Here is a 230,686-nt window from a genome sequence, read left to right as displayed (position 1 = left end):
GAGCGTGTGGCTAAAACAATTGGAATGATTGATTAATGTTGTCGTTGGTTGATGTTGATTTAGGTTATAACCAACAGATTATATTATCTAAAGTTAATTTGTCATTTAATGCCAATGAGCATGTGGCTATTTTAGGTCCTTCAGGCGTGGGTAAAACCACGCTGTTGCATCATTTGTATCAACAATTGTCTGAGCAAACCTGTTTGTGTTCTCAAGCCCAAGGACTGGTCGATAACTTATCGATTTATCACAACGTGTTTATTGGTGGATTAGCGCGCCATTCTCGTTGGTATAATTTGGCTAATTTGTTGTTGCCGTTTAAAAAGCCGCAACTTCACATTATCGATATTTGCCAACAGTTGGAGCTAGTGGTGCCATTGCAGCAGAAAGTTAGCGAGTTATCTGGTGGTCAACGTCAACGGGTAGCGCTCGCTAGAGCGTTATTTCAGCAACAGTCAGTGTTTATGGGTGATGAACCTTTTTCTGCATTGGATCCATTAATGGGCTTACGACTGTTAAATTTGATTAAGCAAGCACATCCGAGTGTGATTTGTGTGCTACATGATGCCGAATTAGCATTAGCACATTTTGATCGTATTATTGTGATTAGCGATGGAAAAGTCGTATTAGATGATAAAGCTGAACAATTAACTTTGGCTCATTTGTCGCAGCACTATGCATTAACTGATGCTGCAAAAAATGTTGTGATATAAATATGAATCAATCGCTATTAAAAATACCTCATATTACTTACGTTTTTCCATTTAGTAACAATCCTTTCTATTATGCCTAAAGCCATGCTCTTTAGTGGATTCTCTTTTGTAGGCCACTGGCAGAAAATCACTCTGTTGCTTTTATTGATGGTTTCAGTGTGCTGGTTTTTTGCTGATACCGAAGTAATCGCGCTCGATCCTTGGACCGAACTTGGCCGTATGGGTCTGGGTTTTATTCATCCAGATTTTTTTGCGACAGAATATTTATTTGAGGCTCTTTGGCAAACTATCAGTTTTGCTTTACTCGGTATTACGGTTGGATTGCTATTAGGGTTCCCATTAGCATTGTGGTATCAACACCCTTTGATTGCGGCAATGTGTGCATTTATTCGCGCTATCCATGAGATATTTTGGGCGTTAATATTTTTACAAATATTTGGTTTATCGGCGATTACGGGTATTTTAGCCATTGCCCTTCCTTATGCCGCTACGTTTGCCCGCGTCTTTGCGGATATTTTACAGCAAGCGCCCTTACACACCCTGTTTTCACTGCCAAAAGGCACCGATAAACTGTCTACTTTTATTTATGGTCGCTGGATGCATATGTATCCGCAGATTGTCGATTATATTCGTTACCGTTTCGAATGTGCGTTACGCAGTAGTGCGGTGTTGGGTTTTATTGGTATGCCGACATTAGGCTTCTATTTAGAATCTGCCTTTCGCCAAGGGCATTATGAGCAAGGTGGGGCATTATTAATCTTATTCGTATTGTTAATTGGTAGCATACGTTATTGGGCTAGACCGATTTTGTTTTGGCTGTATTTACCTCTTGCTGTGTATTTTTTACCGCCAATTCCGACAATTGATGGTCAGCTTATTTGGCGCTTTCTTAGTGTTGATATTTTACCACCAATGTTACAAGGGCAAGCCTTTTTAAGTTGGTTTGATACTGAACACTTGTCAAAATTATTTGATTGGAGCTATAAGCTAATAAGCCAACAAGTTATTCCAGGGATGATTGCCACCTTAGTGCTGGCTTTTTGTGCCTTAGGGTTAACCTATTTATTCACATTGGTATTATTACCTTTTAATACTCGACTGATGATGCCAAAAGTGATTATCTTAATCATGAGGGCGGTGAATTTAATATTACGTTCTCTGCCCGAATATTTGTTGGCTTTTGTGTTTATGATGTTGTTGGGACCTTCGATGTTACCTGCGATCATCGCATTAGCATTACACAATAGCGGCCTGATGGTATTTTTAATGGCGCGCCAAGCTGACAGTGTGACCGTGCCGCTGACTTATCAACCTCGGATTGATCAATACAGTTATTTGGTTATTCCTGCCATATATCCTCATTTTATGGGCCTGTTGTTTTATCGTTTTGAAGTGATTATTCGAGAAACAGCTATTTTGGGGATGCTTGGGGTCATGACGTTAGGATTTTATGTCGATAGTAATTTTTCTGAAATTCGTTTTAGTGGTGCTTTATTACTATTAGTGTTCACTGCTGGACTCAATGTGGTAGTAGATTATTTTGCGCGTCGATTATTACAACATCCCCGAAGTCGTTTACAAGCTTGCTAACACCGCTTAATTATATGATTTGTAATATATTTAGTTAATGTCTACTATTGTATAGTTTAAAGCGGTTTTGTTTGCTAACTGTATGATATTTAAAGTGTATTCATTATTTTCTCAACAACATTGTTGGCAATGGTAAGAGCTACTGCAATAAAGATAATTCCAACCAGTAAATCAATAATGGTATTGGCCGCCAGCAACTTTTGCTGTACTTGCGGCTTAGATAGAACAAGTGCCAATAAACTAAACCAGGCTAATGATAAGACAAATAATAATATCGCTGCGGCTATTTTGGTTGAATTGTTGACTTGTGGGGTGATCAATACTGAAAACAGGGTGATAAAAAAGATCAGTGCTTTTGGATTGAGTAAATTAGTATATAAGCCGACTTTAAAGCCTTTTATTGATGATATTAATCCGGTCGTTGTTGGTTGGCTTTGAGCTGATAATTCTGCTGATGAAATTTCACGTTTATTGATGATACTGGTGAGTGCAGATTTGAGCGCCCCATATCCCATCCAGGCTAAATAGCTACTGCCAATCAATTGCACTACCATAAAGGCAACATGCGATTGTTGGATCATCACACTGATCCCCATTAAGGATAGAAAGGTGTGAACTAATATGGCGACGGCAATGCCTAAGGCACAATAAAGCGCCGTTAAGCGGGTTTGTTGGGTTGCCATTCTGACAATAATGGCAAAGTCTGGTCCTGGGCTCATTAATGCCACAATATGAATAACCGCTAAACTAGACAATAAAGTAATGTCCATATTGATTCCGTTTTTTTCAATTAAAGTAGGTGATACCTTGGGTATATCTATAAGCGCTAATATTAATGTAAGTTGATGATAATGGCATGTTTATGCAAGGAAAGGATAATAAAAAAGCGCTAAATTAGCGCTTTTTTTATTATTATGTAAGTTTAACCATCATTTCTTGGCATTAAGCACTTGCTCTTCAAAGCTTTTTGCTGCCTTACCTGCTTGCGAATCATTGAATATATCTTCATTAAATTCACCCTCAGATTTGGCGATGATAACAGTAGCAACAGCATCGCCAGTTACGTTTACCGCAGTGCGGATCATGTCTAGCATTCTGTCGACGCCAATAATCAAGGCAATACCTTCAACCGGTAAACCCACTTGGTTTAACACCATTGCCAGCATAATAAGGCCTACACCTGGTACACCTGCAGTGCCTATAGACGCTAGTGTAGCCGTTACCACAACAGTAGCGTAATCCATTATGCTCAATTCAATACCAAAAACTTGGGCAATAAATACCGTTGCAACACCCTGCATAATGGCGGTGCCATCCATATTGAGTGTGGCACCAAGTGGTAAGGTGAATGACGCTATTTTGTTGTCAACGCCCATTCTGTGCTCAGCAGTTTCAATCGTAACCGGCAATGTTGCATTAGAGCTTGCGGTACTAAAAGCAAATAGCTGCACGTCGCGAATTTTGCGCAAGAACATCAATGGACTGAGACCGGAGAATAGTTTTAGCAAAGTAGGATAAACCACTAGGCCTTGAATAAAGAGCACGATGACGACTAAACAGAAGTATTTGACTACGCTACCAAAGGTCTCTAATCCTAAGGTTAAGCTCAGTTTGGCCATTAATGCGAACACACCGTAAGGTGCTAATTGCATAATCAGCGTGACAACACGCATGATGACGTCATTTAAATCGTTAAAAAAGGTCGCAACACGAGTACCTTTATCACCGATATGCGAGATAGCAAAGCCAAAAACAACCGCGAAGATGATAATCTGCAGCATATTTCCTTCACTCATCGCTTGCATCGGGTTTGTCGGTACAATATTAATAATGACTTCAGACAAACTAGGTGCATCTTTAACCGTAAATTCTAACGCGTTACCTGCAAGGCTGGCATTACCAGGGTGGATAAGCACCGCTGCTAAAATAGCGATAGTGAGAGCGATTGCTGTGGTGAATAAATAGAAAGCAATTGTCTTACCGCCTAGGCGACCTAATTTAGATGGGTCACTTAATGAGCTTGTACCACAGACAAGTGAAATAAAGACGAGTGGAACGACAAGCATTTTTAAGCTTGATATAAAGATGGTACCGATAACATGTAAAAAGCCATCGGTAATGTATTCTTTGATAAATTGACTGTCTGGAAATACGTTCCTTAAAAGAAGGCCTAAAACAATGCCCGCAGCCATACCAATTAAAATTTTGCTCGTGAGCCCGAGCTTGCGTTGTTTACTCACAGAGTGTTCCTTCTCATCATATTATTTTATGTCTTTATTGAATGCGCTAAAGATTAGCAGGAATCGGCAACTTAGGAAATGGCCTAAAAGTGAAAGTTTTCGCCGATAAATAGGGAATAAAACAGTAGAGTTATGCTAAAGTTACAAGATATTTGCGTATTGTTAATGTATAAGTAACTATAATAATTCTTAAGTTTATTTTTAATGTAACAGGGAGCCTGACAATGAGGTCAGCATATAAAGTTTGTTTAGCACTTTTATGTTCTTTTTTTCTCGTCGCATGTGGCGGCGGTGGCAGTATAACCGATGATGGGACAGGAGGAGACGATACTGATACAGCGACAATTACATTAGCTATCGACAATACTCAAGTTTCGGTTGCAGAACCAGCAATCATTACCGCAACAGTGAAAGACTCAACGGGTGCAGCTGTCAGTACCCTTGTTACATTTACGCTCAACAATGATGATTATGGTACATTTTCACCCAGTACTGGTGAAGTCGTCACTAACTCAAGCGGTGTGGCTACAATCCAACTCAATACTGCAGAGATTAACACCGGAGCAACAGTGACCGCGACCACCACTTCAGGTGCAAGTGCATCATTAGTTGTCACTATGACTGGTGACGGTGGTGTAGCCGGTGGAGGAGCGCAAGTTTCATTGGTGTTAACCGATGCTGCGGGCAATACTATTCAATCTATTAGTACATTATCGCCGGGTAAATTAACTGCGACTGTCACGGGTATTACCAAGGCTTCTATTGTGACATTTGATAGTCCTATCGGTGATTTGCCTGTTAAAACGGCGGTGACCAATGCTCAAGGCAAGGCCACTGTAGATATTTATGCCGGCAGTTCGTTAGGCGCTGGTGAAGCAACAGCGACATTGTCCACCAATGAAACCGGTTCAACCATTGTTGTTGTCGGGGCTACTAATGTTGTTATGGGTAGCGGTACACCTTTTGTTGAAGGTGTGGCAGAAATTAGTACAACTGATTTATCTGCGGGTGGAACCGCAACGGTAACAGTGTCTATTCAAGATGATTCGGGCAATGTATTTACCCAACCAGTGGACGTAAATTTTTCATCTACCTGCGCAACTAAAAGCCCTGCACAAGCAGTTATTAGCTCACCTGTGTCGTCAAGTAATGGTATTGCTACTTCAACCTACCGTGCAGAAGGTTGCGTTGGTGAAGACCAAATTAATGTGACAGCCGATGCTGGCGGTATTAGCTTATCTGCAGTGGGTACTATCAATGTGCTCCAGGCTGATGTTGGCAGTATTGTGTTTGTATCCGCCGTTCCTGAAAATATTAGTATTTTAGGCACTGGTGGTACAGAAGCGTCAGTGGTTAAATTTAAAGTGTTGGATAAAAATAGCAATGTGGTTGCTAACCAAAATGTTAAATTTTCTTTAAATACCAATGTGGGTGGGGTTAAAATTGATCCTCTGCAAGCCACAACAGACAATGATGGAATTGTGCAAACTGTCGTGACTACCGGTACCGTGGCAACTTCTTTGCGGGTGACTGCAACTGTTGATAATGAAGCCGTACCTGTTGTGTCGAGTCAATCTAGTCAGTTGATTGTGTCTACCGGTATTCCTGACCAAGACAGCTTCTCATTAGCTGCGACAATTTTAAATGCCGAAGGTTGGGATGTAGATGGCACAGAAGTGACCATTACAGCGCGTATGGCTGATGCATTTAACAACCCCGTGCCCGATGGGACAACGGTGTCTTTTACTACAGAAGGTGGTTCTATTGAGGATGCATGTCAAACACTAAATGGTGCATGTTCTGTCACTTGGACAAGTCAACTACCTCGACCTGACGGTGAGACACTTCTTAATGGTGCAGGCCAGATGTACCGTAATCCTAATGCAGAATTATCTTATGATTCAACATTAAATATTTATGGCAATATTTACGGTCAAAAATATGGTGGTCGAGCCACTATTACCGCTACGGCTATAGGTGAAGAGTCATTCCCTGATCTCAATGGTAATGGTCGTTTTGATGCTTCAGAAGTAACAGAATTTCTTACGGGTACTGACGTTACAGGTCAATCATTTGATTTGAACGATGCTTATAATGATTATAATGAAGATGGCTTTTTTAATCCGCAACAAACGGGTGGTCAGACTGGCGGTTCTCTAGAAGAGTTAGTTGATTTTAATGCTAATGGTGTATTTGATCTCAAAGACAGCAAATACAATGGTGTACTTTGTTCTGATCCAGTACACAGTGCTTGTGCCGATGGTGTCACTGAATCTAAGTCATTGTATGTTCGCCGCAGCCTGACGATGGTAATGTCTGGAAGTACGGCTTTTGCTTCGGCACCAGCTGATATTATGGTTGTAGATAGTACTGGTATTCACTCTGGCGAAACTAGTATGGTCATAGAAGGTAAAGGCTCTGCTACAGCAACGTTTACTATTTCTGATTTACATAATCAACAAATGCCAGCAGGTTCTGTAGTGAGATTTACTACCTCCGCAGGTTCAGTGGTTAGTTCAAGTGAATATACTTGGCCTAGCAGTAACTATAATGGTGGCCGTCAATTTACCACGACAATTAAAGGTGAAGATGAGCCCAATACTGGTGTATTCCTTGTTGAAGTTGAATCAGCCAATGGTTTGATTACTCCAGTAGTTTCGATTGGTATTACTATTCTATAATCGATAGTTATTTTGATAGTAGATTCTAATTTGTAAAAAGGCGCATTTTGCGCCTTTTTATTAGTTTAGTTTTATTAGTTTAGTTTTATTGTTGCATCAACAAACAAACAAAAAAGCCAACTGCTTCAACAGTTGGCTTTTACAAATACTTTACCTTTTATTACCCAATTGAGCAGTTTAAATTATCTCTGGAACTGATATACACTGCCTAATTTTAATATTTGTGTAAGTTCATCTAATGCGGTACGAGACTCAATAATCAATTGCGGATCGGCAAGATCGCTAACGGTTAGTTGATCGCGATAGTGTTTATCAACCCAAGTATTTAAGCTAGTAAATAAACCCTCATTCATTAATGTGTTTTGGTTCACGGCGGTAATTTCTTGTTCACTCATTGCTACGCGTAGGCGCAAACATGCTGGACCACCACCGTTTTGCATACTTTGTTTTACATCAAAATAACGCACTTGTTTAATCGGCGTACCTAAGGTCACTAGTTCATTTAAGTAAGCAAATACCGCTGGGTTTTCTTGGCAATTTGTTGGTGCGATAATGGCCATTTCACCATTAGGTAAGGTAATTATTTGAGTATTAAATAAGTAACTACGTACCGCATCATTAATTGATACTTGTTCGGTAGTGACTTTCACAAAATGCATATTAGTGTTCATTTTCTGACGGATTTCGTCAAATTTATTATCAGTATCTAAAAAAGCTTGTTCATGGTAGAAAAGCACATTTTGATTACCGACTGAAATCACGTCGTTATGGAATACACCTTGGTCGATTACTGCTGGATTTTGTTGCATAAACACGCAGCTTTCATCTTCAAGTTGGTGTAAACGAGACACCGCTTGAGAAGCTTCTAATGTTTGTCGGGCGGGGTATTTAGTCGGTTTTGGCGAGTTTGGATCAGTTGCTGACAGACCATAAACAAAAAGCTCCACTCCAGCGTGACCATATTCAGCACAGAAACGCGTATGGTTTGCGGCACCTTCATCACCAAAGCTAGTGTGTTCAGGTAAATGTTGATGATGTTTAAAATAACGATCATTGTTGAATGTCGCCTGCAAAATATTGCCAGTAGTAACAGGTTCAATGCTGCGATGTAATTTATCAACTAAGTTAGCTGGAGTGAAATGCACCTTGCCATCACGAGTGTCTGCACTTGGTGATACTGTAGCGGCATTTGCTGTCCACATGCTAGAAGCACTGCAGCAGGCATTAAGTAAAGCAGGGGCTTGCTGAGCCGCTTTTTGTAAAACCTCTGAGTCTGACCCAGAAAAACCAATTCGACGCAATGTATACAGGTCTGGGCGCTCTTGCGGTGCTAATACGCCTTGAACCATACCTAGGTCGGCTAATGCTTTGGCTTTTTGTAAACCTTGTTTGGCTGCCGCTTTAGGATTAGAGGTTTGAGCCGCATTACTAAATGAGGCTACATTACCAAATGATAATCCGGCATAATTATGAGTTGGTCCTACCAAGCCATCAAAGTTGGCTTCAAAATGCTTCATTTGTGATCCTTGAGAATTTTTGTGAATAATTATTATTGTAGTTGCACTTATTTGTGTTACTTATAAAAAAGGAACGTGATCGCTCATGTCAGTTAACGCTAATTTAACGCCAGTATACTTAAGCTATTAGGGTTAACAAGGTGTGGTTATTTTGTACAGATGTATATTAATGACTAAAAATGCACTGAATATGCTCGCAAGTATCATTAAATGATAAATTACGTTCAAAAAACGCATATTATATTTTACATTTTTTTATATTTGATTAAAAAATGACTTATTAACCTATATAAAAGAGGGTTTAACTTGAAACTATCGTCTCAACCCTCTATATATGGACCTAATTTCCTTTATTTCGAGACTTTTTGGCGCAAATAAAACTATGGGTAAATCGCTAGTTATTGTCGAATCGCCGGCCAAAGCCAAGACAATTAATAAATATCTTGGCAAAGACTTCATTGTGAAGTCGAGTGTAGGTCACATTCGTGACTTACCAACTTCGTCTACTTCTGATGGCACCACTGCGACTAAAACCGCTGCAGAAGTAAAAAAATTATCGCCTGAAGAAAAAGCTAAATATAAGCTGATCAGAAACAAGCAAGCGCTTGTGGCGCGCATGGGTGTGAACCCAGATAAAGGCTGGGCAGCCAAGTATCAAATACTGCCTGGTAAAGAGAAAGTGGTTAAAGAATTAAAAGCGTTAGCAGAAACTGCTGACCATATCTATCTCGCAACGGATTTGGACCGTGAAGGGGAAGCCATTGCCTGGCATTTACAGGAAATTATTGGTGGCGACGCTTCACGGTATCAACGTGTGGTATTTAACGAAATTACCAAAACAGCAATTCAAGAAGCATTCAGCAAGCCATCGGTACTTGATACTAATATGGTTAATGCTCAGCAAGCTCGTCGCTTTTTAGACCGTGTTGTTGGCTTTATGGTGTCACCATTATTATGGAAAAAAGTCGCTCGTGGTTTATCGGCTGGACGTGTTCAATCGGTTGCTGTTCGCCTCGTAGTCGAACGTGAGAGTGAAATTAAAGCTTTCGTTCCAGAAGAGTTTTGGGATATTCATGCTGAATTAAATACCCCAACGGCTGCCACGTTAAAAATGCAGGTGATGAAATTTCAATCGGCTGCATTTGAACCGATAAATGAAGCGCAAGCACAAGTGGCGGTGGATGCATTACAAAATGCTAAATTTGTCGTTACTGCACGTGAAGATAAAGCCACGTCAAGCAAGCCATCAGCGCCTTATATTACCTCTACATTGCAGCAAGCGGCCAGTACACGTCTTGGTTTCGGGGTAAAGAAAACCATGATGATGGCTCAACGCTTGTACGAAGCGGGCCATATTACGTATATGCGTACTGACTCAACTAATTTGAGTAAAGAAGCGGTCGAAAACTTACGTGAAATGATAGCTTCTGAGTTTGGTGAAAAGTATTTACCGGCAGATCCTATTCGTTATGGTAGTAAACAGGGCGCTCAAGAGGCGCATGAAGCGATTAGACCGTCAAACGTTGCTGTTCAGTCAGCATCGCTAACCGACATGGAAAGAGACGCTCAGCGCTTGTATGAGCTTATTTGGCGTCAGTTTGTATCTTGTCAGATGACACCTGCACAGTATGACGCAACACGTTTAACTGTGACAGCGGGTGAATATGAACTAAAAGCATCAGGTCGTACATTACGTTTTGATGGTTGGACGCGTGTTCAACCACCGATGAGTAAGAAAAACGAAGAAGATAAGACACTGCCTGTTGTTGAGAAAGGCGATAAGCTTGTTCTTGATGAATTATTATCGAAACAGCATTTTACTAAGCCGCCAGCGAGATATAGCGAAGCGTCTTTAGTGAAAGAGCTTGAAAAACGTGGCATTGGACGTCCATCAACTTATGCGACTATTATTTCAACCATTCAAGATCGTGGCTATGTCAGAGTTGATAATCGCCGTTTCTTTGCTGAAAAAATGGGTGAGATTGTTAGCGAACGTTTAGTTGACAGTTTCAAAGACCTAATGAGTTACGACTTTACCGCCAGCATGGAGCAAACATTAGATGATGTTGCCCAAGGAAAGTTGGACTGGAAAAAAGTGTTAGATGGTTTTTATGGTGATTTTACCAAACAACTATTGTTAGCTGAATTAGATCCAGATGAAGGCGGTATGCGCCCTAATGAGATGGTGCTAACAGACATTAAGTGTCCAACTTGTGGCCGCCCAATGGGGATTAGAACGGGTTCAACTGGGGTATTCCTTGGTTGCTCTGGTTATGCTTTGCCACCAAAAGAACGTTGTAAAACTACGCTTAACCTAACCCCAGGTGAAGAAGCTGTTGGTGACAATGAAGACGGTGAAACTGAAGCACTACGTGCTAAACATCGTTGTCCAAAGTGCGGCACCGCAATGGACAGTTATCTCATTGACGAGACACGTAAATTACATGTTTGTGGTAATAACCCTTCATGTGATGGCTACGAAGTAGAAGCAGGACATTTTAAGATTAAAGGTTATGAAGGACCGATTATTGAGTGCGATCGTTGCGGCAATAATATGGAACTTAAAAACGGTCGATTTGGTAAGTATTTTGGTTGTACCAATAGCGAATGTAAAAACACTCGCAAGTTGTTACGAAGTGGCGAAGCTGCGCCACCAAAAGAAGACCCTATTTTTCTACCAGAATTGAAATGTACAAAATCGGATGCCCACTTTGTGCTCCGTGATGGTGCTGCTGGAATATTTTTAGCGGCCAGTACTTTCCCTAAATCACGAGAAACTCGTGCGCCTTTAGTAGAAGAATTAGTTCAGTATCGTGATTTGTTATGGCCTAAATATAAGTTTCTTGCTGATGCACCGGTGGAAGACGATGAAGGTAATAAAGCTCAGGTTAAATTTAGCCGTAAAACTAAAGAGCAGTATGTTGCTACTGAAGTTGACGGCAAAGCCACTGGCTGGTCTTCGAAATTTATAGGCGGTAAATGGGTAAGTGAATCAACTAAGAAAAAAGCTAAAAAATAATTTTTAGCTTGGTTGAAACATAAAGCTCTTCATTAACGCTATCCGATTGGATAGCGTTTTTTTGTGTCTCAAATACATTCGCTGCATTTTGTAAAAATAAGGATTTTAGCAAATTCCTTTAAAGGTAAGATAAATCAGCCGACAACAGGCATATACAAAAAAGCACTGATAATAATCAGTGCTTTTTGCGTGGTCAATTATACGAATTAGGATCTATTGAAGACCGATATTTCGAATATTATTTTGCACTGTTTTGTGCCGCTTGAATGGCGGTTAACGCAATGGTGTAGACGATATCATCGACTAATGCACCACGAGATAAATCGTTTACCGGTTTACGCATACCTTGAAGCATGGGCCCGATACTGATTAGATCAGCACTTCGCTGTACCGCTTTGTATGTTGTATTACCCGTATTTAAATCTGGGAACACAAATACGGTCGCTTTACCTGCAACAGGGCTGTTAGGAGCTTTAGAAAGCGCCACATTTGGCATCACAGCTGCATCGTATTGCAATGGGCCATCTATGATTAAATCAGGACGCTTTTCTTTAGCAATTCGTGTGGCTTCGCGCACTTTATCAACATCTGAACCAGTACCAGAGGTACCCGTTGAGTAACTGATCATCGCAACGCGAGGCTCGATACCAAAGGCTTTGGCTGACTCTGCTGATTGAATCGCAATATCAGCTAGCTGTTCAGGGTTTGGATCGGGGTTAATAGCACAATCACCATACACTAACACTTGATCTGGCATCAGCATGAAGAAAATCGATGATACTAAGCTTGAACCCGGTGCTGTTTTGATCAATTGCAGTGGTGGGCGAATAGTGTGTGCAGTGGTGTGAATGGCGCCAGAAACAATACCGTCAACTTCATCTTGTGCAAGCATCATAGTGCCAAGCACCATGTTGTCTTCTAGTTGCTCGCGGGCAACGACTTCAGTTAATCCTTTGTTGCGGCGCAATTCGACCATAGGTTCAACATATTTTTCTCGCACAGATTTAGGATCAATAATGATGATGTCTTCGCTTAAAATAACATCTTGTTGTGATGCTACGCGTAGAATTTCTTCACGATTACCAAGTAAAACGCAACGAGCAATCCCACGTTCAGCACAAATTGCCGCCGCTTTAACTGTTCGAGGTTCTTCGCCTTCAGGAAGCACGATGGTTTTATGTGCAGCACGGGCGAGCTCTGTTAATTTATAACGGAATGCTGGTGGCGATAAACGGTGTTCACGAGGAGAGTCTTGAGTGACGCTTTCAATCCATGTTTGGTCAATATGGCTGGCAACATACTCTTGTAATCGTTCAATACGCACGGCGTCATCAACAGGTACTTCGTGATCAAAGCGTTGTATGTTGAGTGAGGTCTGCCATGTGTTTGATTCAATTAAAAATACCGGTAAGCCCGTTTCAAAAGCTTGTTCACACAGCTTCATAATTGCGGGTTCTGGTTCATAGCCGCCAGTCAGTAACAGGGCACCAATTTTAATGCCGTTCATGGCGGCTAAACAGGCTGACACTATTACGTCAGAGCGGTCGCCTGAAGTCACTAACAATGAGTTGTTTTTGATATGACTAACCATATTCGGAATACTGCGAGCACAAAAAGTCACTCGGCGCATACGGCGAGTATGCATTTCACCGGCATTGATGATTTTGGCATTTAAGTGTTTTGCTAAATCAGATGCTCGTGGCGAAATGAGTTCTAAATTATATGGCACACTGCCTAAAATACGCAGTGGGCTCTTACCTGGCAGTTGGAACATGTCCGAGCTATCAATACTTTTGATGTTTTTGTCATCAAAAACTTCAGATAAGTCTGGTCTGGTGCGGCCTTCGCTATCGACTGGCGCACCAATTTTATTGATTATGGCGCCAATTAAGCGCTTATTTTTGTGCCCACCCCATGAATTATAGGCAATTTCTAATCGATTCATTAAGCCATTCGGCGTATCGACTCCGGGGGTTGCGATGAAAATAATATCGGCATCGAGAGCTTTGGCTATTTCATAGTTGATGTCATCAGCAAAAGGGTGGCTACGTGTTGGTACTAATCCTTCAATAACGAGGATTTCGGTATTGTCGGCACAGTCTGCGGCACGCGCAATAATTTGTTCCATTAAGACATCTATTTGCTCTGAGCGGATTAACGCTTCAGCATGTACCATTGTATAAGGTTCTAGCGGATTGACCGTTGGAGAAGTACTTAAAATAGTTGTCGATCGTTCTGGACCCGTATCACCCGACCTAATTTGTGCAATCGGTTTAAAAAATTGCACTTTAACGCCTTTACGTTCTAATGCACGAACCATCCCTAAACTCAGAGACGTTAATCCTACTCCAATACCAATTGGAATAAGCATAATATTACGAGACATGACAACCTCTTTTGTAGGTTTTGTTCATATAAATAAACTTAATTTGATAGGGCAAAGTTTGCTTCTTCAGTAACAAGCAACTTGATTGCATCTTTAGCTATGACCCATTCTTCATTGGTTGGTATCACCATAGCGATAGGGCTATCAGCTTTGGTTATGATCCCCTGTTGACCAAAACGGGCGGCTTTATTTAAGCTCTCATCAACTTTGAAGTTAAAGATTTCCAATAAGTGAAGCACTTTCTTGCGAATAACATCTGAGTTTTCGCCAATGCCACCAGTGAAAACAATAGCGTCTAAACGGCCTAATGGCACTGTGTATGAGGCGATATATTTGGCTAAGCGATAGCAAAAAATCTCTAATGCTAATGTGGCACCTTTGTGCCCGTATTCACAAGCTTCTTCAATACCGCGGCAATCGTTGGTGAGTTCTGAAATACCAAGTAATCCACTTTGGTTATTCAACAGGTTATTGACTTCATCAAGAGTATAACCGAGTTGCTTAACTAAATGGAAAACAATAGATGGATCCATATCGCCACAACGTGTGCCCATGACTAAACCTTCTAATGGGGTTAATCCCATAGATGTGTCGACACTTATTCCGTTTTTAATAGCAGTTACTGATGCACCATTACCTAAATGCGCACAAATAAGGTTAGTGTCGTTAATGTTTTTACCTAATACTTTTGCCGCTTCATGACTGACAAAAAAGTGGCTAGTACCGTGCATACCATAACGGCGAATACTATGCTCACGATACAATTTGTAAGGTAGGGCATAAACATAGGCTTTTTCAGGCATGGTTTGGTGAAATGCGGTATCAAATACTGCAACTTGTGGTAAATCTGGGAAAGAGGCTATCGCGGCACGGATACCAATTAAATGTGCTGGATTATGCAGAGGTGCTAGTGATGCACAATCTTCAATACCTTGAATGACTTCTGGTGTGATAATAACTGAGCGGGTAAACTTTTCTCCACCATGAACAATACGGTGGCCTATGGCTTGAATACTCTCCGCTAATTGCGGTTGTGCTGCCAAGATATCATTAACAATAAATTCTACCGCTTCGCGGTGAGATGAAAATGCACCTAGTTTGGCTTCGTGTTTGTTGCCATGAAATTTCCACTTAATGCGAGAATTATCTAAACCAAAACATTCTGCTAAACCAGAAATTTGTTCATCGCCTGATTGAGCATCAATGATGGCAAATTTTAATGATGAACTACCGCAGTTGATTACGAGCACTAATTTGTCTGACATGTTAACGCCTTCTAAGTCGATAAAACTAAATAAATTATACAATTTTATTTTCTGTTAAGGTTTATGAGCATGCTTAAACATCACACTTTGTTGTTCTTATGGGGATTTGCAACTGATAAGTTAACTTAACATAGTGGCAAATCGACCAGTGCATTTTTGGCATGACACTGTATTATATAAACGTAACACTCACGTCCTAAGCAGTAAAGGTAGCTTAATATTGAACATGAATCTGGTTAAACTACTTGGCGATGGTCAACGTTATATGAAGACTTGGCCAATGGTTAGGCAACTAGGGTATTATTTCCCAGAGTACCGTGTTGTCAAAGCAACTCAATTAGCTATTGTTGCAATGCCAGTGTTGGCATTAGTGGTTACGGCCAGCCAGCTGTATGTTTTTGGCTGGGATTATTTACCACAAGCATTAACTATGTTGTTGTTTTTCATCAGCCTGCCATTGCAAGGCTTATTATGGCTAGGTTGGCGAGCGCGCCATCCATTGCCTTTATCGTTATTTGATTGGGGCAATCAACTCAGTTCAACATTGACTGATATGGGGACATATTGCCAACCTTTAGGCCCAAGTGCCTGTTATTTAGATATGGCCGCTATTTTGAAGCTGGCCTTTGAACGTTTGGATCAAAGTTTTTGGGATGAATTATAATTCATCCTGTACATAAACGGTTACTAATTTACTTATGCTTATGTTTGTTATCATTAAAATGTCGCATTAATACCTCTATCGACAAAAACCTGCTGAATCTTCTGCATTATTTCATTACTTGGTGGTGAAATATGCGCCAAAGTATACGTTTCACCAAAGGCTTGCCATTTATGTTCACCTAACGGGTGATATGGCAATAATTCAACTTTTTCGACATTACTCATCGGTTTGATAAAGTCTGCTAATGCGATGGCAGATTCAACATCTTCGGTAAATCCGGCGACGACGACATAACGGATCCAAGTTTTTATATTTCGTTTAGTCAGATATTGTGCAAATTGTAATGTTCTATGATTGCTGACTTTAGTCAGCTCGATGTGCTTAGTATCGTCCATTTGTTTTATATCAAGTAATACTAAGTCGGTGTTGTCGATCAATTCATCAATCACAGGTTCATATTTGCGGACAAAACCGTTGGTGTCTAAACAAGTGTGTATGCCTTGATTTTTACAGGCTTTAAATAATTCACTCACAAATTGAGCTTGTAAAATGGCCTCGCCACCGCTGGCTGTGATACCACCGCCGCTGGCTTCTAAGAAAGGTTGATAAGCAATGACTTGACTCATTATTTCATCAACAGAAGTTTCCTTACCGCCATCAAGATCCCATGTATCACGATTATGACAATATTGGCAGCGCATAAGGCAACCTTGCATAAAAGCGATGTAGCGAATACCTGGACCATCAACGGTGCCAAATGATTCCACGGAATGTATGCGACCTAACGTCATTGTTGTTCCTTACATGTCTATAAAAAAGGCTGTATCGATAATGACTAAAACATCGATACAGCCAATTTAACAGATACTACAGACCTTTAGTGAATGTCCGCGTAATAACATCTTGTTGCTGCTCTGGAGTAAGCGCATTAAAGCGAACGGCATAGCCCGATACTCGGATGGTTAATTGCGGATATTTATCAGGATTAACAATCGCATCTTCTAGCATTTCACGGTTCATGACGTTAACGTTTAAGTGTTGACCACCTTCACGGTTTGGTCTACTTAAAAAGTAGCCGTCCATCAACGACGCTAAGTTAGTACGACGGCCATTGTCATCTTTACCTAATGCATTTGGCACGATAGAGAAAGTATAAGAAATACCATCTTGTGCGTGGGCAAAAGGGAGCTTAGCCACTGATGTTAAAGAAGCAATAGCACCATTTTCATCACGACCATGCATTGGGTTAGCACCGGGAGCAAATGGTGCGCCTGAACGACGACCGTCAGGAGTGTTACCGGTTTTCTTACCATATACTACATTTGAAGTGATGGTTAAGATTGACTGTGTTGGAATCGCATTACGATACATTTTCTTATCGCGAATTTTAGCCATAAAGCGTTCAACTAAGTCGCAAGCAATGTCATCTACACGAGCATCATTGTTACCAAATTTTGGATAGTCGCCTTGGATATCAAAATCAACAGCGATGCCGTCTTCGTCCCGAATAGGTTTAACTTGAGCATACTTAATTGCTGATAATGAATCGGCAGCAATTGATAAGCCGGCAATACCACAAGCCATTGTGCGGCGTACGTCGCGGTCATGTAATGCCATTAACGCAGACTCGTAAGAATATTTGTCATGCATAAAGTGAATCGCATTTAGTGCAGACACATATTGCGTGGCAAGCCAGTCCATTAATCCATCAAGACGTGACATGACATCATCAAACTCAAGAACATCGGCTGTAATTGGGTCTGCTTTTGGCGCGATTTGGGTTTTCAGTTTTTCGTCAACACCACCGTTAATGGCATATAACATGGTTTTTGCTAAGTTAGCGCGAGCACCGAAAAACTGCATGTGTTTACCCAAAATCATTGGGCTAACACAACAAGCGATGGCGTAATCGTCAGACTCAAAGTCTGGGCGCATTAAATCATCGTTTTCGTATTGAATTGAGCTAGTGTCAATTGATACTTTTGCACAGTAGCTTTTAAAACCTTGTGGTAATTTAGTTGACCACAATACGGTAATGTTTGGCTCTGGGCTTGGGCCCATATTGTATAAAGTATGTAAGAAACGGAAGCTAGATTTAGTCACTAGAGTGCGACCATCAAGACCCATACCCGCGATAGATTCAGTTGCCCAAATTGGGTCGCCAGAGAAAAGCTCATCGTATTCTGGTGTACGTAAGAAACGCACCATACGTAATTTCATCACGAAATGGTCAACCATTTCTTGAGCTTGTTGCTCTGTGATAGCGCCACTCTTTAAGTCTCGTTCAATAAAGATATCTAAGAAAGTTGAAGTACGACCTAATGACATTGCCGCGCCATTTTGGCTTTTGACTGCAGCAAGGTAACCAAAGTAAGTCCATTGGATAGCTTCTTTAGTATTTTTTGCGGGTACCGAAATGTCGCAACCATATTTGGCCGCCATCACTTTCATTTGACCTAACGCACGATGTTGTTCAGATATTTCTTCACGTAATTGGATCACGCTTGATAAATCTTCACCAGATTCAAACTGTGCTTGCAAAGAGCTGAATTGAGCAAACTTATCTTGCATTAGGTAGTCAATACCGTACAAAGCAATGCGGCGGTAATCGCCAATAATACGGCCACGGCCATAAGCATCAGGTAAGCCCGTTAATATGCCAGATTTACGACAAGCCATAATTTCTGGGGTATAGACATCAAAAACACCTTGGTTGTGAGTTTTACGCAGTTCAGAATAAGTATATTTAACATCACTGTTAAGTTCACGACCATAAGCTTTGCATGAACCTTCAACCATACGAATACCACCATTAGGTAGCATGGCACGCTTTAATGGTGCATCAGTTTGTAACCCAACGATGGTTTCAAGGTCTTTATTAATGTAACCAGCTTCATGAGAGGTAATTGTTGAAACCATTTCGGTGTCGAAATCGACAGGGGCATGAGTTTGGTTTTCTTGCTTGATGCCTTCCATGACTTTGTCCCACAAAGCTAATGTGGCATCAGTAGCACCAGCTAAGAATGATTCATCACCCTCATATGGAGTGTAATTTTGTTGGATAAAGTCACGTACGTTAACTTCTGTTTTCCAATCGCCAGCTACGAAACCTTCCCACGCGTTGGCAAATAGTTCGGTTTTATCTGTCATTCACTTAACCCTCTGGTTGATTATCTACGGGTATCATCCCTAGGTATTCGAGGTGATGCTATCCGTTGAGTATTTACATTCTGTGATCTAGGTTTATTCGCTAGACTGAACTGTTTACATCATATGCGTCATTTTGTGGTGAAGTGTTCGGTCTGTTTTCTGTAATGACGCTAATCGTTGTTGTTTATTTAAATTGGTAAGACCATTTGTCCATGCAGTAATAGTAGCATAACTTAGTGACGATATCGGCGGCTTTTGTTAATTGAATGGTAAAAGTGTTAACTGCTTAACAAATCTGTTTAGAATTAAGAGTAGCACAGGCCATTAACATTCATTTAAAAGCATCGCAGTTTATGCTCTTGCTTTAATAATTGATGTTCAACTAAGGATTAAGGCAATGTAGTTAGCTCTTAGTTCATTCTTCTTTGTGACTAGTGACTAATCACATTGCAGCAAGCAGAATTGTTAAGGCCTAATTGAATAGGTTAGTTGACATAAATAATTCGAAAATACAGTTACCTTAACGTGAATCGTTATCATCGTTAAGGTTATCTCGTAAGTGCAATGGTCCTTAGTTTTTTGAGGTTTAGTTTTCCCATTAAATAGGTCTACATGCCATAGGGTATTGAGTCTTTGTATATCACTAACTCATTGTTTAGATTCTTTTCGCGTTTACGACTTATCACTTTGGCAATATAACTTGCTATAACATGTCGAATCGAAAATACCTGTATTCAGATATAAAGCTTGATTACGGATATTGACGTGATGATAACTGAAATCGCTTTATTTATGAGCGGTTAATGCGGCTTAACTGTAATCGTTAGTAGAATGAAACCATTATTACAGACTGTTAACTTGGTAAGACCAATGTACTTTATGTTTCTTGGTGAGTGACTAAATGCCTTTAATTGCTCTTTGGTGTTGTATTCTACTGTGAAGGCTATATTACCATCGCCTTGAGGAAAATCAGTACCATAAGATAAGAAAAAATGATTATTATTCTGGTAAGTGGTAGCTAAAAAGATAGTTTTAATTGTATTTAAATCAACCTCAAAGTTGATAACATTGTCAATATTTTAACAAGGAAATTTTCTATTAAGAAAGGTAGTATAACAATAAAGATTAACATGTTGGTGATCAAAAAATGCCAGCAAATCTGCTGGCATTTTTATTTATGACAATGATGACTCATGTAGAGTCAGTTACATCATTATTGCACGTTTTCGCTATCACCAAATTCACCTGCAAATAATGCAGTTGATAAATAACGTTCAGCAGCCGATGGTAAGATAACCACAATTGTCTTACCGGCAAACTCAGGTAATGCAGCAATTCGATTAGCAGCCACAACCGCAGCACCAGAAGAAATACCCACTAAGATACCTTCTTCTTTCATTAAGCGGCGGGCCATTTCGATAGAGTCTTCATTCGATACAGCTTCAACGCGGTCAATAATTGATAAGTCCAAGTTGCCTGGAATAAAACCAGCACCAATACCTTGGATTTTATGTGGACCAGGTTGAATTGGTTGGCCTGCAAGAGCCTGTGCAATAACGGGTGAGTCAACAGGTTCAACCGCGACAGAGGTAATGGTTTTACCTTGTGCTTTTAAATATCGGCTTACACCCGTTAATGTGCCACCAGTGCCCACACCTGCAACAAATACATCAACTTGACCATCGGTATCATTCCAAATTTCTGGACCAGTGGTTTTTTCGTGAATTTCTGGATTGGCTGGGTTATCGAATTGGCCAAGGATCAGGTATTTTTCTGGCGCTGACTGACGGATCTCTTCAGCTTTATCAATGGCACCTTTCATGCCTTTAGCGCCTTCAGTCAATACTACATTTGCACCGAGTGCTTTTAGCAGCTTACGACGCTCTAAGCTCATGGTGTTTGGCATTGTTAAGGTTAGTTTGTACCCACGAGCAGCAGCAACATAAGCAAGTGCAATACCGGTATTGCCTGACGTTGGTTCAATTAGTTCAATATCTTTAGTTAATGTGCCTTTTTTCTCGGCATCCCAAATCATATTGGCGCCAATACGACATTTCACGCTAAAACTTGGGTTGCGTGATTCCACTTTTGCTAATACTTTGCCATTACTGACACGGTTTAAACGAACGAGTGGTGTATTGCCTATAGTGTATGAATTATCTTCGAAAATTTTGCTCATGGATTATTTGCTCCTATGGTTGCATTACCTAATCATAATCTGCTCAGCAGGATTTAGAAGTGAAAGTTTGTTCTTCTTTATGCTTTTTAGTTATAAATGACTTGATATTTATTCTAAAACTGTCAAAGATGTCGCTATATTAGTCTTTTGTGGTAAAAGGTCATCTTTCAATGGTCTGACCATCAAGTAAATTTAATTTAGTATGACGAGAATAAATCATAAAATACTAGAATAGGCTTAATCAGCGAGATGTTCTAATTTGTGCCATCCATATTTATGAGCAAGGTTGTCGATAAGCGATGTTAAAACCTTCTTTCATGTATGTCGAAATATATGGCGCTCAATGAGCTTTAGCTAACTCATTCACTAAAAATGGTAGAGTAAAATGAATAAAGTTGTGATTTCAGGCAGTGGTTTATATACACCACCTTACAGCGTTTCTAACGACGAATTAGTTAACAGTTATAATAGCTATGTTGATCAGTTTAATCTGGAGCATGCTAACGACATTGAGACGGGTAGCACACAAGCTTTAGCGTATTCTTCAAGTGAGTTTATCGAGAAAGCCTCTGGAATAAAAAGTCGTTATGTTATGGTCAAAGACGGTATTCTGGATACTAATATCATGATGCCATTAATTGCAGATAAGCCTTCTGAAGTATTATCTATGCAAGCTGAAATGGGGATTGCTGCAGCAAATCAAGCGTTACAACAAGCAAACTTAACGAGTGAAGACATCGACTTAGTGATTGTTGCCTGTGCTTACACTCAGCGAGCTTATCCTGCAATTGCGATTGAAATTCAACAAGCCATGGGAACCAAAGGGTTTGCCTATGACATGTTAGTAGCTTGTTCATCAGCGACTTTTGCTATTGTGAATGCTGTTAATGCCATACGCGGTGGAACAGCTAACCGGGTTTTGGTCATCAATCCTGAATTAACGTCACCACAAATCAATTTCCGCGATCGTGATAGTCACTTTATTTTCGGTGATGTTGCCACTGCGGTTGTGGTTGAACGTGAAGAGTTATCTACATCAACGCATGCCTTTAATGTATTGTCTACACGTTGTTTTACCGATTACTCCAGTAATATCCGCAGTAATTTTGGTTTTGTTAATCGTTGCGACCCTGAAAATGCCACTACGGCGGATAAATTATTCCACCAACAAGGCCGTAAAGTGTTTAAAGAACTATTGCCGATGATATATCACCATTTAGATACGCAATTCACCCAAGAACAAATAAAACCAGAAGAGTTTAAGCGCTTATGGCTTCACCAAGCCAACATAAACATGAATTTATTTGTCGTTAAGAAACTGCTTGGTGAGAATGTTGAGCCAACTAAAGCACCTATTGTATTGGATGAGTATGCCAATACTGCGTCGGCCGGATCTATCATTGCGTTTCATAAATTTAACCAAGATTTTAAAACCGGTGATTTAGGTTTATTGTGTTCATTCGGTGCAGGCTATTCTATTGGCAGTATTGTGCTTGAAAAATGTTAGTCGCTTCGAGTTATCGTTATAATTAAAGTTGAATGTATTTAATCAGTTGCGATTATGAATCTATTACAGCGTAATCTGCTAACGTAAAAAAAATAATAATAATGCCGTTGATGTTTATATATCAACGGCATTGTTATTTCTACTACTGTATCTACAACGACACCCAATACAGATCCTAAAGCGTTAGTTGTATAAACAATTCATTATAAATATCATCAATTACACAACACTAAAGACTTCGTTTTGAGTGTGTATTACTTAAAGTAGCCAGGCGTAGCTGAGTTTCATAAAGTAAGTTTTTTCGTTTTGGGTTAATGAATCAATGTCATCATTGGCAATAAACGCATCCGAATAACCAAGATAAAAAACGCTTTGTGGGTTAAGTTTGTATCCATAGAGTAGTTCATTACCTATATCTTGATAAAGTTTGTCTGGCTGTTGATATTTGTATAAATCAGGGTCTCTTTCAATACGAGTGTAAACACTACTTAGGCGAATAAAACTGTTTAAGCTGAGCTGCCAATTTAAGCGCATATCACTAAGGTTAGCCGTAAATAAGCGACCATCATCAACATCTAATGTTTGGTATCGATGAGAAATGTCCAGTACTAATGACTCAGTCAATTTCCATTCAATACCAGGGTTTAACATAGTGGTAGTGGCAGGGCGGTCATTGGCAAAATCAATATCATCGCCATAGCTGCTATCCAGTTCAAGCTTGAGAGAACCAATGGGCGTGAAGCTGGTGTAAAACCACCCTAATGTTTGGTTAAATATACTGGTGTTATCATCAATATCAATGATACTTGGGTTATGGCGTCTGCCCACTCTTTCTCGTTGGACAATCCCCGCGCCGATAAAACTTTGCAGGCCTCCGTTAAACTCAATATACATTTCAGTTTCTTGTTCAAGCCGTTCATTGTTTTGGTTATGAGTAATGTCCCAATCGCCACCTAAGTCAATTTTATTGAAAAAGTTATTTTCTGGGTACCAAATATAGCCGCCGCCAGCTACAAATTTGTTGATATCGACTTTATCGATAAAGCCCAAGTCAGCCCTAAAGTCGCTACCGATAGATTCGTAATTTGTTGAGGCGTACCAATTACGGCGTTCATGTTTATAAGATAGATTGAACATTCTACCGCTAAACTCACCGTCTTTATTCGTGCGAAGTACGCGCTCATTAACAGCGCAATTTCCTATATAACAAACATCAATGTCGTTGCTACAATCGTCTCGTCCACAAAATTGATTGAATAAATCATCAGGGTAGGCAGTTTGTGAATGAGCATATTGTGCCGTAAAGGTATCGTGTTTAGTTGGTTGGTATTTTATGTCGGCACTGGCAAGATAATTATGATATTCATCAGCTTGCTTTAAGGTCACTAAACCACCAATTGAAAATTGCTTACTTGGGTCAAAACGGTATCGAGTGGCTACGTTGTGGCTCTGCTCGTCAATAACAGCAATGTCGGAGCTTAAATTACCGGGAACTAAAAACTGGCTTTGAGTGTCATTGGCGGCGAGAATTGCAAAGGTATGATCGTCGGTTTTGCTGGTGAGTTTTAATCCATAATCTGGCGATCCAATATTACGGGTATGTAGTAAGTCTAGTTGAGTATCGAAATAGTCTTTGTTATCTAAGAAAAAGGCCCGTTTTTCAGGAAAAAATAATGCAAAGGTATTGTTAACATCCAATTGACCGGCATCCGCTTCTACTTGAGAAAAGTCTGGATTAATTGTGGCGTTAAGTAAGGTTGTTGGTGTAATCCCCCAACGTAAATCGAGTCCTACTTCTACGTTGTTTTCATCACTCCAAGGCTGAGTCGGTGCAACATCACGTTGACTACTTTGATCTGCCACTAATGAGGGGGTGAGTTGTAAATCTTTACCTTGCGTCGCTCCTGCTAAGCCCGATGCCGTGCCTAATTGACACAACTGGCATGACACGTTGCGATCTATTTGGTGAGTTGATATGCGATGGGTTTCGTTACGAGGATAAAAGCGAATTAATTCGATACCCCATGTTTGCAAAGGGTTGCGATCATCAAAGTTAAATAAACGCAGCGGTAGTTGTATTTCAACCTGATAGCCTTGATCTGTCAGTTTGCCTTTACTGTACCAAATACCATCCCAAGCATCACTTTCTTGGCCTGTAAGCTCATTTTCTATTGAGTCACTTTGCACCCCATAAGGGTTAATAAAAAACTGATAAGCCAAGCGAGCATTGTTAAAAGTATCAAGTTTAATGCCCACCATGTCATCTCCCCAAGACTTATCTCTGTCTCTTAGGTTGACGCGGATTTTATCCGGTGAAGGGTCATGGGCGATAAACGCGAAATATAAGCTGGTTTTTGACGCATACACTTTGGCATAAGTGGTCACTGGCGCGGCGATATTTTCACCTGGAGACGTTTCATATTTCAACATCACCTGTGCGGCCTGTTGCCATGCAGGTTCGTTAAATTCACCGTCTACTTCAATATCTTCATTAATAGTGGGAATATCTAGATGAAATTGTTGGCTAGACCCTGCGAAAACAGACAGTGATACAATGCCGGAGACTAAGCTTAATATTAAGCAAAACACTCGCGCGGGAAGAAAATAGTATTTCACAGACACTCTTATCTTTGTTGTTATTTTGTTTATTGTCGCAAAAAAACGGTTCAAAGGTAGGTCAGACTTGTTCTGTAAATGTATCTTAATTGTTACAAGGTGTTAAGGTCGAATGATAAAAGCCCAATCTGCAGATCGGGCTATCTTGATAATGGCGAACCTAAATAATTAATCAGGTGCAATCATTGGGTTTTTGTAGGCTTCACGGTATTTATCAACCCACATCGAGGTTGCCCCGCAAATTGCTACTGGCATAACGATAAAGTTAACGATGGGGATCATTGAAAACAATGTCACGGCCGCACCAAAACTGTAACTCGACCCTTTGGTGTTTTTAAGGGCAAATTTCATATCATCAAAGCTGACTTTATGGTTATCAAATGGATAATCACAATATTGAATCGCCATCATCCATGCGGTAAATAAAAACCATAAAATAGGTGCAGCTGTTTGACCTATCACCGGAACCCAAAACAACACCAAAAATATCAATGCTCTAGGTAAGTAGTATTTCAGTTTTGTCCATTCACGACCTAATACACGAGGCAAATCTTTGACCATATCCATAGACGTGCCAGTATTTAAGTTTTTCCCCGTTAAATATTGCTCAACTTTTTCGGCTAACAAACCATTAAAGGGTGCTGCCAACCAGTTCATTACCGAGCTGAATATAAATGACATCACCACTAGCATGGTTAACACCGCTAATGGCCATAATAAAAAATGTAACCAACTTAAGTAGTTGGGTAGTTGGCCATTCATCCAATCGAAGAGTTCTGTCAGTTGGCCCAATGCTAAATACATTGCGCCGGCAAACAGCACTAAATTGATCATTAAAGGGATAAACACAAATGAACGTAAACCCGGTTTTTTAATTAATTGAAAGCCTTGAAGAAAATAATTTACACCGCTTTTTTTAACGGTCTGAGAGTTGTTTACCATATAACCCGCCTACTTTGTGACTCATAGCTTCGATTTTGACTAGCCAAAGACAATAAAACAAGTGATAAACTGTATCAACTGGATAAAAATCGTTACAAAATGCAGCTCAATTGATAAAGTGAGCTGCTTTTTCCTTTTAATGCGTACCTGAACTGGCAACATGAGATTAAAACAAATAAAACTTGCTGGATTTAAGTCGTTTGTAGACCCAACTAAAATCCCATTTGATAATGCTTTATCAGCGATTATCGGCCCTAATGGCTGCGGAAAATCCAATGTGATTGATGCCGTGCGTTGGGTGCTGGGTGAAAGTTCAGCAAAGAATTTGCGTGGCAATTCGATGACCGATGTTATTTTTAACGGTTCATCGGCACGTAAACCCATTTCTGTTGCAGGTGTTGAACTCGTGTTCGAAAATACCCAAGGCAGGCTTGCTGGTCAATATGCCAGTTATCAAGAGATTTCAGTTAAACGCCAAGTTAACCGAGAAAGTGAATCAACTTATTTTTTAAACGGCCAAAAATGCCGTCGTAAAGATATTACCGACTTATTCATGGGAACAGGCCTTGGTCCTCGTAGCTATGCCATTATTGAACAGGGCACTATTTCACGTTTAATCGAGTCTAAACCCCAAGACTTACGGGTGTTTATTGAAGAGGCTGCCGGCATATCGCGCTATAAAGAGCGCCGCCGTGAAACTGAGAATCGGATCCGTCATACCCGTGAAAATCTTGAGCGTTTAAATGATATTAGGGTCGAATTAGGCGCACAACTTGATAAATTATCCCAACAAGCTAAAGCGGCTTTAGAGTATCGCGAATTAAAAAGTAGTGAACGTCTGTTACATAGCCAGTTGCTAGTGATGCGTTATCAAGAGCTGCTAAGTCAAACCGACAAGCTCGATATTGAAGCCGTGGCATTAGAGACTCAAGCACAACAACTGCAAACAACATCGCTTCATGCCGATACCAGTGTGACTCAGCTTAAACAACAACTTGCCGAGTTAAGCGATGCTGAACACAAACTAGTTGAGCAATATTATTTAACCGGTAATAACATTACCAAGTTGGAGCAGCAACTTCAGCACCAACAGCAACAAGACTCGCAGTTACAACAACAAATAAATGTGATTCAACAACAGTTGAGTGCTGCAGAGCAGACTATTGCCAGCTTAACCCAAACCTATCAAACATTGGTCGCTCAAGCGGATGTTCTCAATCCTGAATGCGAACAAGCTGAAGAGGCTTTAGCATTGATTGATGAGCAGTTGAGTGTGATCGAAGACGCTTGCGACGATCAACAATGGCAATTAACTCAATATGCAGAAACACTAGCGGCAAATAAAATGCAATTGGCTTTGTCGCAATCGAGCTTAAGTCATCAACAACAAAGTTTGCAGCAAGATGAACGTCAGAAACAACAGGTGACTCAAGACCTAGCGGCGCTAGATCAGCAAGACAATCAAACTCAGCTGTCTGATGCTCAAACACAACAGATTGACATAGATAAGCAACTAGCCAGCACGAAACAGCAACAGCAGCAACAAGAACAACTGTTGGATAATGCGCAACGAGTTGTTGAGCAATGTCGTGAAGACTATCAAGCTATTAAACAAACCCTAACTCACCGTCATTCACGCTTACAGTTGATAGATGAATTACTTGCAGGCCATATTCAGTCCGAAGGGCAACAGTTATGGCAAGTGGTTGAGGTTAAGCCGGGTTGGGAGAAAGCTGTTGATATGGTGCTACACGGGCTGAGTCAATTGCCGGTGTTAACCGCTGATATTATTCCCGTTGATCAAACCAACATAGGCTTTGTACCCCAATCACAACAAGTTAATCATATTGTCCTGAGCACTAACGTCAATCTTGCTCCATGGCTTAAGTCAGTGGTGTGGGCTGAAAGCTTAGATCAAGCGAAGCAGCAACTACCACAGCTAAATAATGATCAATACATTGCGACCCAAGAAGGGTACTTGGTGGGTCATGGTTTTGTATTAAATCACACTCAGGCAGGCCAATCTGCCATTGTACTGAGTCAAGAGCGTACTGAGTTAACCACTCAATTGAGTGAACTTGAACATAAACTGATTGTGGCGCAACAGCAATTAACCGATGCGACCCAACAAGCTGCATCGCACCAATTAGCATTAAGTCAATTTCAACAAGCGAGTCATCAATTGCAAATAAGCCAAACTAAATCGCAATCTGAAGTGGCTAGTCTGTGTCAGAAAAGTGCTGACAAACAAAAGAAAAAACAACAGTATCATGACACTCTTTCCAAGCTTGAGCAGGCTTATAGCCATAAGAAAATGCAGATAGAAGCGTACGAGTCGCAGGTAATGACTCAAGAAGAGGCACTGTCTATCGCGATTAATCAGCATGAAATCGCACAACATGCTTGGGAAAATAGCCAAGCTAAACTTCGCGAAACCAAGACCAAACGCTCTGAAGCAGTCGTAACGTTAACTCAGCAAAAAGCGCGGTTGCAGCAACACGCTACTCAACAAGCATTAAGTCAGCAACAATTACAGCAACAAACTGAAAAACAGATAGAATTATCAAGCCAGTACACTCAGTTACAACAACTACTACAAGACAATCAACAACAACGAGGTGAGCAGCAATTAGCCCACTTATCAGCACAACTAACTCATGCACTTGAGCTACATCAAGCCTTACAACAGCAATTGCAACAAAATAGAGGTCAACAAGCTGAGTTGCAAACCAGTTTAGACAGTTCAGTATTGATGCAAAAACAACAGCTTGTAGTGTTACAGGACTTGACTCAAACGCTAAGCACGTTAAAGTTACGTCGTGAGGGCTTAAAAGGGCAGGCGAATGCACAGTTGCAATTGTTGCAAGAACAGCAAATTCAGTTGCAACAAGTGATAGCAGACATACCTGCGCAGGCTTCGGTAAACGAATGGTCGCAACAGCTTGATAAAGTAAAACAAAAAATTGTACGTTTGGGGGCTATTAACCTTGCCGCTATTGAAGAGTTTGAATCGCAACGAGAACGAAAAGCCTATTTAGACAGCCAAGATGACGACTTAAATAAAGGATTAGCGATTTTAGAAGCCGCTATCCGTAAGATAGATAAAGAAACACGCAGCCGTTTTAAGGCCACATTTGAAACGGTAAATCACGATTTAGGATTGCTATTTCCTAAAGTATTTGGCGGCGGTAAGGCTTATTTGGCGTTAACCGATGATGATCTGCTCGAAACGGGTGTTACCATCATGGCGCAGCCGCCAGGTAAAAAGAATAGCAGCATACATTTACTTAGTGGTGGAGAAAAAGCGTTAACCGCTTTATCATTGGTTTTTGCTATTTTTAGACTCAATCCAGCACCTTTTTGTATGCTAGATGAAGTAGATGCACCTTTGGATGACGCCAATGTTGAGCGTTTTTGTCGTTTATTAAAAGAAATGTCACAAAGTGTGCAATTTATTTATATTAGTCATAATAAAATCACCATGGAAATGGCAGATCAACTTATTGGCGTTACTATGTATGAACCGGGCGTTTCAAGAATAGTGGCAGTGGATATTGAAGCGGCTGTCGCTATGGTTGACGCGGTATAAATTAGGAAGACAGGGAATCTAATGAAAGATCTACAACTGGTGTTGTTCGTATTAGGCGCAATTGCAATTATTGCGGTGTTAGTGCACGGTTTTTGGTCGATTCGTAAACAACAACCTAAATCAACTAAGCAGAGTCCGATGGCCGGATTTTACAAAGACCAAGCTCAACGTCGAGACTCAGAAGGTTTTGACGCAGATGGTATTGGTACAGTTCGTGTGCGTAAAACAGGGGATATAGACGAGCCTGTGATCAAACCTACTGTAAAAATGCAGGGTACATCAAAATCGACTCCGGCTACTCAAGTTGAACCAACCTTATCTCATGCTTCATCAAAAGACTCATTGACTAAACCGGGAGCAACTAAGCCAACTGAAGCGACTAAAACGACGCAACCGACTCAACAAACATTATTTATTGAAGACGAAGAAGATATCCAAGCTCCAACACCTAGCAATCATTCTCATGCGTCTATGAACACACCCAAAAAAATAGTTAATGCTTCAACTACTCGCGGCCCGTTATCCAGTTATTCTGGTGTTACAGCAAGCGCTTCTTCTGCGGTATCTACGCCAAAGAAAGAATCACAAAAAACGGTTGCTATGGAATCGGCTAAGCCAGATGAAACCGCAGAGCCGAAAGTGTCAATTGAAAATGAACCCGTTGAACCAACAGATGTCTTGGTGCTTCACGTAGTCGCTAAAGCCGGTGAACAGGTTCAAGGCGCAGAACTTTTGCCCAGTTTATTGTCTCTTCACTTTAAGTTTGGTGACATGGATATTTTCCATCGTCACATTGACAACGCTGGTACCGGCAAAGTGTTATTTTCGGTTGCTAACATGCTAAAGCCTGGTGTGTTTGATCCCGATAATATGGAACAATTTGAGACTCAAGGTGTGGTGTTGTTTATGACACTACCTTGTTATGGTGATCCGTTAATGAATTTCACTATAATGCTAAACTCGGCTTATCAAATAGCAGAGGATCTCGGTGCTGAATTATTAGACGGACAACGTCAACCTTGGTCCGAAGACATTAAAAAAGACTATCTACGACGACTGAATGCCGCGTAGGTTAATATATTCATTAAGGCCGCAGCAGCGGCCTTAATTGTTCTAGCACTTTATATTAATTAAATCAAAGTTATAACTCGTATAACGGATATCACAATGCACGCTATTCAAACTGAAATGGATCAACTAACAGACACAATTAATCAACATAATATTCGTTATTATGTTGATGATGCTCCGTCGATACCCGATGCTGAATACGATAGATTAATGAAACGCTTAACGGCACTTGAACATGATTATCCGCAATTTAAACCTGTGGATTCACCGACCCAAAGAGTGGGTGGCATGGCGTTGCAAAAATTTGCCCAAATTACCCACCTTAAGCCGATGTTAAGCCTCGACAATGCCTTTGAACAAGCTGATTTCGCAGCATTTAATAAACGCATTACTGATAAGGTCGATAGCGTAGAGTATGTTTGCGAACCTAAACTCGATGGCCTAGCCGTGAGCATAACTTATCGTTTAGGTGTTCTTGAACGCGCAGCGACACGAGGCGATGGCAGTGTTGGAGAAGACATTACTGAAAATGTGCGTACGATTCGATCTATCCCGCTTAAATTGCGTGGTGAAGGATTTCCAGATTTAGTCGAAGTGCGTGGTGAAGTCATTATGCCTAAAGCAGCATTTGAAGCGTTAAATCAACGTCAAATAAGTAAAGGCGACAAGGTGTTTGTCAATCCGCGTAATGCAGCAGCAGGTAGCTTGCGTCAACTAGACAGTAGAATTACTGCGTCACGCGCGTTAGGTTTTTATGCTTATGCATTAGGCGTGGTAGAAGGCGAATCACAGCCAATGCAAGATACTCATTTTGGCCAGTTGACTCAATTAAAACAATGGGGGATCCCAGTCAGCAGTGAAGTAAAAGTGACTGATTCATTAGAGCAAGTCTATGCGTATTATGCAGATATTATGGCCAGACGCAGTGCGCTTGAATATGAAATTGATGGTGTGGTAATAAAAGTCAATGATATTGCTAAGCAACAAACTCTAGGGTTTGTTGCCAAAGCGCCAAGATGGGCTATCGCCTACAAATTTCCCGCGCAAGAAGAAATGACCTTATTAGAGTCGGTTGATTTTCAGGTAGGTAGAACCGGAGCGGTAACACCTGTAGCCCGCCTTAAACCCGTTTTTGTTGGCGGTGTAACCGTATCAAACGCCACCTTGCACAATGCTGATGAAATTGCTCGCCTCGGCGTTAAGATTGGCGACACAGTCATTATTCGTCGTGCTGGCGACGTCATTCCGCAAATTGTTGCTGTCGTTCCAGAAAAGCGTCCAGATGATGCCCAAGATATTGTCTTCCCAGATCATTGCCCTGTTTGCCAAAGTACAGTCGAGCGCGTAGAAGGCGAAGCTACAGCACGTTGCAGTGGCGGATTATTTTGTGAAGCACAACGTAAAGAAGCAATTAAGCATTTTGCCTCCCGTAAAGCATTAAATATAGACGGAATGGGAGATAAAATTGTCGAGCAATTAATTGATAAAGAATTGGTTAAAACCCCTGCAGACTTATTTAAGCTCACTGCATCTTCTATTACTATGTTAGATCGGATGGCAATGAAGTCTGCGACTAATATAGTTGCGGCAATTGAATATGCTAAAACCACTACCTTGGCGCGTTTTTTATATAGCTTAGGTATTCGTGAGGTTGGCGAGGCAACAGCAGCTAACTTAGCGCAACACTTTGGTGATTTTGAACGGATCCGCAATGCCAGCGTCGAGCAGTTACTTGAAGTGGCAGATGTTGGAGAAATTGTTGCAAAACACATTACGTTATTTTTTGCTCAACCACATAATATTGAGGTGATTGAGCAACTGCTTGAAGCGGGAATCAATTGGCCTGTCATTGAACAAGCCGATGAATCGCAATTAAGTCTTAAAGGCCAAACTTGGGTGTTAACTGGCACATTGACGCAACTTAATCGTAATGATGCTAAAGCACGCTTGCAGGCGTTAGGGGCAAAGGTGGCTGGCAGTGTATCCAAAAATACTGACTGTGTTGTCGCTGGTGAAGCCGCAGGGTCAAAGCTTGCAAAAGCGGAAGCGTTGGGTATCAAAGTGCTTAATGAACAAGGCTTATTGGATTTATTTAATGCATCAAGCGAATAGCATTGATATTTATGCTTTATTTATTCTTGTGGCCGCCGATAAGAGTATTTTGTGAACTTTAGTAATATTACTTGGCTTGATGATCACGGTCATATAAAACCACCATTATTTTTATATTTAATGCTGGTTTTTTTAGCTCGTGGATGGTGCATTTTTATTGCATCCTTAACCCAATTTAATGACCGCGCCAGTTTAGTGCGATTGTTTTATCCTGAAAAAGGCGATTTTATATTGGCCTTGATTGCTGGTGTCGGTGCGGTGTTGATTTATGGACTTATTATTGCCGAACGTAAACGCAGTTGGCCAATATTAATACCTCTATTTAAGCGTAGTCGTTGGTTTTTATGGATATTACTCATTATTGATGGGTTGTTTTTATTCCAACGGATGATGCACGATGATTTTCTGTTTAAATTAGGTTATTCGATTGATGCGCTGTTTCTTTTTTGGTCAATTATTTATGTGTTTAAATCGAAGCGGTTATACTATTACTTTGCTGACTGGACGGAAAGCAATCCTGCTGAACAAGTTGAAACGCCTTCTAACAATGATGATGGTCTCAAGTAAGGTACTAAATAATATACGTCTTGGTATAAATGCACTATATTTACCCAACAACAAAAATGAAATTGTAAGACATTAATATACACCGCGCTATAGACTTAAATTTTTGTGTAAGAATGGCATTATCATTACGGCTATAACAAGGCTAATGTGAAAGGATTAATACTTTGGCTAAAGCAGAATTAACACAAATACCTGTTTCACAAATGGTTATCGGGTTAACCGTTAAGCTGCCTTTGTTATGGACAAATCATCCTTTTTTTCGCAATAAAGTTAAGCTTGAACAACAAGTGCAAATAGAGATGATTAAAGGTCTCGATGTATCATTTGTATACGTGATTGATGGCCATGATCTACTACCAAAATTTGATGAACCTGTTGAAATTGAACAGCCAGATGAGGTAGAACAAGAAATTGATTATCGACCATTAGCTAAAAAAAGTATGCGAGTCAGTCAACAGCGCTTTGTAAAATCGGTAAATGATAGCAGAACGGTATTTGGCAAAATAGTCAGTGATCCTGAAGGAGCCTATCGCGAAGCGGCCACCTTAGTTGAAGATTTAGTCGAGCATTTGTATGAAAGCGAAACCCCTCATTTAACACTAGTGGGCAGTGGTGAAATTGATATTAGTGTGACTCAACATGGTATTTCAGTCGCGGTACTGTCTATGATGATTGCCCACACACTATCACTGTCCAAAAAAGAGGTCCGTGATATTGCATTAGGCAGTTTGTTTCACGATATTGGCAAACTTAAAGTGCCAGATGTTATTAGGCGTAAACGTGGTGATTTGAGCGATCCCGAAATTAACTTTTTAAAAATGCACCCTAATTTTGGCTATGACATGCTTAACCGCACAGAGCTATTTCCAGAAGCTGTATTAGACATTGTATTGCATCATCATGAGTTTATTGATGGTAGTGGTTTTCCTGAACATTTGAGCGAAGCCAAAATCTTACTCACTACTCAGATTGTGTCATTAGTTAATGACTACGAAACCTTATTACATCAATACCAGACCCCGCAGATTGCATTAGGCATTCTGTTTAAAAATCATAGCAGCAAACACAGTGATAAATTAATATCGGTACTAGTCAAAATATTAGGTATTTACCCACCCGGTGCCATCGTGCGTTTAACCGATGGCAATATTGCCAAAGTCATGATGACCACCGTTGATGTTAAGCAGCCTCATGTATGGTCTTGTCATGTCAGTGGTGCAGAGCCTAGTTTTCGTTTTTTAATTAATGAAGATGTCCAAGTTGAAGAAGTTGTTAAGTTAGATGAATTAACTGATGGCGCTATAAAAACATTACAAGCCAATAATCCTATCAGCTTTTATTTTAATAACTTTAATCATTAATACTTAACCTTGCCACATTGAGAATACATGAACACAATTACCCTTATAGGATGCGGTTGGTTTGGTTTTCCGCTAGCCAAACAGTTAGTTAAACAAGGATTTCAGGTTAAAGCGTCAAAACGTCATCCTGATGATTTAACCCCATTACAGCAAGCGGGTATCGAGGCTTATCAATTAGATTTGGCCAACGTGATTATTGAAGAAAAAAATTCGGCGTTATTCGATGCCGATGCCATCGTGATAAATATACCGCCAGGACTAAGGCGTGGTCAAACTGACTATCTTGATTATCTAACTCAGTTGAAAAGTTTAATGGGTGATCGCCAATATCACAAAGTGATTTTCATCAGCACTACAGGTGTTTATCCGTCATTAGATCAAACTGTCACCGAACAAAATGCCGTTGCGTTCAATGAAACCAGTGCAACATTATTGCAAGCTGAGGCTATATTTTCTGCTATGGAAAATAGTTGTATTGTACGATTTTCGGGTTTAATTGGTCCTAAGCGTCATCCCGGACGTTTTTTTGCTGGAAAAACGGATATTAGTGGTGCCAATGTTGCGGTTAACCTGGTGCATTTAGATGACTGTGTTGCAGCCGTTAGCTTAATCCTTTCACGAACGGATACTTTACCCATTTATAATCTTGCAGCTAATGAACATCCTACTCGAGATGTATTTTATACCGCGGCCACTCAGCATCTTGAGTTAATTGCGCCACAGTTTAATCAACTGCAACAACCAAGCAAAATTATCGACGGTCAGTTAATCAGCCAACAGTTAGGATTTCAATATAGGTTTGATAGTCCATTCAAAATGCTTGATGCTTGCTAAACTGGCATAGGCTATAATAACCGACATATTTTGATTAAAAGGCAATTATTGTGACGACTGAAACTCAAGCGTTTGCATTACTTCAAGGTGATGAATTCGTAGAACTGTACAAAGTATTAAAAGTACAAGGTTTAGTGAACGGCGGTGGCGAAGCAAAGCATGTCATCACCGAAGGTCAAGTTACCGTTAATGGTGAAGTTGATACTCGTAAACGTAAAAAGTGTGTTGTTGGCGATCTTATTTCGTTCAATGGCACAAACATTGAAATTGTTCCTGCTCAGTAAAGGATTTATAAATGCAATTCCCAGATGATGACAATGGCCAAATGTTGGCTGCAATGGCTGAAGCCGGTATTGATTTAACGCAATCACTTGAAGTCGATTTCTTTTTAGTGTTTGACGATCAACGTGATGCTGAGTCAGCATTAGAAGCATTGAGCCAAACTGACATTCAAGGTGAGCTTGAGCTTAACTTTGAAGAAGAAAGTACTAAGTGGGAAGTGATTGTTTGTCTCCAGATGGTGCCTGAATATGCAGCCCTTGTTGCCAAAGAAATAGAATTGAATACTTTTGCCAAAGAGTTTGACGGTATTTCTGACGGTTGGGGCGTGATGCAAAATCAAGCCGATGATGGTGAGTTTGCTGATGAAGATGATGATCATGAATGCACTGAGCATTGTCATCACTAAAATCATATTTGCATAATAAAGGCCGTTGATGCTCTGCATTAACGGCCTTTATTTTTGAGATATTTACAAAAAAAGCTATCGCAGTATTAATCGCTTTCTTTTATCTCATTAATGACTTCTTTGGTTTCATGACCAATGGCTTTAACGGTATCGCGCGTCCCGTGACCGATTGCAGTGGTTACTTTTTTTGTAGTGTGACCGATTTCTTTGCCAGTCTGTTTTAATTCAGCGCAAGCTGATAAGGACAGAATAATACTAATCGACACCAGTATTTCGATGACTTTTTTACACATTGTAGTAGCCTTATCAATAATCTAATATGAGATGTATCATCAGCTTAACGTCGTTGCTATTTCAGCATCACGGGTTTGATGATTAACGGGTGAAATCATGACGTTAAATGCAACATTGATTGGCCAAATTATTTTCGTTTTAACCTTAGTCGTGGTTTACTTTACTTTAAAGTTTGCCAAGGGAAAAACCACTAATTTACCCTTGGTTGGTTTTTACGCGATTGTGTTAAATCTCATTTTTGCTCCTGCAGGGTGGATATATTGCTGGTATTGGTCAACCAAACCGCTGTTACCCAAATAAAATTTCATTCAAGAAAACCACTAAATTCAATTCGGAATAATAAGCCATTCCCTCGATTTGAGGTTAACTAACTATGGAATATTAACCTCGGTTGATAGTAATGTCAGAGACATACCCATGTTCTGTAGCGATTAAAGCTTGTTTAAGCATTAAGGCGGCTTCTTTTGCCGTCATAAAGTTTGATGTATCAATGTCTTTACCACTGGTTTGCCAAAAGTCTGTCGCCATTCCTCCTGGGTATACCGCAATCAACTTCATTGGGCAGCCTTTTAATTCAAGTCTTAGGGATTCAACCAAGCCCTTAACTGCCCATTTAACTGCGCAATAAGTCGACTCATTAGCTTTGCCTGCTTGCGCTGCGGTTGACATTACCACTGCAACAGTGACTTTGAGGTCACGATAACGACTAACAAGCTCACGCAACACCAGAATGCTTGATGTAAGGTTATTGTTGATCAACTGATTAATAGCCTGCGGAGTTTGCTGTTCTATTGGGCCAAAATAACCACTGCCAGCACAATGAATCACGTGACTTGGCGGCGTTGATAAACGCGAAAATAACTGACTGACATCTTCAGCCACACATAAATCTGCTGTGTGAGTCTGGACGTTGTTTTGCTGTGAAGGGGTTAGCTGAGCCATAACATCAGCTAATTTTTGCTCACTGCGACCCGTGATCAACAGTGGACGGTTTTCTGCAGCATACAATTGGGTCAGTGCAGCACCTAGGCCGCTACTCGCGCCAGTAATCACCATCATAATAAAACCTTTTTACCAAATTTCCATTGAGTTAGCTACTATATCAATGACTCAATGAGCAGCAAAGTGATAGTGCGGTGTAAATACCAATCGATGTTCAGATAGATACCCGAACAATAGACTATTTGGTAACTGCTTATTAGCGCAAGTTGTGGTTAATTAAGCTAATTGGAATAAATTACCCATAACATTTTGTATTCTGACGTTAAAGAATGTCTAATAACGCCTTGCCTAATGTCTTACTGACTTCACGTTTATTGTTATATACGAGAGCCTCCATGTTTGAACTCACGCTCCAACTCGCTGTTGTGTTATTTGCTGTTGCCTTGATTGCTGGTTTTATTGACTCAATAGCAGGCGGGGGCGGTTTACTGACCATTCCGGCATTAATGTGGGCGGGCTTACCTCCTGCTGCGGCATTAGGAACCAATAAGTTACAAGCGTGTGGTGGTAGTTTCTTTGCCAGTTTATATTTTGTGCGTAATGGCTTAGTTGATTTACGCAGTATAAAATTATCCTTGTTATGTGCATTTATTGGCGCGGCAATTGGTACCATATTGGTGCAAATGATAGATGCTAAATTATTAGAAGTAGTTTTGCCTTTTTTGATTTTAGCCATAGGTTGTTACTTTCTGTTTTCTAAAAAAATCAGTGAACTCGATCGCCAACAAGTGCTCACCCCAAGCGTATTTGCCTTTACCGCAGCATTAGGTATTGGTTTGTATGATGGTTTTTTCGGTCCTGGCACTGGCAGCTTTTTCGCGCTAGCGTTTGTATCTCTGGCTGGCTTTGGCTTAGCTAAGGCGACCGCACATGCTAAGTTATTAAACTTTGCGACGAATATAGCCTCATTAATTTTCTTTTTAATTGGTGGTCAAGTGGTGGTGGTATTAGGTTTGATTATGCTGGTGGGGCAATCGATTGGGGCGACGTTAGGCTCACGCTTAGTGGTTACTAAAGGGGTTAAAATTATTAAACCGTTAGTAGTGGTTATGTCATTGGGTATGAGCGGTAAATTATTGTGGTCGCAGTATATGTAATCGTAAAAGTGATAATTTAATTTTAGAAACACCATTATTATGTTTTTTGATTTTTCTCATTCAAAGGGATGTTATGCGCATTATTCACACATCAGATTGGCATCTTGGCCAATATTTTTATGGTAAAAGCCGCGCAGCTGAGCACCAAGCTTTTATGGCATGGTTACTTGAGCAAATAATGCTCCATCAAGTTGATGCCCTTATTGTCGCGGGTGATATTTTCGATACGGGTACGCCACCAAGTTACGCCCGTGCGTTATATAATCAATTTATTGTTCAAATTCAACAAACTGGCTGCCAACTCATCATATTAGGTGGGAATCATGATTCGGTATCGACGCTAAACGAATCGAGGCACTTATTAGCCTGTCTTAATACCACTGTTATTCCAGGTGCATTTGATAACGTTAATGAGCATGTCATGCCGTTACTCAATCGCCAGGGTGAGGTTGGGGCGATATTGTGTGGTTTACCTTTTCTTCGTCCTCGCGATGTCGTCCTTAGTGAGTCGGGCGAGTCGTCCGTTGATAAACAGCGCAAACTTGGTGATGCCATTCGCGAATTATATCAGCGCTGTTTTGAGCAAGCTGAGCAACTTAATAGAACATATACAATGCCAGTACCCATTATAGCAACAGGTCATTTAACCACAGTGGGTGCCAGTACATCAGAGTCAGTACGTGATATTTACATTGGCAGTTTAGATGCTTTTAATGCAGCCCATTTCCCTGCGGCAAATTACATAGCCCTTGGGCATATTCATCGGCCACAAGTAGTGGCAAAATCTGAACATATCCGTTACAGCGGCTCGCCAATTGCGCTTAGCTTTGATGAGTTGTCAACTCATAACGAAGCTAATAAATCAGTGTTCTTAGTTGAGTTTACTGATACAAAGCTTAGCCAAGTGACGCCATTAATGGTGCCAATGTTTCAGCCTATGCAAGTTGTAAAAGGTGACCTAGACAGTATCGAGCAACAATTGAAGGCATTTGCTCCACAAACAGAAACGACCTCAATGACCTGGTTAAGCATTGAGGTGTCTCAACAAGATTATTTATCTGATTTGCAATCGCGCATTGCCGATATGACCCAAGATAAAGCGGTTGAAGTATTGCAATTAAAACGAGCCCGCAGTCAGCGGCAACAGCACATCAAACAGCTCGATAATGAAACCTTATCTGAACTCAGCGTCAATGATGTATTTGCTCGTCGTTTAGCCCAAGAGCAATTTGATACCGAGGCACAACAAGCGCAGTTAACTCGCATTAAACAATGCTTTAGCCAAGTAGTTTCCGATGTTGAGGCTGAGCGACACACCCAAAAAACTGCCGCTAGCCATGTGCTGCAAGAAACCATGACCAATAACACCGACGAGGAAGAGCTCATCGCAATGAGTACTGAAACCAGCACTGAAGTAATAACAGACGATATGGCGGAGGGTGAGCAATCATGAAAATATTAAGCCTTCGTTTTAAAAACATTAACTCGCTTAAAAATGAATGGAAAATTGATTTTACTCAATCTCCTTTTGCCGAAAATGGTTTATTTGCTATAACTGGCCCAACAGGATCTGGCAAAACAACCATTCTGGATGCGATTTGTTTAGCGCTTTATCACCGCACCCCGCGGTTAAGTAATATCTCTAAAACCACCAATGAATTAATGACCCGTGGCACCGCAGAATGTTTAGCCGAAGTTGAATTTGAAGTTAAAGGTGTTGCCTATCGCGCATTTTGGAGTCAGCGCCGCTCGCGTGATAAAGCCGACGGTAATTTACAAGATGCGCAAGTAGAGTTAGCCCTGCTCAGTGATGGCAAAATTCTTGCTAGCCAAATCAAACGTAAAACAGAATTAATTGAACAAATCACTGGGCTCGATTTTGCCCGTTTCACCAAGTCGATGATGTTGTCCCAAGGACAATTTGCGGCCTTTTTAAATGCCGATGCCAATGATAGAGCAGAATTATTAGAAGAGCTCACAGGCACTGAAATTTATGGGTTAATTTCAGCGAAAGTACACCAAAACTTTAGTGATGCTAAAACCAATTTGAAGGTGTTAGAGGCAAAGCTTGGTAGCGTTGAATTACTCGATCAACAACAACTAGTGGCACAACAACAACAGATTGAACAACTTAATCAAGCAATAGTGCACCAACAGCAACAATTGTCTGAGTTAAGCCAATTTATTGCGTGGGCAGACAATAGCCAACAAGCCCAACAGTTGTTAACTAAAGCTAATGATGAACAGCAACAGGCGTTATCTCGTCAGCAGCAACACCGTGATGCATTAATTCAACTTGAACACAGTGAACCCGCACAGCAAATATTGCCTTTATTTGAACAACAACAAAAAGTGCAGCAAAAAGTTCAAATATTAACAACGCAAATTGATCAGTTAAGTCAACAAACCGGCCAAGCTGAAGTCGAGTTGCAAAGCCATAAACACAAGCAAAGCCAAAGTCAGCTAAAGGTTGAACAAGTCAGCCAAGCTCATAAAACCCTGCTGAGTTTAATTGACCAACAAGTGCAGCCATTAGATCAACAAATAAACCAGTTGAATTATCAGTTGTCTCAAGTCAAATTAACCCAGCAGCAAACCGAACAGCAGCAACAAAAGGCTGCAGAAAAACAGCAACAGTTATTGACCCAGCAACAGAGCCTGACATTGGCTAAACAACAGATCCAGCAGCAGCTAGAAAGTTTACCACAAGGTCAAGAAGTGGCTAAAAAGTTTGCCGCTTGGCAAACCCAATACAATCAGGCAATTCAATTAAATCAGCAGCTCAGCCAAACCCATAGTCAAATCGCACTTCAGCAAGACAGCATTAAGCAAACTCAAAGCAGATTAACAGATGTTGTTCCTCAGATAACTCAAGGACAAGTGGCACTGACTCAAGCGACAGTGAAGTTATCCGATAGCCAACAAGTATTAAGGGGGTTATTGGCGGGTCAAGAAGAGTCGCAACTGAATAGTGATTATCAACAGTTGCTTGACCAACAAGCTGGGCGTTATCAATTAAGTCAATTGTTTAGCCAGTTTGCACGCCAACAACAGCAAAGCCAACAGTTAACCACTGAGTCGGCGCAATTTGAGATTGAATTGCAGGCACTGGCAGAGTCACTTAGCGTAGTGAGAACCCAATGGAGTGAGAAAAATCAGCAGGTTAAAGATGTACAAACGATTCTGCAACAAGAGCAACACATTGCCAATTTAACCTTAGAACGCGCCAAACTCAAAGCCGGTGAACCTTGTGCCTTGTGTGGCTCCACCGAGCATCCATTAGTTGAGCGTTATGAAGCGCTGAATGTGTCTGCTACCGAACAACGAGCACTGCAGTTACAAGCCGAACTTGATGTGATTAAACTGCAAGGTGAGCAGCTTAAAAATCAGCAAACGGCATTGCAAGTTAACTATGACAACTCGCTTAAGCAACTAAGCCAAGTTCAAATCGATTTGCATGACACACAACAACAATGGCAGCAGCTGACGCAGTCGTTGTCTGTCACCCTGATATTGAACTTAGCGCAACAAGATGCCTTAAACACATTTATGACTCAGGCAGAAACAAAACAGCAACAATTAGCCACGACCATAAGCCAGCTAAACCAATGTCAAAAAAACGTGCATCAGCATCAACAGTCTTTTGCGCAAGCTGAGCATGCTCTCGCCAAACACGTAAATCAACAAGGTTTGTTGCAGCAACAGCTTGATAATTTGCAACAAGGATTACTCAATTATCAACAACAAATTGATACCGTTAGTGGGCAGCAAACTCAATTAATCACCGCACTTGAAACACAAATTACTGCCACCGGACTAACGCCACCATCAATTGAGCAAGCCATAGTGTGGCTAAATGAATTACAGCAACAACTTGTACAGTGGAGTCAGGCCCAGCAGGAAGCTACCGATAATCAACAGCAATTGAGTATTACAGCCGAAAAATTGGCGACAAACCAGTTACAAGTTGATGCGTTTACTACTCAACTAACTTCGGTTAGCGAGCAAGTTGATAAAGCCAAGACGCAGCTCAAAGCTGTGCAGCAACAACGCCAAGCATTGTTTGCCGATAAAGTGATTGAAGATGAAAAACAGCTCAGCCAAGATCACTTGGAACAGGCTCAACAAGCTTTTGACGTAATTCAACAGCAGTTACAAGCGGCAGACAAACAACTGGCCAGTTTGCAAGTACAACAACAATCGTTGATGACGCAAGCGAGTGAAGCCAGTCAAGAATTACAGCAATTGCAAAGTCAGTGGCAAACAGCGTTGCAAGCCAGTCCATTTGCCGATCAACAAGCGTTTGAGCAAGCACTATTAACACCACAAGAAAGACAGGCATTGCAGCAACTTAAACGGCAACTTGATAACGACATTGTTAAAGCTAACACCATAGCGGAGCAAGCCTTAATGCGACAAACCGAGCTTATGCAGCTTGGGGAGCAACAAGGATACAATGCTGCTCAACATGCTGAGATTGCGCAGCAACATCAAACTATAGAAACAAAACTCCAACAAGACAAGCAAACTGTTTGGCGTTTAAGTCTTGAATTAGAACAAGATGCCAGTAAACGAGTCGGGCAGCAGCAATTGTTAGTCGAACAGGCGCAAATGCAGCAAGATTACGATGACTTAGCTTATTTACATTCGTTAATTGGTTCACAAAAAGGTGATAAGTTCCGTAAATTTGCCCAAGGCCTCACTTTAGATCATTTAGTGGCATTGGCGAACAGGCAACTTGAACGTTTACAGGGGCGCTATTTATTGGAGCGCAAAGAGTCAGATGCATTAGAATTACAAGTGCTTGATACTTGGCAAGGTGATGCAGTGAGAGACACTCGAACCTTGTCTGGTGGAGAAAGCTTTCTTGTTAGTTTAGCGCTTGCCTTGGCGTTATCAGACCTTGTTAGTCATAAAACGAGTATTGACTCACTGTTTTTAGATGAAGGCTTTGGTACTTTAGACAGCCAAACGCTAGATACCGCTTTAGATGCATTAGATAACTTAAATGCATCAGGTAAAATGATCGGTGTAATTAGCCATGTTGAAGCCATGAAAGAGCGAATCAACGTGCAAGTGAAAGTGAATAAAATGAATGGTCTGGGCATTAGCAAATTACAAAATGAATTTGCTGTCAACGGAAGTTGATTTACCGCTAACTCCCGTGATTACTGCAATCGAGTTCAAATTAATTATGAAATAAATGATATTTTATATTTGTATTCTGATTATTTTTTGATATAAAAGAGCGTTGATATGCAATTTGACTGCAAAAGTCGGTGTTTTAAGCTTTTTAGCCAGACGTAAAAAGTCAAATATTGGGCCATATGGATGATAAAAAGCCATGAAGGCATAGCGTTAACTGACTTTATCCTCAATATCGCAATAACAATTTGCAGTAAAAGAAAAACAATAAATATAAGCGTCATCTTTTAGGGTGGATTAGACATTGCTAATAAGTAAGATTATGGGCTTCCAAAGGCCAGATGTAAGTTCGTTGAACTTGCCAAACTTGCACAAGAAAATATTGCTAGCAAGTGTGTTTGTTGTCGGGGCAGCATTATTATGGCCAACACAACAAGAGTTTTCATCACAACGTATTCCCGTGGCAATCGATATCGATTCTTTATTGCCACATATTACCCAACAAGATCAATTACCTGTAATTGTTTATCAAGCTAAACCGATTTTAAATCACGTGATCGAAAGCGGAGATACCTTAAGTAAAATCTTCGAATTAGCGGGAATAGACCAACGGACTATGTATAAAGTACTTGAAGCCGATTTGGAGGTTCTGGCTTTAGATACATTATTGCCGGGCAACCGTATCCAATTTTGGGGCAATGCTAACGGTGAGTTGGAAAAGTTAGAACTGTATTTTAATCCTGCACATCAAGTGGTTTTTACCCGTTTTCAAGATGGTAGCTATGAAGTAAAAGACATTAATATTGATGGTGTTTGGCAAAATCGCATTGTCGGAGGCGAAATCAACGGTTCTTTTTATGTCTCGGCTAAAAATGCTGGCTTAAGCGCCGCTGAAATTCAAAAAGTTGAATCAGTATTAAAGACTAAATTAAACTTTTCTCGTGAGTTACGCGCTGGTGATACTTTCTCTGTATTAGTCAATGATCAGTTTGTTGAAGGAGAACCATCAGGGATCACTTCAATAGAAGGTATTCGTATTAATACTGGTCGTCGCGACATTACTGCATTTCAAAATACCGATGGCAACTATTACGACATGAATGGCCAGAGTTTAACTCCTGCCTTCCAACGTATTCCCTTAAAAAGACAGTATCGTTTAAGCTCGCGTTTTAATCCTAATCGTAAACACCCAATCACGGGTCGTGTTCGTCCTCATAATGGTACTGACTTTGCTGTTCCAGTAGGAACTCAAGTGGTCGCGCCTGGTGATGGTGTCGTGACACTGGTGAAGAAGCATGCTTTTGCGGGTAACTATATTGTCATTGAGCATGACAATAAGGTACGTACTCGTTACCTGCATTTGTCAAAGTTTTTGGTTAAACGTGGTCAACGGGTAAAACGAGGTCAGTTGATTGGATTATCGGGTAATACTGGAGCTTCAACGGGTCCTCATTTACATTATGAGTATATTGTTAATGGCCGCCCAGTGGATGCGATGAAAGCTAACATTGCAGAAGCTAAAGTATTACCACAAAAACAACTACAAGCGTTTCAAGCATTAGTTCGAAGCCGTAGCATGATGATGGACTTAGGTTAATCAGCTTAAGCTTATTGCACATAGTGTTGTCGTAGAAACATAAAAAATGCAGCCTATATTGGCTGCATTTTTTTTGGTTATTAAATCATGGTGCTTAAATAGTGCTCAAGGCTAGCAGTAAAAATTGTCTCTTGCTATTACTTATCGTTGCTGTGCTTCCGCTTGTGGATCTATCTCAGTTCTGGGATCCATTTCGTATGCTGTTGGGCTGGCCATATCGGTGACGGCACGAAAACTTTCTTTTGTTGCCAATGTTGAGGGGGCAATATGGCTGCGGCGCCTTAATAATACTATCACGGAGAAAATCGCCAAACACGAACTAGTAAAAGCATATAAACCGTTGGCGCCCAATAATCCCATTGCAAGTGAAGCCATAGGCGCACCTATAGCCGACGATAATCCCAGAGTGATGAGCATGGCACTGCTTATTTCAACAAAATCTTCAGCGGTTGCGTTGTCATTAGCGTGGGCTAAGCATATTGCGTATAAGGTCATGCACGTCCCTCCCCAAAAAAAAGCCGATATTGCTGCTGGCCAACCGCCAAAAGTAGTGACTACGTAAGGAAGAACCACAAAGAGTAATGACACCAAGGAGCCAACTAATGCAGTAAACATCAAAACACTGCGCCTATCAAACCTATCAGATAACTTACCTAATGGTACTTGAAAACACGCTCCGCCAAGCACGGTAGCAGATAAAAATGCACCGAGTTGAATACTGTCAAAACCATTATCTTTAGCGTAAATAGGGGCTAATGCCCAAAATGCACCTGTGACAAAACCTGCAACCACGGCGCCAATCAATGCAATATGAGAGTGGCGCCATACCTTGGCCATATTCAACTTAACTTGTTTTACCACCGCTGGCGCCGATGAACGTGTCAGTGACACCGGAATGATTGCGATAGATATAAATATAGCGGCGAGACCGAATAGCATCGATTCACGATCGCTGCCTAAATTGAACAGTTGTTGGCCACACATCACCATGATTAAATTGAGTGTGGTATAAGTAGACAGTATTGATCCTCTATTACTCGCTGTTGACGTGCCGTTTAACCAGCTTTCAATGATCATGTATAAACCAGAAATCATCACCCCGATTAAGAACCTTAACAACATCCAACTATAAAACTCGGGTAATAAAGGAAATATTAAGATGACCACCGAGTAACATGTTGCCAATACCGCAAAGCTACGAATATGCCCAACTCGTTTTAGCATATAAGGTGTGGCTAAACAGCCGGAAACAAACCCTAAAAAGTAACCAGATCCGGTTAAGGCGACTTGCGTATCGCTAAAACCTGATTCACTGGCTGCGATGGGGAGCAAAGTCAGTAATAAACCATGGCCAAGAATTAAAAATGCATTAGATATGAGTAATGCTGAAAGTGGGATTAACGCGTTTAACATGTTACTCCAAAGGCTACTATGTCATATGCACAGGCATACGATGAGCCAATATTTGTAGTATTTAATTCAGGTTTTCTATGCGGACTTTAATCCTATGTGTTGCTATAGTTCCGCAACTCGACTATGACTAGCGTGCTAATGAGCGACTGTTGCTGTTAGATTAGCTTATCAGCATCATCAAGGTTGGAAGATTTATGCCAAGTATTGGGGTTATTTTTTTATTCAATATTATCAGGCAATTAGTTTGTGACTGTCACGATGAATTTAACTTAATAGCACCAACTCGGTAGGCATTTTATTTATGTTGCACTTATATTGAACAATATGTTCACACGCAGAATTAATCTTTTAAGAATGGAAATATAAACATTGGTTATTGAAATTGAAGCTTACAGCGGCGATACTAACCAATAGGATGGTTTATCAAAAACTTTTTATGAGTCGTTTTATGTACAGGGAAGTGAAAGTGAGACAATTATTAATTTTATGGGTATTTTTTATATTCACTGGACCAGCTTTAGCGGGAGATAACTATAAACCACAATCAAATATTTCGTTGTTAAGGTCATTAGATGCTGGATATATGATTATTGGTACAACGCATACAAACGAGGTTAATGATCTTCAATTAGTTGATATCGAAAACTTATTTTACGAACTGAATCCCTCGTTAATCCTGCTAGAAGGCGGCTTTTGGCCAGATAGAACGAGTCAATCGGCCGCTGTTGAATGCTGTGGTGAAATGGGGTTTATACAGTTTTTAGCGAAAAAAAATAATGTCAAAGTATCAACTTGGGAAGGTGATAGTCTAAGTGAAGCTCAGTTTATCTTGGATAAATTCGATAGTGAAAGTGTGAAGATTTTTTATCTGCTAAGACAGGCTCCTCAATTATTTAACCATGCTAATCTTGCTGAGGCGACGGAGAAAATGAAGTCATTATTGGGAGAGTCTGGTTTTCCTGCTCAAGAGTATCAAATCCTTTCGAAGCCACATTCAATTGAACAGCTAAACAGTATGTTATCGGCAATGGTTGGTAAAACGATTTCATGGAATGAGTTTACTACGGCTGATATTTTCGATGCTCAACTTAACACTGTCGAGTTCTCTAAGTTCCAAGCAATTAAAGACCGTGTAAATGAGTTTAGAGATCTTAACGCTGTGACAAAGCTTAAAACGGCACTTGCGAATAAAGAGAGAGTGATTTTCATTGGTGGACAACTGCATTTTGTTCCTGTGATGAATGCAATGATAAAGAGATAAACTAAGTGGGCTGTAAACTTAAAAATTAACCATTCTAGTATCTTACGCCAATCTCGGCTTTAAATAATTGAGTTAGCCTATGTTGTGAAGGGTGGGGTATGGCCATATATGATTTAGTTTTTATGTATTAAAGTATAGGTGGCTTAACTTTTCATCCAGTTGATGCGATGAAAGTCAAAATTGCAGAAGCTAAAGTATGACCACAAAAATAACTACAAGCGTTTCAAGCATTAGTTTGGAGCCGTAGCATGATGATTGACTTAGGTTAGTTCATTTTAGTACGCATAGTTTAATTATGATGAATATATAAAAATGGAGCCTGTGGGTTGCATTTTTTTGTTTTGCTATTAGTGGTTTTTAATGCCTTGGATTACATATCATACAAAAGGTCTTCAAAACCAACCTGCTAATTTTTTAATATTTTAATAATACCAATCTGATTAAATATCTGATCAGTTCAGAGCCCGTAAGGTTTTTCAATTCAAGGCAGCATTGCTGCAGAAATGGTTGTCCCTTTTAAATCGATGCAACACAGAAGTGGAACACTTAAAATTCTCCATTCTGGCTATTTTCAAAGTACAGCATGTTTTGTTAGATGCTTTGACCTCTTGAATACGCTTTAACCATGAGTCTTACCTACAGCACTTTTCATGTCAGCTGAGATAGGGATTAGTTGTCCAGTTAATATTTTTAGCGACTAATGTAATATTGTAGTTGTACTGTAAATTCGTTGATTTACGTACGTACAGCCTTGTTTCATGTTCAACACTAAATATTGCCTCTAATTCACACATACTTAATATTGAATTAACTTAATGCCCTCCTAATTTACTCAGAAATTAATCAGTTGTTGTTAATTTTTAACAATATTAATGATTTGTTTAAAATGTATTTACGATCACGTTTTTTACTTCTCATCAAGTTTAACATCTCTAGCGAACAAGCTAAGCCATTGATAAATAATAATTTAAATATATCAAATTGTAATTTCTAAAATGTAGGAATTACAAAATTAAAATGGAGAAATGATGATGAATGTAAATAGACGTGCAGCGATGGGGAAAATCGTAGGTTTTGCAGGTATGGCTGCTGGGGTAGCTGTAATGTCTCCGGCTGTTTTTGCCGCTGATGAATGTCCAATTGATGATGCTATTGGTGTCGGCAGTGATGGTTCAGATTTGGGAACCAATTTACTAACATACGTTGAGCTAGATCCTTTTGCCGTAGCAAAGCGTGCTTATGAGGGCTATGGACGCGGTGGTTGTATGTATGGTGTATTCGATGCCATCGTAAAAGAACTTGCCATTCAAGGGAATGAAGATGCCTGTAATTTTGCCGCAATTCCAACAAATATAACTGTCTATGGTGGTGGTGGTGTTAAGGGCTGGGGCTCTATCTGTGGTTGCCTCAATGCGACAGCAATGATCGTTAATATTCTTGATGTAGAACAGTCTGCAGTTATCGGTGCTATGTATCGTTACTATGAAAAGACCTCCATGCCACGTGGCGATGATAATTTCCTTGCTAAAATCGGTGCACCTACTCGTACGGATAATGCCGGTGCATTGTTAACTGCTGATAAAATCGGTGAATCGATAGCTAACTCTATTTTATGTCACACCTCGGTTTCCCATTGGTCTACTGCAAGTCAGTATGGCTCCCACCATGCTGCTAAAGCGGAACGTTGTGCTCAGATAACTGCAGAAGTGGCCTTTAAGACAGTTGAATTTTTAAATATGTCACTAGCAGGGACGCTAACAGCAGAAGATAGCACCCTTGAAATGTATGCTGAAGGAAATGATAGCTGTAATTCATGTCATGCCGGCAATGGAGCTGAACCTGACACTTATCTAACTCCTGGTGTGAATTCCAATATGGAATGTCAAACTTGTCATGCGCCACATGATGAAATTGCAAAGATCCCACATCATGCCGAAGAATCGTGTGCAACATGTCATCCACAATAGGGGGAACGCCCGATGCGTAAATTACTTATTACCGCTTCTCTGGCTTTGCTATTATCTGCCTGTGGTTCAGATGATAATACAGTAGACCCAGTTGTTGTCGATCCAGTCGTTGTAGACCCAGTCGATCCAGTAGACCCTGTCGATCCAGTTGATCCCGTTATAGCAAGCGTGACTCTGGATCAGGCGAACAGCGTTAACCTCGGTGTAAGCTCGGTTGATGCAGGTAGTTATACTATCTCATTTACCTTAACCGATGATGATAAACTGGCTATTACCGATGCCAGCAGCTTTGAGGTGATGTATCTTGTGATGCCAAAAGTAAATACAGCATCATTCAGCATGCCTTACCATACTTCGACTAAGTTTAGTTGTGATGTGGATGAATCGGATTGCACTGGCACTTTGGTTGAAGTGGATACTGGTTCATATACTTTCACGCCTAGTGATAAACCTGTTTTTGATAAGGACACTCAAACCTTAAAGGTATCTTTAACGGTTTTCGGTGCTCTAGCTCAAACTAAGCCTGAAATTATTGTTCCTGAAATGGGATAAATAAATTTAGTAACCGATTTTAAAACCGGAAACTTTAGTGTGTGCAACGAATTTGCATTATGATTATTTACTCTATGATTAGGGGCTTAGATTAGTCTATGGAGATTAACGCGCTAAGGTTAATGATTAATATCATTATTGTAATGGGAACAGAGAGTGCAGCCTAAGGACTGCACTTTTGATTATTGTACGGTTACAAAAAATTAATTTCGCATAGTTCTAGGTTACACTGACCTACTTCGCTTTGAACGTGTTTTATATATCCAACTAAATATTAAGTTAACTTGCTGTTTATATAATTAAGTTTGTGAATAGCTTTTTAGCAAAATAGAGAAAACCTAAAACCTAGTTACAGATAACATGACCAAAGTAAACATTGCCACCAAGTTAAACAAAGAGTTAAACAAAACCACATACAATATTTGTTAGAGCGTGTTAAATAGCATAAAAACTACAATTAACAAACGTTATAGTTTGTATTTATTAAATGACTTTTTATCATCGTTTTAAATGGGGGTCTTTAAATATTCTGTTTATGTATGTTGATTGGTGATTATTTCAATCAACAAGTAATTAAGCGATTACTACTTGCTATAGCCAGAGCATTTTTTAAAGGCGATATTTAATTCTTCTAGGGTAGTATCGATATCAACTTCATTGCTTTTTTTAGTCTCAATACACATACCACATTGTGAACTAATACTTCTAGGAACGGGTATGATTAAGCATTTAAGGTTCATTTGACGAATAGCTTTGTGAGCTAAAATGACCGCCCTTGTATTATTGAAGAGGTATAAAATATTATTATCCATGGTTAACACATCTTTTTATAGCGTTGTACAAATAGTCTATATCTTCATCACTATGGTACGGTGACAGCGCAATACGTATCAATCCTTCTGGAGAACTAGTTAAATATGAGTGAGCAACCGGAGCACAGTGTAGACCGACTCTAGTTTGGATCCCAAAATCTTTGTATAACTTAAACGCTAATTCAGAAACACTGTGATCCTTGGATTTAAACGAAAACAATTCACCTTGGTTATTTCTATCCGTAGAGACATAAAGTTTTATGATATCAATAGTGGCTAGTTTGTTTAACAGTGTATAAAAAGCATCTTGAGAATGGAGTGATTGTGGCCTATTTTTGAGTGCGGCATGTAAGCCATAAATACCCGCAATGTTGGGTGTTCCTGCTTCAAATAAGTCTGGATAATCCTCTGGCATACTTAAAAATTCCGAATGACTTCCCGTTCCACCATGTAATAAAGGCTCAATGGTATATTTCGGTGATGTATAAAGCGCTCCGGTGCCTGTTGGACCTAGCAGAGATTTATGACCCGTAATCGCTAAAAAGTCGATATCCCAATCTTTAACATCTATAGGAATATGCCCAGCAGATTGTGCAGCATCTAACAGAATGGGAACATCTTCGAGAATATTTTTTAAGGCTTTAATCGGCTGTATAACACCATTTACATTACTCATATGGGAAATGATGACGAGATCACACTTATTAATATTCACTTTATCAATATCGATAGTGCCATCTTTTCTTGCTGGTAGAAATTCAATCTCTATTGCCATTTTTTCTTTTAAATAATGTAAAGGCCTCATGACAGCATTATGTTCTAAAGGTGATACCAATACGCGTTTATGTTTATAGTTAAAATTCTTAATCACTGAATTTAAAGCAAATGTTGCATTTGGGGTAAAAGACAATCTTTCTGGGTTAGGGATTGATAGCGTACCAGCCAGTAAATCTCTGCACTCTTCTACTTCAGATGACACCTTAAAAGCTTTTTCATAGAAAGATCGACCATAGGGCGCCCCATCGACATCTAAATATTGAGCTATAGCTTGAGACACTTGTGGCGGTTTTGGAAAAGAGGTTGCACCGTTATCAAAATATAAATTCATCATTAAGGATTAATAATTTTATCTGAACGGTTTAAGGTTTCTACAATGGTATACATGTTAGAAATTGTGCCAGCACCAATCTTATCTTTTATATTATAAAAATCAGCACATGTTCCACATAACAAAATATTAACCCCTTTAGCTTCTAAGGCGTTAAGAGACTCTAAAACTGCAGAATCGTTGGTGCATAATAGAACACCAGAGTTATATAAGATAATGGTGGAAGGTAATGGGTCTAATTGAATAAGAGAGTTAATAAATGACTGCATTAGAATATCACCTAAGTCGTCATCACCAACGCCCATTTTACTTGAGCTGATGTTAATAACACTTCTTACTAATTTATCTTTATTCTGTTTCATTTTGACTCCAATTGTCTAATGAGTTTGGAACATTATATATTTTTATTTGATTATCATATATGTCTATTGTCACAAGTACGACACAGACAATACAATTGGATTTATCCCCGCTAACTCACTTAAATGTATTAATTTACAATTGGTTATGCTTTATTTGTGAAAAGATTTTATATTGTTCAAAACGTATATAATGATTGGCTTTGCTCACTACTGGTTTACGTCAATTTAACGTTGAACATTTAGGTGATAAAACCACTGAGCCACTCACCATCGTTGCGCGTAATGATAAGGGTGAAATCATCGGAGATGTAGCAGGTCGTACCATTTATAATAACTTTCTTATCAATGTGGTTTGGGTTGATGATTTATATCGGGGTAAGGGATTAGGTCAAGAATTAATGAAAATTGCCGAAGTCGAAGCGATTAAGCACGGTTGCCTGATTACGCAACTTGATACGTTAGATTTTCAAGCACCGCAATTTCACCCAAAAGTGGGTTTTACTATCATTGGCACTGTGCCTAAATTTACAGGTAGCCCTGAGCGTTACGTTATGATGAAACAGCATTTGTGATAATTTCGTGCTCTTGTTGACGATATTGAAAGGATATTATGAACCTCAATCAAGTGACATTACCTGTGTCGAATATGAATAAGGCCGTTAGCTTTTATCAAATTTTAGGCTTTACCTTAATCGTGGATACGCCGCATTACGCTCGTTTTGAATGCCCAATGGGTGAGAGCTCTTTTTCGCTGTCATTAGAGTCTGAGCCTATGACTCATGGCGCGGTGATTTACTTTGAACATCCTAAACTTGATGAGTGGGTGAATGAATTACTAGAGAAAGACATAGTATTTAGCCAAATGCCGACAGATGAAACTTATTTGTGGCGTGAAGCGGTGTTATTCGATCCCAGCGGCAATAAGCTCAAACTGTATTGGGCGGGTGATAACCGTTTAAATCCACCTTGGCGGGTCCAAACTGTATAATTTATTTCGCGTAGGGCGACTGGCCGACTTCTTCTGCAACTAACCAAACTCGCATATCAAATTCTAACTGGTGATAATCTGCCAGCATAAAGGTGCACAGTTGATAAAATGGTTTGTTGTGATCTTTTTCGCGCAGGTGAGCCAGTTCGTGTACGACCACCATTTGCAGGAGTTCAAATGGGATGTGCTTTAAGCGAGATGAAATCCTAATTTCATTTTTAGCTTTGACTTTATTGCCTTGACGTCGATTAACATAAGAATGTAAACCTAAGGCATGATGGCTTAAGTTAATTTTGTCATCAAAAATCACTTTGGCTAATGGGTCAGATTGACGCATATAGGTGTTTTTTAATTCAATGGCCATATCGTATAAGGCTTTGTCGGTACGAATGTCGTGCATTTTTGGGTAACGGGTTAAAAAGTGGGCGCCTAATGTTTTGGTATCCACTAATTGGCTAATTTTATCTACAATATCTGGCTGATAACCACTCAAATAACGTAACGCGCTTTGTTCACTCTGCCTTTTTTTTATGTCGGCACTGGTGATTAACTGACTTATGTCGGTTTTAGGTTTTAATGTTTGGCTTGCCGACTTAATCGGCATTTTAGGAGGTGCTTTAGGAGCTTTAGCTTTAGTGTCTGACATAGATTAACTGATTTATGTTGGCATTACCGATATCTGTATGGATATCGGTAATGCCAATAAGAACATTGGCAGTAAGTTACACTTTACCGAAGATGAGTCGATTATGCTGAACATAAGCAACGTCAAAAGCATTAAGTTGGACGCGTTTTAGATCCAATGAATCAAAGTCAACTTGTGGCGGGTTACGCTTTAATTGCTCTTTGATGATCACAGGAGAAATAAGTGATACAGGAATATCACTTAATTGAATTGCTGCTTCAAGTTTAAAGCTGGTAGCACTGCCAGCAAATTTACCTTTTTGTTCACGTTCAATAATCGCAATTTCATCGACCTTATAATCGGTCATGAGTTTTTGAAACGCAAAGTTGAATTCGCGAATTGATTCAGTCGTTGCCGATTGTGAAATACTGAATGACACTTTACGACATGCTGGTACATTAAATGTTTCACCTTCATAGGTCAGTAAACAAATAATGGCTTCACCGCCTTTTAATTCAACACCACAAATTTTCATGTTAATCCTTACTGGTTTATTCATTCGAGAGTGCCATTGGCATGCTCGTTATCGTTCATTTGTTGTAAGGCAATGGATTACCCTACATTCATTATTTGGTTATCGTTGTTTGAGTGCGAGTTAATCTTCTACTGTGCTATCGTCTTCAATAATTTGAATCGGTTTGACTTTACGACGTACTGGCGCGTCGCCGACATCAACGCCAGTAATAAAGCGTTTATCACTCTTTGGTGCAGCTTTAGGTTTTTTAGGCGCACTAACTCTTTTGCTGATGACAGCAGCTTTTGCACTCGTACCCGCTTTGCTTGCTTGAGGCTTATCTTTTAGACCGCTAAATTTAGCTCTTAAGCCCTCAATAACAGTAGGCTCAAAGTTTTTACGTAAAAATAATTGCACTTTTTTAAAGCTGTCCCAATCTTTAGGGCCTACAAATGATACTGCGTCGCCTTTGGCACCTGCACGACCTGTTCGACCTATACGGTGTACATATTCTTCGGCAAACTTTGGCATATCAAAGTTAATCACTAACGATACGTTAACTAAATCGAGGCCGCGTGATGCCACATCTGTCGTCACAAGTATTTGCGATTGGCCACGAGCAAATTGGTCCATAATCTGGTTACGGGCCGATTGTTTTAAGTCGCCACTGAGTGCTGAGGTGACAAAACCTTCTGCGGCCAATAATGTTGCAATTCTGTCGGTGTCAGAGCGAGTGGCAGTAAACACAATGACTTGCTTGTGTTGTTCTTGCGTTAAAATGTGTTTTAGCAAGGCTTGTTTATGGTCTAAATGATCAACCAAAATAATTCGTTGCTCAATGTCTTTATGCTCGGTGTAAGATTCGCCTATAGACACATGATTGGGCGTTTTGAGCAAGGTTGCTGCAATGTCGCCAATGCTGTCATGATCTAATGTGGCCGAAAACATCAGTGTTTGACGACGTTTATGATCTGCGGCATCGTTAATGGCTTTTAATTGTGGTGCAAAGCCTAAATCGAGCATGCGGTCAGCTTCGTCAAGAACCAATAACTCTAAGCCGTTTAAATATAAATGACGTTGTTGTAAGTGATCTGCAATACGTCCTGGGGTGGCGACAATAAAGTGTGGGTCTCTAGACAAGGCTTTAGCTTGGTCGTTAAAGTTCTCACCGCCTAGTACACTAATGGCTTTATATTGGGTATTGGCGACTAATAAACGTAATTGGCCATAAACTTGCTGGGCTAATTCACGAGTCGGTAATAATATAAGTACCCGAGGATCTTTTTTCGACAATGCTCTGGTGGATATTACCCGTTGCATAGCAGGCAATAAAAACGCTAAGGTTTTACCCGATCCCGTTTTAGAAGATGCCATTAAGTCTTTACCTGATAAGGCAATGGGCAGTGCCTGCGCTTGAACATCGGTAGGCGTAGTTATGCCAAGGTGCTTTAAACTGTCAAGCAGGCGCTTGTCCAACGAAAAATCGGTAAATTGCAAAGGTAAATCCCCTAAAAAATGCTAGCCAAGGATTATAACGGTTTCACCTTGCTATAGCCAACAAGAGTCGCTTTAGTTATGCTATTTTTTAGCTTTACATTTTTGTCTTTGCTTGGCATCACTAGTGGTTTATTGAACCAAATAATATTGTAAAGAGTTAATATATCGAGCATGAAAGGAATTAAGATGACAAAGCTCACCGTGGGATTAGCGCTAGGCAGTGGAGCGGCGAAAGGTTGGGCCCACATTGGGGTGTTAAATGGTTTAGCAAAATTAGATATTTATCCTGATAAAATTGCTGGTTGTTCTGTTGGAGCTTTAGTCGGTGCAGCTTATTCAAATAATCATTTGGCAGAACTTGAAACTTGGGTGAGCGGCTTTTCGAGTTGGGATGTGCTCGGGTTAATGGATTTAGGGTGGCGTAAAGGCGGTTTAATCAGTGGCGAAAAAGTATTTGATGTGTTGGCTAATCGCATTGGTGATCTTAACATTGAACAACTGAAGCGTCCCTTTGCCGCAGTGGCAACAGATTTATATTCTGGTCAAGAAATTTGGTTTAAAGAAGGTGACTTACGCCATGCGGTTCGAGCCTCGTGTTCAATGCCGGGTTTTTTGCCGCCTGTTCAGCAAGGAAACCGCTGGGTAGTTGATGGTGCCGTAGTTAACCCTGTGCCAGTGTCATTAGCGCGTTCTATGGGAGTCGATATCGTTATTGCGGTGGATTTAAATGGTCATCGTCGTGGGCAAATGCACTTAATTCCAGAGCAAGTAAAAAGCCGAAAAGCCACTAAGTCTGAGCCTATCGATGAAAAGCGCGAGCTTGAATCTGGCTTTATGGATTTATGGGGTAAAGGCAAAGATTACATGAATGGCTTATCTGATAAGTTTGCTCTTGGCAGTTCAAAATCCCATCCAGGTATGTTGGCTGTTATGTCGCAATCAATGGATATTTTAGAGCAACGCCATAAACGCTCACGTTTAATGGGCGAGCCACCTGATATTTGTATTGTTCCTGATGTCGGTGATATTGGCACTATGGAGTTTCACCGTGCCAAAGAAGCCATTATTGCCGGTGAACAAGCTGTAATGGATATTCAACATTTACTTAAAGCGACATTAAATAACAAATAGCGGTCTCCAATTCTGGTAGTGCTTGCATGTCTATGCGTGGCACTGCCTCTTGGTGTACATGCTGCTTTATTAATGTATTAGGCCTGTTATACATAGAGTCTATTATTTAATGTACATCATTGTCTTAGATTATTAACATCTTGAGTCTTACTGTCGGGCAACTTATCTATCTTTTCTCTATAGGCATATCGGTGCCGAGAATTGCATTGATTATGACTTTCCTAGTTAACTTCTTTTTTCTTCTTAACCTTTGCGTCTATCGATAAAACCGCTATTAGTAATAAATAAGTTAGTCGATATCAATGGGTCATTATCCATTAATAGTGATTAATATGGTCGTAGGCTAACACACTAGTGACGTTTGGACATGACAGGCTTTATAGCTAAAAACATCCTATTTCGTTAAACAATTTTAAATTCTTCTGTGGTATTTGTTCTCTGTAAATCCCTACATTATTTATGGCTAACAGCAAGGTTTTTTCAACATAAGTACTGCCGACAATTATGATCTGGATCAAAGTAACACTCCTGATTAGCGTGTCTAATACCCTCTATCTTGTGTTTATGTTGAATTTAAGTGCTATATGTAGTGCTTTCGAGGATGGCCGTATGCTAGTTGTAGTGAAAAGAGATGGATGTCATACTGCATTTGATGGATGTCGTATTAAAGAAGCTGTGGTGGCCGCTATGGACTCTGCGGGTCAAGCCGATGACCAATATGCATTGCAGTTAGCACAAACGGTTGAACAGCAAATGGCTGCGAAAACTGAAGTGGATATTCTCGAACTACAAGAAGCCGTTGAAAATTTACTGATGTCGGGGCCTTTTAAATCGGTAGCACGTCATTACATAGAATACCGTCATGACAGAGACAAACACCGTGAAGCACAAAGTAAATTAAATTGTGCGATTCGAGGCTTAGTTGAGCAATCAGACAACTCAATTTTAAATGAAAATGCCAATAAAGACGCCAAAGTTATTCCAACTCAACGTGATCTTCTCGCTGGTATTGTTGCTAAGCATTATGCTAAAACTCATTTGTTACCTAAAGATGTTGTCGAAGCACATGAAAAGGGTGAAATTCATTATCACGACTTAGATTACGCACCGTTTTTCCCAATGTTTAACTGCATGTTAATCGATTTGGCTGGCATGTTAACCCATGGCTTTAAAATGGGTAATGCTGAAATTGAGCCGCCAAAATCTATTTCTACCGCAACGGCGGTTACGGCACAAATTATTGCCCAGGTGGCCAGCCATATTTATGGTGGCACAACGATTAACCGTATTGATGAAGTGTTAGCTGAGTTTGTACAAATCAGCTATCAAAAACATCTTGTAGTGGCAAAAAAATGGCAAGTGGCTGACGTAGAAGGTTATGCGATGACGCAAACTGAAAAAGAATGTCATGACGCATTCCAGTCACTTGAATATGAAGTCAACACCTTGCATACCGCTAATGGCCAAACACCGTTTGTTACTTTCGGTTTTGGGTTAGGTGTGTCATGGGAGTGTCGCTTAATTCAAAAATCAATGCTAACTGTACGTATGGCTGGCCTAGGCAAAAACCGTAAAACCGCAGTATTTCCTAAATTGGTCTTTGCCATTAAAGACGGTGTTAATCATAAAGCAACAGACGCTAATTATGATATTAAAAAGCTGGCGTTAACTTGTTCAACTATGCGCATGTACCCTGATATTTTAAATTATGACCAAGTAGTAGAAGTCACTGGTTCATTTAAAACCCCAATGGGTTGTCGATCCTTTTTAGGTACTTATGAAGAGGATGGTCAATTGGTGCACGAAGGTCGTAATAATTTAGGTGTTGTAAGCCTCAATTTACCGCGTATTGCTTTAGAAGCGGGTAAGGATGAAAAGCGTTTTTATCAATTACTCGATGAGCGTTTGTTAATCGCTCGTAAAGCATTAGATACTCGCATTGCACGTTTAGCGGGAGTCAAAGCCCGTGTTGCACCTATTTTGTATATGGAAGGTGCTTGTGGCGTGCGTTTAAATGCTGATGATGATGTTAGTGAAATCTTCAAAAATGGTCGAGCATCAATTTCATTAGGCTTTATCGGCCTGCATGAGACCATAAATGCTTTGTATGGCAATGAAAAGCATGTGTTTGATAACATAGAATTACGTGAAAAAGCTGTCGCTATCATTAATCATTTAAAGCAAGCGACTGAATCTTGGAAGCAAGAAACAGGTTATGGCTTTAGTTTATACAGTACGCCAAGTGAAAATTTATGCAGTCGTTTTTGTCAGATTGATACCGCGCAATTTGGTGTAGTGGCAGGGGTAACAGACAAAGGTTATTACACCAATAGTTTTCATCTTGATGTTGAAAAAAGTGTAAACCCTTATGACAAAATTGATTTTGAACAACCATATCCAGCTATAGCCAATGGTGGATTTATTTGCTACGGCGAATACCCTAACATGCAAAATAATATAGAAGCGCTTGAAAACGTTTGGGATTATAGCTACAGCCGAGTGCCATATTATGGCACTAACACGCCTATTGATGAGTGTTATGATTGTGGTTACATTGGTGAGTTCAATTGTACAAGTAAGGGGTTTGTGTGCCCTAAATGTGGTAACCATGAGCCTAGCCGAGTATCTGTTATTCGTCGAGTGTGTGGTTATCTGGGCAGCCCAGATGCAAGACCATTCAACTTTGGCAAGCAAGAAGAAGTCAAACGCAGAGTGAAGCATTTATAATGTATTACAGTGCTTATCATAGTATTGATGTGATCAACGGTGAGGGCACCCGCTGCACGTTATTTGTCAGTGGGTGCGAGCATGCTTGTAAGGGATGTTATAACCAAAGCACTTGGCATGTGGATGCTGGGCATGAATTTAGCCAAGCGTTAGAAGATCAAATCATTAAGGATCTAACCGACAGGCGTATTTATCGCCGAGGCTTATCGTTAAGTGGTGGCGATCCACTGCATCCCGCTAATCTCGATGCTATATTAAAACTGGTTACGCGAGTAAAGAATGAATGCCCTGGTAAGGACATTTGGCTGTGGACCGGTTATCAATTGGCCGATCTTAGTGTCGCACAGCAAAATATAATCAACTTAGTTGATGTGATGATTGACGGTAAGTTTGAACAAGATAAAGCTGACCCCGCGCTATTGTGGCGCGGAAGCAGCAATCAGGTGATTCATCGCTTTAATCATGACGATCCTAGTTAATAGGGTTTTATTAAACGTTCGGGTCAGTCTTAGATTGGCATAAAAAAGCACTGTCAAAGACAGTGCTTTTTATTACCTAATTGTCACGTTCTTAAATACGATACGTTACGGTTAACTTTGCATTACGCTCTTCGCCGGGTAGACCACCCAAAAACATTGCTTTTTCGTAGTATGACTTGTTAAATAAGTTATTAATATTCAGCTGAATTTTATAACGTTCAACATCATAACTAATGGCTGTGTCGACCACGGTATAACCAGGCACATAACCGTCGGGAATACCGAATGAGCTAGAGTTAGTGCTGCGTTCACCGACATGCTCGGCACCAAGACTAATCGATACCGGCGCTGGTAATCCCAATTCTGCAGCATAAGTCACCCAAGCACTTGCAGTAACATAAGGAACGCCTTTTTGGTGTTGACCATAGCTGCTGCTATTTGGGTTTTGGTTGTCTCTAGCATCTTGGTATACCGCGTTAAGATTCACTTTCCATTGTTCACTTAGGTAGGCATTAAGGTCTAACTCAACCCCTTTGGTGTCTTCGCTACCATCATAAAAGTACGGGTCAATGTCAGGCGTGACCGCGCTACTGTCATAATCTGGATTCGCATAAGCAATATTAGTCCGTGATGATTTAAAGAACACCAATGATGTTAATAGTTGATCATCAAACGCTTTGACACGAATACCTAAATCATTGCTAATTGATTGCGAATCTTCACGGTCAGCTTCATTACCTGTTACATCACCTAACACACTGTATGCCGTACGGCCTTTAGAGTGGTTAACGAAAATAGAGATATCGTCAGTAGGCATATAGGTTAGGCCTAAATTGTAAGTTATGCCGTTATCAGTGGTATCTGCTTCTGGTTGTGGTGCAGCTAAACTGCTGCTGTAACGAGAATCAACGCCTAAGTGTTCATAACTTTGCTTTATTTCGTTAAAGGCTACGCCAATACGGCTGGTGAAACCTGCTCCCAAGTAACCAACATGCTGCACTCCTAATCCCATGCAGTAACAGACTTGTTATAGTTGCTGGTGAGTAATGGGTCGTAATCTTCAAATTCACCATCGGCCCAATTAGGATTACGGATGTCATAAATGTAGGGCAGGGTACCTTGATAAGACACATCACCATTGCTATCTTTCAGCGTATAGTCAGCATCCCAAATCGAATATTGTTTAAAGCTAATATCGCGATCTTCAAAGTTTGCATTGATCAATAATTCGTTTTCAATGTTACTTATATCAAAGTCGTAGCGTAAATCAGCAAAGTACTGCCATGACTTTTCATCAGCTGAGACTTTACGGTATTCCTGACGTCGAGCGGCATAAGGATACAGCACATCGTTCTCAACAAGTGGTGCTCGTGGATTTTGGTTAATCACACCGTTACGTTCCGAATATACGTAGTTATAAGCTCCTGTTTGACGAGCAAAGCTAGTTTCATAATTACGGTATTGTAACTGCTGGTTTAAGAAGAGGTTGTCGGTAAGGTAAATATTATGAGTTAGCTTAAAGCGAAGCTCTTCACCTTCATTGTCTTTTGCCATTGGTGAAATTAAACCATTATGGCCAAATGCATAAGGTGTTTGCCCATCACTGGCATCTAGTGAGTCTGCAAGTTGTTGGCGCTGTGCATCGGTGAGTTGTACACCATTGCCAGTAGGGTCATTGACGAGATCTTGCCAATTAACTTCTCCTGCTGTTTTACCATCTGCTGACTCTGCATTGTAAATACGGATAGGGTGGCCAATAGAGTCAACGGGGATCGCATCGTTAATGTAAGCGGCAGATAGCATCAGATTTTGGTTATCGTCTAATACAAACTTCATTGAGGCATATACTTCATCTCTGTCGGTACCCAAATTGCGGTAGCCATCACTGCGCGCGCTTTTAGCTACTACACGATAGGCTATATCATCAGTGATCCCGCCCGTGCTGTCGGCCATTAATGAATAAGTATCCCATTGTCCCACTTCGGCTTCAAAAACGTGTTGGCTGTCAAACTCAGGTTTTTTCTCAATTAAGTTAATTACGCCGCCGGCGCTCCCCATGCCGTATAAGCCCGTTGCAGGGCCTTTTAATACTTCGACTGAGTTAACATTAGTTAACGAGCGTGTTGGGTTAAAAGTGTTGCCAAGGCCTGCGCCGCCGTACATGCCGTCATAGGTATAGTTAGCGCCTAATCCTCGGATCACTAAATTATCGCCAATACCATAATTGTTACCGGCTTGAGTCACACCACTGATATTTCGTACTAGGTCTTGCATATTGCTGACACCCTGGGCATCGATCAATGCTTCATCAACAATCACAACCGCAGCGGGTGTTTCCATTAGTGACATGTCTGATTTAGTGGCAAGGCCAGAATTTCTCACCACTTGGTTTTGTCGGCCATATACGGTAATGCGTTCATAATCGGTTGATGATGCTTGAGATTCTGCAGTATTAATTGGTGCTTGTGCTTGGGCATAAAAAGGAAACAAGACACTTTGGCATGCAATAGCAAGTAAAGAGAGGTGTAGTGGCTTCATAATGTGTGGCCTTTGTTAATTGTATTGCGAATGATAACGATTATTATAATCATTACAATAATTTCTAGCGCTATATGTAAAAAAAACAAGCGGAAATGATTTGAATGCTGTTAAATCAAGCGGATTGAGTAAGATTTAAACATGACTGTAGGTAGGTTCAAGGCTATAAACTCTGAGGTAACGTTCGGTACTGTGAATAAACACACATTGCTGCGATTAATGAATGAGATGTGCTGTAAGGTGGCATTGATTGTTTGATATAATGCAACGATACTTGGAATATATGTTCGAGATGAAATACTTTACCAGTACATTCATATATGAAGCGTTTGCTATTCGCATCTTAGGTGGTTTTGGGTATATAATCTGCCTCCGAAACGGTGTTGTGATAAACGTTTAAGTGTAACGATTCACTAAACACACCAAAGCATTTAAGGTAATCAAATGAATTTAAAGCTAGAACTGCAAACATTGAATGATAAATTAGACAAGTTTCGTCGCAAGTTGGCTGCGGCTGAACAACGTGACGACGCCGCTGTTGTCGTGCAGTTTAAAAAAGAAGTGGCAGCTGTTACTAAGCGAATAGCAAGTATTAAAGGCCAACAAACCCGCCAATTTAGCCAAGAAGGCTCAGCATTAAAAGCGTTAGGGTTTAAACGTCCACTAACAAAAGCTGAACAAGCCGATATGGGAAAATTAAATAAATCAGTTAAAGGCTTAATTGTCGTTCACCCTTTGACGGCATTAGGCCGAGAAATGGGCATTAAAGAAGTCACTGGTTTTGCTCCTGCAAAGTTTTAATATTATCTTTTACAGTTAGTCGTCGTAAGGTTAATTCATGTCGATAAAATATATCGCAACATCTAAGTTACCCACTCCTTGGGGTGTTTTTGCTATGCACGGTTTTGAAGATACCGCCACAGGTAAAGAACACGTTGCGTTGACATTTGGTCAGCTGGATCCTACTCAACCTATGCTAGGTCGTATTCATTCTGAATGTTTGACTGGTGATGCGTTATTTAGTTTACGTTGTGATTGTGGTTTTCAATTACAAGCGGCAATGCAAAATGTGGCAGAAAAAGGTCAAGGCTTTTTGTTGTACTTGCGTCAAGAAGGTCGAGGCATTGGCTTACTCAATAAAATTCGAGCTTATGAGTTACAAGATGCTGGTGCCAATACGGTCGAAGCCAATTTGCAGTTAGGTTTTGAAGCTGATATGCGTAAGTACGATATGATTTTACCAATGCTAGAGAAAATTGGTGTAACTAAAGTGAGGTTGATGACCAACAATCCTCGTAAAGTCACCGCTATGCAAGATGCTGGTATTGAAGTCGTTGAACGTATTCCATTGCAAGTGGGTAAAAACCGTTATAACGAATCATATTTAAAGACTAAGTCGACTGAACTAGGTCATATGATGTCGGAATACCATTTTCACGATGAATAAATTGACGAAATAATAACGGTATGGTGATGGAGCAAGGGCAAATAATTGGGCTTTTAGGTTTATCATCGTGTCGTTGTTTACGTTTGCATTGCCAACCTTCTGCTGTATTTTCTTTGTTAACCGCCTTGTGTTTATCTGTGGCGACTATTTTATGCTTAAGTTGTCTAACACACTCTGCATTTGCTGATGAGCTTACCAGTGAACCCGATGCTTCCCATTATGCTTTTGCTAGTTATTTAGGCAGTGGTATTTACCGTACCTCAGGCCAAAGTGCCGCGGTGATAAATGTGCCGTTAGGCTTTGAGCTAGAAAAATCTGCTGACCATTTATTAAAACTGCGATTTACCGCATCGTTTGGTTTTTTTGATTATTCATTTAATGATTTGCCCGGTGGCAGTTTACCGAAAAATGTTGGTACGATTACCTTAACACCAGGGATTGAATACCATTGGCTGGTGGACGATAAATTAACGGTCGAATCCTATGTCGACTTAGGTTACGGGCATAATTTCTCCACTTATAGCCATGTGGGTATTTTTTCGACTGGCTTGTCGACCTTGTATCGCTTTGGCTCAGCTGATTATAGCCCTGTATGGGTTAATCGAGTTTACTATGCAGGTTATAAAAGTAATCAAAACGACAGTACCGAAGGGTATTCTGTTTTGAAAAGTGGTGTCGACTTTGGCTTTAATTATGATTGGCAATGGGATGATATGCGGGTTGAACCACGGATGTTTGTTGCCGGACATTGGTATTTTAACCAACTTAAATTTGTAACCCCAGTTGGCAAAGATGTACTCACTTCATATACCTATGAAATAGGCGCCACTCTGGCATTTTCAAAACCGATTAATTTTGCTGCTATTGGCTTGGACAGTGTCGAAATAAAACACTTAGGCTTGAGTTATCAGGTTGGCGGTGGCTTGAAGGTGTGGCGAATCATTTTCGAATTTCCACTTTAACATTTCTGTTAGTAGCGCTTCGCGTTGACATTACTATAAAAGCTACATATAAGTGCTGCAACAACAACACTCATTTGTTAGCTCTATCGCATTGGTTATATGATGTTAACCATTCCCCCAAATATCAGCATTAACGGGTTTGCTTGGCTTATCGCTTTGCTCACTGACTTTGGTTGTGGGTGTTTTTCTGGCAGTGACGGCTTTTGGACTGACAGCCGGTTTGCGAGAATTATCTTTTGGCGGCGGTAATGGTAATTTGTTGGCTTTAAGATACAAGTATTCAACTTTGTCTCGAGCCCAAGGTGTTTTGCGTAAAAACTTCAAGCTTGATTTTACACTCGGATTGTCTTTGAAACATTGAATGTTGATTCTAGATCCTAATTGTTCCCAACCGTACTTTTCAACGAGTTCGGTAACAATGGTTTCCAGTTTTATGCCGTGAAGCGGGTTGTTTGCTTGTGTCATGGACCGTGCGAGCTAATTGAGTTTGGTAATATTATACCCATATTGCTGTCAAAGTGATATCAACACAAAAACGGCAGCTTAAGCTACCGTTTGTTGTCCAATATTAATGGTTATAGTTCATTTGCTAATTCAACTTTTTCTTCGTCATCATCAATATCAATGTCACCTTTGCCTTTGGTTTTAATAATAATCATTGCTGCAATAATGAATGTTGTGACCATACCCGCTACCGTAGACACTACCATAGGTAAGCCTGCACCTAATGTTGATGAATTCAACATAAAGCTAATAACAACACAAGTCATGAACATAGCAGGGACGGTACAAATCCAATGGAATTTATTATGGCGAAGTAAGTAAGCTGCCGCGGTCCATAGCATCAATACAGCAGTGGTTTGGTTTGCGACACCAAAATAACGCCAGATAATGCCAAAATCGACTTGAGTTAACATTGCACCGATAGCAAATAATGGTAACGCTAGCAGTAACCGCTTAGGTAACGCGACTTGTTTGATGTTAAAGAACTCTGCCAAGATTAAGCGTGCTGAACGAAATGCGGTGTCGCCAGATGTGATAGGCAATACAATCACGCCAAGGATGGCTAAGAAACCACCAAATGTACCAAGCAGACCGTTAGATGCTTCGTATACTACGTTAGCAGGGTTACCAGCCATACCTGCATTAAGACCTTCTACACCACCAAAGTATGACAATGCAATAGCACACCAGATTAAGGCGATAACGCCTTCGCCAATCATTGCACCAAAAAACACAAAACGACCATTTGATTCATTTTGAACACAACGGGCCATGAGTGGAGATTGTGTTGCATGAAAACCAGATACAGCACCACATGCAATCGTGATGAACAATGCAGGCCATAATGGCATATCGTTAGAGTTAAGGTTGGTAAAGAAGTCACCTATTTCAAAGCCCGGTAACATGGTATGTTCGCTTGAAAGCATTAATGCGATGGTTAAACCAAGTGACATGAATACTAACAACGCGCCAAAGAAAGGATAGAAGCGACCGATGATTTTATCGATTGGCACTATGGTCGCAATTAAGTAATAACAGAAAATAATGCCAACAAAAATAGCAACATCAAATCCGGTTAATTTGCTGAGTAAGCCTGCTGGAGCAGAGATAAATACCACGCCAACTAACAATAATAGAATAATCGCAAAAAAATTCATAAAGTGTTTGGCGTTTTTACCTAGGTATTTACCCGCCAAATTTGGTACTGATTGACCATTGTTTCGTACCGATAACATTCCTGAGAAATAATCGTGAACGGCGCCAGCAAAAACACAGCCAAATACAATCCATAGCATGGCGGCTGGGCCATATAGAGCACCTAAAATTGGACCAAAAATTGGACCTACACCAGCAATATTGAGTAATTGAATTAAATACACTTTACCTTTAGACATAGGCACAAAGTCGACGCCGTCTGTATGAGTGTATGCAGGTGTTTGTCTTTGGGTGCTAATCCCAAAGACTTTCTCGACGAAGGCCCCATAAATAAAATAGCCGCAAATGAGTAATCCAACACAGAGTAGAAACCAAGTCATTTTTTATATCCCCATTTTTATATTGGGGTCATTTTAAAACATCGGCAATATGAAAAGCAGGCTAACTGAGTAACAGGTTAAAAAGGCAAGGTAAGCGGTAAATAGCTGACTTGAGCGGTGCGACATACTCGACAAGTGTGGTAGAAATCACGCTGAGTTTATTTTGAACAGGGCTATTGAAAGCCAAGCAACTGCTTTAATTCTTTGAGGTAACGACGTGAAACTGGCACATTAGCACCGCTATGGGTGGTGACTTTCGCGCCCGTGTCGGTTATTTCAATTTCACAAATTGCACTTGGGGCTAGTAAATATTGTTTATGGCAACGAAATAAAGCGGTTTTTTGTTCTAACACCTTAAGGGTTAATTGGGTGTGGCTGTTGCCTTTATTTGAGTGTACATGAATACCGCCAACATCACTGACAACAAATTCGACATCCGCAGTGGCAACCACTTTGAGTTTATTGCCACTGTAACAGGGCAAATGAGCTAGTTGTGCGGGCAGTATTTGTGTCATTGGTTGCGGCGTCATATTTGCGCGTACTTTTTCTAGCGTTTGGTTAAAGCGTTTTTCGTCTATAGGTTTAAGTAAGTAATCGAAGGCATTGTTGTCGAATGCTTTTATTGCATACTCATCAAAAGCCGTAATAAACACCGCTCTTGGCACTTGTTCGGGATTAAGCATGGCAATGAGTTCCATGCCATTAATCCGCGGCATTTGAATATCAATAAAAATTAGATCAGGCTTTAACACGTTAATTTGTTGTAGGGCTTCAATGGCGTTACTGCATTGCCCTAATATTTTAATATCTGGATGTTTTTCGAGAAGGTCAGCCACTTCTTGGCGGGCAAAAGGTTCATCGTCAATAATTAAGCATGAAATCATGAGACTTGCTCCTCTAACGGTATGCGTACTTGTACGCAAGTAAACTCATCAGCTTGGCTTTGGACTTCAATGCCATATTGTTCACCAAATAAGTTTTGCAACCGTTTATGGACTAAGTTCATGCCTAATCCTTCAGTATTTTTTGAGGGGTGATACAACCCAGCATTGTCTGTGACACTCAGTAACAAATCATCACCTTCTATTGAAGCCTCAACTCTAATCATACCGGCTTCAAGCATTCGTGAGGTGCCATGTTTAACCGCATTTTCAATAAGAGGTTGCAGGGTAAATGCTGGCATTTTTAGGTGATGATATATCTTTGGAATACTAATACTGACCTTTAGTTTGTCAATAAAACGTGCATGTTCAATGGCAAGGTATGCATCAATATGTTCCAACTCATCGGCTAAGGTAACTAGTCCAGTGGTTCGAGTGAGATTAATCCGTAGGAATTGAGACAATTGCTGTAATAACTTTTTAGACATCTGAGGATCACGGTTAATGATTGCGCTGATAGTGTTTAGCGCATTAAATAGAAAGTGAGGATTGACTTGGGCTTGTAATAATTTTATTTCGGCCTGCATCAATAAACTCTTTTGTTGTTCAAACCGGCCAAACAAAATTTGGTTTGAAAGTAATCTTGCTATCCCTTCACCTAAGGTGCGATTAATATTCAAAAATAATTTATTTTTAGGTTCGTATAATTTAATGGTACCAATGACTTCATCATTACTGCGCAGTGGGATAACTAAGCTTGAACCTAATCTGCAATGAGCTGATATAGAGCAGGTATAAGGGGTGTAGACGCCATCGGCAAACATCACCTTATTTTGTGCAATAGCATCAAGTGTGATTTGCGATGAAATGGGGGTATTAGTGAGATGATGATCGTCCCCAATACCGATAAATGCCAGTAGTTTATGTCTATCAGTAATAGCAACAGACCCGACTTGAGTTTCTTCGATAACGATTTGAGCGACCTTTTTACTCGATTCGACATCAAATCCTTTTGAAAGCAAGCCTACACTGCGCTCTGCTATTTTTAGCGCTTTGGTTGAGAAGCTGGATGATAATTTATCAAACATGGCTTTTTGGTCGCGAAGGATGCTCATAAACATTGCTGCGCCCAGTGAGTTAATCAGAAGCATAGGTGGAGCGATTAATTTGACCAGTTCCCAAGCTTGGTCAAAGGGTTTAGCGACGAGTAAAATAATCGCCATCTGCATTATTTCAGCCATAAATGTCACCCCAAATACGACTATGGGCTGATAAGTCATTTCTGACTTGCCGATTTTATTAAAATAATAACTGATTATTCCAGCCGATAATCCTTCCAAGGCGGTTGATATGGCACAGGCTATATCTGTAAATCCGCCCATCGAATAACGATGTAATCCACCCGTTAAACCAACCAATAATCCAGTGATTGGGCCACCAAGCAACCCGCCTAACACAGCACCCATAGCGCGAGTATTGGCAATGGCTCCAGATGTTTGCTCACCAAAGTAAGTGGCCAAAATACAAAAGCAGGAAAAAACCAGATAGATAAAGACTTTATGAGGGAGGCGTTTTGATGTTTCAGCGAAAAGTTTAAACAATGGCGTTTTACTGACTAAGTAAACAATCACTAAGTAGACGCACATTTGTTGCGTTAGCAGTAATATTAACGACATATATTCTCTTTGGATTGATCAAGGTTGTGGTATATAAATTATATTTTTACTCTTATTAGAGAGAATTCATTGGTCAGTCAAGTCTCGCTCCCAGAGACACACTGTAATATGAAATTATACTATGTCAGCATGATATTAAAAGCCATCAACAGTAGTAAGTCGACCATGATAAATTGTCAATATAATCAGCTGTATCGCTACCCCAAAGAGGTTTGGCTTTAAAAGGATACATTCAATACTATGCATCATTGCGGAGAGTTTATGCCGACATATCTTAATGATTTTAAAATAAAAGTGTTGTTAACGTGACGTTTTACGCAATAAATCAGATTGTTTAGCACCACTTTGCTGATAAAACTCATCAATGAGTATTCTGAGAATTTTGGATTTAGCCACTTTACTGGTTTTGGCTATTTCATCTAATTGTGAAATGCTTTTTTCGGTTAGTGTAAAAGTGGCATGACGATAAATTTTGGTACTTTTTTTATCGAGTCCTGTTAAAAATTCTTGAGTCGCTGATGTGATATTGGCTTGATCATGTGATGTGCCTATACCAGACGCATAATTATTAGCATCTTCGATAAAGTCTTCTACAGATACCTTTACTTGGGTACCTTTGCGTTTCTTACGTTTAAGATCAGTTAAACTCATAACTATTTTCTGGTGGGATGGCAAAAAGCTCATCGGTAATGGCTCTAATTTCATCAGCCGCTTTACCGCTCGGATCAATTTCAAGTACTGAAGAGCCGCTTTCTTCGCTGTCATCATAGATATTGCGACTAAATGTTACTGAATTGAGTGCGCGTAAACCAAAAGACTCAACCACTTCTTTAGCTTCTAAAATACGTTTAGCTTGAGACGGTAGTGCAGGGCATTGTGTTATCACGATGGCGGCAATCATTTTAGGATTGACCATCTTACAAGTACTGAGCATGTCTTCCATATGAGGTAAGGTTTTAAGATCGCGTCGCTTAGGACGAAGTGGCAGTACTACATAGGTTGCGACAGACATGGCGGCGCGCATTGCTAGGTTATCTTGGCCTCCACAATCAACAATAACATAGTCAAATCGATCATTTAGGCTTAGCAAATCGTTGCGGATTTTACCATAAAGTTGAATGCAATTGATGGCTTTTAGATTGGGATCATTATTGCGAGCTTGGATCCAGTCAGATGTGGTTCGTTGTGGATCGCAATCAACCATGAGTACATTTGCATCGTATTTTTGGCTAATATGCACAGCAATATTTTGTGCTAAACAGCTTTTACCACTACCACCCTTTTCTCCACCAACCAACAATATCATTTTATGTTCCTTGATTCCTGATGTTTTATAGCACCGAAATAATGATTACTATTTTATCTTGAGTATAGAACAGTCATAGGGGACTGCATAAAATAATCAATTAAATTAGCTGTAAAGCAATATGGTAACTATGAGGTGAACATTTGGTGCAACGGCAAACTTGACCTTTTATGGTGTTTTGTTTGTCGGTATTTTCATTGAAGGTTAAGGCTATCAAATCACCTACTTTAAAAGTAGATTTAAAGTCAAATAATACCCCTTTGCGAGCAAGATCGATGCAGATACCATGGTCGATACATGATTCACCATGTGTATTAATCCAATCTAGTCGGATCCGCTCGGCTTCCATATCTACACGTAACGAACCGCGTTTTTCTTCGAATCCAGCTAGTTCTTGGCTCATCGTGTTTCTCCTTGAAATGATCCGTCTATCGACATCTTAAACTGTTGTTTGGCAATTGTTCATAATTAATACTACAGATGCCTATTTACCGCTAGCTTAACAATATTTTATTGTTTAGCTCATTCTTGTCGTCGTTAACATTCAGTGTTGAGTGTTAACGTTTTACATCAACTTATAAATTTACCTTTCTATACTCTCAGTAATTTTTAACATAACTGCTTTGTTAAGCAAGACAAAATTATCATTATAATGCTGAGTCATCGATACTCGGTATGTTGAGTGGCAGTTAAGGTGATTAATTATCGTAGTCTTGGTTTTTAGGGTAAGGCATTTTCAATTGGCCCCAGCGGATCACTATAACAGTACTGGCGAGCACTATTGTTGAAAGTGAGATGGCTAAAATACGCCAATCTTCCATACCTTTCATGTCTAAAATCAAGTATCGAGCCAATGCAACAATCGCAATATAAAGTGGCATACGGATAGGTAATTTACCCGACTCAATATAATTGACGACCATGGCTAACACTTCAAGGTATATGAACAACAGGAGTAAATCTGCTAGTTCTACTGTGCGAATGTCAATCATATGAAAAATTTCTTCACCAATGGCAAATATTGTCGCAAGTGCAATAATAAATAATACTAAGTGTTCAATACTTTTTAAGGATTTTAGGCCTAAACCGCGTAATAATTGCATAGTCATCTTCATTTAAAAAATTAAAAAACCATTATTGATGACTTTTGGATGTTTTCCCAGTGTTCTGATTCGATTTTGCAAGATGTGTCATAGCTTATTTAGAGATTATGAATAGTAAAGCTTGGATATCACTGAAATTTCAGTAACAACTTGGGGGCATAATGTTGGAAAATATGAGAAGTATGGGGAGCTATTACAATATAAGGGTATAAAAAAATCGCTAAAGCATGCTTTAGCGATTTTTATCAATTGTGATAGTAATTGTTAACATTAACAATTACCTCAATGAGGATAAAACGACTAACGTTTTAGGGCTTCATTAAGCAAAGGGCGCATGGTCTTAACCAATTGAGTGGTCACTTTTGGACTACCAGCCACAATGTTTCCTGAAACCATATAGTTGTGTCCGCCCATAAAGTCGGTAACAGTGCCGCCAGCTTCACGACAAATTAAGTCGCCCGCAGCAATGTCCCATGGCTTAAGACCAATTTCAAAGAAACCATCTAAACGACCAGCAGCAACATAAGCTAAATCTAGAGCAGCTGAACCACCACGACGGATATCAGCACACAACGGAAATACTTCCGCTAGAATAGCCATGTAGGTTTCTGTGTGTTGACGTGCTTTGAATGGAAAACCAGTACCAATCATAGTGCTGGTTAAATCATTGACGTTGGTTACACGCATGCGGAAATCATTCAGCTTAGCGCCTTTACCACGAACCGCTGAAAATAACTCTTCACGGACAGGATCGTAAATAACGGCAACTTCAATTTTGCCTTTATATTGAAGTGCGATAGATACTGCAAAATGAGGTATGCCACGAACGAAGTTGTTGGTGCCATCCAAAGGATCTACTATCCAAATGTAATCTTTATTATCGCCACGGTTTTCACCGTTTTCCTCACCAATGATGGTGTGGTCTGGATACGATTTACGAATTTGGTAAGTAATAGTTGCTTCTGCTTCCTTATCTACACTAGTCACAAAATCATTAATACCTTTACTGCTTACCTCAACACGGTCAAGTTCAGTATAGGCGCGCATAATAGTTTGGCCCGCAGCGCGTGCAGCGCGCGTGGCAATAGTCAGCATCGGATGCATTGCAATCCCCTGGATGTTAAAGAACGAGTAAAATAGCGCCCGCATTATACTTTATTTGAGGGTTATATCAAATGCAGATTTTCATATAACGTAATTTTTAATGATTGTGTTAACATGCGGATAATATTTTTAGTTAAAAGAAAGTGCTACATGCTCAGTAATATTCGTGTTGTTTTAGTTGGTACCTCGCACCCTGGTAATATTGGCTCTACAGCAAGAGCAATGAAAACCATGGGATTATCTAATTTATATCTCGCTGAGCCAAGAACTGAGCCAGACGGACAATCGATAGCGCTTGCAGCAGGTGCGTCAGATATTCTTAAGAATCTAACTCGAGTTGACTCATTAGAAGAAGCCATTGCTGACTGTAGTTTAGTCATTGCAACCAGTGCACGCAGTCGTACATTAGATTGGCCTATGCTAGATCCCCGTGAAGCGGGTCAAAAATTGACTCAAGAAAGTTTAAACGGCCCTGTTGCCATCGTATTTGGACGTGAAAATCATGGTTTAAGCAATGAAGAGTTACAAAAGTGTACTTATCACGTGGCGATTCCTGCTAATCCTGAATACAGTTCGTTAAATCTTGCTCAAGCTGTACAGATTATTTGTTATGAAACCCGAGTTGCCCATTTAGCACAAACTGAAACTCCGGCTGAAACAGATGCATATCCATTGACTGATGAGCTAGAACGTTTCTTCATTCACCTAGAGTCTACTTTGTCTAAAACTGGTTTTGTGATTAAAAATCATCCAGGACAAGTTATGACTAAACTTCGTCGTTTGTATACTCGTGCACGTATTGAAGCACAAGAGATGAATATTCTTCGGGGTATTTTGACCTCCATTGATAAGAAAATGGATAAATAGATTAGTAGTAAGGAACACATAATGGCCGTTATCGCTAGGTTAAAAGAAGATATAGAATCAATTTATCATCGTGATCCTGCTGCAAACAGTACTATCGAGATATTGTTTAATTATCCTGGTATGCATGCTATTTGGATCCATCGTATAAGTCATAAACTTTGGCTCGCCAACTGGCGTTTTACTGCGCGGTGTTTATCGACATTTTCTCGTTGGTTAACTGGTGTTGAAATACATCCAGGCGCCACCATTGGTCGCCGTTTTTTCATTGACCATGGCATGGGTGTTGTTATCGGTGAAACCGCTGAAATAGGTGATGATTGTACGCTTTATCATAGCGTTACTTTAGGCGGTACTACCTGGCAGCCAGGTAAACGTCATCCAACTTTAGGTAATAATGTGGTCATTGGTGCTGGGGCTAAGATACTTGGGCCGATCACTATGCACGATGGCGCGCGCGTGGGATCAAATTCTGTCGTTGTTAAAGATGTTGCCAGTGATAATACCGTGGTAGGTATACCTGGACGAGTGGTGTCTTCGCCGACGAATCAATCAAAAGAGAAAACTGAGCGTCGCACTGAGATGGCTAAAAAATATGGCTTTGATGCATATGCCGTATCGCCAGATAATCCTGATCCAGTAGCAAATGCTATTGGTCAAATGCTGGACCATATGCATTTAATGGACTCAAAAGTACAAGAAGTGTGTAGTGCCATTCAATCTATGGGTGGCGAGGTGTGTACCAAAAAATTACCAGAGTTGAACGTTGATGCATTTGATGATGCTTCTAGAAAAGCTGCCACTATTCGTAAACAAGACATTAACAAGTTCGACCCTAGTATTTAGAAATAAATAAGTCATTGTAGATTCAAGTCAATAAATCGACCGATAATGCGATTAATTATCCTGTTGGCATTGAATTTTATGACATAAAAAGGTTAAATACCCTCTGCGAAAATATGGACCTTTTTGTTATAAGCAAGACCATAATACCCGAGTGTTTTAGTAGGATTAATACTTGACTAAATTACTAGGGTATGTTGAAATTACTGCATACTTTTTGGGAGCAGTACAAGTTATGAAACTTACATCAAAAGGTCGCTATGCAGTGACAGCTATGCTGGATGTTGCGATTCACTCAGCTACTGGTCCCGTGCCCTTAGCCGATATTTCTGAAAGACAAGGTATCTCTTTGTCTTATCTTGAACAACTCTTCGCAAAGTTACGTAAAAATGGTTTGGTGTCGAGTGTCCGCGGACCTGGTGGTGGTTATCGTTTAGGTTTAGATGCCGTCGATATCTCAGTTGGCATGGTCGTGCATGCTGTTGATGAATCTGTAGATGCCACTCGTTGTCAAGGACAAGGTAACTGCCAAAGTGGTACACGTTGCCTAACCCATTCTTTATGGGGCGATTTAAGTAAACAAATTTCTGATTTTTTAAACAGTATTTCGCTTGCAGGTTTAATGCAAAAACGAGACGTTCAATTTATCTCGCTAAAGCAAGACGAAATACAAAAGGAACATAGAGTGAGTTTGTAACTCAACTATGTTGATTGATATATAATAATTATTTGTACGTTGTATGTAGCCTCACCTGAGACTGCTAAGTACGGAGTGTGTTATGAAGCTTCCTATCTATTTAGATTATGCCGCAACAACCCCTGTAGATCCGCGTGTCGCAGAAAAAATGATGCAACACATGACAATGGACGGCGTGTTTGGTAATCCAGCATCGCGTTCACATCGTTATGGTTGGCAAGCTGAAGAGGCGGTTGATGTCGCCCGTAATCAAGTTGCCGATTTAATTAATGCTGATCACCGTGAAATAGTTTTTACCTCAGGCGCTACAGAATCAAGTAACCTTGCTATTAAAGGTATTGCTCATTTTTACAGTAAAAAGGGCAAACACATCATCACCAGCAAAACTGAGCATAAGGCAACGTTAGACACTTGCCGTCAGTTAGAGCGCGAAGGTTATGAAGTGACTTATCTGGTACCCGATGCTAACGGCCTTATTCCAATGGAACGTTTAGAAGCAGCAATGCGCGACGACACCATTTTGGTCAGTATTATGCACGTTAACAACGAAATAGGTGTGATTCAAGATATCGATGCGATTGGTGAATTATGCCGCTCAAAAGGTATCTTCTTCCATATGGATGCTGCACAAAGTGCAGGTAAAATACCGATTGATGTACAAACCACTAAAGTAGATTTGATTTCGATTTCTGGCCATAAAATGTATGGACCAAAAGGCATCGGCGCGTTATATGTTCGTCGTAAGCCACGTATTCGTCTTGAATCGCAAATGCACGGTGGCGGACACGAACGCGGTATGCGCAGTGGCACATTAGCAACCCATCAAATTGTTGGGTTAGGCGAAGCTGCTGCTATTGCTAAACAAGATATGGCTGTAGACGGTGCACGTATTACTCGTTTACGCGATAAATTGTGGAATGGCATTAAACATATCGAAGAAACCTATATTAACGGTGATATGGAACATCGCTACAGCGGCATCTTTAACGTAAGTTTCAACTTTGTTGAAGGCGAGTCGTTAATGATGGCCTTAAAAGACTTAGCCGTTTCTTCAGGTTCAGCCTGTACTTCAGCAAGTTTAGAGCCAAGCTACGTATTACGTGCATTGGGTTTAAATGATGAAATGGCACATAGCTCAATTCGTTTCTCTTTAGGTCGTTTTACTACCGATGAAGAAATTGACCACGCTATCGTAACGATAACTGAATCTATCGATAAGTTGCGCGAAATGTCTCCATTATGGGAGATGTTCAAAGATGGTATCGACTTGAACGAAGTTCAATGGGCACATCACTAATTCGATTGAGTTGAATTAAGTGTAATACCATTAATCGTAAACGGACAACGACACAGAATTTGGAGCAGTATCATGGCTTATAGCGAAAAAGTAATCGATCATTATGAAAACCCACGTAACGTAGGTTCATTTGATAAAAACGATCCATCAGTAGTAACTGGTATGGTTGGTGCACCCGCTTGTGGTGACGTAATGAAGTTGCAACTTAAAATTAATGCTGATGGCATTATTGAAGATGCAAAATTCAAAACTTATGGTTGTGGCAGTGCAATTGCATCTAGCTCATTAGTTACTGAGTGGGTTAAAGGCAAAAGTGTTGATGAAGCCGCGACCATTAAAAATGCTGACATCGCTGAAGAATTAGCATTACCACCGGTTAAAATTCATTGTTCAATTTTGGCTGAAGATGCCATTAAAGCAGCAATTGAAGAGTATAAAAGTAAACAAGCTAAGTAATACCTGGAGTTAAGATGGCAATTTCAATGACCCCTGCAGCGGCTGATCGAGTAAGATCGTTTCTTGCTAATCGCGGGAAAGGCCTTGGCTTGCGCCTAGGATTGAGAACATCAGGTTGTTCAGGTATGGCATATGTCATTGAGTTCGTTGACGAACTCAATGACGATGATGAAGTTTATAATATCGATGGTATGAATATCATCATTGATGCTAAAAGCTTAATTTATTTGCAAGGTATTGAACTTGATTTTGTCAAAGAAGGCCTTAATGAAGGTTTTCAGTTCAATAATCCAAACGCAAAGGGTGAATGTGGTTGCGGTGAGAGTTTCACCGTTTAACTATTATTTATCTGTTAAGCCGTTTTATATCAAACAGTAAGCATGATGTCTGCCCATGAATTATTTCAATCTGTTTAATGTTGTACCTGCCTTTGATATCGACACCGCCTTACTTGCAGAGCGCTATCGCGAACTGCAACGGGCGGTACATCCCGATAAATTCGCTAATGATACCGAACAACAAAAGTTGTTATCAGTTCAGCGTACTGCACAAGTTAATGATGGCTATCAAACGTTAAAAAATCCCTTACGTCGTGCTGAACATATGTTGAGCTTACGTGGTATTGAATTAAGCCACGAAACCACCACATTAAAAGATGGTGCATTTTTGATGCAGCAAATGGAGTGGCGTGAAGCGCTGGAAGACATACAACAAAGTAGCGATCCGCAAGCATCCATTGATGAATTGTATGAATCATTTGCTGAATTTGAGTCGGTATTATTTGCTAAATTAGCGGCTCTATTGGCAAGTGAAGATGTTGCTGATGCATTATTAGCGGCAGATCAAATTCGTAAGTTGAAGTTTATGGCAAAATTGCAAGATGAGTTGGCGCGAATAGAAGACCGCTTTCTTGACTAAATAGACCTAAAATTTAACCTTATTTATGATTAGTTCAGCTAATCGATAACACAACAAGTTGGAACATTATGGCACTGTTGCAAATTGCAGAACCTGGCCAAAGCGCCGCACCGCACCAGCATCGTCTTGCGGTAGGGATTGATCTTGGTACCACCAACTCACTTGTTGCCGCTGTAAGAAGTGCGCAAGCGTTGACTTTACCTGATGGACAAGGTCGTCATTCGTTGCCTTCTGTGGTGCATTATGGCGATAGCGGAGTGCTTGTTGGCTATGAAGCTCAAGAAATATCTGCTTTAGATCCACAAAATACTATCGTATCTGTTAAGCGTTTTATGGGGCGTAGCCTGACTGATATTCAGTCTGGTGTACATCGGTTACCCTACGCATTAAATGCGAGTGAAAATGGCTTACCCATATTCTCTACTCCTATGGGGCCGGTTAATCCCATACAAGTGTCTGCCGAAATTTTAAAACCCTTGATAGCGCGTGCAGAAACGACTTTAGGTGGTCAGTTAGAAGGTGTGGTGATTACCGTGCCAGCCTATTTTGATGATGCACAACGTCAAGGCACTAAAGATGCCGCTGAATTGTTGGGCGTTAAGGTATTACGTTTACTGAACGAACCTACCGCCGCTGCAATTGCTTATGGATTAGATTCAAAGCAAGAAGGTGTGATTGCCATTTATGATTTAGGCGGTGGCACATTTGATATCTCGGTTCTGCGTTTAAATCGTGGCGTGTTTGAAGTGTTAGCCACTGGCGGCGATTCTGCACTAGGTGGTGATGATTTCGATCATCTGCTTGTTAGCCATTTACAAACAGTGTGGGGCATTACCGAGCCTAACAATCAACTGGCTCGACAATTACTGATTGAAGCTCGTCGAGTTAAGGAAGCATTAACCAATAATGACAATATTGAAGCATCAGTTGTTATAGGCGAAAAAATCTTAACGTGTACTGTTGATAAGAGCTTATTTAATCAGTTAATTGGCGCATTAGTTAAAAAAACCATTGGCAGCTGTCGCCGCACATTACGCGACGCCGGTGTCAGTATAGATGAAGTCATTGAAACCGTGATGGTGGGTGGTTCAACTAGAGTGCCTTTAGTGCGTGAACAAGTTGAAGCCTTCTTCAAGAAAACACCGCTGACCTCAATTGATCCTGATCGAGTTGTTGCTATTGGTGCCGCTATTCAAGCTGATATTTTGGTGGGTAATAAACCTGAGTCAGATTTACTGCTGCTCGACGTAATTCCGTTATCACTTGGCGTTGAGACAATGGGCGGTTTGGTGGAAAAAGTCGTCACTCGAAATACCACTATTCCGGTAGCTCGAGCACAAGAATTCACGACGTTTAAAGATGGCCAAACTGCAATGGCATTTCACGTGGTGCAAGGTGAGCGCGAACTTGTTGAAGATTGTCGTTCATTGGCTCGTTTTACCTTACACGGTATTCCGCCACTTGCTGCAGGTGCTGCACATATTCGGGTGACGTTCCAAGTTGATGCTGATGGTTTGTTAAGTGTCACCGCCATGGAGAAATCCACCAAGGTGAAAACGACCATTCAAGTTAAGCCTTCATTTGGTTTGTCTGACACTGAAATTGCCACCATGCTAAAAGATTCGATGAAGTATGCTAAAGAAGACATTACTCGTCGTATGTTGGCTGAGCAAAAAGTTGAAGCTGCACGGGTGATAGAATCGCTTAATGCGGCTTTAGCTAAAGATTCTGATTTACTCGATAAGCAAGAGCGTGAACAATTAATGGTGGCGATTGGACATCTTGATGCCGTTGCACAACAAGATGATGTAGATGCCATTGAGAAAGCGATTGCAAGTCTAGATGATAAAACCCAAGATTTTGCGTCACGACGCATGGATAATTCTATTAGAGCGGCGCTAAAAGGGCAGTCGGTCGATAACATATAGGTGAAATAATGCCACAGTTAGTATTTTTACCCCATAAAGAGCTTTGTCCTGATGGCGCAGTTCTTGAGGCCGAAGTTGGCGAAACTATTTTAGACGTTGCACTGCGCAATGGAATCAATATTGAGCACGCGTGTGAAAAGTCATGTGCTTGTACCACGTGTCACGTTGTTGTACGTGAAGGCTTCAATAAGCTGGAAGAAAGTGATGAGCTAGAAGACGACATGCTTGATAAAGCGTGGGGCCTAGAGCCAGAAAGTCGTTTATCGTGCCAAGCCAAAGTGGTTGATTGTGATTTGGTTATCGATATTCCTAAATACACAGTCAATATGGTCAGCGAAGGCTAGTCTTTGTTGATTTATTAATGTCTCAATCACTCACTTCTAACGAGTAATTGATCACAAAAAAAGAGTCAATCTGATCAGATTAACTCTTTTTTTATTTGTGTTCATTCCAGTTATTGATTTAAAAAAAACTCAGAGTATGATGCCGGAAAATTACAATTTTGGAGCACTCTGTGCGCATCGCAATACTGTCTCAAGGCCCGCAATTATATTCTACTCGACGTTTAGTTGAGGCAGCCGTTGCCCGAGGACATGAAGTCAAGGTTATCAACCCACTAAAGTGTTATATGAATATCAATATGACCAAACCGAGTATTCATATGGCGGGTAAAAACTTAGGCCATTTTGATGCGGTGATCCCGCGAATTGGTGCCTCTGTGACTTTTTATGGTTCAGCTGTACTACGCCAATTTGAAATGATGGGTGTATATGCGGTTAATGGTTCAATTGGGATTGCGCGTTCACGAGACAAGTTACGTTCAATGCAACTTTTGTCACGACAAGGCATTGGTTTACCGATTACTGGTTTTGCCAACAAACCCAGTGATATTCCTGATTTGATTGATATGGTCGGCGGCGCGCCATTAGTGGTTAAATTGTTAGAAGGTACTCAAGGTATAGGCGTGGTATTAGCTGAAACTCGAAAAGCGGCAGAGAGCGTGCTTGAAGCCTTTATGGGCTTAAAAGCCAATATTATGGTGCAAGAGTATATTGCAGAAGCGCAAGGTGCGGATATTCGTTGTTTTGTGCTAGGGGATAAAGTAATTGCTGCGATGAAGCGCCAAGCTAAACCCGGTGAATTTCGCTCTAACTTACACCGTGGTGGTAGCGCAACGCTTGTTAAACTATCTCCAGAGGAGCGTTCAGTCGCGCTTCGTGCGGCAAAAACAATGGGATTAAATATCGCTGGGGTTGATTTATTACGATCTAACCATGGTCCAGTTGTGATGGAAGTAAACTCATCCCCTGGTTTAGAAGGCATTGAAAAAGCCACTCAGAAGGATGTGGCCGACGCCATTATATGCTTCATGGAAAAGAATATAGATAAGGCTGTTAAGTCGAGACCTTAGGCAATAAGCTCTATCTTCAATCACATAAAGCATAAATTACGCCATATTAATAAATGTGACGCAATTAAATGATGAAATATACTGACGAGTGCGGATAAGGCTAGGAATATACACTTAAATTACGTATAATCCGCGCGAATTTTTTAAAACTTGCTCACATTAAGGAAGCTAGTTATGACCATCGAACGCACATTTTCTATTATCAAGCCAGATGCAGTTGCTAAAAACCACATTGGCGCTATCTACAACCGTTTTGAAACCGCTGGTCTTAAGATCATCGCGTCTAAAATGGTACACCTGTCTAAAGAGCAAGCTGAAGGTTTCTACGCTGAACATAGCGCACGTCCTTTCTTTGGTGCTTTAGTTTCTTTCATGACGTCTGGTCCAGTAATGGTTCAAGTGTTAGAAGGCGAAAACGCTGTTTTAGCTAATCGTGAAATCATGGGCGCAACTAACCCTGCTGAAGCTGCTCGTGGCACTTTACGTGCTGACTATGCTGCAAGCATCGACGAAAATGCAGTTCACGGTTCTGATGCAGTTGAATCAGCAGCACGTGAAATAGCTTACTTCTTCAGCGCTGACGAAGTGTGCCCACGCACTCGTTAATTATTGCTGTAAGTTGATAAAAAAGGAGCCTCGGCTCCTTTTTTTGTGCTTCTTTGTTCGGTGTTCCTCTTTCTTAACCAGTTTATTACCATGTTATACCAATTCCACTAATTATCTGGTCATTCAGCGGGAATTCTGTGCCTTCTAGGCAAGTAATAGGATTGTAGGCATAGTTGCTCTCGGCAACTGCTCCTGCGTTGCTCTACCTCCTGCATCCATGCCGTCGTACGTCAAAATGCTATTAAGCAGCATAGAAGGCACAGAAACCCGCCTTGCAGGAGACGCTCAGACAGTTCATTTCTTTGTTGCATTGCTTTAAAAGATAACCATTGTTTCAACAATGCGCCTCAAATTGAACAGTCTGAGCGACTCTGATTGGTCACATAATTAATGGAAATGGTATTAGTTTAAAAAAATAACTATAATCTGTTCAAACTATTACTACCTTGAATGTATAGAGTAAACATTAGCTATCTGATACTCGTTATGAGGTTATGTTTCTATCGTCAATTAGTTAACTTTTCTAATTCTCACCAATGCCACCTCTGTAGTATAAAAAATAAACAAATAAATTGGGTTTTATAGATGTATCAGCTTTCATTAACAAGGTTTAAGAAACCATTTTGAATGGTCTTTTATAGTAAAAATAAAATTGAATATTTTAATAAATAGATAATCAAAAAAATTGTGATGTTATTCGGTATGTTTTTAAAAATAATATTAAATATTTTTTAATATTATAATTTTATTAAATGTGAAATTTATGAGTAATTGTTTTAATTTGTGAGTCTATTTAATATTATGTTCTATTTATGACTTACTTTTGTATTTAATTATTAACACATTTGATTTGTATATGTTTTATATTTGTCTAATATTGTGTTTTTGAAAGTAAAGTTAAATAAAGAACCGTCATGAAAGTGCTATATGATTGATTTTTATGTGTATATTGTTAGTCAAATTAATTATCTCTATTTGGGGGGATGTGGTGTTGTTCACTTGTTGCCCTTATTGACTAAAGGTTTTTTTATCATTAATAATGTTTCCCAATAATTAGCGTTCAGCAATTATTTATAATTAAAAATATAACGACTTGTTTTATTTCATTTCAAGTTATAGGGAGTTTATTCATGAGTTCAATAACATTAACGGCTAAGGCTGTTCGTCGCAGTTTATTAGCTGTAGCAGCAACAAGTGTTGTGACAACAGGCTTATTTTCTTCATTGGCATTTGCAGCAGATGAACAGAAAGTAGAAAGAATCCAAGTCACCGGTTCTCGTATTCAACGTCAAGATATGGAAACCGCTTCTCCAGTAACCATCATTTCTGCTGAAGCCATTCGCGCTGAAGGTTTCACCTCAGTTGACCAACTACTTCAAGCTCAAACGTCAATGGCTGGTGCCGCTCTAGGTTCAAGTTCCAATAATGGATCTGATGGTGTTGCGCAAGTTGATTTACGTGGTATGGGTTCACAACGTACGTTAGTGTTGTTAAATGGGCGTCGTATGGTTAACTCTGGTTCAGGTGCTGATAGCTCCGTTGATTTGAACTCTATTCCTGTTGCGATGATCTCTCGTGTTGAAATCTTAAAAGATGGTGCATCAGCGGTATATGGTTCTGATGCAATTGCTGGCGTCGTTAACATCATTACTAAGAAAGATTTTGATGGTTTTCAATTAGATCTTAATGGTAGTACCAGCAGCGAAAACGACGGTGAAACTGGCGAAATCAGCGGTTTATACGGTTTTAACACTGATGGAGGTAATTACACATTTGGTGCCGCATATTCCAAACGTGAAAGTGTTATTCAATCAGACCGCAGTTGGACTGAACCAGGTTATAGTTCTTTTATACCTACAGGTTCTTTAGATGACATGGTTCAAAATGATGCCGGTGAGTGGGTTGATCGTACAACTGGATACGATTACACCACTAGCAGTTATTATCAAACACCTAATGAACGCTATAGTTTGTTTGCTAACATGGTTCAAGAGTTGGATAACAATTTAGTGTTAACTGCAGATGCACTTTACACTAAACGTAAATCTAACCAACAACTCGCGCCACAACCAGCATCTGTAATGTTAGATGTGTGTGACTCCGATACTGACGGTTCTTGTGTAACACTTAACGATGCAATGACCGATGGTGGCATTGCTGCTGATGATACTGGCCGTGTTGAATACCGTCGTCGTATCAGCGATGCAGGACCTCGAATCTATTCTCAAGATACCGACACATACCGTATATCAGCAGGTCTCGCAGGTGAACTTGATATCAATACTGGAATGAATTGGGATGTCACTTATACCTACGGTAAAAACAAGGCCGATTCGAGTGTTGATAATTCAATCAATGCAACCCTTTTGTCAGAATCAGTTTATGCAAATCAAGATGCATGGTTCAGCGGTGATTCATTAACGGATTCGATTGTTAATGACATTAGTTATACCGATAATTCAAATGGCGGCAATGAATTGAATGTTGTTTCTGCTGGTTTAAATGGTGAATTATTTGACGTAAGTGCAGGTGCAGTCGCCTTTGCAATTGGTGCAGAATACCGTTATGAAAGTGGTTATTATAATCCAGATGAAGTGACTATCGCTGGTGACAGTACTGCAGCACAACAAGATGCAACGAGCGGTAATTACGATGTATTTTCTGTGTTTGAAGAGGTTAGTGTTCCTTTTACTGAAAAATTAACCGGTGAATTTGCTCTTCGTTATGATGATTACTCTACATTTGGTAAAGCGTCCACTTGGAAAGTGGGTTTAACATATGCAGCAACTGATGATTTAATGCTTCGCGCTGTTGCTGCAACCGGTTTCCGTGCGCCTAGCATCAGTGAGCTATTCGGTGGGGATTCAGGTTCTTACGATTATTTGACCGATCCATGGGGCAATGAACAAGATTCTCAAATTCTAGTGCGTTATACCTCTGATGAAGACTTAGAAGCTGAAGAGTCAGACTCTTATACTGCAGGTTTAGTCTACTCCCCAAGTTATGTTGATGGTTTATCACTAACGGTTGATTATTGGCGTTTTAAAGTGAAAAATGCGATCACGTATTTAGACGTCCAAGCCGGACTTGATGCATGTTATGCCGATGCTTCTGACTCTGCATGTGAAACTTTCAACATTGGTTCTAATGGTGATTTATCTGACTTAACGAGCACGTTAACGAACGTAGGTAGTCAAGACACTAGCGGTATAGACTTTAATTTAGCCTATCACTTTGCTGCTTTATCATTGGACTGGAAAATTAATAATGATACCACTTACTTATTAAACTTCGAGCAGGAAGGTATCGATTACACCAATATGATCGATGGTAACTTTGGCGCTTACGCTGAAGTTCGCAACAACTTTAATATCCAAGCTGGTCAAGATAGCTGGAATGTTATTTACTCCAACCGTTATATTGGTCAAATGGAAGATTTGGGTACTGGTGATGACGTTGATGCCATTCTTTACCATAACTTAGCAGGTACTTATTATGTCACTGACATGATTACCTTAAGTGCTGGTGTGAAAAATATCACTGATGAAGAGCCATCAAGTGTATCTAACGGAAGTGATGGCGGAACTGTACCAGAAGTGTATGACACTATTGGTCGTCAGTACTACGGTGGTGTAACAGTTAAGTTTTAACATTCATCCTATCTTAAACAGGTGAATGTTAGATAGTTCGTTTGTATTACCTATAGTAAAAAGGTTTTAGAAATATTTAACATTACGGCAGCTCGTCATTGTCATAATCGGTCACAGCTATTGTTGTGACCGATTTTTTGTATGAGTTCAATTCTGAAAGTGTTGGCGATTATTTAGAGGTAATCGTGTTAACTGATTTCTATTTGAAGAAAAAAATTAGATAACATAATCTAACAATGGCCTCCTTATACATTCAAATATCCCAGCAAGTATTACCAATAGAACAGCTAATTTGAGCTGATTAATTTCGAAGTAGGGTAATCTACATTGTTATTTTTATCATTGAGATAGATATGTCTTTTAAAGATGACACGCATATGCTCAAGATAGTTGTCGCTAGATTATTTTATGTGAAAAAACATACTTTCTCTGCTAACAGAACGACTTACTTGTTGACAAACTCGAAACGACTATCTTGAAAAACACCGTTTAAACAAACGAAGGATAAATGAACGATTAATACACAAAACTCATTATCCCATGAGAATACTCATAAAATAGCAAAGTATCGAATTACTCTAAGGAAGATAATTTGTGTTTGGTTAATGGGCATTCCTTCTTCATCAAGCTTATATCAAATAAATGTCATGATTTAAATTTATGTGCATCCTACTTGCGATTCATTACATTTAACGCCTAGAAATTATAGTTGGAATGATAATTATTTCGATACGGGCTATTTCACACAATAAATAAAAATGTGATTGATAGCTAAAACTCTTATTTCCATATTACAGTTTATTAATCCAAATACAGCTTGAGATATACGATTTTTACATTGTCATATAATTGGCTGTATAGAAAAATTACTTTTTATTAACAATTAACATTGTAGTTCTTATTGTTAATAATTCTGAAATTTTGATGTAAATCTCAATTTTAAATCTTCTGGTATTACATTAAAAAGCAACTGTATTAGTTGTTATTTAGTATAAGCAAGGTATTTACAATAGTGGGTTGTATATTCAATTGTGAATAAAAATTGTTAATTAAGTCCTGTAGAGTCGATTATTGAATAAATAATCAGTAATTTCGAATCATCATTGTGAGGTTTTTAGAGACAATTAATAAAAAAAATTAAAAAATATAATATTAATTGGTGATCATATTTAAGCTTGATTGTTTTATATTTGTTGCGTAGATCTCTTTGATGTCTATCATTGTTAACCAAAATGTTTAATTTCGGTGTTTTATTTGTTTTTTTTAATCTTGGTTAGTGCCTATATATTAACAGTTTAGTATCTTTATTTTATTAAGTATCTGATTTTTAGTTTTATTTTGTAAGTCAAATTAATCTTTAAACCTGTTGTTGTATTTGATGTTGTTCACATGTTACTCATATTGACTAAAGATTTTTTATTAGTTAATAATGTCGCTTGTTAATTGGATTAACCAGTTATCAATATAAAAATTATAATTACTTGTATTTAATTTATATAAGTTATAGGGAGATCTTCCATGAGTTCAGTAACATTAACGGCTAAGGCTATTCGTCGTAGTTTAATAGCAGTAGCAACAACAAGTGTTGTGACAACAGGTTTATTCGCATCAACAGTTGTTTCAGCAGAAGAACAAGTTCAGAAAGTAGAAAGAATAGAAGTAACGGGTTCACGTATTAAGCGTGCCGATATGGAAACCGCTAGTCCTGTAAGTGTAATTGATGCTTCAGCAATTCTTTCTTCTGGCGCGACTTCTATCGATGATATTTTACAGCAAATGACCTCTACTGGCGGCGCGATGACTAACGCAGCCGTAAACAATGGTTCCGGTGGTGATTCAAATATCAACCTTCGTGGTTTAGGCAGTAACCGTACACTCGTATTAGTCAACGGTCGCCGTATGATTGCATCTGGTACAGGTGCTGCATCAACAGTCGATTTGAATACCATTCCAGTATCAATGATCCAACGTGTTGAAATATTAAAAGACGGTGCTTCTGCTGTTTATGGTACAGATGCCATTGCTGGTGTGGTTAACATTATTTTAAAACGTGATTTTGATGGTTTTGAAATGAATGTTCAAACGGGTATGAGTGGGCAAGGTGACGCAGACGAGACAAGTCTTGATTTCACTATGGGTAACACGTTTGACAAAGGTAACGTTGTTATTAATGCCCAGTATACAAATCGTGGTGATGCAAGCCAAGCAGACCGTGACTTTTCTGACTGTCCTATCTCTGAAACGGGTGAAGCTGGCAGCATAGAATTATATTGTGGTGGTAGCTCGTATAGTCAAGGTGGGCATATTTGGGGTGAAACTGCAGAAGTAAGTGGTCGTGGTGGTGAGTATCATGAGTATACTGACGAAGATAAATATAACTATTCTTCAGACAGTTATTTATCAACACCAATGGAACGTATTAACTTAAGTTTTGCCGGTTCATATGAGTTGTCAGACAATATGACATTCTTCTCTGAAGCAATGTATTCTAAACGTTGGTCTCAACAGCAAATGGCACCACAACCTATTTGGAATCAATCAACATGGACATATCAGCCAGAGTCAGCTGGTGGATTTATGACTGATGATTTACTTCCATGGATTGCTGCTGGTGAATCAGTGGATTATGGACGTCGTATGGTTGAGACTGGTACCCGTGATTTTAGTCAAACTGTTGATACTGTTCGTGTTGTCCTTGGTTTAGAAGGTGAGTTTGACAACGGTTGGACTTGGGATGCTTCATATAACAAAGGTAAAAACGATTCTGTTGATACCCTTGCAAACCTACATAACTTAGGTTCAATTGATGATGCAGTATTAGAGGGCACTTTTGATCCATTTCTACAATCTTCTTGGGAAGGTGATAGCATTGCTCCTTACGTTTACACTGAAGTTAATAGTGGTGGTAGTGAACTAGACATTTTTGCTGCAACACTTTCTGGTGATATTGTTGATTTACCGGCTGGTGTATTAGGTTTTGCTGCTGGTATTGAGCACCGTGAAGAGTCTGCTCATTACACTCCAGATTCATTAACAGCACAAGGTCTTGCTAATGACCCACGTGTTGAAGCTACATCTGGTAGTTTTCAAGTTGATGAAGTATACGCAGAATTAGCAATTCCATTATTAAGTGATTTACCATTTGCACAACAAGTTGATTTGAGCGCTGCAATGCGTTATTTCGATTACAATACCTTTGGTGATGATACAACATGGAAATTGGGCTTAACATGGCGCATGACTGACGACCTAATGTTCCGTGGTGGTCGTTCTACAGCATTCCGAGCGCCAACAGTTAATGAATTATTCGGTGGTGCCTCTCCATCGTTCGATCAAATTGTTCATCCTGCAAGTGAGCAAACTCAAGCTGAAGTGACAGTTGGTGGTAATGAGTTGTTAACACCTGAAGAAGCTGATATTACAACACTTGGATTGGTTTACTCTCCTAGTTTTGTAGAGGGTTTATCGTTAACACTTGATTACTATAAAATTGATATTTCTAACACTATTACCGCGGTTGATTCTAATTATGTGGCAAATCAGTGTTTAGATGAAAACGGTCTTAAAATCAACACTGATACTGCATTGTGTCAAGCCTCAAATATTGAAATTGATGCTACCGGACGTATCAGTTTTGATAACGGTTTACAAAATATTGGTGCAACTAATACCGCTGGTTATGATATCAATATAGCGTATGTATTTGATGCTGCAGGGCTTAGCTGGAAAGCAAACTTAGATACTTCAATCTTAGATAAGTATGAAGAGTTTGATCAAGACGGCAATGTCACTGATTATCGTGGCTATATAACGGGTGGGGCTGGGGCTTTTGCTAAAATCAAAACAAACCTTGACCTAACGGCCAGTGGTGATGATTGGAGTGCTACCTACGAAATTCGTTATATTGATGGCATGGATTCATTAGCTTGTAAGGATGATCCTTCTTCATGTTATGCACCTTCAGTCGGCAGTGTTACTTATCATGACCTTTCTGGTTCTTATGATGTAACCGAAACTGTTCGTCTATCTGGTGGTGTTAACAATATCTTTGATAAAGAACCTCCTTACTATACTGGTAATAATGATTCAAATACCGATCCTTATACTTATGATGTATTAGGTCGTTATTTCTTTGTTCGTGCAAGTGTGAAGTTCTAATCTAACATTTGTTGTTAATAAAAAAGCCGGCTAATTAATTAGCCGGCTTTTTTTATCGATGTGTCCCGTACTGAGATAAGTTGACACATTGGAGACTTATCTCAGGACTAGACAATTAAATGAATTTACTTCTGAGTAATAAAAATTGAATAAAATATGAGTTGAATAAATTAGCAGTTGGGTGAGTAGTATTATGATGAAATCTCGCTAGTGATTTAAACGTAACTCATGTCTATGTTCACTAAGGAATTTTTGTTCACATTGAGCACAACGTTGCTCGGTGGGATCGGCGATTAAGCGTGACGGTTCTATGTCCATCTCACAATCGGAACAAATGCCATAGAGACCGAGTTCAAGTTGACAATAAGCCGCTTCGAGCCGCATTAGCTTAGAGAAAGTATCGGTATTGGATAGTTTGATTTGTGACAAGTAGTCAATAACGTTCCCTAGAGGCGTTTGCATAGAGATATGAGCAACATCAGTGGCTTGTAATGGCTTCTTGATAAGTTGCATTAATTCACATCTCAAAATACGTTCGAGTTGTTCAAGTTCATGCAATGTGTCTTGAGTATTGTGCAACTGAGATAACCTTCAACTGTCTAAACCAATGTATAAATTCTATTCTAGGCACAAAAAAGTCAGACGTTATGATGAAGATCAATTCTCAATAAGATTTCTGCGATAAAAAGATAAATAATAATTTATGGTTTATTCAACCCTGACAAGGTTAACCATGTTAATTTCATTTTAGTTAGACCTTATTTCAGCTAAAAGTTTAGTTTAGCATTGTGTTCTAACCATCCTGACACAGGGGGAGATTGAGTATTTCTAAGCTAAAAAAACAAATGAAACTGTTGCTGTGTATGGCTAGCATTAATCACAGCGCAGCAAAAAGTTGATGGTTTATTTTATATCAGCCTTAATCGAATTCTAAGGCTGTTACGTTAACAGAATATTAGCCTTCGTTTATTGTTCGGTGGGCGTGCTGTATTACTTTAACTATCTCTTCAGTGGTTTTAAATACTCTTAACTCTCTAAATAATGTATCTGCTTCTGGATATTGGCGGTTCAAGTAACTAAACCACTGTTTAATCCGTGAGGGGTAATAGTCAGACTTACGTCCATTCAGTTCTTTGTCGGTGTAGTCGATTAGTAAGCTTAGGGTTTGTTGCCAACTGAATGGGGTTGCTCCTGTTTTAATGGTATCCCCTAAATTAGGTAGCGATATGGCGCCGCGACCAATCATCACACTGTCACAACCGGTAATATCGATACAACGCTGTGCATCAGCCACATTCCAGATCTCTCCATTAGCAATAACAGGGATCGGTAATCGTTGTCTCACTTCAGTAATGTACTCCCAATAAGCCGGTGGTTTGTAACCGTCGGTTTTACTGCGCGCATGGATCGCAAGTTCAGTTGCACCAGCTTCGTACACTGCTAAGGCATTTTCCATAAATAATGACTTATCTTCGTAGCCTAAACGGATTTTTGCGGTAACAGGGTGTTCAGATGGCACGGCATCGCGCATGGCTTTGACGATATTGTAAATATTATCTGGATACTGCAGTAATACGGCGCCGCCTTTGCTTTTATTGACGGTTTTGGCTGGACAGCCAAAGTTTGCATCAACGCCATTTGAACCTAGCTCTACAGCTCTTACGGCATTTTGTGCCATCCATTCAGGTTCTTGGCCTAATAACTGTACTCGTACTGGAGTTCCAGATGCGGTTAAGCCTTGATGATGTAACTCAGGACATAATTTGTAGAATACTTTGTCTGGTATGAGTTGATTGACTACCCTGATAAATTCAGTCACAACCAGGTCAAATGGGTTGATGGCAGATAATATTTCACGCATATGGTCATCAACCACACCTTCCATTGGAGCTAAAATAACGCGCACAGTACACCTTGTTGAAGTCAAAAGTGCGCCATTTTAGCGTGTTTATTATCTGATATCAGTACTAAATGACAATGCGAGTTATTTTGTTGATTAACTAAACAAATTATTAATAATAATCATATCGATAGCACTTATGTTGTAATTGTGTTAAATATATGTGGCGTCAGTTTTGGGGCTTATCTAGCAAGTATTTATGTTAAATAAATAGATTTTTTTCACATTTTTTAAATTTATTTGCAATAAAATTTACTTATTGCGGGTCTCTTTAACCAAGCCGGCAATGATGTTGGTCACCATACACAATCAAGATATAGGAAGATAATTATTATGAATTCAATCAAACAAACTACTTTAGCGGTTGCATTAGGTTCTGTTGTAATGACTGCTGGTTTTTCTGCTCAAGTAGAAGCTAACCCATTTGGTTTTCAACAATTAACTTCTGGTTATCAAGTTGATGGCGGAGAAGGTAAGTGCGGAGAAGGTAAATGTGGTGGCGACAAAGCCAAAGAAAAAGCTGTTGAAGGTAAATGTGGCGAAGGCAAGTGCGGCGGCGACATGAAAAAGTCTGCTGAAAAAGCGGCTGAAGGTAAGTGTGGCGAAGGCAAGTGCGGCGGCGACATGAAAAAGTCTGCTGAAAAAGCGGTTGAAGGTAAGTGCGGTGAAGGCAAATGCGGCGGCGACATGAAAAAGTCTGCAGAGAAAGTTAAAGAAGGCAAGTGTGGTGAAGGTAAATGTGGCGGCAATAAATAATTGGCTGCATCTATTAGATAATGCCTAGGCTTATCTGACACAATTAAGGCCTGAGATTCAGGCCTTAATTTTATCTGCCTTTTAGCTAATTTTTAGCATTACTGATTAATTCAAGGATATACATTATGACGACAAATCATGTTCATGGCTTAGCCAATGTTGGATTAGGGCTTCGGCGTGAAATGCTCGATGAATTTTGTCAGCAGGTGCCATCTGCCATTGAATTTTTCGAAGTTGCACCTGAAAATTGGATGACATTAGGCGGTAAGTTTGGCCGTCAATTTAAGCAATTAACTGACCAACATACTTTTTTCTGCCATGGGCTTTCGTTATCCATTGGCAGTCCAGAGACGCTTGATACTCAATTTGTACAAAACGTAAAACGCTTTTTGGATGAGCACAATATTGATGTTTATTCAGAGCATTTAAGTTATTGTTCGGGCATTGGTCATATGTATGATTTGATGCCGATCCCATTTACTGACGATGCCGTTATCCATACTGCTAAGCGGATAAAGCAAGTTGAAGATATACTTGAGCGACCATTTATTTTAGAGAATGTGTCATTTTATGCAGCGCCAGGTGCACAAATGACGGAACAAGAATTTGTCAATGCCGTGCTGCAAGAGGCCAACTGCAAATTATTGCTTGATGTAAATAACATTTACGTTAATTCAGTTAACCATCAATACGATGCCAAAGCTTTCTTAGCCGCTATGCCCACCAAACGAATCGCTTATTTGCATATTGCAGGGCACTATGAAGAAGAGGTTGACTTAATGGTCGATACTCACGGTGCGGATATTATCGATCCAGTATGGGATTTATTGCAGCAGTGTTATCAATTACATGGGGTGCATCCGACATTGCTTGAGCGTGATTTTAATATTCCTAAAACTGAAATACTCCTTAATGAGATTAATCAAATTCATCAATATCAACAAAATGCTCTAGCATCGCAGTCTGTATTGAGGAAAGCATAATGGGTTTCATTGAAGTACAACAACAATTCATGGACTACATCCGTGATCCTAGTTTGCCATTACCCGAGGGTATTGAGCCTAGACGCATGAAAATCTATCGCGAATTGTTTTTTAATAATATTGCAGGCTTTGTATCGAGTGCATTTCCTGTACTGAAAAGTTTGTATCAAGACGAACAGTGGCAGGCCTTAGTACAACAATTTTTTGTAACACATGATTGTAAGACACCAATATTTGTTGAAATTGCAGGTGAGTTTTTAGCATTTTTACAACACGAATATCAAGTAACTGAACATGATCCAGTTTTCATGTTGCAGTTAGCACATTATGAATGGTTAGAATTGTGTGTGGCAGTCGCGCCAGATACGCCAACGTCTCAGATAATTCATATTGATGATCTAAATAACCATCAGCTATGCCTAGCGGCTTGTGCCAAGGTGGCGCAATATGCCTTTGATGTTCAGCATATTAGTGTTGACTACCAACCTATAGAGCCGACAGCACAAGCGAACTTTTTTTGTGTCTATCGAGATATTGATGACGAAGTGGCGTTTTTACAACTCACACCGTTAAGTGCGCAAGTGTTGGCTTATATTGAACAAATGAGTGATTCACCACAAGGCGTAAAGCTAGATGCTATTATCGAATGGTTGACTGAACACTATCCGCAAATGTCCCGTGAGACGTTATTGGCTGGTTGTATACCTTTATTGCAGCAATTGGCCCAAAAGGGAATAGTGATCTCATCTGTCTTTGAATAATAGGCTTACTTAATTTATGGTTTTTATTTTGTGTAGATGTGACTAAAATAAGCCGCTTTTTGTGATCTGCTTCACATTGGGCTTGACCCATTTCTGTGTACAGTTGATACAGAGGAACGCAGGTATACCGTAGTCGCATAACCTTAACTAGGAATAATCATGAGTCAGCCGTTTAAAGACCCGTTCAACATTTTTTATCTTTTTGGTTTTATTTTGGTGTTATTAATTCCAACATTACCCGCGACGCTAGCATGGTTGAAATTTGCAGGGTTAATTTAACATTTATTTCAGGTTAACGTGCAAATATGACGTATGATGAAACCACTCAAACAGAGTGGTTTTTGTTTTATATAGGGTCCCACATGGCTGTAAAACGTGGTTTTTTTCTGATTATAGGGTTATGTAGCCTAGTATTAGGCTTAATTGGCATTGCTCTGCCTTTATTACCTACAGTGCCATTTATTTTATTGGCTGCGTTTTGCTTTGCCCGTTCAAATGATCGTCTTCATCAATGGTTAGTCAATCACCCATGGTTTGCCGAAGGGATTCATCAGTGGCAATCCAAACGTGCCCTAAGCCGAACTTTAAAACGCAAAGCCATGATAATGAGTAGCCTAAGTTTTGCTATCAGCATTGTGATAGTGCCAATTATATGGGTGAAGTTTATGTTGCTGTGCATGATGCTTATATTATTGTTTTTTTTGTGGCGGATCCCAGAGTTAGAATAATAATCGGCCAGTTAAAGTAAGCTAGTTGCAACTGAGATTAAACGGGCATAAGATCCCCCAGTATTTTTTATTAGAGTCCACCCATAACGTGGACTTTTTTATTGCGTAATCACTTTCAGACAGAGTTAACTACATTATGATGAACCAAGACAGTTTAGCGCTTATTAAACAGAGCATTAAAACCATTCCTGACTATCCAATCCCAGGCATCATGTTCCGTGACGTCACCAGCTTACTTGAAAATGCCGAAGCATATAAAGCGACTATTGCGATTCTAGTGGCTCATTATCAATCAAAAGGTTTCACCAAAGTGGTGGGTACTGAAGCGCGTGGTTTTTTATTTGGCGCACCACTCGCGTTAGAGTTAGGCGTTGGTTTTGTCCCTGTGCGTAAACCGGGTAAATTACCCCGTAAAACCATTAGCGAAACCTATGATTTAGAATACGGTAAAGATACTTTAGAAATTCATGTCGACGCGATAAATGCCAATGATAAAGTGCTCGTTATTGATGATTTATTAGCAACAGGTGGCACGATTGAAGCGACTGTAAAACTTATTCGTCAATTAGGCGGTGAAGTGAGTCATGCTGCATTTGTTATCTCATTACCAGAAATTGGTGGCGAGAAGCGCTTACAAAATTTGGGAATTGAAGTGTTAAGTTTATGCGAGTTTGAAGGCGAGTAATTAATGTAAAATAAACTGCTATTTTATTAAGCAGTTAACTATATTTTACGCTATCAAATGCTTGCTCAACAATAGCATGCCAGCCTTTGGCATGTTATTGTTAACCCCTTTAAAGGGATTGACTCCCGATAGCTCTCTGTGGGGAATTTCATGTCTTACCAAGTACTCGCCCGCAAATGGCGCCCAGCTAAATTTGAACAAATGGTTGGTCAGTCCCATGTATTAATGGCATTAACCAATGCATTGAGTCAACAACGTTTACATCATGCTTATTTGTTTACTGGAACCCGCGGTGTGGGTAAAACAAGTTTGGCGCGTTTATTTGCTAAAGGCCTCAATTGTGAAACGGGTATAACGGCTAATCCATGCGGTAAATGTTCTAGTTGCATTGAAATTGCCCAAGGTCGCTTTGTCGATTTAATTGAAGTTGACGCGGCGTCGCGTACCAAAGTCGACGATACTCGTGAACTTCTCGACAATGTACAGTACCGTCCATCCCGTGGTCGTTTTAAGGTGTACTTAATTGATGAAGTACATATGTTGTCGCGCAGCAGTTTTAACGCACTGCTAAAGACATTAGAAGAACCTCCAGAGCATGTTAAGTTTTTATTAGCGACTACCGATCCGCACAAACTGCCTGTTACTGTGTTATCTCGTTGCTTACAGTTCAATTTAAAAAGTTTGTCGCAAGATGAAATCAGCAAGCAACTTGAATATGTCATCACCCAAGAACAATTACCCTTTGAGCAGCAAGCACTGAGTTTATTAGCTAAAGCGGCTAATGGCAGTATGCGTGATGCGCTCAGTTTAACGGATCAAGCGATAGCATTTGGCAGTGGCCAAGTGATGCTTACACAAGTGCAAACCATGTTGGGCAGTATTGATGAACAACATGTTTTAGCGTTATTAAAAGCCTTGTGTGACGCCGAGGTTGGGCCATTGATGCAGACGGTGGCCAAAGTATTGGCATTTGGTGCAGATGCAGAAGAAGTACTGCGCAGCTTATTAGAGCTATTACATCAAATCACCTTAACGCAATTTGCGCCAGCTGCTGCACAACAATCGTTGTTTAGTGAACAAATTTTGGCATTTGCACAGCAATTAGGGCCGGAACAAGTCCAGCTTTATTACCAAATGTTACTTAACGGTCGTAAAGATTTACCCTTCGCTCCCGATCCTAAATCTGGCTTGGAAATGGCATTACTTCGCGCGGTGGCCTTTACGCCTGAAAAACAAGTGAAACGTTGGGTAACAACGATACCCGCAAATATTGATTTAAGCGTTATTGATCATTCATCACCACCAGGGCAAGAGGTCAATGAAACAGGCCCAAAGTCGGCTCTTCAATCTAAAGTAGACACTCTTTCATCCTCTGCGAGCGCGGCGCCGGTGAAAAATGTGTCAACGGTAGATCCTGAGAAACAAGATAGTGATATTGTCGACGATGAACCTGTTATTGCCTCACTGGTAGCCGAACAAGCTTTGGTCATGAGTCAAGCACAAAGCTTAGGCTTTAATAGTTCATCGCCACAAAACGATTTAGTGCAGGCGGAACCTGCTACTACAGTAGACGTTAATCATGTCATCGAGCAAGCCGAGCTCCAAGATACTAACGATGCGAAGGATGTTGATGTCAAGACTGAAGCTAATCTTGATGTAACGGCTTCGGTGAACCTCAGCACTGAACATGACAACCAGCCAACCTCTGATCAAGATAGTGAACAACAATCTATTTTGAGTACTGCAAACACCAATAACGCAGAAAAAAGTGACAATGTTGATGATTCGCTAAGTGCATATGCTTTTATGGATTATGACACCTTAGATGATGCATCAATGGAATATGAGCCACTAGATCATGACGAGTATATGGCTTTTTCGGCTTTAAATGAGGCAACTGAAGCTAACAATATTGGTAACGTTACTGATGCTGTACAAAAGCCACAACGGATAAGTGATGACATTGACAATATCAACGATGATAGTCGTGATATTGTGAATGAAAAAAACTCTGACATTATTGACCATGGGGCTAATCAAGAACTCACTCGTTCTGAGGATACAGAAGACGACTTTCTTGATGAAGTGTTAGCTAGCCGTGATTTACTCATAGCGGATGTAGGGGCATTGCATTTAAAAGAAGAACTTGCCAAAAAAGAGCCCGCAAAAGTCATTACACCTAGAAAGGTAAAACCGGTATCGACACCCGTTACAGCGGCTAATGAATCATCTGTTGGATCTGTAGAGGCAAAGCCAAGCTCTGTAACGGAAGAGCAGGCAATAGTCGATTATGATAGACCGCCTTGGGTTAAGCCTAAGGAGGATGAGCAAGTTAACACGTTTGCCGATATCAATGAGGATATCCAACCTGCCGTTGAAGCAACTATTCAACAACCGAGTACAAACAGTCATCCAATCGATAATCAGCATCAAAAGCCTGCTAGCACTCTCACTACAAGTTCGTTGGCGGCTAATCCGCTGAACATGAATGCTGAACCTGCAACAACTCAATCCCATGAGGTTACTGCATTTGAACCACACAGTATTCAAGGTGATGAGGTTGATTTGCATTGGTATAAAGTGATGACGAATGTGTCTGTTGGCGGTAGGGTTAGACAACTAGGTGTAAACTCAGTGTGCTCAGTATTGTCAAATCCCATGGTGTTGGTATTGAAACCCAATCAAAAACATTTGTCAGCCCAAACGGCGATCGAACAATTGCAACAGGCGTTATCTGAATATCTCGAGCAACCGACAGAAGTTCAAATTCAGATAGGGGTTGTGCCTGAACGCGAAACGCCGCTTGAGTTACGTAAACGTTTTCATCGTGAGCTTATTGCTCAAGCACAACAGGCTATTTTGATAGATGATAACGTTAAGTGGATGGTTCAGCGTTTATCCGCTCAATTAGACAGTGACAGTATTGAATATCCGGCAGAACAATTGGGGCAAATAGCACAAGAAATTGCCCTCATTAATGCTTCATAAATGAACAAATTCGGTAATTTAGCTTAAGATGAATATATCTTCATCCCAAAAATGTATTTGCAAGATTGCCAATCGATTTTATTTCAGTAATATTAGCGCCATTAAGGCGACTTGCTAACAACCTAAATTAGAGAGATATGACTATGTTTGGTGGAAAAGGCGGTATGGGCAATTTAATGAAACAAGCCCAGATGATGCAAGATAAAATGGCTAAAGTGCAGGAAGAAATAGCGCGCACCGAAATGACGGGTGAAGCGGGTGCTGGCTTGGTTAAAGTAACCATGACAGGTAATCACAATGTGCGTAAAGTTGAAATTGATCCAAGCTTGATGGAAGACGATAAAGAGATGTTAGAAGATCTCATCGCTGCAGCGTGCAATGACGCCGCTCGTCGCATTGAAGAAAATCAAAAAACTAAAATGGCCGAAGTTACGGGGGGTATGCAATTACCACCTGGAATGAAAATGCCGTTTTAATGGTTGTCTGATACAACAACTTAAAAAGGCTCAAGCATTATGCTTGAGCCTTTTTCGTTATAGCGTAGAAGAATTAACTAGTATTGATCTTTTACACAATAGGTATTCGATACAGTTATTCCATTATATTAATGTAAATTCTCCATCAACATAAAGTACTTAATTATTAACTCCGAGTTAAAAATATTTGACATCTCTTTTCCTGTCGATATGATTGTTAAGTTAAATATTTTTTACATAAAGTTGATTGGAGTTAACATGGTAGATAAGCATAAAGTACATCAATGGTTACAAGAAACCAGTTTTCGAGAGCTAATGTTATCGGTTGACTTTTTAATCACAGGTTATATTTTTTACCATTATATTAGTCAGTTAGCGAGTGCGTCGCCGGAGCAATTAGCCTCTATTGAATGGTTATCGTCCTTGTTATTGCAAATTATTATTTACTCCATTGTATTGATGGTAGTGAGTTATATATTACTTGCCCTGATCAGTGATGATGAACTGTCACAACCGATGGATGTCAGAGAGAAACAAATTAATTTGGTAGGCTATAAGTATGCCGCTATCATTTTGCAAGTTGGAGTGGTTTTTGCCATGGTTCAATATAATATTGATGCGCAAGGTTTTACCCTTATGCCGCAATATGTTCCCCACTTGCCGCTGCATATATTATTGGTGGCATTTTTACTGGCAGAACTAGCCTATTATGGTGTGCAGTTGTACAAGGGCCGAACCGGTGAGATTTATGAGTAACCTTGATGACAGTAAAATAGGCATTTCAAATTCTATCCGTACTTTACGTTTTTTACATAATGAAATGACCCAAAAACAGCTCGCCGAACAAATCGGTGTGACGCGCCAAACTGTGATGGCCATTGAGTCAAATAAATACTCACCAACACTTGAAGTCGCATTTAAAATTGCAGAGGTGTTTAATTTACCGCTTGATAACGTCTTTAGCTATCGTTCAGATAAGTAGCGAAACTTTGCATCATATAACTCATACCCCCCCTTTAATCTGTCATTCGGGTATTGTCAGTGAGTTAAGTTATTCGTTAGTCGACTGCATATCGAAACCGAATTTGAACAAGTGCTCGATGCAATCTCGCTTGCTTTAGCTGCGAGTCAAGTCGAGCGATGTTGGCTTTACTATTCATGTCATTATCATGATGCTGTATATAATTACAGTATAAGGCAAGTATGCTAACTGGCATCAAATTACGTGCTAACCCAACATCTAATCAAAAGCTGATATTAAGTCAGTGGATGGGTTGTGCTCGATTAATTTGGAATGCCAAGGTTGATGAAGAAAGGTATTTCCGCACTTTTGCAAGAAAGTATCATTCGATTGGCACGTATGCTCCTATTGATCAGAAAGCATCGCAGTTTAAATCGAAAGAGCTAACGCCTTGGTTATCAGCCTGTCCTAGTCAGATTATCCGCAATAGTGCCGTCAACTGGTATCAGACTTATCAGAAGTTCATGAAAGGCGCGTGCGGTCGCCCTAAGCGCAAACCCAAAACAGACCGAGGCAGTATTTATCTTACTTGTGAAGTCTTTCGATTTGACCGTTGTGAAGATGGCAATATTAGGCTGTTTATTGGCACGAAGACCAATAATATTGGCTATTTATCGTTTAAAGCGCACAGTAAATTCAAAATCCCAAATTCACTTTATGTGCGTAAAGAACGCGGCCAATATACGGTGTCTTTCTGTTATGAGAATGGAAAGAGCGAGGTTGAGCTATCGAGCAATGCAGAGCATTTGGCGTTCCTGCAATGCTCAACAAAAGAGTATTTGGAAGAACACACTATCGGTGTTGACCGAGGTGTTGCTATTCCTGTTCACGCAGGCTTAATGACGTTCGATTTTTCTGATAACCAGAAAAATCACATGACTAAAGCCGAACGCTACATTAAGCGATTACAGCGTCGATTAGCCAAGCAGACAAAAGGCTCTAATCACAGAAACAAGACCAAGCATCGTATTGCTACACATCACGCCAAAAAGGCCAATATCCGCAACGATTTCGCTCATAAAACAAGTCGCTCGTTAGTCGATAGCAACGCTAAGGTTATTGTGTTTGAGGCGCTACGCATCTCAAACATGACCAAAAAGCCCAAAGCCAAACAGAATGAAAGCGGTCAATTTATTTCTAACAAAGCCAAGCAAAAAGCAGGATTAAATAAAGCCATCCTGAATGTAGGCTGGCACGTTATCGAAACCTATACAAAATACAAGGCTAACCAGGCAGGCAAAGTCGTATGTAAAGTAAGCCCAGCTTATACCCGTCAGGAGTGCGCCAAGTGCGATTACACTCACCCCGACAACCGTAAATCACAAGAATCCTTTGTGTGCGGTAAATGTGGCAATACTGACAATGCAGATCACAATGCATCATTGGTGATTAAGAAAAGGGCAATTAATCTGATTTTAGACACTGGAACGGTGTTGTCTGATGAAGGTGTTTTACGCCTAAAATCAGATAGTGGACGTGGAGGGAACCGTAAGTCGAGCAGAGCCAAAAGCTCCACTCGCAGCACCCTGCGAAGCGTCAAAAAAGAAAAGTTAGCAGCTTAGGCTGTTATATTGGAAGCTCGCTGCTTTAGTTGCGAGTAGTTCACTGAAATGTCATTCTGAAACGCTTGGGTTATCGTTGACTATTACAATGAGAGTACTGTGACGGTTTACTAGATAAAGGCAGTTTATTAACGCAGCGTTTATAGCGCTTACGCCATACGGACTTGGTTTCGGCCATTTTGTTTTGCTTGATAGAGTGCTGTATCAGCATTTTTAATCAGGCATTGGTAGTCTTTACATTCAGACGTAAGTCCTGCTATACCAATACTTACTGTAACTCCAATTGAAATAATATCTATGCCAGTATCGCTAGGGATTGCCAATTTTGAGTTTTCCACAACCGTTCGGAGTCGTTCAGCAAGAGTATAAGATGTGAATACTTGGGTTAGAGGGAGGATGACAATAAACTCTTCACCACCATAACGAGCAATTATATCTGACTCTCTTAACGACATTTTAATATTTTGGGCTATATTTTTCAAAACTAAGTCACCAATCTGATGACCATAATTATCATTAATAATCTTGAAATGATCTATATCGATAAGGAAGATGGATAGTGGGTTAGAATAACTTTGTGCCTTTTGTGTTTCTTCTTTGAGGCGACGTTCTAAGTATCTCCGGTTAAATATATCTGTTAGTGGGTCGGTGATATTTTCCTGCTTGAGTGCGTTCATCTGCATGATGTCACGGGTGGTTTTGAGGGACAGGGTACAAACAACCAATACAAAAATAGCACCGCAAAAAAATATAACCGGCACCACTAGATCAAGTGGTTGAGAAAATGTCATCAAGTTAAATTGTGCATATACAATATAACCTACAATGAAGAACAATATCAGCAGAATAAGAAATCCCCAGCTATAGCGTAATCCGCCTGTTGGTAGTTGGCTAAATAGCTTCCAAACTGGTGCGATTGCCATTGCCAGTAATATCGCGCCGCAAATAACGAATCCACTGCCTAATAATGGTAAAGTATCGAGCATTTTGAGTCCTTGCATTGGTGACACTTTAATTTGGAAATGTCTCTTTTTGAGATGTTTTCAATATCGTTGTGAATCTCTTTCTCGGGTCAACCGAAAATGTTAAATACTTGTTTAATAGAATATCAGATGAGCCAGACAGAAAGGTGATGGCTTTCAAAACTTGAGCATTCTCTTATTTAGCTGGTTATGTTGCTTGCCATTAAAGTGAGTGCATATTGTTGTCATTCGGTTGGTTAGTTATTCTTTGCTGTGTGAAGATAACCTATTTACCCGCATCGGACGTTCACCTTTAAGCCCGCTATAACATGTTACTCGTCTTCGATGAGGGGTTTTTACCTAAGCATTAAACAAAAAATACTGCGTAATTTAAAAATTGTTGGCTTCATTTCTTACTACAAAAGCATTAATCTTTGCATTCGAGCCCTGCACAGACAATAATCGCACTGCTTTGGTGTTTCCGCATTTTGGCTTAGCTGATCACAAGACGGCTTCATCCGTGACATCACAATGAGTTTAGTTATTTAAGGTATTCGCAATTTTATGAAATTTAGTCCTTTGGTTGATGAATTAATTCAATCTTTACGTGCTTTGCCAGGTGTCGGCCCTAAGTCTGCACAGCGCATGGCATTTCAACTACTTGAGCGTGAGCGAAAAGCAGGTCTTAAGCTTGCCGATTCATTGCAAAAAGCCATGTCTGAAGTTGGTCATTGCCAAATTTGCCGGACATTTACCGAACAAGACCTATGCCCGATATGCAGTAGTCACCGTCGAATTAATTCAGGGATTATTTGTGTGGTGGAAACACCTGCCGATGTGCTTGCTATTGAAGCCGGTGGACATTTTAATGGTCGTTATTTTGTGTTGTTAGGGCATTTGTCACCGTTAGACGGTGTTGGTCCTGAAGAGTTGGGTTTAGCGTTACTTGAGCGCCACTTAACCTCTGATGAGGTGAGTGAGCTTATTTTGGCAACTAATCCGACCGTTGAGGGTGATGCTACTGCACATTTCATTGCTGATATGGCTAGAAGACACAATGTTGTGATCAGTCGTATTGCTCATGGTGTTCCGGTAGGTGGGGAGCTTGAATACGTCGATAGCACCACCTTAGCATTATCTTTCAATGGCCGTATTCCTTTGTAACAAAGCTATTATTGATTGAGAACAACTTTGTGCCAGCAGACCCTTAATAAGGTTTGTTGGCATTTTTTATCTCATTTTAGGTGAATTATGAGGAGTATATGTTGTAAAAATGTCCATATAGAGCGGATGTGGGCTTAACTGACGATTTATTATTCAACAAGGTAACCTTGGCCCTTGAAAAGGTTGTAATGTCCCCCCATCTCTTGGTTAACATAGATTTTTAAGGCGAGTAGATTTTTCGACTCGTGATCGTTTTAACGTAACACCAAGGGAAATACTCATGTCACAACAAGAAACTCATGGCTTTCAAACCGAAGTCAAACAACTTCTGCAATTGATGATCCACTCTCTGTATTCAAATAAAGAGATTTTCTTACGTGAGCTGGTTTCAAATGCAGCCGATGCAGCAGATAAATTACGATATTTAGCGTTAACTGATGATGCTTTATATGAAGGTAACGGCGATTTACGCGTTCGAGTCAGTGCCAATAAAGAAAAAGGCACTGTCACCATTTCTGATAATGGTATTGGTATGACGCGCGATAGTGTTATTGAACATTTAGGAACTATCGCTAAATCGGGCACTAAAGAATTTTTTAACAACCTTTCTGGTGAAGCATCAAAAGACTCTCAATTAATTGGTCAGTTTGGTGTGGGCTTTTATTCAGCTTTTATCGTAGCCAAAAAAGTTACTGTACGAACCCGTGCAGCAGGGCACCCTGCTAGCGAAGGTGTATTGTGGGAGTCTGAAGGCGAAGGTTCATTTAACGTAGAAAGTATTACTAAAAATGAACGCGGTACTGAAATTACTTTGCAACTACGCGATGACGAACTCGAGTTTGCAGATGATCACCGTTTACGCTCAATTATTACCAAGTACTCCGATCATATCTCTGTTCCGGTACAAATGTGGAATGAAGGTACTCCTGAGTCTGAAGGTCCTGATGGCGAAAAAATTGCTGCGACCGAAGGTGAATGGAAAGTGATGAACAAAGCCACTGCGCTTTGGACTCGTAATAAATCAGATATTACTGACGAAGAATATCAAGAATTTTATAAGCACATTTCTCATGATTTTAATGATGCTCTGAAATGGTCTCATAATCGGGTTGAAGGTAAGCAAGAATACACTAGCTTGTTGTATATTCCAGCCAAAGCACCTTGGGATATGTGGAACCGTGATCATAAACATGGCTTGAAACTATTTGTTCAACGTGTCTTTATTATGGATGATGCAGAACAGTTTTTACCGACATACTTGCGCTTCGTTCGAGGATTAATCGATTCGAATGATTTGCCACTAAACGTTTCTCGTGAAATTTTACAAGATAACCATGTCACAACGGCAATGCGTGTGGGTATTACTAAACGCGTATTAGGCATGCTTGAAAAATTAGCTAAAGATGAGCCTGAACAATATCAATCTTTCTGGGCTGAGTTTGGTCAAGTATTAAAAGAAGGCCCTGCAGAGGACTTTGCTAACAAAGAACGTATTGCTGGACTGCTGCGTTTTGCCTCTACTCATAACAACTCAGCAGCAACGACCGTATCTTTGGAAGATTACATTGGGCGCATGAAAGAAGGCCAAGACAATATTTACTATATTGTTGCCGACAGTTATGAAGCAGCAGCTAACAGCCCACATCTTGAGTTATTGCGTAAAAAAGGCATTGAAGTACTATTAATGTCTGAGCGTATCGATGAATGGTTAGTGAATCACTTAACTGAATTTAAAGGTAAGAAGTTACATTCAGTTACCCGTGGTGATTTAGAATTAGGAGAGCTAGAAGATGCGGCTGATAAAGAAGCTCACGACAAAGTAGCTGAAGAATCTAAAGATCTTGTTGAACGCGTTAAAGCTGCTTTAGCAGACAAAGTCTCAGATGTTTGTGTCACTTCGCGTTTAACTGACACACCTGCATGTGTGGTAGCCGGTGAAGGTGAAATGTCGACTCAGATGATTAAATTGATGGAAGCAGCTGGTCAGCCAGTACCAAAGTCCAAACCGATATTTGAGATTAATCCAACCCATCCTTTGGTTGAACATCTTAATAAAGAAACAGACGAGAAATTGTTTGCTGATTGGGCTAACTTGTTATTACAACAAGCGTTATTATCAGAAAAAGGCAGTTTGGCTGATCCATCAGCGTTTATTAAGCTAACCAATCAAATGTTATTGGCGAGCGTAAAATAAACTCGATTTAAACCATAAAAGCGGACTGTATGTCCGCTTTTGTTTTTGTCATGCTGCGGAGGCTTTATGGACTACCTCATTAATCTTACTAAAGACAATATTCAACAAGTTGTTGATACCTCAATGAAAAAAATGGTGGTATTGGCATTTTGGACTCAACAGCAACCAGAAAGCGTACAGATGTTGCAAACGTTGGAACAGTTAGCTTCGGCTCAAGCTGGGCGATTTATTCTCGCTAAAGTTAATTGCGAAACTGAATTAGAAATTGCTAATTATTTTCAAATCCAAGATTTACCGACCACATTAATTTTGGACCAAGGTCGTCCTATTGACGGTTTTGCCGGGCTTCAAAGCCAAGAGCAAGTTAGCGACTTATTGAATAAGCATTTGCCACCGATGTGGATACAAGAGTTTGATGATGTTAAGCAACAATTAGCCCAAGGCGAGTTATCGCCAGAAGACTTAACTAAAATTTCTGATCAGTTAAAAACAATTTTTATCGATGCACAGCAGTCCGCTGAAGTGGGATTGGTGATGGCAGATGTGGCATTACAGCAAGGTTTATTAGCGGATGCTAAAAGTTTATTAGCCAGTATTGGTTTAGCGGATCAAGATAGTTATTATCAGAATTTAAAGGCTAAATTGGCACTTGCCGAAGATGCCGCTGATACTCCAGAAATTCGTCAACTACAGCAAAATGTTGCCGAACAACCAGATAATCTTGATGCGGTGGTGTTATTAGCTAAAGCACTCAATGCGGCTCAACGTAACGAAGAAGCACTTGAGTTATTGTTCACTATTTTACAAAAAGACTTGAACGCCGCAGATGGCAAAGTTAAACAAGTCTTCATGGAGATTTTGACTGCAATAGGCCAGGGTAACGCGTTAGCGAATCAATATCGTCGTAAATTATATACTTTGCTGTATTAAACAAATTGAAGCCTTTTTGTTACAAGCCTTATTAGATTTAGGTCTAATGTCATAACAAAAGCGCTATTAAAAGAGTGGCAGATGTGCGAAAATCGCCGCCCTAAAAAGAACATAAACTTAAAAGAGGACTTTTGAGATGCGCATTATTTTATTGGGTGCACCTGGTGCCGGTAAAGGTACCCAAGCACAGTTCATTATGGAACAGTATGGTATCCCACAAATCTCAACCGGTGATATGTTGCGTGCCGCAGTTAAAGCAGGCACTCCATTAGGTTTAGAAGCTAAGAAAGTAATGGATGCAGGTCAATTAGTGTCTGATGACCTTATTATTGGTTTAGTGAAAGAACGTATTGCTCAAGACGATTGCGCTAAAGGTTTCTTACTTGACGGTTTTCCTCGCACAATTCCTCAAGCTGATGCAATGGCTGAAAATGGTATTGAGATTGATCATGTTATCGAAATCGATGTGCCAGACGAAGAAATTGTTAAGCGCATGAGTGGACGTCGTGTTCATCCTGGTTCTGGCCGTGTTTACCATTTAGAATTTAATCCACCTAGAGTGGAAGGTAAAGATGACGTTACTGGTGAAGATTTAGCTATTCGTCCAGATGACGAAGAAAGCACAGTGCGTAAGCGCTTAGGTATTTACCATGAGCAAACTAAGCCATTAGTCGATTACTATGGCAAAGTGGCTGCAGAAGGTCGAACTCAATATAACAAGTTTGACGGTACCCAATCTGTTGCTAAAGTCAGTGAACAATTGGCTAACGTTTTAAAATAGTCGTTGATGAGTTACACATTTAAAAAGCCTGCCTAGCAGGCTTTTTTCGTATCTAGCCAGTGAGCATTCACGTCACTACTCTGGTATCAACAAAACCACGGATAATCATAGAACTGTGATGTGAATTAAGATAAGTCCGTAATTATGCTGGCTAGTTGATAAAAGTAATATAGAAATAATACTGACCTATGATAAAATCTGCCGCCATTTTCGCAGATAATCATTTTTTCAACGTTGAAAGAGTGCCAGTGGTAATTATTTCCACACTTGCATGGATGCCAAGCTATGAGAGCCCAATATGAAGTTTCCTGGTCAACGTAAGTCTAAACACTATTTCCCTGTAAACCGTCGTGATCCTTTATTGGCTCAACTCACTCAACAACCACAACCTATTTCAACCTATATTTGTGGGATCGATCAGACGCTGGTGGATATTGAAGCAAAAGTTGAGGATGACCTACTTCAGCGCTACGGATTACCTAAGGGTAACTCGACTCTTATCAATGATGAACTTGCCCACAATCTATACAATGAACTAAAGTCCAATGACATGATCAGTGACGAGTTTGCTGGTGGCACTATTGGCAACACAGTACATAATTATTCTATTTTAGCCGACGATCGCTCAGTGCTTTTTGGGGTCATGAGTCAACACATTATGGTGGGTAGCTACGCATACTGCTATTTATGTCATACTTCATCTAAAGTTGACCTTAACTTTTTACAACCTGTTGATGGCCCTATCGGTCGCTGCTTTACACTGATTTCAGACTGTGGCGAACGCACATTTGCTATTAGTAAAGGCTCTATGGATAAGCTGACACCTGAGTATATTGATAAAGAGGTGGTGCAGGGCAGTTCGGCGTTAGTGTTAACCGCTTACCTGATGCGAGCAAGCGAAGGTGATGGTATTACCGATGCGGCAATGACGGCGATTAATTACGCTAAAGAAGCAGATGTGCCAGTGGTATTAACTTTAGGCACGCGTTTTTTGATTCAAGAAGATCCGCAATGGTGGCAAAACTTTATTAATGATCACGTCACTATTTTAGCGATGAATGAAGACGAAGGTGAAGCATTAACCGGTTTTAAAGATCCATTACTGGCCAGCGAAGCTGCGCTTGAATGGTGTGATATGGTATTAACTACGGCAGGACCTATTGGGCTTTATACCGCAGGCTATACTGATGATAATGAAAAACGCGAAACAAGTCATACTTTGTTACCTGGTACCATTCCTGAGTTTAATCGCTATGAGTTTTCGCGACCTAAATTACAAGCAGATTGCGACACTCCGATAAAAGTGTATGCTCATATTGCGCCATATATGGGCGGGCCGGAATTAATCCGTAATACTAATGGCGCTGGAGATGGAGCCTTGTCTGCGCTGTTGCATGATTTATCAGCTAATACTTTTCATAAAACCAATATACCCGGCTCGAGTAAGCACAAACGAGACGGTTTATGTTATTCGTCATTTTCACAGTTGTGCAAATACGCTAATCGCGTTGCATACGAGGTGTTAGCTCAACACAGCCCGCGTCTGTCTCGCGGTTTACCTGAGCGGGAAGACAGTTTAGAAGAGTCATATTGGGAACGATAATCTATCGTCGATAAAAAAAAACGATAATGAAGCATCATTATCGTTTTTTTTTGTGTAGATTTTTATAGAATAGGCATCGAAAGTCAGAATATTAATAAGCAATCAGGAGCGAAACGTGAAAGGACAAATCTTAAGAGAGATGCATGTACTCAAAGCCATTGAGCCTGAGTTTGAAATTCAGCGCCGTGTTGCTTTTATTAAAGCTAAATTATCTGAGGCTCACAGTAAAACCTTAGTATTGGGGATTAGTGGTGGTGTTGATTCATCTCTTGCCGGACGTTTATGCCAACTAGCAGTCAATAGCCTTAATCAAGAAAAAGCCAGTGATGAGTATCAGTTTATTGCGGTGCGCTTACCTTATCATGTTCAGCAAGATGAAGCTGAAGCTCAGCTAGCCTGTCAGTTTATTCAGCCTTCAAAACAGGTGACTGTAAATGTTCATGATGGTGTTATTGGTATTCATAATGCCACGCTAGCGGGCCTCAATGATGTAGGATTGGCATCAACGGATACTGCCAAGATTGATTTTCTCAAGGGTAATGTAAAAGCCAGAATGCGCATGATAGTCCAATATGATATTGCTGGTGCTATGGGTGGCCTTGTTGTGGGAACCGATCATAGTGCAGAAAGTATCACTGGGTTCTTTACTAAATGGGGTGATGGGGCTTGCGATTTAGCACCGTTATTTGGTTTGAATAAACGTCAAGTTCGCCAGTTAGCAGCGTATTTGGGCGCTCCCGATTTATTAGTAAAAAAAGCTCCAACAGCCGATTTAGAAGACAATAAGCCACAACTTGAAGACGAAGTCGCGTTAGGACTGACCTATGATCAAATTGATGACTTCTTAGAAGGTAAAGATGTCGCTAAGTTTGTTGAAGATAAACTGGTGAGTATCTATAAACGCACTCAGCATAAACGTGAACCTATTCCGACGATTTACGATTAACACATTACACTTTGCTTGAAGCGATGTGTTGCCGGGTTAGTTCTATTAACGTATTAGCATATTGTCGATAATCTAAATATGGCGTCAGTAGCACAGTGTGCTGGTGACGTATTTTTTGCTTTTCATCTAGTGATGTATACTGCTGAGGCTCCGTTATGCCCATTAGTTGCTGGACTTCTTTGCCACATAAAATATGCCAAGATTCAGGAGTAAATACAACCTCGTTGTGATGATAAACATTTGAATTAACAATACGTAATTGGCAATGCAAGCGTGATGGAATGTTGATGTGTTTATCGGTTTGTTGATCATGAAGCTCATTAAATAATTGGTCACGGATCTGTTTCCAACCAATCCCTTTGTTGTCATTCATATCGTGCTCTAAACAACAAACCTTTGCCATAATGGTGACAATTTTACGCCAGTGATTACCATTCAATGTGACCAGTTGGGTGATGGCATCGGGATGACTGGCTTGCCAATGTGTTGATAGTTCTGGAGGCGTAGGTAAATAAAAAATGATATCGGGATTCATTGGTCCCCATATATGGCTAAATAAATCAGATGACATGTTACTTCCAGTATCATTATGAATGGTGAATACCTAGCGGTTCGGCGGTAAATGTTACCCTATGTTCTTTGTTTATATTTGATCTCTATTTCTAAGGTTATTATGCGCGCAATTGTGATTGGGTCGACTAAACATTTTTTATTTGCCGCATTTTATGGTGCCTTGGGTATCGCTTTAGCGTTGATTATCACCGCCGTTTGGCTGCTTAATGCACGGCCTAATTTATCATTGTGGCACACAACACATCTTACCTCTGAATATCATCAACAGTCAGGCTTAACTGATTTTAATCAATATTTACAATTAGAAGATAAACTATTTGCTGAAGTAGAGCAGCAAATTTACCGTCAATATCAACCTGAAATAGCATCTCCTATTAATCGTTATGAACGTAATAGCCTGTCTGATCCAGGGTTATGGCAGCAAAATTGGAACCGTTCATTCGAATGGCCAAACCCACAAGCAGAGTTTGGCTTATTATTACTGCACGGTATGTCTGACTCACCTTATATGTTATCGCATATAGCTCAACATTATCAGCACCAGGCGCATGTATTAGGGTTACGTTTACCTGGACATGGAACTATTCCTTCAGGATTAACCGATATTAACTGGCCTGATCTTGCTGGGGCGGTATCACTTGCTGTAGCGCATCTCTCTGCACAACTACCTAATAAACCGATTTATGTGGTGGGATTTTCTACTGGAGCGGCATTAGCGTTAAATCATGAGCTAGAGAATATCAGCTTAGATAAACCTACGAGCTTTGATGGCATAATAATGTTATCGCCAGCCATTGGTCTAGCGCCTATTGCTGCAGGCGCTTACTGGCAAGCACAGTTAGGTAAGCTACTTGGACAAGATAAGTTGTATTGGAATAGCATTCAAACTGAATACGATCCTTTCAAATATCAATCTTTTGCAGTTAATGCTGGCGATGTTGTTTACCAATTAACACAACGTAATCAGACTCTATTAGCATCATTAACAGCACAACAATTTAATGCTATACCTACAATATTAACGTTTCAGTCTGTCGTCGATGATACTGTTTCATCGCTGGCTGTGGTCGATTTGTTATATCAAAGATTACCAGCAAAAAAAGATCATCAATTAGTGTTATTTGACGTGAATCGGACACGGAGTAACAACCAACTGCTGTTTCAGGATCCTTTGGCATCTTTTGCTCCCTTTTGGTTACCTGAACTGTTGCCGTACCGCTTAAGCTTAGTTGAGAATGATCCACAACATGATAATCAGGTGCAGGTGAGGGAGCTAACTGATAAGTCGAAATCGGATGATGTATTAGCATTAAATTTAACTTGGCCTAAAGATGTGTATTCTCTATCTCATGTGGCGTTAAATTTTCCGATTGAAGATACGCTTTATGGGCCATTGCTCGATGATAATTCCGAAAAAATCCAAATAGGTAGAGCTATTTATCAAGGCGAACGAGGTATATTTAGTATATCTGGGAATGACATGCTGCGTCAGAAATGGAATCCATTTTATCCTTATATGATGTCTCGAATTGATGAGTTTACTCTCGGACATCAATCTGAGACACCATGAGACAGTAAACCACTCAATATTAGTCGCTAATGATATTAATAATAGTTTGGTTACGTCCTTGTTGCTTTGCTTGGTAGAGGTTCTCATCCGCGACTTTAATCCACTTATCGAGTTCAGCTTCATAATCAGCTTTTGCCGTAATAGCACCAATACTGACAGTTACATTAAATGACTGTTTATCTTCGGGTGATGTGAATGTCAATTGTGACAGTGTTTCTCTAAAGCCATCGAGATGATGTTCAATATGTAAGGTGTTGGACAAAGGCAGAATAAGCAAAAATTCCTCACCGCCGTAACGGGCCACAATATCAATGTCACGTTTAAAATATTTCTGTAATAATTGCGACACGTTCCGTAAACACTCATCTCCAGCTAAATGACCATAATTGTCATTCACCTTTTTAAAGAAATCTAAATCAAGCAATACAACCGTTATGCTCTGTTTGCTGCGCAAACAAAAATCCACTAATTCACCAAATTTACGTTCAGCAAAACGACGATTATATAAGCCAGTTAACGGATCTCTATCAACCAGTTCAGTGAGCTTCTTATTGGCACTTTCTAATTCAGCCGTACGCTTTGCAACGATTTCTTCTAACTCGACTTGATGGGCGATGAGTTGTTGCTTACTGGTTGCTAATCGTTGGTATAGACTGAATACTTCTCTAGGTGAGCTATCGTCAATGGCCAAGTTCTTTGCGGATTCGGAGTATGACTGACTGAATTGATTGGCGACAGCTTCTAATGGCACCGTTAGCAACGCGCTGAGTTTTTTTGAAAAATAAAAGGTACACAACAATGCAATCAACAGCATGATAAAGCTATTGAACATTTGTTCTTCAGCGAGCTTTAGGAGCGGCGAATATTCTTTTAAAATATACACTGTCCAACCATTATCGAGTTTCCTGTGAGCATACATGTATTCAGGCACAATTGAGCTTGTATTGTGAATATTGATTAATTCAAGATTGGCTCGATACACACCTTTATTTATTGCAAAATCAAATTGTGAAAGTTGTTTTAAGTCGAGTTTTGTTGATGCGTAAATAATTTGATTTTGTTCATCAACCATTACTATCGATTCATCGTCGGTATATTCATTAACTTGATCAATATGTGAAAAATGAGTTAAATCAAGCGATCCTTCTACGATTCCTGCTACTTGTGTATGTTGCTCATCGAGATAAAATGGTGCACTCATAGCAATAATCGCGTCATTACCAAAACCTCGACCGAGGAAGACCGATGATACAAATAGGCGCTGGTTATAGAATGATTCAATAAAATAATCTCGATCTTTAATGTTGACACTTTGTTCAGACATTTTCTGCGTCATGAGTCTTGATACTGGACTAGCAGCCACAATATTGGCTGTCGGATTGGCGATCAACATGCTGATAAAACCGGGATAGTTTTGATGTAAACTCGATAAAATACCTTGCCATAGCTCTGGTTTACTGGCAACTAAATCTAATTGACTCGCTGTATTTTGAATCACTGTTTTATGGTTTTTGATATAATTTTGTGCCGAAGTAGATAGGTGGGCAACCGATTCCGTTATGTTCTGTTTTAACATGACTTGTTGACGTTCTAGAAAATAAAAATTAAAGATTAACGCCGAAAACAATAACGTTAAAGTTATCATTAAAGTGAAAAAATAGGTCAGTTGCGAGCTTAATTGTCTGCGATGGCGGTCTTTAACTTTGTCTTTTAAAAGCCATAGTTTTGGTATCGCTAAAATTAGTAGCGATGCAATACTCGTATATATCAGTCCGTTGATCCCTTGCTTTGAAATAATAAAGCCTAAGTGAGAGTGGGGGATATCCATTAACAGAATTACATATAAATACACCATTGGTGCACCAATAAATAACCAATAAGCCGCATCGGCATATAAGGCATAGATATCACGACGTCTGGCATAGCCTAAAAATAATGCTTCAAACCCAAAAAACAAGTACACATGTGGACTATCCCATATCAACATTAATCCTGTAGATGCCATCATGGCCGTTAAAAATGCGTACCAAGGTCCCAATAAAACGGCTGCAATGACAGTAACCGTGTTACCCAATACAAATTGTATATTGGCGAAAAATTGTATTGGATAACAATTGATGAGAAATCCGATTACTCCCAAAAGAATCGAGAATAATAGGTGTTGTTGATTAATCCGTAGCAACGTCAAAAAATATCCTTATTATTTGTATTCTAAAAAGATTTATTTCTATCTAAATACTTATCTCAGGAAATAGAACAGATTTCAACGTAAACGAAGGTTTTTTTGTTCGCTAATATCCCTTTTTATCTTTTGTGATGCAGATCTCAATCTTTTAATGGTGAAATATTGTTCGACCTTGGTCTAATTCAATTGAAAAAACAACAAGTTATTTTTAATTTGTTATTTTTAACCTACTGTTTTTTATCGTGTTTTTCATTTTGCGTTAACATTTGTTAATTAAGTACGACTAAGGTCTTGATTGTGGTGCCCCCCTGAGTTGCTAAATTAACTATGACTTTAGAAAAAATAACTTATGGGGAGTCACAATGAGTTTTGAAAATAACGATAAGGCAGCGGGTTACTGGCGTGAGAATTTACGTTTAGTACTTAGCTTGCTTGCAATTTGGGCTGCAGTGTCATTTGGCTGCGGTATTTTATTAGTTGATGTGTTAAATGAAATTACCTTTATGGGATTCAAACTGGGTTTCTGGTTTGCGCAGCAGGGTGCAATGTATGTATTCGTGGCGCTGATTTTTGTTTATGTAGCGAAAGCTAATACATTAGACAAAAAATACAATGTTCAGGAAGACTAAGGAGCACTAAAAATGGATGTTCAAACATTAACATATATAATTGTCGGCGCGACTTTTGCGCTGTACATCGGGATCGCTATTTGGTCTCGTGCAGGTTCAACTAAAGAGTTTTACGTTGCAGGTGGTGGCGTTCACCCTGTTTTGAACGGTATGGCAACTGCAGCCGACTGGATGTCAGCAGCTTCGTTTATATCATTAGCCGGTATTGTATCTTTTACCGGTTATGATGGCTCAGTTTATCTAATGGGTTGGACGGGCGGTTACGTACTATTAGCTTTATGTATGGCACCTTATTTACGCAAATTTGGCAAATTTACGGTACCAGATTTTATTGGTGATCGTTACTATTCACAGACAGCACGAACTGTAGCTGTTATTTGTGCCATCTTTATTTGTTTTACTTACATTGCAGGGCAAATGCGTGGTGTTGGCGTGGTGTTTTCTCGCTTCTTAGAAGTTGACGTTGAAACAGGCGTGTATATTGGTATGGCAGTGGTGTTCTTTTATGCTGTATTAGGTGGCATGAAAGGGATTACTTACACACAGGTAGCACAATACTGCGTACTTATTTTTGCATTTATGGTTCCTGCTATCTTCATCTCTGTAATGATGACGGGTCATATATTACCGCAAATTGGTTTTGGCGCTGAGATGATTGATGCCGCAGGTAATGGTACGGGAGTGTTCTTACTCGATAAACTCGATGGGTTATCGGCAGAGCTTGGGTTCTCTCAATATACCGAAGGCTCCAAATCGATGATCGATGTGTTCTTTATTACCGGTGCTTTAATGTTTGGTACAGCGGGCTTACCTCATGTAATTGTACGTTTCTTTACTGTTCCTAGAGTAAAAGATGCACGTATTTCAGCGGGCTGGGCATTAGTGTTTATTGCTATTATGTATACCACTATTCCTGCATTGTCTGCATTCTCTCGCGTTAATATGATTGAAACCATCAATGGACCAGAATCGACTGGCGTGCCTTATGAAACTGCGCCAACTTGGATTAAAAACTGGGAAAAAACAGGGTTAATTAAGTGGGAAGATAAGAACAACGATGGCAAGATTTTTTACACCAATGGTGATAAAAATGAGATGAACATTGACCGAGATATTATGGTTCTTGCTACGCCTGAAATTGCTAACCTTCCAGCATGGGTTATTGCATTAGTGGCTGCGGGTGGTTTAGCCGCTGCACTGTCTACATCAGCTGGTCTACTATTGGTTATTTCAACGTCTGTGTCGCATGATTTACTCAAGAAAAATCTTATGCCGGATATTTCGGATAAGAAAGAGTTAATGTATGCACGAATAGCCGCAGGTTTTGGGGTTGTTATGGCGGGTTACTTTGGTATTAATCCTCCTGGATTTGTAGCGGCGGTGGTGGCCATTGCATTTGGTCTTGCTGCAGCCTCGTTATTCCCTGCTATTATTATGGGCATTTTCTCTAGAACCATGAATAAAGAAGGTGCTATTTCGGGCATGGTGATCGGGTTATTATTTACTGCTAGTTATATTATGTACTTCAAGTTTATTAATCCAGCAGCCAACTCAGCTGAAAATTGGTTCTTCGGTATTTCACCTGAAGGTATTGGTATGGTGGGAATGATGGTTAACTTTGGTGTCGCTTTTGCTGTCAGTAAAGTCACTACTAAAATTCCTGACGAAATAGTCGCGATGGTTGAGTCGATTCGTTTCCCTAAAGGGTCAGGCGAAGCACACGATCATTAAACTGCTGTAATCAACACTGTTTAAAAAGAGCGCTTAGGCGCTCTTTTTGTTGGGCTTTAGTCCTATAGCAGATAAGCGAAACGCTTTGCTATAGTGATATTGTTCGCTTATGCACAATAGGGAAATGATTAATGGATGCCAGCGAGTTACAACCAGTAGAGCAGTTTTTAGCGGCTCATTCACCGTTTGATTCATTACCCGTTGATGTGATCCAACGGTGCGCAAAATTGATTACAGTTGGTTATTACAGTAAAGCCTCTGCATTTGTTGAGTTTGATAAAGACAATCCTAAATTATACATTGTACGTAGTGGCGCATTTGAAGTGCGCGATCCCGAAGGGGTGCTGGTTGATAGAGTCGCTGAAGGCGAATGTTTTGGATTTTCCACCTTATTATCTGGTGAGAAAGTGGTTAATAAAGTAGCCATTCTTGAAGACAGTTTAGTTTATCATTTACCACAATCCGTGTTTGCCAAATTGCGTTCCGAGCATCGAAGCTTTGATCAGTTTTTTGCCCGTGCTTTTGCTAAACGCTTGCGCAATGAAGCTAAATTTACTGCTAAAGACTTGACTGCAACTAGTCGTATTACTTCAATTATGTCATCTCAGCCCATTATGATTGATGCGCATGCCAGTGTGATGGATGCAGCTAAAATGATGCGTGAGCACAGAGTGTCATCGGTGTTAGTTACCGATAACCGAAAATTAACCGGTATATTGACTGACCGGGACTTACGTAATCGTGTCATTGCTGAAGGATTAGATGTTAATACACTGGTGAGTCAAGCTATGACAATCAATCCAGTGACAACCCACGCTAATGCGTTAGTGTTCGAAACAATGTTAGCGATGAGCGAGCATAATATTCACCACTTACCAGTAGTTGATGGTAGTCATGCGTTAGGGATGATCACTAGCACTGATATATTACGCTCTCAAAGCTCTCAGCCACTTTTGCTTATTGGCGAAATAGGGCGACAAGGTAACATAGAAAAACTTATTCAAGTGAGTAAACAGATCCCATTACTATTACAAAACCTAATTAGTGCCGATGCCAGAGCAGAAGAGATTGGTCGGGTATTAACCTCAGTAACCGATGCATTAACTCGTCGTCTTATTGAGCTGAACCAACAGATTTTAGGACAGGCTCCGATGGCGTTTTGTTGGTTGGCTTTTGGTTCCCAAGGTCGCCAAGATCAAGTGGCCTGTTCGGATCAAGACAATGGTTTATTACTTGCTCACGAGCCTGATGAATTCGCTGCTGCTTATTTTGAAACCTTAACCAAAGCAGTCTGTAAGGGATTAGATGAATGTGGTTATATTTATTGTCCCGGCGACATTATGGCGCAAAATCCTAAATGGCGATTATCACTGGTGAAATGGAAAGGTCTGTTTTCAAAATGGGTTAATACCCCAGAACCAAAAGCCTTAATGCATGCCAGTATTTTTTTCGATATGCGATCAGTATTTGGGCCACAGAATTTATTTAGTGAACTTCAAGATGATGTTTTAGCCTCAACAAAAAATAACGATATTTTTCTGGCTGGCATGGCGGGTAATTCGCTTGCAGAATCTCCACCACTGGGATTTTTTAGAAAGTTTGTGCTTGAGCGTGATGGAACAGAAGTTAAAGGCATGGATTTAAAGCATAAGGGCAGTGCGTTAATTAATGACATTGCTAGAGTGTATGCGTTAAGTGCAGGGATAAAAGAGGTGAATACTGCCAAACGAATTAGAGTATTGATGGACTCGAATATTATGAATCGTAAAGATGCCCTTAACTTGGCGGATGCCCATGAGTTTATTGCGCATATGCGTTTAGCTAATCAAGGTTACCAAGCGACCAATAATTTACCTGTTAATAATTTTTTAAAACCACAACATCTTTCTTCATTAATGCGTCATCAACTGCGTGATGCTTTTAAAGTGGTCCATGATGCACAAGCTGGTATAAAACTTAAGTTTATGAGGAGTTTTTAGTGTCTAATTTGTGGTGGATAAAAGTCGTGTTGTGGCGTAACAAAATTACCACTTTACCTTCGTCACTCAATTCTTACTTAGAAGCAATCACTCCAGCATTAACAAAACCATTTTTCGATGCGCCACTCATGGCAATCGATTTAGAAATGACAGGATTGGATCCCATCAATGATCAAGTCATTAGTATTGGCATGGTACCGATTATCAAGGGCGTTATTCCACTAGAGAAAGCACAACATATGATGATTGCAATTAACGGTAGTGTCGGTCATAGCGCGACGGTTCACGGTATTGTTGATAATCAATTGAATATGGCATTAACGTTAGACGAGGCCATTGACTGGTTTTTATCACAAACTAAAGGCTATATTTTGGTGGCTCATCATGCACCGTTAGATATACAGTTTATTCAACAGCAGTTAATACGCTGCTTTGGTCAATCTATTCCGTTAGTGTTTATTGATACGCTAGCAATAGAAAAGAAACGTTGTTTAATGCAACAACCTGTATTAAAGGAAGGTTCGCTACGATTAGGGGCGAGTCGAGAACGATATCATTTACCTGTTTATTCGGCGCACAATGCGCTTGTCGATGCACTATCATGTGCTGAATTATTGTTGGCTCAAGTGGCAGCGATGGGCGATATTAAAAAATTATATGTTAAAGACTTAATCAAGGTGTCTGCTTAGCAAATAAAAAAGCCAATCATCGAGACTGGCTTTTTATTAGATACTGAATAAAGCTTATTTTGGGTTATTAGCTTTATTGAAAAAATAGTCAACTGCAGGTTTAATCAATTCAAGTGCGGTTTTATCACAAGGTGGTAAATTTGCATCACTTACTGAGATAGGGGTTATTCTTTCTCCCCATTTAAATAGTACAGCTGCAGAGGTTAATCCTGCACCAAATGCACATGATAAAATCGTTTTTCCAGGGACAATTTTACCCTGTGATAATGCATCACAAATCGCAATCGGGATAGTTGCAGCAGATGTATTGCCATAGTCAGCGATATTAACGAAAGCTTTTTCTTTCGGAATTTTCATCCGGCTTATTAATGTATCAATAATCCGTTCATTTGCTTGGTGCGGTATAACAAAATCGACATCATCGATACTCATTCCGCATTTTTCTAATACTGTATTGCTTAAACTACCCATGCCATGAATAGCACGTTTAAACACATCTTGACCATTAATGTGGATATAAAAATCTAATGAGTCTGTATCCAATCTATCCATCTTGGAACCAAAGTCAGACTTTAAAATGTCACGACCTTCTGGATCATTATTTATCTCATAACCTAATACGCCACCAGGTTGATTGCTAGCTTCAAGGACCACGGCACCCGCTCCGTCACCAAATAAAACAGCTGTTTCGCGGCGGGACCAGTCTAAGTAAAACGATAAACGTTCAGCACCAATAATGAGAATTTTTTTACTTTGACCACTTTTAATCATCGAACTGGCTAAACCAACGCCATACAAAAATCCACTGCAAGCGGCGTTAATGTCAAATGCACCACATGTTGCACCAATATCGGCTTGTACTTTTGATGCAATATTGGGGATTAAAGTATCAGGACTAGCGGTTGCTAAAATAATTAAATCCAGTTCACAGCCATCAATCCCTGCAGCAGCAAGTGCATGCTTAGCGGCTACCGATGCCATTTCAGAAGTATTAACATGACTAATATTACGCTTACTGATGCCAGTACGTGTCTTAATCCATTCATCGGTTGTTTCCATGAATGTGGCTAAATCTTCATTGGTTAATGTTGCGGGTGGAACAGACTTACCCCAACCGGTAATATGTGCATACTGCATAAGAATTCTCTCAATACGTTTCAATAGTTAATAAAATTTAATTTCAACATCAATAGTTTGGCTTTCAAATTAAACTGAGAAGCTCTTGATGGCAAGTTTTTGAAAATATGGACTTAAATAGTCGTTACTAAGATTTGCTATTGTTTTTATTACTTAACTTTTTGTTCTACCAGTTTTTTTATCGAAGCTGAGGCATGCAATATATGCTCACGCAACAATTGCGTTGCTTTTTCGATATCTCGATTTTTACACAATTCGAGCAACACTCTATGCTCTCTTTCTGCGACAGGGATCCCGCCAGTAAAAAGGAGCTGTAGACGAATATATCTATCGCAATTAGTGTTTAAACCGTTAACAACATCCATTGTATGGGGGCGATTAGCCGCTGCATATAAACGAGTATGGAAGCGAGTATTCAGTTCACTCCAACTGGCAACGGATTCTTTCAGTTTAAACGCTAATTCAAGTTGAACCAAAATTGCTTCTGCTTCAATAAGAGCATCATCAGTTAAATTTGGAATAGCTTTAGCCAATAAATCTGATTCAATCATTGCGCGTAATTCAAATAACTCGGTAACTTGTTCAACAGACAACAAGGTTGCAGTTGCACCTTTATGTGGCTCGAAATTGATCAGGCCTTCAGCTTCTAATTGTACTAAAGCCTCACGGACAGGAATGCGACTTACATTCAATTGTTCTGCAATTGCAGATTGTCTTAGCGGTTCTCCTCCTTGTATGTCACCAGAAAGAATCCGTTCTCTTAGCGCCTCAACGACAAGTTGAGTGCGAGTTTTATGAATAATAGGAGGTATATTGTTCATGTATTATATTGTCATTACTAATTTATTCGAGCAAGGGTAACGCTTAGCAGCAGCTTTATAAAGTGAAACCTATGCAATTGAGCTGATTAACGTCAGAAAAAGTGGCCATTTAAACAAATATACAAAAATATACAGATTGACTGGCACCAAAATCATCTCAATGGGATAATCAAAGCAAGAAAGCGTTTAAGGAGTGTAAGGTTGAATAAAGCAGTATTTTTAGATCGTGACGGTGTCATCAATATTGACAATGGTTATGTCCATACCGTGGACGAGTTTGAATATATAAACGGTGTATTTGAAGCTTGCTTAGCGCTAAAGCAAATGGGCTACCTATTAATTGTCGTCACTAACCAATCTGGGATTGCGCGTGGCATTTACAGTGAGGATGATTTTCATCATTTAACTGAATGGATGGATTGGAACTTTGCAGATAAAGGCGTCGAGCTTGATGGTATTTACTATTGTCCACATCATCCAGAAAAAGGTTTAGGCGAATATAAGCAAGACTGTGATTGCCGTAAACCAAAACCAGGCATGTTAACTTCAGCGGCTGAGTTTTTAAAAATTGACATGAGTCAGTCAGTGATGGTGGGTGACAAGGCTGATGATATGCGTGCTGCGAAAGCTGCTGGTATTAACACTGCTATTTTAGTTCGCTCAGGTAAAGTGGTAGATGAAGCAGGTATTGCACTTGCCAGCGCGGTGGTTGACAGTATTGCTGATGTGCCAAGTCAATTGAGTCAATTACTGACACAATAATCGCAACACGGGTAATAATTCTTGGTTTACTGTCAGTTCATGTGTAAGCATTAGCCCACTTATATATGAACATCGACTTACAGATAAACTAGCCTTTGGTTTTACTTCGTTCCTTCGATACTTCGTTTTAACATGTCCTTCCCATATATAAGTAGCCCTTGTTATCCATTCATAATAAATGCTCTTAAGATAAGCCGATATGTTCAGTCCGAAATGGCTATATTGGTTTTTACAATAAGACTTTGTTGAGTTAACATCGATTTAACCTTGTTTCAGCAATATTTTAGCCTTAATGGGGCAAATTACGTACTTATAACTCGGTGAACCGCATAATAAGGCATATAAGAATACAAAAAATAAAATCAACATTGTTTCTAGTAAGCCGTTTTTGTTCATAAAGCCAGCAAAAACATCCTCAAATGTGGCTTTGAGTTTAAAATGTGCGCAGTTGGGTTGAATTCGTAATAAAAAAACAGAAAGCTCTTGCGCTATAAAATGTTTTCCCTATAATACACCCCACTGACACGGAACACGGCGTCTAACGCTAGTTACCAGGTCCGCTCTTTAACAATTTATCAAGTAATCTGTGTGGACATTCACAGGTATTGAGTTATTCGAAATTGTCTTCTGTTCTTCGGAATGTTGGCAATCAAAAAATTTCAACTCAATGCAACGATGAATGTTCATAGCAATATGTAACAAGCATTTTATAGATTCTTCCGAGTTTATAAGGTGTAAATCAGAATTCATTGAGCCGAGATATTCCTAACAGAGTATTTCAAAAAACTTTAATTGAAGAGTTTGATCATGGCTCAGATTGAACGCTGGCGGCAGGCCTAACACATGCAAGTCGAGCGGTAACAGAGAGGAAGCTTGCTTTCTTTGCTGACGAGCGGCGGACGGGTGAGTAATGCCTAGGGATCTGCCCAGTCGAGGGGGATAACAGTTGGAAACGACTGCTAATACCGCATACGCCCTACGGGGGAAAGGAGGGGACCTTCGGGCCTTTCGCGATTGGATGAACCTAGGTGGGATTAGCTAGTTGGTGAGGTAATGGCTCACCAAGGCGACGATCCCTAGCTGTTCTGAGAGGATGATCAGCCACACTGGGACTGAGACACGGCCCAGACTCCTACGGGAGGCAGCAGTGGGGAATATTGCACAATGGGGGGAACCCTGATGCAGCCATGCCGCGTGTGTGAAGAAGGCCTTCGGGTTGTAAAGCACTTTCAGTAGGGAGGAAAGGTAGCGTGTTAATAGCACGCTGCTGTGACGTTACCTACAGAAGAAGGACCGGCTAACTTCGTGCCAGCAGCCGCGGTAATACGAGGGGTCCGAGCGTTAATCGGAATTACTGGGCGTAAAGCGTACGCAGGCGGTTCATTAAGCTAGATGTGAAATCCCCGGGCTCAACCTGGGAATTGCATTTAGAACTGGTGAACTAGAGTCTTGTAGAGGGGGGTAGAATTTCAGGTGTAGCGGTGAAATGCGTAGAGATCTGAAGGAATACCGGTGGCGAAGGCGGCCCCCTGGACAAAGACTGACGCTCATGTACGAAAGCGTGGGGAGCAAACAGGATTAGATACCCTGGTAGTCCACGCCGTAAACGATGTCTACTCGGAGTTTGGTGACTTAGTCACTGGGCTCCCAAGCTAACGCATTAAGTAGACCGCCTGGGGAGTACGGCCGCAAGGTTAAAACTCAAATGAATTGACGGGGGCCCGCACAAGCGGTGGAGCATGTGGTTTAATTCGATGCAACGCGAAGAACCTTACCTACTCTTGACATCCACAGAAGCCGGAAGAGATTCTGGTGTGCCTTCGGGAACTGTGAGACAGGTGCTGCATGGCTGTCGTCAGCTCGTGTTGTGAAATGTTGGGTTAAGTCCCGCAACGAGCGCAACCCCTATCCTTATTTGCCAGCACGTAATGGTGGGAACTCTAGGGAGACTGCCGGTGATAAACCGGAGGAAGGTGGGGACGACGTCAAGTCATCATGGCCCTTACGAGTAGGGCTACACACGTGCTACAATGGCGTATACAGAGGGTTGCAAAGCCGCGAGGTGGAGCTAATCTCACAAAGTACGTCGTAGTCCGGATTGGAGTCTGCAACTCGACTCCATGAAGTCGGAATCGCTAGTAATCGTAGATCAGAATGCTACGGTGAATACGTTCCCGGGCCTTGTACACACCGCCCGTCACACCATGGGAGTGGGCTGCAAAAGAAGTGGGTAGTTTAACCTTCGGGAGAACGCTCACCACTTTGTGGTTCATGACTGGGGTGAAGTCGTAACAAGGTAGCCCTAGGGGAACCTGGGGCTGGATCACCTCCTTACCTATACGACTAACTCAATACCTAAAGTGCAGCAATGCATGTGAGTGTTCACACAGATTACTTGATAGAAAGAAAGAGAAATTACGTTGGGTCTGTAGCTCAGCTGGTTAGAGCGCACCCCTGATAAGGGTGAGGTCGGTGGTTCAAGTCCACTCTGACCCACCAATCTTTCCTACTCTGCGTGGGTTAATCACTCGTTTAGTGTACTAAACGTCATGATAAACCGCCTTGATTAGAAACGATTGGCAAGCCAAATCTTTTTTGGTAAGACCTTCTTAGAAGGTAAACGTAAAATCTCACTGCATGTAAATGGGGCTATAGCTCAGCTGGGAGAGCGCCTGCCTTGCACGCAGGAGGTCTGCGGTTCGATCCCGCATAGCTCCACCATTTACACTTATCATGATGATAAGCATATGCATAGGTTAGAGATGCCAAAGATAAATGAAATTTTATCTTTGGCTTTTTTAAGCCCGCTCTTTAACAATTTGGAAAGCTGATAGTACTAACTAAAGGCGCATTGATGACGATCCGTTGTTGTTGATGTGATTACGTTAGTGCGAAAAATAATACTGATGCGAAAGCATCAGTATCTTGAGTTCTCAAAACACTGTTTAAGTGTCTTGAATATTCTAAAAACTAAGGCGAGTCCACTTCCTACCCTGGAGGTGAGACAAGTAAAAACCAGCTAGTTGCGATATAACGCAGGTGGTTCACGCAAGTGAAACTCATTTGGGTTGTATGGTTAAGTGACTAAGCGTATACGGTGGATGCCTTGGCAGTCAGAGGCGATGAAGGACGTAATAACTTGCGAAAAGCGTTGGCGAGCTAGTAATAAGCATTTGAGCTAACGATATCCGAATGGGGAAACCCAGCAGCATAAGCTGTTATCACTACATGAATACATAGTGTAGTGAGGCAAACCCGGGGAACTGAAACATCTAAGTACCCGGAGGAAAAGAAATCAACCGAGATTCCCCTAGTAGCGGCGAGCGAACGGGGATTAGCCCTTAAGTCTATGGGGTGTTAGTGGAATGTGTTGGAAAGCACAGCGGCACAGGGTGATAGCCCCGTACATGAAAACTAACCATAGATGAAAACGAGTAAGGCGGGACACGTGACATCCTGTTTGAATATGGGGGGACCATCCTCCAAGGCTAAATACTCCTGACTGACCGATAGTGAACCAGTACCGTGAGGGAAAGGCGAAAAGAACCCCTGTGAGGGGAGTGAAATAGAACCTGAAACCGTGTACGTACAAGCAGTGGGAGCGGTTCTTGAGACCGTGACTGCGTACCTTTTGTATAATGGGTCAGCGACTTACGTTTTGTAGCGAGGTTAAGCGAATAGCGGAGCCGTAGGGAAACCGAGTGTTAACTGCGCGTTTAGTTGCAAGGCGTAGACCCGAAACCGAGTGATCTAGCCATGGGCAGGTTGAAGGTTGAGTAACATCAACTGGAGGACCGAACCGACTTATGTTGAAAAATGAGCGGATGACTTGTGGCTGGGGGTGAAAGGCCAATCAAACTCGGAGATATCTGGTTCTCCTCGAAAGCTATTTAGGTAGCGCCTCGAGCGAATACCATTGGGGGTAGAGCACTGTTAAGGCTAGGGGGTCATCCCGACTTACCAACCCTTTGCAAACTCCGAATACCAATGAGTACTACTCGGGAGACAGACAGCGGGTGCTAACGTCCGTTGTCAAAAGGGAAACAACCCAGACCGTCAGCTAAGGTCCCAAAGTGTATGTTAAGTGGGAAACGATGTGGGAAGGCTTAGACAGCTAGGATGTTGGCTTAGAAGCAGCCATCATTTAAAGAAAGCGTAATAGCTCACTAGTCGAGTCGGCCTGCGCGGAAGATTTAACGGGGCTAAACATACCACCGAAGCTACGGGTGCATGCCATTAGGTGTGCGCGGTAGAGGAGCGTTCTGTAAGCGGTTGAAGGTGAAGGGGTAACCCACACTGGACGTATCAGAAGTGCGAATGCTGACATGAGTAACGATAAAGGGAGTGAAAAACTCCCTCGCCGAAAGACCAAGGGTTCCTGTCCAACGTTAATCGGGGCAGGGTGAGTCGACCCCTAAGGTGAGGCCGAAAGGCGTAATCGATGGGAAACAGATTAATATTTCTGTACTTTTGCTAACTGCGATGGAGAGACGGAGAAGGCTAGGCTAGCGCGGCGTTGGTAGTCCGCGTTTAAGGTAGTAGGCTGTATTCTTAGGCAAATCCGGGAATACGTACTTAAATGTACAGGTTGAGAGCTGATGACGAGTCACTAAGGTGATGAAGTAGTTGATGCCATGCTTCCAGGAAAATCTTCTAAGCTTCAGGTTAGTAGAAATCGTACCCCAAACCGACACAGGTGGTCGGGTAGAGAATACCAAGGCGCTTGAGAGAACTCGGCTGAAGGAACTAGGCAAAATGGTACCGTAACTTCGGGAGAAGGTACGCTGCTGTCGGTGATGGGACTTGCTCCCTAAGCTGACGGCAGTCGCAGATACCAGGTGGCTGCAACTGTTTATCAAAAACACAGTACTGTGCAAAATCGCAAGATGACGTATACGGTATGACGCCTGCCCGGTGCCGGAAGGTTAATTGATTGGGTTATCTTCGGAGAAGCTCATGATCGAAGCCCCGGTAAACGGCGGCCGTAACTATAACGGTCCTAAGGTAGCGAAATTCCTTGTCGGGTAAGTTCCGACCTGCACGAATGGCGTAATGATGGCCACGCTGTCTCCAGCCGAGACTCAGTGAAGTTGAAATTGCGGTGAAGATGCCGTATACCCGCGGCTAGACGGAAAGACCCCGTGAACCTTTACTATAGCTTGGCACTGAACATTGAACCTACATGTGTAGGATAGGTGGGAGACTTTGAAACTTTGACGCTAGTCAGAGTGGAGTCAATCTTGAAATACCACCCTTGTAGTTTTGATGTTCTAACCGCGGCCCCTTATCGGGGTTCGGGACAGTGCCTGGTGGGTAGTTTGACTGGGGCGGTCTCCTCCCAAAGAGTAACGGAGGAGCACGAAGGTTGGCTAAGTACGGTCGGACATCGTACGGTTAGTGCAATGGCATAAGCCAGCTTAACTGCGAGACATACACGTCGAGCAGGTACGAAAGTAGGTCATAGTGATCCGGTGGTTCTGAATGGAAGGGCCATCGCTCAACGGATAAAAGGTACTCCGGGGATAACAGGCTGATACCGCCCAAGAGTTCATATCGACGGCGGTGTTTGGCACCTCGATGTCGGCTCATCACATCCTGGGGCTGAAGTCGGTCCCAAGGGTATGGCTGTTCGCCATTTAAAGTGGTACGCGAGCTGGGTTCAGAACGTCGTGAGACAGTTCGGTCCCTATCTGCCGTGGGCGTTGGATGATTGAAGGAAGCTGCTCCTAGTACGAGAGGACCGGAGTGGACGAACCGCTGGTGTTCGGGTTGTTATGCCAATAGCATTGCCCGGTAGCTACGTTCGGAATCGATAACCGCTGAAAGCATCTAAGCGGGAAGCGAGTCCTAAGATGAGTCATCCCTAGAGCTTTAAGCTCTCTAAAGGGCCGTAGGAGACTACTACGTTGATAGGCAAGGTGTGTAAGCGTTGTGAGGCGTTGAGCTAACTTGTACTAATGACCCGTGAGGCTTAACCATACAACCCAGATGGGTTTTACTGACCTTAGTGTTAGAATAGAGCGCTTAAATAGTGTGATATCTCAAGTAAGCTTTAATAAAGCATAATCAGCTTTCCGAATTATTATTTAATGCATTAAGAAAAATGCGTTAGATAAGCAAAATTTGTCTGGAAACCATAGAGCTGTGGCACCACCTGATCCCATTCCGAACTCAGAAGTGAAACACAGTATCGCCGATGGTAGTGTGGGGTCTCCCCATGTGAGAGTAGGTCATTTCCAGGCGCCTAATTGACTTGCAAGAGTCGTGAAACAGCCCGCTATTATGTAGCGGGCTTTTTTACGTCTGTTCATCGTTGAAATGAGGGGTAACCGTCTAGCGAACCACACCTACTGTTTAAAATTCCAGGGTAACAAGCTATCGATATTGGGTTCTGGTTTACACAGTTCATCAAGGCAAACCATGATGTAATCAAATGGGATTAGACCATTTATTTTGGCGGTTTCCACAATACTGTAAAGGGTGGCACTGGCATGTGCACCGTTAGCCGTTTGGCTAAACAACCAATTCTTTCGGCCAATCACAAACGGTTTTACCGCGCGTTCTGCTTTATTGTTATCAATACTGAGTCGACCATCATCGACATACCGTATGAGCTTGTGCCATTGATTGGCCAGGTAGTTGGTTGCTTCGATGAGCTTGCTGTTACCCACTAAATTTGGCTGATTCTGCTCAAGCCAATTTTTTAGCTTATTGAGGATGGATAGACTGTATTCTTGTCTGGCCGCGTATTTTTCATCTGTACTTTTATCTTCGATGCGTGATTCAACACCGTACAGTTTTTGGATTAGGCTCAGTACCACATCCGCTTTGCCGGTTTTGTTTTTGCCTTGCAGCTTTTTCGCCTCGATAAATTTACGACGAGCATGAGCCCAACAGCCGATTAAGGTTGCCTGTGTTTTGGCATAGGCTTGATAACCATCCACGTGTAAATACCCTTGATATCCATCAAGATAATTGACCACGCACGTGGCCGCGCGACTATTGTGGAAGTCGTAAAGCACGATATTAGGGATAGGATTATTCGGGTCAGGTGAATCTCGACCTGAACAATACACCCATATGTAGCTGTTCACTTTATCGGATTTCACCACTTTTAAGGGAGTTTCATCGGCAAACAACGTGGGTTGCTTTAATAGCTCGGCTTTTAGCCGTTCAACTAATGTCGCGAAGAGTGTGGCGGATTTGTCTATCCAGCTGCTCATGGTCTGGCGACTGAGCTCAATACCGTATTGCTTAAACATCGCTTCCTGGTGATAAAGCGGTAACCCATATTGGTATTTACTGGTGATAAGCTGACTGAGCAAACTGCTTGTTGCAATGCCTTTGTTGATGGGCATGGCTGGCATTGAGGCTTGTTTAATCGGGGTGTGAGTCGAGGCTTTATCACAGTGGCGGCAGGCGTATTTAGGCCTAATGTGCTCAATCACTTTGATTTGAGCGGGAATAAACTCAAGCTTTTCTGACTTATCTTCACCCATTCTATGTAGCTCACCGCCACAACAATCACAGGTTTTATCATTAATGTCGTGGATAACTTGCTCACGAGGTAAGTCTTTTGGCAGCGGCTTACGCACAGGCTTTTTACGGGTATAACTAATGGATTGTTGCTCAGCGTTAACTTTTTCAACAATCTCTTCCACTTCATTGAATAACTCGCCTTGCCCCACAAAGCCTTCAGCACTTTTGCCGAATTGTTTTTGTTGAGCTAAACGCCAGCGCTCTTCCAAGGCTCCGATTTGTGCATCTTTTTGTAAAGATAATTGCCGCTCATTTTCGAGCAGTTTTTCCAGCTCAGCGATACGCTGTTGAAGGGCGAGTACATTATTCATAATGCCTATCTTAAGGCATTAATAACGGCTTTTCAGTACTAACTGAGCGTCTTTTGATGATCATCAATCGATCGCAAATATTACAAGACTTGCTTACCTGCAACATCAATTTTGCTGTGACCAATCACATCATAACCCGCTAATAACCAGTGTAACTGTTGCTCGCTTAAGGTCATGGTGGGTGACATGAGTTTAGGCCATTTGAACTTATGCTTATCTAATCGCTTATACCACAACGGAAAGCCGGTGTTATCCCAGTAAAGCAATTTGAGTTTGTCACGGCCTTTATTACAAAACACAAATAGCGCACCACTGAGCACAGGTAATTCAAGGTCTGCTTCCACCAAAGCCGCTGACCCATTAATCGATTTTCGAAAATCGACCACATCGGCACATAAATAAACAGTGGGCACATCAACAAACATCTTCATGCCATTAGCCCTTTAATAATGGTAACGATGTCGGTCGTTGCTAAATCAGGAGGAAATATGAGTTGGCCGGTACGCGTATCAAACTGTAAAGGATTTTGATGAGTTTGTGCGCAGACTTCTGTGGTGGTTTGTTTTCCCTGAATAAAGCGCGATGATGTAGGGCTGAGGCTTGGCTTTGGTAAGGTTGGGTTTTGCTGGTTCTCAGCCTGTAAAGCACGTTGTTTATAATAAGTCGTAATCGCGACATTATGGTGTTGGCAGAATTCAATATTAGTACCACTAAATGTGGTACGTAGCTGAAGGAGTTGTTGCCACTGCGTTTTTGTTCTATATGTCTTCATCACCTGCTCCACATTTGTCATTGAGCAGGTATTTTTAGACAATCAGAACATCGATGCTAGGTGTAGTTCGCTAGACGGTTACTGTTAATTCTAGTTACTTGATCGCTTTAAGCTAATAATGAGATCTATATCAAAGTTTAACTGAACTCGTTGTTACAAAATTTAGTTGGATTTATGATCTTATTTACTGTTTTAGTAGTGTTAGGTTTGATTAAAGCTAGCTACTGAGTAAAATTATTATCAATTGCAGATATTGCGAGTAAAATAAAAACATCGACAAATTATATCTGGATTTATCTGTGAGGATGACAGTTTTACAATCTCGCACCGGATGGTTTTTCCGTTTTGATTGGTGATTGCTCAATTACAGCGCATTGTTATCTCTCCTCATTTTATGTATAACAGATTTTTGCATATCTAGGCTTTCTTGGCCGATTATTTAATTGTTCAACGGTTCAATATCGTCATTTCCTAGTAATTTAATAGGTATATAATGAAGATGGTTGATACAAAATAGTGGAAGATATTGAATACTTTTAGCTGAAGACGACGCGCAGTTGGTTTCCGGCTTTGAAACAATGGTTATTGTTACAGAAAGAAGGATTTTTAGACAATGAATAACACTATGAAGAAAGCAATATATGGTGGCCTTTTAGTAATTGTCATCGCTGCATGTTGGGCTCTATGGCAATATTTTCAAGTACAACCATTGGCTGCTGGATTCGCCTCCGGTAACGGAAGAATTGAAGCTGTAGAGGTTGATATATCAACTAAAATAGCTGGGCGAGTCGATACCATTTTAGCGAAAGAGGGAGACCTTGTTCAAACTGAACAGGTTGTCGCTAAAATCAATACTGATCAATTGCGAGCTCAGCTAATCGGTGCAGAGGCAAACGTCGCCAGCGCTGAAAGCCAAGTTGCATCAGCTTTGGCAGCCATAGAGCAGGCAAAGGCTGAACTGGTATTGGCTGAACAAGAGTTGTATCGCGCACAGGAACTGATAAAAAATAATCACATCAGCAAAGAAACCTATGATACTCGTGTAAGTCAGGTTGCCGTTGCCAAAGCAGCCTTAGTGGCCGCCAAAGCAGGACTTGTGTACCGAGAACGTATGGTTGACGCTGTAAGAGCTAGTACTACAGAGATCCAGACTCAAATCGACGATTGCGTTCTCAAATCACCTGTTATTGGTAGAGTTATTTATCGACTTGCCGAACCCGGAGAAGTCCTAGGGAGTGGTGGTAAAGTTCTGACTGTAGTGAACCTTGCCGATGTGTATATGGAAGTCTTTTTACCGTCAGCCCAGGCTAATAATATTGCCATCGGTGCTGAGGCTCGAATTAAACTGGATATCTTAGATTTCGCTATTCCGGCATCAGTCAGTTTTGTGTCACCCGAATCCCAATTTACACCAAAACAGGTTGAAACTCTCAGTGAACGTGAAAAGCTTATGTTTCGCGTCAAGGTGCGTATCCCACAAGATTTAGTGAAGAGCCATATTGATGATGTAAAGACTGGGGTGCGTGGAGTAGCTTACATTCGTCTGACAACTAAATCCGGAGAAAATCCTGCTCCGTGGCCGGACTTTCTTCAGAAATTACCACCGGAAGCCGAACCCCTCTCAGTCAATAATAACTAATGTGGGTGCAGTACCATGGACCAACAAGATTATCCTATCGTCTGCATTAAGGGTGTTTCACATACCTATAAGAAAGTGAATGCTATCGAAGATGTGTCACTGACCATTCCTTCTGGGATGATGGTTGGCCTGCTCGGTCCCGATGGTGTTGGTAAGTCGACGTTGCTAGCACTTATTTCGGGGGTTCGGAAATTGCAGCATGGTAGCCTTGAGGTGCTTGGTGGTGATATGTCCTCGGCCCGTCATCGCTCCGAAGTTGGCCCTCGTATTGCGTATATGCCCCAAGGTCTGGGTAAGAACCTTTATAGCGAGCTGAGTGTCGCCGAAAACTTAGATTTTTTTGGCAAGTTATTTGGTCAAGGATCTTCTGAGCGTAAAACGCGTATCGATCGCTTGACTAAAGCAACGGGACTTAATGCTTTCCTATCAAGGCCAGCAGGTAAGTTATCTGGTGGCATGAAACAAAAGCTTGGGCTCTGCTGTTCGCTTATTCATGATCCTGATCTATTGATATTGGATGAACCAACAACGGGCGTAGACCCGTTATCTAGACGACAATTTTGGCAATTAATCAAAGCGATCCGTAGTGAAAGGCCAACCATGAGCGTGATTGTCTCTACTGCTTACATGGACGAAGCCGAAGAGTTTGATTGGCTGGTTGCCATGGATGCTGGACATGTTCTCGATACGGGTACTCCAGCGGAACTAAAAATCAAAACAAACTCCAAAAATTTAGAACAAACGTTTGTGCGGCTGCTTCCTGAAGAAAAACGGGGAAGTGGTAAAGAGCTTGTCATCCCACCTTTTAACAAAACGGAAGCATCACCAGCTATTATTGCAAAGGGGTTAACGCGACGTTTCGGGGATTTTACAGCAGTCAACAACGTTAGCTTTGAAATTCAAGCTGGCGAGATTTTTGGTTTTCTTGGCTCTAACGGTTGTGGCAAGACCACTACGATGAAAATGCTAACAGGTCTTTTGCCTGCATCTGAAGGTCAGGCTTTCTTATTCGGTAAGCTTGTAGATGCGAACGATCTGGAAATGCGCAAGCGTGTCGGATTTATGTCACAAGCTTTTTCGCTATATGGTGAATTAACTGTTTCACAAAACTTAACCTTGCATGCCCGCTTGTTTCATCTCTCACCATCAAAGACAACAGAACGTATAAATACACTGGTTGACCGTTTTGGGCTGCGCAATCAAATGGATGAGCTTGCTTCATCGTTACCACTTGGTATCCGTCAGCGTCTTTCACTTGCTGTTGCGGTTATTCACGAGCCCGAAATGCTCATTCTTGACGAACCTACTTCAGGTGTAGACCCCGTCGCCCGCGATGAGTTTTGGGAGCTACTTGTTGAGTTATCACGTCGAGATAAAGTGACCATATTTATTTCTACCCATTTTATGAATGAAGCTTTGCGTTGTGATCGTATTTCGCTGATGCATGCTGGTGAAGTACTTGTTTATGATGAACCGCAACATCTAGTAGAGGCCAAAGGTGCAGCCTCACTCGAAGAGGCATTCATCAGTTATCTGGAAGAAGCGATTGGAACAACTACTGAAGAACCTACCGTTTTGGATTCTATGCAAGTTGGAGAATCATCAAGGTTAACTGATTCACAGCCAACTAAAGTAAAGCAGCATGGTTTTAGTTTATCTAGGTTGTTGGCATACAGTTATCTTGAAATGATGGCGGTAATGCGTGACAAGATACGCTTGGCTTTTGCTTTTTTTGGCAGTGTTATTTTATTGATTGTTATTGCTTATGGTATATCTTTAGATATCGAGGATCTTACTTTTGCGGTGCTTGATTTTGACCATACACCTGAGAGTCGCCAGTATATAAGTAACTTTCAAGGATCACATTATTTTATCGAAAGGCCAGCGTTACAAAGCAAGGATGAACTCGAAAGGCGTCTTCAGTCTAATGATATAACCCTAGCGATAGAAATTCCCGCAGGTTTTGGCCATGATTTAAAAAAAGGCGAGATACCCAGTATTTCTGCATGGATTGATGGCGCTAATACTACCAGAGCCGGCACAATCGAGGGATATGTTACCGGCGGTTATATTCGGTATCTTACACAATTAGCGACAGATGCTGGTATTGATGCAAGTGCTTTGTATAAAGTCGATCTCCAATCACGTTATCGTTATAACCCCTCTTTTGAGAGTATTTATTCCATTGGGCCTAAAACGCCCGCTTTGCTGTTGCTTTTCTTTCCTGCCATTTTGATGGCCGTGAGTATTTCTCGTGAGAAAGAGGTCGGCACAATTACCAACTTTTATGTTACGCCAACCAATAAATTTGAATACCTGATTGGTAAGCAAATCCCTTATATCGGTATTGGTATGATTAACTTTTTTATTTTGACTTTCTTGGTGGTTTTTTTGTTACAAGTACCGTTGAAAGGAAGTCTACTTGGCCTCACCGTAGGAGCATTTTTTTACGTTTGCGCTTCAACAGGTATTGGTCTAGTTGTTTCAGCGCTGACCAAAACTCAGGTTACCGCCGTTTTTGCCACCACGATAGTGTCACTATTGCCAACCGCGCTTTTCTCTGGACTGGTTCAGCCAACATCAACGTTGGAAGGAGGTGGATATATTATCGGTATGATGTGGCCTGCTACCTATTACATGCATTTGAGTGTTGCTGCATTTACTAAAGGATTGAGTTTCTTTGCCCTAACAGGCGACCTAATGATGTTATCGATTTACGGCCCTATCTTTGTCGTGTTAGCTGCAGTATGTTTGAAAAAACAGGAGGCTTAATTGATGAAAACTTGGAGTAACATCTTCTGGCTCGGTACTAAAGAGTTACGTAGCGTTCTAGGTGACGGGGTAATGGTAGTGCTTATCGTTTTCCTCTTCAGCGCTCAGATTTATTCGCGGTCAACAGCCATCAGCGAGTCAGTTAATAATGCGTCTATTGCCATAGTTGATGAAGACCACTCAATGCTTTCTCGCAACATTGCCAACGCTTTCTATCCGCCTTATTTCAATTTAGCCGAGCAAATTTCGTCTACTGAGGTTGACCAAGTAATGGATCAAGATCGCTTTATGTTTGTGGTTACTATTCCACCTAGGTTTGAAGCTGACGTACGTAATGGGCGCCTACCTAGTGTACAGATAGATGTAGATGCTACCGCTGTGACTCAAGCGAGCTTAGGTAACAGTTATATTCAAAGCATCATAACCAAGGAGGTTAACTTTTTTGTTAATCGCTCTAACGAAACGACAACTTATCCAGTGACATTAGTCCAGCGGCGGGCGTTTAACCCTAATGGAACAATGACGTGGTTTAGCTCAATCGGTGCTCTGCTCGATAATGTAACCTTATTGGCTATTATACTGACTGGCGCAGCATTATTACGTGAACGTGAGCATGGCACCATTGAGCACTTACTTGTGATGCCATTGACTTCGTTTCAAATTATCATGTCAAAGGTATGGGCTAACGGATTGATAGTGTTGGTTGCATTTTCCTTGTCACTGTTCTTCATGGTCGAAACCGTATTAGATGTACCCATTGCTGGGTCTCGATGGTTATTACTTGGCGGCACGACCATCTACTTATTTGCAGCTGCATCTATTGGGATTTTTCTCGGTACCATTGCCCGTACTATGGCACAGTTTGCACTTCTTTTGATGATTGTCATAATACCCATGATGTTACTCTCGGGGGGATCACTCCGATTGAGAGCCAACCAGACATCATTCAACCGTTTACATGGATTTTCCCTTCGCGTCACTTCATGGCTTTTTCTCAGGCAGTTGTGTTTCGCGGTGCCGATATTAGTATTGTGTGGCCAGAGTTACTCAATATCATTGGATTAGGGGTTATCTTTTTTGTTTGCAGTCTTGCACTGTTTCGTCGCTCAATTGCCGTTAGTCAGTAGTCTTTAATAAGTTTAATGTCTAACAGCGTTTTTTAAACAACAAAGCCACCAATACGGTGGCTTTGTTATGTCGGTCATTTGATTAAGCGTTATTAATTTTTTGCTTTAGGTCATAAGCATCTTCGGTAACAACACGTTCAAGTACTTCAATTCGTTGACGCAGGGCGTTAATTTCATCGTGGAGTGCTTTATTGTTAGTTTCTTGTTCTGCAGTCGTATGCGATTGTCGTTGCTTCAGCTTCATTATACTAACAATAAAGCTGCCTAAAATTGCCAATATAGGGATTAATAATACCATTGTTGCTGGGTTCATAATGTGTCCTTATTTATCTTTATTTATTGTCTATTATTGTGACGGTTTAAAACAAAATTACCAGTGACAAAAGTCATCAGTGTGAAATCAATATTAATCCATGGTACTAGAAATTAACGATTATTTGACTATTGATTTTATTCATGATGATTAACGCGCAATAATAACTAGATAAATAATTTACTGGCAACACTTGATATATTACAGACGGTCCATATATCTAATTTTGTAGCAGGAATGATTAACGAAATGCTCGATTGAGGTTTCAGTAAACTTGCTACCACGGTGCCGGAAGGACTGTGAAAAACATTACACCACTAGATATATAAAGTGGTCTTTTCTACATATTGCTTTAGACAAGGATATGAACATGCGTAATTTTAATATTTCTCCAGATTTAACCCCTCTCTACCGCAGTGCAATCGGCTTTGATCGTTTAGCACAACTTGCGGAACATGCCGCTGCAAGTAATACAAACAGTGGTTATCCTCCTTATAATATTGAGCTTTTAGGTGAGAATCGTTATCGCATCACTATGGCTGTTGCAGGTTTTGCAATGTCAGAATTAGATATTATGAGTGAAGGCGACAACCTGTTAGTTAAAGGTAATAAATCACCTAATAGTGATGAGCGGAAATACCTTCATCAAGGCATTGCAGAGCGTGGGTTTGAACGCACTTTTCAATTAGCGGATCATGTACGAGTAATCGGTGCTGAATTAGAACACGGGCTATTGAATATTGATTTAGTGCGTGAAATCCCAGAGGCAATGAAACCTCGTAAAATTGATATCACCACAACCAATACGCTTAGTTAGACTGTTATTGTTAGTTTTATAAACTTAGCGGCTTAAGTGTTAATTATCATTTAAGCCATATTTCTAACCCAATAATTTATCTCCCCTATTTACGATTTTTTGCGGACGCCTAGTTTCTTTTGAAGCTAGGCTTTTTTATGTTTTATTTAACAGTACCGGACCGGGGCCTTGTTCTTCAAGAATATCATCGGGATTGTACAGTGGGCAATTTTGCATGGATAAACAACCACAACCGATACAGCCTTCTAATAAATCGTTTAATTTTTGCATTTTGGCAATCCGCTGAGTCAGGGTTTGCTTCCAAAGATTAGATAAATCAGCCCAATCTTGTTTAGTGGCTGTTCTGCTATTTGGCAGGCTGCTAAAGGCGAGGAGTATTTCATCGAGTGAGATCCCTAATTGCTGAGCTGCTTTGATCAGTGAGATCCGTCGGATTACTTCTCGTGGGTAGCGCCGCTGATTACCTTGGTTTCGCCAACTGTTGATCAGGCCTTTTTGTTCATAAAAGTGAATCGCAGAGATGTTTATTCCACAACGTTTGGCGACTTGACCAACACTTAGTTCTGTATCTACTGACATAAAGCCTCCGAATTTATTATCATTTTGACAAAAATAATACTTTACCTCAAGTTAACTTTAGGTATTAGGCTGTGTCACATCAATAATAAGGAGTTAGAAGATGCGCTTAGAACATTTAAATCTAGTTGTGAACGACTTAGATGAATCATTAGTTTTTTATCAGGCGGCATTTCCTCATTGGCAGGTACGTGGGGGTGGCGAGTCTGTTTGGCATGGTACGCCACGGAAATGGCTTCACTTTGGCGACGATTACCATTATTTATCGCTAAATGATTCCGGTACGGGTGAGGTGCGTGATCTTAAAAGTAATGTATTGGGTTTGGCACATTTCGCTTACGTTGTGGATAATATTGATGCATTAGTTGCTAGGTTAGCATTGGTGGGTTTTGATATTGCCATCATGGGGGCTGAAGATTCGGCATATAAAAGTCGGTATTTTATCGACCCAAATGGGTTTGAAGTGGGGTTTATCGAGTATTTAACCGATATCCCGAGTGAGAGAAATCAATACGATAGTGAATAGCTAATGGACATAAATCCGTTGGACTTATTTGCTAAGTCCAACGGGTTTATTTGTGCTCATGACAATTCACTTCATTGTGGGGTGTAGCAGAAATACAATTATAAGTAGTCTGACAAATCGCTGTTACCGGCAATTTCTATTTCTTGTTGTTTACCATGGAATAAGTAAGCAGTTTCATCGCCAATCAGTTGCAGTGTCTCGCCTTTACGCCATAAGGCACTACCTTCTTGGATTGCAATAACCGGAGTTAATGGATCGACTATCGTAAATTCTAATAAGCGTTGTGCACGAGTTTCACCATTGTGACCCGGCATTTGGTAATTAGTGTAATGAGGATTTAATTGAAATGGTAGTATACCTAATGCGGTAAAAGATGGTGGCTCAACAATGGGCATATCGTTAGTAGTACGAATACTGGAACCGGTAATGTTTGAACCTGCGCTCCATCCCACATATGGCATACTATTCTCAACTCGTTCGCGGATTAAATGCATTAGGTCGTATCGATAAAGTTCGTTAAGTAATTGAAATGTATTGCCACCACCAACTAAAATGCCTGCAGCATCTTGGATCGCTTGTTTGGGATCGGCAAATTGATGAATGCTAGAGATGTTTATGTTAAGTGGTTCAAGAGCTGCTTGTACTTTAGTTAAATACTCATCGTAACTCATACTGACACCAGCGTAAGGAATAAACAGCCATTGCTGCCCTGGTTGAGTTAATGGACGTATAAGCTCAACAGTATGGGTTAAATAAGCTGAATCGCCGACACGTGAAGCGCTTAACATTAATGCATTGATGGCCATGAATAATCCTTTGTGGTTATATTTTTTTATAGTTTATCAAAGATTAATCGTTGCTGACACAGGGTTATCAATTACGGAGTATGCAGAGTTTTATTTAATCATCTGTGGCTATGGCCTGTTCGTTAAATATTCAACTGTATGTTTTACATACGGATATAAGAGTTATAAATAATTTTTAATATAACTAAACTTGAAACTTAAATTTTTTGACATATTATGTCTCTATAGTAGTAATGGAAAATCGGCATATTGCCTTACAGGAGCTTAAATGAAGCGTATATTTTTGTTGATCGCAACCAACTTCGCCATCTTATTGGTTGCCTCAATTGTGATGTCTATTCTTGGAGTTAATACTTCAACAATGAGTGGGCTGTTAGTATTTGCTGCCATTTTTGGTTTTGGCGGCTCGTTTATCAGTTTGGCCATATCAAAATGGATGGCAAAAAAAACCATGGGTTGCGAGGTTATTACCCAACCGCGTGATCATACCGAGCGTTGGCTAGTTGAAACCGTTGCTCGTTTAGCTGAAAAGTCGGCTATTAAGATGCCAGAAGTGGCTATTTATCAGTCTGCAGAGTTGAACGCATTTGCCACTGGGCCAAGTAAAAACAATGCCTTAGTTGCGGTTAGTTCTGGTTTGCTCTACGGTATGACTCAAGATGAAATAGAAGGTGTATTAGCCCATGAAATCAGCCATGTGGCAAATGGTGACATGGTAACCTTAACCTTAATTCAAGGCGTGGTGAATACCTTTGTTATTTTTGCTGCACGTGTTGTTGCCGGAATTATTAGCAATTTTGTTGCCAGCAACGACGATGAAGGCGAAGGCTTAGGCATGTTTGCCTATATGGCGGTGGTATTTGTACTGGATATGTTGTTTGGTATTTTGGCCTCAATAATAGTGGCTTACTTTTCGCGTATTCGAGAGTATAAAGCTGATGAAGGCTCGGCACGTCTGGTGGGTAAAGGTAAAATGATTGCTGCGTTAGAGCGTTTGCGTCAAGGTCCCGAATCTGGTGCTATGCCTGCACAAATGTCAGCGTTTGGTATTAATGGAAAACGCTCCATGACAGAACTCTTAATGAGTCATCCACCATTGGAAAAACGCATAGCAGCATTGAAAAATAGTTAACATTCAGTCTATTACCATCTATTTAATAGTAATGATATTTAAAGGAGCCTGTTGGCTCCTTTTTATTGTGGGTTTAAGATGTTATTTTTGATGTGATAGTTGTTTAAATGCAACTAATAGGATAGGTTCTGATATAATTTACATACTAATGCTTAATATTTGCTGCATCGAATATTGCTCAATAAACACGAATCTAGGAAGGTAGTATGTTGAAAAAAGCTATTTCTCAAGAAAAATTAAGAGAATGGCAGCTAGAAATCAATGATATTTCTGTCGAGTTTCATCTTGCTATCATTTTTTACCAATTTAAAGCTGAAAATAGTTTTGAAGCTATTTGTACAAGCCACAGTATAAACAAAAAGACCCAATTACTGCATGAAGCGAGTTTATTGCAACTTTTTAATATTGCACAACATCACTCTGAAAAATCAATAAAACAAGATACCCTCGTATTTCATCAACTTCTTCGTTCGTCCCAAGATAATATTATTGGTGTGATCAGTTTTAGCGCTAAAAATATTGAATCTTCTCAAGTTCCATTGCTTCAACCTTTAACAAAAATTCAAACGCGCATAGCAAATATGTTAAGTAATGCCATTCGTTATCATATAAACGATTTAGATATAGATACAAATGGTTCAGTGCTTCTAGATGTTAATTTACAATCTTTTATTGATGCTTTTGATGAACACATTTGGGTTAAAGATACTCTCGGTCAATATGTCGTTTGTAATAAAAGTGTTGAAATTGCGTGGCAGAAAACAAAACAACAAATTGTCGGTAAAACCGATATTGAGCTTTTTGATCAGCGTACCGCAGATGAATTCCTTGAAGGTGATAACTTAGCGATTAATGCAGGTAAAACTGTGGTGGTATCAGAATGCCAAGAATTCGATATCGATTTTAATAAGGTGTGGATTGAAACCATTAAATCACCGATCCGTAATGCCCAAGGTGATTTAAGCGGTGTTATCGGTATGACTCGTAATATTGCCAAGCATAAAGAGGCAGAAGAGCAGTTAGTTTTAGCTGCCAATGTATTTCAAAATGCAGTTGAAGGTGTGGTTATTACTGATAGAGATGGGAATATAACTGATATTAATCAGGCGTTTACAGATATCACTTGTTATAGTCGTGAAGAGGTAATAGGACAAAATCCTAGAATGCTCAATTCAGGGCGTCATCCCAAGAGTTTTTTTGAGCGTATGTGGAACACATTACTTGTTCAAGGTAAGTGGCATGGTGAAATATGGAATAGGCGAAAGCATGGTGCCATCTTTCCGCAATCGATTACCATTAGTGCCGTATACGATAAACTCAATTTCATTCAATATTATGTAGCGGTATTTGCCGATATTTCAGCGCAAAAGCAAAATGAAGAAAAACTAAAAAATCTTGCTTATTTTGATCCTCTGACTCAACTGCCCAATAGAATGCAGTTTATGTCGTTACTTGAACAAGAAGTTAATCATGTTAACCGAGCAAAAAAACAGTTGGCAATTATCTTTTTAGATATCGATTTTTTCAAACAGATCAATGACAGCTTAGGCCATATGATCGGCGATGAAATTTTAATTGAGCTTGCCAAGCGTCTGTCTTATGCCTTGTCTGATTTTGATGTTCTCTCCCGATTAAGCGGCGACGAGTTTGCTGTGATGTTACCCAGTATTATGGGGACAGATTCGGTAACGTTATCGGTTGACCGTATTCGTAGTGTGTTTGAACGGCCATTTATACTTGATAACTCTCAATCGGTGCGCTTGACCGCCAGTATGGGGGTTGCTATTTATCCAAGTGATGGTGATGATCAAGATTGCTTGTTACGTAATGCTGATGCCGCGATGCATCGTGCAAAATTAAATGGGCGTAATAATTATGCCTTTTATACGGAGTCGATGACTAAGCAAGCTGTGGTGCAATTAAAACTGCAAACAGCATTACATCAAGCATTGGTTAATGAAGATTTTTATTTAGTTTATCAACCAAAATTGACATTGTCTGATTTGACGCCTTGTGGATTTGAAGCGTTAATTCGCTGGTCAGATCCTGTTTTAGGCAATATCCCTCCAGGGGAGTTTATTCCATTAGCTGAGAAAATTGGTTTAATTTGGGATATTGGTTTATGGGTATTAAAAACAGCTTGTATACAAGGGGTTGAATGGTTAACTCAAGGCAAAAATTTTGAACGAATTTCCGTCAATGTCGCTAGTTTACAACTGCAAAGAAATGATTTTGTCGATAAAGTACGATCTATTTTATTAGAAACAGGATTGCCCGCTAAACATTTAGAGTTAGAAGTAACAGAGTCTTGTATGATGCAAGATCCCGATGCAATTATTCGTGACTTAAAATTATTAGGGGCGATGGGGATAGCCTTGAGTATTGACGACTTTGGTACCGGATATTCGTCACTCAATTATATTAAAAAATTACCCATTGATAAGTTAAAAATTGACCAATCGTTTGTGCGGGATATCCCTCATGATCCTAATAACACTGCGATTGCAAAAGCAGTGATTGCATTGGGGCATGCATTGAATTTACAGATAATTGCCGAAGGCGTAGAAACAGCCGAACAAGCAGATTTTCTGCGGCTCCATGGCTGTGATTTGGTACAAGGGTATTTGTTTAGTAAACCACGGTTGCCGGAAGAACTTAATGACTTTTTACCCGTGTTTACGCAAAACAAAACAATATAGTGAGTATAATATTCAGCTTATAAAAGGCAGAATAAAACAGCCAACGCATAACGTTGGCTGTTTTTATTACAAAAATACTGACGTACTAAGCATAAGTGTCGACTTGAATTGACGTCGAGCTATTGCTGGCAGTTTCACTGCTGTCACTATTATAAATACTGCTCAGTGCTTCAAAAAAGATGCTACCAATATCTTCATCACTCAAACCATCAGTCATTGGCTTTAACTCATCTAACATGGCTTTTAATGAGTCTTGCTGCTCAGATGATAATGAAGCCAACATCTCTGTAGTGGATTCCTGCTCTTCATCAGTCAATGATGAAACGGCATCCTCTAACCCCGGAGGAACACTTCCTGGCGGTGGTGGAGGTGGACCGTCTGGACGAGGAGGTCTTTGGGCACTTTCAGTTGATGACATTTGCGTCATGGTGTTACCACTGCTTACTTGCATATCGGCTCCTTGGTGTTGGCTTTTCATTATGAAAGAAATTGCTGATCAGTTCAAACCATGCAACATTTATTGTGCCGTTAATCACATTGCTATCATAATGATGATTAACCTTCGCTTATGTAAAGATTAATTGCGTGATTTTTCTGGTCGTTCGCCTGGTCCACCAGCGGGTACCGCAACTAGTTCGCCATCCATTAACGTACAGGTAGCCTCTATTGTGTCACCTCGAGGAGTTTCAAAGCTAACTTGGTCGTTTTCTGCACTATTAGCGCATGCTTCAATGGCTTCTTTAGGTGGCTTGCCATCATGGGGATTGGCATAAACAGCTGCTGATGTGAATAAACTAAGGGTAAGTATACCAATACTAATTGGGTTAAGGGTCATGATAACAGTCCTATGCTAGGTAATGTATTACAATATAATTTTTCACAATATAACCCAACAATGTGAAGTAATTGTGCAGATTTTAAGGAGTTTGGAATTAGTTATTTTTTTGCGACTAGTTTGCGTTTATATAGCTGGTTATACTGTGTTTTATGAAAATATCTCAAAAACTCTTTTTGGCCTTTGTTGGCCTCACAAGTATTGTACTTATTGCCACGTTATCATTAGCGAGGTGGAGTTTTGACCAAGGGTTTTTAGATTATATTAATGGTTTAGAACAAGAGCGTTTACAGCATTTATCTGATGACTTATTAACCCTCTATGCTGAGAGCAATGGTTCACAAATCGATAACGTAGTTGAAAAAGAGCAACAATCCACATTGGTCTGGCAATCGATTAATCAAACGTTATTAATACAAACCATTGCCCAAAATTCACCGTTTCCAAGAAATAACCGTCCAGATGATGGGGCACATAGACCACCAAGGCCTGCCAATAAACGTCCCCCAATGGGACCTGAGTCTCGTTTGGGCCCTCCTAGACAACGGCCAACGCTTGATGCACAACATTCTGGTCCACCCACTGGGTTATATTCTGCAGATCTACAGTTTATAGCTGGGGCTGACATTGATTATGCCGATGACCGTATAAGCTTACCCTTGGTACTAGATAGTCGCATCGTGGGTTATTTATACAGTAAACCTATTCGACAGGTGGAATCATCATCGGCTACGGCATTTTCTCAGCAACAACGTTGGACCAGTTTGTGGATTGGTTTATTGTGTTTACTGCTTGCCAGTACAATTGCTTGGTGGTTATCACGGTTTTTACTTATTCCGGTTAAACAAGTTATGTTGGGTGTGTCGTATTTATCGCAAGGTAATTATGATGAGCGTCTTACACCAACTCGTGCCGATGAATTAGGCCAGTTAATGGCTAATATTGATCATCTTGCAATGACATTATCGAAAAACCGCAGTGCCAAAAATCGTTGGTTAGCAGATATTTCTCATGAATTACGGACGCCGTTAAGTATTTTATGTGGGGAGATTGATGCCATTAAAGCAGGGATAAGAAGCTTTGATCACACTCAGTTAATGTCACTTGAACAAGAAGTATTACGGATGAAACACTTAGTCGATGATTTGTATGAATTATCCTTATCAGATGTTGGCGGGTTGCGTTATCATTTTCAACGAGTTAACGTCAGTGAATCTTTACAAAGCACGCTTAATAGCATTGCTGCTAGTGCACAAGATAAAGGCTTAATGATACAAAGTCAGATTAAGGCAGACTTATATTTATCTGCTGATGTGCATCGCCTTGAACAATTATTTATTAATTTGTTAATGAATACTATGGCCTACACTGACTCTCCAGGAACAATTGACGTACAATTATCGCAGCAAGCCAAAACGATTATATTAACTATCAACGATACAAAACCCAGTGCCAGTGTTGAAGAATGCGAACATTTATTTGAACCATTATATCGCCAAGACAGTGCTCGTACTCGTCGAGGTAGCGGGGCTGGTCTTGGTTTGACCATCTGTAAAAACATTGTTGAAGCCCATGATGGCACCATTAAAGCTAAGCCATCATTATTGGGTGGACTTTGTATTGAAGTTCGATTACCTACGCATAGGGAGTGAGTATGAGTGAACATGTTCATCAACAACCATTAACCATATTAGTGGTGGAAGACGAACCCAAAATCGCCCAGATTTTGGTCGATTTTTTAACCCTTGAAGGTTTTAATACTTTAGTACAGCATGATGGTCGTGATGTGATTGAAACCATAAAATCTCAACAAATCGACTTTATGATTTTAGACCTTATGCTGCCCTATAAAGATGGCTTAACAATTTGTCGTGAATTAAGGCAATTTTCAATGCTGCCAGTATTGATGCTTACAGCACGGGTTGATGAAATAGACCGTTTAATGGGCTTAGAGCTTGGGGCTGACGATTATGTTTGTAAACCATTTTCAGCTCGGGAAGTCGTAGCTCGAGTTAAAACGATTTTAAGAAGAGTTGAAAATACTCACGGTAATCAAAGTGAACAATCGATTAGTTATAAGCACTTGCAGATAAATATTGAACGCTTTAAATGTCATGTCGATCAGCAAGACGTTGAATTAACACCCGTTGAATTTAGATTATTGCACACTTTGATGAAAAGACCTGGAGTCGTGCATTCTCGGGATAGTCTAATGCAGGTTTGTTATGTTGACGATCGTATTGTTAGTTCACGTACCATTGATAGTCATGTGAAAAATCTACGTCATAAATTAGCCCAAGCGAGTAAACAAAAAGAGTTATTACACTCCATTTATGGAGTGGGTTATAAAGTAGAGTAATTCTTCAACTTAGTAGAATATGATTAAGACGGTCGTTTTTTTAATGCTTTGGCGACCAAAGTCATGCTCTCTTAGCCGACCATTAAGAATCACGGCCCTTGATTATTAGTATAGAAAACTCCTTTGAATCTGCACAATTTTTGCGTATTAGATTGCTAATATCAGCATACACAATAGATTTTAACAGCATAGGTTAGCAAGGAGCAGTGTAATGCAGTCACTTCTATTATTTTTATTACTGTGTTGTCAGATTTTTTTCACTATTGCCTTAATCGTGATGTTTATTGGCGGATCCCAAGAACCGTCATAATTTACTCGCAAGATACAACACGCAACACGTAACCATCAACATAAGAGTTTAGGAAGTAAATACCTAATCCCCCCAAATGAACGATAAAAACACTCATCCTTTTGTAGGTGTTGTCTTTTGTAAATCAATATATTATCTACATTGTGGTCTATTTAAGCGACATTATTGATTTATTACATTTATTGATGATGTTCGCTCGCTCAAAGCTTAGCTTTTGTTTAGAATGTTGTTAATAGCCTTTATGGTATCAACGTGGTCTTATTTCGGTATTATGAATGCTAACGCATGACTTATTCTCTTTGATTATTTGCTCAAAATAGTAGATTAATATTAGACGAAGAGTTGATAATAGTACGAATATCGATCACGTAAGATAGACCTTCCACTGGCATGCGCTGATTGGAATACATTTATACTGAGGTGGACTGTTTTTCTGCCTAGGAGCTTTAATGCAACTGTTTGTAAAAGATTTAACTGTTATTGATTTTTCTTATCTTTGCCCAATTCGAGGCATGGTAGGTGAAAGCTGGATTGTCGATGTGCTACTAGATGGCGGTTTAGATGAGCAAAATATGGTGCTCGACTTTGCCAAAGTGAAACGTACCATCAAAAACACCATTGATGACGTTGCCGATCATCGCTTGTTAATCCCTACAGCTTGTAGCGAAGTGCGCTGGCAGCAAAAGGGCGACCGAGTGTGGATGGATTTTAGCAGTCAAAAAGGTGATATACATTTAGCCTGTCCGTCTCAAGCATTCGCGCTGATACCAACAGAAGTGATTGACTATGAAAGTGTGAATGACTTTTTGAAAAAAGCCTTACGTGAAGTATTACCCGAAAATGTTCAGGGCATCAGCCTGACATTACGCTGTGAAGTGCTCGACACCCCGTTTTATCACTACAGCCACGGATTACGTAAACATGACGGTAATTGCCAACGTATTGCTCATGGTCATCGTAGTCCAGTAACGATATTTGAAAACGGCATCGCAGAACCCAAATGGGACCAATATTGGGCAGAGCGTTGGAATGATATTTACCTTGGCACCGAAGAAGACCTAGTGCCTGTTAATACTCTTGAATTATCAAAGCAAACTAAAATCAGTGACGAAACTCATTTTGGTTTCCATTATGTTGCACCTCAAGGTGATTTTCAATTAGCAATGCCTAAGCATTGCTGCGACTTAATTCCCCATGACACCACAGTAGAGCTATTAGCAGAATACATGGCGAAAACATTAGCGAGTAAAGAGCCTAAAAGTCACTTTAAAGTTATCGCTTATGAAGGTATTGGCAAAGGGGCCATTGCGGTAAGAGGTTAATCACGTATTATTAATGGGCTGCCTTAAGGTGGCCCTTTTTTTATATTTTTTGTCGTTATTAACAAGGAATGCGTTTCAATTATGTTATTAAACAATACGCTTTTAAAATCAATCTCAACAGCGGCAATGCTGGTGGTCAGTTTATGCGGTCTAAATGCAAGCGCAGTCGCTGCGGTGACATTTCAAGGTCAGTTTGAGCAAGGGGCTTTAGTGCGAGGAGGCGTGCCAGCAGGCAGTAAAATTTTGCTCAATGGTCAACCGGTAAAAGTCACCCCAAACGGTCAGTTTGCGATAGGTTTTGATAGAGACGCGAAACCGGAACAAGTGTTTAAAGTCATTTATCCAGACGGATTAACTGAAATTAAGCCGTTAACAATAGCGGCAAGACATTACAAAATCGATCGGGTAACCGGTATCAGCCAAAAAATCATGAAACCCGACCCGGTCGCCCAAGCAAGAGCCGTTAAAGATGCTAAACAGACTCGCACCGCCCGAGGTTTGTTTAGCGAGCAAGTGGCGTTTATGCAATCGTTTATTTGGCCTGTAACAGGCAGAATTTCAGGTGTTTATGGCAGTCAACGTGTTTATAACGATGTGCCAGGCAATCCCCATTTTGGTGTTGATGTTGCGCGTCCAACGGGTACGGTAGTGGTTGCTCCTGCTGATGGGGTTATTACCCTAGCAGAACCCGATATGTTTTATTCGGGTGGCACTGTCATTATCGATCATGGCTATGGAGTTAACTCAACGTTTTTGCATTTGAGTAAACTGTATTTAAAAGTTGGAGATAAAGTCGCACAGGGTGATAAAGTTGCAGAAATTGGCGCAACAGGACGTGTTACTGGGCCGCATCTAGATTGGCGCTTAAACTGGTTTCAAATGCGTCTTGACCCAGTATCAATAGTGCCATCAATGGCGAGTGTATTGGCGGCTGAGAAAGTTAAGTAAAATATTTTAACCAACGAGTTATAAACATAAAGGGATGCTAATTAGCATCCCTTTATTATTTTAAAATGCATTTTTTTATGGATGTTGTTCAAACCACCATAAGATATGGGCAACTTTACTCATTAAGTTACTCGGTCTTTTATAGATGCCATGGAAAGAGTCAGGGATCCTCACCATTGCAGTGTCAATATTTTGTAATTTTAAGGCTTGGTAAAACTGCTCGGTTTCAGCTATTGGTGTCCTCAGGTCGGCTTCACCAGTTAATAGCATTGTCGGCGTTGTCACATTACCAACGTAACTCAGTGGGGAGAGTTTCATGTAATGTGCAGTGTCTTCCCAAGGCATTTTTTCAAACCAATTCTTAATCACAAATGAATGTATATCTGTTGTTAGTGTAAAACTAACCCAATTAATGACAGGTTTGGCGACCACAGCAGCTTTAAAACGATCAGTGTGTCCAACTATCCATGCCGTCAGTACCCCTCCGCCAGAACCTCCTGTTACATACAATTCATCGTTATTGATGGGTTCTTGTGCAATTACGGTGTCAACAACTGACATCAAATCATCGTAATCTTGGCTGGGATAATTATTATAAATAGTTTGGGCAAACTCTTTACCATAACTGTCACTGCCCCTTGGATTGGCATAAACCACAACATAGCCACTGGCTGCCATTAATTGTATTTCAGCGGCGAAATGAGGGCCATAATTGGCAACTGGGCCACCATGAATTTCAAGAATTAGCGGGTATTTTTTCCCTGCTTTTTTAGCTTGTTCAAAACCAGGTGGATAAGCCACCCATGCTTGTATGTTCCTTTGGTCAAATGACGATGAAACGTTAATTGCTTTAATGTTAGCCAATGTCTTATGGCCCAGAGCATCTTCATTTAAGGAGGTGAGTACTGTCGTTTTATTGTTTTTTGTTATGGCTACATCAGCAGGACGTTGCGGTGTTGAGTAGGTAAAAGCAATGCTACCATCATTGGCAACATCAAAGTCGCTTCCTGTGTACGGTCGACCAAACGCAAGACCACCAAGGTTTTTAGCAACAATTACCCGTTTACCATTTAAAGGTTGTTTGGCGACATAGGTTTCTCCCTTGTCGTTATAACTTATGTATATATTTTGACTATTATTATCCCATTTTATGTCATTTACTGAGCGATCTAAATCTGCCGTTAAGGTACGCTTATTGGTACCATCAATTTGCATGACATACAGCTCAGTGTTTTCGTAGTTTTTATTATTTTGATCTGATCCTAGATAAGCAATTAATTTCCCATCTGGTGATACTTTAGCGGAAGTGTCTGGCCCAGTTCGGTCAGTTAATTGGTTAACGTGTAATGTGTTGATATCAATACTGAACACATTGGTGTCAGTCCATTCAAGATCGCTGTCATCGCGATTGTTCGAGGAGTAGATAATCTGTTGGCCATTTTTACTCCAGCTTAGGTTGCTGGTGTGATCTTGTTGACCAAAACTTAGTTGACGCGGTGCACCGCCATCAGCAGACATGACAAAGATTTGATGCTTACCAGACTTATTCACCCCCACACCATCCGTACGATAGTACATATCATCGACGTAAATCGCAGGTTCGGCCCAATTAGCCTTTTCTGGTTTCCCTGGAAGCGTGACGACCGACTTGGGTTTAGTGGGTACAAATAGGGTGAAAGCCAGTTGAGTACCGTCAGGAGACCAGCTCAGGTTATTGGGTGTTTGAGCTAGATGACTAATTTGTGATGATTTACCGGTATTTAACCAGTTCATGTGCACTTGGGCTGTTCCACTCGCTGTTGATATATAAGCTAGCTTAGTATTGTCAGGTGACAATGTTGGTGAATACTCAACATTGAGGCCATCGGTAACCGGAGTAAGTTGCTTTTTATGATTAACTTTCCATATATTACTCAGCTTTTTGTCGCTATTGATGTCCATGTAATTACGAACAAAAAAGACTTCTTTGCCATCGTTACTAATGTTGATACCAGATGAATATTCTAAGGAAAATACATCTTCAAGCTTTAATAATGAATTGTCTTGTTGTGTTTGATCAACTTGATTTTGATTGGCATTATTAATTTTCGCAGCACCAGCTGTTGTAACAGTGAGGCTTGTCGCGATTAGAATACCTATGCGGATGTATATTTTCATTTTATTCCTATAAGCATAAATTTAGCATGAAGATGAAGTAATCATGAAATTAACACAAGGTGAGTAAATTACGAACATTTGAAAATCGGTTTTTCTAATTGAAGTTACTTAGGGATGTTAAACATCATGAGTCAATACCATCTGTAGCCTCCGGCGCCTATGACAAACGTAAAAATATCATGATAAATGTTTGACATAATTATTAACAAAAAAATGAAATATCGCTGTTGTTACTTTATCAATTACAGCTTTGTTGTGTCTTATTATGTTAGTACTCATTAGTATGAATCAGACTAGTGGTTTTCAACCTTCTGTTGAGTTAACGTCTTACTCAATAGGACAAAATGTTTGCATTGATATCGCAAAGGGATCTATTCATGATAAAGCGAGTTGGAAATACTGACATTCAGCCGAAACATAAAGCGACATGTCATTGTGGTGCTGTTGAACTTGAACTCACCTTGCCAAATGGCATCGAAAATCCACGACGTTGTGATTGTTCAATTTGTCGTAGAAAAGGGGCGATTGTTGGTTCTGTAAATTTAGACGGGATCCGCGTGGTAAAAGGTTATGACGCGTTAAAGCTTTATCAATTTAATAGAAATACTGCGAAACATTATTTCTGTTCTCATTGTGGTATTTATACTCATCATCAACGACGATCAAACCCAACTGAATTTGGTTATAACATAGCTTGTTTACAAGATGTTAATTCATTTGATTTAGGCAATGTGGTTACTGGTGATGGAGTGAATCATCCCGCTGATAGGATTGTTTAACAGCAAATACACGTTAATTCTCAATAATACGTCCGGACATCACAATAATTGTTTTTAGTAATAGCTTTCATCATTATGGCGTTCATCATTGTATTTCGCAGAATTTATCATGGATAAAGCACATAAAAGATTAATTGTGTAGATATATACCAATAAGAGTCACTCGAGAAAAATTAAAGACAGATAGCCCAAGTAAACGGCGTCCTTTTTCAAAGTATTGAACCCGTCTTATATTGGATGAAACGAATAAATTCCTTAAATTTCGACCTCATTTACATTTGTAAGCTAATAGGTGGATGGTATGTTTCGATGGATTATTTTATTTTTTAGCATCACGGTCTGTTTGCCTGTGACAGCAGCTACCAATCTTACCTTATTGAATGAGAAGGGTATTGATAATTGGAAACCGAAAATATTTTCTGGTGAATCGATATACAGCATAGGCGAATATAAAGGACGTTTGGCGTTAAAAGCACTCAGCCATAATGCCGCATCAGGGTTAGTGTTAAAACAGCAAATCGACCTTAGATCCACGCCCTACCTAAACTGGAGTTGGTTAGTTGAAAAGACGCTGCCGCAGTTAAACGAGCGAAGTAAAAATGGTGACGACTTTGTGGCTCGAGTTTATGTCGTTATTGATGGTGGGTTTCTGGTGTGGAACACCAAATCATTAAACTACGTTTGGTCGAGTAATCAAGATAAAGGCTTGGTTTGGGATAACGCATTTGCAGGCTCAAGTGTTAAAATGATGTCTGTCCGCGGAAAGAGAGCACAAAAGGGTCAGTGGTACCAAGAAAAACGTAATGTATACCAAGACTTAATTGAAGTTTTTGGTGACAAAGGCAGTGAGAAAGCCAACCGTAAAGCCTATCAATATATAGATATTATAGCGATTATGACCGACACCGATAATAGCGGTAAACAAACGGAATCTTATTATGGTGACATAATATTTAGTGCAAAGTAGTAACTGATTCAACTAGGATTGCTGAGTGCTAAGCGGCTTTGGCTAAGCCGCATTACTTTTTACATTAACCGTTAAAGCAGGGGGCTGAATAAGTAAAAAAACTGCTCCACTAATCGTTTAAATAACGGTCTTTTACGCCACTCGCGTGCATCCATTTTTATCGAGTTGGCCATATATTGATGTTGGACTTCACTGAGTGACTGCGTAAATTCCAAATTTTCCACAGATAGAGTGACCTCAAAGTTAAGCCACAAACTGCGCATATCAAGGTTAACAGTGCCAATGAGACTATGGTGCAGATCAATGACTACTGACTTGGTGTGCAGTAACCCGCCCTGAAAACGATGGATATTCACCCCCGCATTAAGTAACTCACCAAAGAAAGATCGACTCGCCCATTCCACCATCAGTGAATCATTTTTGTCGGGTATGATTAAATTAACCTCTACACCTCGCAAAGACGCTGCAGTCAAGGCAAACAGTAGGTTTTCACTGGGAACAAAATAAGGGCTGGTGATGGTGATACTTTGTTTTGCTTGATAAATACTGAGTAATAAAACTTGCTGGATCATATCTTCAGGCATACCTGGCCCAGAAGGGATGACTTGAATCATGTCTGATGGTTTTTCTTCATGCGGTTGACACTTTGGCTGTTCGGGTAACATTCTTTGGTCTGTTTCGGTTTCCCAATCCCAGGCGAGAATGCAATTAAGCACTGGCACACTGGAGCCAGTGATCCTGACCATGACATCAATCCATTCACCCACACCAGCGCTTTTGTTAAAAATCTTGGGGTCGACAAGATTCATTGAACCGGTATAACCGATTTGGTTGTCTATCACGACTATTTTACGGTGAAGCCGTAAATCTAAGCGGCGGAAGAACATCCGGAAAGGGGAGACTGATAGTGCGGAAATAAGATTGATTCCGGCTAAGCGCATCCGCTTTGGCCATTTGCTGTTGAAAAATGTTCTACTTCCTGCAGCATCTAATAATATTCTTACTACAATTCCACGCTGAGCAGCTTGAATAAGTGCTTCAGCTACATGATCTGCAAGTCCACCAGGATGCCAAATATAGAACTCCATGTGAATCGAGGTCTGCGCTTGTTGGATGTCTTGGATTAGGGTCGATAGAATAACATCTGTCGATGATTTAAGTGTGAGTTGGTTGTTGGATAATGTAGGGATCCCAAGACGTTTTTCGCATAAATGGCTTATGGTCACCGCGTAATCACTTAAATTATGGGGACGATATTGCTGGATGGTAAAAAGTCGACTAAACCATTGTCGATAGGGTGCATACATTTCTTTGGCTCTGACAGCACGCTTTTTGCCAAGATTCATCTCGCCAACCATAAAATAAAGCAGAATACCTATGATGGGAACCACATAGATAAGCATCATCCAAGCTAAGGAGACACCAATGGAGCGTCGTTTATAGACAATTCGAGTGGTGATACCGGCAATTATCAACCAATAAGCTAATACGCTGATCAGCGTTAATATTTTGTAAAGTTCAACCATAACAAGCCAGTATATTAATCCCACAGAAAAACATGTGTTTATCATATCAGTTTTTTAATTGATATGATCTGCCTTCATCCGTCTGTACGGCTGGGTATATCAAACAGTTTGTTTTAATATAGATACTATAGACTTATTCCATTTGCATACTTTAACTGAACAAAAAGTTTCACTTTCAGCAATACGTTCAACATTATATAGAGGCATTTATCTATCGCCATTTTTAGCTCAAAGCCAACATCGACAGTCACATTGACACCAAAGCGTAAGCTCTTGGGGCTTGCTCAATGGGGGAGCCTTATTATCGTCATATTCATCATGGCGATAGTTGTGGTTGTGCCAATGTTTGTGCATTTTTCGACTGAGCCTCAAGTGATTAATAGTGAACAACAGCAGTTTGTTGCTCAATGTGTTGATGCTACATCTGACACCAAATTGGATATTGATGGCCAACTGGCTGTCGCGAGTTGGAATATCTATAAACAGCAAAATGATGGTTGGCAAACGCAGTTAAGCCAGTTAGCCAAGCAGAACCAATTAATGTTACTGCAAGAGGTTAAGCTCTCTGACACGTTCCAAAAGTGGCGCCAACAAAACCATCAACAATTGGCAATGGTACAAGCATTTCGTCAAGGTGATACGCCGCTTGGAGTAATGAATTTGTCTCAGGTTACCGCGAGTCAAAGTTGTGGTTATTTGACTTCCGAACCTTTTATACAGTTTCCAAAATCGAGCCTATTAAGTTACTTCCCTTTGTCTAATGGCGAAACCTTATTGGTGGCTAATTTGCACAGTATTAACTTTGAGTATTCATTAGACAGTTATGCAGAACAGTTACAGCAGTTACTACCCGCGTTAAAAGCGCATAAAGGACCGATAATTTTTGGTGGTGATTTAAACACATGGCGCCAAGCAAGATTGTCTATGTTGTCCCAGATGACGAAGACATTAGGATTGAAAGCAGTAACACCAACAGAAGACACTCGCACAACCGTGATGGGCTATGCAATTGATCATCTTTTTTACCGTGGACTGACCTTAGAGTCTGCTCGCGTTATCAACACTCAAACATCAGATCATCATCCTCTGCTGGCGCAATTTAGATTAGGCGAAAGTTAATTATTTTGTGCTCAAAAAATACAAATATTGCGCAGTTCTAAATAGATATTATTGTCGTATTATCGAATGTTATTAGCGACAATTCTCTATCAAGAACAATGGTAAACGCCTAAAATAAACGTGTATATAAATTAATCACACACGAGTATGAATGTGCGTTATTATAAATTTAGATTGAATTTTATTACCATCGTTTAAGCGATATAAACCTAGCGTTCATGCGGCTTGTGAAGGTGATGGTTCAATCAGTATCAAGTCGTTCAATTGGGACACCTAACGTTGGTTTCGCTCGTAGTAAACCTATTTTGGCCAACATTACTTAGCCCGATCATGAGGTGTTAGTGCATGTAGCGAAAACTACGATGGAGGCAACAAATGAAGTCAATTACCATATCTACTATTCAGGCCATGGAAATTCTCGATTCTCGTGGCAATCCCACGGTTCGTGTATTCGTCGAACTCAGCGATGGAACGGCTTCTGTTGCATCTGTTCCCTCGGGTGCAAGTACGGGTGAAAATGAAGCAATCGAATTACGCGATGGTGATATGACTCGCTATGCAGGCAAAGGGGTATTGAAAGCAGTAGCTAATGTGAATCACAAACTCGCTCCGGTTTTGCTTGGCATGGATCCGTTTAAACAGGCCTTGATTGACCACACCATGATTGCACTGGATGGTACTGTCAATAAATCCAATCTTGGCGCCAATGCCATATTAGGGATTTCGATGGCGGTCGCTCGCGCCGCTGCAAAATCGGCTAATACTCCTCTTTATCAATATCTCGGCGGTACAGGAGCCAGACGGTTAGTCGTTCCTTGTATGAACATTATTAATGGCGGAGAACACTCAGACAATAACGTAGATTTTCAGGAGTTTATGGCTGTTCCTTTGGGGGCTCCTAATTTTAGGGAAGGTTTACGCTATGTTGCCGAAACATTTCACGTGCTTAAAGGCATCCTTAAAGACCGTGGCTTAGCAACCAGTGTGGGAGATGAAGGTGGTTTTGCTCCTAATCTCAACAGTAACGAAGATGCCATCGAAACCATTATTCAAGCGATTGAGAAAGCAGGTTATAAACCCGGAATAGACATTGCTATTGCACTCGACAGTGCCGCTAATTCATTCTCAACTGATATGTGTAATAACTATGATCTTAAATGGTCTGGCACCGGCGCTATGAAGAGTAATGACCTTATTAACCTTGCAGAGGAATGGGTAAAAAAATACCCCATTGTACTTTGGGAAGACCCTCTGGCAGAACGAGACCTTGATGGCTTTAAGCAATTTACCGCTCGGCTTGGTGATAAAATCGAAGTGGTCGGTGACGATTTGTTCGTTACCAATACTCAATATATTAGCCGCGGCATTGCACATAAAGAGGCTAATTCAGCGTTGATTAAATTAAATCAAATAGGGACAGTAACAGAATCTATTGAAGCGGTGCGCATGTGCCGTGATGCAGGGTGGCGTTACTTTATTTCCCATCGCTCTGGCGAAACAGAAGACACCTTCTTAGCAGACTTTGCAGTGGCAATGGACGGCGGCCATTTAAAAAGTGGTTCGGCAAGTCGCAGCGAACGGGTCGCAAAATACAATCGTTTGTTAGAAATTGAGCAACAGCTTGGAGAGGATGCGCTTTATTACTGGAAGTAGTTTGTACAGTAATCAAAACGTGAATAGCAAAACGCAGTGGTGTTATACACTCTGCTTTTGCTACAGGTAACGTATGGCGCTAGATCTAGATAGCATTTAGTTAATTGCGATAATTAATGATGGTAGTTTATGACAATGATTTATGAGCGTAGTTTTTGACACAGATGAATAGCATTAATGATAATTACAGGTTAGCTAATTGTTTTAAAGGTTTTTACTGGTTAACCCTAGCAAGGGGAGAGCATAATATTACACGGTATATGTCACTATGCTCTTCCAGCTATTAACTTAACCTTGGTGCAGCTTAATCTGTATTATTAAGCTGCATTTTCAGTAAAGTATTATGAAACGACTCTATGATTTTTTATTAAACATAGCTTGGCCCGTTTTATCTTTTTCTGACCAGAAATTGATATTGAATTGGGCATCAGGGCTTAATTCAATACGGTGCCAGTATTCTGGTGGGCTCGTAGCAAACTGGCCGGCGTTAATCACAACTTTCACTTCTGGCTCTGTTGCATCGCTGTCGGCAAAGCCATAATAAGTGACTACCCCTTCCATCACACATAATTGGCCAAATACACCTTCGGCGGTATTGTGGTGAGTTAGTAGCGCATCAGGCACACTTTTAGTGGTAAAAAAGGGTGTAGAACGTTGGATTGTCCAGTTTGCAGGAATACGTTGATGAGACATAGTGTTCTCCTAAATTGATTGATGAGTAGGCTTTATGAGTAAAGCCTACTCGATAAAATGCTAAAGACTTGCTGGTAAGGCTCTGAGTAGCGGGAAGGTATTGTTCATGTGTCCTTCTGTTACTACAAAACCGATAATCTGTTTTTGCTCGTTGTAGGCTTTTACTGAACAACCCAGAGCATCAATATCCACCTGCCAAGAGGCAACATCTATGACGGTATTACCGCCTAATTGGATTGGCATTTGTGGCGTTTTAACCTTAACTAACATCGCCGGAAGTTTCAGTTCTGTCGGTTGGCCTAATAAGGTTTTCGCTAACACATTAGCACTTAACATAATTGGCTGCAGATACGACATCACCTTACCGTTTATCTCCGCGCAATCCCCTAAGGCATAAACATTGTTCACTGAAGTTTGCAGTTGCTGATTAACCACTAAGCCATTATTGACTTTGAATCCTGACTTTCGTGCTAAACCAACATTAGCCTTTAAACCAGCGGCTGAAATGACACAATCAACTGTATGTTTTTTGCCCGAACTGAGCGTGGCACAAATACCTGAATTAGTTTGGTCTAAGGAGCTAATGGTTTGACCAAACTCAAATACAACGCCGGTATTGGCCATCTTCTTTTGTAAAACACTGGCGACTAAATCTGGCAACATATTGGCCATTAAACCGCTACTGGGATCTACAACTACCACGCTTTTACCGCTACGGTTAAGATCCATCGCTATTTCAGTACCAATAATACCCGCACCAATAACCAACACTCGTTGTGCATTTTGTAGTTGTTGATGTGCACTATCAAACTCGCGCAGGCTGTTTAAGGTGATAACCCTGTCAGTTGCATTGCCAAGCATAGGCGGGACAAATGTTTTCGCGCCCGTTGCCAGTACCAGTTTTGCATAAGGATAGGCAACACCATTCACAAATACCGCTTGTTGTTCGCTATCAATGCAATCAACTTGGGTAAAAGCATGCAGGGTAATATTATTCTCGCTGGCAAACTCTTGTGCATTGAGGCGGATTAAATCCGCGCTGGTTTGTTGATTACTAAATACATGGCTTAGATCTGGCTTATTATAATCGTGACCCTCGTCAAGGGTAAAAACGGTTATCGGTATATGCTGATCTGTGCGTCTAATAGTTTTTATTAACTGATATGAAGCAAAGCCGCTACCAATAATGATGATGGGTGCTCTCATGATACTTTCCTTGCTGCAATAGGGGCAAAAACATCTTTGCCAAGGCCGCAATCTGGGCAAAGGAAAAAGTCTGGGACTTCGTTCCACGGCGTTCCTGGTTCAACATCTTGATTCGGCTCACCCAGTATTGGTTCATAAACCCAATTACACACAGTGCAGAGCATATTTTGTGAATCATCAATTGCTGTAGCCGTTGCGCAAGCAGGTTTTGTTACCTGAGGCGTTGACGTTGGAGCTGGCTTAGTGGTTACAGTGGCTTGAGCGCTTCTAACTAGCGATGCAGGTGAAATGGATTTTACATTACTCAAATCATGCCATGCCCAGTTTTTGGCTATCTGACGGCCATGCTCACGGCATTCACGCATCGCTTTACCATCAGGTCGCCATTTTGCTTTTAAGCCCACAATGGTATCAAATCCAGCATCAGTAAGACGGGTGTGAATACGGTCAACCGCGCCGCCGTTCCAACCATAACTTCCAAATGCACCGGCTTTTTTATCTTTAAAGCGCAGGCCAGTGATCTCTTCTAGCATTCCTGCGACTTTTGGCATCATGACATTGTTCATAGTCGATGAACCCACCAAAATACCTTTAGAGCGGAACACGTTAGCTAAGATATCATTTTTATCATGGCGAGCAACATTAAACACTTTAACGGATACTACAGGGTCAACATCGTGGATCCCTTGCGCAATGGCATCAGCCATCATGCGGGTGTTATTTGACATCGAATCATAAAAAATGGTGATTCTGTCTTCTTGATAGTTATCCGCCCATTGCAGATACTGGTGAATGATTTGGGCTGGGTTATCGCGCCACACTACGCCATGGGCGGTGGCAATCATATCAACGAGTAGGTTAAAACTCAGCACTTCATTAATTTTAGCTGTAACCAGTGAGCTAAACGGGGTTAAAATATTGGAGTAATAACGTAAACACTGATCCATCAATTCAATTTGGTCTACTTCATCATTAAACAAATGCTCATCGCAATAATGCTGCCCAAACGCATCATTACTAAATAACACCGCATCTTCAGTTAAATAGGTCATCATACTGTCAGGCCAGTGCAGCATAGGAGTTTCAATGAACACTAACTGCTTACCGTTACCGATATCTAAGGTATCGCCAGTTTTGACTATATTAAAATTCCACTCAGTATGATGATGTAAACCGGTGATAGAGTCGATAGCATTTTCGGTACAGTAAATCGGGGTATTAGGGATTTTAGCCATTAAAGCCGCTAACGCACCTGAGTGATCTTCTTCAGCGTGGTTAATGACAATATAATCGATCTTATCAAGATCAATTTCCATCTCAAGGTTTTGAATAAATTGCAGACTGAAACGATGGTCAACAGTATCGATTAAGACATTTTTTTGTTCGCGGATAAGGTAACTATTATAACTTGTCCCTTTAGTGGTTTTATATTCAGTACCATGGAAGTCCAATATTTCCCAGTCACGTTGTCCAACCCAATCGATGTTATTTTTAATGTGAATTGTCATATGTACACCTGTAATAAATTAAAAGTTAATGTTTAAAGATAAAGTTTCAAAAGTTAATTTGTTATTGCAGGTGGCGTGCCAACTAGTTAAGTAACTGATTAGTATTAATAGTATTATTTTTAGTAAATTAAATAGTGTCATTAAGACACTTTTTAATCGTGTCATTTTGACTTTAAGGTGTCATAATGACTTGCTTGGTGCGATTGCCAGAACAAATTGTCATCTGGATTACCCTAGAATATTTATCGTTAGCTAAGGCTTTGGTAATCATTCATTCATTCATTTATTTGTCGTGAGTCAATCAACATTAGGTAAAGATAAATTACTACGATATGAAACGCTAATGACGAGTGGATCTAAATCTGAGATACTGAACTCAATATGATGATTTCAATCACTTCACCCTAATTGTGTTGCTGCACATATGTTGTACTTTAAGCGGTCCAGGTTGGATTGTTAATAACCATAAAAATTTTGGAATCAATATGGATGTTTGGAAAAGACTATTAACTATTTTTGCCGTTAGTGTGTCATGTGTAGGTTGTGATCAAGGTACTAAATTGTTGGCATCAGAACACCTGACAAAGAGTGGAATGGTTAGTTACCTTAATGACACCTTAAGAGTGGGTTACACGGAAAATATTGGTGCATTTCTTGGCTTGGGCAATAACATGTCTGAGCAAGCTCGCTTTTGGCTTTTTGTTGTATTAGTAGGAGCATTTTTATTGGGTTTGTTTTTGTATTTAGTATCAAATTCTAAGCAGAAGCTCCCATCTTTAGTTGCACTGTCTCTGATATTTTCAGGTGGTATTAGCAATTTTCATGACCGGGTGTTTAATAATGGTGCCGTAATTGATTTTCTTAATGTCGGAGTCGGTACGTTAAGAACAGGTATTTTTAACGTTGCAGATATTGCCATCATGGCTGGTGTATTTGTGCTTTTTTTTGCTCAAAGCAGGAAAGACACAAAGGCATAATTCACTGTTAATAACTTAATCGACTAATACAAAAAACAACAAGGTATAGATGATATCAACATCTTTTGTGCGCTTGATTGTTGACGTTGCGATGTTGCTCTGTTGTATTTTATAAATGGTTAACTGATTTCTATGATAGAGCCATAGCCGTAACTGTATTTAATAAGCAGCTATTTAATTAGCCATTATTTCGACTTAGCGTGTATGAATTCATTACTTGGTTAACAGCTTTGCAAGGGTCAATATACCTGACTCTAATGGGCTACCTTTTCGATAGACAATCGATAGCTGAACATGTTTTGGGCCATGGCTGACTGGCGTCATGACCAGAGACTTTTCGTACCGACTACCAGCCACCATATTCTTGCCAATAATGGTGTAGCCCAAACCTGCAGCAATACAACCTAAAACACCATCTGCGCTACTCATTACCATGAGATCATCATTACCTCGACCAGCCTTTTGTTGCCAAAGAATGGCATGTTTTCTATAGCCGCAGCCTTCATCTCGTACAAACAAGACGGGATCATGTTCACTGTCTCGTGGAGTCACCATAATTAGTTCTTCTTTCACTATCGGGATAACAATAAGGTTTTCATGTTTAGGTGCATTACCGATAGCTGCGCAGTCAACCTTATTGTTCAATACAGAAAAAACCAGTCTTTCACTGGTGTCAGTATGAATTTTTGTTCGAATTTCAGCGTGATTCAGCTTGAGTTGTTTGAGTGCCAAAGGCATATGAACAGCCGCAAATGTTTCAGGCATACCGACTCTTAACTCGTAAGTTCCTTTATTACGCAAAATGGCGGAGGAGGCTTGGTATTCTAACTGCAAAATCTGATCTGCATACTCGAAAAGCTGTTGTCCACTTGGCGTTAACTGTAACTTTCGGCCAATGATAGTAAATAACTTGGTATCCAGTTCTTTCTCGAGTTTTTTAATCCGATTGGTGATGTTTGATTGAACCGTATGCAGCTTATCAGCAGCACCTTTAATGCCTTCTTCATCAACAACGGCTTTAAACGTTTTTAGCGTTAATATTTCCATATGGTTCTCTTAATAAGAAGTTTTTGTTCTAAATAATTCAATTTTTAAGACTAGCAGATTGACGTATCCTTTGTTAATGATTTTACTGGAAAGTGATTGAAATGTTATTAGCGCTAACGAAGGTCCGGGTATATTTTGCTGGCATCTGTAGTTTAATTGTCACTGTTGGTGTGGCTAGATTCTCCTATAGCTTGCTATTACCGATAATGCAGGATGGTGCAGGCCTAACAGAATCTGGTGGAGGTTGGTTAGCTACCACTAATTTTATGGGGTATATGTGTGGGGTGTTGCTTGCTGCTAGCATGCATAATCTGAACTACAAATATAACTTACACCGGGTGTACCTTATATTGAGCGTCGTCACTTCAGTTGCAATGGTCATGACGACTGATATGGTTACTTGGGCGGTATTACGCTTTATTGCCGGAGTTTGCGCCTCTGGAGGCTTTATTATTGCCTCTGGTCTGATATTAAAATGGCTAGTTAATAATAATCACCGTGCAGAATTAGGGATTCACTTCTCTGGCGCGGGTTTGAGCATCATTGTCACCTCAATACTAGTAGAGGCCATGCTGACCATGTCAGCAGACTGGCAACAACAGTGGCTAGCGTTAGCGTTTATGGCGGCAATATTCGCGATCCCGGCATGGTTGTGGATGCCACATCCTTTCATCGGCGGTAAAGCGGTAGGGGACGTTAAAGAAAACCCACCAAGCAAAGCCTTTAAATCGCTAATGATGTTGGCCTATTTTTGTGCTGGTTATGGTTATGCTGTAAGTTCGACCTTTATTGTTGATATTGTCGATCGTGTTGAAGGTTTACAAGGGCAAGGGGGATTTGCATTTCTATTGGTTGGTGTTGCGGCAACTCCAGCACCTTTAATATGGGATCGAATCGCGCGTCGTGTGGGTTACTTAAAAGCGTTATTAGTCGCATATATCTTGCAGGCCGTAGGCATTATTCTTCCTGCGATAAATGACAGTTTACCTGTAGTTATATTAAGTGCATTGTTGTTTGGTGGCACTTTTATCGCATGTGTTAGCTTAGTATTGACCATGGCGGGCAAGTTTTATCCTAGTAACCCGGCTAAGTTCATGGGCACAATGACCTTAGCTTATGGTGCGGCACAAATTATTGCACCCGTATCTACCGGATATCTTGCTGAAGTACTGGGAAATTATGATATCGGCTTATACCTATCCGCCACTGTGGTGATGATTGGCACGCTGTTTTTGTTTGGATTGTTAAGTCTTGATAAAGGCTCTGTGGAAAAGAAAAACATTAACATAGCAACCAAGAGCCTTATTGGTTAATAAAAGATTACTCATTTGCAATGTACTTAGCTCTTTATCAAGATAAAGAGCTAACGAACTTAGGTTAGCTTGACTGCTCACTTGCAATAATAGTTTCAATATCGTGGGGATGCACTTTAATACAAATTCCATTAGCTTTAAACGCGATAGTTGGGTTAGCAAGGCGTTCGTTATCGCCTTTAGGTGAACTTTGCTTAACCTTAATATCACTGTTTTCGTCACTACCTGCAATAGTATTACCCGCAATAACTTTAGCCAACTGAGGGGCTTTTTCAATAAGCTCTGCGACTAATTCGTCACAGGTTTTTGCCAGTGATGGAAATACTAGTTCGATATGTTCCCAGCCTTCAACGGGATAAGCTTTGTCGGATGGGAAGGGCAGTTCTACACATTGAATTTTCATCGTGCCGATAACTAATGGCTCGATTAGTTTAATGATTAAAATGGGTCTGCCATTAATCATATTATTAGAAATTATTTTGCCATGTTTGCTAAATTCATCTGCTAGTAATTGTGCTAAGTGGTTATCGTTCACCCGTAAGGCGGCATGATCACTCTGTAGTGATAAGCTATCTAGGCCTAAACGGTGCATAAACGCAGTAATGCGTTGGCTAAAGTCAGGCCATGTTTGTTGTAAGTGTTGGTAATTCATTTAATAACCCAAGAAACAAAGCAAAAAATGGTATGGTTGAAATTGAATCAGCTTATGGCCATATTTCAATAGGTGTACCAGCATCAATCATTTTCCACAACTCATCCATTTCTTTGTTGGTCACAGCGATACAACCATTGGTCCAGTTGTATTTTTGTGCTTCTTTTGGCGGCAGTGATGAGCGAGGGTTTTCACCGTGGATCATTATCATTCCGCCGGCTCTAATCCCTAATGCGTCAGCGCGTAATTTATCTTCTTCATTGGGATACGAAATATGAATGGATTTGTAAAATGCACTATCAGATTTTTTGTAATCTAATATATAACGGCCTTGTGGAGTGCGTTGATCGCCTTCTTTAAGCTTATGGCCGCTAGGAACGTCGCCCATGGCAATGAGATAACTTTTTATGACCTTTCCATCACGCATAACAGATAAGCGAGATTCGGATTTATTGACGACAACTAAATCTACTTTTGCTGTTGTTTGGCTTGCTGAAGCAACGGCCAATAACGGGCAGAACATTAATGCTATAAATGATATGTACAACGCTCGCATGAAAACTCCGTAAACCAATGACCTTTTTAATTTTTATTGTAGAATGACTTAATTTCGAATGTTAAAACTCGGCAGTCAATGTTAGATTTTAACGACAACGAGGGTTAATTGATATTAGTTGACCAAGTTTATTTTCAATTTATTGCCCAACACAGCGAATCTTAAGATGAATCTCGAAGAAAAAGCCGACAGTCCACTGAAACAAAAACTCAGAAGTGTGATTTTTGGTACCGAAACTAAAGAGGGCAAATATTTCGATATCGCCCTTATGATATGTATTATATTGAGTGTAATGTTGATTTTTATCGATACGATAGAAAGGTTTCATTCACAGTATGGCGACTATATTCGTATTGGTGAATGGACCTTTACGGTAATCTTTACCGTTGAGTACATATTAAGGATCTATTGTTCGCTTAATCGGTTACACTATGCACGTAGCTTTTTTGGCTTAGTGGATTTGGTGTCCATTTTGCCTAGTTATTTAGGTTTATTTTTCCCCGGTGCCAATGTAGCGTTGGCCGTTAGGATACTGCGTTTATTCAGGGTGTTTAGAGTATTAAAGCTGCTGCGCTATCTCAGTGACGGCAACTTATTGATTAAAGCAATGATGCAGTCTAGCCGTAAAGTGTTTATCTTTTTCTTTTCGGTCAGCCTCATTATCATGGTACTCAGTGTGGTCATGTATGTGGTAGAAGGCCCTAATAACGGTTTTACTTCTATTCCTAAATCCATGTATTGGACCGTAGTCACTATTACAACAGTGGGCTATGGTGACATTACGCCACAAACACCGTTAGGCCAGGGAATTGCTGCGTTAACCATGCTGATTGGTTATTCGATAATTGCGATACCTACCGGCATTTTAACTGCTGAGATCTCAAACGAAATGGTGAGAACCCGCGATTTACGTAAGTGCAGTAATTGTGGCAAAAAAGGTCATGATAGCGATGCCGATTATTGTAATCATTGTGGTAGTGAACTAGAAAAACTATAGGTTGTTGCCGAAGCATCCCATTTGCGTTTGCTTATTATTGACACTCAAGGATATTAATGACCGCCGCTAAATTTGTTGATGGCTCAATTTTACGCCATATATTGGTCATGAGCTCTACTGCTGCAGTGGGTATTTCGGCGCTGTTTGTCGTTGATCTACTCGATATTTTCTTCTTAAGTCTGCTCGGCGAAGTTGAACTTGCCGCCGCCGCAGGTTATGCCAGCACTATTTCATTTTTTACCACTTCAATTGGCATCGGATTATCTATTGCACTAGGCGCATTGGTGTCAAAAGCGGTGGGTTCAAAAAATATTAAGCTCGCTAAACGTTTGTTTTTAAACAGTGCCATCGTGACATTATTGACTAGTGTGCTGGTGGCTGCAATCGTCATCGCGTTTATTCCTGAACTGTTAGCGTTGGTGGGTGCTACGGGACGCACAGCGGAGTTAGCGCAAAGTTACTTGTATATTTTAGTGCCGTCATTACCGTTTATTTGTTTAGCCATGGCGCTTGGTGGTGCATTACGCGCCGTGGGTGATGCAAAATTGTCGATGATGTCGACCTTAGCTGGCGGTGGTGTTAATGCCATATTAGATCCTATCTTCATTTTTTCTTTATCAATGGGTATTGAAGGTGCGGCTGCCGCGTCTGTTTTGGCACGTATTGCGGTGTTTATTATTTCTGCCCGTGGCGTAGTGATAAAACATAAATTATTGGGTCGATTCTCGTTTGACGAGTTTAAACAAGACCTTGGGGTTATTTTTGCCATTGCTGCACCCGCCATGCTCACCAATGTAGCTACTCCGATTGGTAATGCGGTGGTAACCCGTGCCATTGCAGATTTTGGTGATAGCTATGTAGCAGGTTGGGCTGTATTGGGACGTTTGATCCCCGTATCGTTTGGAATGATATTTGCGCTATCGGGTGCGGTTGGGCCGATTGTGGGGCAAAACTTTGGCGCCAACGAAATTGAGCGTGTTAGGTTGAGTTTAACCAAAGCGATTCAATTTTGTGTTGCTTATGTATTGGTGGTGTCACTGGGACTGTTTTTATTACGTAATGTCATTATTAGTAGTTTTGACATGAAAGGCGATGCGGCAGAACTTATATTATTTTTCTGTCAGTATATTGCAGTGTTCTTTATTTTCTCGGGAATGTTGTTTATTGCTAATGCCTCGTTTAACAACTTAGGTAAGGCCAAGTACTCCACTTTATTTAATGTAGGTAAAGCCACTATTGGCACCATACCCTTTGTGTATTTTGGTGCGCAATGGGGTGGTGTGTTTGGGGTGTTAATTGGTCAGGTTATTGGCGCGGTTATCTTTGGAGTGATAGGTATTTTATGTGCATATCGATTAGTTGATAAAATCAGCCGCCAAGGTTTATTTTCAGCTAGTGCAAATCAACAACTGCTAGAGGACGATGCGATTAACATTGATATGGTGGCTGCGCCGTCACCCATGCCAGGGCGAACGCTAATGGCGCAATTAGACGAAGAACCCTTGTGTAAGCAATTATGCCAACAAGATAACAGCGAAAAAAATTAGCGCAGGATCCAAATTGTTGTGATGAATGATCCCAATTTACGGCATTTAAAAAGCCCCTATCAGGCCAAGGCCAAGATAGGGGCTTTTTGTGACTAACAGCTTATTACACGATGTTAGTCTTTATCTGATTCTGTGATATTTTCTGTTGCTGTTGTTTGTTCAGCGGCTTCTGCTAACGCGATTTTTTCGCGTTCAGCTTTAGAGATATAACGCTCAACAGGCTTATTGCTCGGGTTAGACGGAACCACTTTGTTTTTACGAGCCTTGGCGCGCTTGGCTAGCTTTTTGATCATCTCTTGCTTTCTGTTCATCTGATTTCTTACTTTTAAAACGACACACTATTCATTTCATTCTTTAATGATAAACAGCATATCGAAGCGTGATGACACTGGTCTATAAGCCAACGGCAACATCACGAGGAAATTTGGACGCTAATTTTAGCTTAATTGTACTGCGGGATATAGTTTTTTATCCGTCAGTGTCACTATTTGCTTTTTATTTATGGTTAAAACGTGATGGGTTTTAACATTACGCCCCGTATTTTTTGATGTCTTCTGCGGTGGCACCATCATTACACTCACCACGGATTTCACCGCGCTCAGCTTCAACATAACGACTTAATTCGATAAAGCCTGCTTGACAATAACCGTTCATTTCAATGGTTTTTTTGAGCCCAATATCGATTTGTTGATTCCATAATTCTAAACGATTTTGAGTATTACGTTGCTCTATTAAGTAGCTTTGAGCATCTTGTTTACTTCGACGTATATTGAGATCGCGCGGAGCTCCAGGAATACTGCGATCAAGTGCCGTGGCTAATTTGGCTTTGTAGACAAATAACTTAATCCCTTTTCCTTTAATTTCAGTACTGAATGAGTCGCGAAATTGTCCTACAAAATCCATTGGGTCTGGTTCGCTGGCACTACAAGCACTGAGAAGTATCATACTACAGATGATTAAACTGATTTTTAACACACATAACCTCATCATTTTTTTAAGACACAATATCCGAAAAACTGCTGTAAAACACATTTATAAGTCATTGATGGAAAGATTAATGACATCGTGAGAGAAAAATGATTTCTATAGCAATCGGTTAGCCACAGTATTGAAATAAGCTGTGGCAAATGACGGTACCAGTAATTTAGGCAAAACGTTCGTTGAGGTAACTGGTAATGGCTTTTGATTCATATAACCATTGGGTGTTTCCGTCTTGCTCGATGCGTAAACAAGGCACTTGTAACTTGCCCCCTGGCTTACTAACACACGTTGGTTGTCATCTTGTTTGGCATCGACTAGATTAATTGTTAAGTTTTGACGACGCATATCGCGACGAACTTTAACGCAAAAAGGACAGGCCGCGTATTGATACAACGCCAGTGATTGAGTTTGTTGATCGACAATGGCTTGTTGATCTTGCGGACGTTGGCGCTTTTTAGGGGCAAACACAAAATTCAACAACAAAATAATTCGACCTAAAATCCAGCGAACGATAAACATAGATAACCTCAATCTTAACAATATTAATAATACGACATGATGACAAACGCTTGTTATTTAACGTTTGTAATGTATGCGCAGTCTACCCGATGTCGGTAGCGGTTAACAGGTATAGACAGCTTATTTTACTTGTAGTTCCAACAATGCTTCAGCGGCATTTTCTGCTGTGTTGATGCGGCTTTCAAGTACAAACACTTTACCAGCATCAATACCTGCTTGATCAATTAAGTAAGCTTTAACCACTTTGGCACGGTCATGTGCTAATTGACCAAACTCGTCGGGAGTAAATTGCTGGTGATTTATAAGCATATTGTATAAACCTATATGCCAACGAGTAATCAATTCCGGCTCTGTCAGCTCTGGTGTTTGTTGTTGTAACGTTTGCTTTATATCAGATGGTTGTTGCGACAATTGTTGTTCAAACAATTGATACAGAGCATCAACTAGCGGCCCAGTAGTAGGGAATTTACTGGCGGATAAATTGATTGGCAAATCTGTCAAAGGTATAGCTGCGGCTTTAGCCAGTTGTTGTTGCAGCTTTGTTTCCGCTAGGGCTTGTTTATCATTAATTAGGTCAATACTGCCTTTGATATTGAGATTAAGCAGTGGCCGGTCTTTTAATGCTTCGGCCAGTTTGTCTAACGTGTGTTTTTGTTTAGTCGAAATGTTACTGAGACCATAATCAAAACTGATTTTATCCATTTGTTCATCATCACCAACAAGTCCTGCTAAAAATGAAAACGGCGAGGTCACCGCTTTGGTAATAATATTGCCTAATGCATTAATGATGACGCTACCAAAGCTAAAGCTGGGTGAATCAATATCACCCGTTACATCGACACCTAAATCAATAACGCCGTGACGGTCTTGCAATAATGCTACCGCTAATGTGACAGGGAGGCTGGTTGCTAAACTACTATTACTGGGTTTACCCAGTTTGAGTTGGTCAATTACCAAATGATTGCTACCGACTAATAAATTGTTATTAAGCTGATACTTTAAATCTAATGACAATTGGCCTTTATCAATATAATAGCCCGCATACGTACCTGAATAAGGGTTAACCGAGGTTAACTCTACTTTGTCAAAATTCAAATTAAGGTCTAAATAAGGTTGCGCCAGTAACGGATTAACATCACCTTTTAAAGTCACTGGTGCGTATTTATCTATTTTTCCCGTTAAATCTACTGATGCTGTGGTTTGTGGGTTAGAGGATAAGTTAGTTATTTGGCCATTAAGCATTTCAATGCCTGAAGCAAAATTGGGCGTTAACGAGTTGTCAGCAAAAAACGCTGAACTGTCTTTTATGCCAATTTTATTAATATTGAGCTGCAATTTTGGCTCGTCGTCAATTGCTGGTTCGCTTTCGGTAGATACCGTTGTTACGATCACATCTGTATCTTTACCTTTATTGGCTTCTACCTTAACAGTAACTTGTTCGGCGTCAGTTGAAGTGTCATCAGTGTGGATTAACGCACCGATATTCGTACTTCGGTCAGGAGAAATAATGATTCGGCTAAAGAGGTTATCAAAGTTTATTTCGTCAATATCAATTTTTGCGTGTTGACGATCAAAGGATAACTGGTTGATGTCCATGGTTTGCCATGTCAATAAAGGCTGATGTAGCACATTATCGTTAATGTGCAATTGGCTGATGTTTGCGCTGCCCGAATAGGTAAGGGTACCTTTGGCGTCTGCTTGCAAATGGCCCTTAGTGGAAAACTTACCGTCTTCAAGGGTGATGTTAATGTAAGGGGAGATATAAGGTTGTAAGCGTGACAACAGCATATTACTAAAATCAATTTCAGCATTGAGCGTTTGGGCTAATGGATCAACTTGCCCTGTAGACGTTAATAGGCTCTGAGCGTTTATTCCTGTCGAAAATTGGTATTCAATGGGTGTTGATAGGTCTGAATTAATGATGCCAGTGCTAATATCAATAGGGCCGAGTTGCCAAAGGATGATGTTATCACTGGCAATGCCTTCTCCAAGTTCGACTTGATATTGTGCCACACTGATTTTGTTAAGCGTCACCAACCACGGGGCTTCAGCGACAGATGTATTAGGTGCCGTTGTCGCTGTTGATTGCGCAAGTTGTGCCTCAGCATCCGTTTGTGATTCTTGGATCTGATTATCGCTTGAAGCTTTTGTTACTAATTCAGTTGCTAGCTCAGTCGTTTTCTCAGTTGTTACTTCGTTCACCGTTACAATAGCGTTATCTGCAATGAAATCAGTAGTTGTGCTGTTAGCGTTGGTATTATCAATCTTGTTGATATCTGAGTGTGTAGTCTCAGATGATGTAGTCGTTTCGCTAGATTGGCTGCTAACTCCTGTATCAGTCGTCAGTTCGGTGTCTTTTGGCAACAATAAGGCGACTAGATCAGCTCCTGTTGGAGTAATATTGAGTTTTATTCTGCCATTGTCAGTATGAAATTCATCAATACTAACGTGCTTAGTTTGAGTGTCTACATTGATGTTCTTTAAGGCTAATACATCAATGGCAATCTTTTCATCTTGTTGATGCACCGCTTTAAAATGGTCAATCACTATTTGCGCATTTGATACATTAATATGATTTATTGGTGCTAAGTTTTTATCTTGTAAGGTTACGGCATATTGTCCGTTTAAGTTGAGCATGCCTTCTGCTAAGTTAATTGCAAAAAGTTGATCAACAAAAGACCAATAACGCGATAAATCAACACCAGCAACGTCGAGAACACCTTGTATGGTCAGTGGGGCTAATTGAAATTGTCCTTGTAGTGTCACGGAACCGTTAAATTGGTCTTGTATACTCAGCGCATAGCGATTAACTCGGTCTTGTTGATCCGTTAACGCATTACTCAGGCTATTAAATTGCATCAATGACACATTAATATTTGGGTAGTTGATATGGGTATCGGTCACGTTGTCATCTAAGGTGAATACACCTTGTTGGATTTTTATTTTACCTATCTTTAACGGCAAAATACTCGTCGGTTCAGTAGTGGCAGTCGCTGGCTGAGTATTTTGGCTCAAGCGGGTAATAATATCGCTAAAGTTAAATACCACTTGCTTATCATCCGCTTGAGAGCGTGAAACCTTAATAGTGGGTTGTTCTAGACTGATGTCTTTAATTACTAATGACCAAGAAGTGATAGATTGCCATATTTGAATGTTGCCATATAAATTAGCCAAGGAAACAAATGTTTGTTGGCTATTGAGCTTCTTAACAACCAAACCCGATAACGTCAGTTCTAATGTAAATGGATTAATACGAATATCTTGCAGGGTTACGCTTCGGCCTAGTTGTTCAGTTAATAATGTAGGCGCTTGTTGTTTGACAATATACGGAATTAATCCACCCAGTAAGGCACAGCCAAATAAATATATAGCGACAATATAATAGCTGATTTTTTGTAGACGAGAGCGCGGTTTAACCGCAGAGCACATTTGAGTGAAAAACGAGGTCATATAAACTAATCTTGATGTATAACAGAGGTAATAGTTGTGCATTTTACCAAAATAAATCCCTTTTAAGGATATTTTTTTGTTCAAATACGGATTAATTTACATTAAATGACATTGGTGTTAGCTTTATAATTAATTGGTGTTAGTTTTATAATTAAGAACATGTAATTAATAGGTTTTATTTATTGTATTTACGCTTGTTTTTTTATGTTATGAACTAACAGCTTATAATTATATGTTGTTTTTTTAACCTTGATGGAATATCTCATCTTGTGATATTTAATCTGGGCATTTTTCAATTTCAAGGATGATAAATGCAAATCCGTCTTGCTTCGAGCATCGACCTAGAACCGTTAAGTCTGCTATTTGATCTGTATCGGCAGCAATTACACCAACCATCTGACTACCCAGCGTGTCATGCATTTTTGAAATCTCGCTTAGCTGAAAATGATTCGATGATCTTTGTATCCATTAGAGATGATGAAATGGTGGGCTTTATTCAACTGTATCCTTCATTTTCTTCATTATGTCTTGCGCCAGTATGGTATTTGGAAGATGTTTTTGTAAAACCTCTGTATCAACATGAGGATGTTGTGAGCCAGATGTTTCAAAAAGCTCAGTTTCTAGCACAAAGCATTGGCGTTTTATTAATTAGTCATCTTAGGGCTGAAGTGCTTGCCGAGCCTGAACAAGTCAGTTGTTCGCAGTAAAGTCGTTGTTATTCCTTTAAGTCAAAAGTCAGGTTCTGTGACGTGATGAAAGATCAGTTATGTAGACCTCAGTTATTTTCTGGTAAAATAACTGAGGTTTTTTATTGATTTTCCATTATAGATGTTAAGGACAAGAGATTGAATAAGAGCGTATTAACCAACCTTATAGCGGCCATATTTATGCTGGTCGGGTATGTGTTAGATCAACATATTGTGCTAACGATAGGATTATTTGCATTATCGGGTGCGTTAACCAACTGGTTGGCGATTTATATGTTATTTGAAAAAGTCCCTGGTTTGTATGGTTCTGGAGTGGTTCCATCTCGTTTTGAAGAGTTTAAAGTTGGTATTAAACATCTAATGATGGATCAATTTTTTACTCAAGAGAATATTGATCGCTTTTTAACAACCAGCAGCGCTAGCAGTATTGATTTAAGCCCTGTGATTGAAAAAATTGATTTAGCACCGTCATTTGACGCATTAGTCGATACCATTGAAAAATCATCTTTTGGCGGTATGTTAGCGATGTTTGGTGGTACAGAAGCATTGATCCCTTTAAAAGAACCGTTTATTGAAAAAATGAAACTGTCTTTAGTTGAATTGGCTCAAAGCGAAGAGTTTAATGCGATATTAGTGAATGAGCTTGAGCAGCCAAATATCATTGCAGATATGCAAGAAAAAGTGGCCAATATTGTCGAACAACGCTTAAATGAGCTGACACCTCAATTGGTTAAGCAAATCGTTCAAGATATGATTAAAACCCATCTAGGTTGGTTAGTGGTATGGGGCGGAGTATTTGGCGGGATTATTGGCGCAGTTGCGGCCTTGGTACAACAATAGTGCAGCAATAGGACGGCACGCTATACTTTACGGCATAGTATTAGTTTTAATTTGGATTATGTATTTAATCATCGGCTTGATGATTTGTATTAAAACCGCGCTATTAACCCTGTGTAAGTAAATGATAGACACTATTGGATATTGTTATAAGCATAGTTTAAGTGATAACCCTGAGTAACAGAGGTGAGCATGAGTAAGCATCATAGTATTAACTATTTAGAAATACCCGTGAAAGACATCATTGCAACCAAAGCTTTTTTTACTCAGGTTTTTGGCTGGCAGTTTCAGGATTATGGCCCTGAATATAGCTGCTTTTTGCGGGTGGGTATTGATGGTGGTTTTTATCAAGCCGACACTCAATTTACCTTAGCAAAAGGCAGCCCATTAATCGTGCTTTATAGCCAAGACTTAGCCGTTACAGAAGCAAAAATCATTCAGGCTGGTGGACATATCACCAAAGCGATATTTAGTTTTCCGGGTGGTAGACGTTTTCACTTTACAGACGTTAATGGTAATGAATATGCCGTATGGTCAGAATAAACCAAACTTTTTTGACTCGCCTTGCGTGAGAAATTGTTGTTTAGATGCCGAGGACATCTGTTTAGGATGTCATCGTTCATTAGACGAAATTCTAGCTTGGCATACTATGGATGAACAACAAAAAAGCACGTCGCTTGAAATAATCAAACAACGTGCAATAGCGTATAAAAATCGATAGTAGTTAGTCAGCTAGAGTTTGATTTGTTGTTGACTCGATATCGGTTCTAAATAAGCTAAATCCGCGATCTTGATAGTTTTGTAACGCGCTTGGGTGATCTAACGAGCAAGTATGTACCCAAACTCGGCGAGTGTTCGGTAACGACCACGCTTGTTCAATGGCTTGAGTCAGTAAATAGCCGCCAAAGCCTTTACCGATAAAGCGCTCGCCTAAGCCAAAATACATAATTTCGACATTATCGTTATCTTGTTGCTGCAATTCAAAATAACCCGCTGGTGCACCGTCTTTATACGCCACAAACAAATGCAAATTATCTTCTTCGCTGTATTCCTGCCATTGGCTATCGGACAATGCTAATTTGTCTGTCCACTCCCAGGCAGCACCCACAAATTGATATAAAAAACGATTGAATTGATATTGTTTTATTTTCGCCTCAACCACGGTTAAGCCGTTGGCATCGTGCTTAGGTTTTAATTGACTGCGGTCGGTCATCTCAAGGTTAAAAATGCTGATATCTGTCATGGTGAACCCCATTGTTATTGTTATTGTTATTGTTGTTTTATTAGAGTGACGAATATCATCATCTTACAAGATGGCACCCAACAAAAACACCACCCAATTGGGTGGTGTTTAAAAGTTGTGAAAAATTAATATGCGCTAGCGTGAACGTTTTTAACTGCTCGGCCGGATGGGTCGTTAAGACCTTGTAGACTCGCATCCCACAATAGTGCTTCAGGTGTTGAACATGCTACTGTTTTTCCACCTGGCACTGTTTCAGCTGCGCTGGCTAATGGGAAAAACTCTTCAAAGAAGCTGCGATAGAAATAGGCTTCTTTTGACTCAGGCGTGTTGTAAGGGAAACGGAATTTTGCATTAGCAAACTGTACGTCATCTACGTTTTCTGCTGCGTGGGCTTTTAAGCCATCAATCCACGAGTAACCAACGCCGTCACTGAACTGCTCTTTTTGACGCCATACTACTTCTTTTGGCAATTTATCTTCAAATGCTTGACGTAAAATGTGCTTCTCGATGCGGCCATCTTTAGACATTTTGGCTTCAGGGTTGATGCGCATTGCCACGTCGATAAACTCTTTATCTAAGAAAGGCACCCGAGCTTCAAGTCCCCATGCCGCCATGGATTTGTTGGCACGCAAGCAGTCAAATAAATGTAGTTTATCTAGCTTACGAACTAACTCTTCATGAAATGCTTGAGCGTTAGGCGCTTTGTGGAAATACAGATAACCACCAAATAGTTCGTCAGCACCTTCGCCAGACAACACCATTTTAATGCCCATTGCTTTAATTTTGCGCGCCATTAAGTACATTGGCGTTGCCGCACGAATAGTGGTTACATCGTAAGTTTCTAAGTGATAAATCACTTCTTTAATCGCATCTAAACCTTCTTGGAAAGTATACACAATAGGGTGATGAATAGTGCCAATGGCATCGGCCACTTTTTGCGCTGCTACCAAATCTGGTGACTCGGCTAAACCTACTGCAAATGAATGCAGTTGTGGCCACCATGCGCCAGTTTCGCCGTCGTTTTCAATACGGTGTTTTGCATATGTTTGAGTAATGGCAGAAATCACTGATGAATCTAGGCCACCAGACAATAATACCCCGTAAGGAACATCTGACATTAGCTGACGCTTCACTGCCGCTTCTAGTGCTTCACGCAATTCTTCAATGCTGGCTGGGTTGTCTTTAACGGCATCAAAATCTTGCCAATCACGCTGATAATACTGTGTTGGTTTACCATCGGCAGAATATAAATACTGTCCAGGGTAAAACTCTTCAACTGTTTTACACACAGGCATGAGAGCTTTCATTTCAGAGGCAACATAGAAGTTACCTGACGAATCGAGGCCAGTATAAAGTGGGATAATGCCCATATGGTCGCGGCCGATTAAATATGTGTCTTTGGCTTTGTCATACAGTACAAATGCAAAGATACCGTTCAGTTTGTCTAAAAAGTCACAACCGTATTCTTGGTAAAGTGACAAGATCACTTCGCAATCTGAGTTGGTTTGATATTGGTATTTATCACCTAGCTGAGCTTTTAACTGCTTGTGGTTATAAATTTCACCGTTTACGGCTAACACTATGTTGCCATCAAGGCTGATAAGCGGCTGTGCTCCGTGGTCAACGTCAACAATTGATAAACGTTCATGAGCTAAAATGGCTTTGTCATCAGCATATATGCCAGACCAATCTGGGCCGCGGTGACGCAACAGTTTTGACATTTCTAACGCCACTTGGCGAAGTTTGCTTGCATCAGTTTTGATGTCTAAAATTGAAAATATTGAACACATAATACGGCTCCGGCAGCGTTGGCTAATCTTTATCTGGTTCCTACTTTGCCAGCATTTTCGTTAACTGCCAAGCATGATTTTTAAGATAACGTTATAAATATGACCATTTTAGTGATTTTATCTCGTTAAATTATCTTTTTGTTTGATTAATGCTTAACAATTTCGTGTTTTTATTGATGAAACTTTATTTTTTTTATGTTTATGGCGATTTTTTTTAAGATTTCATAATCAAATACAATTAAAATCATAATTGCACTAAAGCAGTGCTTTTGACGCTTAATTGAACATAAATGGGGCGAAAGGGTTATTTTACGGCTTTAACCTAGCCATAATAAAGCTTGTGTGGCATGTTTATGCACGATAACAGGGCTTAAATTTGTTAGCTAAAAGCGACTTACTTTTAAGAAAACACATTGTTAACGGAAACATATTAAAGGAAACATGATGGTTGGTGAAACAAACTTAACGGCATTACTCGCATCGATGTTACCGGTATTATTAGATGAAGAATATGTGTTTTGCTCAGTGCAGGGCCAATATGGTGATTATCAAAACCTATTGCCACTCGCGACGTTTCGTGAATCAGAAGGGCTAACATTAGTGTTAACAAAAGCGGCAGCAATTGAAGGTGGCTTGCCTTTTGAATCCGTGTTTAAAGGCATTACCTTAACAGTGCATTCTAGTCTTGATGCTGTTGGTTTAACGGCTGCTGTGGCTAATAAGCTCACCGAAAAAGGTATTAGCGCCAATGTTATTGCAGCTTATTATCATGACCATATTTTTGTGCAAACAGAAAAGGCGGCCTTAGCCATTGAAGCGTTAAATGAGTTCAGTCAAGTGTAACGGCGGTTTATCTAACTCATGTATTAGCGCCATAAATATCGATAAAAAAGCCCATCAAATACATGATGGGCCAATCCTTGGGTGGGAAGGCGTAGGGTGGTGCAGTATTAATCTGCTGGACGTAACTGATTAAATTCAGAACCTGCAAAGTAACCTGGCCAATCTTGATTATTACCTAACTCTGCAGCAGCTTGGTAATACACGTCTAAATCTTGTAATGCGCCAGATAAATCCCACTCAGGGTGATAATGGTCGCAAACATTGTGATAACAACCTTTCATCTTTTTGCTCATGGCCATTTTGTATTGTGCCGTGGCTTCATCAAGCGGTTTGTTACCACCACCAGCAAACACTGCTGGTACGCCTAATTTAGCAAAGCTGAAATGGTCTGAGCGGAAGAAGCCGCCAGATGCAGGATTAAGCTCGCCTTGGCTGGTTCGATTTTGTTTAGCTGCAGCGCGATCTAAATAGTTCTCTAATTCGGACTGGCCTTTACCGACAATGGTGTAATCTTTGGTTTTGCCATAAATGTTAGTGCTGTCTAGGTTAAATACTGCCACGGTTTTATCAATTGGATAAATAGGATTAGCGGCATAATAACGTGAGCCCAATAAACCTTGTTCTTCGCCGGTAGTGGCAATAAAGGTTAACGAACGGGCTAAGCCGTGACCTTGTTTGGCTTGCTGGGCAAACTGTCGGGCAATTTCTAAAATACCTGCTGTGCCAGATGCGTTATCTAATGCACCATTATAAATTTGGTCACCGTCTTTGGTTTCATCTTTACCGATATGATCCCAGTGTGCGGTGAATAAAATCTGCTCATCGGCTTGTTTACTGCCAGCTAACGTTGCAACCACATTATAACTGTTGGCATATTCTGCTTTATTGGCAAATTCAATGTTAGCTGTTTGTTCTAAATCGACATTAAGTGAACTGTTAGCGGCGCGATCCATTAATGATGTTAATGACAGTCCCGCCTTGTCGAACAAGGCAGTAGCACTGTCTAAGGTTAACCAACCTTCAATTTGGACCCGCTGATCTTGTTCTGCTTTGCTTTGGACTAAATCTTGTTGAGCACCGGTCCAGCTATTTTCAACCACAGACCAAGGGTAAGAGGCAGGCTTGGTATCATGGATGATAATTGCGCCTAATGCGCCTTGGCGACTGGCTTCTTCAAACTTATAGCTCCAACGCCCATAGTAGGTCATTGCTTTGCCATTGAACTTGGCACCTTCTGGATGCGCAAAGCCTGGGTCATTCACTAAAATAATGGCAATTTTGCCTTTCATGTTGAGGTCTTGATAATCATTCCAGCCATATTCAGGCGCATTAATACCGTAACCAACAAACACTAACGGTGCATCTTTAATACTGATTTGGTTGTTATCGTGACGACTGCCTAACACGATATCTTGGCGATACTGCATATCCAAACCAGCTAAATTAACCTGTTGTTGCTCGCTGGCGGTGTAACTTACCATTGGGACTGGTTGTAAAAAACTGCCTTTATAGGCGCCTTTAAGCCCCATTTTGGTGAACGCTGCAGACAAATACTCTAAGGTGAGTTTTTCACCATGGGTTGTGGGCGCGCGACCTTCAAACTTATCTGAAGATAATGTTTCGATATCGGTTCTAAAGCGTTGTTCATCAAAGGTTACTGCTGTCACTTTAGCCGGAATAATATCATCGGTTACAGTGTGTTTAGCATCATCGCCGTTACATGCGGACAGTAAGGCAATGGCGCAAAAAGGGAATAATCGTTTCATGCTATGTCCTGTTATTGTTATTTATTTTTATTTCAGACAAGCATAATGAGCCAAGCCAGTACTTGAAAACAAGGTCACTGGCTTGGAATTGTGTTACCTAATGTAAATTGTGTCTTCGATACTCAACGTATTAACTGGTTGATCTTGTTAGCGTGAATCAATGGTCCACTAAGGACGTTAACCATTTAACGCCGAAATCATCTTGATACTGTCTATTATCAACGACCTTATCTCTGGTTAATAAAGTGTCTCGTGCATCATAATTGCGTCGTGATTAAACGACGTCAATATCACCAGCACAGGCAAATACATGGTTTGGTCTGAAAGGTTCTTTGTCGATATCGCTTAATTGGCTTACACCACTGGTCACCAGAATAGTTTCCAGACCCGCTTGAAAGCCAGCAAGAATATCAGTACGCATATTGTCGCCAATAATCACAGTATCTTCAGAGTGTCCCTGAATATGATTTAGGGCAGAACGGATAATCCATGAGCTAGGCTTACCTACATAAAATGGCATTTTACCTGTTATACGTTCAATGGCTGCACATAATGCGCCACAAGCAGGGCTAAATGCTGGGCCATGAGTGTCTGGGTTGGTGGCAATAAAGCGTGCACCGCCAGCAACAAAGCGAGATGCTTTATGGATCATGTCCCAGTTGTAAGACCGAGTCTCACCAACGATGACAAAATCTGGATTAATATCGGTAATGGTAAAACCTGCATTGTAGAGCTCGTGGGTCAGGGCGCCTTCACCAATAACATAGGCTTTATTACCCGTTTGATGCTTAAGAAAATCTGCTGTGGCCATGGCTGAGGTATAAAAACAATTCTCTGGCACATTAATACCTGCAGCGCCGAGTCGATTTTGTAAGTCTATGCCGGTTTGTACCGGATAATTGGTGAGGATAACTAGCGGATTGCCTTGTTCAAGTATGCGGTGAATAAACTTGTCACTTCCTGGGATTAGTTTGTTGTCGTGCAATAAAACACCATCAATATCGCAAATAATATTTTTCATTCAGTCATTTCTTCCTTCAAATACAACTTGCTTACATCTAATGCTAATTCAATTGAGAAAACAACGATTAAATATTAAAAATGCCTGTTGGGTGACTGATTTACTGTGTTGTGAGGAGATCGGTGTTGATTGCTTACTATTGTTTGGGGGAGTAGAGAATATTCATTTTAGCGTTTTTGTTGTCTATATGGCCTGCGGCTACTAAGGTAGTTGCGCTTTACCCACACCAGAGCAAAGGGGCAAAGCGCATTCTTTGTTATAAATCAGCCTTTGTAAATCTTTAGTTTTGCGGCGACATTTTCAAACAGCGAAAAGATCGCCTAACGTCCTGTCAGGCTCACGCTATTTTCTTCAACGTGCTCAAGTCCAGAGTTGAATCACACCCGTTGAAAGTAAGGTATTTAACTCATTTCTGCCCCAAAACGAGTTGGTGCTAACAATGGGATAATCAGCATAACCTTACTTTTTCTAATCGATTATGACCGCCTTACTTGTCGTCCAAATGACTGGTTGCCTATACAGGTATAACTGATTTTCTCCAAATTGAGATAATTCTGGCGCCAAAGGATGCGTAAAATGAGCTTTTTACGCATCGATAATTTTGTAACATTCGAGAAAACCCATACATATCAATCAACTGCGATTTTTTTTAAAGTGTTGTATAGACCTCGTAAACAAAGACGCATTCTTTCTCCGGCAGTATTTTGAGCATTACTTACGTATTCACGAAAATATTAGATTTACAACAAGGACTTAGCGATGGTATCTTTGAAGTTTGAATTGAGCAGCCTGGAACATTATTGTGCTTCTATTGAATAAGCTGTTATGTTTCAAGGATGATTACGATGAAAAAGTCAATGAAAGCACGCGTTTTCATATATTTTTGCGCATTTATACTTCCCATTTTATTTATTTTAAATTGCGAAGGCTGGGATGCTGGCGGTATGAGTGTAAGTAGCTGCACTATTGAAAATTTTATTTTTATAGAGGCTGCTAATTTTGTTATTGGCTTATTATTCTTTAGTTCATTTATGGCCTTCATACCTGTCTTAATATATATTTTCATTGTTATTTTATCTTTTGAGTTATTTTTGACTTTTATGAGAAAACTAAACGAAAAGTATGGTTGATTATCTCCATAATGAAACATAACAAGGGTTTTCAAGTCGGACAAATTACAGTTGGCTTTTTGTTCGTGCCTCACTTATTTTAGCCAACAGCAATTTGCCGCTTAAAACGGCGTTACCACATATCAGGTCGCCATACTTTACCTAATGGAAGTCGTTGCTTTCAGAGTTTCAGCTCTAAATGATTTCTGTCCATAAATGAGCCAGAAGCCATGATTGAAAATATCTAAATTCAGCTTTGAACTTGAGGCCGTTGAAGACTCTTTATAAAAGAAAGCGTGAGCCTGACAGGGCGTCAGGCTAGCTTTCGCAGTACAGGTCGTTCTTTGGCGTCCTGCCATCACGACATTCGTGAATCCATTCACATCAGATGTACCATCGGAAGTGTTAGCATTTTCATTCTTTATTATAAGATGGGCCGAAGATGGTTACATATGCTGTATGAAGCTCGATTAATTTCCGTCGCAATTTTTTCGCTGCTGTTGTTTGGTTAAAAAGCGAAAATGTTGCCGGCAGCAGGGGGGATCCAAGAGGGGATTACTGTTGATCCCCTTTTGGCCCGTGCAGGGTGGAACCTTGCGATCTTAATTCAAACGCAGTTTGATAAATCGAGAGTGGGCGAAGCGCCACGACGTTAGTGGCCGCAGGCCATAAATACATAAAGGCCGTACAAAACAAAAAACACCTGGATCCCGGCTCAAAAGCATTACCGGGACGACGTGAGAGTTGGGACGACGAGAAGGCTGTTAGCAATCATCTATTCATATATGAGCATAAGCTAAACCTAATCAGGTTGTGTAACGTTATTTGGATCAGGCGAAATTAAATATGATTACAATCCCGAAACCTTGGTCTTGGTACATGTATCAACGTTCTCTGGTGTGCAAAATGTGATAGGTGTGTAAATTGTTTTGTCATATTTTTGGTCTGTTACAATTTTATACAGTGTCAAAATGGCTTGTTTTCCCATTTCATATGGGGCTTGACCAATATTGATATGAACAAGATGATCTTCCAACATCGTTAATTGTTCAGAGGATGTATCAGTAATAATAATGATGATCTTGTTGTTATTAATTTTTGCCTGATACGGGGCAATCATTTTACGGTAAAGTGCTTGGTCATTTTGCGGCCAACCACCAACAGCAATAAAAGAGTCTGCTTTTACAGGCTTACCTTTCATTACAGATTCCATTTGATTAACAGATTGAGCCAGTTGATCAAAATTAAAGAAAGGCTCTCTAACTTCAGTCCATCCCAAATCGTTATTAAGCAATTCTCCAGGAGGTTCATTGTATTTTTTTCCCGATAATGCGGAACGGACCCCCATCAGTCTTAAATTCAGATTAGGAGAATCTGGTCGCCCAGATTGCATGATTAGCGTTCCCCCATTGGGCCGAAGTTTTTTTAACTCTTCACCTAATGACTTACCCAATTCAAAATTGTCAGTGCCTATATAGGCTAGGCGTAAACTATTAGGGTTTTCGTTGATTGAAGCATCAATATCAGAGTCATAGGTAATAATCGGGATACCGGCTTCTTTAGCTCTCTTAAGACTATTTTGAACGAGATATTTAGATTGTGTAACGGCTACAGCGATACCATCTATACCTTCATCAATCAGTTGATTTATTACCTGATCTTGCATCCTAACATTACTTATATCTAGCCCCCGATATATGCATTCCACGCCTTTTATTTGAGCAGCAGCATCTATACAGCCAGCTTTGCTTTGATCAAAAAAAACACTATTAAATTTAGGTACCACGGCAAGTTTCAATTCTTTTCCATAGACAGAAGGTATGATTATTAGACTAAAGGCCGCAAGCAATACAAGTGATCTCACCACACTCCCTCCTGAAATAAATTATTGTGCGACTCTGCTTATACTAGCATATAGCAAAGAAGTTCATTTAAAGATACGAGCTGAAACGGTATTACTGAATACATCAGTGTGAGCTAATCGATATGGTTGTGTTTTGAACGCCCCATGGTGACCTTTTCGCATCTGTTGTTTTAAGTCAATAGAGAAAATATTGCGGGGCGGCAGGGCCAATTTTTTTAAAGAGTTATAAGAGTTAAGAAGGAACAACCGTTGATTTCCTCTTGGTCTGGTGTAGGCGAAGCACCACGACGTTAGTGGCCGCAGGCCATATCTAAAAAAGACCTTTTATCCGTAAGTGGGTTAACCAAACTGGACCTTAGCGTCTTTATAGCCGTCATAACTTATAGATAACGGCTTAATAAAAAAGCAGATACCATAATCAGTATCTGCTTTTTCATACGTTTCAATCACTCCATCACTCAATCACTTAAGCGGTTATAAGCTCTGAGGATTAATTACTTTTGCGGTGTAATTAAGTACTTCTCACCAGTAGCTTGTTTAGAATAACCCGCCATTGATTTTAATTGTAATACCTCAGCCAATGACACTTCATGGGTGTAGTGGCTTGCAAACGTGGTGGTGATTTCATCTGCAACACGTTTACGCATCGCCATAACTGTTTTAGTGCCTAATTTACCGAGCGCATTGAATAATAAGAAGCCATTAACACCCCATGCAAAACCAAAGTTACGGTTTAGGGTAATAGGGCCACGGTCTAATGCGCCATAAATATAAACTTGTTTGAAGGTGTCGGATCCATAAACGCTGTGTTCTTTCATATCACGCGCTGCAGCCACTTCCATACAGTTAAGAATGTCACTGGTTAATTTACCGCCGCCAATAGGGTCAAACGCAATCGTTGCACCTGTTTCAATAATCGCCGCGGTTAAGTCAGCAAGAAAAGTATCACTGCTTGAGTTAACAACATATTTAGCGCCCATATCACGTAGTAGTGTTTCTTGTTCCGCTTTACGGACGATGTTAATTAAATCGACACCATCGGCAATACAAATACGGTTTAACATTTGGCCAAGGTTAGATGCCGCCGCCGCATGAATAATGGCTTTATGACCTTCAGCACGCATTGTTTCAACCATTGCTAAAGCGGTGAGTGGATTAACAAAAGAAGATGCGCCTTCTTTAGCTGTAGTGCCTTGTTTTAATTCTAGGCAGCTTTGCACATTGGCGCAGAGGTATTGACGATACGTTCCACCGCCAATCACCGCAACGGTTTTGCCCATAAGTGCTTTTGCCGCAGGCGATGAACCTGTTGCGACAACAGTTCCTGCACCTTCATTACCAACAGGAATGGCTTTACCCACACGGGTTTTAACCGCTGGCATAAACTTAGCTGGAACATCAGCAGTAATGACTGGGCTTTGTTCAGTGCCTGATTGTGTAGCAGTTGACATATCAGCAGCGCTGAACAGAACTGCTAAATCAGACGGGTTTAATGGTGCTGCTTCAATGCGAATAACCACTTCATCGGCACTAGGTTGTGGCATGTCGATGTTTTTTAACGCGAGTGTTAATTTATTGTCTTCGCTGATGGTCGAAGTTAGTTGGATATTAGTATCTGTCATTTGGATTTTCTCCTGCAAAATAATTAATTCTTTGAGCCAATCACTTTATTGTATTGGCTGTGTTCTGTTTGTAATTGAATTTAAGGCAAACGTCAGTAATGAGTGTTTTTATTGCTAACATTTATTATTCCGCGTTCAGCTTATGTAGCTTTCGCCGCTTGGATTTGAGCTTTCACCTTTTGCATAAACTCGGGCATGTTTGCTAGGCGATCTGCCTCTACTTTTTGGGCAATAACAGATTGGATCATGGACTCGTTCCACTGTTTCATTCCGGGTATTTCTGCCAGTACATCCCAGTCAAGTTGGCTAGAGCCAAACGCGCTGACAATGGTGTTGACATAATAAACGTAAATGTCAGCCATGGTGAATTTTTCACCGGCAATCCAAGGTGAAAACTGACACAAACGACTTAAGCCGGTAATACCGCGGGTTAATACCTGGCGTACTTCAGCTTTAACCAATTCTGGAACTTCAGTGCCAGAAAATACATAAGGTATAAGTCGTCTGCTTGGCAGTTCGAAATAAAGCTCTGCCATTTTCATAATTTGACGCACAACTGCACGCTCACCAGCATTTTCTGGGTATAGCGGTATTGCAGGGTAAGTTTCTTCGATAAAGTCACAAATGACACTCGACTCTGAAATATTCAGTCCTTCAGCCGTTGTGATAGCTGGTACTTTGCCAGCAGGACTGACTTTCAGTAACTCGTCACTACCACCGTAAATAAGGTGTTCTTGAAATGGCAGTTGTTTATATAGAAGTACATGTTTCACTAGGTTGTAATAGTTGCTAGCAGCAAAACCGTGCAAAGTAATCATAAGTCAGTGTCCATCATTTACGTGTAGGTTGGTGTTAATTGCCGAAAAATGCAATTAACACCTGTATTTTTAACACGCGGCAACAGGGTTAAGGTTGCAATGTTTAAGTTAACTGTATTATTACCTGTTTTAATTTGGTTATATATAAGGGAAAATGCTAATCACTATTGCTTTTAAGACAATAATAAAGCCAAAACACTCAGATTTTATGGAGAAGCAAGTTGGATCAACTACGTGCAATGCGGTATTTCAGTAAGGTGGTCGAAACGGGCAGTTTTACCAAAGCGGCGAGTGTGTTTAATGTGCCGCCATCATCGCTGTCGAGACGAGTTGCTGATTTAGAAAAGAATTTGGGGGCGACCTTGTTAAAGCGTTCGACCCGAATCGTTAAACTAACCGAAGTAGGGCAAATTTATTATAACGATGTACAGCAAATATTGAATCAACTAGCGCAAAGCAATGAGACGGTTCGTAGTTACCAAACAACGCCAATGGGACGTTTGCGGATCAGTTCGATGGTGGGTTTTGGTGAAAAGATATTACTGCCGCTGTTAGATGAATTCAGTGATTTATATCCTCAAATTGTTTTAGATGTCAGTTTAAGTGACGAGTTATCAACACTTGGACGTGACGATGTCGATATTGCTATTCGCGGTGGTTACGCGCCAAATGAACGCGTGTTAGCAATAAGGTTGATGGACAATGGTTTTATCCCTGTGGCATCACCAAGTTACATAGAAAAACACGGTATTCCAAATAATGCGATGGAATTAACGCAACATAATGGCCTGTATTTTAAAGCGCCAACAGGGCCAACGCCTTGGTTATGTCATATGAACGGTCAATGGCATGACGTTTCAGGTCCCGCTGTGGTTATTTCAAATAATGGCCCCTGGTTGGCAAAAAAGGCCTGTGACGGTGAAGGCATTTTAATGTCAACTCGATGGGCATTAGCGTCTTACCTTGAGTCTGGAAAATTGGTAGAACTTAAGTTTGAGCACGAGTTAGCTATCACTCAACATTCTGATATGGCCGTTTATTTGTTGTATCAAAAACAACGCTATTTAGTGCCAAAAGTAAAAGCGGCAGTAGACTTTTTAGTTGAACGAATAAAAGTGAAATGAGGGTTAAAGAAGCCAATAAAACTCTATGGAAGAGTTTGTGAAGCAACTAATCTCTCTATTGATTGAAATCACTTTACGGGTATTAACCATTTTTATAGTCATTTTAGCATTAGAAAAATAGGCATTAATGCTAATGCATTGATGTCATCAGTGGATCAGAGTCTTTAGCCATTAATCCTAATTTCATGATTGCACTCATTCAATGAACTTGCACCTTATTGTCCTACAAATGGTCATTTATGCCCTGCATACAACTCTTTAGTGCGAACAGTCTTAAATAATATGATATAAAGTGATATTTCATCGAAGCTAAAACTCACCTTGTGTAGACGTGGCAATTTCAGCCTAACTATCCGCGTGATGAATGTGGTAATTCGATTTATTCATTTGATTAATGTTAGGCGCATTTTTATTCTGTCGTCCTATGTTGGGCGCACTCCCTTATCGTTTTTTAGCATCACCGGAGACAAAACTCATGACAAACATGAATGTGGATGCCACGCAGTTAACGACTAAACCATCCCAAGATGGTTTTTGCATGCCAGCCGAATGGGCCCCGCAGCAAGCTGTGTGGATGATTTGGCCATATCGTCCTGATAACTGGCGCTCTGCTGGGGCTTATGCTCAGGCGACGTTTGCTAAAGTGGCAGATGCTATTGGTGCTGTTACCCCTGTTTATATGGGTGTACCCAAGGAGTTTTTGGCACAAGCCAAGACGGTCATGCCTTCTCACGTTACCTTAGTCGAAATAGATAGCAATGATTGCTGGGCTCGCGATACCGGGCCTACAGTTGTGGTGAATGCCAAGGGCGAATGCCGTGGTGTTGATTGGGGCTTTAATGCCTGGGGTGGTCATAACGGTGGTTTGTATTTTCCATGGGATAAGGACGAGCAAGTAGCGCAACAGATGCTGACCCAGCATGGATTTGAGCGTTATCAGGCTCCGCTTATTCTTGAAGGTGGTTCTATTCATGTCGACGGTGAAGGTACCTGCATGACGACGGCTGAATGTTTGCTTAACAGTAACCGCAACCCAGATTTGACTCGTGAACAAATAGAAGCATTACTGGCTGAATATTTAAATGTTAAGCAGTTTATTTGGTTACCAGAAGGCGTGTACATGGATGAGACTGACGGACATATTGATAATATATGCTGTTTTGCTCGCCCAGGCGAAGTGGTTTTACACTGGACTGATGATCAAACCGATCCGCAGTATCCTCGTTCAAAAGCCGCTTTGGATATTTTGCAAAATACTGTTGATGCACAGGGGCGTAGGTTAAAAGTCCATTTACTACCACAGCCTGGTCCTTTGTATTGCACAGAAGAAGAAGCGCAAGGCGTAGTAGAGGGGACTGGTGTTCCACGCACGGCGGGCGAGCGCTTAGCGGGTTCTTATGCAAACTTTTTAATTACCAACAATCGTATTGTTTTCCCGTTACTCGACCCAGCAACCGACGATATTGCAGCACAAAAATTGCAAGAAATATTCCCAGAGTATGAGATTGTCGGTGTGCCTGCCCGTGAGATCTTATTAGGTGGTGGTAATATCCATTGTATTACTCAACAGATCCCCTCAGGAAAATAAGTAAACCCAAGGAGAACACAGTGACCATTTATGTCACTGTTGTTTCAACACAATTGGCTTTTAAGAAGAGGTCGTAACATGTTCGAAGTCACTGAGGTTCCCATTGCCGAGCTGCGTACAGCTCTCGAATCCGGTCGCACCACAGCGGTTGAACTGGTGAAGTCTTATCTAACAAGGATTGATGCTTACGACGGCCCAGCGACACAGACCAAGCTGAATGCGCTAGTTGTTAGCAATCCAGGTGCGTTAAAGGAAGCGGAGGCTTCTGATGCACGCCGAGCTCGTGGTGAAACACTGAGTCCACTAGACGGCGTTCCTTATACAGTCAAGGACAGCTACTTAGTTAAGGGGCTTACTGCGGCTTCTGGTAGCCCAGCGTTTAAGGACTTGGTTGCTCAATACGATGCCTTTGCCGTCGAACGTCTGCGCGATGCAGGTGCTATTTGTTTGGGTAAAACCAATATGCCACCTATGGCTAATGGTGGTATGCAGCGCGGTCACTACGGTCGCGCCGAAAGCCCATACAATGCTAATTATCTTACCGCTCCGTTCGCCTCTGGTTCTTCAAATGGTGCAGGTACTGGTACCGCTGCAAGTTATTCTGCTTTTGGTCTAGCTGAAGAGACATGGTCGAGTGGTCGTGGGCCAGCATCGAACAACGGTCTGTGTGCTTATACTCCATCACGTGGGGTGATTTCTGTGCGTGGTAACTGGCCGTTGACACCGACTATGGATGTTGTGGTGCCTTACACTCGTACTATGGCAGATATGCTTGAAGTGCTGGACGTTATCGTTGCAGACGACCCTATTACTCGTGGTGATTTATGGCGTCTACAACCTTGGGTTGAAATCCCAAAAGCATCGACAGTACGTCCAAAATCTTATCTGGATCTTGCCGCTCAAGCCGACACGCTTAAAGGCAAGCGTTTTGGCGTACCGCGCATGTACATCAATAAAGATGAGTTGGCTGGCACCAGCGAAAACCCTGGCATTGGCGGCCCGACTGGCCTGCGCATCCATACTCGTGCGTCTGTTATCGATTTATGGGAAGCTGCACGCTCAGCGCTGGAATCTGCCGGAGCTGAAGTCATTGAAGTGGACTTTCCGCTGGTTTCTAACTGTGAAGGTGATCGCCCTGGTGCGCCGACTGTGTTCAATCGTGGCATGGTCACGCCTGAGTTTCTCGACGATGAGCTATGGGCGCTATCGGGTTGGGCTTTAGATGAATTCTTGCGTGCTAATAATGATCCTAAATTGAACAAACTGGCAGACGTCAATGGGCATTTGATTTTCCCACATGATCTTGGCACCTTGCCTAACCGTGAGGGTGACCTCGCCGCAGGCATGGATGAGTACGTCAACATGGCCAAAAGAGGCCTTAAGTCGTATAACCAAATCGACAGTATACCGGATGGGCTGCGCGGCTTAGAGAAGACACGCAAGTTGGATCTTGAAGATTGGATGGACGAACTCAAGCTTGATGCTGTGTTGTTCCCAACTATGGCAGATGTAGGCCCAGCAGATGCACAGGTTAATCCAGCTTCTGCGGACATTGCGTGGAGTAATGGTGTTTGGGTTGCTAACGGTAATCTTGCTATTCGCCACTTAGGTGTTCCGACAGTGACTGTGCCAATGGGCGTAATGGCCGACATTGACATGCCAGTAGGTTTGACTTTTGCTGGCCGTGCTTATGATGACAACGACTTGCTTCGGTTTGCCGGTGCATTTGAGGCAACGGGCAGCAAGCGCGTTATCCCTCCACGTACGCCAATGCTAAGCAGTAAATAATAAGCACTATGCATTAAAAACTCAAAACGGGATTGGCTCCAGCATGCCAATCCCGTTTTTTTATTACAACGTAAATACCTCTTAAACATTAACATGATGCAGTGATATCGCTGATAAAAAATGGCGTTGGTGTTTTGAATAACAAGTCTAATCATCATGTGCTAATTACCTTGTAACGACAGTGATGAGGTGATGATAAAACAAGGCGCGCTTTTAGGTAGGCAAAGTGAGTCGTTACAACACTTTTTACACCGTTTTCTCTTAAGGCTCATTGACTTCATATCGGTGTACAGTTTCATTAAGCCACAATATTGCACTCGTCATCCTTCAGAAATACGCAGCTTGTTAATGAAAGCCAGAAGTCACCTTGGTGAGGAAACCAAACATAAAGCGCTATTGCTCACAGAGCAGATGAGAAAGGATTTAAATATGTCGTTCGCTGTAATATAAGTAAAGGTTCTAAACAATATCACTTCATGTCAAAAGATTCGTAATCAGCATTGAGTTTCTTCTACACATTACGCCAAAAGCGGAATATCGAAGGATAAATTTGAACACATGAAAGGAGGTTTCTTGTGACAAATAGAAAAATGGTAAACACGAATTTGGATGTAGAACATCTAAACAAGCAAGAACAACACTGGGAAAGTATATTTTCCGGTAAACCCAATATGTTTGGAGAATCCCCAAGTGATGCGGCTGTAAAAGCTGTAGAAATATTTAAAAAAGAAGGTAAAACTAATGTCCTTGAAATTGGCGGTGGTCAGGGGCGAGATACCATGTTCTTTGCCGAAAATGGTATTTGTGTTCAGGTGTTAGATTATTGCCAGTCAGGTGTGCATGCTATAACAAAAAAAGCAGAAAATAATGCGCTCTCTCAACTGGTCACCGCGAGATGTCATGATATTAGAAATCCACTTCCTTATGAAAATGACTCATTTGATGCTTGTTTTTCCCATATGCTTTATTGCATGGCATTAACTACCAATGAACTTGAGTTTCTCTCAAGCGAGATAAAACGAGTGTTAAAGCCGAGCGGGCTTAACATATACACAGTAAGGCATACTGGAGATTCTGATTATGGAACAGGAACCCGTATAGGAGAGGATATGTATGAAGTTGGCGGCTTTATTGTGCATTTTTTCTCAAAAGAAAAGGTAAGACAATTAGCTAAAGGGTATGAATTGGTTTCCGTTGATGAATTCGAAGAAGGTTCGTTACCAAGAAAGTTATTTCGTGTAACGTTGAGGAAGTAATAGTGGATGAAAGTTACCTAACGACTTAATAGTAAAAATCAGCATGTCGGTATTAATGACCGGTAATAAACAATATTTATAGGTTGTTCAATTTTGAGGAGACTGTAACTAATTTTGTGTAACTGCTTATCAAAACGTACTCTATTGAGAGTTAAGGATAGGCAGATACTCATGAACAAAAAAGATATTGAAGCTTTTGCTAAAGAAGCAGCTAAAAGCATTAAAACACCAGAAGACTTAAATCAATTTAGTCAGATGCTCAAGAAGATAACGGTCGAGGCCGCTCTTAATGCCAAAATGGATGAACACCTGGGTTATGAGAAACACCGTAAATCCACTTCTGCTAATAGCCGTAACGGTAAAACCAGCAAGCGCATTCAAACTGAAGATGGCCAGTTTGAGCTTGATACGCCGCGAGACCGTGAAGGCAGTTTCGAACCTCAGTTAGTTAAAAAGCACCAGTCCAGATTTACCTCTATGGACGATAAAATATTGTGGCTCTACGCTCAAGGCATGAGTACTCGTGATATCGTTCAAGCCTTTGATGAATGGTACGGCGCAGAGATATCACCCACGTTAGTTTCTCGCGTAACCAACGCCGTTCTCGAGCAAGTTATTGAGTGGCAAAGTCGACCTTTAGATTCCATTTACCCAATCGTTTACCTTGATTGTATCGTCATAAAAATCCGTCAGGATAAGCGCGTTATCAACAAATCAATTTTCTTAGCATTAGGAATTAACCTTGAAGGCCATAAAGAGCTAATGGGGCTTTGGATAGCTGAAAATGAAGGGGCTAAATTTTGGTTAGGTGTCCTCACTGAACTGCAGCAACGAGGCGTTGAGGACATTCTCATCGCTTGTGTTGATGGCTTAAAAGGCTTCCCTGACGCTATAAATACCGTTTATCCAGATACTCATGTACAACTCTGTATCGTGCATATGGTCAGAAACTCGTTAAAGTACGTATCGTGGAAAGACTACAAGGCAGTCACAGCGGACCTTAAGAGCATTTATCAATCCGCAACGGAGGAGGAAGCGTTACTCGAACTCGATCGTTTCAGCGATACTTGGGATGAGCAATACCCCCAAATAAGCAAGTCATGGCATAATCATTGGCATAACTTAAATACGTTTTTTAACTACCCTCAGGATATTCGTAAGGCTATCTACACAACAAATGCTATTGAGTCATTAAACAGCGTGATTAGACGAGCGTTGAAAAAACGTAAGGTATTCCCAAGTGATGACTCAGCTAAAAAAATGGTTTACCTTGCTATAAAAGAAGCCAGTAAAAAATGGACCATGCCCATTCGAAACTGGCGTACTGCGATGAATCGATTTATTATTGAATTCGAAGACAGAATTGTGAAGTATATTAACTAAATTGCAGTTACACAGAATCTGTTACACCCTCATTTTGAGTGTAGTAGTCGTGAATAACTGCACCAAGCGTCCTGCTTTAATATCTTGTTGTGTAAAGTCTGATAAGCACACAATTCCCGTACCGCACAACGCGAGCTGCCTTAAGGCTTCTCCACTGTCGGCTTTAATATTGGTTTGAATATGCAGCAGGTTATTAAATGCATCGTAAATCGGCAAATCATTTAACTTTTCTAACTAGCTGAAACCTAATAACTGATGTTGCGTTAAATCTTCGACGGTTGCTGGTGTACCGTGTTTAGCTAAGTAATCAGGGCTAGCTAAGATCCTAATTTGACTTAACCCCAGTGGAGATTCTGTTAACGTCGAGTCTTTAAGTTCACCAATTCGAATGGCAATATCGGTTCGCTGCTCTAATAAATCGATGAGATTTTCATTATTTACTAACTCAATTTGTGAGCTTACGGCAGCATAGTTCAACAAACACCTGCTTGGTGGATGGGCGCACCGTGGATTGTTAAAAAATATATTAATGAAGTATTTACCATTGGCCATGGTCGTCTGTATCAAAGTGCCGGACGCACCCGTAAAAATACCGAGCACAAATATGGCTCTGGTGGGCTAATACAAGGCAAACAATACATGCTTAGCGTTACGTGGAACGCGCCTGCAGAAGCCTTTACCGATCCGAACCAGTTCTTTGAAGGTGTTGGTGTTGATGGGGTTTATTTGGCTATGCATAAAGCGCATCAGTTTTTAGGTATGTCACAACTTGAAACCTTTATGAGTAATGATGTGATTAAGAATCCAGATATTGAAAGCGATACGAGCCGTTATAAAGCTCATTTAACTCGCTTATTTGCTTCGTAATGTAACGATAGCATTAGTCTGCACATACCTACGCCCTGATGGAATCAATGGTCTAAATCGACGCTGCTTCTAGTATGTTTAGCTCAACCTATAAAGTCTGCGATAGCGATAAGCATTATTGAAAAATAGGATTTTTATTAATAACTTGCTATTGTTCTGTAGGGGTTAAAAGTACCTTTATCACTAATGTTAAAGGTACGCTTTTAAAGAAGATGTGGATATTAAATGATTGATGCTGTTTGTACTTACGGTGGTGAAAGGCACACTTTTTCAATTTTGAAATTTCAGGCGTTACCTGAAACTGAAATTGAAAAATTTAGGCAGTTTTTACAATGCCCTGAGTGCGAAGGAAAAGCTTACTATCGTAAGAGAAGCTCAGACGGTAAAGCAGCGTGTTTTGGCTCTCGATATCATGTTGCAGGATGTGATGAAGGTCATTCTTCAACTCAACGAGACCGAGAGACTCGGCATAGTGTAGAAGTAAATAAAGTCATTTCTGATGCTGATGTTATTAGCATTGATTTCATGTTGTCAAACAGCAAAAAGTCAATCGCAGAGGTGCACACTGTCACCCCTGCATCAACCCCCACGCCTCCCACAAAAAACGCTAATACAAGTGGCAAACACGCTAACAATATTGAACAAATCAAGGTCAAAGTATTAGGGCTAGAGAAAATTCTCAATAGCTTGATGCGTGGCAGCGATTTAGCTGAGTCGAGTACCTTGATTGAGCTTGATACGGGTTACAAATTTAAAGCCAAGAATTTATTTGTTAACTTTGCCGAGGCTGAGCCAAGTGCTAATGCCAAAGAGGCAAAGCCTAAAATGTACTGGGGTACGATTTCACATCTAGATAAAGAACTTGATTGGTTAAACCCATCTGATTGTACTGATGTTGGCATTCCTATCTCTAAATATAAATCGATAATATTGGAACGTTTTAATGTATCGGAAGGGCGTCAGTTAGAAGGTGCGGGGATTATTCTGTTTGGAAAATGTTTTTGGAACTCAAAGAAGACCCGCAAGATAATTGAATTGTGGAATTCAGACAGAATTTTTATCTCAGTATTAGAAGACTAATCTGCAATAAGCCGTTTAGCCATTAAAGATATATTGGCTTATATCACAATGTGTTGCTTACAAAATTGAAGCAGCTTTTTGATGAATGGCATGTTTTGATTTCGAGTCGTGTTTGATGTACTTGCTGCATTTTTGCTATTGGATTGACCTTTGAGTCGATCTTCTCTTATTTTTCGCCTTTCATCAGCGCGGTTCGCAACTTCGGCGAACTGTTGTCTTTGTGCCAATGTCATACTTGCCATAAAACTCCGAAAAGGAACTTTGGGTGTGGCAGCGGCTAGATTGGTTTTTGGTGTGCTACACATAGTTATACTCTAGTTGGCAAAAAGTGGTGTACTTAATAAGACCGACAAGAGTGAGATTACATTTCATTTGTGGCGTAATTTAAATTTTGCGGGCAATATCATCGCATGAGCACGCTGAGATTTTTATCATTTCCACAGTGACCTAAAGTATGTTTTGAACAACGGTTTCGCTAACTGCTTAGTGATTATTTCAATAGCTTTTATTGAGAGTAAAAAAGCCCTGAGGCGATAACGGCTCAGGGTTTAGATTGTTTGTAATCTTAACTAGTAAGATATGTTCAACTTGCTTTTTTTTGCTCAAATTCGGACTTTTTTAAATACGAGCCATACGTTTAAGCAGCAACAACCACAGTATAGGGAGCAACAAGATATAGAAAAACAACACTTTTGCACCGATATCCCCGTAGAACAAAGTGTTGTTTACAAATCTCACAATGCCCATAGGATCCCATGGCATGTAATGAATATTGCCGTGCAATAACATCGCACCTAAAATCACAATTGTAATGGCAATCCATTGTCTTGCTGGCTCGTAGCTTTTCACTAGAAACGCAGGAATAAACGCGGCTAAACCGATACCAATAAAGTTCTGCGCAAGGTGAGCCAGTAATGGATATTCACTGCTATTTAATCGCCACAATAAGTTGCCGGCAGCAGACTGGCCGATTGCCATGATGCTTAATGCATAATAACCAATGCTAATGCACAGGCTGAGTAAGACTAATTTGATGATATTCATTTATTTCCTTTTAATGTGAATATTCCATAAACGTTTTTTCGAAACAGTGTACAGATTTTACCGTCAATAGTGAGTAATGGCTATTTCTGTAATATTGCATTATATCGACTAAATGCAGCATCGAGATCGGCAATTAAATCGTCGGCATCTTCAAGTCCAATGTGTAAGCGTATTAATGGTTTACTGCTGTCCCATTGGGTCGCAGTACGGATATTGTTAATACCAAATACCCCTAAAATTAAGCTTTCGAAACCGCCCCATGAAAAGCCCATTTTAAAATGGTCCATGTTTTCAACAAAAGCAGTGACAGACGCTAAGTCGCCTTGCTTAAGTACAAACGAAAATAAGCCATTACCGCTGTTAAAGTCGCGTTTGAAAAATTCGTGACCAGGGCAAGTATCAAACGCAGGATGACGGATATGGTCCACTTCTGGACGAGTCGCTAACCAATTAGCCACTTTTAAGGCATTTTTATTATGTTGTGCCATACGTACCCCTAAGGTTCGTAAGCCTCTCGCAGCTAAATAGACGTCATCCGGCGAAGTCGTTTGGCCCATTAAGTAACTGTTTTCGCGCAGTTGTTCCCAATGTTTTTCATTGGCAGTTGCCGTACCCATCATGACATCTGAATGGCCGACAATGTACTTGGTGGCGGCTTGAATAGAGATGTCGACACCCATATCGAATGGACGAGAATTAATGGGAGATGCCCAGGTATTATCCAGCATTACAATGACATCATGTTCGTGAGCGATACGGCTAAGCGTCGGTACATCTTGCACTTCCATGGTGATAGAACCTGGTGATTCTAAAAATAATACCTTGGTGTTAGGACGAATTAACTCACGAATGCCTGCGCCAATCATTGGGTCGTAATAGGTGGTTTCGATGCCAAAACCTGCCAGCATTTTATTACATAAATCGCGTGTTGGTTCATAGGCGGTGTCGACCATTAATAAATGGTCACCACTTTTTAAAAATGATAACAAAGCGCTGCTGATCGCGCCCGCACCAGAAGGGTATAACGCAGTGCCAGCACCGCCTTCAAGTTCGCATATGGCTTGTTGAAAGGAAAAATGGGTTGGGGTGCCGCGACGACCATAAAACATTTCACCGTTGGTTTTATTTTTAATCGCAAAGCGCATCTCATCCATGGTGTCGAACACCACTGTCGATGCTCTGAATACTGGCGGATTAATAATGCCTTTAGTGAACTTTTTTTCGCGGCCAACGCTAACAATTTGGGTGGCTAACTTATCGTCTTTGCTCATGTTGTTACTTCCATTATGTGTAGAGTCCACGGTTTACGTTTTAGCTAATGTTTATTAGTAAAATATCAATAACATGGATAAATGCGCTACGGTGAGTGATCTACTGATGTTCATTATCCTAGCACCAACAAACCTAAATAAAACCGCCTAATTGACAAGCTTGACTATTTTTCATCACTTAGCGGTAAACTGAGGATCATTTCAACTCCTTCTACCCCATTTTTTGTCATGTTAGTCGCTTTAATGGTGCCATGATGAAAATCACTGACTAGTCTCGCAATATACAAGCCTAATCCTAGATGGGGCTTGCCATTAATGCCTTGAGGCCTGATTGACACCATAGATTCAAAAATCTGGCTGTTCATGTCTTTTGGCAGTAAAGGACCAATGTTACTGACGGTTAATATCGCTTGTTTTTGATATTGGGTCAGGCTGACTGTGATGGCGCTGTCGGGCTGATGAAACTCAATTGCGTTGTTGATTAACTTATCCATTAATTGGGCGATGTATTCTGGTACACCGTCGCAATACATGGCTTTATCTTCAATGTGGATGCTAAAGAGCTGATCTGGATAAGTCATTTGATAGCCTTGCATGCAACCGCTAATCACTTTCTTTAATGAAAAACGACAGCTTTCAGCTTGGGTCAAACTGGCTTCGAGTCGAGTTGCTTCGCTTAAGTTATTTAAAATAAGGTGCAAGCGACTCACACCTTCTTGGGCGCGACTGACGTACTTTTGTGATTGATCGTCCAGTTGTTGTAAACCTAAATGTTCAAGTGAGCTACGCACCACGGCTACAGGGGTACGGAGTTCGTGCGATAAACGTGACGACATGTTTTCTAAATAATGAGTGTATTGCCCTAAGCGGCTGACAATGCTAGAAAAGCTGCGTGACAAATCACCGATTTCATCTCGGTTTTTGGATGCGACAATTTGCTGTCTGACTCGGCCTTGGCTGTCGATGGCGAGTTCGGCCTGATCACGTAAACGGCGGATGCGGCTTGAAATACTCGAGGCAAAAATAAACAAGGCTAACGTGCCCATGCTCATAATGGTCAAAATAACGTTAAACAGTTTTTCTAAGGCGCGGTTGCGCAAACTGCGAATGCCGTGAGTGGTTTCTTCTGCAATAACCACCCCCATGACTTTATCGTCAATCCATATTGGGCTTGCAGCGGCTAATACCACAGCTTTGCTATCTGGCGTTAAGCGCCATGTAGAGCCTTGTTTTCCACTTAAGGCTTTTTCAATATGGCTGCCAGTCAGCTCGGTTGAGTCTTGCAGCGAATCGATAAAGTCTTGTGGTGGACGGGTCAATATTTTGTAATACAACGGCAGAATATATTGCTGCTTAAAGTGCAGCCAAAATGAGTCTGGTTGATTGACCTCAATATCATCTGCCCAGGTGTTGGACGATGAACGAATATCACCAGATTTGGCCAGTACGCGGCCATGATTATCGACGACCCAAATTCGTGAACTATTGTGGCTCATGCCTTTAATGATATTTTCAATTTCAGGCGAGGGCACTAATACTGTGCCTAAACTGGCTACTGAGTCGGTGGCCGATGTACCGATGACATTCACTAATTGCCGTGTTTTGCTATCGTTAACATTATGAATCGCAAAACCTAATTTGCTGCCTACCATTTCGAGCGGCAGCCTGAATTCAATATTGTATCCCTTGTCTGTTTTTAACCACTGGCCTTGAATACGTGACTCAGGCGTAACGGGCATTGATTGGCTGGGGTCGGCGGGTAGTTCAAATGCACTGAGCCAACCACTTTTGGTATTGGCAACAATATAACGTCTGAACTGACCGTCTGGTGATTGAGTTGCCATGACTAAGTGATCGTTTCTATCAATTCGTAAGCTTTTACGGTTACGAAAAATTAGGCTTGGATCATTGACCTTAAAAAAACCGTATAAATAGCCGCCGTATTTGCCCACCATATGGCTAAAGCTGATATTGGCAGGGTCGGATTTATTACGTTGATAAATAACATGTTCGTCAGAATAGTTAAGGGTGCGATGTCGGTATAAGTCCCAGTCACTCAGTTTACCGTCCAGTTGAATAGGCCCTGCTAGGGGGTAGGCGTATAAGTCGCGGCCTTTTTCTACTTGCTTTAAAAAACTGGCTTGGTTGTCAAATAACTTAGGCCGTTCATGCAAGGCCGTCGCAAGGGCTTGGGTGGTGCCTTCAAGGGTTTTCTCTTGGCCATAACGTAAGTACTTTTCCATTTCCCACACATATTCATACCCCAGCCAAGGTAGACAGAGTAAAAACAGCGACAAAATGACGACTTTGGCTCGTAGTCCTATCGGTAAATTCATCTGTTAGATATTGTCCCAGCGGTAGCCCATACCATAAACGGTATCGATACAGTCAAACTCAGTGTCGATGGCGATAAATTTTTTACGGATGCGTTTTACGTGTGAAGTAATCGTGCTGTCGTCGACGTAAATTTTAGCTTCTTGCATTAAATCTTGTCGACTGCGTACATGTCCTGGGTGTTTTGCCATGGCATGTACCATCCAAAATTCGGTGACGGTGAGTTCTATTGGGAGCGATTTCCAATACACCTGAATACGGTTGCCATCAATAGTGAGGTGACCGCGTTCGAGTAAGTTGTCTTCCATGGGGCTTGAACCGATTAATTCTGAGCGGCGAAATAAGGCTGCAATACGGGCCATTAAGTGAGGAAAGCTGACATCTTTAGTTAAGTAGTCGTCGGCACCTAAACGTAGGCCACACACAGTGTCAAAGTCGCTGTCTCTGGCGGTTAAAAAAATAATAGGTAAGCCGCTCGACATCGCCCTAAGTGCTTGGCATAGGGTAAATCCACCATCAATTTCATGCTCTAAGCCAATATCAATAATGGCTAAGTCAGGTAAGCGTGCATTAAAGGCGAGCATGGCTGCTGGGCGGTTGGCATAGGCTTGGACACTATAACCATGCTGTTGCAGGACATCTTTGTAGTTTTCGCGGATAGCGGTTTCGTCTTCAACAATGGCAATTCGTTTCATGGGATAATTTCAATTAATAAGCTGATAAATGAGTACATGGCTGACTATACAGGATTTTATGGTCCAAAAAAGCCGTTGAGGGCAATTGCCATATTGTTGCCACATTTGATCGCCACATTGCCATTTTTGCTCCCCAATAAAGCCACCAATGAGGTGTTTAATAGCGACATAGAGTTAATTAGCAACGCATTAACTCATGTATTGATGATAACTATCATTTTTTAACTCACCGCTAAACGGGACTTTTTATGAAAAAGCAACTTATCGCAGCAACAATTATTTCTACCATGATGATTTCAAACGTCAGCTGGGCCAATGACACTGACGTGCTTGAAGAACGTGAACATACTGAAGAGCTAGTGGGTTTGAGCTCGGGCATTTTACTTGGCGCAGTCATTGCTGGGCCTGTTGGTGCCATTATTGGTGCATTTACGGGCACCTTTATTGGTAAATCAGTTGGTGATGAAGCAGAGCTCACCATCCAGAAACAACAATTGGTGGAGCAAGAACAACAATTAACTCAAACCAACGAGCAATTAATGGCTCTGACCACTAAGCAGCAGTCATTGGAGCAGGTGTCGGATAAATATTATCAATTACAGTCTAGCTTGGCAGAACAAAATGCGAATCAACAACAAATACTTAATGAATTAACCATTGGGATGAATGTACAGTTTAAAACCGGATCGAGCCATATTGAGCCGTTATTTGAACAACAGTTAGATAATGTGGCTTACATGATGAGTTTGTCACCAGAATTGACCATTGATTTAACGGGCTATGCCGATCGCCGTGGTGATAATGCTTTCAACCAAGCGTTGTCTGAACAGCGTTTAGCTGAAGTGACCCAATACTTAGCGGCACAAGGTATTGCTCGTGAGCGTTTGCATGGACAAGCTTATGGTTCAACGTTGCCAATACATCAAGAACAAAATTTTGAAAACGACTTTTTTGACCGTCGCGTGACGCTCAAGTTATTGGCTCCTGGCGCTGAACTTGCTGCTAACTAAATCTACACGTCGATTTTCCTTTTTGTTTTGATATTACTCATCTAGGCGCAAACATTGATGTTGTAGCCTAAATGGGTAAGGAGCGAGTATGCGCCCGTTGTTTTTGATCTCACGTTTGTCTGTTAATTATATTGGTAAATTGTTGTGTTTCGGTTTGTTGTTTGTCGTTTATGCCAGTATCACAACGGCATTTGCATCTCCGTCTGGCTATCAAGATGACGATATCACCCAAGGCACGTTAGAGTATTTTCAACAAAATCAAGTGATACAAGCTTTTGCGCTAGATACACAAGTGAGCATGGATGTGTCGGGATTACTCAATCGGGTCACGGTTAAGCAAGTGTTTATCAATGACTCCGATCAATGGGTTAATGGACGATACTTATTTCCGTTACCGGAAACGGCTGCGGTCGATAGTATGAAATTACGCATTGGCGACAAAGTTATCGCCGGACAAATTCAACCTAAAAAACAAGCATTACAAACGTTTGAAACCGCCAAAAAACAAGGTAAACAAGCGAGTTTGTTACAGCAACAACGACGCAACTTGTTTACCTCTGACGTGGCCAATTTAGGGCCACATGAACAACTCGTGGTGGAAATCAGTTATCAACAAAAGGTTGAGTATCGTGATGGGGTATTTAGCTTACGTTTTCCATTAGCGATAACACCGCGTTATAACCCGCAAGCTGAGAGCACTACCGAGCAACCGCAATTGGCCATGCCATCGAGCGCTAATACGACGACTGTTAAACACGTCAGGCCAGAACTAGATGTGAAGATGCAGGTGAATATTGATGCTGGTTTTGAACTAACCTCATTAGACAGTCTTTATCATCCGATTAAGCAATCTAATGTAGGCAATCATTACAGTGTGAACTTTGCCAGCAAACAAATTGCCGACCGTGATTTTGTACTGCAATGGCAAGCTAATGTTGGCGCAGTACCACAAGCGGCGACGTTTTATCAAACCGGTAAAACCCATGTGAAAAACAATAGTATTGAACGTGAACAGACTGCACTACGACAGCCTAACCCCGTTGATAATAATATGTACTCACTCTTGATGTTAATGCCGCCGAGTGTGGAAGTCAGCGAGCAACACCTTATTGCCCGCGAGCTAATTTTAGTCATCGATACCTCTGGTTCTATGTCTGGACAGTCAATCACTCAAGCTAAGCAAGCATTGCAATTTGCCCTAGCAGGACTGCGTGACATCGACAGCTTTAATATTATTGAATTTAATAGTGACGTAACCCTTTTATCTGCAACGCCATTGCCTGCTAATAGCCGTAATATTGGTAAAGCAAACCGATTTATTCAGTCATTAGAGGCCGACGGCGGCACCGAAATGCGCAGTGCATTGCAAACTGCGCTGGTGGATAGCGTACAGCAAGATTCAGATCAAACCGATACACGCAGTGATATGTTGCGCCAAGTGATTTTTATGACAGACGGTGCCGTTGGCAATGAACATGAGTTGTATCAGCTTATTAACGATCAGTTGGGTGGCAGCCGATTATTCACGGTCGGTATTGGCTCTGCGCCTAACTCAGATTTTATGCGTCGGGCGGCAACAATGGGGCGAGGGACATTTACCTACATTGGCAATGAGTCTGAAGTGCAGCAAAAAATTGAACAATTACTTAATAAAATTGAACAACCCGTGTTGACCAATATTGGCTTGTATTATCTTGATGGCAGCGTACCGGATTATTGGCCGACGACTATTAGCGATTTATACCAAAATGAACCACTTTGGGTAAGCATTAAATCGGCGTCACACCAACAACAGCCCATCATAGTGTCTGGCAATATTAATGGTCAATATTGGCAGCAACAACTTGATTTTGAAGAAAACCAGGCTGCTAAGGGCATCGATTTATTATGGGCAAATGCACAAATAACATCACTTGAGCTTTATAAAGACAATGCCAGCCTCGACCGCGTCAATAAGCAAGTTGAAGCATTAGGCTTGTTGTATCACTTAGTGACCAGCCAAACCAGTTTAGTTGCTGTGGATGTCACTCCGGTTAATCCATTGATTGATAATCCTATAGATGTGCAGTTACAACCGCATATGCCCCATGGTTTAAATGCTGCTCAGTCGTCGCAAGTATTGCCACAAACCAGTACAGCTAGTCGATTATGGTTATTAATTGGTTTTAGTTTGCTTGGCTTAGGTTTGTTGCATTATTTATGGCTAAGACAACGCTTACCTGGCCAATTGTTAGTGATTGAATCACATGATTAAACAGGAGCGTAAATATGTCGCAAACAATATCACCGACCAAACATTGGATTGTGATTGCGCTGATAAGCGTAGTGGGATGCGCACTATTATTACAGGGAGGTTATATGCAAGCTAAAGCCCATTTTGCCCAATTTTTAATTGAACGTGCTTTTGAAAAAACCTTGGTAGATAGCCAACCTCATAAACCCTGGTCTTGGGCCGACACTCATCCGGTGGCTAAGATGCGTGTGTTGCAACAACACAATGATAGCTTGCAACCTTTAGGCAGTGACTTGTACGTATTAGCAGGGGCATCTGGGCGCAATTTAGCGTTTGGACCTGGGTTGATGTTAGCAGGAGCTTCGTTGGGTGAGCAGGGCAATATGATTATTGCTGGCCATCGAGACAGTCATTTTATGCGTTTACAGTACGTTAAGGTCGGCGACATGATTGAACTGTATAGCACTGCAGGGGAGCGAGTGTTATATCAAATTACTACCACCCATGTAGTGCATGAAACCGACTTAGATGTGCTGGCACCTACAGCCGAAAGTCACTTAACCTTGATAACTTGTTATCCATTCGACCAATTGAGTGGTAATGCCGAATACCGCTATATTGTTGAAGCTAAGCCAGTAGTGAGCAACCCTTTATACAGTTAACTCCAGTTATACAGTTAACCATAATTGCGATACCCAAGACTTGATAAATCTGTGGCTAATAAATATGTGTATTTTAAATATTGAGTCGTTTGAGATAATGACAAATGGAAGGAAAAGTAAAACCTAAGGTTAGGCGGCTAATGTTTATAAGGTGTTTCGCTTAAATGGGTAATAAAAAAGCAGAGCGCTAATGGGCTCTGCTTTTTTGATATCAGAAAGCGACAACTACGCTTTCGTTATTGATATTAAGCTTTCATTGATTTTTCACCGCGAGCTAACCCCACTACACCAGAACGTGATATTTCAATCACCTTGGTTGAATCGCCAATAGCATGGATAAACGCATCAATTTTATCACTGGTTCCCACCATTTGGATGGTATACAGGCTTGCTGTTACGTCGACAATTTGACCACGGAATATATCTGCTGTGCGCTTAACGTCTTCGCGCTGTTCGCCTTGGGCTTTGACTTTAATTAAGGCTATTTCACGTTCAATATAAGCCGACTCAGTAATGTTAGCCACTTTCAAAATATCGATAAGCTTATGCAATTGCTTTTCAATTTGCTCAAGAATATTTTCATTGGCAATTACGGTAATATTTAAGCGTGACAAGGTCACATCTTCAGTCGGCGCAACGGTTAAGCTTTCGATGTTGTAGCCACGTTGAGAAAATAATCCCACGACTCGTGACAATGCGCCTGGTTGGTTTTCAAGTAATACAGAAATAATACGACGCATTAGCTTTTCTCCGTTTTGCTTAGCCACATTTCGTTCATTGCACCGCCGCGAATGAGCATTGGATAGACGTGTTCAGTTTCGTCTACGCTGATATCAACGAATACTAACTTGTCTTTCATTGCCAACGCTTCAGCTAACTTAGATTCAAGTTCATCTGGGTGATCAATGTTCATTCCTACATGGCCATAAGCTTCTGCGATTTTTGCAAAATTAGGTACTGAGTCCATGTAAGATTGTGAATGACGACCTGAGTAAATCATGTCTTGCCATTGTTTCACCATACCAAGGAAGCGATTGTTTAAATTGATGATTTTAACCGGAGTATCGTATTGCAGCGCAGTTGAAAGCTCTTGAATATTCATTTGAATAGAACCGTCACCAGTGACACAAACAACCGTAGCGTCAGGGTACGCCATTTTAACGCCCATCGCCGCAGGTAAACCAAAGCCCATGGTGCCTAATCCACCAGAGTTAATCCATCGGCGAGGCTTATCAAACGGGTAATATAAGGCGGCAAACATTTGGTGCTGGCCGACATCTGAAGCCACGTAAGCATCACCATTGGTGAGTTTATACAAGGTCTCAATCACTTGCTGTGGTTTGATTCTATCTGTTGTGCGATCAAACTCTAAACTCTTGCGTGAGCGCCAAATTTCAATATCGTTCCACCATGCAGCCATAGCGTCAGCATCATTGGTTTTATTGGTTTCATCAAGCAGCGCTAACATGCTGTCTAGAATATTGTCTGCTGAACCAACAATCGGAATATCGACTCTAATGGTTTTTGAAATAGACGATGGATCAATATCGATGTGCAAAATAGTCGCATTAGGACAATACTTTTCAACATTGTTTGTTGTACGGTCGTCGAAACGGACTCCAATACCAAAAATTAAATCGGTGTTGTGCATTGCCATGTTAGCTTCGTATAACCCATGCATCCCTAGCATGCCTAAACTCTGCTTATGAGTGCCAGGAAACGCGCCTAAGCCCATTAAGGTGCTCACGACGGGGATGTTTAAGCGTTCAGCAAGGGCAAGAATCTGTGCATCACAACCAGAAATAACCGCGCCACCACCAACGTATAATACCGGTTTTTTAGCTGCTAACAGAGCTTGTAAACCTCGGCGAATTTGACCTTTATGGCCTACCGTTGTTGGATTATATGAGCGCATTTTAACGCTGTCTGGGTAAACATAATCATGCAGTATATCTGGGCTTAAACAGTCTTTTGGTAAATCGATCACCACAGGGCCTGGGCGACCTGTTGCGGCAATGAAAAAAGCTTTTTTAACTGTTTCAGGTATGTCTTTAGCATCGGTGACTAAAAAGCTGTGCTTTACGATAGGGCGAGAAATACCAATCATGTCGCATTCTTGGAAGGCATCATTACCAATTAAATTACTCGGTACTTGACCTGATAACACCACTAATGGGATTGAATCCATGTAAGCGGTAGCAATACCTGTAATGGCGTTGGTAGCACCGGGGCCGGAAGTCACTAACACAACTCCAACTTTACCTGTAGCGCGGGCATAGCCATCAGCCATATGTACGGCTGCTTGTTCATGACGAACTAGGATGTGTTCGATACCGGATATTTTATGCAGAGAATCGTAGATGTCTAACACCGAACCGCCGGGATAACCGAAGATATGGCTGACACCTTCATCTATTAATGAGCGCACGATCATACTCGCGCCAGAAAGCTTTTCCATGAAATGAGTCCTTTTAAGTTACCGTATGGTAAACAGTATCTTGTATACAACGACGGTAATCGTTTTAAAAAATAAGTTTGAAGGGTAATTCAAACTCGTAGATTGAAGTTGCCATCGCAATATTCAATAGTGGGTTTCATTGCTACTTACTAAGTAACTAGTCTCCATCTTATGTAAATTTAAATTTACTGCAACCACTTTAGTTAATTATTTTTAAAGGTTGAAATAGTTTCATGTTTATGATTTTTTGGTAGGAGTGTTATGGCCAACGAAAGGCAATGACTGTACCTAATTGGATTGTGTTGTATTAACGTCTATAAATTACCTTATACGTTATATGCTTAAGACTGAAAACGTTTAACCACACATAAAAAGACCACTAAATAGTGGTCTTTTTATGTGTGGTTATTATTGGTAATGTGGTGAGTATTTAAATGATTAGCGTTAATCTAGTTGAGGTGATTTTGGCAGTGTGCTTTGAAAAAACTGACATACCCCGACTAGTACTACTGCGCCAAGCATTAACGCTGAAAAAGGTACTGCGCTGCCGTCATAAAAATATGCTAGCAAGGGCCCTGCAACGGCGCCAAATCCAAATCTGAGGGTGCCAATGACGGCCGTTGCGGTACCAGTTTCTTTCTGGAATTTCATTAACACAATGGCATCGGCATTAACCGACATAATCCCTAGAGAACCCATTAATGGGATCAGCATTGCCACCGTAAAATGATAACTTAATTCAAATACATTAACCGCTAACAAGCCTGTTGCCGATAGGATACCGAAAAATGTTGCTACATGTAACATCCGTTTTGAGCCGAATTGGGTCACTACTTTAGAGTTCACAATATTGGCGAGCATTAGGGCTCCCACGTTGGTGCTAAACAATATAGCAAACAATGACTTATCTAACTTAAAAACTTCCATGTAGATAAATGGTGAAGCGGTTAAGTAGCAGAAAAATGCAAATGAAGTTAATACGCCGCTAGATAAATTAAGTTTAACGCCGCTACGGGCAAACACTGTGTAATAGCCCCCTAAAAATGATTTTTGACTGCGACCACCTAGGTCTTTATCGCTGGGCATTTTAAGTTTAAACAATATTAACGCCAATAAGGTTATGGCATAACAGCTTTGGCTTAAAAAGATCATATGCCAATCGCCAACTTCCATGATTAAGCTGCCCAATGTTGGGGCAAGTAATGGTGCTAACATCATAATTAAGCTGACATAAGACATGCCTTTTGCGGTATTTTGACCATAAATTTCTTTAATATAACCCGGAACCACAACCGTGGCAGCAGCACCTATGAGTGCTTGAGCAAAACGTAATACTAAAAATTGTTCAATACTGGTACTGAGTGAAATTAACAAACTGATTAGGGTGAAGCCTAATAATCCAAATATGACCAGTGGTCTACGACCAATTTTATCGGCTAAAGGACCAAAAACCAGCATACCTAATGCATAACCCGCCAGGTAAATACTGAGTGACTGTTGTACTGTGGTGACATCAGTGTCGAAGCCCAATGCCAAAACCGACATTGCTGGTAAATACATGTCGATAGCTAATGGCGTTATTGCAACAATGGCGGCAAGCATAGGAATTAGCATTGCTAAATGAGGTATACCAACAGGAATTGAAGAATTGGACTTTAATGGCGATACCAAGTGAACCTCGTGTGCTTTGTCGTTACGGCAGAAATTTCGGTTTGTCAGGCGTTAGTTTAACATGATAAATAACATTTATTGATGTTGATTCTGTAATGAATAATGTTGAAATGTGGTGTCTTTATATGTATTGACTGTGGATATTTACGGCACATAAATACCCATTTTTTAATTAATACTCTCTGTTAACTGACTTAGTGATTGAACCTAAAGTTAAGCCTAATTACGCTTAATATTCTATTTTTAATACAATATGATGTAATCACTCGTGAATATGTCGTAATTAATTTGAAATAAAACTATGATTACTGTCTAAATTATTATCATTGAGGTGGTTGTGATACTGAGTCGGTTGTATGGTGTTATGCCTGGGTTAGAGACCTTTTCTCGTTACGAGCGAAGCTGGCTTAAAGATGATGTTCGCGCAGGTTTGTCTGTTGCCGCTGTCGCTTTGCCTGTGGCCATTGCTTATGCGCAATTAACGGGTGTTAATGCTGCGGTGGGTTTGTATTCCTGTGTATTGCCGATGATAATTTATGCCTTATTTGGCACCTCAAGACAACTTATCGTTGGCCCTGATGCTGCAACGTGTGCAGTTATAGCGGCTGTTGTTACACCTCTAGCAGCCGGAGACAGCCTTAAACATTGGCAATTAGTGATGACCATGACCGTGATGACGGGGTTTTGGTGCTTAATTGCCAGCCGGTTTAAATTAGGCGTTTTAGCTGACTTTCTGTCTAAGCCGATTTTAATGGGGCTTCTTAACGGTGTGGCTATTACTATTATAGTAGGGCAGTTTTCTAAAATTTTCGGTTTTACCTTTGATGAAAAATACTTACTTGAACGTTTAGGTGGTGCGCCAAGCTATTTATCGCAAACTCATATACCAACACTATTAATGGCGATTCTTACTGTCATTGTTTATTTTGTGATGAAACGATTAAGGCCTAATTGGCCAGCGTCCATGTTTGCTATTTCTGCGGGGGCAGCACTCGTGTGGGCTTTCCATTTAACGGATTATGATATTGCGGTTATTGGCAGTGTAGCGGCTGGTTTGCCCACCTTCCAAGCGCCGGTATTTAATATTGGTATTGCGCGTGAACTGGTGATGCCAGCACTTAACTTAGCTATGGTTAGTTTTGTGAGTATGATGCTGACAGCCCGTAGTTTTGCCGCTAAAAATGGTTACGAAATTGATGCCGACAAAGAGTTTAAAGCATTAGGGTTAGCGAATATAGCCTCTGCTTTATCGCAAGGTTTTGCGGTGAGTGGTGCAGATTCTCGCACCGCGGTGAATGATGAAAATGGTGGTAAAACCCAATTGGTCTCGGTAATAGCTGCAGTGTTGATTGCCTTTGTGGCAATATTTTTAACTGCGCCATTAGAGTTTATTCCCAGCGCAGCCTTAGGGGTTGTATTGGTGATTGCGTCCATACATTTAATTGATTTGAAATCTCTCTGGGGATTACGTTTACGCGACCGCCAAGCATTTTATCTCGCATTAACGACTTTCTTTGCCGTACTGTTTATCGGCGTTATTCCAGGTATTACCTTAGCCGTTTTATTGGGTTTATTTCAATTTCTTAGAACCGTAATGCGCCCAACAGACCAAGTACTTGGGCTTGATGCCAAAGGAATTATTCGCAGTATCGACAGCAGTGACAAAGCCGCTCCGATCCCTGGAATATTTATTTACCGGTTTAATTCTCCGCTAACCTATTTTAATGCGACTTACTTTAAACGACGTTTACTTGAGCGTTTTGCAAGGCAAAATCAGTTGGAAAGCATCGATTGTGTGATTATTGATGCAGTACCCTGTTTTACTCATTTAGATTTAAGTGTAATGGCGATGCTGGCTGATATAGACGTGTTACTGCGAAAGCGCGGTGTCAGTTTAGTATTGGCTGGGCGAAAGCGTCAGTTGATTAGCTGGTTTGAGCAAACTGATATGGTATCTGGGGACGAGGGGATTACCATTCGTTCTGACTTATATTTAGCATTAAAACTTCACCAAAGTCATATTGCTGCAACCGAAGCGCTGGAATTAAAGAAGGCTTCGGATAATGAATCTACCGAGTCGGTATTGACTCATAGTCAGATTTAACTGTTAGATATTAAATATTTTGTTTTAAACTTCTGAATTTTAAAGTTTTTTATATGTGTTGTCGCAGGTGGCTTTATTCTATACACTCGCTGCAAACGATCTGAGTATGGCAATCATACTGAGTTATGACGCCCCCTCGAAAATCAGGCCCTTGATGTCCTTTCTGAGCCCTTGAGTACAGTAAAAAGCGTAGTCTATTTATTGGATATGGCATGTATGGTTTCGCAAGTAAGTGAAGCAATGCTGGATGTGATCGCAGATGCGTTAGTCGAAAAGGGTTACATCCTTTTATCTGACATCATTCCTGAGTATGTAAGCTCAGCTTTGCTTGTAAAAATGCATGCTGAACAAGACATAAATTTTAAAAAAGCCGCTATCGGACGTGGTGTTGAACAACAAATCAACAGTGACATTCGTTCGGATAAAATCAGTTGGTTAGAAGAACAAGATCATGTTGACCGTGAATATTTAGCGATTATGAGCCAATTGAAAGATGGTTTAAACCGACGTCTATTTATGGGGTTATTTGATTTTGAAAGTCATTATGCTGTTTATGAACCGGGTGGTTTTTATAAAAAACACGTCGATGCACTTAGTGGTAGCCAAAATCGTATTTTATCAACAGTATTTTTTTTGAATCCTGATTGGCACAACAATGACGGCGGTGAATTGATTATTTATGATGAAGCCGATTTCCCCTTAGAAGTGATTAATCCGCAAATGGGCACTTTGGTGCTGTTTTTAAGTGAACGATTCCCACATGAAGTTAGGCCGACAATGAAAACCCGCAATAGTATTGCTGGTTGGTTTAGAGTGAGTCACGCCAATCACGGTTTTTGATCAAGCGATTACGTGCTTCTCGATTCCTATTTGGCAATCGCTATTTATTAATAGCATTTAATCTTACGATAAGAATACTGTTTTACACTATTGATGAAAAACATTGCTGTTACTAGCTGTAAATCTATATGCAGTTAAGGTAATGTAACCTTTTACATTAGAGGAACGTTAATTTGAGCTGGATTAATAGACTAGATTGCTTGATAGGCGAACATGTGATTTTAGAGCCGCTGTCATTAGATCACGTTCCTGGTTTAACTCTAGCTGCCAGCGATGGTGAGTTATGGAAGCTGTGGTTTACACAAATTCCCAATGCCGAAGGCATGAAAGCATATGTCGAGTATGCTTTAACCTGCGAAAATAATGGTGAAGCGGTTGCGTTTGCAGTACGTGATAAAGTCTCTGGGAATATCATTGGTTGTACTCGTATTTGCCACTGGGACCAACCGAATCGCAGACTCGAAATTGGCTACACTTGGTATGCGAAATCCTATCAACGCAGTGCCATTAATACTGAATCTAAATTATTACTACTCCGTTATGCATTTAATACTTTAGATGCGATTGCCGTTGAGTTTAGAACGCATTGGCACAATCACGCCTCTCGAAATGCTATTGCGCGTTTAGGGGCAAAACAAGATGGCATATTACGCAATCACAAAATTCAAGCTGATGGGACCATCCGTGATACGGTGATATTTTCAATTATTGAAACCGAATGGCCTCAAGTTGAACATTTTTTAACATCTCGTTTAGCGCATTATCAATCGTTAACATTATCTACTACTACTTTCTAAAAGACGAAGGGAAACAACCATGAACAAACCTGCTATGTGGATTTTTACTGTATCGGCAATGTGTGTGAGTATCGCTGCACAAGCAGAGAGTGCTGCAGAAAAAGCGTTTACTGATGAGTTACTTGAATGTGCAGCATATTATCAAATTAGTTCAGAAGCGATAGGCGCGATGAATGCTCCACAAATGAAAGCAGTGGGAGAGCGTTTAAAAACCTCTGCAGTTGATGCCGTGAAGATTGCTGGTAAGTATCGTGACCCTGCACAAGTTGATAAAGATGTAGTAACAGCTAAACAAAAACAAATTGCTCAACTAGGTGGGTCTAATAACTTAGGCGGCTTGATGTCAAAATACAAAGATTCTTGTAAATCGATAGTGACTGACCCACAAAAACGTTTAGATTATTGGACTATGGCAACAATGTAATGGGTTACTAAGTCTTTAGAAAATAACCACATTGAAGTTATTCAAGTGGTTATTTTTTTATCCATTCGCCTTGTTTTGTTTGGATCATATGTCCTGGTTCTGCTGCTTCAATGGCCTTTTGTGCTGCAAGTGCAGCAACATTATCAAGGCTAAGACCATTTCGATTAGCGATGATTTGATAATAGTATTTTCGTTTGCTATTGACGCTTAATACCAGCTGTTTCGCTTCTGGTGAGTCGACAACAATGCCTAAGTAACCATTAGGTTGCTCACCCACGATTCTCGCATTCTTAGCGTCTTGTAATGTCATAGCCCATGCATTGGCACACCAGAAGATACTCGCGAAACATATGGCGGTTATTAAAGTGAATGATGATTTCATTTAAGAAACTCCCGTTAAAATAACTCTTCATTACCAAGTAGATTCTCGAGATCTTTTTCCACTCTGATTTTAATTTCGTGTTCAATTTTAACGTTTAAATTGATCACAATAGGTTTATCCGGTGGTTCTATTTTTACCGTGGGCGTACAGGCGGTTAGCCACAACAATGCCATTGCGGTGGTGCAACTGAGTAAAATTATTGATGAGTATTTCACGTGGGCTATCCTTTTATGCTGCTATTGAACTTTGATTTCAATTTGGTTCTGTATTTTATTGCCAACTTGCGTGCTTCGGTACAACTGAATTAAGTTTTCTTGGTGGGTGTAATTAAGATGAACAGGGCGTTCGACCCCACGGCTATTTCCTTTTACACCAATATTGATTACCGCATCCCCGTTGGGCGTCATATCAAACGTACTTGCTAATTCACTGTAGTTTAAATGCTCAAGGGCGGTAAAGACTAATTCAAGATAAGGCTGGGATAATTCTAGTCGATCAATTGCAGGGTTTCCGGCAACTTCAATTAATCCACCTGGTGCTCGTGCTGCGAGTTTCCCGCCTGCAATAGTGACTTTACCATCAACCAGTTCAGCAGGTAATACTCCATCAAATAAACCATTTGCTTTAACGCCTACCTGAGGTTGCTCTTGTAAAAATTTCTCTAAACTTAAGCCTTGTAACAATAGGTATCCATAGGATTTATCTTGCAGCTTGAGTACAAATTCAGGTAATAAAAAACGTCCATCTAACATATCACCACTGGCGGTAAGACTGACATTCGTTTCACTTAATCCAGTAACTTGTTGTAACCAGTTGGTCGGGGTTTTGTTTCCGTCTTTATTGAGTTCTATATCAGCATTTAAATTCAGGTTTGTCAGCGACAACCCCAACTTGGCTTGCTGTAAACTGATTGCTGTCTGTGGGCAAACTAATTGACTGTGAGCAAAGTGTTTTTCGGCTGCAGGAGTATTGGGACCATCGTGAATTTGCTGCCAATTAAATTGGCATTGGGCAAATACGTCACCGCCATTAAATGACTTATCTTGCCATTGTCCTGACAAGGATGATAACTGTTGTTGAATTTTCATTTCAAACTGGCTGGTGTTGTCTATTTCACTCAGTGCAAAACCAGCCACGAGTTTACTGTGACCCTGAATTGTAAAATCATTGGGTAAAGGTTGGACTTTTTGCAATGTTTTTAGTGCGGTTTCAATGTCGGTATCAAAGGTCCATTGGCCTGCGAGTGATAACGGACTTTTACTATCTGCAAATTTCAATAAGTGATAACTGCTTAAGTTAAGCGTATCTAATTGCCACTGCTCACTTCCCACTAACAATCCTTTGGACAAATTGAGCTGCTGAGTGACTTTTATATTATTAAGAGCAAGCAGTGGTTGACGGCGGTTTTTTCCCTGTTGCTTAGTGATATCGAGTTTGCTGATACGCCAAGTTATGTCATTAGTTGTAGGTTTTTGTAACCAACGTTCTAGCGACTTTTCGATGGATTCATCCAGATGTATTGCTAGCGCTATGCCTTGATTGATAGCAATATCGGTTTTATTAACTGAAGCTAGTGTGGTCGATAGTTTACTTTTGTCCGCTTGGGTTGCTTGCTGGACAATAAGTTGGCCAATTTGCAGCGTAAACGGAGATAGATTCAGTTGAGTATTATCTTGTTTGAATGTCATGGTTGAGGTGTCATTAAGGATCAGCCCGAATGAACCTAATTGTGCAGACGTTTTTTTGGTTTGCTTGGTATGTTGTTCATTATCACTGGTCATACTGCTAAAGATACTGGTGTTATTCACGGTTGCGTTTGAGCTTGGCAGTAATGACAGTTCGAGTTGATTTTGTTGTTGCTGGGATATTTGACCAACAAGATTGACCTGCGCATCTGATAGGGACAACTGTTCAAAAGGGACCTCAGGAAATAAAGCTTTAATATCAATAGTGACTGGAGTCACTAGAGATGCCGATACGGGAGTATTTTCACTAACGGTTACGGTAGTGTCGTTTGTGGTGAGAGTTTGAACTAGCAGTTGTTCTGGCTCCTCTGTTGCTTTAAGGGACGACAATGCCATACCCCAATCGAAATCACTGCTAAATTGTTGATGACTATTGAAAGTGGTGTGCGCCAGTTTTAATGTGCTTTGGAGTAATAACCCTTCAATGCTAACGCTCAAGTCAGGGATTGACGCTTGTATTGGTAGATCATCATTTTGTAGCGGGATTACGACTTCAATAGGATAAGCCATAGCTACATCGATGCTGGCTAACTGAGAAGTTGATTTGGGGGTTAACTGATTAATGATATGAACTATTTGATTGGCATTTTCATCGGCTAACAATGCTATTAACTTATTTCTGTCTTCTTTTGAGGGCGATAGTTGATAGTTTAGCGGGGCAATATCAAGCTTTATTGCGAACGCGTCAGTGGTTTTACTCTTGTCTAAAGAGACTGCTACAGGGTAATTACCCAAATTAAGCATCGCTTTAACCGGTTGTTGCGGCGCAAAATAAACACTGGGCCACAATGGCGAATGTAAGGATAATCCGTCTATTGATTGTTGACTGCTCGTCTCGCCGCTGATTAAGTCAATTTTACTGTTTGCAGTCCATTGGCCTTCAATGGCCACTTGTTGTTGATGAATGGGTTGCAGTATTTTTGATAGCTGCTTATGCAAACCGTAAAGCATATTACTGCTTTGCGGTCCTTGTGAATTCTGCTTACTGTTTAATAAGATTAAATATTGCTCTAATGATTCAAGCCCTTGATAGCTTAACCCTAAATCAACAAGGGTGTTAAATTGCCAAGCTTGTTTACCTAAGCTGGCATCGAGACTGAATAGCGGAAAATCGTTAAAACGCCATAACGTATCGAGCTGACCATTTTGGGTCAACGTTAATTTATCCATCTTTAAAGTATGTTGCTGTGTTTTATCTTTATCTAATGCAGGTAACTTAATGGTAATCGCGCCTAGATCTATCATGGGTAATTTGGCGAGGTTAAGCTGTAATGTGGCAGGGGATTCTTCAGTTTGTTGTGATTGACGAATAAAAAAGCTATCACCTAAATCAACATAGACACTTTGGGTTTTGATGCTGACAATATCTTCGGCATTGATTTGTTGATTTTTAAGGACTTTAAGACTGTCTCGTAATTCAAGATTAAATTCTTGGATGGCAATATGACTGTCTTCGATTTTTAGAATGAGACGGGGAATGTGAATATGATCTAATGACACATATTCAGCATCGAAATTGAGCACTTCAATATGATTTTCGGCTAATAAGTTGTTGAGTATTTTAACCGTAAGTGGTTTGGCATTTTCAATAATGACCCACACTAAAGCGACTGTGCAAAACAGGATAAAGAGTAAAATCTTGTTAAGGGTAAATATGCGCAATAGTGACTCGCTTTACATTTTCTTGTTCATTGATAACGATGTGCTCGTCAATAATATTGTTGTTATATAAGATTGATTAACATCTCTCATGTTAACAATTCTAGTCGTTATCTGATTATTAAACGAAATAAATTATCCATATGCGGTTGTTGATTAAACCGCTTTTGTAAATGCGATATTATTGGCTAGTGAATAATTCAATTCAACTAATAAACAGTTAGTTGTCTAATATTATGACCATTAAAAACATTCATTAGCTTAGCATGGTATTAGCAACATATTGCAAAATATAATACATTATTAATTTAGGTTAAATGTAGTGTTAATCCAAATAAAAAAGGCGCTGATTAGCGCCTTTAGTTTGTCGGAATTAAGGAGGGTACTCTTTTAGATAACGAGCTTGCAGTTATTTATTCTTGCAATGGCTCTACAACAACATGTTGCAGTTCAACGGGTGCGATTGCATGCAAGGCATCCATTGCTGCACCGACTAAACTGATTTTTCCAACAGATGATTCTACTAATACAGCACGCTTTATTTCGCAGTATTGGCGGTTATGGCGGATTAAATTGGATAATGCCATTTGCATCGGTTGCATTGATGGGTTAAATGCCGCATTTTCGGCATAGCGGCCGCAAAAAGTGGCTCCATCGCTGGTCTCTAATACCACTGCTGCATTGCAATTGGTATAGGGAGCATAACTGAGTCCCATCTGGTCAATGGCTTCTATGATCATTGGGTCATCAGAATCGCAGCAGAATTCTTGTTCACGTTTGCATAATAGTGGCACGGTCACGTCTAAATCGGCAGGTCCAAAGGCATAGGGTAAGTAATGTGCCAAGGTTTGAGTTTCTTGTTGTGGTAGATGAATGTTAATTTTACTGCCGTTAACAAGTTCATTCATAAATTGACGACAGTGACCGCAGGGACTGAAATTAATAATAATATCTACAATTTCTGTCTCACCACCTAACCAAGCATGGCTGATGGCACTTTGTTCAGCATGTACTGAGTGGAATAATGCTTCACCGGGTAATTCTAGATTCGCCCCCATGTAAAAGTCGCCACTGGCACCTTTTACAATAGCGCCAACATAAAATTCACTTATAGGTGGATTGGCCAGTGCAGCAGCAATAGGTAATAACGCCATGAGTACTTGTTGCTCTGTTTGACCACTGGCGTTAACCAAAATCGCAAATTGTTCTTTAGCAATATGACCGCAAAATTGGTCATTCAATAATGGCACTAGCGCAGTGGCCAAAGGCTTGTCTAGTTGAGTAATGCTGTCTAAAAATCTATTTTGCATTCCCTTAATCCTTAGATGAAATAAATCGGGTAAAGTGAAAGTTCACTATAATGACTGTAAGTATTGATATAGGGCTTTTAATAGCTTTTGTTTATGTTCATTCTCGCTGGTTTCTTCGACCAAGTTCTCGAGTTTTATCACATAATCAGGATCTGATAATCGTTGTTGGCAGAATTCACGCCATTTGCGTGCCTCATTGTCGCTTAATGTTTCTGGGTAGTTACGAGCCCGGAAACGAAACAACATTTCATTGATCCGCGGATCATCGAATTGTAATGCTAATGCCGCTAAATTGTGTGGTGCCGTGTGGCAAATAATATCCATTTTAGCTTTATCGGCATGGCTGAAAAATCCCCCGCTATAAAGCATTAAATCTGGATCCGTAATGGGTTTACGATCTGATTCAAGTTCAAACACTTGGTTAAGCTTTTCACGCAATTCGGGATGGTTTTTTAAGCGTTTATATTGTTCACGCGCAAATGCTTTATCAAACTGTAATTTTACAGCCACTTCGTCGTCAAGTAATTTTGGCGAACCAATGAATGGACATTTATTGAGATGGATTTGTTTTAATGGAATAGCAAGTTCGTTTTCGGCTAAGTTTTGACGAGACGTGTACATGCGGTCGCTTATTTCTTGAGCTGACAATTCCAACAATGGCGAGATATCCATGGCCAAATTAACGCAAATAACCGCGTTTTTATTAGTCGGATGGTATGCAACAGGCGCGATTAACGTAGTACAACCTTGTAATGCACTAATTTTTGAGCTGACATGAACCAAGGGTTGCATTTTTAATACATCAATATGGTCCGCAACCGCTTGTTTACGTCTTAAATTGAAATAGTATTCGTATAGTTTGGGTTGTTTTTGCTTTATCAATTTAGCCATAGCAATGGTTGCATATACATCTGACATCGCATCATGGGCTTTTTCATGACTTAAACCATTCGCTTGGGTCAATAATTCCAATTTAAAACTGGGTGAACCATCTTCTTTTAATGGCCAATTAATCCCGTCTGGACGAAATGCATAACAAGCTCTAACCAAATCGATAATATCCCAACGTGAATTACCGTTTTGCCATTCTCGAGCGTAAGGATCAATAAAATTACGGTAAAAGCCGTAACGACTCACTTCATCATCAAAACGTAATGAGTTATAGCCGACTACGCAGGTATTGGGTTGGCTGAATAACGTATTGATACGTTTCATGAACTCAGCCTCTGGCACGCCTTTAAGATTCGCCAGTTGCGGGGTAATACCGGTAATTAAAATAGCTTCAGGAGACGGTAAGTAGTCGGGTGCGAGTTTGCAATAAAAGGTTTCAGGTTCGCCGAGAATATTAAGTTCAAGATCGGTTCGAATACCCGCAAACTGTGATGGACGATCTTTACTTGGAATTGCCCCAAATGTTTCGTAATCGTGCCAAAATAATGTTGGTTGAATTGCGTTAGTCATAGTCAATATAAGATCCTTTTCGCGATTAAAACCATGTTAACATTTCTCAACATAAAAATGATAATGAGATAATGATCAATACAATGTTTCTTGATAGCTTTATATATTGATGACAAATGACGCTCTACTCGTTACAGTTTGGTTAAGTAATAAAGGAATTTCCAATGCATCATCATGTATATACTCAACCGTGCGTTATTGAAATCACTCAACCGACAGCGTTGACACTTTGCTTACCCGACAGTGTGAGTGATTTATTGGTATTATCATCTATGGGCAATCCTTTGGTTGAGTTTGTCGTTAGCCAAGTTAATCACACTCAAGCAACATTAATTATTCGTTTTCAACCGTTCTTAACATCTATTTTTGAACATTCGCAGTCATTCGTTGACACGCGTAAACAGCAACGGTGTATAGGGCAAGCGATCAAGTTATACCCTTCAATGGGAATAGCACCTAGAGTGTGTATTGAACAGCTCAGGAAGGGTTTGACTATTAATATTCACGCTGATGAAAATGTGTATTTTAATTTACCTGCCGACGCTCGTTTTGAATTAGTGACACTAGAAAATGACTTACGATTACTGAGCGAGCCTCAAGCACTCGTGATGGCCAAAGCAATATTAGGGCGTAAGTTTGACTATGATGAGCCATCTAACATGCTGGCTGTTCATATCAGTGAGTTAGAACAAGTTCGTCGAGATTTACGTGATTATCTTAGTGGCGAATCGGGTAAAATCCATCCTGGAGTGTCAACGGAACTATTAAAACTCGATCATTTATTGCAAAATAAGCATCAATGGTTGTTACATACTTATCATCAATCGCTGGAACGTCCCAATTTGGGACGCCCATCGAATGAACAACTTTACAATATTGAACAACTACAACGTAAATTAGATTGTTTTGAGCTATTAGCCCCTAAAGATTTGTCGGATATGGTCAATCAACTATGCGATGACGATTTTTAATTTTGAGTAACTTTAGAGTCCTCCATGTCTTATATTTGCCCTATTTGTAACGCCCCATTAGCACAAAAACAGAACACTTGGCAATGTGAACAGCGCCATCAATTTGATTGTGCTAAAGAAGGTTACGTTAATTTATTGCCTGTACAAAAAAAGAAAACTAAAGATCCCGGCGATAACAAAGAAATGATGCTCGCCAGACGAGAGTTTCTTAATCAAGGCTTTTATCAACCCTTAAGCGATAAAGTTAATCAGTTAGCGCTTGAGTACACGAGTGGTGCACAAAAAATACTCGATATCGGTTGTGGCGAAGGATATTACAGCCATCGATTATTCGAAACGCTACACTCGGTGGTAAAACCCAATTGTGAGCTTTATGGACTTGATATTTCTAAGTCTGCAATTCGTTATGCGGCTAAGCGCTACTCAGCATTACATTTTTGTGTGGCGAGTGCTTTTGAAATGCCTTTCGCTGATGATAGTTTTGATTTAGCCATCCGTATTTATGCGCCGTCTAAAATTGAAGAGTTACAGCGTGTAATCAAACCGGGTGGAATACTCATTACTGTTTCTCCTGGACCGATGCATCACTATGCTTTAAAACAAAAAATTTATAGTGAACCTAAATTGCACCCACAAGAACCTATGGTGTTAGATGGTTTTACTTACTTAGCTCACCAAGCGTTAGCCTATCCATTAACATTAACTCGTGCGGAAGATATTGATCACTTTCTTAATATGACTCCCTACGCTTGGAAGTTAAGTGACTCACAGAAGGCACAGATAATAGAGCAAGGACTCGAGTGTGAGATAGATTTCAAAATTGAAATTCATCAACGCGAACAATAAACAATCAGATGATTGATATAAATAACTATTTGATGCTCAAAGATAAACCATTTTTTCAAGTCACTAAATAAATGCCATTGTTTTGTGGATGTTTGTTGACTTATCCTAAAAATGGTTTATAGTTTACTCAGCTTGAAGGTTGGGCTTATATTTATCAATACGATCAGTTTCGTCCTGTAAACATAAGTAATACCGGCATTTTCCAGCTTTACTGCCGTTAAGGCTTTAACTATTTTTTTTTACAGGATTTATATATTATGTCTCAAGTTACTGGTGTTGTTAAGTGGTTTAACTCTGATAAAGGTTTCGGATTTATTGAGCAAGAGTCTGGTCCAGACGTATTCGTTCACTTCCGTGCTATCAACTCAGACGGTTTTAAAACTCTTGACGAAGGTCAGAAAGTTTCTTTCACTGTGACTCAAGGTCAGAAAGGTCCTCAAGCTGAGAACGTTTCAATCGTTTAGTATTTAGCTTCTGCTAAGTGTTAAAGATTTAAAACTGTAGCAATTTATTGCTGCAGTTTTTTTTGTGTTTTTAATATGTATTGTCATCATGCTAATCGTCTAATCGTCTAATCGTCTAATCGTCTAATCGTCTAATCGTTTGTTTTACCTCATTTTATAATCTATTCATCTTATCGTTCGCCCAAATAATTGTTGTAGCACATTGGTAACTGATCGTTTCAAAAACACTCAAGTTCCTCGTTCAAAAATGGTAAATATAGTTCAGTTGCTTTGGGAGTAAGCAGGGCAGACCTTTACATCCCTAGCTCCAGTGCCTTTGTTTAATGTTCTGATAAAATAAGGTCTTGTTCAACATTAAGCTTGCTGGTATGAATGGGGTTGGGTTAATTTCATAGCATTGAGTCAGCTTATGAGGCTTCTCGTCATTCAGATTACTTTGTCTATGAGCTATAGTGTGATGTTAAGGGTAGAGTATTTATTTTTTACTATAGGTACTGAGGGATAGAACACTTTATTGCATTTTTTAGACGACTTATTGAGTATTAGTTTTCGGCGTTTAAGGGGTAATCATATTGACAAGATACGTCAGTAATAAACAAAAAATGCCATCGTTTATTAATTTGGTGAGTTTCACTTATTAATAAACAATGGCATTAGATACTGATGCTTATGACGTTTTTGTTAGGCCTTTTTACGCAAACTTATTTTAACCAATACAAATACGTGGTTTTACATTTGATGATGAGTTAAGAAAACAAGGTTTCTTCTAATGTCCGGCCTTTAAGTAATGCTTTATATTGCCAATGGTGAGCTGTAAACAGCTCAAACAACTGCATTTCAATAGCAAAGCCAGATTGTTTTTGGTATTCGATAACATACTGCTCATCACCGATGCGCCTTACTTCAATAATATCATTAAGGCCTAATAACTGCTGATGGAGGCTGTCCATGTCACATTGTTTCATTGTTAGTGTGATGAAGTCAGTCGCTTGACTTGCTTTAATTGATACCGATTGCTGCAACTTACCACGTTCAAGGTAGACAACTTGATCACATAGTTTTTCAAGTTCATCAAGGTTATGTGAACTGATCACAAAGGTTGTATGGTCAGATAAGTCTTTCACAATTTGACGAATTTTTTTAGCATTCGCCGGATCAAGTCCAGCGGTCGGTTCATCGAGCAAAACAATCTTAGGTGAACCTATTAGTGCTTGCGCAATAGAGACTCGTTTACTCATCCCATGACTTAAACTTTTAGGTTTAGCCTCAGCGGATTCACTAAGGTCGACAAGTGCGAGAACTCTTAATGCTTCTTGCTTTGCTGCCGATGCGGTCATGCCTTGTAATTGTGCAAAAAACTGTAGTTGCGACACAATACTAAAATTGGGATCTAGTGCTGCATCTTGTGGTAATGCCGACAATAGCCCTTGTAATGCTTTGCTACCGGGCTTATGGCCTAAAATACTAATACTACCGTTGGTGGGTTGAATATAACCGCAGAGTAAACTAAATAGCGTAGTTTTACCTGCTCCATTTGGGCCCACTAATGCAATAGGGGCACCTTCGGTAAGAGTTAACGATACGGTGTCGAGCGCAAGTTTATTGCCATATTGTTTAGAAAGGTTGTCACATTGAATAATACTCATAGCGCACTCCGGCTCATTAATACTTTACCAATAAATAAAATAACCACAGTTTGCAGTAAGGGAATGGGGGCAAGTGCTAAAGAGCTTAACCCTTGAGTATTGATCAAACTCGAAATTTGTGAACCTGGGAGTATCCAGTTTAACCAGCTTAGTTGTGGGAAATTCATATTAATTATGGCAATAACAATCGATACTACAGCCCATAAAATAATCGCAAATATACTCGCCTGTCTCGCAGAGTTTGCATATAACGACAATACCGCCATGGCTGCAGTATAAGGTAGTAACACAATCACAAGATTAATCATGACTAATAAACTGGTGGTTATTGAAGGTACTAACAAGGACATGTCACGGGTTAAGGCCAATGCAATGGTGGCTAACAATGTTAAAACAATAAGCATTAGTTGGATAAACATTTGACCTAAAAAACGACCAAAGAACAAACTGGTACGACTTACTCTTAAGGTTAAAAACCGCAAGCTACCACGTTGTTTATCTGAGCTAAATTGATCTGCGGCGATAAAAATACTGAACATTGGAAACAAGTAGAGTGCCGCTAGCCAGAATACCGCAAATTCAGCAACTGGCCATTCGAACAGATGCTGTAAGCTTCCTGTTCCAAAGAGAGCTTCTGTAAAGTCTTTAAAGTTCGGCTGCATGATGAATTCAGAGGCACTTTTAATTGGATAAATAAGTAAAATAGCCCAAATTAACATGAAAGCAATTAATGCGACCATACCGCTTTTATTGGTAAAACGTTTGGTTAGCTCATATTTGGCTAATAACCAAATATGAGTAAGTGTCGATGGTGGGGCGGTACGATCCATAATGTTTTCCTTGACTGTTTAACGGAAAGCGTAAATTAGTTTAATAAGCTTTCTAGTTTTTCGAGTTTCTGTTCAAGTAATTCAACTCTTTGTTCTAGTTCTACAATCCGAGAATCTTGCTGTAAAGTTTGTTGAGTGTGAGTTGACACTACAATGGCATCACTGCTGTTCACTTGATAGTCTTCAACGTTACCACTAAAGCACTCAAGGAAGCGGCAATCACGTTTATTGGCTTCTCTAGCAAGTTGAACCACTAACGGTTTTTCTCGTTGGCTTAATGCCAGTAATGCTGTTTCAACCTGTGACATATCAATGAAGTCGTGGAGACGATTAGTGCGAGTTTTGAGCTCTCCAGGTGTTTGTGGTCCACGCAACAGTAAGACACAAATTAATGCAACTTCAGCACTGTTTAATTGCAACTCACTGAACTCGGTATTACAAAAACGATGTTTATATTTTACCACTCGGCTGCCAAAACCTGATTGCTCACTGATCAGGCGTTTTTTTGTAAGGTCATCTATCACTGTTTGCACTTGGGATTCGCTAAGTGACATAACAGGTTCACGACTGCTTTTTTGGTTACATGCTAAAGTGAGTGAATTTAATGACAGAGGATATTGATCTGGAGTAGTGAGTTCTTTTTCGAGTAAGCAACCGATAACTCTAGCTTCTAGTTGGGTTAATTCCATACACAGTATCCTTTTATATAGAAAAGCATGATTCTATTACTTTTATAACAGAGCCATGCTTTTTCTCAAAGGATTGGACTAGTTTAGCAAGGTTAATCGATTATTGTTCACACAGTTAACCGAATACCGTCACTTTCGATAGTAATTTCACCTGCTTTAAATAAGCCACCAATTGATTTTTTAAACGCTTTTTTACTCATACCGAGTTTGTCATAAATAACATCTGCATCGGTTTTATCGTGCAGTGGCAGAAAACCATTTGCACTACGCAGTTTATTAATAATTAAACGGGCATTTTTGTCTAGCTCGTCTTTGTCGCCTTTTTGAAGCACAAGATCAATTTTACCGTCACTGCGGATGGTTTTAATATAGCCAGTCACCTTCTGACCAAAACGAAGTTTTTGAAATACTTCATTAGCATAAATGACACCCCAATGCTCATTATTGATAATGGCTTTATAACCTAAATCTGTGGTGCCACCGATGATCAAGTTAACTTGTTCACCTTCTGTATAGTGAGCTTCAGTTTTGTCGACAAACTTATCCAGTTTAGAAGAGGCCATAATGCGCTCATCGGCATGGTTAGCATGAACATAGACTAAGTATGAATGACCTTCTTCAGCAGGTTTGTGTTGCTCACCAAAGGGAAGTAACAAATCTTTGTCTAAGCCCCAATCTAAAAAGGCACCAAATGGTCCAGTGACAATCACTTTTAAATAAGCATATTCACCTACTTGGGCTAATGATTTTTGGGTGGTAGCAATCACAATGTCTTCAGAGTCTAAGTAAAGAAATACATCTACCATATCCCCGACATTACATCCGGTAGGGACAAATTTATTAGGAAGCAAGACTTGTCCAAGCTCTTGAGCATTTAGATAAACCCCAAAATTGACTTGTTTAATGACTTCCAATGAATAACGTTTACCGATTTGTATCATGAATGACTCTACTTTAGTTAAAAATGAAAAGATGATCGCAGCAAAAACACGTAATTATACACGTAAATTTAGATCGCGTTGTGTCAATTATTCACTACCTAAAATCATTTGTGGTTATCTGCATCTTGGTTGATGTTTATGACAACGATTGTAGATGAATTTTTCTGATGATTAACGTGGTAATTTGCTTGCAATACACCTCATTGCAGGTTTTAATTGCGCCGTTTTTATAAAGGCGATACGGTGACTCGTTTTCTATTGTAAAGTGAACTAAGCATGAGCTTAATCAGTAAAATACTTGTTACTGCCTTAATCTGATGTTCAGTTAGCCAAATTTGCATGCTTTGTGAATATCTGCGTAAGATGCTCTATGTAAGAAGATGCCAAAGATGATAGAAAAGATCATATGAGATTAGGCAATAACATTGCGCCTTTATTTTTTCTATCACAGGTTTTTCAGTCATAATCACAATGCTGAATAAACTATTTTTTTCTAAGGTAGCCTTTTGGGTTATCTGGATTTTTAACAAGCAGCCGCCACCAATTAAGGCGCTGCTAACTTTGATACAAATACGGAAAATAATTATGTCTGATTGGTCTATCGAAGATGCTCGCTCGGGTTATAACGTGACTCACTGGAGCCAAGGTTTTTATGGTATTCGTGAAGATGGTGAAGTGACAGTGTCACCTAACCCACAAAATCCAGATCATAAAGTTGGCTTAAATGAATTAGCCAAAAGTATGGTTGAAGCAGGTGTTTCGTTACCGGTATTAGTCCGTTTTCCGCAAATCTTACACCATAGAGTGGAAAGTTTATGCGAAGCATTTAATGATGCAATTAAGAAGTACGATTATCAAAATGATTACTTGCTGGTTTACCCGATTAAAGTAAACCAACAAAAAACGGTGGTTGAAGAAATTTTAGCCAGCCAAAAATCGAAAGAAGTAAAACAGTTAGGACTTGAAGCTGGCAGTAAGCCAGAATTAATGGCTGTACTTGCGATGGCACAAAAAGCCAGCTCAGTAATTGTATGTAACGGTTACAAAGATAAAGAATATATTCGCTTAGCATTAATTGGCGAAAAGCTTGGCCATAAGGTTTATATCGTTCTGGAAAAAATGTCAGAACTAAAAATGGTATTAGCTGAAGCTAAAAATCTCGGTATCACACCACGTTTAGGTTTACGTGTACGTTTGGCTTTCCAAGGCAAAGGTAAGTGGCAAGCCAGTGGTGGCGAAAAGTCTAAGTTTGGCCTGTCTGCTGCACAAGTATTGAAAGTGGTTGCCGAACTGAAAAGCGTTAATATGCTTGATTCTTTACAGTTATCACATTTTCACTTAGGTTCGCAAATTGCCAATATCCGCGACATTCGCCAAGGTGTGAGTGAGGCTGGTCGTTTTTACTGTGAATTACGCCAACTTGGTGCCAGCATTGATTGTTTCGATGTCGGCGGCGGGTTAGCGGTTGACTACGATGGTACCCGAAGCCAAAGCAATAACTCAATGAACTATGGCTTGAATGAGTATGCCAACAATATCGTCAATGTATTAACGGATTTATGTAATGAATACGAGCAACCAATGCCTCGTATTATTTCAGAATCTGGTCGTCATTTAACCGCGCACCATGCGGTGTTGATTACTGATGTGATTGGAACTGAAACCTATATACCTGAAGAGATTAAGCAACCAAATGAAGACTCACCACAATTGCTTCATAACATGTGGCAATCTTGGTTAGAAATCTGCAGTGGTTCTGATCAGCGTGCAATCATTGAAATTTATCATGACAGTCAGAGTGATATTTCTGAAGCTCACTCTCTGTTTGCCGTGGGCCAATTGAGTTTAGCGGATCGCGCTTGGGCCGAGCAAACTAACTTACGTGTTTGTCATGAAGTGAAGGGATTATTAAGTAACAATAACCGTTATCACCGCCCAGTGATTGATGAATTAAATGAAAAGTTAGCCGATAAGTTTTTCGTTAACTTCTCATTATTCCAATCATTACCGGATGCATGGGGTATTGATCAAGTGTTCCCTGTATTGCCGTTATCGGGGTTAGATAAGGCACCAGAGAGGCGTGCGGTTATGTTAGATATTACCTGTGACTCTGACGGTATTGTTGATCAATATGTTGATGGTCAAGGCATCGAAACTACCTTGCCAGTGCCAGCATGGAGCGCAGACAGCCCATATTTGATTGGTTTCTTCATGGTGGGTGCATACCAAGAAATTTTGGGCGATATGCATAACTTGTTTGGTGATACCAACTCTGCGGTTGTGCGTATTGATGAGCGGGGATTAAGCCAGATCGAATCTGTTTTAGAAGGCGATACAGTAGCTGACGTTTTACGTTATGTAAACTTAGATGCGGTTGACTTTATGCGCACATATGAAGAGCTTGTGAATCAACATATTGTTGAAGAAGAGCGTGCCAGCATTCTAGAAGAATTACAGTTAGGTCTTAAGGGTTACACATACTTAGAAGATTTTTAATCTTATCGACTAAGTGATGTTAACTTGTGATTAAAAAAGCCTAGTGACCTCAGGTTGCTAGGCTTTTAAATTGCTAAGATATTTGTAACTACTTAGATAACTACTACTTACGCTTATTTCATCGTTGAAAAGAGCTCATTTGAACCACTAAACTAGGTTTTTACCTTGAACTAAGTTAGCGTAAGTATTTACATTGCATCTTAATACAAACATCTTTAATTAGAATCGGTACTGAGTAGTTACAAATGTTTTTTGAAGGTTCAGAAAAAAAATTAGAGATTATTGTTAATGCATCCGCGCCTAAATTACGATCTTTAGATCAAGCATTTTGGCTGGAGCTTGTTGCTGCCTCAAATGCAGATATTTTATCTACTATAAGTAATGAATATTGTGATGCTTATTTACTGAGTGAATCGAGTTTATTTGTGTGGGATGATCATATCGTTATGCTCACTTGTGGGGCTAGCACCTTGGTCGAATCGGCTTGTTACTGTATTGAAAGTTTAGGTGAGCAAGCTATTGCGTATGTGTGTTATCAACGCAAAAATGAATATTATGCTCATTTACAAGCAAGTTCTTTTGGCGATGATGTCGTTAGATTAAGGCATTTTATCGCCGGACAAGCCTATCGAATGGGGCACTTAGATAGCCATCATCACTATATTTTTACCACCGATAAAAACTATCAAGCCAGCCAGCTCGATACCACCAATGAACTGCTGATGTATCATATTTCTGGTACGGTAGCAGACTATTTACGTAGCGATGAGCAATCAATTGTTCAAATTAGTCAGATGCTGCGGCTGAAACAACTATTTGATGGTTTTAGTATTGATCAGCATTTATTCAGTCCGTTAGGTTATTCGATCAACGGTATTCGTGGTT

General features: G+C 40.4%; 189 protein-coding genes, 2 tRNA genes, 3 rRNA genes and 2 pseudogenes (2 of these 196 cut by a window edge). 115 read left to right on the top strand and 81 right to left on the bottom strand.

Annotation, left to right across the window (positions count from 1 at the left end):
- The 3 genes from FCN25_RS01740 to FCN25_RS01730 form a co-directional block, all read left to right on the top strand.
- A protein-coding gene (locus FCN25_RS01740; protein WP_137221420.1) for a putative selenate ABC transporter substrate-binding protein crosses the window boundary here: on the top strand, positions 1–36 show its 3' end. The gene continues 819 nt to the left of window position 1, outside the view; 36 of the gene's 855 nt are visible here — the last part of the coding sequence; the start codon falls outside the window, past its left edge; the stop codon is at positions 34–36.
- A complete protein-coding gene (locus FCN25_RS01735) occupies positions 36–713 on the top strand; it encodes an ATP-binding cassette domain-containing protein (protein ID WP_137221418.1) in 678 nt (225 codons plus the stop codon). The genes FCN25_RS01740 and FCN25_RS01735 overlap by 1 nt, the downstream gene beginning before the upstream one ends.
- A 72-nt stretch (positions 714–785) precedes the next feature.
- Positions 786–2,303 (top strand): ABC transporter permease, encoded by a 1,518-nt coding sequence (locus tag FCN25_RS01730; protein ID WP_137221417.1) that lies wholly within the window; start codon positions 786–788, stop codon positions 2,301–2,303.
- An 89-nt stretch (positions 2,304–2,392) separates the two neighbouring features.
- Here the strand turns inward: FCN25_RS01730 and FCN25_RS01725 are convergent, their stop codons facing one another.
- Both FCN25_RS01725 and FCN25_RS01720 read right to left on the bottom strand, forming a co-directional pair.
- On the bottom strand, positions 2,393–3,073 hold the full coding sequence (locus FCN25_RS01725) for a LysE family translocator (protein WP_137221415.1): 681 nt from the start codon (positions 3,071–3,073) through the stop codon (positions 2,393–2,395).
- Positions 3,074–3,232: 159 nt separating this feature from the next.
- The gene (locus tag FCN25_RS01720) at positions 3,233–4,495 is read right to left on the bottom strand and encodes a dicarboxylate/amino acid:cation symporter (protein WP_254693756.1); all 1,263 of its coding nucleotides are present in this window, start codon (positions 4,493–4,495) and stop codon (positions 3,233–3,235) included.
- A gap of 272 nt (positions 4,496–4,767) precedes the next feature.
- Here FCN25_RS01720 and FCN25_RS01715 point away from each other — a divergent pair, with 272 nt between their 5' ends.
- The gene (locus FCN25_RS01715) at positions 4,768–7,224 is read left to right on the top strand and encodes a hypothetical protein (protein WP_137221411.1); all 2,457 of its coding nucleotides are present in this window, start codon (positions 4,768–4,770) and stop codon (positions 7,222–7,224) included.
- 182 nt (positions 7,225–7,406) lie between these two features.
- Here the strand turns inward: FCN25_RS01715 and astB are convergent, their stop codons facing one another.
- Positions 7,407–8,741 carry an N-succinylarginine dihydrolase gene (astB, locus tag FCN25_RS01710; protein WP_137221409.1) on the bottom strand — a complete coding sequence of 445 codons (1,335 nt, stop codon included), beginning with the start codon at positions 8,739–8,741 and terminating at the stop codon, positions 7,407–7,409.
- A 382-nt stretch (positions 8,742–9,123) separates the two neighbouring features.
- Here astB and topA point away from each other — a divergent pair, with 382 nt between their 5' ends.
- On the top strand, positions 9,124–11,760 hold the full coding sequence (topA, locus tag FCN25_RS01705; RefSeq protein WP_137221407.1) for a type I DNA topoisomerase: 2,637 nt from the start codon (positions 9,124–9,126) through the stop codon (positions 11,758–11,760).
- Between the two features lie 238 nt (positions 11,761–11,998).
- Here the strand turns inward: topA and pta are convergent, their stop codons facing one another.
- Together pta and ackA are read right to left on the bottom strand one after the other, a co-directional pair.
- A complete protein-coding gene (gene pta / locus FCN25_RS01700) occupies positions 11,999–14,146 on the bottom strand; it encodes a phosphate acetyltransferase (protein WP_137221405.1) in 2,148 nt (715 codons plus the stop codon).
- Between the two features lie 38 nt (positions 14,147–14,184).
- Complete coding sequence (gene ackA, locus FCN25_RS01695) at positions 14,185–15,411, bottom strand: acetate kinase (protein ID WP_137221403.1); 1,227 nt, start codon at positions 15,409–15,411, stop codon at positions 14,185–14,187.
- A gap of 220 nt (positions 15,412–15,631) precedes the next feature.
- Here ackA and yfbV point away from each other — a divergent pair, with 220 nt between their 5' ends.
- Positions 15,632–16,075: a terminus macrodomain insulation protein YfbV gene (gene yfbV / locus FCN25_RS01690; RefSeq protein WP_137221401.1), complete on the top strand. Its 444-nt coding sequence runs from the start codon at positions 15,632–15,634 to the stop codon at positions 16,073–16,075.
- A gap of 53 nt (positions 16,076–16,128) precedes the next feature.
- On the opposite strand, the gene pflA is transcribed toward yfbV, so the two are convergent.
- From pflA to cysK, 3 genes are all read right to left on the bottom strand, one after another.
- On the bottom strand, positions 16,129–16,866 hold the full coding sequence (gene pflA / locus FCN25_RS01685; protein ID WP_137221399.1) for a pyruvate formate lyase 1-activating protein: 738 nt from the start codon (positions 16,864–16,866) through the stop codon (positions 16,129–16,131).
- Positions 16,867–16,942: 76 nt separating this feature from the next.
- Entirely contained in the window at positions 16,943–19,225 is a 2,283-nt protein-coding gene (gene pflB / locus FCN25_RS01680) for a formate C-acetyltransferase (protein ID WP_137221397.1), read from the bottom strand.
- A 1,213-nt stretch (positions 19,226–20,438) separates the two neighbouring features.
- On the bottom strand, positions 20,439–21,404 hold the full coding sequence (gene cysK, locus FCN25_RS01675; protein WP_137221396.1) for a cysteine synthase A: 966 nt from the start codon (positions 21,402–21,404) through the stop codon (positions 20,439–20,441).
- A 385-nt stretch (positions 21,405–21,789) separates the two neighbouring features.
- Here cysK and FCN25_RS01670 point away from each other — a divergent pair, with 385 nt between their 5' ends.
- Complete coding sequence (locus tag FCN25_RS01670; RefSeq protein WP_137221394.1) at positions 21,790–22,911, top strand: beta-ketoacyl-ACP synthase III; 1,122 nt, start codon at positions 21,790–21,792, stop codon at positions 22,909–22,911.
- Positions 22,912–23,169: 258 nt separating this feature from the next.
- Here FCN25_RS01670 and FCN25_RS01665 read toward each other — a convergent pair whose 3' ends face one another.
- Both FCN25_RS01665 and cysZ read right to left on the bottom strand, forming a co-directional pair.
- A complete protein-coding gene (locus tag FCN25_RS01665) occupies positions 23,170–25,527 on the bottom strand; it encodes a carbohydrate binding family 9 domain-containing protein (RefSeq protein ID WP_175405813.1) in 2,358 nt (785 codons plus the stop codon).
- Between the two features lie 168 nt (positions 25,528–25,695).
- Positions 25,696–26,469, bottom strand: coding sequence for a sulfate transporter CysZ (gene cysZ / locus FCN25_RS01660; protein ID WP_137221390.1), 774 nt, complete (start codon positions 26,467–26,469; stop codon positions 25,696–25,698).
- Positions 26,470–26,629: 160 nt separating this feature from the next.
- Here cysZ and FCN25_RS01655 point away from each other — a divergent pair, with 160 nt between their 5' ends.
- The 8 genes from FCN25_RS01655 (at position 26,630) to FCN25_RS01620 (ending at position 36,691) form a co-directional block, all read left to right on the top strand.
- Entirely contained in the window at positions 26,630–30,058 is a 3,429-nt protein-coding gene (locus tag FCN25_RS01655) for a chromosome segregation protein SMC (protein ID WP_137221388.1), read from the top strand.
- 21 nt (positions 30,059–30,079) lie between these two features.
- Positions 30,080–31,129, top strand: a complete 1,050-nt coding sequence (zipA, locus tag FCN25_RS01650; protein WP_137221386.1) for a cell division protein ZipA — start codon at positions 30,080–30,082, stop codon at positions 31,127–31,129.
- A gap of 96 nt (positions 31,130–31,225) precedes the next feature.
- On the top strand, positions 31,226–33,241 hold the full coding sequence (gene ligA / locus FCN25_RS01645; protein ID WP_137221384.1) for an NAD-dependent DNA ligase LigA: 2,016 nt from the start codon (positions 31,226–31,228) through the stop codon (positions 33,239–33,241).
- Positions 33,242–33,292: 51 nt separating this feature from the next.
- A complete protein-coding gene (locus tag FCN25_RS01640; protein ID WP_137221382.1) occupies positions 33,293–33,808 on the top strand; it encodes a DUF2919 domain-containing protein in 516 nt (171 codons plus the stop codon).
- 164 nt (positions 33,809–33,972) lie between these two features.
- Positions 33,973–35,169: an HD domain-containing phosphohydrolase gene (locus FCN25_RS01635; RefSeq protein WP_137221380.1), complete on the top strand. Its 1,197-nt coding sequence runs from the start codon at positions 33,973–33,975 to the stop codon at positions 35,167–35,169.
- Positions 35,170–35,196: 27 nt separating this feature from the next.
- On the top strand, positions 35,197–36,003 hold the full coding sequence (locus FCN25_RS01630; RefSeq protein ID WP_137221378.1) for an SDR family oxidoreductase: 807 nt from the start codon (positions 35,197–35,199) through the stop codon (positions 36,001–36,003).
- A 50-nt stretch (positions 36,004–36,053) separates the two neighbouring features.
- Positions 36,054–36,287, top strand: coding sequence for an RNA-binding S4 domain-containing protein (locus tag FCN25_RS01625; RefSeq protein WP_137221375.1), 234 nt, complete (start codon positions 36,054–36,056; stop codon positions 36,285–36,287).
- An 11-nt stretch (positions 36,288–36,298) separates the two neighbouring features.
- Positions 36,299–36,691: a ribonuclease E inhibitor RraB gene (locus tag FCN25_RS01620; protein WP_137221373.1), complete on the top strand. Its 393-nt coding sequence runs from the start codon at positions 36,299–36,301 to the stop codon at positions 36,689–36,691.
- A gap of 86 nt (positions 36,692–36,777) precedes the next feature.
- Here FCN25_RS01620 and FCN25_RS01615 read toward each other — a convergent pair whose 3' ends face one another.
- Positions 36,778–36,984, bottom strand: coding sequence for a hypothetical protein (locus FCN25_RS01615; protein WP_137221371.1), 207 nt, complete (start codon positions 36,982–36,984; stop codon positions 36,778–36,780).
- Positions 36,985–37,081: 97 nt separating this feature from the next.
- Between FCN25_RS01615 and FCN25_RS01610 the strand changes: the two genes are divergently transcribed.
- Positions 37,082–37,285: a hypothetical protein gene (locus FCN25_RS01610; RefSeq protein ID WP_137221369.1), complete on the top strand. Its 204-nt coding sequence runs from the start codon at positions 37,082–37,084 to the stop codon at positions 37,283–37,285.
- An 81-nt stretch (positions 37,286–37,366) separates the two neighbouring features.
- Here FCN25_RS01610 and FCN25_RS01605 read toward each other — a convergent pair whose 3' ends face one another.
- Complete coding sequence (locus tag FCN25_RS01605) at positions 37,367–38,044, bottom strand: SDR family NAD(P)-dependent oxidoreductase (protein ID WP_137221367.1); 678 nt, start codon at positions 38,042–38,044, stop codon at positions 37,367–37,369.
- A gap of 278 nt (positions 38,045–38,322) precedes the next feature.
- Here FCN25_RS01605 and FCN25_RS01600 point away from each other — a divergent pair, with 278 nt between their 5' ends.
- The 4 genes from FCN25_RS01600 to FCN25_RS01585 all read left to right on the top strand — a co-directional run bounded on the left by FCN25_RS01600 (position 38,323) and on the right by FCN25_RS01585 (position 45,826).
- Positions 38,323–39,084, top strand: coding sequence for a TSUP family transporter (locus FCN25_RS01600; protein WP_137221365.1), 762 nt, complete (start codon positions 38,323–38,325; stop codon positions 39,082–39,084).
- A gap of 73 nt (positions 39,085–39,157) precedes the next feature.
- Complete coding sequence (gene sbcD / locus FCN25_RS01595; RefSeq protein ID WP_137221363.1) at positions 39,158–40,537, top strand: exonuclease subunit SbcD; 1,380 nt, start codon at positions 39,158–39,160, stop codon at positions 40,535–40,537.
- Complete coding sequence (locus FCN25_RS01590) at positions 40,534–44,232, top strand: AAA family ATPase (protein WP_137221360.1); 3,699 nt, start codon at positions 40,534–40,536, stop codon at positions 44,230–44,232. Before sbcD ends, FCN25_RS01590 begins: the two co-directional genes overlap by 4 nt.
- A gap of 319 nt (positions 44,233–44,551) precedes the next feature.
- The gene (locus FCN25_RS01585) at positions 44,552–45,826 is read left to right on the top strand and encodes a peptidoglycan DD-metalloendopeptidase family protein (protein WP_137227299.1); all 1,275 of its coding nucleotides are present in this window, start codon (positions 44,552–44,554) and stop codon (positions 45,824–45,826) included.
- A gap of 141 nt (positions 45,827–45,967) precedes the next feature.
- On the opposite strand, the gene FCN25_RS01580 is transcribed toward FCN25_RS01585, so the two are convergent.
- Positions 45,968–47,239, bottom strand: a complete 1,272-nt coding sequence (locus FCN25_RS01580) for an MFS transporter (RefSeq protein WP_137221358.1) — start codon at positions 47,237–47,239, stop codon at positions 45,968–45,970.
- Between the two features lie 466 nt (positions 47,240–47,705).
- On the opposite strand from FCN25_RS01580, the gene FCN25_RS01575 reads away from it, so the two are divergent.
- The 3 genes from FCN25_RS01575 to FCN25_RS01565 all read left to right on the top strand — a co-directional run bounded on the left by FCN25_RS01575 (position 47,706) and on the right by FCN25_RS01565 (position 51,019).
- The gene (locus FCN25_RS01575) at positions 47,706–48,500 is read left to right on the top strand and encodes a hypothetical protein (protein WP_137221356.1); all 795 of its coding nucleotides are present in this window, start codon (positions 47,706–47,708) and stop codon (positions 48,498–48,500) included.
- 1,025 nt (positions 48,501–49,525) lie between these two features.
- Entirely contained in the window at positions 49,526–50,467 is a 942-nt protein-coding gene (locus FCN25_RS01570; protein ID WP_254693708.1) for a C-GCAxxG-C-C family (seleno)protein, read from the top strand.
- Between the two features lie 12 nt (positions 50,468–50,479).
- Positions 50,480–51,019, top strand: coding sequence for a hypothetical protein (locus FCN25_RS01565; protein WP_137221354.1), 540 nt, complete (start codon positions 50,480–50,482; stop codon positions 51,017–51,019).
- A gap of 584 nt (positions 51,020–51,603) precedes the next feature.
- Here the strand turns inward: FCN25_RS01565 and FCN25_RS21290 are convergent.
- The 3 genes from FCN25_RS21290 to yedF all read right to left on the bottom strand — a co-directional run bounded on the left by FCN25_RS21290 (position 51,604) and on the right by yedF (position 53,301).
- Positions 51,604–51,759, bottom strand: coding sequence for a putative Se/S carrier-like protein (locus FCN25_RS21290; RefSeq protein WP_368074084.1), 156 nt, complete (start codon positions 51,757–51,759; stop codon positions 51,604–51,606).
- A gap of 64 nt (positions 51,760–51,823) precedes the next feature.
- On the bottom strand, positions 51,824–52,942 hold the full coding sequence (locus FCN25_RS01555; RefSeq protein WP_137221350.1) for an aminotransferase class V-fold PLP-dependent enzyme: 1,119 nt from the start codon (positions 52,940–52,942) through the stop codon (positions 51,824–51,826).
- Complete coding sequence (gene yedF / locus FCN25_RS01550) at positions 52,942–53,301, bottom strand: sulfurtransferase-like selenium metabolism protein YedF (RefSeq protein ID WP_137221348.1); 360 nt, start codon at positions 53,299–53,301, stop codon at positions 52,942–52,944. The genes FCN25_RS01555 and yedF overlap by 1 nt, the downstream gene beginning before the upstream one ends.
- A gap of 194 nt (positions 53,302–53,495) precedes the next feature.
- Between yedF and FCN25_RS01545 the strand changes: the two genes are divergently transcribed.
- Together FCN25_RS01545 and FCN25_RS01540 are read left to right on the top strand one after the other, a co-directional pair.
- A complete protein-coding gene (locus tag FCN25_RS01545; RefSeq protein WP_137221347.1) occupies positions 53,496–53,873 on the top strand; it encodes a GNAT family N-acetyltransferase in 378 nt (125 codons plus the stop codon).
- Between the two features lie 38 nt (positions 53,874–53,911).
- Entirely contained in the window at positions 53,912–54,289 is a 378-nt protein-coding gene (locus FCN25_RS01540; protein ID WP_137221345.1) for a VOC family protein, read from the top strand.
- 1 nt (position 54,290) lies between these two features.
- On the opposite strand, the gene FCN25_RS01535 is transcribed toward FCN25_RS01540, so the two are convergent.
- The 3 genes from FCN25_RS01535 to FCN25_RS01525 form a co-directional block, all read right to left on the bottom strand.
- The gene (locus FCN25_RS01535) at positions 54,291–54,893 is read right to left on the bottom strand and encodes a YgjP-like metallopeptidase domain-containing protein (RefSeq protein ID WP_137227297.1); all 603 of its coding nucleotides are present in this window, start codon (positions 54,891–54,893) and stop codon (positions 54,291–54,293) included.
- Between the two features lie 118 nt (positions 54,894–55,011).
- Entirely contained in the window at positions 55,012–55,449 is a 438-nt protein-coding gene (locus FCN25_RS01530) for a DUF3010 family protein (protein WP_137227296.1), read from the bottom strand.
- Positions 55,450–55,569: 120 nt separating this feature from the next.
- Positions 55,570–56,925: a DEAD/DEAH box helicase gene (locus tag FCN25_RS01525; RefSeq protein WP_137221336.1), complete on the bottom strand. Its 1,356-nt coding sequence runs from the start codon at positions 56,923–56,925 to the stop codon at positions 55,570–55,572.
- Positions 56,926–57,111: 186 nt separating this feature from the next.
- Here FCN25_RS01525 and rssA point away from each other — a divergent pair, with 186 nt between their 5' ends.
- From rssA to nrdG, 3 genes are all read left to right on the top strand, one after another.
- Positions 57,112–58,056 carry a patatin-like phospholipase RssA gene (gene rssA / locus FCN25_RS01520; RefSeq protein ID WP_137221334.1) on the top strand — a complete coding sequence of 315 codons (945 nt, stop codon included), beginning with the start codon at positions 57,112–57,114 and terminating at the stop codon, positions 58,054–58,056.
- Positions 58,057–58,665: 609 nt separating this feature from the next.
- Positions 58,666–60,783, top strand: a complete 2,118-nt coding sequence (nrdD, locus tag FCN25_RS01515; RefSeq protein ID WP_137221332.1) for an anaerobic ribonucleoside-triphosphate reductase — start codon at positions 58,666–58,668, stop codon at positions 60,781–60,783.
- The gene (gene nrdG, locus FCN25_RS01510; protein ID WP_137221330.1) at positions 60,783–61,262 is read left to right on the top strand and encodes an anaerobic ribonucleoside-triphosphate reductase-activating protein; all 480 of its coding nucleotides are present in this window, start codon (positions 60,783–60,785) and stop codon (positions 61,260–61,262) included. Before nrdD ends, nrdG begins: the two co-directional genes overlap by 1 nt.
- Positions 61,263–61,353: 91 nt before the next feature.
- Here the strand turns inward: nrdG and FCN25_RS01505 are convergent.
- A pseudogene (locus tag FCN25_RS01505) lies at positions 61,354–63,800 on the bottom strand (TonB-dependent receptor).
- Between the two features lie 444 nt (positions 63,801–64,244).
- On the opposite strand from FCN25_RS01505, the gene FCN25_RS01500 reads away from it, so the two are divergent.
- From FCN25_RS01500 to FCN25_RS01490, 3 genes are read left to right on the top strand one after another with little or no spacing between them, the layout of a single operon-like run.
- Complete coding sequence (locus tag FCN25_RS01500; RefSeq protein WP_137221328.1) at positions 64,245–64,601, top strand: YibL family ribosome-associated protein; 357 nt, start codon at positions 64,245–64,247, stop codon at positions 64,599–64,601.
- Between the two features lie 37 nt (positions 64,602–64,638).
- Entirely contained in the window at positions 64,639–65,247 is a 609-nt protein-coding gene (ribA, locus tag FCN25_RS01495) for a GTP cyclohydrolase II (RefSeq protein ID WP_137221326.1), read from the top strand.
- A gap of 26 nt (positions 65,248–65,273) precedes the next feature.
- Complete coding sequence (locus FCN25_RS01490) at positions 65,274–66,209, top strand: hypothetical protein (RefSeq protein ID WP_254693707.1); 936 nt, start codon at positions 65,274–65,276, stop codon at positions 66,207–66,209.
- A 105-nt stretch (positions 66,210–66,314) separates the two neighbouring features.
- Here FCN25_RS01490 and FCN25_RS01485 read toward each other — a convergent pair whose 3' ends face one another.
- The 9 genes from FCN25_RS01485 to suhB all read right to left on the bottom strand — a co-directional run bounded on the left by FCN25_RS01485 (position 66,315) and on the right by suhB (position 74,318).
- The gene (locus FCN25_RS01485) at positions 66,315–66,674 is read right to left on the bottom strand and encodes a VF530 family DNA-binding protein (protein ID WP_137221322.1); all 360 of its coding nucleotides are present in this window, start codon (positions 66,672–66,674) and stop codon (positions 66,315–66,317) included.
- A 110-nt stretch (positions 66,675–66,784) separates the two neighbouring features.
- Positions 66,785–68,248 carry a carbon starvation protein A gene (locus FCN25_RS01480; RefSeq protein WP_137221320.1) on the bottom strand — a complete coding sequence of 488 codons (1,464 nt, stop codon included), beginning with the start codon at positions 68,246–68,248 and terminating at the stop codon, positions 66,785–66,787.
- Between the two features lie 173 nt (positions 68,249–68,421).
- The gene (btsR, locus tag FCN25_RS01475) at positions 68,422–69,132 is read right to left on the bottom strand and encodes a two-component system response regulator BtsR (RefSeq protein ID WP_137221318.1); all 711 of its coding nucleotides are present in this window, start codon (positions 69,130–69,132) and stop codon (positions 68,422–68,424) included.
- Positions 69,129–70,805, bottom strand: coding sequence for a sensor histidine kinase (locus tag FCN25_RS01470; RefSeq protein ID WP_137221316.1), 1,677 nt, complete (start codon positions 70,803–70,805; stop codon positions 69,129–69,131). The genes btsR and FCN25_RS01470 overlap by 4 nt, the downstream gene beginning before the upstream one ends.
- Positions 70,806–71,105: 300 nt before the next feature.
- Positions 71,106–71,456: a replication protein RepA gene (locus tag FCN25_RS01465; RefSeq protein WP_137221314.1), complete on the bottom strand. Its 351-nt coding sequence runs from the start codon at positions 71,454–71,456 to the stop codon at positions 71,106–71,108.
- Complete coding sequence (locus tag FCN25_RS01460; RefSeq protein WP_137221312.1) at positions 71,443–72,111, bottom strand: AAA family ATPase; 669 nt, start codon at positions 72,109–72,111, stop codon at positions 71,443–71,445. The genes FCN25_RS01465 and FCN25_RS01460 overlap by 14 nt, the downstream gene beginning before the upstream one ends.
- A 100-nt stretch (positions 72,112–72,211) precedes the next feature.
- Entirely contained in the window at positions 72,212–72,514 is a 303-nt protein-coding gene (locus FCN25_RS01455; RefSeq protein ID WP_137221310.1) for a PilZ domain-containing protein, read from the bottom strand.
- 295 nt (positions 72,515–72,809) lie between these two features.
- Positions 72,810–73,214, bottom strand: a complete 405-nt coding sequence (locus FCN25_RS01450) for a phosphate-starvation-inducible protein PsiE (protein ID WP_137221308.1) — start codon at positions 73,212–73,214, stop codon at positions 72,810–72,812.
- 300 nt (positions 73,215–73,514) lie between these two features.
- The gene (suhB, locus tag FCN25_RS01445; RefSeq protein ID WP_137221306.1) at positions 73,515–74,318 is read right to left on the bottom strand and encodes an inositol-1-monophosphatase; all 804 of its coding nucleotides are present in this window, start codon (positions 74,316–74,318) and stop codon (positions 73,515–73,517) included.
- Positions 74,319–74,468: 150 nt separating this feature from the next.
- Here suhB and trmJ point away from each other — a divergent pair, with 150 nt between their 5' ends.
- The 13 genes from trmJ (at position 74,469) to FCN25_RS01380 (ending at position 91,146) form a co-directional block, all read left to right on the top strand.
- Complete coding sequence (trmJ, locus tag FCN25_RS01440; protein WP_137221304.1) at positions 74,469–75,185, top strand: tRNA (cytosine(32)/uridine(32)-2'-O)-methyltransferase TrmJ; 717 nt, start codon at positions 74,469–74,471, stop codon at positions 75,183–75,185.
- Positions 75,186–75,206: 21 nt separating this feature from the next.
- A complete protein-coding gene (gene cysE, locus FCN25_RS01435) occupies positions 75,207–76,028 on the top strand; it encodes a serine O-acetyltransferase (protein ID WP_137221302.1) in 822 nt (273 codons plus the stop codon).
- A 232-nt stretch (positions 76,029–76,260) separates the two neighbouring features.
- The gene (iscR, locus tag FCN25_RS01430; RefSeq protein WP_137221300.1) at positions 76,261–76,722 is read left to right on the top strand and encodes a Fe-S cluster assembly transcriptional regulator IscR; all 462 of its coding nucleotides are present in this window, start codon (positions 76,261–76,263) and stop codon (positions 76,720–76,722) included.
- Positions 76,723–76,804: 82 nt separating this feature from the next.
- A complete protein-coding gene (locus FCN25_RS01425; protein WP_137221298.1) occupies positions 76,805–78,019 on the top strand; it encodes an IscS subfamily cysteine desulfurase in 1,215 nt (404 codons plus the stop codon).
- Between the two features lie 72 nt (positions 78,020–78,091).
- A complete protein-coding gene (gene iscU / locus FCN25_RS01420; RefSeq protein WP_137221296.1) occupies positions 78,092–78,475 on the top strand; it encodes a Fe-S cluster assembly scaffold IscU in 384 nt (127 codons plus the stop codon).
- 14 nt (positions 78,476–78,489) lie between these two features.
- Positions 78,490–78,813, top strand: coding sequence for an iron-sulfur cluster assembly protein IscA (iscA, locus tag FCN25_RS01415; RefSeq protein ID WP_137221294.1), 324 nt, complete (start codon positions 78,490–78,492; stop codon positions 78,811–78,813).
- A 55-nt stretch (positions 78,814–78,868) separates the two neighbouring features.
- Positions 78,869–79,393, top strand: coding sequence for a co-chaperone HscB (hscB, locus tag FCN25_RS01410; protein ID WP_137221292.1), 525 nt, complete (start codon positions 78,869–78,871; stop codon positions 79,391–79,393).
- 68 nt (positions 79,394–79,461) lie between these two features.
- Positions 79,462–81,321 (top strand): Fe-S protein assembly chaperone HscA, encoded by a 1,860-nt coding sequence (gene hscA / locus FCN25_RS01405; RefSeq protein WP_137221290.1) that lies wholly within the window; start codon positions 79,462–79,464, stop codon positions 81,319–81,321.
- An 8-nt stretch (positions 81,322–81,329) separates the two neighbouring features.
- Positions 81,330–81,665 carry an ISC system 2Fe-2S type ferredoxin gene (gene fdx, locus FCN25_RS01400; protein WP_137221288.1) on the top strand — a complete coding sequence of 112 codons (336 nt, stop codon included), beginning with the start codon at positions 81,330–81,332 and terminating at the stop codon, positions 81,663–81,665.
- A 170-nt stretch (positions 81,666–81,835) separates the two neighbouring features.
- Positions 81,836–82,732: a 30S ribosomal protein S6--L-glutamate ligase gene (gene rimK / locus FCN25_RS01395; protein ID WP_137221286.1), complete on the top strand. Its 897-nt coding sequence runs from the start codon at positions 81,836–81,838 to the stop codon at positions 82,730–82,732.
- Between the two features lie 174 nt (positions 82,733–82,906).
- On the top strand, positions 82,907–83,338 hold the full coding sequence (gene ndk / locus FCN25_RS01390) for a nucleoside-diphosphate kinase (RefSeq protein ID WP_137221284.1): 432 nt from the start codon (positions 82,907–82,909) through the stop codon (positions 83,336–83,338).
- A gap of 1,130 nt (positions 83,339–84,468) precedes the next feature.
- A complete protein-coding gene (locus FCN25_RS01385) occupies positions 84,469–86,988 on the top strand; it encodes a TonB-dependent siderophore receptor (RefSeq protein ID WP_137221282.1) in 2,520 nt (839 codons plus the stop codon).
- Between the two features lie 1,518 nt (positions 86,989–88,506).
- Positions 88,507–91,146, top strand: coding sequence for a TonB-dependent receptor (locus tag FCN25_RS01380; RefSeq protein WP_175405811.1), 2,640 nt, complete (start codon positions 88,507–88,509; stop codon positions 91,144–91,146).
- Positions 91,147–91,353: 207 nt separating this feature from the next.
- Here FCN25_RS01380 and FCN25_RS01375 read toward each other — a convergent pair whose 3' ends face one another.
- Together FCN25_RS01375 and dusC are read right to left on the bottom strand one after the other, a co-directional pair.
- Positions 91,354–91,725: a TraR/DksA C4-type zinc finger protein gene (locus tag FCN25_RS01375; RefSeq protein WP_254693706.1), complete on the bottom strand. Its 372-nt coding sequence runs from the start codon at positions 91,723–91,725 to the stop codon at positions 91,354–91,356.
- Positions 91,726–92,101: 376 nt separating this feature from the next.
- Positions 92,102–93,052 carry a tRNA dihydrouridine(16) synthase DusC gene (dusC, locus tag FCN25_RS01370; RefSeq protein ID WP_137221280.1) on the bottom strand — a complete coding sequence of 317 codons (951 nt, stop codon included), beginning with the start codon at positions 93,050–93,052 and terminating at the stop codon, positions 92,102–92,104.
- 327 nt (positions 93,053–93,379) lie between these two features.
- Between dusC and FCN25_RS01365 the strand changes: the two genes are divergently transcribed.
- From FCN25_RS01365 to FCN25_RS01315, 10 genes are all read left to right on the top strand, one after another.
- Positions 93,380–93,802 (top strand): hypothetical protein, encoded by a 423-nt coding sequence (locus FCN25_RS01365; RefSeq protein WP_137221278.1) that lies wholly within the window; start codon positions 93,380–93,382, stop codon positions 93,800–93,802.
- Between the two features lie 125 nt (positions 93,803–93,927).
- Positions 93,928–94,785, top strand: a complete 858-nt coding sequence (locus FCN25_RS01360) for a DUF692 domain-containing protein (protein WP_137221276.1) — start codon at positions 93,928–93,930, stop codon at positions 94,783–94,785.
- Positions 94,785–95,546: a DUF2063 domain-containing protein gene (locus FCN25_RS01355; RefSeq protein WP_137221274.1), complete on the top strand. Its 762-nt coding sequence runs from the start codon at positions 94,785–94,787 to the stop codon at positions 95,544–95,546. The genes FCN25_RS01360 and FCN25_RS01355 overlap by 1 nt, the downstream gene beginning before the upstream one ends.
- A gap of 362 nt (positions 95,547–95,908) precedes the next feature.
- Entirely contained in the window at positions 95,909–96,274 is a 366-nt protein-coding gene (locus FCN25_RS01345) for a YbaN family protein (protein WP_137221270.1), read from the top strand.
- 133 nt (positions 96,275–96,407) lie between these two features.
- Entirely contained in the window at positions 96,408–96,959 is a 552-nt protein-coding gene (gene apt, locus FCN25_RS01340) for an adenine phosphoribosyltransferase (protein ID WP_137221268.1), read from the top strand.
- A gap of 150 nt (positions 96,960–97,109) precedes the next feature.
- On the top strand, positions 97,110–99,947 hold the full coding sequence (dnaX, locus tag FCN25_RS01335; RefSeq protein ID WP_137221266.1) for a DNA polymerase III subunit gamma/tau: 2,838 nt from the start codon (positions 97,110–97,112) through the stop codon (positions 99,945–99,947).
- A 143-nt stretch (positions 99,948–100,090) separates the two neighbouring features.
- A complete protein-coding gene (locus tag FCN25_RS01330; RefSeq protein WP_011637860.1) occupies positions 100,091–100,423 on the top strand; it encodes a YbaB/EbfC family nucleoid-associated protein in 333 nt (110 codons plus the stop codon).
- A 258-nt stretch (positions 100,424–100,681) separates the two neighbouring features.
- On the top strand, positions 100,682–101,179 hold the full coding sequence (locus tag FCN25_RS01325; protein ID WP_137221264.1) for a hypothetical protein: 498 nt from the start codon (positions 100,682–100,684) through the stop codon (positions 101,177–101,179).
- Entirely contained in the window at positions 101,172–101,405 is a 234-nt protein-coding gene (locus FCN25_RS01320; RefSeq protein ID WP_137221262.1) for a helix-turn-helix transcriptional regulator, read from the top strand. Before FCN25_RS01325 ends, FCN25_RS01320 begins: the two co-directional genes overlap by 8 nt.
- A gap of 221 nt (positions 101,406–101,626) precedes the next feature.
- Entirely contained in the window at positions 101,627–103,006 is a 1,380-nt protein-coding gene (locus FCN25_RS01315; protein WP_137221260.1) for an RNA-guided endonuclease TnpB family protein, read from the top strand.
- 149 nt (positions 103,007–103,155) lie between these two features.
- Here FCN25_RS01315 and FCN25_RS01310 read toward each other — a convergent pair whose 3' ends face one another.
- A complete protein-coding gene (locus tag FCN25_RS01310) occupies positions 103,156–104,007 on the bottom strand; it encodes a GGDEF domain-containing protein (RefSeq protein ID WP_254693705.1) in 852 nt (283 codons plus the stop codon).
- A gap of 525 nt (positions 104,008–104,532) precedes the next feature.
- Here FCN25_RS01310 and recR point away from each other — a divergent pair.
- The 6 genes from recR to nadE all read left to right on the top strand — a co-directional run bounded on the left by recR (position 104,533) and on the right by nadE (position 111,586).
- Positions 104,533–105,132: a recombination mediator RecR gene (gene recR, locus FCN25_RS01305; RefSeq protein ID WP_137221258.1), complete on the top strand. Its 600-nt coding sequence runs from the start codon at positions 104,533–104,535 to the stop codon at positions 105,130–105,132.
- A 280-nt stretch (positions 105,133–105,412) separates the two neighbouring features.
- Positions 105,413–107,326, top strand: a complete 1,914-nt coding sequence (gene htpG, locus FCN25_RS01300; protein WP_137221256.1) for a molecular chaperone HtpG — start codon at positions 105,413–105,415, stop codon at positions 107,324–107,326.
- Between the two features lie 66 nt (positions 107,327–107,392).
- The gene (locus FCN25_RS01295; RefSeq protein WP_137221254.1) at positions 107,393–108,256 is read left to right on the top strand and encodes a tetratricopeptide repeat protein; all 864 of its coding nucleotides are present in this window, start codon (positions 107,393–107,395) and stop codon (positions 108,254–108,256) included.
- A gap of 136 nt (positions 108,257–108,392) precedes the next feature.
- Complete coding sequence (gene adk, locus FCN25_RS01290) at positions 108,393–109,037, top strand: adenylate kinase (protein ID WP_137221252.1); 645 nt, start codon at positions 108,393–108,395, stop codon at positions 109,035–109,037.
- 298 nt (positions 109,038–109,335) lie between these two features.
- Positions 109,336–110,640: an inosine/guanosine kinase gene (locus FCN25_RS01285; protein ID WP_137221250.1), complete on the top strand. Its 1,305-nt coding sequence runs from the start codon at positions 109,336–109,338 to the stop codon at positions 110,638–110,640.
- A gap of 115 nt (positions 110,641–110,755) precedes the next feature.
- Complete coding sequence (gene nadE / locus FCN25_RS01280) at positions 110,756–111,586, top strand: ammonia-dependent NAD(+) synthetase (RefSeq protein WP_137221248.1); 831 nt, start codon at positions 110,756–110,758, stop codon at positions 111,584–111,586.
- A 4-nt stretch (positions 111,587–111,590) separates the two neighbouring features.
- Here the strand turns inward: nadE and FCN25_RS01275 are convergent, their stop codons facing one another.
- Positions 111,591–112,157, bottom strand: a complete 567-nt coding sequence (locus FCN25_RS01275) for a hypothetical protein (protein ID WP_254693704.1) — start codon at positions 112,155–112,157, stop codon at positions 111,591–111,593.
- A gap of 102 nt (positions 112,158–112,259) precedes the next feature.
- On the opposite strand from FCN25_RS01275, the gene FCN25_RS01270 reads away from it, so the two are divergent.
- Complete coding sequence (locus tag FCN25_RS01270) at positions 112,260–113,729, top strand: carboxylesterase (protein WP_137221246.1); 1,470 nt, start codon at positions 112,260–112,262, stop codon at positions 113,727–113,729.
- Between the two features lie 19 nt (positions 113,730–113,748).
- Here the strand turns inward: FCN25_RS01270 and FCN25_RS01265 are convergent, their stop codons facing one another.
- Complete coding sequence (locus FCN25_RS01265; protein ID WP_254693703.1) at positions 113,749–115,917, bottom strand: diguanylate cyclase; 2,169 nt, start codon at positions 115,915–115,917, stop codon at positions 113,749–113,751.
- Positions 115,918–116,276: 359 nt separating this feature from the next.
- Between FCN25_RS01265 and FCN25_RS01260 the strand changes: the two genes are divergently transcribed.
- The 4 genes from FCN25_RS01260 (at position 116,277) to FCN25_RS01245 (ending at position 120,942) form a co-directional block, all read left to right on the top strand.
- Positions 116,277–116,543, top strand: coding sequence for a DUF4212 domain-containing protein (locus FCN25_RS01260; RefSeq protein WP_011637017.1), 267 nt, complete (start codon positions 116,277–116,279; stop codon positions 116,541–116,543).
- Positions 116,544–116,555: 12 nt separating this feature from the next.
- A complete protein-coding gene (locus FCN25_RS01255; protein ID WP_137221244.1) occupies positions 116,556–118,274 on the top strand; it encodes a sodium:solute symporter family protein in 1,719 nt (572 codons plus the stop codon).
- 131 nt (positions 118,275–118,405) lie between these two features.
- Positions 118,406–120,253: a DUF294 nucleotidyltransferase-like domain-containing protein gene (locus FCN25_RS01250; protein WP_137221242.1), complete on the top strand. Its 1,848-nt coding sequence runs from the start codon at positions 118,406–118,408 to the stop codon at positions 120,251–120,253.
- A complete protein-coding gene (locus FCN25_RS01245; RefSeq protein WP_137221240.1) occupies positions 120,253–120,942 on the top strand; it encodes an exonuclease domain-containing protein in 690 nt (229 codons plus the stop codon). The genes FCN25_RS01250 and FCN25_RS01245 overlap by 1 nt, the downstream gene beginning before the upstream one ends.
- A gap of 54 nt (positions 120,943–120,996) precedes the next feature.
- Here the strand turns inward: FCN25_RS01245 and FCN25_RS01240 are convergent, their stop codons facing one another.
- Both FCN25_RS01240 and FCN25_RS01235 read right to left on the bottom strand, forming a co-directional pair.
- Positions 120,997–122,079 carry a ketoacyl-ACP synthase III gene (locus FCN25_RS01240; protein WP_137221238.1) on the bottom strand — a complete coding sequence of 361 codons (1,083 nt, stop codon included), beginning with the start codon at positions 122,077–122,079 and terminating at the stop codon, positions 120,997–120,999.
- 149 nt (positions 122,080–122,228) lie between these two features.
- A complete protein-coding gene (locus FCN25_RS01235; RefSeq protein ID WP_137221236.1) occupies positions 122,229–122,900 on the bottom strand; it encodes a GntR family transcriptional regulator in 672 nt (223 codons plus the stop codon).
- A 201-nt stretch (positions 122,901–123,101) separates the two neighbouring features.
- On the opposite strand from FCN25_RS01235, the gene gmhB reads away from it, so the two are divergent.
- The 6 genes from gmhB to rrf all read left to right on the top strand — a co-directional run bounded on the left by gmhB (position 123,102) and on the right by rrf (position 129,904).
- Positions 123,102–123,662 carry a D-glycero-beta-D-manno-heptose 1,7-bisphosphate 7-phosphatase gene (gene gmhB, locus FCN25_RS01230; RefSeq protein ID WP_137221234.1) on the top strand — a complete coding sequence of 187 codons (561 nt, stop codon included), beginning with the start codon at positions 123,102–123,104 and terminating at the stop codon, positions 123,660–123,662.
- Positions 123,663–124,451: 789 nt separating this feature from the next.
- A 16S ribosomal RNA gene (locus tag FCN25_RS01225) occupies positions 124,452–125,996 on the top strand.
- A gap of 88 nt (positions 125,997–126,084) precedes the next feature.
- A tRNA-Ile gene (locus FCN25_RS01220) sits at positions 126,085–126,161 on the top strand.
- 146 nt (positions 126,162–126,307) lie between these two features.
- Positions 126,308–126,383, top strand: a tRNA-Ala gene (locus FCN25_RS01215).
- Positions 126,384–126,736: 353 nt separating this feature from the next.
- Positions 126,737–129,641 (top strand): 23S ribosomal RNA (locus FCN25_RS01210).
- Positions 129,642–129,788: 147 nt separating this feature from the next.
- Positions 129,789–129,904, top strand: a 5S ribosomal RNA gene (gene rrf, locus FCN25_RS01205).
- Together the 16S, 23S and 5S rRNA genes with 2 tRNA genes alongside form the textbook arrangement of a ribosomal RNA operon.
- Positions 129,905–130,009: 105 nt before the next feature.
- Here rrf and FCN25_RS01200 read toward each other — a convergent pair.
- The 3 genes from FCN25_RS01200 to FCN25_RS01190 all read right to left on the bottom strand — a co-directional run bounded on the left by FCN25_RS01200 (position 130,010) and on the right by FCN25_RS01190 (position 132,284).
- A complete protein-coding gene (locus tag FCN25_RS01200; RefSeq protein ID WP_137221232.1) occupies positions 130,010–131,512 on the bottom strand; it encodes an IS66 family transposase in 1,503 nt (500 codons plus the stop codon).
- 80 nt (positions 131,513–131,592) lie between these two features.
- Positions 131,593–131,943 (bottom strand): IS66 family insertion sequence element accessory protein TnpB, encoded by a 351-nt coding sequence (tnpB, locus tag FCN25_RS01195; protein WP_137221230.1) that lies wholly within the window; start codon positions 131,941–131,943, stop codon positions 131,593–131,595.
- Positions 131,940–132,284: an IS66 family insertion sequence element accessory protein TnpB gene (locus FCN25_RS01190; protein ID WP_137221228.1), complete on the bottom strand. Its 345-nt coding sequence runs from the start codon at positions 132,282–132,284 to the stop codon at positions 131,940–131,942. Before FCN25_RS01190 ends, tnpB begins: the two co-directional genes overlap by 4 nt.
- A gap of 613 nt (positions 132,285–132,897) precedes the next feature.
- Between FCN25_RS01190 and FCN25_RS01185 the strand changes: the two genes are divergently transcribed.
- Genes FCN25_RS01185 through FCN25_RS01175 form a run of 3 tightly spaced genes read left to right on the top strand, consistent with a single transcriptional unit; the run spans position 132,898 to position 137,760 of the window.
- Positions 132,898–133,923, top strand: coding sequence for an HlyD family secretion protein (locus tag FCN25_RS01185; protein ID WP_137221226.1), 1,026 nt, complete (start codon positions 132,898–132,900; stop codon positions 133,921–133,923).
- A gap of 15 nt (positions 133,924–133,938) precedes the next feature.
- On the top strand, positions 133,939–136,695 hold the full coding sequence (rbbA, locus tag FCN25_RS01180) for a ribosome-associated ATPase/putative transporter RbbA (RefSeq protein ID WP_137221224.1): 2,757 nt from the start codon (positions 133,939–133,941) through the stop codon (positions 136,693–136,695).
- A 3-nt stretch (positions 136,696–136,698) separates the two neighbouring features.
- A complete protein-coding gene (locus FCN25_RS01175; protein ID WP_254693702.1) occupies positions 136,699–137,760 on the top strand; it encodes an ABC transporter permease in 1,062 nt (353 codons plus the stop codon).
- 144 nt (positions 137,761–137,904) lie between these two features.
- Here the strand turns inward: FCN25_RS01175 and FCN25_RS01170 are convergent, their stop codons facing one another.
- Positions 137,905–138,135 (bottom strand): phage shock protein B, encoded by a 231-nt coding sequence (locus FCN25_RS01170; protein ID WP_137221222.1) that lies wholly within the window; start codon positions 138,133–138,135, stop codon positions 137,905–137,907.
- 370 nt (positions 138,136–138,505) lie between these two features.
- Here FCN25_RS01170 and FCN25_RS01165 point away from each other — a divergent pair, with 370 nt between their 5' ends.
- Complete coding sequence (locus tag FCN25_RS01165) at positions 138,506–138,952, top strand: Hsp20 family protein (protein WP_137221220.1); 447 nt, start codon at positions 138,506–138,508, stop codon at positions 138,950–138,952.
- Positions 138,953–139,087: 135 nt separating this feature from the next.
- On the opposite strand, the gene soxR is transcribed toward FCN25_RS01165, so the two are convergent.
- Positions 139,088–139,531: a redox-sensitive transcriptional activator SoxR gene (soxR, locus tag FCN25_RS01160; RefSeq protein WP_137221218.1), complete on the bottom strand. Its 444-nt coding sequence runs from the start codon at positions 139,529–139,531 to the stop codon at positions 139,088–139,090.
- Positions 139,532–139,631: 100 nt separating this feature from the next.
- On the opposite strand from soxR, the gene FCN25_RS01155 reads away from it, so the two are divergent.
- Positions 139,632–140,054 (top strand): VOC family protein, encoded by a 423-nt coding sequence (locus FCN25_RS01155; protein WP_137221216.1) that lies wholly within the window; start codon positions 139,632–139,634, stop codon positions 140,052–140,054.
- A 98-nt stretch (positions 140,055–140,152) separates the two neighbouring features.
- Here FCN25_RS01155 and pepE read toward each other — a convergent pair whose 3' ends face one another.
- The gene (gene pepE / locus FCN25_RS01150) at positions 140,153–140,860 is read right to left on the bottom strand and encodes a dipeptidase PepE (RefSeq protein ID WP_137221214.1); all 708 of its coding nucleotides are present in this window, start codon (positions 140,858–140,860) and stop codon (positions 140,153–140,155) included.
- A gap of 268 nt (positions 140,861–141,128) precedes the next feature.
- On the opposite strand from pepE, the gene htpX reads away from it, so the two are divergent.
- On the top strand, positions 141,129–141,992 hold the full coding sequence (htpX, locus tag FCN25_RS01145) for a protease HtpX (protein WP_137221212.1): 864 nt from the start codon (positions 141,129–141,131) through the stop codon (positions 141,990–141,992).
- 206 nt (positions 141,993–142,198) lie between these two features.
- Positions 142,199–144,691 carry a bifunctional diguanylate cyclase/phosphodiesterase gene (locus tag FCN25_RS01140; protein ID WP_137221210.1) on the top strand — a complete coding sequence of 831 codons (2,493 nt, stop codon included), beginning with the start codon at positions 142,199–142,201 and terminating at the stop codon, positions 144,689–144,691.
- A gap of 85 nt (positions 144,692–144,776) precedes the next feature.
- Here FCN25_RS01140 and FCN25_RS01135 read toward each other — a convergent pair whose 3' ends face one another.
- Complete coding sequence (locus FCN25_RS01135; RefSeq protein ID WP_137221207.1) at positions 144,777–145,142, bottom strand: hypothetical protein; 366 nt, start codon at positions 145,140–145,142, stop codon at positions 144,777–144,779.
- A gap of 126 nt (positions 145,143–145,268) precedes the next feature.
- Positions 145,269–145,526, bottom strand: coding sequence for a hypothetical protein (locus FCN25_RS01130; RefSeq protein ID WP_137221205.1), 258 nt, complete (start codon positions 145,524–145,526; stop codon positions 145,269–145,271).
- A gap of 152 nt (positions 145,527–145,678) precedes the next feature.
- On the opposite strand from FCN25_RS01130, the gene FCN25_RS01125 reads away from it, so the two are divergent.
- From FCN25_RS01125 to FCN25_RS01110, 4 genes are all read left to right on the top strand, one after another.
- On the top strand, positions 145,679–147,178 hold the full coding sequence (locus FCN25_RS01125) for an ATP-binding protein (RefSeq protein ID WP_137221203.1): 1,500 nt from the start codon (positions 145,679–145,681) through the stop codon (positions 147,176–147,178).
- Between the two features lie 2 nt (positions 147,179–147,180).
- Positions 147,181–147,885, top strand: coding sequence for a response regulator (locus FCN25_RS01120; protein ID WP_137221202.1), 705 nt, complete (start codon positions 147,181–147,183; stop codon positions 147,883–147,885).
- Between the two features lie 759 nt (positions 147,886–148,644).
- Positions 148,645–149,517 carry a 6-carboxytetrahydropterin synthase gene (locus FCN25_RS01115; RefSeq protein ID WP_137221200.1) on the top strand — a complete coding sequence of 291 codons (873 nt, stop codon included), beginning with the start codon at positions 148,645–148,647 and terminating at the stop codon, positions 149,515–149,517.
- 126 nt (positions 149,518–149,643) lie between these two features.
- Entirely contained in the window at positions 149,644–150,465 is an 822-nt protein-coding gene (locus tag FCN25_RS01110; RefSeq protein ID WP_254693801.1) for a M23 family metallopeptidase, read from the top strand.
- A 75-nt stretch (positions 150,466–150,540) separates the two neighbouring features.
- Here FCN25_RS01110 and FCN25_RS01105 read toward each other — a convergent pair whose 3' ends face one another.
- On the bottom strand, positions 150,541–152,622 hold the full coding sequence (locus tag FCN25_RS01105; protein ID WP_137221196.1) for a S9 family peptidase: 2,082 nt from the start codon (positions 152,620–152,622) through the stop codon (positions 150,541–150,543).
- Between the two features lie 377 nt (positions 152,623–152,999).
- Here FCN25_RS01105 and FCN25_RS01100 point away from each other — a divergent pair, with 377 nt between their 5' ends.
- Both FCN25_RS01100 and FCN25_RS01095 read left to right on the top strand, forming a co-directional pair.
- Positions 153,000–153,401, top strand: a complete 402-nt coding sequence (locus FCN25_RS01100) for a GFA family protein (protein ID WP_137221194.1) — start codon at positions 153,000–153,002, stop codon at positions 153,399–153,401.
- 301 nt (positions 153,402–153,702) lie between these two features.
- Positions 153,703–154,368: a DUF3047 domain-containing protein gene (locus FCN25_RS01095; protein WP_137221192.1), complete on the top strand. Its 666-nt coding sequence runs from the start codon at positions 153,703–153,705 to the stop codon at positions 154,366–154,368.
- Between the two features lie 71 nt (positions 154,369–154,439).
- Here FCN25_RS01095 and cls read toward each other — a convergent pair whose 3' ends face one another.
- Complete coding sequence (gene cls, locus FCN25_RS01090) at positions 154,440–155,894, bottom strand: cardiolipin synthase (RefSeq protein ID WP_137221190.1); 1,455 nt, start codon at positions 155,892–155,894, stop codon at positions 154,440–154,442.
- Between the two features lie 252 nt (positions 155,895–156,146).
- On the opposite strand from cls, the gene FCN25_RS01085 reads away from it, so the two are divergent.
- Both FCN25_RS01085 and eno read left to right on the top strand, forming a co-directional pair.
- Positions 156,147–157,013, top strand: a complete 867-nt coding sequence (locus FCN25_RS01085; protein ID WP_137221188.1) for an endonuclease/exonuclease/phosphatase family protein — start codon at positions 156,147–156,149, stop codon at positions 157,011–157,013.
- Between the two features lie 375 nt (positions 157,014–157,388).
- Positions 157,389–158,666, top strand: a complete 1,278-nt coding sequence (gene eno / locus FCN25_RS01080; protein ID WP_137221187.1) for a phosphopyruvate hydratase — start codon at positions 157,389–157,391, stop codon at positions 158,664–158,666.
- Between the two features lie 354 nt (positions 158,667–159,020).
- Here eno and FCN25_RS01075 read toward each other — a convergent pair whose 3' ends face one another.
- Genes FCN25_RS01075 through norV form a run of 3 tightly spaced genes read right to left on the bottom strand, consistent with a single transcriptional unit; the run spans position 159,021 to position 162,073 of the window.
- The gene (locus FCN25_RS01075) at positions 159,021–159,359 is read right to left on the bottom strand and encodes a DUF1971 domain-containing protein (RefSeq protein WP_137221185.1); all 339 of its coding nucleotides are present in this window, start codon (positions 159,357–159,359) and stop codon (positions 159,021–159,023) included.
- A 60-nt stretch (positions 159,360–159,419) separates the two neighbouring features.
- Entirely contained in the window at positions 159,420–160,565 is a 1,146-nt protein-coding gene (gene norW, locus FCN25_RS01070) for an NADH:flavorubredoxin reductase NorW (protein ID WP_137221183.1), read from the bottom strand.
- The gene (gene norV / locus FCN25_RS01065) at positions 160,562–162,073 is read right to left on the bottom strand and encodes an anaerobic nitric oxide reductase flavorubredoxin (protein ID WP_137221181.1); all 1,512 of its coding nucleotides are present in this window, start codon (positions 162,071–162,073) and stop codon (positions 160,562–160,564) included. The genes norW and norV overlap by 4 nt, the downstream gene beginning before the upstream one ends.
- A 485-nt stretch (positions 162,074–162,558) precedes the next feature.
- Between norV and lspA the strand changes: the two genes are divergently transcribed.
- Positions 162,559–163,050, top strand: coding sequence for a signal peptidase II (lspA, locus tag FCN25_RS01060; protein ID WP_137221179.1), 492 nt, complete (start codon positions 162,559–162,561; stop codon positions 163,048–163,050).
- A 213-nt stretch (positions 163,051–163,263) separates the two neighbouring features.
- On the opposite strand, the gene FCN25_RS01055 is transcribed toward lspA, so the two are convergent.
- A complete protein-coding gene (locus tag FCN25_RS01055; protein ID WP_137221177.1) occupies positions 163,264–164,097 on the bottom strand; it encodes a LysR family transcriptional regulator in 834 nt (277 codons plus the stop codon).
- A 101-nt stretch (positions 164,098–164,198) separates the two neighbouring features.
- On the opposite strand from FCN25_RS01055, the gene FCN25_RS01050 reads away from it, so the two are divergent.
- Entirely contained in the window at positions 164,199–165,410 is a 1,212-nt protein-coding gene (locus tag FCN25_RS01050; protein ID WP_137221175.1) for a YbfB/YjiJ family MFS transporter, read from the top strand.
- 64 nt (positions 165,411–165,474) lie between these two features.
- Here the strand turns inward: FCN25_RS01050 and FCN25_RS01045 are convergent, their stop codons facing one another.
- The gene (locus tag FCN25_RS01045) at positions 165,475–166,062 is read right to left on the bottom strand and encodes a VOC family protein (RefSeq protein ID WP_137221173.1); all 588 of its coding nucleotides are present in this window, start codon (positions 166,060–166,062) and stop codon (positions 165,475–165,477) included.
- Between the two features lie 52 nt (positions 166,063–166,114).
- Complete coding sequence (locus FCN25_RS01040; protein WP_254693800.1) at positions 166,115–166,585, bottom strand: murein L,D-transpeptidase family protein; 471 nt, start codon at positions 166,583–166,585, stop codon at positions 166,115–166,117.
- A 199-nt stretch (positions 166,586–166,784) separates the two neighbouring features.
- Between FCN25_RS01040 and FCN25_RS01035 the strand changes: the two genes are divergently transcribed.
- Both FCN25_RS01035 and FCN25_RS01030 read left to right on the top strand, forming a co-directional pair.
- On the top strand, positions 166,785–167,615 hold the full coding sequence (locus tag FCN25_RS01035) for an ion transporter (RefSeq protein WP_137221169.1): 831 nt from the start codon (positions 166,785–166,787) through the stop codon (positions 167,613–167,615).
- 56 nt (positions 167,616–167,671) lie between these two features.
- Entirely contained in the window at positions 167,672–169,162 is a 1,491-nt protein-coding gene (locus tag FCN25_RS01030; protein WP_137221167.1) for an MATE family efflux transporter, read from the top strand.
- Between the two features lie 113 nt (positions 169,163–169,275).
- Here the strand turns inward: FCN25_RS01030 and FCN25_RS01025 are convergent, their stop codons facing one another.
- The 4 genes and pseudogenes from FCN25_RS01025 to FCN25_RS01010 form a co-directional block, all read right to left on the bottom strand.
- The gene (locus FCN25_RS01025; RefSeq protein ID WP_137221165.1) at positions 169,276–169,473 is read right to left on the bottom strand and encodes a DUF2986 domain-containing protein; all 198 of its coding nucleotides are present in this window, start codon (positions 169,471–169,473) and stop codon (positions 169,276–169,278) included.
- A 217-nt stretch (positions 169,474–169,690) separates the two neighbouring features.
- Complete coding sequence (locus FCN25_RS01020) at positions 169,691–170,137, bottom strand: hypothetical protein (protein ID WP_137221163.1); 447 nt, start codon at positions 170,135–170,137, stop codon at positions 169,691–169,693.
- 169 nt (positions 170,138–170,306) lie between these two features.
- A pseudogene (locus FCN25_RS01015) lies at positions 170,307–170,662 on the bottom strand (glutaredoxin family protein).
- Between the two features lie 120 nt (positions 170,663–170,782).
- Positions 170,783–174,112, bottom strand: coding sequence for a DUF748 domain-containing protein (locus tag FCN25_RS01010; RefSeq protein ID WP_175405809.1), 3,330 nt, complete (start codon positions 174,110–174,112; stop codon positions 170,783–170,785).
- 311 nt (positions 174,113–174,423) lie between these two features.
- On the opposite strand from FCN25_RS01010, the gene FCN25_RS01005 reads away from it, so the two are divergent.
- The 4 genes from FCN25_RS01005 (at position 174,424) to FCN25_RS00990 (ending at position 176,377) form a co-directional block, all read left to right on the top strand.
- Positions 174,424–174,819 (top strand): GNAT family N-acetyltransferase, encoded by a 396-nt coding sequence (locus tag FCN25_RS01005; protein ID WP_137221159.1) that lies wholly within the window; start codon positions 174,424–174,426, stop codon positions 174,817–174,819.
- 138 nt (positions 174,820–174,957) lie between these two features.
- Positions 174,958–175,659: a DUF445 domain-containing protein gene (locus FCN25_RS01000; protein ID WP_137221157.1), complete on the top strand. Its 702-nt coding sequence runs from the start codon at positions 174,958–174,960 to the stop codon at positions 175,657–175,659.
- A gap of 189 nt (positions 175,660–175,848) precedes the next feature.
- Entirely contained in the window at positions 175,849–176,199 is a 351-nt protein-coding gene (locus FCN25_RS00995) for a VOC family protein (protein WP_137221155.1), read from the top strand.
- On the top strand, positions 176,174–176,377 hold the full coding sequence (locus FCN25_RS00990; protein ID WP_137221153.1) for a DUF1289 domain-containing protein: 204 nt from the start codon (positions 176,174–176,176) through the stop codon (positions 176,375–176,377). Before FCN25_RS00995 ends, FCN25_RS00990 begins: the two co-directional genes overlap by 26 nt.
- Before the next feature lie 3 nt (positions 176,378–176,380).
- Here FCN25_RS00990 and FCN25_RS00985 read toward each other — a convergent pair whose 3' ends face one another.
- The gene (locus tag FCN25_RS00985) at positions 176,381–176,899 is read right to left on the bottom strand and encodes a GNAT family N-acetyltransferase (protein WP_137221151.1); all 519 of its coding nucleotides are present in this window, start codon (positions 176,897–176,899) and stop codon (positions 176,381–176,383) included.
- 125 nt (positions 176,900–177,024) lie between these two features.
- On the bottom strand, positions 177,025–178,689 hold the full coding sequence (gene asnB / locus FCN25_RS00980) for an asparagine synthase B (protein WP_137221149.1): 1,665 nt from the start codon (positions 178,687–178,689) through the stop codon (positions 177,025–177,027).
- Between the two features lie 444 nt (positions 178,690–179,133).
- Between asnB and FCN25_RS00975 the strand changes: the two genes are divergently transcribed.
- Complete coding sequence (locus FCN25_RS00975; RefSeq protein ID WP_137227290.1) at positions 179,134–179,532, top strand: ACT domain-containing protein; 399 nt, start codon at positions 179,134–179,136, stop codon at positions 179,530–179,532.
- A 107-nt stretch (positions 179,533–179,639) separates the two neighbouring features.
- Here FCN25_RS00975 and FCN25_RS00970 read toward each other — a convergent pair whose 3' ends face one another.
- Both FCN25_RS00970 and FCN25_RS00965 read right to left on the bottom strand, forming a co-directional pair.
- On the bottom strand, positions 179,640–181,298 hold the full coding sequence (locus FCN25_RS00970) for a M28 family metallopeptidase (protein WP_137221147.1): 1,659 nt from the start codon (positions 181,296–181,298) through the stop codon (positions 179,640–179,642).
- A gap of 274 nt (positions 181,299–181,572) precedes the next feature.
- A complete protein-coding gene (locus FCN25_RS00965) occupies positions 181,573–182,319 on the bottom strand; it encodes an HAD-IIA family hydrolase (RefSeq protein WP_137221145.1) in 747 nt (248 codons plus the stop codon).
- Positions 182,320–183,164: 845 nt separating this feature from the next.
- On the opposite strand from FCN25_RS00965, the gene FCN25_RS00960 reads away from it, so the two are divergent.
- Positions 183,165–183,449 carry a hypothetical protein gene (locus FCN25_RS00960; protein ID WP_137221143.1) on the top strand — a complete coding sequence of 95 codons (285 nt, stop codon included), beginning with the start codon at positions 183,165–183,167 and terminating at the stop codon, positions 183,447–183,449.
- Between the two features lie 829 nt (positions 183,450–184,278).
- Here FCN25_RS00960 and FCN25_RS00955 read toward each other — a convergent pair.
- The 3 genes from FCN25_RS00955 to FCN25_RS00945 form a co-directional block, all read right to left on the bottom strand.
- Positions 184,279–185,295, bottom strand: a complete 1,017-nt coding sequence (locus tag FCN25_RS00955) for a substrate-binding domain-containing protein (protein ID WP_137221141.1) — start codon at positions 185,293–185,295, stop codon at positions 184,279–184,281.
- A 491-nt stretch (positions 185,296–185,786) separates the two neighbouring features.
- Positions 185,787–186,914 (bottom strand): zinc-binding dehydrogenase, encoded by a 1,128-nt coding sequence (locus FCN25_RS00950; protein WP_137221139.1) that lies wholly within the window; start codon positions 186,912–186,914, stop codon positions 185,787–185,789.
- 140 nt (positions 186,915–187,054) lie between these two features.
- Positions 187,055–187,732 (bottom strand): glutathione S-transferase family protein, encoded by a 678-nt coding sequence (locus FCN25_RS00945; RefSeq protein WP_137221137.1) that lies wholly within the window; start codon positions 187,730–187,732, stop codon positions 187,055–187,057.
- 221 nt (positions 187,733–187,953) lie between these two features.
- On the opposite strand from FCN25_RS00945, the gene FCN25_RS00940 reads away from it, so the two are divergent.
- The 5 genes from FCN25_RS00940 (at position 187,954) to FCN25_RS00915 (ending at position 194,871) form a co-directional block, all read left to right on the top strand.
- Positions 187,954–188,856, top strand: coding sequence for a LysR family transcriptional regulator (locus tag FCN25_RS00940; RefSeq protein WP_137221135.1), 903 nt, complete (start codon positions 187,954–187,956; stop codon positions 188,854–188,856).
- Between the two features lie 475 nt (positions 188,857–189,331).
- Positions 189,332–190,444 (top strand): agmatine deiminase, encoded by a 1,113-nt coding sequence (aguA, locus tag FCN25_RS00935; protein WP_137221133.1) that lies wholly within the window; start codon positions 189,332–189,334, stop codon positions 190,442–190,444.
- Between the two features lie 78 nt (positions 190,445–190,522).
- Positions 190,523–192,232: an amidase gene (locus tag FCN25_RS00930; protein ID WP_137221131.1), complete on the top strand. Its 1,710-nt coding sequence runs from the start codon at positions 190,523–190,525 to the stop codon at positions 192,230–192,232.
- A 575-nt stretch (positions 192,233–192,807) separates the two neighbouring features.
- Positions 192,808–193,488 carry a class I SAM-dependent methyltransferase gene (locus FCN25_RS00925; RefSeq protein WP_254693701.1) on the top strand — a complete coding sequence of 227 codons (681 nt, stop codon included), beginning with the start codon at positions 192,808–192,810 and terminating at the stop codon, positions 193,486–193,488.
- 171 nt (positions 193,489–193,659) lie between these two features.
- Positions 193,660–194,871, top strand: a complete 1,212-nt coding sequence (locus tag FCN25_RS00915; RefSeq protein WP_137221127.1) for an IS256 family transposase — start codon at positions 193,660–193,662, stop codon at positions 194,869–194,871.
- A 21-nt stretch (positions 194,872–194,892) separates the two neighbouring features.
- Here the strand turns inward: FCN25_RS00915 and FCN25_RS20995 are convergent, their stop codons facing one another.
- Both FCN25_RS20995 and FCN25_RS20990 read right to left on the bottom strand, forming a co-directional pair.
- Positions 194,893–195,087, bottom strand: coding sequence for a hypothetical protein (locus FCN25_RS20995; protein ID WP_217495327.1), 195 nt, complete (start codon positions 195,085–195,087; stop codon positions 194,893–194,895).
- A gap of 18 nt (positions 195,088–195,105) precedes the next feature.
- Positions 195,106–195,351: a LysR substrate-binding domain-containing protein gene (locus FCN25_RS20990; RefSeq protein ID WP_217495326.1), complete on the bottom strand. Its 246-nt coding sequence runs from the start codon at positions 195,349–195,351 to the stop codon at positions 195,106–195,108.
- 15 nt (positions 195,352–195,366) lie between these two features.
- On the opposite strand from FCN25_RS20990, the gene FCN25_RS00905 reads away from it, so the two are divergent.
- Entirely contained in the window at positions 195,367–195,738 is a 372-nt protein-coding gene (locus FCN25_RS00905; protein ID WP_137221125.1) for an NAD(P)H-dependent oxidoreductase, read from the top strand.
- 225 nt (positions 195,739–195,963) lie between these two features.
- Positions 195,964–196,818 carry a hypothetical protein gene (locus FCN25_RS00900; RefSeq protein ID WP_137221123.1) on the top strand — a complete coding sequence of 285 codons (855 nt, stop codon included), beginning with the start codon at positions 195,964–195,966 and terminating at the stop codon, positions 196,816–196,818.
- Positions 196,819–197,436: 618 nt separating this feature from the next.
- On the opposite strand, the gene FCN25_RS00895 is transcribed toward FCN25_RS00900, so the two are convergent.
- From FCN25_RS00895 to pdsR, 4 genes are all read right to left on the bottom strand, one after another.
- Positions 197,437–197,862: a hypothetical protein gene (locus FCN25_RS00895; RefSeq protein ID WP_137221121.1), complete on the bottom strand. Its 426-nt coding sequence runs from the start codon at positions 197,860–197,862 to the stop codon at positions 197,437–197,439.
- An 80-nt stretch (positions 197,863–197,942) separates the two neighbouring features.
- Positions 197,943–199,133, bottom strand: coding sequence for a cystathionine beta-lyase (locus tag FCN25_RS00890; RefSeq protein ID WP_137221120.1), 1,191 nt, complete (start codon positions 199,131–199,133; stop codon positions 197,943–197,945).
- Positions 199,134–199,297: 164 nt separating this feature from the next.
- Complete coding sequence (gene pdsS / locus FCN25_RS00885; protein WP_137221118.1) at positions 199,298–201,469, bottom strand: proteobacterial dedicated sortase system histidine kinase; 2,172 nt, start codon at positions 201,467–201,469, stop codon at positions 199,298–199,300.
- Between the two features lie 3 nt (positions 201,470–201,472).
- Positions 201,473–202,162 (bottom strand): proteobacterial dedicated sortase system response regulator, encoded by a 690-nt coding sequence (pdsR, locus tag FCN25_RS00880; protein ID WP_137221116.1) that lies wholly within the window; start codon positions 202,160–202,162, stop codon positions 201,473–201,475.
- 248 nt (positions 202,163–202,410) lie between these two features.
- On the opposite strand from pdsR, the gene pdsO reads away from it, so the two are divergent.
- From pdsO to FCN25_RS00865, 3 genes are all read left to right on the top strand, one after another.
- Complete coding sequence (gene pdsO / locus FCN25_RS00875; RefSeq protein ID WP_137221114.1) at positions 202,411–203,172, top strand: sortase-associated OmpA-like protein PdsO; 762 nt, start codon at positions 202,411–202,413, stop codon at positions 203,170–203,172.
- Positions 203,173–203,260: 88 nt separating this feature from the next.
- Entirely contained in the window at positions 203,261–205,426 is a 2,166-nt protein-coding gene (locus FCN25_RS00870; protein ID WP_137221112.1) for a marine proteobacterial sortase target protein, read from the top strand.
- 14 nt (positions 205,427–205,440) lie between these two features.
- Complete coding sequence (locus FCN25_RS00865; RefSeq protein WP_137221110.1) at positions 205,441–206,067, top strand: class GN sortase; 627 nt, start codon at positions 205,441–205,443, stop codon at positions 206,065–206,067.
- 245 nt (positions 206,068–206,312) lie between these two features.
- Here FCN25_RS00865 and ilvN read toward each other — a convergent pair whose 3' ends face one another.
- The 3 genes from ilvN to FCN25_RS00850 all read right to left on the bottom strand — a co-directional run bounded on the left by ilvN (position 206,313) and on the right by FCN25_RS00850 (position 210,139).
- Positions 206,313–206,807, bottom strand: a complete 495-nt coding sequence (gene ilvN / locus FCN25_RS00860) for an acetolactate synthase small subunit (RefSeq protein ID WP_137227288.1) — start codon at positions 206,805–206,807, stop codon at positions 206,313–206,315.
- Positions 206,807–208,525 (bottom strand): acetolactate synthase 3 large subunit, encoded by a 1,719-nt coding sequence (locus tag FCN25_RS00855; protein WP_137221108.1) that lies wholly within the window; start codon positions 208,523–208,525, stop codon positions 206,807–206,809. Before FCN25_RS00855 ends, ilvN begins: the two co-directional genes overlap by 1 nt.
- Positions 208,526–208,969: 444 nt before the next feature.
- A complete protein-coding gene (locus FCN25_RS00850) occupies positions 208,970–210,139 on the bottom strand; it encodes a multidrug effflux MFS transporter (protein WP_137227287.1) in 1,170 nt (389 codons plus the stop codon).
- 421 nt (positions 210,140–210,560) lie between these two features.
- Here FCN25_RS00850 and FCN25_RS00845 point away from each other — a divergent pair, with 421 nt between their 5' ends.
- The 4 genes from FCN25_RS00845 (at position 210,561) to FCN25_RS00830 (ending at position 214,361) form a co-directional block, all read left to right on the top strand.
- Entirely contained in the window at positions 210,561–212,300 is a 1,740-nt protein-coding gene (locus FCN25_RS00845) for a SulP family inorganic anion transporter (protein ID WP_137221106.1), read from the top strand.
- 216 nt (positions 212,301–212,516) lie between these two features.
- Positions 212,517–213,140, top strand: a complete 624-nt coding sequence (locus FCN25_RS00840) for a 2OG-Fe(II) oxygenase (RefSeq protein ID WP_137221104.1) — start codon at positions 212,517–212,519, stop codon at positions 213,138–213,140.
- A gap of 173 nt (positions 213,141–213,313) precedes the next feature.
- Positions 213,314–213,937: a GNAT family N-acetyltransferase gene (locus FCN25_RS00835; RefSeq protein WP_137221102.1), complete on the top strand. Its 624-nt coding sequence runs from the start codon at positions 213,314–213,316 to the stop codon at positions 213,935–213,937.
- 34 nt (positions 213,938–213,971) lie between these two features.
- Positions 213,972–214,361, top strand: coding sequence for a hypothetical protein (locus FCN25_RS00830; RefSeq protein ID WP_254693799.1), 390 nt, complete (start codon positions 213,972–213,974; stop codon positions 214,359–214,361).
- 49 nt (positions 214,362–214,410) lie between these two features.
- Here the strand turns inward: FCN25_RS00830 and FCN25_RS00825 are convergent, their stop codons facing one another.
- The 5 genes from FCN25_RS00825 to sbcB form a co-directional block, all read right to left on the bottom strand.
- The gene (locus FCN25_RS00825) at positions 214,411–214,743 is read right to left on the bottom strand and encodes a YdbL family protein (RefSeq protein ID WP_137221098.1); all 333 of its coding nucleotides are present in this window, start codon (positions 214,741–214,743) and stop codon (positions 214,411–214,413) included.
- Positions 214,744–214,757: 14 nt separating this feature from the next.
- Complete coding sequence (locus FCN25_RS00820) at positions 214,758–214,916, bottom strand: YnbE family lipoprotein (protein ID WP_137227286.1); 159 nt, start codon at positions 214,914–214,916, stop codon at positions 214,758–214,760.
- Positions 214,917–214,979: 63 nt separating this feature from the next.
- Positions 214,980–218,150: a YdbH domain-containing protein gene (locus tag FCN25_RS00815; protein ID WP_137221096.1), complete on the bottom strand. Its 3,171-nt coding sequence runs from the start codon at positions 218,148–218,150 to the stop codon at positions 214,980–214,982.
- Between the two features lie 410 nt (positions 218,151–218,560).
- A complete protein-coding gene (gene cdd / locus FCN25_RS00810; RefSeq protein ID WP_137221094.1) occupies positions 218,561–219,457 on the bottom strand; it encodes a cytidine deaminase in 897 nt (298 codons plus the stop codon).
- A 45-nt stretch (positions 219,458–219,502) separates the two neighbouring features.
- Positions 219,503–220,918, bottom strand: coding sequence for an exodeoxyribonuclease I (gene sbcB / locus FCN25_RS00805; RefSeq protein WP_137221092.1), 1,416 nt, complete (start codon positions 220,916–220,918; stop codon positions 219,503–219,505).
- 164 nt (positions 220,919–221,082) lie between these two features.
- Between sbcB and FCN25_RS00800 the strand changes: the two genes are divergently transcribed.
- The 3 genes from FCN25_RS00800 to FCN25_RS00790 all read left to right on the top strand — a co-directional run bounded on the left by FCN25_RS00800 (position 221,083) and on the right by FCN25_RS00790 (position 223,199).
- Positions 221,083–221,889 carry a hypothetical protein gene (locus FCN25_RS00800; protein WP_137221090.1) on the top strand — a complete coding sequence of 269 codons (807 nt, stop codon included), beginning with the start codon at positions 221,083–221,085 and terminating at the stop codon, positions 221,887–221,889.
- A gap of 24 nt (positions 221,890–221,913) precedes the next feature.
- Positions 221,914–222,735: a 23S rRNA (guanine(745)-N(1))-methyltransferase gene (gene rlmA, locus FCN25_RS00795; RefSeq protein ID WP_137221088.1), complete on the top strand. Its 822-nt coding sequence runs from the start codon at positions 221,914–221,916 to the stop codon at positions 222,733–222,735.
- 257 nt (positions 222,736–222,992) lie between these two features.
- On the top strand, positions 222,993–223,199 hold the full coding sequence (locus tag FCN25_RS00790) for a cold-shock protein (protein ID WP_011637160.1): 207 nt from the start codon (positions 222,993–222,995) through the stop codon (positions 223,197–223,199).
- Between the two features lie 746 nt (positions 223,200–223,945).
- Here the strand turns inward: FCN25_RS00790 and FCN25_RS00785 are convergent.
- The 4 genes from FCN25_RS00785 to FCN25_RS00770 all read right to left on the bottom strand — a co-directional run bounded on the left by FCN25_RS00785 (position 223,946) and on the right by FCN25_RS00770 (position 227,305).
- Positions 223,946–224,845 (bottom strand): ABC transporter ATP-binding protein, encoded by a 900-nt coding sequence (locus FCN25_RS00785; RefSeq protein ID WP_137221086.1) that lies wholly within the window; start codon positions 224,843–224,845, stop codon positions 223,946–223,948.
- Positions 224,842–225,675, bottom strand: a complete 834-nt coding sequence (locus FCN25_RS00780) for an ABC transporter permease (RefSeq protein WP_137221085.1) — start codon at positions 225,673–225,675, stop codon at positions 224,842–224,844. Before FCN25_RS00780 ends, FCN25_RS00785 begins: the two co-directional genes overlap by 4 nt.
- Positions 225,676–225,710: 35 nt before the next feature.
- Positions 225,711–226,364 carry a YceH family protein gene (locus FCN25_RS00775; protein ID WP_137221082.1) on the bottom strand — a complete coding sequence of 218 codons (654 nt, stop codon included), beginning with the start codon at positions 226,362–226,364 and terminating at the stop codon, positions 225,711–225,713.
- Positions 226,365–226,471: 107 nt separating this feature from the next.
- Positions 226,472–227,305, bottom strand: coding sequence for a S1 RNA-binding domain-containing protein (locus FCN25_RS00770; RefSeq protein ID WP_137221080.1), 834 nt, complete (start codon positions 227,303–227,305; stop codon positions 226,472–226,474).
- A gap of 585 nt (positions 227,306–227,890) precedes the next feature.
- Between FCN25_RS00770 and speA the strand changes: the two genes are divergently transcribed.
- Entirely contained in the window at positions 227,891–229,801 is a 1,911-nt protein-coding gene (speA, locus tag FCN25_RS00765; RefSeq protein WP_137221078.1) for a biosynthetic arginine decarboxylase, read from the top strand.
- Between the two features lie 245 nt (positions 229,802–230,046).
- Positions 230,047–230,686: the 5' portion of an adenosylmethionine decarboxylase gene (locus FCN25_RS00760; protein WP_137221076.1), read on the top strand. 290 nt of this gene lie beyond the right edge of the window; the window shows 640 of its 930 coding nt (coding positions 1–640); the start codon lies at positions 230,047–230,049; its stop codon lies off the right edge, out of view.

The sequence above is a fragment of the Shewanella sp. MEBiC00475 genome (assembly GCF_005234075.1).
In the GTDB taxonomy this organism is placed as follows: Bacteria; Pseudomonadota; Gammaproteobacteria; order Enterobacterales; family Shewanellaceae; genus Shewanella; species Shewanella polaris.
The sequence above is the reverse complement of the archived record's forward strand: the minus strand, read 5'-3'. Positions and strand labels throughout refer to the sequence as shown.

Bases quoted from the DNA above. Each gene is read 5' to 3' on its own strand.
- FCN25_RS01260 (WP_011637017.1), top strand. From the start codon at position 116,277: ATGAGTTTTGAAAATAACGATAAGGCAGCGGGTTACTGGCGTGAGAAT.
- FCN25_RS21290 (WP_368074084.1), bottom strand. From the start codon at position 51,759: ATGAACCTTAAATGCTTAATCATACCCGTTCCTAGAAGTATTAGTTCA.
- sbcB (WP_137221092.1), bottom strand. From the start codon at position 220,918: ATGACTAACGCAATTCAACCAACATTATTTTGGCACGATTACGAAACA.
- rlmA (WP_137221088.1), top strand. From the start codon at position 221,914: ATGTCTTATATTTGCCCTATTTGTAACGCCCCATTAGCACAAAAACAG.
- iscU (WP_137221296.1), top strand. From the start codon at position 78,092: ATGGCTTATAGCGAAAAAGTAATCGATCATTATGAAAACCCACGTAAC.
- topA (WP_137221407.1), top strand. From the start codon at position 9,124: ATGGGTAAATCGCTAGTTATTGTCGAATCGCCGGCCAAAGCCAAGACA.
- FCN25_RS00780 (WP_137221085.1), bottom strand. From the start codon at position 225,675: ATGGATCGTACCGCCCCACCATCGACACTTACTCATATTTGGTTATTA.
- FCN25_RS01530 (WP_137227296.1), bottom strand. From the start codon at position 55,449: ATGAAAATTTGTGGTGTTGAATTAAAAGGCGGTGAAGCCATTATTTGT.
- FCN25_RS01725 (WP_137221415.1), bottom strand. From the start codon at position 3,073: ATGGACATTACTTTATTGTCTAGTTTAGCGGTTATTCATATTGTGGCA.
- FCN25_RS00905 (WP_137221125.1), top strand. From the start codon at position 195,367: ATGGGCGCACCGTGGATTGTTAAAAAATATATTAATGAAGTATTTACC.
- FCN25_RS01105 (WP_137221196.1), bottom strand. From the start codon at position 152,622: ATGAAAATATACATCCGCATAGGTATTCTAATCGCGACAAGCCTCACT.
- FCN25_RS01165 (WP_137221220.1), top strand. From the start codon at position 138,506: ATGCGTAATTTTAATATTTCTCCAGATTTAACCCCTCTCTACCGCAGT.
- FCN25_RS00785 (WP_137221086.1), bottom strand. From the start codon at position 224,845: ATGAGTATTATTCAATGTGACAACCTTTCTAAACAATATGGCAATAAA.
- FCN25_RS01365 (WP_137221278.1), top strand. From the start codon at position 93,380: ATGAATTCAATCAAACAAACTACTTTAGCGGTTGCATTAGGTTCTGTT.
- FCN25_RS01295 (WP_137221254.1), top strand. From the start codon at position 107,393: ATGGACTACCTCATTAATCTTACTAAAGACAATATTCAACAAGTTGTT.
- FCN25_RS00830 (WP_254693799.1), top strand. From the start codon at position 213,972: ATGTGGATTTTTACTGTATCGGCAATGTGTGTGAGTATCGCTGCACAA.
- rssA (WP_137221334.1), top strand. From the start codon at position 57,112: ATGACAAAGCTCACCGTGGGATTAGCGCTAGGCAGTGGAGCGGCGAAA.
- FCN25_RS01630 (WP_137221378.1), top strand. From the start codon at position 35,197: ATGAACACAATTACCCTTATAGGATGCGGTTGGTTTGGTTTTCCGCTA.
- FCN25_RS01450 (WP_137221308.1), bottom strand. From the start codon at position 73,214: ATGCAATTATTACGCGGTTTAGGCCTAAAATCCTTAAAAAGTATTGAA.
- FCN25_RS01320 (WP_137221262.1), top strand. From the start codon at position 101,172: ATGAGTAACCTTGATGACAGTAAAATAGGCATTTCAAATTCTATCCGT.
- FCN25_RS01130 (WP_137221205.1), bottom strand. From the start codon at position 145,526: ATGACCCTTAACCCAATTAGTATTGGTATACTTACCCTTAGTTTATTC.
- FCN25_RS01110 (WP_254693801.1), top strand. From the start codon at position 149,644: ATGCTGGTGGTCAGTTTATGCGGTCTAAATGCAAGCGCAGTCGCTGCG.
- tnpB (WP_137221230.1), bottom strand. From the start codon at position 131,943: ATGAAGATGTTTGTTGATGTGCCCACTGTTTATTTATGTGCCGATGTG.
- FCN25_RS01540 (WP_137221345.1), top strand. From the start codon at position 53,912: ATGAACCTCAATCAAGTGACATTACCTGTGTCGAATATGAATAAGGCC.
- FCN25_RS00965 (WP_137221145.1), bottom strand. From the start codon at position 182,319: ATGAAAAATATTATTTGCGATATTGATGGTGTTTTATTGCACGACAAC.
- ribA (WP_137221326.1), top strand. From the start codon at position 64,639: ATGTCGATAAAATATATCGCAACATCTAAGTTACCCACTCCTTGGGGT.
- FCN25_RS00960 (WP_137221143.1), top strand. From the start codon at position 183,165: ATGAAAAAGTCAATGAAAGCACGCGTTTTCATATATTTTTGCGCATTT.
- FCN25_RS01730 (WP_137221417.1), top strand. From the start codon at position 786: ATGCCTAAAGCCATGCTCTTTAGTGGATTCTCTTTTGTAGGCCACTGG.
- FCN25_RS01005 (WP_137221159.1), top strand. From the start codon at position 174,424: ATGCAAATCCGTCTTGCTTCGAGCATCGACCTAGAACCGTTAAGTCTG.
- FCN25_RS01615 (WP_137221371.1), bottom strand. From the start codon at position 36,984: ATGTGTAAAAAAGTCATCGAAATACTGGTGTCGATTAGTATTATTCTG.
- FCN25_RS00865 (WP_137221110.1), top strand. From the start codon at position 205,441: ATGTCGCAAACAATATCACCGACCAAACATTGGATTGTGATTGCGCTG.
- FCN25_RS01425 (WP_137221298.1), top strand. From the start codon at position 76,805: ATGAAGCTTCCTATCTATTTAGATTATGCCGCAACAACCCCTGTAGAT.
- nrdD (WP_137221332.1), top strand. From the start codon at position 58,666: ATGCTAGTTGTAGTGAAAAGAGATGGATGTCATACTGCATTTGATGGA.
- FCN25_RS01620 (WP_137221373.1), top strand. From the start codon at position 36,299: ATGCAATTCCCAGATGATGACAATGGCCAAATGTTGGCTGCAATGGCT.
- ndk (WP_137221284.1), top strand. From the start codon at position 82,907: ATGACCATCGAACGCACATTTTCTATTATCAAGCCAGATGCAGTTGCT.
- pdsO (WP_137221114.1), top strand. From the start codon at position 202,411: ATGAAAAAGCAACTTATCGCAGCAACAATTATTTCTACCATGATGATT.
- lspA (WP_137221179.1), top strand. From the start codon at position 162,559: ATGGATGTTTGGAAAAGACTATTAACTATTTTTGCCGTTAGTGTGTCA.
- FCN25_RS01465 (WP_137221314.1), bottom strand. From the start codon at position 71,456: ATGAGTTTAACTGATCTTAAACGTAAGAAACGCAAAGGTACCCAAGTA.
- FCN25_RS00970 (WP_137221147.1), bottom strand. From the start codon at position 181,298: ATGAAACGATTATTCCCTTTTTGCGCCATTGCCTTACTGTCCGCATGT.
- cdd (WP_137221094.1), bottom strand. From the start codon at position 219,457: ATGCAAAATAGATTTTTAGACAGCATTACTCAACTAGACAAGCCTTTG.
- FCN25_RS01715 (WP_137221411.1), top strand. From the start codon at position 4,768: ATGAGGTCAGCATATAAAGTTTGTTTAGCACTTTTATGTTCTTTTTTT.
- FCN25_RS01135 (WP_137221207.1), bottom strand. From the start codon at position 145,142: ATGCAAGTAAGCAGTGGTAACACCATGACGCAAATGTCATCAACTGAA.
- FCN25_RS01045 (WP_137221173.1), bottom strand. From the start codon at position 166,062: ATGAATTACCAACACTTACAACAAACATGGCCTGACTTTAGCCAACGC.
- FCN25_RS01200 (WP_137221232.1), bottom strand. From the start codon at position 131,512: ATGAATAATGTACTCGCCCTTCAACAGCGTATCGCTGAGCTGGAAAAA.
- FCN25_RS01270 (WP_137221246.1), top strand. From the start codon at position 112,260: ATGCGCGCAATTGTGATTGGGTCGACTAAACATTTTTTATTTGCCGCA.
- FCN25_RS01030 (WP_137221167.1), top strand. From the start codon at position 167,672: ATGACCGCCGCTAAATTTGTTGATGGCTCAATTTTACGCCATATATTG.
- FCN25_RS00840 (WP_137221104.1), top strand. From the start codon at position 212,517: ATGGTTTCGCAAGTAAGTGAAGCAATGCTGGATGTGATCGCAGATGCG.
- FCN25_RS01490 (WP_254693707.1), top strand. From the start codon at position 65,274: ATGGAGCAAGGGCAAATAATTGGGCTTTTAGGTTTATCATCGTGTCGT.
- cysK (WP_137221396.1), bottom strand. From the start codon at position 21,404: ATGAGCAAAATTTTCGAAGATAATTCATACACTATAGGCAATACACCA.
- hscB (WP_137221292.1), top strand. From the start codon at position 78,869: ATGAATTATTTCAATCTGTTTAATGTTGTACCTGCCTTTGATATCGAC.
- FCN25_RS00930 (WP_137221131.1), top strand. From the start codon at position 190,523: ATGTTCGAAGTCACTGAGGTTCCCATTGCCGAGCTGCGTACAGCTCTC.
- ligA (WP_137221384.1), top strand. From the start codon at position 31,226: ATGCACGCTATTCAAACTGAAATGGATCAACTAACAGACACAATTAAT.
- FCN25_RS01095 (WP_137221192.1), top strand. From the start codon at position 153,703: ATGTTTCGATGGATTATTTTATTTTTTAGCATCACGGTCTGTTTGCCT.
- adk (WP_137221252.1), top strand. From the start codon at position 108,393: ATGCGCATTATTTTATTGGGTGCACCTGGTGCCGGTAAAGGTACCCAA.
- FCN25_RS01040 (WP_254693800.1), bottom strand. From the start codon at position 166,585: ATGTTCTGCCCGTTATTGGCCGTTGCTTCAGCAAGCCAAACAACAGCA.
- FCN25_RS00915 (WP_137221127.1), top strand. From the start codon at position 193,660: ATGAACAAAAAAGATATTGAAGCTTTTGCTAAAGAAGCAGCTAAAAGC.
- FCN25_RS01585 (WP_137227299.1), top strand. From the start codon at position 44,552: ATGGGCTTCCAAAGGCCAGATGTAAGTTCGTTGAACTTGCCAAACTTG.
- FCN25_RS01355 (WP_137221274.1), top strand. From the start codon at position 94,785: ATGGGTTTCATTGAAGTACAACAACAATTCATGGACTACATCCGTGAT.
- fdx (WP_137221288.1), top strand. From the start codon at position 81,330: ATGCCACAGTTAGTATTTTTACCCCATAAAGAGCTTTGTCCTGATGGC.
- FCN25_RS01535 (WP_137227297.1), bottom strand. From the start codon at position 54,893: ATGCCGATTAAGTCGGCAAGCCAAACATTAAAACCTAAAACCGACATA.
- FCN25_RS01455 (WP_137221310.1), bottom strand. From the start codon at position 72,514: ATGAGCCAAGAACTAGCTGGATTCGAAGAAAAACGCGGTTCGTTACGT.
- FCN25_RS01670 (WP_137221394.1), top strand. From the start codon at position 21,790: ATGAATAAAGTTGTGATTTCAGGCAGTGGTTTATATACACCACCTTAC.
- FCN25_RS01720 (WP_254693756.1), bottom strand. From the start codon at position 4,495: ATGGCTGCGGGCATTGTTTTAGGCCTTCTTTTAAGGAACGTATTTCCA.
- FCN25_RS00770 (WP_137221080.1), bottom strand. From the start codon at position 227,305: ATGATACAAATCGGTAAACGTTATTCATTGGAAGTCATTAAACAAGTC.
- rbbA (WP_137221224.1), top strand. From the start codon at position 133,939: ATGGACCAACAAGATTATCCTATCGTCTGCATTAAGGGTGTTTCACAT.
- FCN25_RS01485 (WP_137221322.1), bottom strand. From the start codon at position 66,674: ATGACACAAGCAAACAACCCGCTTCACGGCATAAAACTGGAAACCATT.
- FCN25_RS01590 (WP_137221360.1), top strand. From the start codon at position 40,534: ATGAAAATATTAAGCCTTCGTTTTAAAAACATTAACTCGCTTAAAAAT.
- FCN25_RS01655 (WP_137221388.1), top strand. From the start codon at position 26,630: ATGAGATTAAAACAAATAAAACTTGCTGGATTTAAGTCGTTTGTAGAC.
- FCN25_RS01235 (WP_137221236.1), bottom strand. From the start codon at position 122,900: ATGAACAATATACCTCCTATTATTCATAAAACTCGCACTCAACTTGTC.
- nrdG (WP_137221330.1), top strand. From the start codon at position 60,783: ATGTATTACAGTGCTTATCATAGTATTGATGTGATCAACGGTGAGGGC.
- suhB (WP_137221306.1), bottom strand. From the start codon at position 74,318: ATGCATCCGATGCTGACTATTGCCACGCGCGCTGCACGCGCTGCGGGC.
- FCN25_RS01170 (WP_137221222.1), bottom strand. From the start codon at position 138,135: ATGAACCCAGCAACAATGGTATTATTAATCCCTATATTGGCAATTTTA.
- FCN25_RS01140 (WP_137221210.1), top strand. From the start codon at position 142,199: ATGTTGAAAAAAGCTATTTCTCAAGAAAAATTAAGAGAATGGCAGCTA.
- FCN25_RS00950 (WP_137221139.1), bottom strand. From the start codon at position 186,914: ATGACAGATACTAATATCCAACTAACTTCGACCATCAGCGAAGACAAT.
- btsR (WP_137221318.1), bottom strand. From the start codon at position 69,132: ATGATTTCATGCTTAATTATTGACGATGAACCTTTTGCCCGCCAAGAA.
- FCN25_RS00895 (WP_137221121.1), bottom strand. From the start codon at position 197,862: ATGAATATCATCAAATTAGTCTTACTCAGCCTGTGCATTAGCATTGGT.
- FCN25_RS01155 (WP_137221216.1), top strand. From the start codon at position 139,632: ATGCGCTTAGAACATTTAAATCTAGTTGTGAACGACTTAGATGAATCA.
- soxR (WP_137221218.1), bottom strand. From the start codon at position 139,531: ATGTCAGTAGATACAGAACTAAGTGTTGGTCAAGTCGCCAAACGTTGT.
- FCN25_RS01460 (WP_137221312.1), bottom strand. From the start codon at position 72,111: ATGATATTGTTGGTTGGTGGAGAAAAGGGTGGTAGTGGTAAAAGCTGT.
- FCN25_RS01565 (WP_137221354.1), top strand. From the start codon at position 50,480: ATGCGTAAATTACTTATTACCGCTTCTCTGGCTTTGCTATTATCTGCC.
- ackA (WP_137221403.1), bottom strand. From the start codon at position 15,411: ATGTCAGACAAATTAGTGCTCGTAATCAACTGCGGTAGTTCATCATTA.
- FCN25_RS00870 (WP_137221112.1), top strand. From the start codon at position 203,261: ATGCGCCCGTTGTTTTTGATCTCACGTTTGTCTGTTAATTATATTGGT.
- recR (WP_137221258.1), top strand. From the start codon at position 104,533: ATGAAATTTAGTCCTTTGGTTGATGAATTAATTCAATCTTTACGTGCT.
- FCN25_RS01500 (WP_137221328.1), top strand. From the start codon at position 64,245: ATGAATTTAAAGCTAGAACTGCAAACATTGAATGATAAATTAGACAAG.
- FCN25_RS01120 (WP_137221202.1), top strand. From the start codon at position 147,181: ATGAGTGAACATGTTCATCAACAACCATTAACCATATTAGTGGTGGAA.
- ilvN (WP_137227288.1), bottom strand. From the start codon at position 206,807: ATGCGTCGTATTATTTCTGTATTACTTGAAAACCAACCAGGCGCATTG.
- pdsR (WP_137221116.1), bottom strand. From the start codon at position 202,162: ATGAAACGAATTGCCATTGTTGAAGACGAAACCGCTATCCGCGAAAAC.
- pflB (WP_137221397.1), bottom strand. From the start codon at position 19,225: ATGACAGATAAAACCGAACTATTTGCCAACGCGTGGGAAGGTTTCGTA.
- FCN25_RS01605 (WP_137221367.1), bottom strand. From the start codon at position 38,044: ATGATGGTGATTACTGGCGCGAGTAGCGGCCTAGGTGCTGCACTGACC.
- htpG (WP_137221256.1), top strand. From the start codon at position 105,413: ATGTCACAACAAGAAACTCATGGCTTTCAAACCGAAGTCAAACAACTT.
- FCN25_RS00985 (WP_137221151.1), bottom strand. From the start codon at position 176,899: ATGACAGATATCAGCATTTTTAACCTTGAGATGACCGACCGCAGTCAA.
- iscR (WP_137221300.1), top strand. From the start codon at position 76,261: ATGAAACTTACATCAAAAGGTCGCTATGCAGTGACAGCTATGCTGGAT.
- FCN25_RS01315 (WP_137221260.1), top strand. From the start codon at position 101,627: ATGCTAACTGGCATCAAATTACGTGCTAACCCAACATCTAATCAAAAG.
- FCN25_RS01075 (WP_137221185.1), bottom strand. From the start codon at position 159,359: ATGTCTCATCAACGTATTCCTGCAAACTGGACAATCCAACGTTCTACA.
- FCN25_RS01380 (WP_175405811.1), top strand. From the start codon at position 88,507: ATGAGTTCAGTAACATTAACGGCTAAGGCTATTCGTCGTAGTTTAATA.
- FCN25_RS00850 (WP_137227287.1), bottom strand. From the start codon at position 210,139: ATGCTAATTCCTATGCTTGCCGCCATTGTTGCAATAACGCCATTAGCT.
- speA (WP_137221078.1), top strand. From the start codon at position 227,891: ATGTCTGATTGGTCTATCGAAGATGCTCGCTCGGGTTATAACGTGACT.
- FCN25_RS01100 (WP_137221194.1), top strand. From the start codon at position 153,000: ATGATAAAGCGAGTTGGAAATACTGACATTCAGCCGAAACATAAAGCG.
- FCN25_RS01470 (WP_137221316.1), bottom strand. From the start codon at position 70,805: ATGTCGTTAATATTACTGCTAACGCAACAAATGTGCGTCTACTTAGTG.
- iscA (WP_137221294.1), top strand. From the start codon at position 78,490: ATGGCAATTTCAATGACCCCTGCAGCGGCTGATCGAGTAAGATCGTTT.
- eno (WP_137221187.1), top strand. From the start codon at position 157,389: ATGAAGTCAATTACCATATCTACTATTCAGGCCATGGAAATTCTCGAT.
- FCN25_RS01330 (WP_011637860.1), top strand. From the start codon at position 100,091: ATGTTTGGTGGAAAAGGCGGTATGGGCAATTTAATGAAACAAGCCCAG.
- hscA (WP_137221290.1), top strand. From the start codon at position 79,462: ATGGCACTGTTGCAAATTGCAGAACCTGGCCAAAGCGCCGCACCGCAC.
- FCN25_RS00945 (WP_137221137.1), bottom strand. From the start codon at position 187,732: ATGATTACTTTGCACGGTTTTGCTGCTAGCAACTATTACAACCTAGTG.
- FCN25_RS01055 (WP_137221177.1), bottom strand. From the start codon at position 164,097: ATGGAAATATTAACGCTAAAAACGTTTAAAGCCGTTGTTGATGAAGAA.
- FCN25_RS00855 (WP_137221108.1), bottom strand. From the start codon at position 208,525: ATGGAAAAGCTTTCTGGCGCGAGTATGATCGTGCGCTCATTAATAGAT.
- aguA (WP_137221133.1), top strand. From the start codon at position 189,332: ATGACAAACATGAATGTGGATGCCACGCAGTTAACGACTAAACCATCC.
- FCN25_RS01115 (WP_137221200.1), top strand. From the start codon at position 148,645: ATGCAACTGTTTGTAAAAGATTTAACTGTTATTGATTTTTCTTATCTT.
- zipA (WP_137221386.1), top strand. From the start codon at position 30,080: ATGAAAGATCTACAACTGGTGTTGTTCGTATTAGGCGCAATTGCAATT.
- FCN25_RS01735 (WP_137221418.1), top strand. From the start codon at position 36: ATGTTGTCGTTGGTTGATGTTGATTTAGGTTATAACCAACAGATTATA.
- pepE (WP_137221214.1), bottom strand. From the start codon at position 140,860: ATGGCCATCAATGCATTAATGTTAAGCGCTTCACGTGTCGGCGATTCA.
- htpX (WP_137221212.1), top strand. From the start codon at position 141,129: ATGAAGCGTATATTTTTGTTGATCGCAACCAACTTCGCCATCTTATTG.
- FCN25_RS01285 (WP_137221250.1), top strand. From the start codon at position 109,336: ATGAAGTTTCCTGGTCAACGTAAGTCTAAACACTATTTCCCTGTAAAC.
- FCN25_RS00995 (WP_137221155.1), top strand. From the start codon at position 175,849: ATGAGTAAGCATCATAGTATTAACTATTTAGAAATACCCGTGAAAGAC.
- FCN25_RS01275 (WP_254693704.1), bottom strand. From the start codon at position 112,157: ATGTCATCTGATTTATTTAGCCATATATGGGGACCAATGAATCCCGAT.
- cysZ (WP_137221390.1), bottom strand. From the start codon at position 26,469: ATGGTAAACAACTCTCAGACCGTTAAAAAAAGCGGTGTAAATTATTTT.
- FCN25_RS01025 (WP_137221165.1), bottom strand. From the start codon at position 169,473: ATGAACAGAAAGCAAGAGATGATCAAAAAGCTAGCCAAGCGCGCCAAG.
- norV (WP_137221181.1), bottom strand. From the start codon at position 162,073: ATGACAATTCACATTAAAAATAACATCGATTGGGTTGGACAACGTGAC.
- FCN25_RS01125 (WP_137221203.1), top strand. From the start codon at position 145,679: ATGAAAATATCTCAAAAACTCTTTTTGGCCTTTGTTGGCCTCACAAGT.
- FCN25_RS01250 (WP_137221242.1), top strand. From the start codon at position 118,406: ATGGATGCCAGCGAGTTACAACCAGTAGAGCAGTTTTTAGCGGCTCAT.
- FCN25_RS01600 (WP_137221365.1), top strand. From the start codon at position 38,323: ATGTTTGAACTCACGCTCCAACTCGCTGTTGTGTTATTTGCTGTTGCC.
- FCN25_RS01185 (WP_137221226.1), top strand. From the start codon at position 132,898: ATGAATAACACTATGAAGAAAGCAATATATGGTGGCCTTTTAGTAATT.
- FCN25_RS01190 (WP_137221228.1), bottom strand. From the start codon at position 132,284: ATGAAGACATATAGAACAAAAACGCAGTGGCAACAACTCCTTCAGCTA.
- FCN25_RS01310 (WP_254693705.1), bottom strand. From the start codon at position 104,007: ATGCAAGGACTCAAAATGCTCGATACTTTACCATTATTAGGCAGTGGA.
- asnB (WP_137221149.1), bottom strand. From the start codon at position 178,689: ATGTGTTCAATATTTTCAATTTTAGACATCAAAACTGATGCAAGCAAA.
- astB (WP_137221409.1), bottom strand. From the start codon at position 8,741: ATGAAGCATTTTGAAGCCAACTTTGATGGCTTGGTAGGACCAACTCAT.
- FCN25_RS01480 (WP_137221320.1), bottom strand. From the start codon at position 68,248: ATGACTTGGTTTCTACTCTGTGTTGGATTACTCATTTGCGGCTATTTT.
- pdsS (WP_137221118.1), bottom strand. From the start codon at position 201,469: ATGAATTTACCGATAGGACTACGAGCCAAAGTCGTCATTTTGTCGCTG.
- FCN25_RS00845 (WP_137221106.1), top strand. From the start codon at position 210,561: ATGCCTGGGTTAGAGACCTTTTCTCGTTACGAGCGAAGCTGGCTTAAA.
- FCN25_RS00775 (WP_137221082.1), bottom strand. From the start codon at position 226,364: ATGGAATTAACCCAACTAGAAGCTAGAGTTATCGGTTGCTTACTCGAA.
- pflA (WP_137221399.1), bottom strand. From the start codon at position 16,866: ATGACGTTAGGTCGCATACATTCCGTGGAATCATTTGGCACCGTTGAT.
- FCN25_RS01345 (WP_137221270.1), top strand. From the start codon at position 95,909: ATGGCTGTAAAACGTGGTTTTTTTCTGATTATAGGGTTATGTAGCCTA.
- FCN25_RS01175 (WP_254693702.1), top strand. From the start codon at position 136,699: ATGAAAACTTGGAGTAACATCTTCTGGCTCGGTACTAAAGAGTTACGT.
- norW (WP_137221183.1), bottom strand. From the start codon at position 160,565: ATGAGAGCACCCATCATCATTATTGGTAGCGGCTTTGCTTCATATCAG.
- cls (WP_137221190.1), bottom strand. From the start codon at position 155,894: ATGGTTGAACTTTACAAAATATTAACGCTGATCAGCGTATTAGCTTAT.
- FCN25_RS00975 (WP_137227290.1), top strand. From the start codon at position 179,134: ATGGTTGGTGAAACAAACTTAACGGCATTACTCGCATCGATGTTACCG.
- FCN25_RS01555 (WP_137221350.1), bottom strand. From the start codon at position 52,942: ATGATGAATTTATATTTTGATAACGGTGCAACCTCTTTTCCAAAACCG.
- FCN25_RS01610 (WP_137221369.1), top strand. From the start codon at position 37,082: ATGACGTTAAATGCAACATTGATTGGCCAAATTATTTTCGTTTTAACC.
- FCN25_RS01035 (WP_137221169.1), top strand. From the start codon at position 166,785: ATGAATCTCGAAGAAAAAGCCGACAGTCCACTGAAACAAAAACTCAGA.
- FCN25_RS01570 (WP_254693708.1), top strand. From the start codon at position 49,526: ATGATGATGAATGTAAATAGACGTGCAGCGATGGGGAAAATCGTAGGT.
- FCN25_RS00800 (WP_137221090.1), top strand. From the start codon at position 221,083: ATGCATCATCATGTATATACTCAACCGTGCGTTATTGAAATCACTCAA.
- FCN25_RS01385 (WP_137221282.1), top strand. From the start codon at position 84,469: ATGAGTTCAATAACATTAACGGCTAAGGCTGTTCGTCGCAGTTTATTA.
- FCN25_RS01010 (WP_175405809.1), bottom strand. From the start codon at position 174,112: ATGACCTCGTTTTTCACTCAAATGTGCTCTGCGGTTAAACCGCGCTCT.
- FCN25_RS01050 (WP_137221175.1), top strand. From the start codon at position 164,199: ATGTTATTAGCGCTAACGAAGGTCCGGGTATATTTTGCTGGCATCTGT.
- dnaX (WP_137221266.1), top strand. From the start codon at position 97,110: ATGTCTTACCAAGTACTCGCCCGCAAATGGCGCCCAGCTAAATTTGAA.
- pta (WP_137221405.1), bottom strand. From the start codon at position 14,146: ATGTCTCGTAATATTATGCTTATTCCAATTGGTATTGGAGTAGGATTA.
- FCN25_RS01255 (WP_137221244.1), top strand. From the start codon at position 116,556: ATGGATGTTCAAACATTAACATATATAATTGTCGGCGCGACTTTTGCG.
- FCN25_RS00990 (WP_137221153.1), top strand. From the start codon at position 176,174: ATGAATATGCCGTATGGTCAGAATAAACCAAACTTTTTTGACTCGCCT.
- FCN25_RS00900 (WP_137221123.1), top strand. From the start codon at position 195,964: ATGATTGATGCTGTTTGTACTTACGGTGGTGAAAGGCACACTTTTTCA.
- FCN25_RS00790 (WP_011637160.1), top strand. From the start codon at position 222,993: ATGTCTCAAGTTACTGGTGTTGTTAAGTGGTTTAACTCTGATAAAGGT.
- sbcD (WP_137221363.1), top strand. From the start codon at position 39,158: ATGCGCATTATTCACACATCAGATTGGCATCTTGGCCAATATTTTTAT.
- yedF (WP_137221348.1), bottom strand. From the start codon at position 53,301: ATGAAACAGAATAAAGATAAATTAGTAAGAAGTGTTATTAACATCAGC.
- FCN25_RS01580 (WP_137221358.1), bottom strand. From the start codon at position 47,239: ATGTTAAACGCGTTAATCCCACTTTCAGCATTACTCATATCTAATGCA.
- FCN25_RS01360 (WP_137221276.1), top strand. From the start codon at position 93,928: ATGACGACAAATCATGTTCATGGCTTAGCCAATGTTGGATTAGGGCTT.
- FCN25_RS01240 (WP_137221238.1), bottom strand. From the start codon at position 122,079: ATGCAGTATGCACATATTACCGGTTGGGGTAAGTCTGTTCCACCCGCA.
- FCN25_RS00890 (WP_137221120.1), bottom strand. From the start codon at position 199,133: ATGAGCAAAGACGATAAGTTAGCCACCCAAATTGTTAGCGTTGGCCGC.
- cysE (WP_137221302.1), top strand. From the start codon at position 75,207: ATGGCCGTTATCGCTAGGTTAAAAGAAGATATAGAATCAATTTATCAT.
- FCN25_RS00820 (WP_137227286.1), bottom strand. From the start codon at position 214,916: ATGGCATTGTTGTGGCTAACCGCCTGTACGCCCACGGTAAAAATAGAA.
- trmJ (WP_137221304.1), top strand. From the start codon at position 74,469: ATGCTCAGTAATATTCGTGTTGTTTTAGTTGGTACCTCGCACCCTGGT.
- FCN25_RS01325 (WP_137221264.1), top strand. From the start codon at position 100,682: ATGGTAGATAAGCATAAAGTACATCAATGGTTACAAGAAACCAGTTTT.
- FCN25_RS00825 (WP_137221098.1), bottom strand. From the start codon at position 214,743: ATGAAATCATCATTCACTTTAATAACCGCCATATGTTTCGCGAGTATC.